General features: G+C 59.5%; 251 protein-coding genes and 3 tRNA genes (2 of these 254 running past the window's edge). 153 read left to right on the top strand and 101 right to left on the bottom strand.

Going from position 1 to position 218,063, the window contains the following annotated elements; genetic code table 11:
- The 3 genes in view from ACLB1Z_RS14060 to ACLB1Z_RS14050 are tightly spaced (each overlapping or abutting the next) and all read right to left on the bottom strand, a layout consistent with a single transcriptional unit that may run on beyond the window.
- Positions 1–1,055, bottom strand: partial view of a carbohydrate kinase family protein gene (locus ACLB1Z_RS14060; RefSeq protein ID WP_409560402.1) — the 5' portion only. The gene continues 88 nt to the left of window position 1, outside the view; only the first 1,055 of its 1,143 coding nucleotides appear in the window; the start codon lies at positions 1,053–1,055; its stop codon lies off the left edge, out of view.
- Positions 1,004–1,810, bottom strand: a complete 807-nt coding sequence (locus ACLB1Z_RS14055) for an ROK family protein (protein ID WP_409560401.1) — start codon at positions 1,808–1,810, stop codon at positions 1,004–1,006. Before ACLB1Z_RS14055 ends, ACLB1Z_RS14060 begins: the two co-directional genes overlap by 52 nt.
- Entirely contained in the window at positions 1,810–3,285 is a 1,476-nt protein-coding gene (locus ACLB1Z_RS14050) for a trehalose-6-phosphate synthase (protein WP_409560400.1), read from the bottom strand. The genes ACLB1Z_RS14055 and ACLB1Z_RS14050 overlap by 1 nt, the downstream gene beginning before the upstream one ends.
- Before the next feature lie 328 nt (positions 3,286–3,613).
- On the opposite strand from ACLB1Z_RS14050, the gene ACLB1Z_RS14045 reads away from it, so the two are divergent.
- On the top strand, positions 3,614–4,675 hold the full coding sequence (locus ACLB1Z_RS14045; protein ID WP_409563278.1) for an HWE histidine kinase domain-containing protein: 1,062 nt from the start codon (positions 3,614–3,616) through the stop codon (positions 4,673–4,675).
- A 17-nt stretch (positions 4,676–4,692) separates the two neighbouring features.
- On the opposite strand, the gene ACLB1Z_RS14040 is transcribed toward ACLB1Z_RS14045, so the two are convergent.
- From ACLB1Z_RS14040 to ACLB1Z_RS14020, 5 genes are all read right to left on the bottom strand, one after another.
- Complete coding sequence (locus ACLB1Z_RS14040; RefSeq protein ID WP_409560399.1) at positions 4,693–6,609, bottom strand: glycoside hydrolase family 15 protein; 1,917 nt, start codon at positions 6,607–6,609, stop codon at positions 4,693–4,695.
- Between the two features lie 139 nt (positions 6,610–6,748).
- Positions 6,749–8,668, bottom strand: a complete 1,920-nt coding sequence (locus tag ACLB1Z_RS14035; protein ID WP_409560398.1) for a response regulator — start codon at positions 8,666–8,668, stop codon at positions 6,749–6,751.
- An 11-nt stretch (positions 8,669–8,679) separates the two neighbouring features.
- Positions 8,680–14,379 carry a HAMP domain-containing protein gene (locus ACLB1Z_RS14030; protein WP_409560397.1) on the bottom strand — a complete coding sequence of 1,900 codons (5,700 nt, stop codon included), beginning with the start codon at positions 14,377–14,379 and terminating at the stop codon, positions 8,680–8,682.
- Positions 14,380–14,612: 233 nt separating this feature from the next.
- On the bottom strand, positions 14,613–15,155 hold the full coding sequence (locus ACLB1Z_RS14025; RefSeq protein WP_013948238.1) for a sigma-70 family RNA polymerase sigma factor: 543 nt from the start codon (positions 15,153–15,155) through the stop codon (positions 14,613–14,615).
- Positions 15,152–15,391, bottom strand: coding sequence for a NepR family anti-sigma factor (locus tag ACLB1Z_RS14020; RefSeq protein ID WP_013948237.1), 240 nt, complete (start codon positions 15,389–15,391; stop codon positions 15,152–15,154). Before ACLB1Z_RS14020 ends, ACLB1Z_RS14025 begins: the two co-directional genes overlap by 4 nt.
- A gap of 247 nt (positions 15,392–15,638) precedes the next feature.
- Here ACLB1Z_RS14020 and ACLB1Z_RS14015 point away from each other — a divergent pair, with 247 nt between their 5' ends.
- Together ACLB1Z_RS14015 and ACLB1Z_RS14010 are read left to right on the top strand one after the other, a co-directional pair.
- Positions 15,639–16,442: a response regulator gene (locus tag ACLB1Z_RS14015; protein WP_409560396.1), complete on the top strand. Its 804-nt coding sequence runs from the start codon at positions 15,639–15,641 to the stop codon at positions 16,440–16,442.
- Positions 16,443–16,607: 165 nt separating this feature from the next.
- Positions 16,608–17,168, top strand: a complete 561-nt coding sequence (locus tag ACLB1Z_RS14010) for an SRPBCC family protein (RefSeq protein WP_409560395.1) — start codon at positions 16,608–16,610, stop codon at positions 17,166–17,168.
- 73 nt (positions 17,169–17,241) lie between these two features.
- Here ACLB1Z_RS14010 and ACLB1Z_RS14005 read toward each other — a convergent pair whose 3' ends face one another.
- Together ACLB1Z_RS14005 and ACLB1Z_RS14000 are read right to left on the bottom strand one after the other, a co-directional pair.
- Positions 17,242–17,859: a response regulator gene (locus ACLB1Z_RS14005; RefSeq protein WP_409560394.1), complete on the bottom strand. Its 618-nt coding sequence runs from the start codon at positions 17,857–17,859 to the stop codon at positions 17,242–17,244.
- Positions 17,856–19,217, bottom strand: a complete 1,362-nt coding sequence (locus tag ACLB1Z_RS14000; RefSeq protein ID WP_409560393.1) for a histidine kinase — start codon at positions 19,215–19,217, stop codon at positions 17,856–17,858. Before ACLB1Z_RS14000 ends, ACLB1Z_RS14005 begins: the two co-directional genes overlap by 4 nt.
- A gap of 154 nt (positions 19,218–19,371) precedes the next feature.
- Between ACLB1Z_RS14000 and ACLB1Z_RS13995 the strand changes: the two genes are divergently transcribed.
- Positions 19,372–19,581: a hypothetical protein gene (locus ACLB1Z_RS13995; RefSeq protein WP_024276069.1), complete on the top strand. Its 210-nt coding sequence runs from the start codon at positions 19,372–19,374 to the stop codon at positions 19,579–19,581.
- Positions 19,582–19,790: 209 nt separating this feature from the next.
- On the top strand, positions 19,791–21,389 hold the full coding sequence (locus tag ACLB1Z_RS13990) for a hypothetical protein (protein ID WP_409560392.1): 1,599 nt from the start codon (positions 19,791–19,793) through the stop codon (positions 21,387–21,389).
- Positions 21,390–21,403: 14 nt separating this feature from the next.
- On the opposite strand, the gene ACLB1Z_RS13985 is transcribed toward ACLB1Z_RS13990, so the two are convergent.
- Positions 21,404–21,613 carry a DUF2842 domain-containing protein gene (locus tag ACLB1Z_RS13985; protein ID WP_409560391.1) on the bottom strand — a complete coding sequence of 70 codons (210 nt, stop codon included), beginning with the start codon at positions 21,611–21,613 and terminating at the stop codon, positions 21,404–21,406.
- Positions 21,614–21,720: 107 nt separating this feature from the next.
- On the opposite strand from ACLB1Z_RS13985, the gene ACLB1Z_RS13980 reads away from it, so the two are divergent.
- Complete coding sequence (locus ACLB1Z_RS13980) at positions 21,721–22,842, top strand: COX15/CtaA family protein (protein WP_409560390.1); 1,122 nt, start codon at positions 21,721–21,723, stop codon at positions 22,840–22,842.
- A gap of 74 nt (positions 22,843–22,916) precedes the next feature.
- On the opposite strand, the gene argC is transcribed toward ACLB1Z_RS13980, so the two are convergent.
- The 4 genes from argC to rplM form a co-directional block, all read right to left on the bottom strand.
- Positions 22,917–23,858: an N-acetyl-gamma-glutamyl-phosphate reductase gene (argC, locus tag ACLB1Z_RS13975; protein WP_409560389.1), complete on the bottom strand. Its 942-nt coding sequence runs from the start codon at positions 23,856–23,858 to the stop codon at positions 22,917–22,919.
- Positions 23,855–24,613, bottom strand: coding sequence for a TerC family protein (locus ACLB1Z_RS13970; protein WP_409560388.1), 759 nt, complete (start codon positions 24,611–24,613; stop codon positions 23,855–23,857). Before ACLB1Z_RS13970 ends, argC begins: the two co-directional genes overlap by 4 nt.
- Before the next feature lie 162 nt (positions 24,614–24,775).
- On the bottom strand, positions 24,776–25,255 hold the full coding sequence (gene rpsI / locus ACLB1Z_RS13965; RefSeq protein WP_013948225.1) for a 30S ribosomal protein S9: 480 nt from the start codon (positions 25,253–25,255) through the stop codon (positions 24,776–24,778).
- Positions 25,256–25,260: 5 nt separating this feature from the next.
- Complete coding sequence (gene rplM, locus ACLB1Z_RS13960; RefSeq protein ID WP_409560387.1) at positions 25,261–25,722, bottom strand: 50S ribosomal protein L13; 462 nt, start codon at positions 25,720–25,722, stop codon at positions 25,261–25,263.
- A gap of 404 nt (positions 25,723–26,126) precedes the next feature.
- Here rplM and ACLB1Z_RS13955 point away from each other — a divergent pair, with 404 nt between their 5' ends.
- The 4 genes from ACLB1Z_RS13955 (at position 26,127) to ACLB1Z_RS13940 (ending at position 28,908) form a co-directional block, all read left to right on the top strand.
- Positions 26,127–26,717, top strand: a complete 591-nt coding sequence (locus ACLB1Z_RS13955; RefSeq protein ID WP_013948223.1) for a hypothetical protein — start codon at positions 26,127–26,129, stop codon at positions 26,715–26,717.
- 40 nt (positions 26,718–26,757) lie between these two features.
- Positions 26,758–27,573: an enoyl-CoA hydratase gene (locus tag ACLB1Z_RS13950; RefSeq protein WP_409560386.1), complete on the top strand. Its 816-nt coding sequence runs from the start codon at positions 26,758–26,760 to the stop codon at positions 27,571–27,573.
- 2 nt (positions 27,574–27,575) lie between these two features.
- Positions 27,576–28,013, top strand: coding sequence for a CoA-binding protein (locus tag ACLB1Z_RS13945; RefSeq protein WP_409563277.1), 438 nt, complete (start codon positions 27,576–27,578; stop codon positions 28,011–28,013).
- Positions 28,014–28,266: 253 nt separating this feature from the next.
- Positions 28,267–28,908, top strand: coding sequence for a GTP cyclohydrolase II (locus ACLB1Z_RS13940; protein ID WP_409560385.1), 642 nt, complete (start codon positions 28,267–28,269; stop codon positions 28,906–28,908).
- 48 nt (positions 28,909–28,956) lie between these two features.
- On the opposite strand, the gene ACLB1Z_RS13935 is transcribed toward ACLB1Z_RS13940, so the two are convergent.
- Positions 28,957–30,732 carry a glucan ABC transporter ATP-binding protein/ permease gene (locus ACLB1Z_RS13935; RefSeq protein WP_409560384.1) on the bottom strand — a complete coding sequence of 592 codons (1,776 nt, stop codon included), beginning with the start codon at positions 30,730–30,732 and terminating at the stop codon, positions 28,957–28,959.
- A gap of 257 nt (positions 30,733–30,989) precedes the next feature.
- Here ACLB1Z_RS13935 and ACLB1Z_RS13930 point away from each other — a divergent pair, with 257 nt between their 5' ends.
- Both ACLB1Z_RS13930 and ACLB1Z_RS13925 read left to right on the top strand, forming a co-directional pair.
- Positions 30,990–31,598, top strand: a complete 609-nt coding sequence (locus ACLB1Z_RS13930; RefSeq protein ID WP_409563276.1) for a RibD family protein — start codon at positions 30,990–30,992, stop codon at positions 31,596–31,598.
- A gap of 4 nt (positions 31,599–31,602) precedes the next feature.
- Positions 31,603–32,202: a cytochrome b gene (locus ACLB1Z_RS13925; RefSeq protein WP_013948216.1), complete on the top strand. Its 600-nt coding sequence runs from the start codon at positions 31,603–31,605 to the stop codon at positions 32,200–32,202.
- Between the two features lie 12 nt (positions 32,203–32,214).
- On the opposite strand, the gene ACLB1Z_RS13920 is transcribed toward ACLB1Z_RS13925, so the two are convergent.
- From ACLB1Z_RS13920 to ACLB1Z_RS13905, 4 genes are read right to left on the bottom strand one after another with little or no spacing between them, the layout of a single operon-like run.
- On the bottom strand, positions 32,215–33,048 hold the full coding sequence (locus ACLB1Z_RS13920) for a methyltransferase domain-containing protein (protein WP_409560383.1): 834 nt from the start codon (positions 33,046–33,048) through the stop codon (positions 32,215–32,217).
- Positions 33,045–34,091 (bottom strand): glycosyltransferase family 4 protein, encoded by a 1,047-nt coding sequence (locus ACLB1Z_RS13915; protein ID WP_409560382.1) that lies wholly within the window; start codon positions 34,089–34,091, stop codon positions 33,045–33,047. Before ACLB1Z_RS13915 ends, ACLB1Z_RS13920 begins: the two co-directional genes overlap by 4 nt.
- A complete protein-coding gene (locus ACLB1Z_RS13910; RefSeq protein WP_409560381.1) occupies positions 34,084–34,488 on the bottom strand; it encodes a 6-pyruvoyl trahydropterin synthase family protein in 405 nt (134 codons plus the stop codon). Before ACLB1Z_RS13910 ends, ACLB1Z_RS13915 begins: the two co-directional genes overlap by 8 nt.
- Positions 34,489–34,511: 23 nt before the next feature.
- On the bottom strand, positions 34,512–35,537 hold the full coding sequence (locus ACLB1Z_RS13905; RefSeq protein ID WP_409560380.1) for a zinc-dependent alcohol dehydrogenase: 1,026 nt from the start codon (positions 35,535–35,537) through the stop codon (positions 34,512–34,514).
- A gap of 20 nt (positions 35,538–35,557) precedes the next feature.
- On the opposite strand from ACLB1Z_RS13905, the gene mdoH reads away from it, so the two are divergent.
- The 3 genes from mdoH to ACLB1Z_RS13890 are packed head-to-tail and all read left to right on the top strand — an operon-like array spanning position 35,558 to position 39,164.
- Positions 35,558–37,372 carry a glucans biosynthesis glucosyltransferase MdoH gene (mdoH, locus tag ACLB1Z_RS13900; RefSeq protein WP_409560379.1) on the top strand — a complete coding sequence of 605 codons (1,815 nt, stop codon included), beginning with the start codon at positions 35,558–35,560 and terminating at the stop codon, positions 37,370–37,372.
- A gap of 4 nt (positions 37,373–37,376) precedes the next feature.
- Positions 37,377–38,120: an FkbM family methyltransferase gene (locus ACLB1Z_RS13895; protein WP_409560378.1), complete on the top strand. Its 744-nt coding sequence runs from the start codon at positions 37,377–37,379 to the stop codon at positions 38,118–38,120.
- 30 nt (positions 38,121–38,150) lie between these two features.
- Positions 38,151–39,164 carry a hypothetical protein gene (locus ACLB1Z_RS13890; RefSeq protein ID WP_409560377.1) on the top strand — a complete coding sequence of 338 codons (1,014 nt, stop codon included), beginning with the start codon at positions 38,151–38,153 and terminating at the stop codon, positions 39,162–39,164.
- Positions 39,165–39,175: 11 nt separating this feature from the next.
- Here ACLB1Z_RS13890 and ACLB1Z_RS13885 read toward each other — a convergent pair whose 3' ends face one another.
- On the bottom strand, positions 39,176–40,069 hold the full coding sequence (locus ACLB1Z_RS13885) for a TIGR01459 family HAD-type hydrolase (RefSeq protein ID WP_409560376.1): 894 nt from the start codon (positions 40,067–40,069) through the stop codon (positions 39,176–39,178).
- 263 nt (positions 40,070–40,332) lie between these two features.
- On the opposite strand from ACLB1Z_RS13885, the gene ACLB1Z_RS13880 reads away from it, so the two are divergent.
- The 53 genes from ACLB1Z_RS13880 (at position 40,333) to ACLB1Z_RS13620 (ending at position 84,486) form a co-directional block, all read left to right on the top strand.
- Positions 40,333–40,716 carry a YbjQ family protein gene (locus tag ACLB1Z_RS13880; protein ID WP_409560375.1) on the top strand — a complete coding sequence of 128 codons (384 nt, stop codon included), beginning with the start codon at positions 40,333–40,335 and terminating at the stop codon, positions 40,714–40,716.
- Between the two features lie 101 nt (positions 40,717–40,817).
- Positions 40,818–40,893: transfer RNA gene (locus ACLB1Z_RS13875), tRNA-Trp, on the top strand.
- A 91-nt stretch (positions 40,894–40,984) separates the two neighbouring features.
- Complete coding sequence (gene secE / locus ACLB1Z_RS13870) at positions 40,985–41,182, top strand: preprotein translocase subunit SecE (protein WP_013948205.1); 198 nt, start codon at positions 40,985–40,987, stop codon at positions 41,180–41,182.
- Positions 41,183–41,231: 49 nt separating this feature from the next.
- Entirely contained in the window at positions 41,232–41,807 is a 576-nt protein-coding gene (gene nusG, locus ACLB1Z_RS13865; protein WP_409560374.1) for a transcription termination/antitermination protein NusG, read from the top strand.
- A 191-nt stretch (positions 41,808–41,998) separates the two neighbouring features.
- Positions 41,999–42,445, top strand: a complete 447-nt coding sequence (gene rplK, locus ACLB1Z_RS13860; RefSeq protein ID WP_013948203.1) for a 50S ribosomal protein L11 — start codon at positions 41,999–42,001, stop codon at positions 42,443–42,445.
- A 67-nt stretch (positions 42,446–42,512) separates the two neighbouring features.
- Entirely contained in the window at positions 42,513–43,199 is a 687-nt protein-coding gene (rplA, locus tag ACLB1Z_RS13855) for a 50S ribosomal protein L1 (protein WP_409563275.1), read from the top strand.
- Positions 43,200–43,531: 332 nt separating this feature from the next.
- Positions 43,532–44,053 carry a 50S ribosomal protein L10 gene (rplJ, locus tag ACLB1Z_RS13850; protein WP_013948201.1) on the top strand — a complete coding sequence of 174 codons (522 nt, stop codon included), beginning with the start codon at positions 43,532–43,534 and terminating at the stop codon, positions 44,051–44,053.
- 103 nt (positions 44,054–44,156) lie between these two features.
- On the top strand, positions 44,157–44,534 hold the full coding sequence (rplL, locus tag ACLB1Z_RS13845; RefSeq protein WP_013948200.1) for a 50S ribosomal protein L7/L12: 378 nt from the start codon (positions 44,157–44,159) through the stop codon (positions 44,532–44,534).
- A 247-nt stretch (positions 44,535–44,781) separates the two neighbouring features.
- Positions 44,782–48,945: a DNA-directed RNA polymerase subunit beta gene (rpoB, locus tag ACLB1Z_RS13840; RefSeq protein WP_409560373.1), complete on the top strand. Its 4,164-nt coding sequence runs from the start codon at positions 44,782–44,784 to the stop codon at positions 48,943–48,945.
- Between the two features lie 110 nt (positions 48,946–49,055).
- On the top strand, positions 49,056–53,276 hold the full coding sequence (gene rpoC, locus ACLB1Z_RS13835) for a DNA-directed RNA polymerase subunit beta' (protein WP_409560372.1): 4,221 nt from the start codon (positions 49,056–49,058) through the stop codon (positions 53,274–53,276).
- Between the two features lie 654 nt (positions 53,277–53,930).
- Entirely contained in the window at positions 53,931–54,302 is a 372-nt protein-coding gene (gene rpsL, locus ACLB1Z_RS13830) for a 30S ribosomal protein S12 (RefSeq protein ID WP_013948196.1), read from the top strand.
- Between the two features lie 71 nt (positions 54,303–54,373).
- Entirely contained in the window at positions 54,374–54,844 is a 471-nt protein-coding gene (gene rpsG / locus ACLB1Z_RS13825; protein WP_013948195.1) for a 30S ribosomal protein S7, read from the top strand.
- A gap of 28 nt (positions 54,845–54,872) precedes the next feature.
- Complete coding sequence (fusA, locus tag ACLB1Z_RS13820) at positions 54,873–56,963, top strand: elongation factor G (protein WP_409560371.1); 2,091 nt, start codon at positions 54,873–54,875, stop codon at positions 56,961–56,963.
- A 113-nt stretch (positions 56,964–57,076) separates the two neighbouring features.
- Positions 57,077–58,285, top strand: a complete 1,209-nt coding sequence (gene tuf, locus ACLB1Z_RS13815) for an elongation factor Tu (protein ID WP_013948193.1) — start codon at positions 57,077–57,079, stop codon at positions 58,283–58,285.
- A gap of 74 nt (positions 58,286–58,359) precedes the next feature.
- Positions 58,360–58,668 carry a 30S ribosomal protein S10 gene (gene rpsJ / locus ACLB1Z_RS13810; RefSeq protein WP_013215045.1) on the top strand — a complete coding sequence of 103 codons (309 nt, stop codon included), beginning with the start codon at positions 58,360–58,362 and terminating at the stop codon, positions 58,666–58,668.
- A gap of 62 nt (positions 58,669–58,730) precedes the next feature.
- On the top strand, positions 58,731–59,432 hold the full coding sequence (gene rplC, locus ACLB1Z_RS13805) for a 50S ribosomal protein L3 (RefSeq protein WP_013948192.1): 702 nt from the start codon (positions 58,731–58,733) through the stop codon (positions 59,430–59,432).
- Positions 59,432–60,052 carry a 50S ribosomal protein L4 gene (gene rplD, locus ACLB1Z_RS13800; RefSeq protein ID WP_013948191.1) on the top strand — a complete coding sequence of 207 codons (621 nt, stop codon included), beginning with the start codon at positions 59,432–59,434 and terminating at the stop codon, positions 60,050–60,052. Before rplC ends, rplD begins: the two co-directional genes overlap by 1 nt.
- A complete protein-coding gene (locus ACLB1Z_RS13795; RefSeq protein WP_409560370.1) occupies positions 60,049–60,345 on the top strand; it encodes a 50S ribosomal protein L23 in 297 nt (98 codons plus the stop codon). Before rplD ends, ACLB1Z_RS13795 begins: the two co-directional genes overlap by 4 nt.
- Before the next feature lie 9 nt (positions 60,346–60,354).
- Positions 60,355–61,182, top strand: a complete 828-nt coding sequence (gene rplB / locus ACLB1Z_RS13790) for a 50S ribosomal protein L2 (protein ID WP_409560369.1) — start codon at positions 60,355–60,357, stop codon at positions 61,180–61,182.
- A gap of 27 nt (positions 61,183–61,209) precedes the next feature.
- Entirely contained in the window at positions 61,210–61,488 is a 279-nt protein-coding gene (gene rpsS, locus ACLB1Z_RS13785) for a 30S ribosomal protein S19 (RefSeq protein ID WP_013948188.1), read from the top strand.
- Entirely contained in the window at positions 61,488–61,928 is a 441-nt protein-coding gene (rplV, locus tag ACLB1Z_RS13780) for a 50S ribosomal protein L22 (RefSeq protein WP_409560368.1), read from the top strand. Before rpsS ends, rplV begins: the two co-directional genes overlap by 1 nt.
- 1 nt (position 61,929) lies before the next feature.
- Entirely contained in the window at positions 61,930–62,763 is an 834-nt protein-coding gene (gene rpsC, locus ACLB1Z_RS13775) for a 30S ribosomal protein S3 (RefSeq protein WP_409560367.1), read from the top strand.
- An 18-nt stretch (positions 62,764–62,781) separates the two neighbouring features.
- Complete coding sequence (rplP, locus tag ACLB1Z_RS13770; protein ID WP_013948185.1) at positions 62,782–63,192, top strand: 50S ribosomal protein L16; 411 nt, start codon at positions 62,782–62,784, stop codon at positions 63,190–63,192.
- Positions 63,193–63,208: 16 nt separating this feature from the next.
- Positions 63,209–63,415 carry a 50S ribosomal protein L29 gene (gene rpmC, locus ACLB1Z_RS13765; RefSeq protein WP_409560366.1) on the top strand — a complete coding sequence of 69 codons (207 nt, stop codon included), beginning with the start codon at positions 63,209–63,211 and terminating at the stop codon, positions 63,413–63,415.
- Positions 63,416–63,429: 14 nt separating this feature from the next.
- Positions 63,430–63,660: a 30S ribosomal protein S17 gene (gene rpsQ, locus ACLB1Z_RS13760; protein WP_013948183.1), complete on the top strand. Its 231-nt coding sequence runs from the start codon at positions 63,430–63,432 to the stop codon at positions 63,658–63,660.
- A 163-nt stretch (positions 63,661–63,823) separates the two neighbouring features.
- Positions 63,824–64,192, top strand: coding sequence for a 50S ribosomal protein L14 (gene rplN / locus ACLB1Z_RS13755; RefSeq protein ID WP_013948182.1), 369 nt, complete (start codon positions 63,824–63,826; stop codon positions 64,190–64,192).
- Positions 64,192–64,518 (top strand): 50S ribosomal protein L24, encoded by a 327-nt coding sequence (gene rplX, locus ACLB1Z_RS13750; protein ID WP_409560365.1) that lies wholly within the window; start codon positions 64,192–64,194, stop codon positions 64,516–64,518. Before rplN ends, rplX begins: the two co-directional genes overlap by 1 nt.
- 3 nt (positions 64,519–64,521) lie before the next feature.
- Positions 64,522–65,196: a 50S ribosomal protein L5 gene (rplE, locus tag ACLB1Z_RS13745; RefSeq protein ID WP_013948180.1), complete on the top strand. Its 675-nt coding sequence runs from the start codon at positions 64,522–64,524 to the stop codon at positions 65,194–65,196.
- 44 nt (positions 65,197–65,240) lie between these two features.
- Positions 65,241–65,546, top strand: coding sequence for a 30S ribosomal protein S14 (gene rpsN / locus ACLB1Z_RS13740; RefSeq protein ID WP_013948179.1), 306 nt, complete (start codon positions 65,241–65,243; stop codon positions 65,544–65,546).
- Positions 65,547–65,558: 12 nt separating this feature from the next.
- Complete coding sequence (gene rpsH / locus ACLB1Z_RS13735) at positions 65,559–65,957, top strand: 30S ribosomal protein S8 (RefSeq protein WP_013948178.1); 399 nt, start codon at positions 65,559–65,561, stop codon at positions 65,955–65,957.
- A 42-nt stretch (positions 65,958–65,999) separates the two neighbouring features.
- Positions 66,000–66,542: a 50S ribosomal protein L6 gene (gene rplF / locus ACLB1Z_RS13730; protein ID WP_013948177.1), complete on the top strand. Its 543-nt coding sequence runs from the start codon at positions 66,000–66,002 to the stop codon at positions 66,540–66,542.
- Between the two features lie 11 nt (positions 66,543–66,553).
- A complete protein-coding gene (gene rplR, locus ACLB1Z_RS13725) occupies positions 66,554–66,916 on the top strand; it encodes a 50S ribosomal protein L18 (RefSeq protein ID WP_013948176.1) in 363 nt (120 codons plus the stop codon).
- 24 nt (positions 66,917–66,940) lie between these two features.
- Entirely contained in the window at positions 66,941–67,516 is a 576-nt protein-coding gene (gene rpsE / locus ACLB1Z_RS13720) for a 30S ribosomal protein S5 (protein ID WP_013948174.1), read from the top strand.
- A 64-nt stretch (positions 67,517–67,580) separates the two neighbouring features.
- Entirely contained in the window at positions 67,581–67,769 is a 189-nt protein-coding gene (gene rpmD / locus ACLB1Z_RS13715) for a 50S ribosomal protein L30 (protein WP_013948173.1), read from the top strand.
- Positions 67,770–67,835: 66 nt separating this feature from the next.
- Positions 67,836–68,390 (top strand): 50S ribosomal protein L15, encoded by a 555-nt coding sequence (gene rplO, locus ACLB1Z_RS13710; RefSeq protein ID WP_409560364.1) that lies wholly within the window; start codon positions 67,836–67,838, stop codon positions 68,388–68,390.
- Positions 68,391–68,526: 136 nt separating this feature from the next.
- Entirely contained in the window at positions 68,527–69,870 is a 1,344-nt protein-coding gene (gene secY, locus ACLB1Z_RS13705; RefSeq protein ID WP_409560363.1) for a preprotein translocase subunit SecY, read from the top strand.
- The gene (locus ACLB1Z_RS13700; protein WP_409560362.1) at positions 69,867–70,460 is read left to right on the top strand and encodes an adenylate kinase; all 594 of its coding nucleotides are present in this window, start codon (positions 69,867–69,869) and stop codon (positions 70,458–70,460) included. The genes secY and ACLB1Z_RS13700 overlap by 4 nt, the downstream gene beginning before the upstream one ends.
- 189 nt (positions 70,461–70,649) lie before the next feature.
- On the top strand, positions 70,650–71,027 hold the full coding sequence (gene rpsM / locus ACLB1Z_RS13695; protein WP_013948169.1) for a 30S ribosomal protein S13: 378 nt from the start codon (positions 70,650–70,652) through the stop codon (positions 71,025–71,027).
- A 100-nt stretch (positions 71,028–71,127) separates the two neighbouring features.
- Entirely contained in the window at positions 71,128–71,526 is a 399-nt protein-coding gene (gene rpsK, locus ACLB1Z_RS13690) for a 30S ribosomal protein S11 (protein ID WP_013948167.1), read from the top strand.
- A 109-nt stretch (positions 71,527–71,635) separates the two neighbouring features.
- Positions 71,636–72,658: a DNA-directed RNA polymerase subunit alpha gene (locus ACLB1Z_RS13685; RefSeq protein ID WP_013948166.1), complete on the top strand. Its 1,023-nt coding sequence runs from the start codon at positions 71,636–71,638 to the stop codon at positions 72,656–72,658.
- Between the two features lie 159 nt (positions 72,659–72,817).
- Complete coding sequence (gene rplQ, locus ACLB1Z_RS13680) at positions 72,818–73,243, top strand: 50S ribosomal protein L17 (protein WP_013948165.1); 426 nt, start codon at positions 72,818–72,820, stop codon at positions 73,241–73,243.
- A gap of 409 nt (positions 73,244–73,652) precedes the next feature.
- Entirely contained in the window at positions 73,653–74,681 is a 1,029-nt protein-coding gene (locus ACLB1Z_RS13675; protein WP_409560361.1) for an NAD-dependent epimerase/dehydratase family protein, read from the top strand.
- 103 nt (positions 74,682–74,784) lie between these two features.
- Positions 74,785–76,218, top strand: coding sequence for a Do family serine endopeptidase (locus tag ACLB1Z_RS13670; protein WP_409560360.1), 1,434 nt, complete (start codon positions 74,785–74,787; stop codon positions 76,216–76,218).
- 124 nt (positions 76,219–76,342) lie between these two features.
- Positions 76,343–76,996, top strand: coding sequence for a polymer-forming cytoskeletal protein (locus ACLB1Z_RS13665; RefSeq protein WP_409560359.1), 654 nt, complete (start codon positions 76,343–76,345; stop codon positions 76,994–76,996).
- 256 nt (positions 76,997–77,252) lie between these two features.
- A complete protein-coding gene (locus ACLB1Z_RS13660) occupies positions 77,253–78,569 on the top strand; it encodes a replication-associated recombination protein A (protein WP_409560358.1) in 1,317 nt (438 codons plus the stop codon).
- Positions 78,570–78,681: 112 nt separating this feature from the next.
- Positions 78,682–79,329: a ParB-like protein gene (locus tag ACLB1Z_RS13655; protein WP_409560357.1), complete on the top strand. Its 648-nt coding sequence runs from the start codon at positions 78,682–78,684 to the stop codon at positions 79,327–79,329.
- A gap of 22 nt (positions 79,330–79,351) precedes the next feature.
- A complete protein-coding gene (locus ACLB1Z_RS13650; protein WP_409560356.1) occupies positions 79,352–80,041 on the top strand; it encodes a VIT family protein in 690 nt (229 codons plus the stop codon).
- A gap of 135 nt (positions 80,042–80,176) precedes the next feature.
- The gene (locus ACLB1Z_RS13645; RefSeq protein ID WP_409560355.1) at positions 80,177–81,172 is read left to right on the top strand and encodes an RluA family pseudouridine synthase; all 996 of its coding nucleotides are present in this window, start codon (positions 80,177–80,179) and stop codon (positions 81,170–81,172) included.
- A gap of 217 nt (positions 81,173–81,389) precedes the next feature.
- Positions 81,390–81,794, top strand: a complete 405-nt coding sequence (locus tag ACLB1Z_RS13640) for a MarR family winged helix-turn-helix transcriptional regulator (protein WP_409560354.1) — start codon at positions 81,390–81,392, stop codon at positions 81,792–81,794.
- A gap of 31 nt (positions 81,795–81,825) precedes the next feature.
- The gene (locus tag ACLB1Z_RS13635; RefSeq protein WP_409560353.1) at positions 81,826–82,230 is read left to right on the top strand and encodes a DUF1398 domain-containing protein; all 405 of its coding nucleotides are present in this window, start codon (positions 81,826–81,828) and stop codon (positions 82,228–82,230) included.
- 113 nt (positions 82,231–82,343) lie between these two features.
- Positions 82,344–82,853, top strand: a complete 510-nt coding sequence (locus ACLB1Z_RS13630) for a DUF6790 family protein (protein WP_409560352.1) — start codon at positions 82,344–82,346, stop codon at positions 82,851–82,853.
- A gap of 152 nt (positions 82,854–83,005) precedes the next feature.
- Positions 83,006–83,686 (top strand): HAD-IA family hydrolase, encoded by a 681-nt coding sequence (locus ACLB1Z_RS13625; protein WP_409560351.1) that lies wholly within the window; start codon positions 83,006–83,008, stop codon positions 83,684–83,686.
- Complete coding sequence (locus tag ACLB1Z_RS13620) at positions 83,683–84,486, top strand: ATP12 family chaperone protein (RefSeq protein ID WP_409560350.1); 804 nt, start codon at positions 83,683–83,685, stop codon at positions 84,484–84,486. The genes ACLB1Z_RS13625 and ACLB1Z_RS13620 overlap by 4 nt, the downstream gene beginning before the upstream one ends.
- On the opposite strand, the gene ACLB1Z_RS13615 is transcribed toward ACLB1Z_RS13620, so the two are convergent.
- Together ACLB1Z_RS13615 and ACLB1Z_RS13610 are read right to left on the bottom strand one after the other, a co-directional pair.
- Positions 84,479–85,810, bottom strand: a complete 1,332-nt coding sequence (locus ACLB1Z_RS13615) for a hemolysin family protein (RefSeq protein ID WP_409560349.1) — start codon at positions 85,808–85,810, stop codon at positions 84,479–84,481. The two genes, ACLB1Z_RS13620 and ACLB1Z_RS13615, sit on opposite strands and share 8 nt — an antisense overlap.
- 114 nt (positions 85,811–85,924) lie before the next feature.
- Complete coding sequence (locus tag ACLB1Z_RS13610) at positions 85,925–87,058, bottom strand: FAD-dependent oxidoreductase (RefSeq protein ID WP_409560348.1); 1,134 nt, start codon at positions 87,056–87,058, stop codon at positions 85,925–85,927.
- Positions 87,059–87,113: 55 nt separating this feature from the next.
- On the opposite strand from ACLB1Z_RS13610, the gene ACLB1Z_RS13605 reads away from it, so the two are divergent.
- The 3 genes from ACLB1Z_RS13605 (at position 87,114) to ACLB1Z_RS13595 (ending at position 90,061) form a co-directional block, all read left to right on the top strand.
- The gene (locus ACLB1Z_RS13605) at positions 87,114–87,560 is read left to right on the top strand and encodes a MarR family winged helix-turn-helix transcriptional regulator (RefSeq protein WP_409560347.1); all 447 of its coding nucleotides are present in this window, start codon (positions 87,114–87,116) and stop codon (positions 87,558–87,560) included.
- Between the two features lie 133 nt (positions 87,561–87,693).
- On the top strand, positions 87,694–88,401 hold the full coding sequence (locus ACLB1Z_RS13600; RefSeq protein ID WP_409560346.1) for a DUF2750 domain-containing protein: 708 nt from the start codon (positions 87,694–87,696) through the stop codon (positions 88,399–88,401).
- Positions 88,402–88,528: 127 nt separating this feature from the next.
- On the top strand, positions 88,529–90,061 hold the full coding sequence (locus ACLB1Z_RS13595) for an acyl-CoA carboxylase subunit beta (protein WP_013948150.1): 1,533 nt from the start codon (positions 88,529–88,531) through the stop codon (positions 90,059–90,061).
- Between the two features lie 177 nt (positions 90,062–90,238).
- Here ACLB1Z_RS13595 and ACLB1Z_RS13590 read toward each other — a convergent pair whose 3' ends face one another.
- Positions 90,239–90,490, bottom strand: coding sequence for a hypothetical protein (locus ACLB1Z_RS13590; protein WP_013948149.1), 252 nt, complete (start codon positions 90,488–90,490; stop codon positions 90,239–90,241).
- A 154-nt stretch (positions 90,491–90,644) separates the two neighbouring features.
- A complete protein-coding gene (locus ACLB1Z_RS13585; protein ID WP_409560345.1) occupies positions 90,645–91,340 on the bottom strand; it encodes a ParA family protein in 696 nt (231 codons plus the stop codon).
- Between the two features lie 348 nt (positions 91,341–91,688).
- Between ACLB1Z_RS13585 and ACLB1Z_RS13580 the strand changes: the two genes are divergently transcribed.
- Entirely contained in the window at positions 91,689–91,868 is a 180-nt protein-coding gene (locus tag ACLB1Z_RS13580; RefSeq protein ID WP_013948146.1) for a DUF1328 domain-containing protein, read from the top strand.
- Between the two features lie 57 nt (positions 91,869–91,925).
- On the opposite strand, the gene ACLB1Z_RS13575 is transcribed toward ACLB1Z_RS13580, so the two are convergent.
- On the bottom strand, positions 91,926–92,786 hold the full coding sequence (locus ACLB1Z_RS13575; protein WP_409560344.1) for a class I SAM-dependent methyltransferase: 861 nt from the start codon (positions 92,784–92,786) through the stop codon (positions 91,926–91,928).
- Positions 92,787–92,858: 72 nt separating this feature from the next.
- The gene (locus tag ACLB1Z_RS13570; RefSeq protein WP_409560343.1) at positions 92,859–93,620 is read right to left on the bottom strand and encodes a glucose 1-dehydrogenase; all 762 of its coding nucleotides are present in this window, start codon (positions 93,618–93,620) and stop codon (positions 92,859–92,861) included.
- Between the two features lie 158 nt (positions 93,621–93,778).
- Here ACLB1Z_RS13570 and ACLB1Z_RS13565 point away from each other — a divergent pair, with 158 nt between their 5' ends.
- Positions 93,779–94,774 (top strand): hypothetical protein, encoded by a 996-nt coding sequence (locus ACLB1Z_RS13565; protein WP_409560342.1) that lies wholly within the window; start codon positions 93,779–93,781, stop codon positions 94,772–94,774.
- A gap of 10 nt (positions 94,775–94,784) precedes the next feature.
- Here ACLB1Z_RS13565 and ACLB1Z_RS13560 read toward each other — a convergent pair whose 3' ends face one another.
- The 4 genes from ACLB1Z_RS13560 to ACLB1Z_RS13545 all read right to left on the bottom strand — a co-directional run bounded on the left by ACLB1Z_RS13560 (position 94,785) and on the right by ACLB1Z_RS13545 (position 100,185).
- Positions 94,785–96,149: a cytochrome P450 gene (locus ACLB1Z_RS13560; protein ID WP_409560341.1), complete on the bottom strand. Its 1,365-nt coding sequence runs from the start codon at positions 96,147–96,149 to the stop codon at positions 94,785–94,787.
- 148 nt (positions 96,150–96,297) lie between these two features.
- The gene (locus tag ACLB1Z_RS13555) at positions 96,298–97,176 is read right to left on the bottom strand and encodes an NAD(P)-dependent oxidoreductase (protein WP_409560340.1); all 879 of its coding nucleotides are present in this window, start codon (positions 97,174–97,176) and stop codon (positions 96,298–96,300) included.
- 51 nt (positions 97,177–97,227) lie between these two features.
- Complete coding sequence (locus tag ACLB1Z_RS13550; RefSeq protein ID WP_409560339.1) at positions 97,228–98,241, bottom strand: aldo/keto reductase; 1,014 nt, start codon at positions 98,239–98,241, stop codon at positions 97,228–97,230.
- Positions 98,242–98,397: 156 nt separating this feature from the next.
- Positions 98,398–100,185 carry a hypothetical protein gene (locus ACLB1Z_RS13545; RefSeq protein WP_409560338.1) on the bottom strand — a complete coding sequence of 596 codons (1,788 nt, stop codon included), beginning with the start codon at positions 100,183–100,185 and terminating at the stop codon, positions 98,398–98,400.
- A 263-nt stretch (positions 100,186–100,448) separates the two neighbouring features.
- On the opposite strand from ACLB1Z_RS13545, the gene ACLB1Z_RS13540 reads away from it, so the two are divergent.
- A complete protein-coding gene (locus tag ACLB1Z_RS13540; RefSeq protein ID WP_409560337.1) occupies positions 100,449–101,753 on the top strand; it encodes an MFS transporter in 1,305 nt (434 codons plus the stop codon).
- Between the two features lie 11 nt (positions 101,754–101,764).
- On the opposite strand, the gene ACLB1Z_RS13535 is transcribed toward ACLB1Z_RS13540, so the two are convergent.
- Positions 101,765–102,139: a DoxX family protein gene (locus tag ACLB1Z_RS13535; RefSeq protein ID WP_409560336.1), complete on the bottom strand. Its 375-nt coding sequence runs from the start codon at positions 102,137–102,139 to the stop codon at positions 101,765–101,767.
- Positions 102,140–102,172: 33 nt separating this feature from the next.
- A complete protein-coding gene (locus ACLB1Z_RS13530; protein ID WP_409560335.1) occupies positions 102,173–104,617 on the bottom strand; it encodes a heavy metal translocating P-type ATPase in 2,445 nt (814 codons plus the stop codon).
- A 78-nt stretch (positions 104,618–104,695) separates the two neighbouring features.
- Between ACLB1Z_RS13530 and ACLB1Z_RS13525 the strand changes: the two genes are divergently transcribed.
- Both ACLB1Z_RS13525 and ACLB1Z_RS13520 read left to right on the top strand, forming a co-directional pair.
- Entirely contained in the window at positions 104,696–104,971 is a 276-nt protein-coding gene (locus ACLB1Z_RS13525; RefSeq protein ID WP_409560334.1) for a metal-sensitive transcriptional regulator, read from the top strand.
- Between the two features lie 202 nt (positions 104,972–105,173).
- Positions 105,174–106,223: a L,D-transpeptidase gene (locus ACLB1Z_RS13520; RefSeq protein WP_409560333.1), complete on the top strand. Its 1,050-nt coding sequence runs from the start codon at positions 105,174–105,176 to the stop codon at positions 106,221–106,223.
- Positions 106,224–106,262: 39 nt separating this feature from the next.
- Here the strand turns inward: ACLB1Z_RS13520 and ACLB1Z_RS13515 are convergent, their stop codons facing one another.
- Positions 106,263–106,772 (bottom strand): CYTH domain-containing protein, encoded by a 510-nt coding sequence (locus ACLB1Z_RS13515; protein ID WP_013948131.1) that lies wholly within the window; start codon positions 106,770–106,772, stop codon positions 106,263–106,265.
- A 323-nt stretch (positions 106,773–107,095) separates the two neighbouring features.
- Here ACLB1Z_RS13515 and ACLB1Z_RS13510 point away from each other — a divergent pair, with 323 nt between their 5' ends.
- Complete coding sequence (locus tag ACLB1Z_RS13510) at positions 107,096–107,890, top strand: SDR family NAD(P)-dependent oxidoreductase (RefSeq protein WP_409560332.1); 795 nt, start codon at positions 107,096–107,098, stop codon at positions 107,888–107,890.
- Between the two features lie 112 nt (positions 107,891–108,002).
- On the opposite strand, the gene ACLB1Z_RS13505 is transcribed toward ACLB1Z_RS13510, so the two are convergent.
- Entirely contained in the window at positions 108,003–108,263 is a 261-nt protein-coding gene (locus tag ACLB1Z_RS13505; RefSeq protein WP_409560331.1) for a hypothetical protein, read from the bottom strand.
- A 90-nt stretch (positions 108,264–108,353) separates the two neighbouring features.
- Complete coding sequence (locus ACLB1Z_RS13500) at positions 108,354–109,061, bottom strand: CAP domain-containing protein (RefSeq protein ID WP_409560330.1); 708 nt, start codon at positions 109,059–109,061, stop codon at positions 108,354–108,356.
- Between the two features lie 235 nt (positions 109,062–109,296).
- Here ACLB1Z_RS13500 and parC point away from each other — a divergent pair, with 235 nt between their 5' ends.
- Both parC and ACLB1Z_RS13490 read left to right on the top strand, forming a co-directional pair.
- A complete protein-coding gene (gene parC, locus ACLB1Z_RS13495; protein WP_409560329.1) occupies positions 109,297–111,546 on the top strand; it encodes a DNA topoisomerase IV subunit A in 2,250 nt (749 codons plus the stop codon).
- A 144-nt stretch (positions 111,547–111,690) separates the two neighbouring features.
- Positions 111,691–112,077 (top strand): hypothetical protein, encoded by a 387-nt coding sequence (locus ACLB1Z_RS13490; RefSeq protein ID WP_409560328.1) that lies wholly within the window; start codon positions 111,691–111,693, stop codon positions 112,075–112,077.
- Positions 112,078–112,158: 81 nt separating this feature from the next.
- Here the strand turns inward: ACLB1Z_RS13490 and ACLB1Z_RS13485 are convergent, their stop codons facing one another.
- On the bottom strand, positions 112,159–112,926 hold the full coding sequence (locus tag ACLB1Z_RS13485) for an arginyltransferase (protein WP_409560327.1): 768 nt from the start codon (positions 112,924–112,926) through the stop codon (positions 112,159–112,161).
- A 397-nt stretch (positions 112,927–113,323) separates the two neighbouring features.
- A complete protein-coding gene (locus ACLB1Z_RS13480) occupies positions 113,324–113,545 on the bottom strand; it encodes a hypothetical protein (protein ID WP_013948123.1) in 222 nt (73 codons plus the stop codon).
- 408 nt (positions 113,546–113,953) lie between these two features.
- Here ACLB1Z_RS13480 and ACLB1Z_RS13475 point away from each other — a divergent pair, with 408 nt between their 5' ends.
- The 3 genes from ACLB1Z_RS13475 (at position 113,954) to ACLB1Z_RS13465 (ending at position 115,875) form a co-directional block, all read left to right on the top strand.
- Entirely contained in the window at positions 113,954–114,160 is a 207-nt protein-coding gene (locus ACLB1Z_RS13475; RefSeq protein ID WP_013948122.1) for a hypothetical protein, read from the top strand.
- Between the two features lie 85 nt (positions 114,161–114,245).
- On the top strand, positions 114,246–115,535 hold the full coding sequence (locus tag ACLB1Z_RS13470; protein ID WP_409560326.1) for an O-acetylhomoserine aminocarboxypropyltransferase: 1,290 nt from the start codon (positions 114,246–114,248) through the stop codon (positions 115,533–115,535).
- 19 nt (positions 115,536–115,554) lie between these two features.
- Entirely contained in the window at positions 115,555–115,875 is a 321-nt protein-coding gene (locus tag ACLB1Z_RS13465; protein WP_409560325.1) for a hypothetical protein, read from the top strand.
- Between the two features lie 68 nt (positions 115,876–115,943).
- On the opposite strand, the gene ACLB1Z_RS13460 is transcribed toward ACLB1Z_RS13465, so the two are convergent.
- On the bottom strand, positions 115,944–117,752 hold the full coding sequence (locus ACLB1Z_RS13460) for a PHA/PHB synthase family protein (protein WP_409560324.1): 1,809 nt from the start codon (positions 117,750–117,752) through the stop codon (positions 115,944–115,946).
- Positions 117,753–118,142: 390 nt separating this feature from the next.
- On the opposite strand from ACLB1Z_RS13460, the gene ACLB1Z_RS13455 reads away from it, so the two are divergent.
- From ACLB1Z_RS13455 to ACLB1Z_RS13430, 6 genes are all read left to right on the top strand, one after another.
- Positions 118,143–119,369: an LL-diaminopimelate aminotransferase gene (locus tag ACLB1Z_RS13455; protein WP_024276046.1), complete on the top strand. Its 1,227-nt coding sequence runs from the start codon at positions 118,143–118,145 to the stop codon at positions 119,367–119,369.
- Positions 119,370–119,377: 8 nt separating this feature from the next.
- The gene (locus ACLB1Z_RS13450) at positions 119,378–120,703 is read left to right on the top strand and encodes a homoserine dehydrogenase (protein ID WP_024276045.1); all 1,326 of its coding nucleotides are present in this window, start codon (positions 119,378–119,380) and stop codon (positions 120,701–120,703) included.
- 34 nt (positions 120,704–120,737) lie between these two features.
- On the top strand, positions 120,738–121,739 hold the full coding sequence (glpX, locus tag ACLB1Z_RS13445) for a class II fructose-bisphosphatase (RefSeq protein ID WP_409560323.1): 1,002 nt from the start codon (positions 120,738–120,740) through the stop codon (positions 121,737–121,739).
- 132 nt (positions 121,740–121,871) lie between these two features.
- Entirely contained in the window at positions 121,872–123,704 is a 1,833-nt protein-coding gene (gene recJ, locus ACLB1Z_RS13440; RefSeq protein WP_409560322.1) for a single-stranded-DNA-specific exonuclease RecJ, read from the top strand.
- A 112-nt stretch (positions 123,705–123,816) separates the two neighbouring features.
- Positions 123,817–123,891 (top strand) — tRNA-Glu (locus tag ACLB1Z_RS13435).
- A gap of 110 nt (positions 123,892–124,001) precedes the next feature.
- Positions 124,002–125,432: a hypothetical protein gene (locus ACLB1Z_RS13430; RefSeq protein ID WP_409560321.1), complete on the top strand. Its 1,431-nt coding sequence runs from the start codon at positions 124,002–124,004 to the stop codon at positions 125,430–125,432.
- A gap of 628 nt (positions 125,433–126,060) precedes the next feature.
- Here the strand turns inward: ACLB1Z_RS13430 and ACLB1Z_RS13425 are convergent.
- Genes ACLB1Z_RS13425 through hsdR form a run of 4 tightly spaced genes read right to left on the bottom strand, consistent with a single transcriptional unit; the run spans position 126,061 to position 133,375 of the window.
- Positions 126,061–126,999, bottom strand: coding sequence for a restriction endonuclease (locus ACLB1Z_RS13425; RefSeq protein ID WP_409560320.1), 939 nt, complete (start codon positions 126,997–126,999; stop codon positions 126,061–126,063).
- A 57-nt stretch (positions 127,000–127,056) separates the two neighbouring features.
- Positions 127,057–128,502 (bottom strand): restriction endonuclease subunit S, encoded by a 1,446-nt coding sequence (locus tag ACLB1Z_RS13420; RefSeq protein WP_409560319.1) that lies wholly within the window; start codon positions 128,500–128,502, stop codon positions 127,057–127,059.
- Positions 128,499–129,971, bottom strand: coding sequence for an N-6 DNA methylase (locus tag ACLB1Z_RS13415; RefSeq protein WP_409560318.1), 1,473 nt, complete (start codon positions 129,969–129,971; stop codon positions 128,499–128,501). Before ACLB1Z_RS13415 ends, ACLB1Z_RS13420 begins: the two co-directional genes overlap by 4 nt.
- Complete coding sequence (gene hsdR / locus ACLB1Z_RS13410; protein ID WP_409560317.1) at positions 129,971–133,375, bottom strand: type I restriction-modification system endonuclease; 3,405 nt, start codon at positions 133,373–133,375, stop codon at positions 129,971–129,973. Before hsdR ends, ACLB1Z_RS13415 begins: the two co-directional genes overlap by 1 nt.
- A gap of 125 nt (positions 133,376–133,500) precedes the next feature.
- On the opposite strand from hsdR, the gene ACLB1Z_RS13405 reads away from it, so the two are divergent.
- Together ACLB1Z_RS13405 and ACLB1Z_RS13400 are read left to right on the top strand one after the other, a co-directional pair.
- Positions 133,501–133,722, top strand: coding sequence for a hypothetical protein (locus ACLB1Z_RS13405; protein ID WP_409560316.1), 222 nt, complete (start codon positions 133,501–133,503; stop codon positions 133,720–133,722).
- Entirely contained in the window at positions 133,719–134,465 is a 747-nt protein-coding gene (locus tag ACLB1Z_RS13400) for an abortive infection family protein (protein ID WP_409560315.1), read from the top strand. Before ACLB1Z_RS13405 ends, ACLB1Z_RS13400 begins: the two co-directional genes overlap by 4 nt.
- Before the next feature lie 217 nt (positions 134,466–134,682).
- On the opposite strand, the gene ACLB1Z_RS13395 is transcribed toward ACLB1Z_RS13400, so the two are convergent.
- Both ACLB1Z_RS13395 and ACLB1Z_RS13390 read right to left on the bottom strand, forming a co-directional pair.
- Positions 134,683–137,568, bottom strand: coding sequence for an autotransporter outer membrane beta-barrel domain-containing protein (locus tag ACLB1Z_RS13395; RefSeq protein WP_409560314.1), 2,886 nt, complete (start codon positions 137,566–137,568; stop codon positions 134,683–134,685).
- Positions 137,569–137,899: 331 nt separating this feature from the next.
- A complete protein-coding gene (locus tag ACLB1Z_RS13390) occupies positions 137,900–139,669 on the bottom strand; it encodes a chloride channel protein (protein ID WP_409560313.1) in 1,770 nt (589 codons plus the stop codon).
- A 188-nt stretch (positions 139,670–139,857) separates the two neighbouring features.
- Between ACLB1Z_RS13390 and ACLB1Z_RS13385 the strand changes: the two genes are divergently transcribed.
- Positions 139,858–140,334, top strand: a complete 477-nt coding sequence (locus ACLB1Z_RS13385; RefSeq protein WP_409560312.1) for a MarR family winged helix-turn-helix transcriptional regulator — start codon at positions 139,858–139,860, stop codon at positions 140,332–140,334.
- A gap of 180 nt (positions 140,335–140,514) precedes the next feature.
- Here ACLB1Z_RS13385 and hmpA read toward each other — a convergent pair whose 3' ends face one another.
- Positions 140,515–141,750, bottom strand: a complete 1,236-nt coding sequence (gene hmpA, locus ACLB1Z_RS13380; RefSeq protein ID WP_409560311.1) for an NO-inducible flavohemoprotein — start codon at positions 141,748–141,750, stop codon at positions 140,515–140,517.
- Between the two features lie 603 nt (positions 141,751–142,353).
- Positions 142,354–142,791 (bottom strand): Rrf2 family transcriptional regulator, encoded by a 438-nt coding sequence (locus tag ACLB1Z_RS13375; protein ID WP_409560310.1) that lies wholly within the window; start codon positions 142,789–142,791, stop codon positions 142,354–142,356.
- Between the two features lie 280 nt (positions 142,792–143,071).
- On the opposite strand from ACLB1Z_RS13375, the gene ACLB1Z_RS13370 reads away from it, so the two are divergent.
- Entirely contained in the window at positions 143,072–143,455 is a 384-nt protein-coding gene (locus ACLB1Z_RS13370) for a DUF1993 family protein (RefSeq protein ID WP_409563274.1), read from the top strand.
- A 142-nt stretch (positions 143,456–143,597) separates the two neighbouring features.
- Here the strand turns inward: ACLB1Z_RS13370 and ACLB1Z_RS13365 are convergent, their stop codons facing one another.
- Together ACLB1Z_RS13365 and ACLB1Z_RS13360 are read right to left on the bottom strand one after the other, a co-directional pair.
- On the bottom strand, positions 143,598–143,852 hold the full coding sequence (locus ACLB1Z_RS13365; RefSeq protein ID WP_409560309.1) for a hypothetical protein: 255 nt from the start codon (positions 143,850–143,852) through the stop codon (positions 143,598–143,600).
- Positions 143,853–144,358: 506 nt separating this feature from the next.
- Positions 144,359–145,075, bottom strand: coding sequence for a Crp/Fnr family transcriptional regulator (locus ACLB1Z_RS13360; protein WP_409560308.1), 717 nt, complete (start codon positions 145,073–145,075; stop codon positions 144,359–144,361).
- A 537-nt stretch (positions 145,076–145,612) separates the two neighbouring features.
- Here ACLB1Z_RS13360 and ACLB1Z_RS13355 point away from each other — a divergent pair.
- Positions 145,613–145,891, top strand: a complete 279-nt coding sequence (locus ACLB1Z_RS13355; RefSeq protein WP_409560307.1) for a hypothetical protein — start codon at positions 145,613–145,615, stop codon at positions 145,889–145,891.
- Between the two features lie 11 nt (positions 145,892–145,902).
- Here the strand turns inward: ACLB1Z_RS13355 and ACLB1Z_RS13350 are convergent, their stop codons facing one another.
- From ACLB1Z_RS13350 to paoA, 6 genes are all read right to left on the bottom strand, one after another.
- Positions 145,903–148,059 carry a catalase gene (locus tag ACLB1Z_RS13350; protein ID WP_409560306.1) on the bottom strand — a complete coding sequence of 719 codons (2,157 nt, stop codon included), beginning with the start codon at positions 148,057–148,059 and terminating at the stop codon, positions 145,903–145,905.
- Positions 148,060–148,159: 100 nt separating this feature from the next.
- Positions 148,160–149,131 (bottom strand): ATP-dependent DNA ligase, encoded by a 972-nt coding sequence (locus ACLB1Z_RS13345; protein ID WP_409560305.1) that lies wholly within the window; start codon positions 149,129–149,131, stop codon positions 148,160–148,162.
- 94 nt (positions 149,132–149,225) lie between these two features.
- Positions 149,226–150,302, bottom strand: a complete 1,077-nt coding sequence (locus tag ACLB1Z_RS13340) for a flavodoxin family protein (RefSeq protein WP_409560304.1) — start codon at positions 150,300–150,302, stop codon at positions 149,226–149,228.
- Positions 150,303–150,486: 184 nt separating this feature from the next.
- Positions 150,487–152,697, bottom strand: coding sequence for an aldehyde oxidoreductase molybdenum-binding subunit PaoC (gene paoC / locus ACLB1Z_RS13335; RefSeq protein WP_409560303.1), 2,211 nt, complete (start codon positions 152,695–152,697; stop codon positions 150,487–150,489).
- Positions 152,698–152,701: 4 nt separating this feature from the next.
- Positions 152,702–153,652, bottom strand: coding sequence for an FAD binding domain-containing protein (locus tag ACLB1Z_RS13330; protein ID WP_409560302.1), 951 nt, complete (start codon positions 153,650–153,652; stop codon positions 152,702–152,704).
- Positions 153,649–154,284 carry an aldehyde dehydrogenase iron-sulfur subunit PaoA gene (gene paoA / locus ACLB1Z_RS13325; RefSeq protein ID WP_409560301.1) on the bottom strand — a complete coding sequence of 212 codons (636 nt, stop codon included), beginning with the start codon at positions 154,282–154,284 and terminating at the stop codon, positions 153,649–153,651. The genes ACLB1Z_RS13330 and paoA overlap by 4 nt, the downstream gene beginning before the upstream one ends.
- A 180-nt stretch (positions 154,285–154,464) precedes the next feature.
- Between paoA and ACLB1Z_RS13320 the strand changes: the two genes are divergently transcribed.
- The 5 genes from ACLB1Z_RS13320 (at position 154,465) to ACLB1Z_RS13300 (ending at position 159,159) form a co-directional block, all read left to right on the top strand.
- The gene (locus ACLB1Z_RS13320) at positions 154,465–155,610 is read left to right on the top strand and encodes an HlyD family secretion protein (RefSeq protein WP_409560300.1); all 1,146 of its coding nucleotides are present in this window, start codon (positions 154,465–154,467) and stop codon (positions 155,608–155,610) included.
- The gene (locus ACLB1Z_RS13315) at positions 155,607–157,187 is read left to right on the top strand and encodes a DHA2 family efflux MFS transporter permease subunit (protein ID WP_409560299.1); all 1,581 of its coding nucleotides are present in this window, start codon (positions 155,607–155,609) and stop codon (positions 157,185–157,187) included. Before ACLB1Z_RS13320 ends, ACLB1Z_RS13315 begins: the two co-directional genes overlap by 4 nt.
- Before the next feature lie 92 nt (positions 157,188–157,279).
- Entirely contained in the window at positions 157,280–157,558 is a 279-nt protein-coding gene (locus ACLB1Z_RS13310) for a transglycosylase (protein WP_409560298.1), read from the top strand.
- 24 nt (positions 157,559–157,582) lie between these two features.
- Positions 157,583–157,813, top strand: a complete 231-nt coding sequence (locus tag ACLB1Z_RS13305) for a hypothetical protein (protein WP_409560297.1) — start codon at positions 157,583–157,585, stop codon at positions 157,811–157,813.
- Between the two features lie 134 nt (positions 157,814–157,947).
- Positions 157,948–159,159, top strand: a complete 1,212-nt coding sequence (locus ACLB1Z_RS13300) for a sensor histidine kinase (protein WP_409560296.1) — start codon at positions 157,948–157,950, stop codon at positions 159,157–159,159.
- A 27-nt stretch (positions 159,160–159,186) separates the two neighbouring features.
- Here ACLB1Z_RS13300 and ACLB1Z_RS13295 read toward each other — a convergent pair whose 3' ends face one another.
- The 4 genes from ACLB1Z_RS13295 to ACLB1Z_RS13280 all read right to left on the bottom strand — a co-directional run bounded on the left by ACLB1Z_RS13295 (position 159,187) and on the right by ACLB1Z_RS13280 (position 161,476).
- Positions 159,187–159,669, bottom strand: coding sequence for a hypothetical protein (locus ACLB1Z_RS13295; protein ID WP_409560295.1), 483 nt, complete (start codon positions 159,667–159,669; stop codon positions 159,187–159,189).
- 11 nt (positions 159,670–159,680) lie between these two features.
- The gene (locus tag ACLB1Z_RS13290; protein ID WP_409560294.1) at positions 159,681–160,040 is read right to left on the bottom strand and encodes a PRC-barrel domain-containing protein; all 360 of its coding nucleotides are present in this window, start codon (positions 160,038–160,040) and stop codon (positions 159,681–159,683) included.
- Between the two features lie 77 nt (positions 160,041–160,117).
- The gene (locus ACLB1Z_RS13285; protein WP_409560293.1) at positions 160,118–160,492 is read right to left on the bottom strand and encodes a PRC-barrel domain-containing protein; all 375 of its coding nucleotides are present in this window, start codon (positions 160,490–160,492) and stop codon (positions 160,118–160,120) included.
- A gap of 711 nt (positions 160,493–161,203) precedes the next feature.
- Entirely contained in the window at positions 161,204–161,476 is a 273-nt protein-coding gene (locus ACLB1Z_RS13280; protein ID WP_409560292.1) for a hypothetical protein, read from the bottom strand.
- A gap of 133 nt (positions 161,477–161,609) precedes the next feature.
- On the opposite strand from ACLB1Z_RS13280, the gene ACLB1Z_RS13275 reads away from it, so the two are divergent.
- On the top strand, positions 161,610–161,795 hold the full coding sequence (locus tag ACLB1Z_RS13275) for a hypothetical protein (RefSeq protein ID WP_409560291.1): 186 nt from the start codon (positions 161,610–161,612) through the stop codon (positions 161,793–161,795).
- 1,027 nt (positions 161,796–162,822) lie between these two features.
- Here ACLB1Z_RS13275 and ACLB1Z_RS13270 read toward each other — a convergent pair.
- Both ACLB1Z_RS13270 and ACLB1Z_RS13265 read right to left on the bottom strand, forming a co-directional pair.
- Positions 162,823–163,128 carry a hypothetical protein gene (locus ACLB1Z_RS13270; protein ID WP_409560290.1) on the bottom strand — a complete coding sequence of 102 codons (306 nt, stop codon included), beginning with the start codon at positions 163,126–163,128 and terminating at the stop codon, positions 162,823–162,825.
- 236 nt (positions 163,129–163,364) lie between these two features.
- The gene (locus tag ACLB1Z_RS13265) at positions 163,365–164,174 is read right to left on the bottom strand and encodes an AraC family transcriptional regulator (protein ID WP_409560289.1); all 810 of its coding nucleotides are present in this window, start codon (positions 164,172–164,174) and stop codon (positions 163,365–163,367) included.
- A gap of 86 nt (positions 164,175–164,260) precedes the next feature.
- Here ACLB1Z_RS13265 and ACLB1Z_RS13260 point away from each other — a divergent pair, with 86 nt between their 5' ends.
- From ACLB1Z_RS13260 to ACLB1Z_RS13240, 5 genes are all read left to right on the top strand, one after another.
- The gene (locus ACLB1Z_RS13260) at positions 164,261–165,034 is read left to right on the top strand and encodes a methyltransferase domain-containing protein (protein WP_409560288.1); all 774 of its coding nucleotides are present in this window, start codon (positions 164,261–164,263) and stop codon (positions 165,032–165,034) included.
- A 163-nt stretch (positions 165,035–165,197) separates the two neighbouring features.
- Positions 165,198–166,442, top strand: coding sequence for a NupC/NupG family nucleoside CNT transporter (locus tag ACLB1Z_RS13255; RefSeq protein WP_409560287.1), 1,245 nt, complete (start codon positions 165,198–165,200; stop codon positions 166,440–166,442).
- Positions 166,443–166,594: 152 nt separating this feature from the next.
- Complete coding sequence (locus ACLB1Z_RS13250) at positions 166,595–166,813, top strand: hypothetical protein (protein ID WP_409560286.1); 219 nt, start codon at positions 166,595–166,597, stop codon at positions 166,811–166,813.
- A 72-nt stretch (positions 166,814–166,885) separates the two neighbouring features.
- On the top strand, positions 166,886–167,170 hold the full coding sequence (locus tag ACLB1Z_RS13245) for a hypothetical protein (RefSeq protein ID WP_409560285.1): 285 nt from the start codon (positions 166,886–166,888) through the stop codon (positions 167,168–167,170).
- Positions 167,171–167,617: 447 nt separating this feature from the next.
- The gene (locus ACLB1Z_RS13240; protein ID WP_409560284.1) at positions 167,618–168,250 is read left to right on the top strand and encodes an alpha-ketoglutarate-dependent dioxygenase AlkB; all 633 of its coding nucleotides are present in this window, start codon (positions 167,618–167,620) and stop codon (positions 168,248–168,250) included.
- Between the two features lie 13 nt (positions 168,251–168,263).
- Here the strand turns inward: ACLB1Z_RS13240 and ACLB1Z_RS13235 are convergent, their stop codons facing one another.
- The 4 genes from ACLB1Z_RS13235 to ACLB1Z_RS13220 all read right to left on the bottom strand — a co-directional run bounded on the left by ACLB1Z_RS13235 (position 168,264) and on the right by ACLB1Z_RS13220 (position 169,683).
- Positions 168,264–168,596 carry a hypothetical protein gene (locus ACLB1Z_RS13235; protein WP_409560283.1) on the bottom strand — a complete coding sequence of 111 codons (333 nt, stop codon included), beginning with the start codon at positions 168,594–168,596 and terminating at the stop codon, positions 168,264–168,266.
- 28 nt (positions 168,597–168,624) lie between these two features.
- Positions 168,625–169,110: a hypothetical protein gene (locus tag ACLB1Z_RS13230; RefSeq protein ID WP_409560282.1), complete on the bottom strand. Its 486-nt coding sequence runs from the start codon at positions 169,108–169,110 to the stop codon at positions 168,625–168,627.
- Between the two features lie 15 nt (positions 169,111–169,125).
- Positions 169,126–169,416 carry a hypothetical protein gene (locus ACLB1Z_RS13225; protein ID WP_409560281.1) on the bottom strand — a complete coding sequence of 97 codons (291 nt, stop codon included), beginning with the start codon at positions 169,414–169,416 and terminating at the stop codon, positions 169,126–169,128.
- 75 nt (positions 169,417–169,491) lie between these two features.
- Positions 169,492–169,683 (bottom strand): hypothetical protein, encoded by a 192-nt coding sequence (locus tag ACLB1Z_RS13220; protein WP_409560280.1) that lies wholly within the window; start codon positions 169,681–169,683, stop codon positions 169,492–169,494.
- 355 nt (positions 169,684–170,038) lie between these two features.
- On the opposite strand from ACLB1Z_RS13220, the gene ACLB1Z_RS13215 reads away from it, so the two are divergent.
- Complete coding sequence (locus ACLB1Z_RS13215; protein WP_409560279.1) at positions 170,039–170,338, top strand: hypothetical protein; 300 nt, start codon at positions 170,039–170,041, stop codon at positions 170,336–170,338.
- Positions 170,339–170,372: 34 nt separating this feature from the next.
- Here ACLB1Z_RS13215 and yghU read toward each other — a convergent pair whose 3' ends face one another.
- On the bottom strand, positions 170,373–171,242 hold the full coding sequence (yghU, locus tag ACLB1Z_RS13210) for a glutathione-dependent disulfide-bond oxidoreductase (RefSeq protein WP_409560278.1): 870 nt from the start codon (positions 171,240–171,242) through the stop codon (positions 170,373–170,375).
- Between the two features lie 233 nt (positions 171,243–171,475).
- Positions 171,476–171,931, bottom strand: a complete 456-nt coding sequence (locus ACLB1Z_RS13205; RefSeq protein ID WP_013948096.1) for a hypothetical protein — start codon at positions 171,929–171,931, stop codon at positions 171,476–171,478.
- Between the two features lie 204 nt (positions 171,932–172,135).
- On the opposite strand from ACLB1Z_RS13205, the gene ACLB1Z_RS13200 reads away from it, so the two are divergent.
- The 3 genes from ACLB1Z_RS13200 (at position 172,136) to ACLB1Z_RS13190 (ending at position 174,767) form a co-directional block, all read left to right on the top strand.
- A complete protein-coding gene (locus ACLB1Z_RS13200; RefSeq protein WP_409560277.1) occupies positions 172,136–173,512 on the top strand; it encodes a histidine kinase in 1,377 nt (458 codons plus the stop codon).
- On the top strand, positions 173,509–174,168 hold the full coding sequence (locus ACLB1Z_RS13195) for a response regulator (protein WP_409560276.1): 660 nt from the start codon (positions 173,509–173,511) through the stop codon (positions 174,166–174,168). The genes ACLB1Z_RS13200 and ACLB1Z_RS13195 overlap by 4 nt, the downstream gene beginning before the upstream one ends.
- 245 nt (positions 174,169–174,413) lie before the next feature.
- The gene (locus ACLB1Z_RS13190; RefSeq protein WP_013948093.1) at positions 174,414–174,767 is read left to right on the top strand and encodes a hypothetical protein; all 354 of its coding nucleotides are present in this window, start codon (positions 174,414–174,416) and stop codon (positions 174,765–174,767) included.
- Positions 174,768–174,856: 89 nt separating this feature from the next.
- Here ACLB1Z_RS13190 and ACLB1Z_RS13185 read toward each other — a convergent pair whose 3' ends face one another.
- A complete protein-coding gene (locus ACLB1Z_RS13185; protein ID WP_409560275.1) occupies positions 174,857–175,042 on the bottom strand; it encodes a hypothetical protein in 186 nt (61 codons plus the stop codon).
- Between the two features lie 89 nt (positions 175,043–175,131).
- On the bottom strand, positions 175,132–175,476 hold the full coding sequence (locus ACLB1Z_RS13180) for a hypothetical protein (protein WP_409560274.1): 345 nt from the start codon (positions 175,474–175,476) through the stop codon (positions 175,132–175,134).
- Between the two features lie 56 nt (positions 175,477–175,532).
- On the opposite strand from ACLB1Z_RS13180, the gene ACLB1Z_RS13175 reads away from it, so the two are divergent.
- From ACLB1Z_RS13175 to ACLB1Z_RS13135, 9 genes are all read left to right on the top strand, one after another.
- Complete coding sequence (locus ACLB1Z_RS13175; protein WP_409560273.1) at positions 175,533–175,958, top strand: hypothetical protein; 426 nt, start codon at positions 175,533–175,535, stop codon at positions 175,956–175,958.
- 243 nt (positions 175,959–176,201) lie between these two features.
- Complete coding sequence (locus ACLB1Z_RS13170; protein WP_409560272.1) at positions 176,202–176,534, top strand: hypothetical protein; 333 nt, start codon at positions 176,202–176,204, stop codon at positions 176,532–176,534.
- Positions 176,535–176,688: 154 nt separating this feature from the next.
- Positions 176,689–176,931: a PsiF family protein gene (locus ACLB1Z_RS13165; RefSeq protein WP_409560271.1), complete on the top strand. Its 243-nt coding sequence runs from the start codon at positions 176,689–176,691 to the stop codon at positions 176,929–176,931.
- Between the two features lie 104 nt (positions 176,932–177,035).
- The gene (locus ACLB1Z_RS13160; RefSeq protein ID WP_409560270.1) at positions 177,036–177,470 is read left to right on the top strand and encodes a low affinity iron permease family protein; all 435 of its coding nucleotides are present in this window, start codon (positions 177,036–177,038) and stop codon (positions 177,468–177,470) included.
- On the top strand, positions 177,418–177,930 hold the full coding sequence (locus ACLB1Z_RS13155) for a PRC-barrel domain-containing protein (RefSeq protein ID WP_409560269.1): 513 nt from the start codon (positions 177,418–177,420) through the stop codon (positions 177,928–177,930). The genes ACLB1Z_RS13160 and ACLB1Z_RS13155 overlap by 53 nt, the downstream gene beginning before the upstream one ends.
- A 133-nt stretch (positions 177,931–178,063) precedes the next feature.
- Positions 178,064–178,324 carry a hypothetical protein gene (locus tag ACLB1Z_RS13150; protein ID WP_409560268.1) on the top strand — a complete coding sequence of 87 codons (261 nt, stop codon included), beginning with the start codon at positions 178,064–178,066 and terminating at the stop codon, positions 178,322–178,324.
- Positions 178,325–178,805: 481 nt separating this feature from the next.
- Positions 178,806–179,000 carry a hypothetical protein gene (locus tag ACLB1Z_RS13145; protein WP_409560267.1) on the top strand — a complete coding sequence of 65 codons (195 nt, stop codon included), beginning with the start codon at positions 178,806–178,808 and terminating at the stop codon, positions 178,998–179,000.
- Positions 179,001–179,319: 319 nt separating this feature from the next.
- Positions 179,320–180,270 (top strand): patatin-like phospholipase family protein, encoded by a 951-nt coding sequence (locus ACLB1Z_RS13140; protein WP_409560266.1) that lies wholly within the window; start codon positions 179,320–179,322, stop codon positions 180,268–180,270.
- 171 nt (positions 180,271–180,441) lie between these two features.
- Positions 180,442–180,969, top strand: coding sequence for an HD domain-containing protein (locus ACLB1Z_RS13135; protein WP_409560265.1), 528 nt, complete (start codon positions 180,442–180,444; stop codon positions 180,967–180,969).
- Positions 180,970–181,006: 37 nt separating this feature from the next.
- Here ACLB1Z_RS13135 and ACLB1Z_RS13130 read toward each other — a convergent pair whose 3' ends face one another.
- From ACLB1Z_RS13130 to ACLB1Z_RS13120, 3 genes are all read right to left on the bottom strand, one after another.
- Positions 181,007–182,119 (bottom strand): mechanosensitive ion channel family protein, encoded by a 1,113-nt coding sequence (locus ACLB1Z_RS13130; protein ID WP_409560264.1) that lies wholly within the window; start codon positions 182,117–182,119, stop codon positions 181,007–181,009.
- A gap of 268 nt (positions 182,120–182,387) precedes the next feature.
- Entirely contained in the window at positions 182,388–182,567 is a 180-nt protein-coding gene (locus tag ACLB1Z_RS13125; protein ID WP_409560263.1) for a hypothetical protein, read from the bottom strand.
- A gap of 371 nt (positions 182,568–182,938) precedes the next feature.
- Positions 182,939–183,379: a hypothetical protein gene (locus ACLB1Z_RS13120; protein ID WP_409560262.1), complete on the bottom strand. Its 441-nt coding sequence runs from the start codon at positions 183,377–183,379 to the stop codon at positions 182,939–182,941.
- A gap of 465 nt (positions 183,380–183,844) precedes the next feature.
- On the opposite strand from ACLB1Z_RS13120, the gene ACLB1Z_RS13115 reads away from it, so the two are divergent.
- Both ACLB1Z_RS13115 and ACLB1Z_RS13110 read left to right on the top strand, forming a co-directional pair.
- Positions 183,845–184,042 (top strand): CsbD family protein, encoded by a 198-nt coding sequence (locus tag ACLB1Z_RS13115; protein WP_013948074.1) that lies wholly within the window; start codon positions 183,845–183,847, stop codon positions 184,040–184,042.
- Positions 184,043–184,152: 110 nt separating this feature from the next.
- Entirely contained in the window at positions 184,153–184,512 is a 360-nt protein-coding gene (locus tag ACLB1Z_RS13110; protein ID WP_409560261.1) for a hypothetical protein, read from the top strand.
- A 14-nt stretch (positions 184,513–184,526) separates the two neighbouring features.
- Here the strand turns inward: ACLB1Z_RS13110 and ACLB1Z_RS13105 are convergent, their stop codons facing one another.
- The 4 genes from ACLB1Z_RS13105 to ACLB1Z_RS13090 all read right to left on the bottom strand — a co-directional run bounded on the left by ACLB1Z_RS13105 (position 184,527) and on the right by ACLB1Z_RS13090 (position 188,090).
- A complete protein-coding gene (locus tag ACLB1Z_RS13105; protein ID WP_409560260.1) occupies positions 184,527–185,204 on the bottom strand; it encodes a UdgX family uracil-DNA binding protein in 678 nt (225 codons plus the stop codon).
- Positions 185,205–185,344: 140 nt separating this feature from the next.
- Positions 185,345–186,673 (bottom strand): ammonium transporter, encoded by a 1,329-nt coding sequence (locus ACLB1Z_RS13100; RefSeq protein ID WP_409560259.1) that lies wholly within the window; start codon positions 186,671–186,673, stop codon positions 185,345–185,347.
- Between the two features lie 257 nt (positions 186,674–186,930).
- Complete coding sequence (gene idi / locus ACLB1Z_RS13095; RefSeq protein ID WP_409560258.1) at positions 186,931–187,452, bottom strand: isopentenyl-diphosphate Delta-isomerase; 522 nt, start codon at positions 187,450–187,452, stop codon at positions 186,931–186,933.
- Positions 187,453–187,553: 101 nt separating this feature from the next.
- Entirely contained in the window at positions 187,554–188,090 is a 537-nt protein-coding gene (locus ACLB1Z_RS13090; protein ID WP_409560257.1) for a hypothetical protein, read from the bottom strand.
- A gap of 244 nt (positions 188,091–188,334) precedes the next feature.
- Here ACLB1Z_RS13090 and ACLB1Z_RS13085 point away from each other — a divergent pair, with 244 nt between their 5' ends.
- The 6 genes from ACLB1Z_RS13085 (at position 188,335) to ACLB1Z_RS13060 (ending at position 193,714) form a co-directional block, all read left to right on the top strand.
- A complete protein-coding gene (locus ACLB1Z_RS13085) occupies positions 188,335–188,850 on the top strand; it encodes a hypothetical protein (RefSeq protein WP_409560256.1) in 516 nt (171 codons plus the stop codon).
- Positions 188,851–188,972: 122 nt separating this feature from the next.
- Positions 188,973–189,347: a DUF2946 family protein gene (locus ACLB1Z_RS13080; RefSeq protein ID WP_409560255.1), complete on the top strand. Its 375-nt coding sequence runs from the start codon at positions 188,973–188,975 to the stop codon at positions 189,345–189,347.
- Positions 189,348–189,491: 144 nt separating this feature from the next.
- Positions 189,492–191,909: a TonB-dependent receptor family protein gene (locus tag ACLB1Z_RS13075; protein WP_409560254.1), complete on the top strand. Its 2,418-nt coding sequence runs from the start codon at positions 189,492–189,494 to the stop codon at positions 191,907–191,909.
- A 221-nt stretch (positions 191,910–192,130) separates the two neighbouring features.
- Positions 192,131–192,391, top strand: coding sequence for a GlsB/YeaQ/YmgE family stress response membrane protein (locus ACLB1Z_RS13070; RefSeq protein ID WP_409560253.1), 261 nt, complete (start codon positions 192,131–192,133; stop codon positions 192,389–192,391).
- Between the two features lie 336 nt (positions 192,392–192,727).
- Positions 192,728–193,528 carry a glycosyltransferase family 2 protein gene (locus ACLB1Z_RS13065; protein WP_409560252.1) on the top strand — a complete coding sequence of 267 codons (801 nt, stop codon included), beginning with the start codon at positions 192,728–192,730 and terminating at the stop codon, positions 193,526–193,528.
- 109 nt (positions 193,529–193,637) lie between these two features.
- Positions 193,638–193,714: transfer RNA gene (locus ACLB1Z_RS13060), tRNA-Arg, on the top strand.
- A gap of 15 nt (positions 193,715–193,729) precedes the next feature.
- Here ACLB1Z_RS13060 and ACLB1Z_RS13055 read toward each other — a convergent pair.
- The 14 genes from ACLB1Z_RS13055 to ACLB1Z_RS12990 form a co-directional block, all read right to left on the bottom strand.
- Entirely contained in the window at positions 193,730–194,836 is a 1,107-nt protein-coding gene (locus ACLB1Z_RS13055; RefSeq protein ID WP_409560251.1) for a tyrosine-type recombinase/integrase, read from the bottom strand.
- Complete coding sequence (locus ACLB1Z_RS13050; RefSeq protein WP_409560250.1) at positions 194,823–195,143, bottom strand: hypothetical protein; 321 nt, start codon at positions 195,141–195,143, stop codon at positions 194,823–194,825. Before ACLB1Z_RS13050 ends, ACLB1Z_RS13055 begins: the two co-directional genes overlap by 14 nt.
- Entirely contained in the window at positions 195,140–195,643 is a 504-nt protein-coding gene (locus tag ACLB1Z_RS13045; protein WP_409560249.1) for a hypothetical protein, read from the bottom strand. The genes ACLB1Z_RS13050 and ACLB1Z_RS13045 overlap by 4 nt, the downstream gene beginning before the upstream one ends.
- Positions 195,644–195,648: 5 nt before the next feature.
- The gene (locus ACLB1Z_RS13040; protein ID WP_024276022.1) at positions 195,649–195,915 is read right to left on the bottom strand and encodes a hypothetical protein; all 267 of its coding nucleotides are present in this window, start codon (positions 195,913–195,915) and stop codon (positions 195,649–195,651) included.
- The gene (locus tag ACLB1Z_RS13035; RefSeq protein WP_024276021.1) at positions 195,912–196,169 is read right to left on the bottom strand and encodes a hypothetical protein; all 258 of its coding nucleotides are present in this window, start codon (positions 196,167–196,169) and stop codon (positions 195,912–195,914) included. The genes ACLB1Z_RS13040 and ACLB1Z_RS13035 overlap by 4 nt, the downstream gene beginning before the upstream one ends.
- A complete protein-coding gene (locus ACLB1Z_RS13030) occupies positions 196,166–196,426 on the bottom strand; it encodes a hypothetical protein (protein WP_409560248.1) in 261 nt (86 codons plus the stop codon). The genes ACLB1Z_RS13035 and ACLB1Z_RS13030 overlap by 4 nt, the downstream gene beginning before the upstream one ends.
- On the bottom strand, positions 196,423–196,569 hold the full coding sequence (locus ACLB1Z_RS13025) for a hypothetical protein (protein WP_409560247.1): 147 nt from the start codon (positions 196,567–196,569) through the stop codon (positions 196,423–196,425). Before ACLB1Z_RS13025 ends, ACLB1Z_RS13030 begins: the two co-directional genes overlap by 4 nt.
- A 5-nt stretch (positions 196,570–196,574) precedes the next feature.
- Positions 196,575–198,356: a ParB/RepB/Spo0J family partition protein gene (locus tag ACLB1Z_RS13020; protein WP_409560246.1), complete on the bottom strand. Its 1,782-nt coding sequence runs from the start codon at positions 198,354–198,356 to the stop codon at positions 196,575–196,577.
- Complete coding sequence (locus tag ACLB1Z_RS13015) at positions 198,353–198,580, bottom strand: hypothetical protein (RefSeq protein ID WP_409560245.1); 228 nt, start codon at positions 198,578–198,580, stop codon at positions 198,353–198,355. Before ACLB1Z_RS13015 ends, ACLB1Z_RS13020 begins: the two co-directional genes overlap by 4 nt.
- Positions 198,580–198,822, bottom strand: a complete 243-nt coding sequence (locus ACLB1Z_RS13010) for a hypothetical protein (protein WP_024276017.1) — start codon at positions 198,820–198,822, stop codon at positions 198,580–198,582. Before ACLB1Z_RS13010 ends, ACLB1Z_RS13015 begins: the two co-directional genes overlap by 1 nt.
- Positions 198,819–199,232, bottom strand: a complete 414-nt coding sequence (locus tag ACLB1Z_RS13005; RefSeq protein WP_409560244.1) for a hypothetical protein — start codon at positions 199,230–199,232, stop codon at positions 198,819–198,821. The genes ACLB1Z_RS13010 and ACLB1Z_RS13005 overlap by 4 nt, the downstream gene beginning before the upstream one ends.
- Positions 199,229–199,471 (bottom strand): hypothetical protein, encoded by a 243-nt coding sequence (locus ACLB1Z_RS13000; protein WP_409560243.1) that lies wholly within the window; start codon positions 199,469–199,471, stop codon positions 199,229–199,231. Before ACLB1Z_RS13000 ends, ACLB1Z_RS13005 begins: the two co-directional genes overlap by 4 nt.
- The gene (locus ACLB1Z_RS12995) at positions 199,468–199,821 is read right to left on the bottom strand and encodes a hypothetical protein (protein WP_155831236.1); all 354 of its coding nucleotides are present in this window, start codon (positions 199,819–199,821) and stop codon (positions 199,468–199,470) included. Before ACLB1Z_RS12995 ends, ACLB1Z_RS13000 begins: the two co-directional genes overlap by 4 nt.
- A gap of 183 nt (positions 199,822–200,004) precedes the next feature.
- A complete protein-coding gene (locus tag ACLB1Z_RS12990) occupies positions 200,005–200,580 on the bottom strand; it encodes a helix-turn-helix domain-containing protein (protein ID WP_409560242.1) in 576 nt (191 codons plus the stop codon).
- Positions 200,581–200,677: 97 nt separating this feature from the next.
- Here ACLB1Z_RS12990 and ACLB1Z_RS12985 point away from each other — a divergent pair, with 97 nt between their 5' ends.
- A complete protein-coding gene (locus ACLB1Z_RS12985) occupies positions 200,678–200,947 on the top strand; it encodes a helix-turn-helix domain-containing protein (protein WP_409560241.1) in 270 nt (89 codons plus the stop codon).
- Positions 200,948–201,021: 74 nt separating this feature from the next.
- On the opposite strand, the gene ACLB1Z_RS12980 is transcribed toward ACLB1Z_RS12985, so the two are convergent.
- Together ACLB1Z_RS12980 and ACLB1Z_RS12975 are read right to left on the bottom strand one after the other, a co-directional pair.
- Positions 201,022–201,240 carry a hypothetical protein gene (locus ACLB1Z_RS12980; protein WP_409560240.1) on the bottom strand — a complete coding sequence of 73 codons (219 nt, stop codon included), beginning with the start codon at positions 201,238–201,240 and terminating at the stop codon, positions 201,022–201,024.
- 210 nt (positions 201,241–201,450) lie between these two features.
- Complete coding sequence (locus ACLB1Z_RS12975) at positions 201,451–201,741, bottom strand: hypothetical protein (RefSeq protein WP_409560239.1); 291 nt, start codon at positions 201,739–201,741, stop codon at positions 201,451–201,453.
- 73 nt (positions 201,742–201,814) lie between these two features.
- Between ACLB1Z_RS12975 and ACLB1Z_RS12970 the strand changes: the two genes are divergently transcribed.
- The 14 genes from ACLB1Z_RS12970 (at position 201,815) to ACLB1Z_RS12905 (ending at position 208,805) form a co-directional block, all read left to right on the top strand.
- On the top strand, positions 201,815–202,537 hold the full coding sequence (locus ACLB1Z_RS12970; RefSeq protein WP_409560238.1) for a hypothetical protein: 723 nt from the start codon (positions 201,815–201,817) through the stop codon (positions 202,535–202,537).
- Between the two features lie 122 nt (positions 202,538–202,659).
- A complete protein-coding gene (locus ACLB1Z_RS12965; protein ID WP_409560237.1) occupies positions 202,660–203,793 on the top strand; it encodes a MarR family transcriptional regulator in 1,134 nt (377 codons plus the stop codon).
- A complete protein-coding gene (locus ACLB1Z_RS12960; protein ID WP_409560236.1) occupies positions 203,790–204,119 on the top strand; it encodes a hypothetical protein in 330 nt (109 codons plus the stop codon). Before ACLB1Z_RS12965 ends, ACLB1Z_RS12960 begins: the two co-directional genes overlap by 4 nt.
- Entirely contained in the window at positions 204,116–204,322 is a 207-nt protein-coding gene (locus ACLB1Z_RS12955) for a hypothetical protein (protein WP_409560235.1), read from the top strand. The genes ACLB1Z_RS12960 and ACLB1Z_RS12955 overlap by 4 nt, the downstream gene beginning before the upstream one ends.
- Positions 204,322–205,077, top strand: coding sequence for a hypothetical protein (locus ACLB1Z_RS12950; RefSeq protein WP_409560234.1), 756 nt, complete (start codon positions 204,322–204,324; stop codon positions 205,075–205,077). Before ACLB1Z_RS12955 ends, ACLB1Z_RS12950 begins: the two co-directional genes overlap by 1 nt.
- The gene (locus tag ACLB1Z_RS12945; protein WP_409560233.1) at positions 205,037–205,348 is read left to right on the top strand and encodes a hypothetical protein; all 312 of its coding nucleotides are present in this window, start codon (positions 205,037–205,039) and stop codon (positions 205,346–205,348) included. Before ACLB1Z_RS12950 ends, ACLB1Z_RS12945 begins: the two co-directional genes overlap by 41 nt.
- A gap of 16 nt (positions 205,349–205,364) precedes the next feature.
- Positions 205,365–205,769 (top strand): GapR family DNA-binding domain-containing protein, encoded by a 405-nt coding sequence (locus ACLB1Z_RS12940; protein WP_024276005.1) that lies wholly within the window; start codon positions 205,365–205,367, stop codon positions 205,767–205,769.
- A 9-nt stretch (positions 205,770–205,778) separates the two neighbouring features.
- Positions 205,779–205,988, top strand: a complete 210-nt coding sequence (locus tag ACLB1Z_RS12935) for a hypothetical protein (protein WP_409560232.1) — start codon at positions 205,779–205,781, stop codon at positions 205,986–205,988.
- Positions 205,985–206,200: a hypothetical protein gene (locus ACLB1Z_RS12930; RefSeq protein WP_409560231.1), complete on the top strand. Its 216-nt coding sequence runs from the start codon at positions 205,985–205,987 to the stop codon at positions 206,198–206,200. The genes ACLB1Z_RS12935 and ACLB1Z_RS12930 overlap by 4 nt, the downstream gene beginning before the upstream one ends.
- Positions 206,197–206,589, top strand: coding sequence for a hypothetical protein (locus ACLB1Z_RS12925; protein WP_409560230.1), 393 nt, complete (start codon positions 206,197–206,199; stop codon positions 206,587–206,589). Before ACLB1Z_RS12930 ends, ACLB1Z_RS12925 begins: the two co-directional genes overlap by 4 nt.
- Positions 206,589–206,822 carry a hypothetical protein gene (locus ACLB1Z_RS12920; RefSeq protein WP_409560229.1) on the top strand — a complete coding sequence of 78 codons (234 nt, stop codon included), beginning with the start codon at positions 206,589–206,591 and terminating at the stop codon, positions 206,820–206,822. The genes ACLB1Z_RS12925 and ACLB1Z_RS12920 overlap by 1 nt, the downstream gene beginning before the upstream one ends.
- Positions 206,819–207,874 carry a hypothetical protein gene (locus tag ACLB1Z_RS12915; RefSeq protein WP_409560228.1) on the top strand — a complete coding sequence of 352 codons (1,056 nt, stop codon included), beginning with the start codon at positions 206,819–206,821 and terminating at the stop codon, positions 207,872–207,874. Before ACLB1Z_RS12920 ends, ACLB1Z_RS12915 begins: the two co-directional genes overlap by 4 nt.
- Complete coding sequence (locus tag ACLB1Z_RS12910) at positions 207,871–208,476, top strand: hypothetical protein (RefSeq protein ID WP_409560227.1); 606 nt, start codon at positions 207,871–207,873, stop codon at positions 208,474–208,476. Before ACLB1Z_RS12915 ends, ACLB1Z_RS12910 begins: the two co-directional genes overlap by 4 nt.
- Positions 208,473–208,805 (top strand): DUF6440 family protein, encoded by a 333-nt coding sequence (locus ACLB1Z_RS12905; protein ID WP_409560226.1) that lies wholly within the window; start codon positions 208,473–208,475, stop codon positions 208,803–208,805. Before ACLB1Z_RS12910 ends, ACLB1Z_RS12905 begins: the two co-directional genes overlap by 4 nt.
- Here the strand turns inward: ACLB1Z_RS12905 and ACLB1Z_RS12900 are convergent.
- Positions 208,694–209,293 carry a cation transporter gene (locus ACLB1Z_RS12900; protein WP_409560225.1) on the bottom strand — a complete coding sequence of 200 codons (600 nt, stop codon included), beginning with the start codon at positions 209,291–209,293 and terminating at the stop codon, positions 208,694–208,696. The two genes, ACLB1Z_RS12905 and ACLB1Z_RS12900, sit on opposite strands and share 112 nt — an antisense overlap.
- A gap of 165 nt (positions 209,294–209,458) precedes the next feature.
- On the opposite strand from ACLB1Z_RS12900, the gene ACLB1Z_RS12895 reads away from it, so the two are divergent.
- Together ACLB1Z_RS12895 and ACLB1Z_RS12890 are read left to right on the top strand one after the other, a co-directional pair.
- A complete protein-coding gene (locus tag ACLB1Z_RS12895) occupies positions 209,459–209,869 on the top strand; it encodes a MerR family transcriptional regulator (protein ID WP_409560224.1) in 411 nt (136 codons plus the stop codon).
- Between the two features lie 378 nt (positions 209,870–210,247).
- Positions 210,248–210,502: a hypothetical protein gene (locus tag ACLB1Z_RS12890; protein WP_409560223.1), complete on the top strand. Its 255-nt coding sequence runs from the start codon at positions 210,248–210,250 to the stop codon at positions 210,500–210,502.
- A gap of 62 nt (positions 210,503–210,564) precedes the next feature.
- On the opposite strand, the gene ACLB1Z_RS12885 is transcribed toward ACLB1Z_RS12890, so the two are convergent.
- The 8 genes from ACLB1Z_RS12885 to ACLB1Z_RS12850 all read right to left on the bottom strand — a co-directional run bounded on the left by ACLB1Z_RS12885 (position 210,565) and on the right by ACLB1Z_RS12850 (position 212,971).
- On the bottom strand, positions 210,565–210,831 hold the full coding sequence (locus ACLB1Z_RS12885) for a type II toxin-antitoxin system HicB family antitoxin (protein WP_409560222.1): 267 nt from the start codon (positions 210,829–210,831) through the stop codon (positions 210,565–210,567).
- A 37-nt stretch (positions 210,832–210,868) separates the two neighbouring features.
- Positions 210,869–211,195 carry an addiction module antidote protein gene (locus ACLB1Z_RS12880; protein WP_409560221.1) on the bottom strand — a complete coding sequence of 109 codons (327 nt, stop codon included), beginning with the start codon at positions 211,193–211,195 and terminating at the stop codon, positions 210,869–210,871.
- Entirely contained in the window at positions 211,192–211,488 is a 297-nt protein-coding gene (locus ACLB1Z_RS12875; RefSeq protein ID WP_409560220.1) for a type II toxin-antitoxin system RelE/ParE family toxin, read from the bottom strand. The genes ACLB1Z_RS12880 and ACLB1Z_RS12875 overlap by 4 nt, the downstream gene beginning before the upstream one ends.
- 139 nt (positions 211,489–211,627) lie before the next feature.
- A complete protein-coding gene (locus ACLB1Z_RS12870) occupies positions 211,628–211,912 on the bottom strand; it encodes a hypothetical protein (protein ID WP_409560219.1) in 285 nt (94 codons plus the stop codon).
- A 155-nt stretch (positions 211,913–212,067) separates the two neighbouring features.
- A complete protein-coding gene (locus ACLB1Z_RS12865; protein ID WP_409560218.1) occupies positions 212,068–212,259 on the bottom strand; it encodes a hypothetical protein in 192 nt (63 codons plus the stop codon).
- 9 nt (positions 212,260–212,268) lie between these two features.
- The gene (locus ACLB1Z_RS12860) at positions 212,269–212,481 is read right to left on the bottom strand and encodes a hypothetical protein (protein WP_409560217.1); all 213 of its coding nucleotides are present in this window, start codon (positions 212,479–212,481) and stop codon (positions 212,269–212,271) included.
- Positions 212,482–212,492: 11 nt separating this feature from the next.
- Positions 212,493–212,735, bottom strand: a complete 243-nt coding sequence (locus ACLB1Z_RS12855) for a hypothetical protein (RefSeq protein ID WP_409560216.1) — start codon at positions 212,733–212,735, stop codon at positions 212,493–212,495.
- A gap of 11 nt (positions 212,736–212,746) precedes the next feature.
- Positions 212,747–212,971 (bottom strand): hypothetical protein, encoded by a 225-nt coding sequence (locus tag ACLB1Z_RS12850; protein WP_409560215.1) that lies wholly within the window; start codon positions 212,969–212,971, stop codon positions 212,747–212,749.
- A gap of 173 nt (positions 212,972–213,144) precedes the next feature.
- Here ACLB1Z_RS12850 and ACLB1Z_RS12845 point away from each other — a divergent pair, with 173 nt between their 5' ends.
- The 11 genes from ACLB1Z_RS12845 to ACLB1Z_RS12795 all read left to right on the top strand — a co-directional run.
- Positions 213,145–213,375: a helix-turn-helix domain-containing protein gene (locus tag ACLB1Z_RS12845; protein ID WP_409560214.1), complete on the top strand. Its 231-nt coding sequence runs from the start codon at positions 213,145–213,147 to the stop codon at positions 213,373–213,375.
- Positions 213,372–213,731: a hypothetical protein gene (locus ACLB1Z_RS12840; protein ID WP_409560213.1), complete on the top strand. Its 360-nt coding sequence runs from the start codon at positions 213,372–213,374 to the stop codon at positions 213,729–213,731. Before ACLB1Z_RS12845 ends, ACLB1Z_RS12840 begins: the two co-directional genes overlap by 4 nt.
- A gap of 22 nt (positions 213,732–213,753) precedes the next feature.
- Positions 213,754–213,993: a hypothetical protein gene (locus ACLB1Z_RS12835; protein ID WP_409560212.1), complete on the top strand. Its 240-nt coding sequence runs from the start codon at positions 213,754–213,756 to the stop codon at positions 213,991–213,993.
- A gap of 75 nt (positions 213,994–214,068) precedes the next feature.
- Entirely contained in the window at positions 214,069–214,590 is a 522-nt protein-coding gene (locus ACLB1Z_RS12830; RefSeq protein WP_409560211.1) for a hypothetical protein, read from the top strand.
- Positions 214,591–214,650: 60 nt separating this feature from the next.
- Positions 214,651–214,947, top strand: coding sequence for a hypothetical protein (locus ACLB1Z_RS12825; RefSeq protein ID WP_409560210.1), 297 nt, complete (start codon positions 214,651–214,653; stop codon positions 214,945–214,947).
- Entirely contained in the window at positions 214,944–215,216 is a 273-nt protein-coding gene (locus tag ACLB1Z_RS12820) for a hypothetical protein (protein ID WP_409560209.1), read from the top strand. Before ACLB1Z_RS12825 ends, ACLB1Z_RS12820 begins: the two co-directional genes overlap by 4 nt.
- 60 nt (positions 215,217–215,276) lie before the next feature.
- Entirely contained in the window at positions 215,277–215,579 is a 303-nt protein-coding gene (locus ACLB1Z_RS12815) for a hypothetical protein (protein ID WP_409560208.1), read from the top strand.
- Positions 215,580–215,894: 315 nt separating this feature from the next.
- Complete coding sequence (locus tag ACLB1Z_RS12810; RefSeq protein WP_409560207.1) at positions 215,895–216,152, top strand: hypothetical protein; 258 nt, start codon at positions 215,895–215,897, stop codon at positions 216,150–216,152.
- Positions 216,149–216,520 (top strand): hypothetical protein, encoded by a 372-nt coding sequence (locus ACLB1Z_RS12805; protein WP_409560206.1) that lies wholly within the window; start codon positions 216,149–216,151, stop codon positions 216,518–216,520. The genes ACLB1Z_RS12810 and ACLB1Z_RS12805 overlap by 4 nt, the downstream gene beginning before the upstream one ends.
- 603 nt (positions 216,521–217,123) lie before the next feature.
- Positions 217,124–217,684, top strand: coding sequence for a hypothetical protein (locus ACLB1Z_RS12800; RefSeq protein WP_409560205.1), 561 nt, complete (start codon positions 217,124–217,126; stop codon positions 217,682–217,684).
- A 131-nt stretch (positions 217,685–217,815) separates the two neighbouring features.
- Positions 217,816–218,063: the 5' portion of a hypothetical protein gene (locus ACLB1Z_RS12795; protein WP_409560204.1), read on the top strand. It continues 454 nt past the right edge of the window; 248 of the gene's 702 nt are visible here — the first part of the coding sequence; it begins with the start codon at positions 217,816–217,818; the stop codon falls past the right edge of the window.

The following is a 218,063-nucleotide window of genomic DNA, read 5'->3' as shown; positions in this document are numbered from 1 at the left end:
TCAATATGCTGCACGACGCTCGCGGCATTGATCGAAGCTGCGCTGAGCGCCCGTACGGCATCGTTCGTGTCTGCTAGATAACATGCGAACGTGGCCGAGAACGCGTCGCCGGCCCCTGTTGTTGCCGCTGCGACGACATGCTGCGCCGCGCGGTAATGAAGATCTTGCCCTCTGGCGATGAACGCACCGTTCGCACCGTCCGTCAGCACGACGGCGCCGACGCCGAGTTCGATCAGCGCGCTCAGAAACTTGGCAAGCGTCATCTCGTATCCGCCGTTACGCAGGCCACGCTTGGCCAGCGGCGGCAGCGGATCGTCTTTGCCGACGATCAGCGGAGCTCCGCCGTCTCCGAACGATTGCAGCAGTCGTGGCATCAGCGTCTGCGCTTCCGCGCGGTTCACGCACAGAATGTCGATATGTTTGAGGCTTTGCCAGAAATCGTCGAAGCGCGCCGTAAGCTGACGGATGCCGGGATTGACCGCAAGCCGCGCCCCGGCGCTTTTCGCGCGTTCCACGACCAGCGGATAGCAATCTGCCGACTCATTGCTGAGATTGGCCACGTACACGAGCTGACGTCCGGCGAACGCTTCGGCAGGAAAATCCTCCGGTCGCAAACGCGTGTTGGCGCCGCGGTAGGTAAAGACGGCAGCGTTGCGATCATGCGATGAGATGATGACGGATGAGCCCGTTGGCTCACTCTCGTCGGCGGCTAGCCACGTGATGTCCACGCCTTCTGCGCGCAGCAGGCTGCGCACGATATCGGCTTTGTCGTCATGGCCGACTTTTGCGATGATGGACGTGTTATGGCCGAGCCGCGCCGCGGCTACCGCAGAGTTCAGCGCGCCGCCGCCGCCGCTCGACGCGATCTCCTCGACTTCGGTTTTCTGGCCCTCTTCGAGCAACAAAAACGAACTCTCAGCGTTGCGCATCTTGATCTGTTCGATCTTGTCACTTGCGATCGTGACGATCGTATCAACCATTGCGCCGCCAATGGTGAGGACGTTCATCGCTGTTCCGAAGCGGCTCCCATCAGATCGCTTGTCTTTCGGAACCATTGATCCATCTCCGGACGCCACAACCGCGCGCCGCCCGAAATGCCGGTGGAAGGCGGCACCACGCTAGCCCAGGGCGGAAGATCGAACGTCAGGCGCCGCGAGTTTCCGCCGCCGATGTAAAGCCGGTCAACGTTCGTCAGGCCCTGCACGGAACTCAAGACATACTTGGCACGCTCATTCCAAGCGTCGAGGCCGAGTTCAAGATAGGCCGTGTGTCCGATGTAGCGATCGTAGTTGATATCGTCGCGCGCGTGATGCTGTCCAAGCTCCAGCCCGAAGAAGGCCGAGCCGTTGACGAACAGCGCACATCCCATGCCCGTGCCGAACGTCAGGACGCATTCGCGGCCTGGCCCCTTGGCGACGCCAAGGCCGTAGACGATGGCATCGTTGAGCACGCGCACCGGTGCATTGAGCCTCTGAGTGAGCGTCAGTTCGAGATCGAACTCGCACCAATGCGGCGTTCCGAGATTAGGCGCGGTCTTGACGTGATGTCGCCCGACGACACCGGGAAACCCCACGGAAACACGCCCAAAAGCCGGAAGCGATTTTACGACGTCGACGATGAGATCGACGATCGTTTCCGGTGTCGACGGCTTTGGCGTCTGTGTCGTGATGAAGTCCGAGATCAACGTGCCGTTCTCGTTGACGGTCGCGGCCTTGATCAGCGTGCCGCCGATATCGACGCACAGAATATTTGGGCTTTTGATGATCTCATCCGACTTCGGAATGCTGATTTTATCTACCGTAACATTCATCATGTCCCCACATTTGCCGAGAGCCGGCTGTCAGTGGTGTTTTTTTTAGTTGCGCGTTGCAAGCGCTCGAGCGCCTTTCCCATTTCGGGTGGCGATTTCGGCGACCGTGCGATACGACGCTGACCCGCTTTAAGCAGCGCCGAGAAATAGCTGCTGCCCCACGCGTCCGCATCGCTCTTGCAGACCGTTTTCATCAGCTTCTGGTAACGCTGCCGCCGTTCGGCGGGAGACATCTCCAGTGCAGTCTTGATGCCCTGAGAGATATCGTTCAGATCATAGGGATTAACGAGCACAGCGTCCGAGAGTTGCTCAGCGGCGCCCGCAAACTTCGACAGGATCAGCACGCCCGGATCGACGGGGTTCTGCGACGCGATATATTCCTTCGCGACGAGGTTCATGCCATCCATTAGCGGCGTAACGAGACCGATGCGCGACGTTCGGTAGATATCACGCAATTCGCTGCGCGGGATCGTGCGGTGAATGTAGTTGATCGGCACCCAATCGAGTTCGCCGTAGCGCCCGTTGATAGAACCGGCGAGCGATTCAAGCTCGGCCTTGATGTCTGCATACGCTTCGACACTCTCACGTGTCGGCGGCGCAAATTGCGAAAGCACGACGCTCCGGCGATACTCGGGAAAGTCTTCGAGAAATTTGCCGTAGGCTTTGAATTTTTGTGGCAGTCCCTTCGTGTAGTCGAGCCGGTCGATGCCGATGATGCGATGGATATCGCCAGCCTCGTTCGCCGCCAAGGCTTCCTCCTCGCCCGGCCCGAATGCAAAATCTTTCGGGTCGATACCGACAGGAAAACAGCCGATGTCGAGTTCGGTATCATCGACGCGGATACGCCCGGAAGGCAACAGCCTGCCATAGACGCTCCGCTGCAGGAAATCGATCAGGTTGCGGACATCTGACTGCGTCTGCAACCCAATGAGATCATAGGCGCCGAGCGCCCGCGCAATCTCTTTGTTCTCCGGGATCGCAAGTAGCGACTGCGCCGGACCGATCGGGATATGCAGAAAGAAACCGATTGGATTTTCGACGCCGAGCTTGCGCAGCTCTCGCGCCATCGGCACCAAGTGATAGTCGTGTATCCAGATAACGTCGTCGGGCTTAAGCAGGGGCGCCAGATGGCGCGCAAACCGCGCATTCACTTCGACATAGCGCGCGTAATATCCGGCTTCGAATTGCGCGAGGTCGAGGCGGTTATGAAAGACCGGCCAAAGAACCGAATTTGAATAACCGAGATAGTAGTCGTTGTAATCGGCTGCCGTGAGCGGCTCTGTCACCGTGGTATGTCCACCGACAGTAATAGACTTGGGCTCGGGTTGATCGGTCTCTTCGATTTGACCGTCCCATCCAAACCAAAAGCCGCTTTGGCGTTCGAGGGTATTGTAGATCGCGACACCGACACCGCCTGCCTGTTGGGCAGCGTTGAAGTCGATGACGCGGTTAGAGACCATGACGAGTCTGGCCAAGAGACCTCCTTCCACGCGCGCGAGAAACTGATCTGATACCGGCCCCTCGCGCAGCACCACGAAGTATAAACCCGCGAAATTGCGACAGGTTCCCGGATTTGTTTATCGCCCGTTTATTTGTTCTTGATACGTTCTTTTGGCACTGCAAAATGCCCACAGCGAGCCTGTGCTGCGACGTCCGTGTCGGTCTCGGCAACGTCCCGAACTCTCGCGTTCATCGGCAATTCATGCTACCGAAAAGCCTGTGTAATCTTTGGGGGGCTGGGGCGCCTTTGCTGCGTCACTGGCGTGGAATGCAAAATGGAGGCGCGGGCCGTTCGTGCAACGAATGGTTCAACTCGTCGACAACCTGATCGAGCGAGTTTTTCCGCGGCTACGACGTAAGCCGCAGTATGCATATCCGTTGGGGTTGGCAATTTTTGCAGTCGCGGCGCTAGTGCGACTGGCGCTGTCCCAATGGCTGCAGGACAATACGCCGTTTCTCACGTTTTTCATCGCGGTTCTGCTGGCGTCACTCATCGCCGGAACGGGACCCGGGTTGCTGGTGGTTGTCGCGTCCTTCTTCGCAGGATGGTATTTCTATCTGCCCGGTCCAGGCTGGCTACCGATAACCAATGCGACCGTCGTCGCGCTTGTAAGCTTTTCGATCCTTTCGGTTTTGATCGTCGCCGTGGTTCACATCTTGAACCGCAAGGTCGAAGGTCTGCTGAACGAGCGCTCGCGCAATGAAGCACTGCTGCAGGACAGTGCTCTGGGTGAAATGCAACTTGAACAACTCAATGTCGAACTACGCCACCGCCTGAAAAATACATTCGCCGTCATCGCTGGACTTGTGAGCCAATCAGCCCGCTACACGCGCGATATCGATCAGTTTGCCGCCGCGCTTGGAGGTCGACTTTCGGCGATGGGTAACGCCATGGATCTCGTCGCGACGCGCAACTTCATCGGCGCGCCATTGAGCGAGCTGATCTCCGAAACCATGAAACCTCTGGTGCCGCCGGGCTCAGCGCGTTTCGTCATGCGCGGGCCGGAAACGATCGTGCCGAGTGACGTCGCCAGCGCGCTTGCTTTGACGCTGCACGAATTGGGCACCAACGCCATCAAATACGGGGCCTGGTCGAACGATCGCGGCCGGGTCACCGTGACCTGGACGCTCACCCGCCTCGACAATGACGACAGCCAGTTTGAACTTTTCTGGAGTGAGCGCGGCGGCCCCCCCGTCAGCGCTCCCGAACGGCGAGGGCTCGGAACGACGTTGATCGACAGCGGCTTTCCGACCGCACAAGTCGAAAGACAGTTCAACGAAGATGGCGTCCAGTGCCGGCTCGTCGCCGTTTTGAAACAGGCCACGACGCGGCGCACGCGCGGCCGTGCTTCATCTCTGCATTGAAGCGTCTGCGGAACGTCTTATCCGTTGACGTCGAACGCTCCGCCGCCGTTGCTGCGTGTAACGGCGGAAACGATATCTCGCTCGCTTCGGCTCTGTTTGTTGCTGCTTTCGGCGTCATCGTGATGCGCCGCCGCTGATCCGGTCCATGCGTCTTCCCACTTCCGGGAGAGCGTCATGCCGGAATTGATCAGCCCGGCCATAGAGTACGTCTGCGGAAGATTGCCCCAAAGCTCCCCCGTCGAGGGATGTAGATCTTCGCTGAGCATTCCGAAAGAATTCCGGTGACTTAGAATTTCACCGAACAGCTCACGCGCTTCATCGGCGCGGCCGATCGAGGCGAGCGCATCGATGTACCAGAACTGACAGGCGAGAAACGCCGATTCCGGCAATCCGAAATCGTCTTCGGCCGCATAGCGTAGCATCAGCCCGTTGCGCATCAGCTCGCGGCCGATGGTGTTGCACGTCTTGACGAAGCGCGGATCGTCGGGCGGCAGAAAGCCCAGATCGGGCAGCAGCAGAACGCTCGCGTCAAGCTCCTGATGATCGAACGCTCCCGTGAACGATTGGCGCTTGTCGCTCCAGGCACGCGCGAGAATTTCCGCGCGGATTTTCTCGGCGGCTTCCGCCCAGTACGCCATCCGGTCGCCGAGGCCGAGGATCTTTGCAATGCGCGCCAGCCGATCGCATGCGACCCAGCACATGGTGGCGGAATGCGTATGGATGCGTTGGCGCCCGCGATATTCCCAGATGCCGGCATCCGGTTCGAGATAGAGCAAGCGCGCCTGTTCGCCGAGCGCCTCAAGCTCGCGAAACATGCTGGCGTCGCCCATCCGGGGCAATCGCTGATCTATGAACATTTGCGTAGCGCCTAAGATCACACTGCCATAGGCGTCATGCTGCAGCTGGTCCGACGCGAGGTTGCCGAGCCGAACAGGCCCCATGCCTTGATAACCATTGAGATCCGGTGCGATCCGTTCGGCGGCAATATCGTTATGTACGATGCCGTAGAGGGGTTTCAGCGGGCCTTTGCCGTCCGCGACAATGGTCGTGATGTAGTCGAGGTAATTCTCCATTGATTGCGTCGCGCCGAGGCGGTTCAGCGCACGAATGACGAAATAGGCGTCGCGAAGCCAGCAGAACCGGTAGTCCCAGGTGCGCGGCGTGTTAGGGGCCTCTGGAATGGATGTCGTAAGCGCAGCGGTTATCGCGCCGGTCTCTTCGAACGTGCAGAGTTTGAGCAGGATCGCGGCGCGAATGATTTCCGGCTGCCATTCGTAGCTGACGGCGAGGCCGCGCACCCACGCCACCCAGAAGTCGCGCGTGCGCTCCAGGAATTCGCGAGACAAAGCATCCATCGAGCTGTCGATCGGCTCATCGGAACCGATAACGAGCGTCATCGGATGCGTCAGGGCGAACGGCGTCTCATGCACGACATAGGAAATGGGAATGTCCGTCGTGACTCTAATGGCATTCGATCCGCACGTATATCGGACGTGGTTCGAGCCGTGCGAAGCGCTGGCTGCGACCTGCCCATAGCTGTGCGTCGGCCGAACGCGAACGGAAATGCGTGGCAAGCCGCGCAGCGGTTCGATGCGGCGCATGAGTTGCGTCGGATGAAACGAGCGGTCGAACCGCCAGAAACGCGGCGCGAAGTCCGTCACTTTGACAGCTGCGCCGCTGTCCGAAATGAGTATTGTTTCGAGGATGCAGGTATTGCGAATGTAGCTCGACGTTGCCGACACCTGGCCTTCGAGCACGACGTCGCAAAAACCTTTCTCCTCGTCGCCCGCAAGCAGACGGCAGAAAATCGGATCGCCGTCGAGCCGCGGAAAACACCACCAGACGATGCGCGCGCCTTTGTCGATCAGCGCCGCGACACGGCCGTTGCCGATAGCCGCGACATCGAGTGAAGAACGATAGGAACTGGCAGTCATCGAATTCCCCGCGAGACAGGCTTTGAAAACGAAAACAACGTCTGGAAACTAGCGCGGGTTTCCCGCACCGCACAATGTCGCATGGCCGCAGGTCGCGTGAATGCGCGTGAACGCCCATCGTATCGGCTGAAATTATCCTTCACGCGACCTGATTGGAGGTGCTGGCGGCGTGTTGCTCATCGGCGCGAAAGGCGAGCATCTTGATGAGATCCGTTACGTCGCCCGGATTGTACGGCTTCTTCAGATGTGGATATTCCCGCAAGCGCGGCGGCAGGAACACGAGGTCGTTGTAGCCGGTCGTAAAGGCGAACGGGATCATCCGCCGATCGAGAATCTCGGCAATCGGCGCGCTGTTATCGGCGCCGAGGTTGATGTCGAGCAGCGCAATATCGAAATTGGTTTCCGTCGCTGCACGCAAGCCTTCCGAAAGCTGCGCATATGGCCCGACGACCGTATGCCCTTCCGTTTCGAGATCAAGCTTCAACTGCATGGCAATCAAGGCTTCATCCTCGACCAGAAGAATGCGGCAGCTCCTCGGAGCCGGGATGTTTGCAGCGGGAAGAGGCGTGCGCGCCTTTGGCACGATCGCGATATGGCGCGTGCCGACGAGTTGTGTGCGTGACGAAAGCTCGCCTTGGAAATCGAATTGGAATCCTTCGGGCGAGAAAGTCATCTCAGCCGTGCCGCCGCATTCCGATGCAGCGCTGCGGATCACCGCAAGGCCGAAACCATTGCGCGCCGGCTTGCTGCAATGAGGTCCTCCGCGCTCCTGCCACGAGAACGCGATCTTATCGCCTTCCGGCGTCGTGATGCGCGACCATCCAACGTTGACCTTGCCACCTGCTGTCGAGAGCGCGCCATGCTTGACGGCGTTGGTGACGAGTTCGTGCAGGACGAGAGCCATCGACTGCCCGAACTTGGACGTCAGGCGAATGCGGTCGCCGTCGACGATGATGTCGTTCGTGCTGCGAGAACGGAACGGAGCGAGTGCGCCCTGCACGAGTTCGTGTAGGTCGACGCCCGTCCAGCTGCTCTGGCGCAACAGATCGTGCGCCGACGACATCGCATGAATGCGCCCGTCGAGCGCGGACGCAAACGACGCAACCGAAACCGCATTGGCGCTTGAAAGCCGGGCAATTGCCGCAACATTCGCGAGGATGTTTTTAACGCGATGGTCAAGCTCGGCCATCAGAAGCTGCTGATGGCTCTCGGCCGATTTGCGTTCTGTAATGTCGAGTACCGTTCCGAGCACGCGCTGTGTTTCGCCGATGTTGATTGCGCGTCCGCGTGCGAGAATCCACGAAATGCCGCGTGCGCTCGTCACGCGATATTCGAGTTCCGCAATGCTGTCGGCATAGTTGGCCGTGCGGACATAGTTTCTGACCATCTCGCGGTCGTCATCGTGCACGACCGACATGAAGTCTTCAAAGCTTTGCTGTTCGGGAACATCGCGATGTAGCACGTCTGAAGTGTTCGCCGACCAGCGCAGCATCTGCGTTGTCGCATCGTATTCGAACGTGGCGAGTTTGGCGGCCTCGCTCGCGAGACGCAGCCGCTCGGAGCTTTCTTGCAGCGCCGCGTGTGACGCCTCAAGCTGTTCGGCGCGTTGCTTGACGCGTTCTTCGAGTTCGGCATTAAGGGCGTCAAGCTGACGTGTCTTGCGATAAAGCTCGACGAAAATCTGTACCTTTGCCTTCAGGATTTCCGGCACGACCGGCACGGACACGTAATCGACGGCACCGGTTCGATAGCCTTTCAGAAGATCGTCCGTCTCAAGCCGCACTGCCGAGATGAAGATCACCGCCGTCTTTTCGTGGCGTGGATGGTCGCGGATCATCGCGGCAAGCTCGAAGCCATCGAGATCGGGCATGCACACGTCCATCAGGATGACGGCGATGTCCGTCTTGAGGAGCGCCGTCAGTGCTTCCTCGGCAGTCGTTGCTTTAATGAGCGTCGCGTCGAGCCCGTCGAGAATGGCTTCATACGTCAAAAGCTTTCCCGGCTGATCGTCGACCAGCAGGATGTTGACGGGTTCGATAGGTGCGTTTTCCGCAGGCATTAGTGTCCTCGTCAACGATGCAGCCACATTCTCAACGCCGACAAAAGTTGCTCAGTATCCACGGGCTTTGCAAGGTAATCCGAAGCACCCGCCTCAAGGCACTTCTCGCGGTCGCCCTTCATCGCCTTGGCCGTCAGCGCGATGATGGGCAGACGCTGGTTTTTCTCGCTGCTGCGGATCTTCTGCATAGTCTGATATCCGTCCATTTCGGGCATCATGATGTCCATCAGAACGATTGAAACATCCGTCGTGCTGAGCGTCTCGATGGCTTCGAGGCCGGTCGTCGCCGTCAGCACTTCCATGCCGCGCCGTTCGAGCAGGCTGCTCAGAGCGAAGATGTTGCGCGCATCGTCATCGACGAGCAGCACTTTGCGCCCGACCAGATAGTCGTCGGTGTCGTGCAGGCGCGACAGCAATTCTCGCTTCTCCGCCGGCAACTCCGTGACGACGCGATGCAGGAAGAGCGCCGTCTCGTCCAGCAGACGCTCAGGCGACTCGACGCCCTTCACCACGACGGTGCGCGCATATTGCCGGATCTGCAGGTTTTCGTCGCTCGACAATTCGCGCCCTGTAAACACGATGACCGGAATATCGCGCATCGTTTCTTGCCGGCTCATGTGCTCCAGGATCTCGAAGCCCGACATGTCGGGCAATTTGAGATCCAAGACCACGCAGTCGACATTCTCCAGCCGGAGCGTGTCGATCGCCGATTTGCCGTCTTCCGCCGTCAAAATCTCGACGTCGCTTTCTTTGAGAAGCGTCGAAATGCTGAGACGTTCCGCTGGATCATCCTCGACGATCAGCAATCTCTTGGTGGCGGTCGCAGAAAACGCCCCGATCTTGCGCAGCGCCGATTTCAATTGGTCCGCCTGCAAAGGTTTCGTCAGGAACGAATACGCGCCGCGCGCCAGGCCATGATGGCGATCGTCGTCGAGTGTCAGAACTTGCACCGGAATATGCCGGGTGAGCGGATTGTGCTTCAACTGGCTGAGCACCGACCAACCCAAAATATCCGGCAGGTGAATATCGAGAGAAATCGCAGTCGGATTGTAATCCGTTGCCAGCGTCATAGCGTCGACGCCGCGTTGGCAGACAATGCCTTTGAAACCGGTGTCGTGCGCCGAGTCGAGAAGTATGCGAGCGAAATTCGGATCATCCTCGACGATCAACAGAACCTGATCGCCGGCAACGATACTGTCGCGGTCATCCTCGATCGTGGATGGCAACAACCCCGGATGCGGCAGCGCGACGGGCGATGTCATATTCGCTTCAGACTTCGTCCGGACATCACTCGCAAGCGAGGCGTAGCGCAGCGGCACGTAGAGCGTGAAGATGCTCCCGACACCGGGTTCGCTCGACAATTGAATTTCACCGCCGAGAAGGTGAGCCAGCTCGCGGCTAATCGCGAGGCCGAGACCCGTACCGCCGTACTTGCGGCTGGTGCTCGCGTCGGCCTGCTGGAAGGCCTCGAAAATAAGCTTCTGTTTGTCGGATGGAATGCCGATACCAGAGTCCTGAACCTCGAATGCAACGATGGTCGGAGCCGTCGATAGAATGGGATGCTCGGAATTCCACTTGTTGCCGTTGGCTGGTTTGACGGCCAGCCGCACGAACCCGTCACGCGTGAACTTGAAGGCATTCGAAAGCAGGTTCTTCAGAACCTGCTGCAGACGCTTGGAGTCCGTGAAAATCGTCTTACCGAGATCAGCATCAAACGTAACTTGGAAATCGAGACCGCGCCGCTCGGCTTCGTGGCGGAAAGGCCGCGCCACGGCTTCGATAAGACCGCCGAACGCGACCTCTTCCGCATCGACCGAAACGGTGCCGGATTCGATCTTCGACAAATCGAGAATATCGCTGATGAGGTTCAGCAGGTCGGTCCCTGCGCCGTGAATCGTGCGCGCGAACTCGACCTGCTTCTCCGTCAGGTTCTTGTCCGGGTTATCGCTGAGCTGCTGCCCGAGGATGAGGATGCTGTTGAGGGGCGTTCTAAGCTCATGAGACATGTTGGCGAGGAATTCGGACTTGTAACGCGACGTCAGCGCAAGCTCGGCGGCCTTTTCTTCGACCGCGCGCCGCGCCTGATCGATTTCCTCGTTCTTGCGCTCGACTTCGACGTTGCGCTCGGCGAGCTGTTGCGCCTTCTGCGCCAACTCTTCGTTAGTCTTCTGCATCGCGCGCTGCTGATCCTGCAACTCGCCAGCGAGCTGTTGCGACTGCATCAGCAGGCTTTCCGTCTGCATCGTCGCTTCGATACTGTTCAAGACGACGCCGATCGACACCGAAAGCTGTTCAAGGAATGTCAGCTGCGCAGGCTCAAAGTTCTGCAGCGAGCTGAGCGATATGACGGCCTTCAGGCGGTCCTCGAACGTGATCGGATGCACGATGACGCTGCGCGGCGGCGCTTTGAACACGACGGAATCGATATTCGTCGTCGGTTGCGGAATGTCGGTCAGCACGCGGCGCTGCTTTTCGACGGCACATTGCCCGACGAGGCTTGAGCCAAGACCGAGCCGTTCGGGGTAGGGCGCTTGCGTATCATCGGCGTAGCTCGCAAGCAGCTTCAACTCGCTGTTGGTCGCATCGTACTGATAGATAACACCCTGATGCGCGTTGATCAGCGGCACGAGTTCCGACAGCAGTTTCTGCGACACTGTCATCACATCGCGCTGCCCCTGAAGCATGCTGGTAAAGCGCGCGAGGTTCGTCTTGAGCCAGTCCTGTTCGGTGTTGAGCTGCGTCGTGAGACGCAGGTTGCCGATCATCGTGTTGATGTAGTCTTTCAGTTCCGCGACTTCGCCGCGCGCTTCGACCTGAATCGTGCGCGAAAGGTCGCCGCGTGCGACGGCCGTCGTCACTTCGGCAATGGCGCGCACCTGCGTCGTGAGGTTGGCGGCCAGCAGGTTGACGTTGCCGGTCAAATCTTTCCACGTGCCGGCGGTGCCCGGCACGTTGGCCTGACCGCCAAGACGCCCTTCGACGCCGACTTCGCGCGCCACCGTCGTCACCTGATCGGCGAACAACGCCAGCGTTTCGGTCATGTCGTTGATCGTTTCGGCGAGTGCTGCCACTTCGCCTTTCGACTTCACCGTGAGTTTCGGTTTCAGGTCGCCGTTCGCAACCGCGGTCACGACCTTCACGATGCCGCGCACCTGTTCGGTAAGGTTCGCAGCCATGACGTTCACGGTGTCGGTCAAGTCCTTCCACGTACCGGCGACGCCCGGCACGGTCGCCTGACCGCCGAGCCGGCCTTCAGTGCCGACTTCGCGAGCGACGCGCGTCACTTCGGAAGCGAAGGCATTGAGCTGGTCGACCATCGTGTTGATCGTCGTCTTGAGATCGAGAATTTCGCCTTTGACGTCGACCGTAATTTTTCGCGAAAGGTCGCCGCGCGCCACAGCGGTCGTCACTTCGGCGATGTTTCGAACCTGCGTCGTGAGGTTGGCGGCGAGCAGGTTGACGTTATCGGTCAAGTCTTTCCATGTGCCGCCGACGCCCGGCACAACGGCCTGACCGCCGAGGCGGCCCTCGGTACCGACCTCGCGGGCCACGCGCGTCACTTCGGCAGCGAACGACCGTAGCTGCTCGACCATCGTGTTGAGCGTTTCTTTCAGCAGCAGAATTTCGCCGCGCACGTCGACGGTGATCTTCTTAGACAGGTCACCGCTCGCGATGGCGGTCGCAACTTCGGCGATGTTACGAACCTGGGCCGTCAAGTTGCCGGCCATGAAGTTCACGTTGTCGGTGAGGTCCTTCCAAGTACCGGCGACGCCCGACACCTGCGCCTGACCGCCAAGCTTGCCTTCGGTGCCGACTTCGCGGGCGACGCGCGTCACTTCGGAGGCGAAAGCATTGAGCTGGTCCACCATCGTGTTGATGGTGTTTTTCAACTCCAGAATTTCGCCTTTGACGTCCACCGTAATTTTTCGCGAAAGGTCGCCGCGCGCCACGGCCGTCGTCACTTCGGCGATGTTGCGCACCTGACCGGTCAGGTTGCCCGCCATCGAGTTGACGTTGTCGGTGAGGTCCTTCCACGTACCGGCGACGCCCGGCACCGCGGCCTGACCGCCGAGCTTGCCTTCGGTGCCGACTTCGCGGGCGACACGCGTCACTTCGGAAGCGAAAGCGTTGAGCTGATCGACCATCGTGTTGATCGTCGTCTTGAGATCGAGAATTTCGCCTTTGACGTCGACGTCGATTTTCTTCGACAAGTCACCACGCGCGATGGCGCCCGAAACCTCGGCGATGTTACGCACCTGTGTCGTGAGGTTCGACGCCATCGAGTTGACGCTGTCGGTCAAGTCTTTCCACGTACCCGCAACACCCGACACCTGCGCCTGGCCGCCAAGCTTGCCTTCGGTGCCGACCTCGCGCGCCACGCGCGTCACCTCGCCGGCGAAGCCGTTGAGCTGATCGACCATCGTGTTGATGGTCTCTTTCAACTGCAGAATTTCGCCCGAGACGTTGACCGTCACTTTCTTCGAAAGGTCGCCGCGCGCAATGGCGGTGGCGACTTCGGCGATATTACGCACCTGGCCGGTGAGGTTGCCTGCCATCGAGTTGACGTTGTCGGTGAGGTCTTTCCATGTACCAGCGACGCCCGGCACCGCAGCTTGGCCGCCGAGGCGACCCTCGGTCCCGACTTCGCGGGCGACGCGCGTCACTTCGGAGGCAAAAGCATTGAGCTGGTCCACCATCGTGTTGATGGTGTTTTTCAATTCCAGAATTTCGCCTTTGACGTCGACGGTGATCTTTCGCGAAAGGTCACCGCGCGCCACGGCCGTCGTCACTTCGGCGATGTTTCGAACCTGCGTCGTGAGGTTGGCGGCCAACAGGTTGACGTTATCGGTCAAGTCCTTCCAGGTTCCGCCGACGCCCGGCACAACGGCCTGACCGCCGAGGCGACCCTCGGTTCCGACCTCGCGCGCGACGCGCGTCACTTCGGCAGCGAACGATCGCAGCTGTTCCACCATCGTATTGATGGCTTCCTTGAGCTGCAGGATCTCGCCGCGCACGTCGACGGTGATCTTCTTCGACAGGTCGCCGTTGGCGACGGCAATCGTCACTTCAGCGATGTTGCGAACCTGAGCCGTCAGGTTCGAGGCCATCAAGTTGACGCTCTCGGTCAGGTCCTTCCAGACGCCGGTCACTTCGCCGATCTGGGCTTGGCCGCCGAGCTTGCCCTCGATGCCGACCTCCCGGGCGACGCGCGTCACTTCCGAGGTGAAAATCGACAACTGCTTGATCATCGTATTGACGATCGTCGCCGACCGCAGAAACTCGCCCTTGAGCGGACGACCATCGACGTCTAGCCGCATCGGTTGCAACAGATTGCCCTGCGCGACGGCTTCGATCGTGCGCGTCACCTCGGTCGTCGGCTGCAACAGATCGTCGACGAGGCCGTTGATGGACTGTTCCATCTCCCCCCAGGCGCCGAGCGCCAGGCCGAGCCGCACGCGCTGGTTGGTCAAACCTTCGCGGCCGACCGCATGGCCCAAATGCTGAAGCTGATTGGCCATGCGCTGGTTTGTAATAATAATGTCGTTGACGGTGTCGGCGATCTTGCCGGCCAGGCCGTCCCAGTCGCCGCGCATGCGGACACTGAAATCGCCCTCCTTAACCGCCTGAAGTGTTTGGAGCATTTCGACGAGCACACCGCCCGAACCCGAAGGGTAGCGCTCGGATTCAACGGCGCTGATCTGCTCCGACATTCAAAACTCCCCTCGCGTCGCGTTTTAACCCCGAAGAACGCTCGAACCCGGCAGTTTGTTCCATTGCCCTGCAGGCGCTCTCGGCCGTTTCCGCCGCTTATGATGACCGGTTCGGTAATAAGCATGATCGGCTGAGACGCGGTCATCGAACCGCCGGTCTGCCGAGACCGTGAAGAAACTGCCGCAGCAAGCAGAACGAACAAGGTGGCCAAAGATTGGCTGACGCAAACGCGCTATCGGCCTGACGAGCTTTTGACGGCGTCTTCATCGTCCGGCACAGCTTCGCCTGGGAGCTGACCGGTCATTTCCTCAAGAAGCCGATTGCGGGCGCGGTTGACGCGGCTTTTCATCGTCCCGACCGCGCAGCCGCATACGCGGGCCGCATCCTCGTACGAGAAGCCTTCCGCGGTAATGAGCAGCAGAGCCTCGCGATGGTCGGGCGAGAGCCGCATCAGCGCTTTCTGCATGTCGTCGAATTCAAGATGGGTAAGCTGCGGTGGTGGCACGCTGGCATTCATCGCCGCATGATCCTCATCGAGCTCTTCACGCTGGGATTTCCGATAGTACGTGAAATAGGTGTTGCGGAGGATAGTGAACAGCCACGCCTTGAGGTTCGAATCCGGCACGAAGGAGTCTTTGTGCGTCCAGGCTTTAAGCAAGGTTTCCTGGACAAGATCGTTCGACAGCTGCGCGTCGCCGCTCAGCGAATGTGCAAAGGCCCTAAGATTTGGGATCGCCTCGATCAGCGCGTCCCCGAAACTCTTAGTTTCCGTCACTTCTGCTGCTCCTTGGCCTCGAGCTTGCGGACAAGTTCGAGGAGGTCGTCGGGGACGGGCTCCTGGGCGATGGTGTCATACATCGCCCGCATGCGCTGACCGATGAGCTGCGCGGCAAATCCGGGAAGCTGCGGAAGAGGGCCTTTTGCGGCCTCGGGTTCTGGCTGACCTTCCGGTTCCGGAAAGTCGCCGTCCGTTCTCTTGCAATCCTCGGGTGCGTCGAGGCGATGCTGCATGACGTGATCTTGAGCCCTGTTGAAGATTGCGACCGGCCCCGATTGAGACAAACTCCTGTAACATTGTCAGCAGGGGGGCTCGTCTGCCGAACGTGGCACAAGAGATTTTGTTCCGGGTGGGAACCATCTCTTCCACAGGTTCGTTGTTGTTCCGGTAGAGATTGGCCATCGCGGAGGTTGCGCGGGCGGTATTGCCGCTCGCCAAGGATGAGTTTACTCATCCGCTTGGCTTGGGAGGTCCAAAGCTATGTCGATTGCGCAGACAATACGCGTGCACTTGCCTTATTTACGGCGGTTCGCACGGACCTTGACCGGCGCGCAGCAGACGGGCGACGCCTACGTTGCGACGCTTCTCGAAAGTCTGGTTTCAACGCCGTCGGACTTCCCGACGAACATGCCGCCGCGCATGGCGCTCTATCACCTGTTCCTGAAGGTATGGAATTCGGTCCGGCTCGATTCGAACGGCGGCGACGAAGTGACCAGCGCGCTTGTCGCGGCCCAGCGGAAAATAAACTCGATCAGCTCGCTGCCCCGGCAAGCGTTCCTGCTGGTTGCGGTTGAAGGCTTCACCTCGGCCGAGACGGCCGCCATTCTCGAAGTCACGGAACCCGACGTCGAGAAGCTTCTTGAAGTTGCCGGCCAGGAAATTGCTCATCAGGTCGCGACCAACGTTCTCATCATCGAGGACGAACTGCTGATCGCGATGGACCTTGAAACCATCGTCACCAGCCTCGGCCATTCCGTGCAGGAAGTGGCAACCACGAAAAACGAAGCGCTCGCGGCTGTGAAACGCAACAAGCCGGGGCTCATCCTTGCCGATGTTAAGCTTGCCGATGGCAGCAGCGGTCTTGAAGCAGCGAAGGAGATCGTTGCCGAAGACGAGGTTCCGATCATCTTCATCACGGCCTATCCCGAAAAGGTCCTGACCGGCGAACGCCCCGAGCCGACCTTCCTCATTTCAAAGCCGTTTCAGCGCGACACCGTCATGGCGATCATCAGCCAGGCGCTGTTTTTCGACACCAAGGCCCATCCTCGGACTGCCGCCGCCTGATATCTAAAGCCGGCGCTCCGAGTCTGGACATACAATCCAGGCAGCCCGAGCCCTTCCGGCCAGACTTTTTCCCATAGTAATAAAGTAACGCGCTTGTGAAGCCGGGTGTCCCGGCTTTTTCGTATGAGCGTTGGGACTGACAAAAAAACTTGGGAGTGAAGCGCAATGAAATTGGCACAGGGTCCTGTCTTCGCCGGACTGATTGCCGGACTGCTCGTGGGAACGCTTGGCGCCGTCACCGCCGCCAACGCGGCCAGCATTGCCGTCGGCAAAAAGCTGGAGCTCAAGGTCGACCCGGCAAAGATGAAAGAAGAGCGCGATCGTCTCTGGGCCAAGTACGGAGGATGGTGCGCGATCCAGGATTGGCATCCGGCTATCGCGAAATGCGAGGAGACCACCGAGGGCGACGCCAAGGTCCGCATCCTGACGCTAAAGGGCGGCGGCACGATCAAGGAAAAGCTGCTCGACGTGAAGCCGAACTTCTACCGCTATGAAATTCTCGAAAGCCCGCTGCCGGTCAAAAATTATCAGGCGCAGTTTGCTCTGACGCCGGATGACGACGACGAAGATGAAATCAATTTCGCTTGGTCCGCCGTATTCGATCCCGCGGACGGTAAGACCGACAAGGAATCCCGCGACGTGATCGATGGCATCTTCAAGGCCGGTCTCGACAACATCAAGAAAACGGCGGGCACCAAGCCTGACGATGACGACGACAAGAAATAAGCCGTCACGCGAAACGGTTAAAAAGGCGCCGCGCAATCGGCGCCTTTTTTTCTTTTCCTCGCGCGTCGAGCGATCATGCCTTCAGCGTTTCGATCGCGAGACGGATGAGGTCTGCGGTCCGGTCGACGCCGAGCTTCACCTTCATCTGCGTGCATATGTTGGCGACGGTCTTGTAAGCGATCCCGAGACTTTCGGAGATCGCCGTCATGCTCTTGCCCTGTCCGAGCATCCGAAGAATCTCGACCTCGCGGATCGACAGCGACTGCAGCGGATCGTCCGACGAAATCTGGCTGACCGCAATGCGCGACGCGAGATCTCTGTCGATGTACTGCTCGCCGGCGCGCACCTTGCGGATCGCCGCGATCAGTTCTTCGACCGGCGCGCTTTTGCTGACGTAACCCCGCGCTCCGCCGCGCAGTGCGCGAACGGCATAGATCGGCTCGTGGTGCATACTGAAGACGACGACCCGCGCGTTGCCGTCAGCGGCGAGAATTTGCCTGAGAACTTCAAGGCCGCCGGCGCCTTCGAGATTGAGATCGAGCACGACGACGTCCGGCCGCTCTTGCCGGTAGACGGTGAGGGCCTCCTCAATGCCGGACGTTTCCAAAACATCCGCTTCGAAATGCGCCACGAACAGCTTTCTCAGCCCTTCGCGCACAACACCATGGTCATCGACGATAAGAATTTTCATGCTGCACTCGTGGTCATGTTTTGCTGGCCATCATTCTTATTTCGCGCCAGCGGCAGTGGAATCTCGACAATCAACAACACGCCTTTCCCCCCTTCGCGATCGGCAATGCGGAGACGGCCGTCAAGCGACGCCACGCGCTCTCGCATTCCTGCAAGACCAAATCCTCTCGTTCCATTCACCGTAATTCCCGAGCCGTCGTCCGATACGACGATCCGCAATGCGCCATCGACGCGCCGCGCCGTAAGTCCGATGGCGGAAGGCTGCCCATGCCGCACGGCATTGCTCGTGCCCTCCTGCAAAATCCGAAAAGCGACCTCCTCGATGCCGATTGGAAAACGCGCGTCCTCGATGTCCATCGTGAAGTTGATGTTGGGTCGTCGCGCCTTCCAGAACGCGACCAGCTGCTCGACCGCGATCACCAGCCCCTGATCGATCAGCAGCGCCGGCCTGAGGCGGCTCAGAATAGCGCGCAAATGCACCTGCATGTGCTGGACCGACTGGCGAATGGCCTTGCTTCGTTCGACGATCTCATCGGACGCATTGCGCGAGGCGAGGAGAGGGATTGCCTGCGCATCGACGTCGGCGGCGAAAAGAAACGGGCCAATCTCGTCATGGAGATCGCGGGCGATCTCGGAACGCTCTTCTTCCTGTACGGTCGAAAGCTGCTCGTTGAGGCGGTGGTTATCATGCTCGGACGCTTGCAACTGGTCGGCCATGCGGTTGAAAGCCTGATAGATCAGCTTCAGGTCTTCGGGACCGGCTTCGGCGACGTGGGCCGTGTAGTCGCCTTTTCCGACGCGGTCGAGCGCAGATGAAAGCTGTTCCAACGGTCGGAGCGCCCGCCCGAGCGTGGCGTAGATCAGCGTCAGCACGACGGCGCAGAAGCTCGCGATGATCAGGAATTTGAGCTTCAGATCTTCCCAGACCTCGCTGACTTCATTGTGCGGATCAGCCTGTATTCGAATCGTACCGAGATCTTGGACCCCTTTGGGAAGATCGAACGTCCGCGCTCGCTGCTCGCCGGCAAGAAGCCCGAACAGCCAACTTGGGGGAGGATCAAACGGCTTTTCGAGACGTGACACGCTCGCAATCTTGCCGGTCGGATTGACGAGGCGAGCAACGATGTGCCGATCGCCGTCGAACGAGGAGATGATCCTGCGAACCTGCGTGTTCGCGTCGGGTCCTGGCACGACGGACGTCAGCGCATCGCCGACGGCGCTGCCCGCGACTTCCATGGCCGACGACATTTCAAGATCGATCTTGCGCAGCCCATATAGGTACGTCAGCACGCCGCCACCGATAAGGCAAAGCGCGAGGACGAGCGCGACGAGCGCGAGAAGTCGGCGTCTCAAGGGCATTCGTAAAGCAATGCAAACAATTGTAACATTGTAACTTCTTGGCCCACGCCGATGTGTGCGTCAAGCAAAGTTGCCAAAGCTTCGGTCGGTGAATGGCAAAGAACCTGCATTTCATCGTTTGTAAACGAATTCGAATGCCGGAGCGTACCATTTCATGACGCCGTATTTTCGTTCCTACGCCGCCAACTTCAATCGCATACGCCTATTGGAGATGATCGACTATCGCGAACCGCAAACGAGCCGTCGCGAAATGCAACAATTACCGACGATATGCGCGCAGGAACGAGAAATCCGCGCTTTTTCCGATCTGCAATTCGTTGCTGACTCGAAGCGCAACGGCGTCCTTTCGGGAATTATTCCCTGATTTGCGGGAAAAGTTTCCAGTCGCAAGCCCCGCGTCTTTACCCGGTTTTGCTATTGCGACTCTTCCATGATGCGCCCTGTGAATTTGTCGGGCGCGCGGAATTGTCTCCAATCTTTTCATTTCCATTAAGCACTTGCTAACTTCGCCAGACGCTTACTCGGGGCATTGCCGAAACCCCGGACTGAGCCCTGAAAGTGATGCCGTCGCGTGTGTCTGCGTTGCCTGAACCCCGTCAAGCGCCGACAATAACGGAAGCGCTGAAGCAGAAGGCTATGCTGCTCCTCCTGTTGAGCGTATTTGTCAGTGTGGTGACATATGCGGTGCTCTCGCTGATCGCGCCGCGGTATGAAAGCGAAACCGTAATCGCCATCGAGCCGGAAGGCGCCACGTCATCGACTGCGATGGATCAGGCAGCGATCAGCACCTACATCGGCGCTCTGGAATCGTCTTTCTTATTGCGCCCCATCGCTGATGAGCTCGCGCTCGCCAAGCAGCCCGAGTTCAACGGCGCGCTGGGGCCGGTCGATCTGCTTCATGCCGCGCGGCGCGCGGTCGGATTGGACAACGACGGCGGCGGTGCCAACGAATTGACGCGGGTCGTCACGGCTCTGCGCGACAGCCTCGACATCCACGGCACGAATGATCGTCACGCCATCGTCATTCGCGCGACGTCGCTTGATCCTGTGCGCGCTGCCAAAATCGCGAATGCCATCGCCGACAAATATGCAGCGATGCTCGCGCAAGAGGCCAAAAGCGTGCAAATGGGTTTCTATCGCGCACCGGATGCGCCCAAGAGCAAAGCGGCGGCACCGCCGGTCGCGCATATCCTATCGAAGGCCGTGCCGAACGCCGTGCCCGCCTACCCGAAGAAGATCGAGCTTTCGGTCGTGGCAGGCGCGGCTTTTGCGTTGTTTGCCGTCGCGTGGATCGTCGTGACGACCGCGCTGCGTGGACTGCCGAAGCGGCAACCTGAAAAACCATCAGCCTCGCACGCGGATGCGCCCGCGCCGAAGCCAGAACCGCTTCTGGAGACCAAGCCCGAGATCGCGGACGAGCCCATACTGGCTGAGAATATATCAGAGCCGGTTGAACTGCCCGCCGAGCCGGATGACATCGCCGCTGTGTCATCCGCCATGACGCACGATCAATCCACCGCCTTTACTGAAATCGAAAAGCTCGCCCTCCGCCTCAAGGCGCAGCGGCCGTCGGGAGGCGGACACCGCACACTCATCACGTCGGAGAGCGAGGACGTCATTCCCTACGAGCAAGCGCTGGAGCTGGCGAAAGTTCTCGCTGGCTGCGGCGCGCAAACGATCCTGATCGATTGGAGTCCGGGCGGGAAGGGATTTGCAAAGGCAGCCGGGGTCGAGGCTAGCGTCGGCTGGAACGATCTGTTGCAGGGCCGCGCAACTTTCGACGACATCATCCATCGGCTGCCCGGCAGTCGCGCTCAAGTGATTGCGAGTGGCGTTGCGCTTCCGTACGGCGGCCGCAAGCTGGATGCCGACCTGCTGAACTTGGCGCTCGATGCCTTGGACGAGGTTTATGACCATATCGTCGTGACAGGACGTCACAACGAAGCGCGTGCATTGTTCGAATGTATCGAAGGCCGTTTCGATGCCGGGATTACAGTCGAGCCGAATGGCGACGGCACGTCATCGCCGAGCGACGCAACGACCTTCCTGAGTTTTGACGTCACCGATATCGATATCTTGCATTATCGGCGTCCCGAGCCGCCCGTTTCGGCCATGGCGCAGCGCATTGCCCGTGCGACGCGCGCGCGTGAGTTAGCCGTTCAGCACGCCTAGCCGCGTTCTCTGTTTCAGCGGTCGGGACGTTGCATCCAACTGATGAGCCACGCGGCCGGGAGCGTCCACAGCAGTCCGGCGACGGCGTAATAGGCAAGCTCCGCAAATTTACTGACGTTGCGAACCTGCAGGACAACCGCGACTGCGACCGCCAGGACTGCATAGATGCCCACGAGCAAAAGTAGAGCTACCGTGCCGAGAAGCTTTCTTTTGCGCTGCGTCATAGCTCGACAATCGCCCGCGTTGAAGCCCGCGCCGCATGGGCGCATTGCTCCGCCTCAATGAAAGAGTATCACACCCCGATTAAACGGCTTGAGGATATGCCCCGCCGATGAGCACGATGCAACTTTCGGATAATCGCGGCACGACGGCCCAAAACGGTAAAGACGCCGGTCGGCGCTCCGTTTCGCTCTGGCTTTGGTTCGTGGCCGCGCTGGTACTGGCGATGGTCGTCGTCGGGGGCGCCACGCGACTGACGGAAAGCGGGCTTTCGATCACCGAATGGCAACCGATCCTCGGCGCGATCCCGCCGCTGAACGAAGCCGACTGGATGGCGGCGTTCGACAAGTACAAACAGATCCCACAGTACACGGCCATTCATGATGGCATGTCCCTCGATCAGTTCAAATTCATTTACTATTGGGAATGGAGCCACCGGCTGCTCGGCCGTGCCATCGGCTTCGTGTTCGCCATTCCGTTTCTGTACTTCTGGTGGACCGGCAAGCTGAAGCGCGGCACGGGAAAGAAGTTTCTCGGCATCCTCGCGCTGGGCGGACTTCAGGGCTTCATTGGCTGGTACATGGTCAGCTCCGGTTTGAGCGAGCGCATCGAAGTAAGCCAGTACCGGCTCGCGCTGCATCTGGTGACGGCGTTTATGATCCTCGGTCTGCTCGTTTGGGCGGCGCTCGAAGAATGGCCGCGAGAGGAGCGCATCACGGGCGAGGTGGCGACGCCGTTGATCAAGCGTATGGCCGCCATCATCGTTGCCACGGTTCTTATTCAGGTCATGCTCGGCGCCTTCGTGGCGGGGCTCAGGGCCGGATACATCTACAACACGTGGCCGTCGATGGATGGTCAGTTCATTCCAAGCGACTATTGGATCAAGCCTGCGTATCTGACCTTCTTCGAAGGCCATGCCGCCTCGCAGTTCAATCACCGCATGGTGGCCTATCTCGTCGCCGCATTGGCTTTTTTCCAGATTTGGCTGACGACGCGCACGCCGGTCGATGATCGCATCCGCCTGACGTCGCAATGGCTCGGCGCCGCGGTCGTCTTCCAGATTGCGCTCGGCATTACGACGCTGCTGCTGCACATGCGTCTCGACCTGGCCCTGTCGCATCAGGCAGGCGGCGCGATCGTTTTCATTCTGGCTGTCGTGCATTTGCACGCAACGCGCCGCGCTGGGATCGTTCCGCGCGATTACTTCGCCGCCCGCGGTCGCGCATCGGCCTGACGTTCGCTCGCTCAAGCTCCTTCCCCTTGACGGGGAGGGGTGAGGAGCTGTCCGAACGAAAATGCGAATGCCGCTTACAGGCCGAGCATCAGTTCGATGTTCTGAACGGCCGCGCCGGCTGCGCCCTTGCCGAGATTGTCGAGCCGCGCGACGAGCACCGCCTGATTCAGCGCAGCCTTTCCGAACACGTACAGCTCAAGCTTGTCCGTTCCGTTCAGTGCTTCGGCTTCCAGGCGGTTCATCTGCGCCGATGGCTCGGCGATAACGCTCACGTAGGCACTGCCGCGATAGTGCTCTTCCAGCACGAGCTCGATATCGCGCAGGCACGGCTTGCCAGGCAGCGTGTCGAGATGCAACGGCACGGACACGAGCATGCCTTGCCGGAAGTTGCCGACGCTCGGCACGAAAATCGGCCGCCGCGATAGCCCCGAATACATCTGCAGCTCGGGCACGTGCTTGTGTTCCAGGCCGAGCCCGTAAAGCTCGAACGACGGCGCCGTCCCAGCCTCATAGGCTTCAATCATCGTCCGTCCGCCGCCCGAATACCCCGACACGGCATTGACGGTGATCGGATAGTCCGGCTCGATGATGCCCGCATCGACCAGCGGTCGCAGCAGCGCGATCCCGCCCGTCGGATAGCAGCCGGGATTGGCGACGCGCGTCGCCCTCCGGATGACGTCGGCGTGGCCCGGCGTCAGTTCGGCGAAACCGTAAGCCCAGCCTTCCGCGACGCGATGCGCCGTCGAGGCGTCAACGATCTTTGGAGCCTGCGCGCCAAGCTCATCGGCCAGCGCCACGGTCTCTCGCGCGGCATCGTCCGGCAGGCACAGTACGACGAGATCGACGTCGCGCAGCATGTCTGCCCGCGCGGCGCGATCCTTCCGCTTGGCCGGATCGATGCTTTTAACGTCGATACCGGCGACGCCAGCCAGCCGCTCGCGGATTTCGAGGCCGGTCGTTCCGGCCTCGCCATCAATGAAAACCCGCGCGAGCTTCGTTTGTGTTGCGGTCGTCATCCTAACCACATCCCGATGCGATGCTTGATGCCTTCCCAGATCGTTTCCGAGCAGCCGATGCCATAGTTGGCACAGGCGATCCGGTGGCTGTCGCGATAGATCATATCGAGTGCAACATAAAGAATGATGGCAAGGCCGACCCAGGCGATCCAAGGATAGCGCGCCAGTAGCTTGGCGATGTAGGTCGAGGCCACTGCCATTAGAATGATGGCGATTGCCAAACCGATAATCAGGACAAGGGTTGATTCACCGGCTGCGCCCGCGACCGCCAGCACATTGTCGAGTGACATCGAAAGGTCGGCAAGGATGATCGTCCAAAGCGCGCCCCAGAACGACACCGGGTTCGGGTGCGGGGCGCCGGAGGCTAGGTTCTCTTCGACCTCGTGAATGGAATGCGTGTCGGCTTGGACGATCTGCCTGTACATTTTCCAGCAAACGAACAGCAGCAGAATGCCGCCTGCCAGTGTGAGGCCGATGACTTGAAGCATCTGTTGCGCAACGCCTGAGAAGATGATCCTCAGGATCACGGCGCCGAGAATGCCCCAAAAAATGACCTTCGTGCGCATCGATTTCTCGACGCGGGACGCTGCCATGCCGACCACGATGGCGTTGTCGCCCGCGAGCGTCAGATCGATCATCAGGATGTTGAACAGCGGCACGGCGTGGGTCCGCCACCAGTCCGGTGAGAGCAGTAAGCCGATGTCCGTTACAAAAACCGTCCATAGGTCATGAATGCCGTTTAATACTGCGTCCATTCTCTCTCCGAACCCCCCGGTCCTTAAGCCTGTGCCACAACGGCCGAAAGCCAGTGGCTATGTGGCATCACGGTGCCTCTGCGACAACCCTTCCGCGCCAGAAAAGCAAACAGCCCGCCAAGGTGGCGGGCTGTGCTTTCGTCCCAGGTGATCGCTGTTTGATTAGCGCTTCGAGAACTGGAACGACTTACGAGCTTTCACCTTGCCGTACTTCTTGCGTTCGACGACGCGGCTGTCACGCGTGAGGAAGCCCTGCTTCTTCAGCACACCGCGCAACTCCGGCTCATAATAGGTGAGAGCCTTGGAGATACCGTGACGCACGGCGCCGGCCTGACCCGAGAGACCGCCGCCAGCGACGGAAATACGGATGTCATACTGCGTGGCGCGGTTCGCCAGATCGAGCGGCTGCTGCAGAAGCATCTGCAGAACCGGACGCGCGAAGTAGGCCTTATAGTCTTTCTCGTTGACCGTGATCGTGCCCTTGCCCGGCTTCAGCCAGACGCGAGCGACGGCGTTCTTGCGCTTACCCGTTGCGTAAGCGCGGCCGAGCTTGTCGAGCTTCTGCGTGCGCACCGGCGCCGCTTCGGGCTCCGAGCCCTTGACGGCCGCGAGATCGGCGAGGGTCTTTGTTTCGGTAACCATGGATATTAGACCCTCACGTTCTTGCGGTTGAGCTTCGCGATATCGAGCTTTTCCGGGTTCTGCGCTTCATGCGGATGCGCGGTGCCCTTGTAGACGCGAAGGTTGCGCATGATCTGGCGATGAAGAGGTCCGCGGGCGAGCATGCGCTCGACGGCCTTCTCGATGATCCGTTCCGGATGCTTGCTGTCGAGAATCTGCTTCGGCGTCCGTTCCTTGATGCCGCCCGGATAGCCGGTGTGCTTGTAGTAGACTTTATCTTCGCGCTTGGCGCCGGTGAATACGACCTTCTCGGCGTTGATGACGACGATGTTGTCACCGCAATCGACGTGCGGCGTGTAGATCGGTTTGTGCTTGCCCTTGAGGCGCGTCGCGATGAGAGCGGCGAGGCGGCCGACAACGAGCCCTTCGGCGTCGATGAGGACCCACTTCTTCTCCACCGTGGCCGGCTTGGCGACATAGGTAGACATTATATTGAAGCTCCTTGGCGGATGGCTCCGCGCCCAGACGGCTGGTCGCGTGGCGTTCCGAGAAGCCGCGTGAATACGCAGAAATGTCGATCCTTGGCAAGAACAATTTCTTGTTTCGAATATTATATAGCAAAATCAAATAGATAATAAATACGGTAAAATAAAACCACATTACGGTATTGAAATACCACCTCACGCCGGGGCCATGCCTCCCCGCCGTGCAAGCCTTGTTCATGGGCGGTGCAGGGAGCATGGATTAAATCCCACACTGATCTTCGCGCGCCACACCGGGACCGAAATCTGAAAGCGGAACGGCGGAAGCTTTCTCGTTATCGTCCGAGTGGGCGTAAGAGGTCGCGGGGCAACAGGTCCGCGTGATGCGGAAAGTGTACTGGAGGAACACGATGTCGGTCTTTCTGGCCAAGGCGGCGCTGCGCACGATCATCGGGGGGCTCGCTCTCGCTGCCAGCGTGACACTGGCGAACGCCGAAGACGTCGCCGCACCGACCAATCCTCCAGCCGCGCAGGGCGATGCCAGCGGCTCGGACGCGCCTGCACCCGACGATGTGAAGCAGATCAAGCTGACCGACGATCAAGTGACGCGCTTCATCGCCGCGCAGGCCGACCTCGCGGCGATCGCCAGCAAAATCCAGGCGGCGGGTGACAAGCCCGATCCAGCACTCCAGTCGGAACTCGAAGGCATCGCAAAGAAGCACGGCTTCAAAACCTTCGCCGAACTGGATGACGTCGCCGCGAACATCTCGATCGTCATGGCCGGACTGGACTCCGGCACCGGCAACTTCGTCGATCCGGTTGATGCGCTGAAGAAAGAGCGCGAGGAAGTCGAGAAGGATACGACGATCCCAGACGCCGACAAGAAGCAGCTTCTTGACGAGTTGAATGAAGCGATCGGCACGACGCCGCGCCTCCAGTACAAGGAGAACGTCGAGATCGTGAAAGCGCATCGCGCCGAGATCGAGAAGGCGTTACAGTAGCGAAACGCTCGTTGACGGGCGTCACGCACGGAGTGCCCGAATGCAGGATCTGTCGCCCGTAGCTACCCCGCTGGTCCTCGCCGAGACCGTTGAGCCCGGCATTGTACGGCTGACGCTCAACCGGCCTGCGGCGCGTAACGCGCTTTCCCGCGCTGTCATTCGCGAACTGCACGATACCGTCGAGCGTTTGGGCGCCGATCTGAGCGTCGCCGTCATTATTCTTGCAGCAAGTGGCAAGGTCTATTCATCCGGCCACGATCTGAAAGAAATGACCGCGCACCGCGTCGATTCCGATGGCGGCGAGGCGTTTTTCCGCGAAACTATGACCGCATGCTCGGCGATGATGCGCGCCATCGTCGCCTGTCCGAAACCGGTTATCGCCGCGGTCGAGGGGCGCGCCACCGCCGCCGGCTGCCAGCTCGTCGCAACCTGCGATCTCGCCGTCGCTGCCGAGACGGCCGACTTCGCCACGCCCGGCGTGAATATCGGTCTTTTCTGCTCGACGCCAATGGTCGCGCTCTCCCGCAACATCCCGCGCAAGCGCGCGATGGAAATGCTGCTGCTCGGCGAAGCCTTGTCCGCGGCGGACGCACTGAGCTTCGGCCTCGTCAATCGCGTCGTGGCGCCGGACAAAGTCATGGACGAAGCGCTGAGCATGGCGCGCATCATCGCAGCCAAATCGAAGGCGACCGTCGCCATCGGCAAAGCGGCGTTCTATCACCAAGCGGAGATGCCGCTCGACGACGCTTATGCCTATGCCAGCGAGGTGATGGTCAACAATATGCTGACGGCCGACGCGGGCGAGGGGATCTGCGCCTTCATCGAAAAGCGTCACCCCGAATGGAAGGACAAGTGATCTTGTCCATTGACGGTTTGGACGACGCCGAAATCCGCGCCATCCTTGCGCGCGTCGAAACATTTGCAGTAGTCGGAGCATCTCAGAAACCCGAGCGGCCGAGCTACGACGTGATGCGGTTTTTGATCGCCAAAGGCTACACAGTGAAACCCGTCAATCCCGGCATTGCCGGTAAGACCATTCACGACCAATTGGTCCATGCGACGCTGGCCGACGTTCCTCCGCCCGCCGACGTCGTCGATATTTTCCGCAACGCCGACGCCGTTCCCGCGATCGTCCGTGAGGTGATCGCCGAGAAGGACCGTCTGGGCGTCAACGTGATTTGGATGCAACTCGGCATCATTAATGAAGATGCCGCAGCCGAAGCCCACGCCGCCGGTCTGACCGTCGTCATGGACCGCTGTCCGAAAATCGAATTCAGCCGCCTGATGCGCCGATAATTCGACATTCTTTGGTTGGGTGATGGGCTATGCCCTGGATATAAAGCTTATTCCAATTCGGTCCGAAGCCCTCCCCGCGTCATCCTGACGTCCTAAATCTTCCGCAAGGCTATGCCCATTTAATCGCGTTAGCGGATTTCGTGCCTACCTCGCTGTTCCCTGCGGAACATTCAAAAGGCCGCCGAGGTAGGAGACTTTGCGTTCGCCTCGCAAATGGGGCATATGCCTTCTGAGATCCCGGAGCGATATAAAGATGAAGTCGGGTGCCTTGACGTCCGTGAAATTGCCAGCCGATTGGTCGGTCGAGACCATTCTTCCCATCGACTTTCAGGGCAAGGAGTTGATGCTCGAAGCGCACGCCTATCAGGGCGATAGCGAAGAAGAGCAGGTCCTGGCCCTCATCCATCGCGACCCGACGGCCGTTAACGGCTCAGCGCCCGTTCCCGTGGTCCGCGTCCACTCCGGCTGCGTTACGGGCGACATCTTCCATTCGCTCCGCTGCGACTGCTATCAGCAACTCCAGGCCGCGCTGAAGATCGTCAGTGAGGTGCCCTACGGCGCCATCATCTATGTACCCTATCACGAGGGTCGGGGGATTGGCCTATTCAAGAAGATCCAGGCTTACGCGCTGCAGGATCAGGGCTTCGATACCGTTGAGGCCAACATCGAAGTCGGTGCTCCGATCGATAGCCGCGATTATGGTTTGACGGCGCGTGTCCTGCGCGACCTCGGCATGCCGGAGATCAAGCTGCTGTCGAACAACCCGGCCAAGGAGCAGGCTCTCAAGCAGCACGGCATCCGCATCGCCGAGCGTCTGCCGCTCGTCGCCGCGCCGAACAAGTTCAATCAGCGCTACCTCGACACCAAGCGCGCCCGTATGGCCCACAAGCTCTGACGCTTTTTCCTCTCCCGTGGGACAGGGCCATGCTTCCGCACCGGACCATCACGCCGCCGGTTCTCGCGGCTTCTCCGTCGTCTTCGGCACCGTGAAGCCGCCTTCGGCGACGAGCCGCGAGAAAAGCCCGCCGCGTTCCGCAAGCTCGGTGAACTGGCCGTGCTCGACGACTTTCCCCTGGTCCAAGACAAAAATCTGATCAGCGTCAGCAACGGTCGACAAGCGATGCGCAATGACGAATGTCGTACGCCCGGCGCGCAACGTATCAAGCGCTCGCTTGATCTTCGCCTCTGTCTCGGAATCGAGTGCGCTCGTCGCTTCATCGAGAATAAGGATCGGTGCGTCCTTCAGAATGGCCCGCGCGATGGCGATGCGTTGCCGTTCGCCCCCCGACAGCGCCAGCCCGCGCTCCCCAATGACGAAATCGTATCCGCCCGGTTTGCGCATGATGAAGTCGTGCGCTTCGGCCAGACGACTCGCGTGCTCGACCTCGGCGTCTGTTGCGCCCGGTTTGCCGATGCGGATGTTCTCGCCGATCGAACGATTGAAAAGTCCCGCATCCTGAAACACGACCGCGATATTGCTGCGCAGCGATGCGAGCGTCACACCAGCGATGTCCTGCCCATCAATCAATACCCGACCCGAGCTGGGTTTCAGGAATCGTTGGAGCAAGCCAATCGTCGTCGACTTGCCCGATCCTGTGGGTCCGACAAACGCAACCGTTTCGCCGGCCTTCGCCGCGAACGACAAGTCAGTGATGCCCTGCGGGCTGCCGTCGTAGCGGAAGTTGACATGATCGAATGCGACGGCGCCTTCAACGGCCGCAAGCGGCTTTGCGCCGGGCGCGTCGCCAACCGCGCCGACTTCATCCATCAAATCGAACAGAGCCGTGATCGTCGGCGCTTGCTGATCTATGCGCACGGCAAAACCCGAAAGCTGATCGAGCTTCGAGATCAGCAGCGTCGCAAAAGCCACGAAGCTGACGATCTGCCCGACCGTCAGCTCGCCGCGTCCGACGAGAATGGCGCCCGCCGTAAAGATGACAACCATCGTCAGCGTTGCCGCCGAACGCTGCATCACGGTCAACACGCCCCACCACGTCAGCACCGGGTACTGAGCCGACAAAAGATCGTTCGCGAGTCCGCGCAGCGCATCGGCTTCGGCTTTCAGCCGTCCGTAGCTCTGCACCACAGTGACGTTGCCGACGACATCGACCACGCGGCTCGACAGCGCCGTCTCATGATCTTCGACCGCGGCCTGCCCGACTGCGGTCCGCTTGACGACGAAGACGTGCATCAACGTGTAGGCGCCGGCGAGCGCCACCAGGATCGTCGCCATCCGGACGTCCATGGCGAACGCTGTCGGCACCAAAAGGATAATGCCGAACACGGTCGCCAATTGCTCGCGCATGACGCCGAGCCACAGCCAGAACAACGCGCTCATTCCCGACAAAATCGTCCGGATCGTCGCGCCCGAGCCGCGGGCCGCGTGTGCGCTTTGCGGCAACGAGATCGTCTTTTCGAAAACGCTCGCCAGATGCGCGAGCTTCTGCCGGTGCGCCAGCCGGTCGGCATTGATACCGACGATGACGCCGGCGATAATGCCGAACAGTCCCAGCAGCGCCCAAAGTCCGATATAGACGAAAGCGCTTTCTCCTTTGCTCAGGGCATCGACGACGCGCCCGAACAGAATGGGCTCGGCAAGTTGCGTTACGGCGATGACGACGCCGGCGGCCGCAAGACCCATCGCCAGATATTTCTCAGATGCGAGCAGGGCGAGCGAGCGCGTGTAGATTGCGATCAGGCCAAGCGGTTTCGTCGTCATGTCGGGATGCTATGAGAGGATAATGGAGAGGGCATGGAGAACGCCGGTAACACAGGTGAATTGCGCTGCATGCAAATCAACCGTAGACGGCTCAATTGGCGGTTGGCTCTTCGGCTCCAATGCTCCTTGCGCTCGGTTTTGCACCTTATAGCACGCTAAGACTCTATGACATCCGCTAAAAACCATGAGACAGGGATGTTCGACGCCATTTTGAGCGCATCGCCTGAACGTCCGTTCATCGTCGCCCAGCTCGGACAATCCTCGACGGGCGCATTGCGACGACGCATGGCGAGTCACGCTGGATCAACGGCCCGGCGGCCCTCGATCACCTGCATCGCCTTCGCGCCCACGTCGATGCCGTCGTCGTCGGCGTAGGAACGGTGATCGCCGACGATCCGCAACTCACCGTCCGCCGCGTCGAGGGTCAGCAACCCGTCCGCGTCATCATTGATCCGCGCGGACGCCTCCCGGCATCGGCCCGCTGTCTTTCCGTCGGCAACAGGCCATGCCTCGTTATCGGAGATCATGAACGCGTCGTTCCGGAAGGTGCCGAACTGCTGGTCGTCGCCTCAACGGAAGGGCGCCTGGCGCCGTACGCCATCGTCTCGGCGCTTTTCGCGCGCGGCTTCAGGAAAATTTTGGTGGAAGGCGGCGCCGCGACGGTTTCGAATTTCATCGATGCAAATATGGTTGATCGTCTTCATATCCTTGTCGCGCCAATGATATTGGGTTCAGGTATTCAAGGACTTTCGCTGTTGCCCGTCGACCGGCTCGGCGATGCGTTGCGGCCAGAAACGACGGTGCATGTTCTTGACGGCGGCGACGTGCTGTTTGATTGTGATTTGAGGCATCAACGGAGAGGATAGCGGCATGGCCCAAGATCCGAAATATGCTCTCCCGACCTACACGCCGACGGCGCGCGCCTTTCATTGGCTGATCGCGCTATTGATTTTCATTCAATTGCCCCTCGGCTTCTACATGTCGTACCGCGGCAATGAGATGCCGTCGGTCAACGAAAAGGGCGAACCGGTCAAAGGCGTGTGGGATGCGCTGACCGGCTATCTTTATAGCTCACATAAGTTGCTCGGATTGATTGTGCTGACGCTCGTCGTGCTGCGGCTGCTCTACCGGCTGACACAGGGCGCACCGCGCTCCGACCCGACCGTGCCACCCGCATTGACCGGCATCAGCCATCTCGTGCACTGGGCGCTGTACGCGCTGCTGATCGCGGTTCCCGTTCTCGGCTATCTGGCGATCTCATACGGCGACTTTCTCGATATCTTCAATTTTCGACTGCCGATGCTGACAGTGAAGAATGATGACCTCTCGAAGGAAATCTTCGAGTGGCACGAACTGGGCGCATTCCTGATCATCGGCTTCGTCACGCTGCACATCATCGCCGCCGTCTATCACTATTTCGTCCGCAGGGATCGGGTGGTCGAGCGGATGATCCCCAAGCGGGTCGCCTGATAAAGGAAGCGCTTACTGAGGCGCCGCGAAGACGTCGGTATGCCCCACGAACGCTGCGCTGCGCGGCACGTTCACCCACGTCACGATGGTTTTCTCATCGACGCCGCTGTCTTCCGTCACGGCGACCGCGTGGCCGCGCACCAGTTCTTCGATCAGCATGCGATCGGCGCGATCGAGCCGCCATGGGCTCTCACCGGACAGCGCCAGATAGCCGTTGATGCGAAATTGATCGACGAGATGCGAACCAGCGAGAGGACCGGCTGCAGAGCCGAAGCCTTTGTCGCCCATCTGGTGACGCTGAAACGCTGCCGTCATTTGATTGTCGGCCGGCCGATGCGGTGTCCACTTCTGCAAGCCGTTATAGACGAGCGTCGCGTAGAACGCCGCTTTAGCGCTGACGACGGCTTTCGCAAGTTCGCGGATATAGCTCTCGGACGTCAGGTCGAAAAACGCCGACGCCGTGACGAGCTGAACACCCTCCGCGATCAACGCTTGCGTATCGTGTGCCAGATCCGCCGATTTGAAAATGACGCGAATTTTGCGTCCGCTTTTCTCTAGCTCCAGCGCGTCGCCGTCGGTCGTGTGCGCGTCGGCCCAACGCGTGAGTTTCGTGCGCGCAGCATCGAGCAATGCCGCGTCGCGATCGACAAGCGTCCACGTTTGCCGCGATGGCAAAAGGTGCGCCGTCGCGCGAAGATTGGCGCCTGTGCCGGAACCAAGGTCGAGGACGTTCAGTTCGTCGCGCAACGCAAAGCGAGCGGACACGGCGTTTGCGACTTGCGGATTACGTGCGCGCCTATCGGCCGCTTCGCGCAGGTCGAGCCATTCGGCGGAAAAGTCACTCACGGTCGAAGTCCCAGAATAACGGCAGCGATCCGGCGAGCCGTTTCGTGCCAGGTCGGAAGCGTCCGGCCCGCTTCCCAGGCAGCATCAGCGAGCCGGTCGCGGAGTTTTTTGTCCGTCAACGCACGTTGCAGCGCTGCTGTCAGTTCCGGCACGTTGCCAGCTTCGACATGCAGCGCGGCGGCTTCGCCCGCTGTGTCGGCCGCAGCACCGCCTGCTGCGAGCACGATGGGCAGTCCACGCGCCATGGCTTCCGCCAGCACCATGCCATATCCTTCGAAAAGAGACGCCGAGACGAACAGATCTGCGCTCTCGTAAAAGCGGTCGAGCGTGGCCGGCACGACCTTGCCCGCAAGCGTAACGCGATCTTCGAGCCCGTGCTTGCGAATGGCCTCTTGCACCGATTCGACAGCTTGCGGATGACGGTCGAGCGCGCCCGCAATCGTCAGCCGCCAATCGATGTCGGCCAGCGGCGCCAACGCTTCGACGAGAAGATCATAGCCTTTGCGCGGCATCACAGCGCCGACCGCGAGGATCTGCAGCGGCGCGCCGGTTCCGGTTGCCCGCTGCGCCGGATCGGTTCCGGGCTGCGCGACGGTGATTTTCTCCGACGAGATACCCATGTGCTCGGTTACGATCCGCTTCGTCGCGCGGCTCGTCACGATGATGTGGCTGGCGCGCCTTAGCGCTTGTTCTTCGCTGTCTTTCAATTCGACTTTGCGCGCATGCGGCAGGCCCGTTTCAAGAAACAGCGGATGATGCACGAGGCCGACGACGCGGCCCTTGATGGCATCGAGCACGTCGTTGGTGAAGGCGCCGAACGCCAAGCCATCGACGACGAGCACGGAATTTGCGGGCAATCCTGCAAGCGCCTGCCGCGCGTCCTCCAGATCGCTTTCAGTAGGATTGGGAAACGACGCGGGCAGCGCCAAGACCGAAACCGGAACGCCGAACGCCGGAAGCAATTCCATCACACGGCGATCGTAGGCGTAGCCTCCCGTCGCCGTTTTTAAGTCTCCTGGAATGGCGAATACCGCTTCAGCCACCGATCGGTCCCTCGTAGCTCGCGCGCGCCAGATCCGTTTCAGACAGCGTGACACGGACCCGCGCAAGCGTCTTTCCGTCGTCACCAAGCGCGCCGGACAGCGCCGCCGCCGCCATCTGGTCGAAGATATATTTGCAAAGGAATTCGGTCGTCGTCAGCACACCTTTGAACTGCGGCAGGGTGTCGAGGTTCTGGTAGGCGAGGGGCTTCAACGTTTGCCCCAGGACGTCAAGCGCCGCGCCGATATCGACGACGACGTTCTGCGCCGTCAGCGCTTCGCGGAAGAACGCGACATCGACCACGAAGGTTGCGCCGTGCATGTTCTGCGCGGGTCCGAAAAACGGATCCGGCAGCGAGTGGGCGATCATAATACGGTTGCGGACTTCGACGGAGAACATCTGAGCTTCTTCACCTGATGAGATTAATAGCGAATGACCGGCGGCAAGTCGGATGACGACCAGATCCGTGGCAACACCGATGGCAAATCGTCGAAATGCACCTCTTCCGAAACGAGCGCATCGAGACGGGCGTCATCCAATAGGGCAATGGCGCGCGCAAGGCGATCGGCGTGCTTCAGTGTTCCGCGGTGGCTCGGTGCGACGTGCCCGACCTGAGACGATACGATTTTCAAGCGCCGGCTGTGAAACGCGCCGCCAAGCCTCACCGTCACGGGTTCCGATCCATACCAGCTCATCTCAACGACCATACCTTCGAATGCGCAGGCGTTCAGCGCCGCCTCTAGTCCGGCGCTGGTCGCACTCGCATGAAAGACGATGCGATTATCCGTTGGCGTGTCCGATGGTGAAACGAACCGGATGCCGAGCGCTTCGGCAAGTCGTGCGCGCGCCGGATTGACGTCTAGGATCGCGACCTCCGTGCCCGCAATCCGCCGGGCGAGATAGGCCGTCAGCAGACCGACGATGCCGGCCCCGACGACGAGCACGCGGTCGCCAAGCGTCGTGCCCGCGTCCCAGTGGGCGTTGAGTGCCGTTTCCATGTTGGCGGCAAGCACGCCCCGGCGCGACGGCACGGCCTCGGGAAGCAGCGCCAGCATCGTCTCCGGTGCTTGAAAATAATCTTGATGCGGATGCAACACGAAGGCGCGACGGCCGATGAGCGTATCGGCGCCCGCTGTAACGACGCCCGTCGCCGAATAGCCGTATTTGACCGGAAATGAGAATGCTCCAGCCTGCAACGGCGCGCGCATGCGAGACCATTCGCTTTCCGGCACCTGACCGAGAGCGACGAGGCGTTCGGTGCCGCGACTGATCGCGGAATACTCGGCGGCAATCCGCACATGGCCAGGAGGCGGCGGAGCTAGGCGTTCGGTCCGGATTTCGGCCACGCCCGGCTTGACGTACCAGAGAGCGCGCGCAACCACGATCTGGCCTTGGCTGCGGCGGGTCGGCTGGGCGTTGGGTTCGAAGGTGCTCTGCGGGTCATTCATTGCGAAGGATTGGGTCCGTAATGACGATCGGTGCCGAGCGCGACGGGATGTCGAAGGCTGATGCTGTGGCAATAGTCGAGTGCGAGAGCCTTACGACCCCGGCGGGTCTCGATGCAAGAGCGACGCTGGCCCGGCGGCGTTGCACCGCTTTCATATTGAACACTGCAACCTGGCTCCTCATCGTGCTCGTCACGGCACACGCTCTTGCCCACGGAGGCTGGACGCTGACGTCGGCGATCATGGTCATATGCGTGGCACTCGGTGTTCCATGGCCGATTCTCGGCTTCTGGAACGCTGTCATCGGCCTGTGGCAGCTTCATGGGAGCAGAGCGCAAAAGCGGACGAAATCTAACGGTGAAGCGGCATTTTGGACATCCATCAGCGAACCGCCGCCGATCACGGTTAACACCGCCGTTTTGATGACGGTCCGCAACGAGGACCCGGCTCGGGCGCTTCTCCGACTGAAGATCGTCAAGGCCAGCCTCGATCGCACATCCGATGCCGCGCGCTTTTCGTATTTCATTCTGAGCGACACCAACCGCGCCGACATCGCGGCTGAAGAGGAACGTCTGATCGCCGAATGGCGCGCTGCCGACGCGGATCGCGACAGGATCATTTACCGCCGCCGCACCGAAAACACAGGCTTCAAAGCCGGGAACGTCCGCGACTTCGCCGCGCGCTGGGGCTCCGACTATGAGCTGATGCTGGCGCTCGACGCCGACAGCCTGATGACCGGCGAAACCATCGTCGATCTCGTCCGTATCATGCAAGCGCATCCCCGTCTGGGCATCCTGCAAAGCCTCGTCGTCGGCACGCCGTCATCATCGGCGTTTGCGCGCATCTTCCAGTTCGGCATGCGGCTCGGCATGCGCACCTACACGATGGGGCAAGCCTGGTGGGTCGGCGACTGCGGACCGTTCTGGGGACACAATGCGCTCGTGCGCATCAAGCCTTATGTCGAGCACTGCGCACTGGACGGTCTGCTCGGCGGCAAACAGATCCTCTCGCACGATCAGGTCGAAGCTGTTCTGATGCGTCGCGCGGGCTACGAAGTGCGTGTGCTGCCGGTCGAAGCCGGCTCCTATGAAGATAATCCGCCCGATCTCATCGAGTTCATGCAGCGCGATAACCGCTGGTGCCAGGGCAATCTGCAGTATGTTCGGCTGATCGGCCTGTCCGGACTGAAGCCGGTGAGCCGTTTCCAGCTTCTCTGGGCAATCCTGATGTTTCTCGGCGTTCCGGCCTGGACACTGTTCGCCGCCCTTTTGCCCCTTATGGTCTTAAACGCACAAAATGTCGCCGACTTCCCGTGGCATGTCGTCGAAATGCTTTATGTCATGCTGATTGTCATGCACCTCGCGCCGAAACTTGCAGGAATTGCCGATGCGATCATGACGCCGGGAGAGGTTCGCCGCTTCGGCGGGAGCGCCCGTTTTTCGCTGAGCGCGGTCGGCGAAATTTTGTTTTCGCTCATTCTCGGTTCCGTCACGACAATTCGCACCTCAATGTTTATGATCGCGCTCGTGTTGGGGAAATCGATCGCTTGGAATGGACAACAGCGCGACGGCACGGGGCTTTCGTGGCGCACAGCCATAGAGGCGCTATGGCCGCAGCTCGTGTTCGGCATTTCGCTCTATCTGGCACTGGCCGTTATTTCTCCGCGACTGCTGCTCTGGAGCCTGCCACTGACGGCAGGATATCTGCTCGCCATTCCGTTTGCGTTTTTCACGGCGAGCCCGGCGGTCGGCCGCTTTTTCCGCCGCCACGGTATCGCAGGCATTCCCGAAGATTTCGCGCCGCCCGCCGAGATACGCGCCCTTGAGGCTGGACGGTAGCGGAATGGTCTCGCAAGCGTTGCAGGGCGTCATGCGATCGCTGCGGGTCTATCTCGGCCCCGATGCGCCGCGCGAGGCCATGGACGATCTCTATCGCGGCTTCATCGAGCCGGGCGCACTCGTGTTCGATATCGGCGCCCACGTCGGTGATCGGGTCTCGTCGTTTCGACGTCTCGGTGCTCGCGTCATTGCGGTCGAACCGCAGCCGCTGCTGTATTCTGCGCTCAATCATCTGCATGGCCGAGATCCGCTCGTCGAGATCGTTGATCGCGCCGTCGGAGCCGATGCCGGCATGCACGAGCTGTTCGTCAACACCGCGAACCCGACCGTTTCGACCTTGTCGGAAGACTTCGTGCATCAGGCCGAAGGCGCGCGCGGCTGGGAAGGCCAAGTCTGGGACGCGCATCTGCTGATCGAAATGGTGACGCTTGATGGGCTCATCGCGCGTTACGGCCTTCCTGCGTTTATCAAGATTGATGTTGAAGGCTTCGAAGATGCAGCATTGTGCGGACTTTCGCAGCCGGTGAAGGCGCTGTCGTTCGAATTCACAACGATTGCCCGCAGTGTCGCGATGGCATGCTTCGATCGCCTTTCGGGACTTGGCGACTATCGCTACAACTGGTCACTCGGCGAAACCCAGAATCTCACGTTCGATCGATGGCTCACGGACGCCGAAATTGCCGAATACCTGAGCAATCTGCCGCACGATGCGAATTCGGGCGACGTTTATGCGATGCTCGCGCCATAATGAACGCGTGACCTGAAATCGGAGAATTGAATGCCATCGTACGTCCGCTTGCTTGGCCTGATGTTGATCTCGCTCGTTGTTCCTTTCTTATCGGTGCAAGCAGCGTCACTCGATGGCTTGGCCGTCGATGTCGAGAACCAAAGCGAGCCTGTGCTTTGCGCTGAGAAGGACAACGTTGCGGTCGCATTCTCCAATCCCGACGTTCGTTCGTTCCGTATCGAGGCCGCACACCCGGTCTATCTCTCGTCATCCATGCGCAGCAACATCGAGCCCGACTGGACGGCTTGCGATATGTCTAGCGATCCCATCTACAAGTCTGCGGAAAAGCCGAAAAAAATCACCCTCGTCGGCGAACCGAACTTGTGGCTGGTCGGCTATACCTATCCCTCGTTCTGGCGCCCATCGACCGCGACCGTGCGGGTCGGCAAGAAGGTCTATAAGAATATCCATCTGCTGCAGGTGTGGGTCATCAAGAAGGGGCGTGCCGATGAGGTCCTCGTGCTCTATCCGCAGGATGGCTACTGGCGTCCGCGTCCGATGACGCCGCGTAACATGAGCATCACCGCCTATGGCTCGTCGTTTCTCGTTGGTCCGATCGAAAAAGACGGGCGGCCGCTGGTGAAAATCAAGGAAGCTGTCTTTGAGCCGCAAAAGCGCCAGTTCGACTTGTCATTCGAAAAAGGGGGCAGCGCCACGGTTCGCATCGCGAGCGTCGACAGCAACCGCTTAGCGCTCGACGTCGCATTCGATCATGGTGTCAGCGGCGGGCCGTTCGCGATGCTGCGCTCGATGTACGTCACGGAATTCAACAACGACACCGCGCGCATCGCAGTGCGCGAGCAAGGTGCCAAAGGCTGGCGCGAAGACAACATCATGAAGTTCGATCACGCCCGCGCAACCGACATCTGGATCGGGCGCCTGACACCGTCGCAGCACAACACGACGTCGCCTGACGTGGTCTTCAACAGCTTCTCTGATGGCCCGTCGCCGAAACGGCCAAAGTCCGAGGTGCCGACCGAAGTCTCGACCAAGCCGATCAAGTAACGCCGCTGCTCTTACAAGGTGAGTTCGAGCATTGCGCCAATGGCGGGCGGCGCGTCGTCCGTGAACAGATCGGCAAGCTTCGTCGCCGACAGGTCGATGCCGTCGACCGTCTCGTGGCGGTGAATGCCCGACGCGATGAAAAGGGCGTCGCAGCCATAGTTCTGCGCGCCTTTGATATCGGTGCGGATGGCGTCGCCGATAACGAGGATCTTGTCTTTCGCGACGTTCTTGTCGCGAAGCCCCTCAGCCTTGCGATGCGCCGTCTCGTACGCGCTGAGATAAGGCTTGCCCGCCCAATAAACGACGCCGCCCATCTTCTCGTAGAGGTCGGCGATGGCGCCCGCGCAATAGAGCAGGGTGCCACCGACATCGACGATCAAGTCCGGATTGGCGCATACGAACGGTAAGTCTTTTGCAAGCGCACGTTCGAGGGTGCCCTGGTAATCTTCCGGCGTCTCTCGCCGGTCGTCGTTGAGTCCCGTGCAAATGATCGCTTCGGCATCCTCCAGCTCGACCGAGCGGGCTCGAAGCGCGGAGAAAAGCGCCTGATCGCGATCCTGCGGGCCGATGCAGAAAAGCTGCTGGAACTTCTTCTCCTCCAGGTGATGAAGCGCAATATCGCCCGACGACACGATGTCGTCCCAGGCGCTTCTGGGCACATGCCGGGAATCGAGCATGTCCGCCACACGCTTCTTCGGAACCGGCGCATTCGACACCAGAATGACGGTGCCGCCGCCGGCGCGAAATTTCTCAAGCGCGCGGCACGCACCCTCGAACGCCGTGACGCCGTTGTGAACCACGCCCCAGACATCGCAAAAGATGACGTCGTAACGGCTCAATAGCGGACCGGCGTGCGCCAAGACGGGAGGGACCTTGGACGTGTTGCGAAGCGATGATGTCGGCAAATCAGATCTCAATGAATGATACGGCGCCTGTGTCCGCGTGTTGCTCGGCTCTCTGATAGCCAAGGTTGAGCGTCAGTTAAAAGCGGCACATTGGGCAGGCAAGTTCATTCCCGCCGTCTCCGTAGAGTGCGCCGCATCTGATCTTTACGGAAAGATCCGCCCAAATGCTGTTTCCCTCTGTCGTCACTCGCCGAGAGTCGCGTTAGGGTGGCGCCGCCTGCGGGAAATCCGCACGGAAGACGGGCCGAAGGAGAGGAAGCACCATGCTGGTCGTGACGACGAACGAGATTCAAGGCTACCGCATTGTCCGTCACCTCGGGCTGGTTCGTGGCTTGACGGTGCGCTCGCGCAGCGTCGTCGGCAATCTGGGCGCGGCGATTCAGATCTTTTTTGGCGGCAACATCTCGGTTTACACCAAGCTCGCCGAGCATGCGCGCCAAGAAGCCTTCGACCTTCTCGTCGAGCACGCCCAGAGCATGGGCGCCAACGCTGTCGTCGCGATGCGCTACGACGCCAACGAAATTGCCGCCGCAGTGACTGAGGTCCTGGCCTACGGATCGGCCGTCGTCATCGAGCCGGTGGATGGGCAGGGGAAGGGAACAACCCAAATCGGCGGCCCCTGGAGCGGCCCCGACGGTAGCCGATAGAAAAAAGGCGCGAGCGGGGCTGACAAGCCCTCAAACTTCGGTTAAGGGTGCACGCCCCGAAAGAGGCTGCTCGACGGCTGGCTCTTGCCTGCGTCAGTACTAGGGGTGTAGCTCAATTGGTAGAGCGTCGGTCTCCAAAACCGAAGGTCGGGGGTTCGAGACCCTCCGCCCCTGCCAGCCTCGTGGAGTTTGATCTGCCGACCGGCCCCGGGAAACACCGAGGTCGGGTGCGGCATGTTGTCGCTTATGCGCGCAGAAAGCAGTTTTGATGGCGAAGTTCAATCCCATAACCTTTATGCAAGAGGTTCGGCAGGAAGTCGCGAAGGTAACTTGGCCGACATGGAAAGAGGTGTGGATCACGACTTTGATGGTGCTCATCATGGTCGCGCTCGCCTCTGTTTTCTTTTTGCTTGTTGATCAGGCGCTGAGCCACATCGTGCGTTTGGTCTTAGGGGTGGGCACCTGATTTCGGCTCGCATGATTGGTTTAAGTGACGCGCCAGAGGGCCTTTGAGAATGGTTGTCGCGCAAGAACGCGAAGAAAAAGCAACGGTTGCCGGTACGCGCTGGTACATCGTGCACGCATACACGAATTTCGAACGCAAGGTGGCGGACGCGATCCGCGAGCGCGCGAAAGCGGGCGGCCTTGAAGGTCTCTTCGAAGAGATCGTCGTTCCGACGGAAGAAGTCGTCGAGATAAAGCGCGGCCGCAAGATCCCGACCGAGCGGAAGTTTTTGCCGGGCTACGTGCTCGTCAAAATGAAGATGACCGACGCGGCGTTCGTGATGATCAAGAACACGCCGAAGGTCACGGGCTTCCTCGGTGCGGACAACAAGCCGATGCCGATCCCGGAAGCTGAGGCAATGCGCATCCTGAACCAGGTGAAGGAAGGCGTTGAGCGGCCGAAGCCGACGATCACATTCGAGGTCGGAGAGAACGTCAAGGTCGCAGACGGCCCGTTCGCTTCGTTCACCGGCATCGTCGAAGAAGTCGACGAGGAGCGCTCACGTGTGAAGGTCGCCGTGTCGATCTTCGGGCGGCCGACGCCGGTCGAACTCGAATTTACACAGGTCGAAAAGATCGCAGCCTGACGGTGCTCAGCAGCGCCTAGGGCAAGACGAGAATTCCGGCGGTTCGCCGCCGGAGCCCGCATCGGGATTTTGGTTCGGATGCGGTCGATGTGCGGGAGGGCAGGCTTTCCACTTTGGGAGGCTCGCCCGTTGAACCGCTAACCCTGAGCATCGTGCCGTTTGGGTGCGGGCTCTAACAGTGAAGGGGAACTATGGCGAAGAAAATTGACGGCTTTATCAACTTGCAGGTACCGGCTGGGGCGGCCAATCCGTCGCCGCCGATCGGTCCCGCGCTTGGTCAGCGCGGCGTGAATATCATGGAATTCTGCAAGTCCTTCAATGCAAAAACGAAGGACCTGGAACAGGGTACACCGATTCCCGTGAAGATCACGGTCTACTCCGACCGTTCGTTCACGTTCGAGATGCGTCAGCCGCCGGCGACGTACCTCATCAAGAAGGCCGCTGGCCTGCGTCCGACGGGCAAGGGCGGTCAGGGTTCGAAAGAGCCGGGTCGCATTGTTGCCGGTCAGGTCACGATTGCGCAGCTGAAAGAGATTGCTAAGGGCAAGCTCAAGGACATGAACACCGACGATATCGACGCCGCCGCTCGCACGCTTGCGGGCAGCGCACGTTCGATGGGCCTCAAGGTGGTGGAGTAGTCCGATGGCAAAAGCTCAAATCAGCGCTGAAAAGATCAAAGAAACGCGCGACGCCGGTGGCAAGCGCATGCTTGTCGTCAAGCAGGGCCTCCCCGCGGGTAAAGCCTATGGCGTCGACGAAGCCGTGAAGATCATCAAGGAACGCGCCAAGGCGAAGTTCGATGAGACGATCGAAGTTGCCGTCAACCTCGGCGTCGATCCCAAGCACGCCGACCAGATGGTCCGTGGCGTGTGCAACCTGCCGAACGGCTCGGGCCGCACGGCGCGCGTTGCCGTGTTCGCTCGTGGCGCCAAGGCCGATGAAGCGAAGGCTGCCGGAGCGGACGTCGTCGGTGCGGAAGACCTCGTCGAAATCGTCTCGAAGGGCACGATCAACTTCGATCGCTGCATCGCGACGCCGGACATGATGGGTCTCGTCGGACGTCTCGGTAAGGTCTTGGGTCCGCGCGGCCTGATGCCGAACCCGCGTGTCGGCACCGTGACCATGGACGTCACCAGCGCCGTGAAAGGCGCCAAGGGCGGCTCGGTTGAGTTCCGCGTCGAGAAGGCGGGCATCGTGCACGCTGGCGTCGGCAAGGCGAGCTTCACCGAGGAGGCCTTGGTCCAGAACATCAAGGCGTTCGTCGACGCGGTCGTGAAGGCGAAGCCGACGGGTTCCAAGGGCACGTACCTCAAGAAGGTATCGCTGTCCTCGACGATGGGTCCGGGTTTGAAGCTCGACACAGCTTCGGTCGCGCCGGGACCGGCCGCCTAAGTTTGAAGAATTCCGGGGCAACCCGGAAAACCCTGGACCGTGGCGGTTTCGCTTCGGTCCGGAGCTGTCCGAGATTGTGGGTGCCGATCCGGCTTGCCGGTGACGCCTAAGTCTCTCCTCCGCGGGAGAGCCTGCATGAGACAGAAGTGGATCGGATTTGAGGCGATAAGCCAAAAAGTCCGGTTTGAACCTTCTGGGTCAGCACCGTGCCGCTACTCGCGGTCCACGGGAACGAGGACAGACTAACGTCGCCTGATCCCTCACCGGAGACGGCGGCAAAGGTGCAACCCGCGAGGCTTCGCAAATGAGGCTTCGCAGCAAGGAGACGAGACGTGGATAGAGCCGCGAAACGTGAGCTCATCGACAGCCTTCACACCACGCTGAAAAGCACGGGTGTGGTGGTCGTCGCCCACAACACCGGCATGGTGGCCGCTCAATCCGCAGAGTTCCGCAGGCGCGTTAAAGAAGCCGGCGGCTCTGTGAAGGTGGCCAAGAACAAGCTGGCGCAGCTCGCACTCAAGGATACCGACGCCGAGAAGCTTTCGGAGATTTTGACGGGGCCGACCATTCTGGCCTTCTCGCAAGATCCGATCGCAGCGGCGAAGGCGACCGTCACGTACGCCAAGGGCAACGACAAGCTCGTGATCCTGGGCGGCGCGATGGGCAAGACCATCCTTGACGCGAAAGGCGTGCAGGCCCTTGCCGAACTGCCGTCGCTTGATGAACTCCGCGCCAAGCTCATTGGCCTCCTCAACGCTCCGGCGACCAAGATCGCCCGGACCGTCAAGGAGCCCGGTGCCAAGCTTGCCCGCGTCATTCAGGCCAAGGCATCGAAGGAAGAGGCAGCAGCCTAACCCTCGGAAGTTGTGGGGCTTTGAGCCCTCGAAAAGCTACGCAGCACGGCCCAAAGGGGTGCTGCAATTCAACCACTAGGTTCAAACCGGAAGGACACTATATATGTCTAAGATCGAGAAAATCGTTGAAGACCTGTCGGCACTCACCGTGCTCGAGGCCGCTGAGCTCGCCAAGATGCTGGAAGAGAAGTGGGGCGTTTCGGCTGCTGCTGCCGTCGCCGTTGCTGCTCCTGCTGCTGGCGGCGCTGCCGCTGCTCCGGCCGAAGAGCAGACGGAGTTCACCGTTATCCTGAAGTCGGGTGGCGACAAGAAGATCAACGTCATCAAGGAAGTTCGCGCCATCACGGGTCTCGGCCTGAAGGAAGCCAAGGACCTCGTCGAGGCTGGCGGCAAGACCGTGAAGGAAGGCGTTTCGAAGGACGAAGCCCAGAAGCTCAAGAAGCAGCTTGAGGATCAGGGCGCTGTCGTCGAAGTGAAGTAATTGACGATCAACACCGGCTGGGTCGCTCCCGGCCGGTGTTGAGCTGTGCACGCCGCGGCCGCATCCGGGAAACGGAGACGCCGGGCGCAAATGAAAAACGGTTTTCCGGAGGGTCCTGGGGTTTTTCTAACCTCGAAAAAGGACCCTCCGGTGAACCGTTTCAAGAGGTCCCAGTTCTCCAGGGACCCTGAGCGCGTCGCATTTGGATCGCGGGACTACCCGCATACGAGAGCACGAAGGGACCGATATGGCTCAAACCCTCACCAGCCGCAAACGCCTCCGGAAGCAGTTTGGTTCTATCGGAGAAGTCGCGGAGATGCCGAACCTCATCGAGGTTCAGAAAGCGTCTTACGATGACTTCTTGATGGTCAAAGAGCCCCCGGGCGGCAGGCCGGATGATTTCGGCTTGCAGTCGGTGTTCAAGGGCGTTTTCCCGATCTCCGATTTCGCCGGCAAGTCGACGCTGGAATTCGTCAGCTACGAATTCGAGCCGCCGAAGTTCGACGTCGACGAGTGTATGCAGCGCGACATGACATTCGCAGCGCCGCTCAAGGTCAAGCTGCGCCTGATCGTGTTCGATGTGAACGAAGAGACGGGCTCCAAGTCGATCAAGGACGTCAAGGAGCAGGACGTCTACATGGGCGACATGCCGCTCATGACGTCGAACGGCACCTTCATCATCAACGGCACCGAGCGTGTGATCGTCTCGCAGATGCACCGCTCGCCGGGCGTCTTCTTCGACCACGATCGCGGTAAGACGCACTCGTCGGGCAAGCTGTTGTTCGCAGCTCGCATCATTCCGTATCGCGGTTCCTGGCTCGACTTCGAGTTCGACGCGAAAGACATCGTCTATGTCCGTATCGACCGTCGCCGTAAGCTGCCGGTGACGACGATGCTCTATGCCTTGGGCCTCGACGACGAAGAGATTCTCGCGCACTTCTACAAGCACATCTCGATCAAGGAATCGAAGCGCGGCTGGAAGATGCCGTTCCTGCCCGAGAAGTTCCGCGGCGTTACTCCGCAGTCCGACATCGCCGACGCTAAGACCGGCGAAGTGATCGCGCGCGCTGGCGAGAAGATCACCGCACGCCGTTCGCGCGAAATCGCCGAAAGCGGCGTCAAGGAAATCCTGATCTCCGCCGAGGACCTCGCAGGCCGCTTCATCGCCGAAGACATCGTCGATATGGAGACGGGCAAGATCTTCGCCGAAGCCGGTGACGAGCTGGATGAGAACCTGTTGGCCGAGCTCAAGGAGCAGAAGGTCAAGGAATTCCACATCCTCGACATCGACTACGTCAACACCGGCGCGTTCATCCGCAACACGCTCAACATCGACAAGAACGCCAATCAGCAGGAAGCGCTGATGGACATCTACCGGGTCATGCGCCCGGGCGAGCCGCCGACCATCGAAGCGGCGACCGCGCTGTTCCATGGCCTGTTCTTCGATCCGGAACGTTTCGATCTCTCGGCCGTCGGCCGCGTGAAGATGAACATGCGCCTCGAACTCGATGCGCCCGATACGATGCGCGTGCTGCGCCGTGAGGACATCCTCGCGGTCGTGAAGACGCTTGTCGATCTGCGCGACGGCAAGGGCGAAATCGACGACATCGACCACTTGGGCAACCGTCGCGTTCGCTCCGTCGGCGAGCTGATGGAAAACCAGTATCGCGTCGGCCTGCTCCGCATGGAACGCGCCATCAAGGAGCGCATGTCGTCGGTCGATATCGACACGGTGATGCCGCAGGACCTGATCAACGCCAAACCGGCTGCGGCCGCTGTGCGCGAGTTCTTCGGCTCGTCCCAGCTCTCGCAGTTCATGGACCAGACGAACCCGCTGTCGGAAATCACCCACAAGCGCCGTCTCTCGGCTCTTGGACCGGGCGGTCTGACGCGTGAACGCGCGGGCTTCGAAGTCCGCGACGTGCATCCGACGCACTATGGCCGTATCTGCCCGATTGAGACGCCGGAAGGCCCGAACATCGGTCTGATCAACTCGCTCGCGACGTTCGCGCGCGTGAACAAATACGGCTTCATCGAAAGCCCGTACCGCAAGGTCATCAACGGCCGCGTCACCGACGAGGTCGCGTACCTCTCCGCCATGGAAGAGATGCGCCATCACGTTGCGCAGGCGAACGCTGCCATCGATGCCAAGGGCAAGATGACGGAAGACCTCGTCACCGTTCGCTACCAGGGCGACGTGATGCTCGTTCCGACCGACAAGGTCGATTACATCGACGTGTCGCCGAAGCAGCTCGTGTCGGTCGCGGCCGCGCTCATCCCGTTCCTTGAGAACGACGACGCCAACCGCGCGCTCATGGGCTCGAACATGCAGCGTCAGGCCGTGCCGCTGATCAAGGCGGAAGCGCCGCTGGTCGGCACCGGCATGGAAGAGCGCGTGGCGCAGGACTCGGGCGCTGCCATCGCGGCACGCCGTACGGGCATCGTCGACCAGGTCGATGCAACCCGTATCGTTATCCGCGCAACGGAAGAGCAGGATCCTTCGAAGCCGGGCGTCGACATCTATCGTCTGCGCAAGTTCCAGCGTTCGAACCAGAACACCTGTATCAACCAGCGGCCGCTGATCAACGTCGGCGATCACGTCAAGGCAGGCGACATCATCGCTGACGGTCCTTCGACCGAACTCGGCGAGCTGGCGCTCGGCAAGAACGTGCTCGTCGCGTTCATGCCGTGGATGGGCTACAACTTCGAAGACTCGATCCTGATGAACGAGCGCGTCGTCTCCGAAGACGTGTTCACCTCGATCCACATCGAGGAATTCGAGGTCATGGCTCGCGATACGAAGCTCGGACCTGAGGAAATCACGCGCGATATTCCGAACGTCTCGGAAGAAGCGCTGAAGAACCTCGACGAAGCCGGCATCGTCTACATCGGCGCCGAAGTCCATCCGGGTGACATTCTGGTCGGCAAGATCACGCCGAAGGGCGAAAGCCCGATGACGCCGGAAGAAAAGCTTCTGCGCGCCATCTTCGGTGAAAAGGCGTCTGACGTTCGCGATACCTCGCTGCGTCTGCCGCCGGGCGTCGCCGGCACGATCGTCGAAGTCCGCGTCTTCAATCGTCACGGCGTCGAGAAAGACGAGCGTGCGATGGCGATCGAGCGAGAAGAGATCGAGCGTCTCGCAAAAGACCGCGACGACGAGCTTCAGATCCTCGACCGCAACGTCTACGCCCGTCTGAAAGACGCGCTGATGGGCAAGGAAGTCGCGAAGGGTCCGAAGAACGCCCGCAAGGGTACGATCATCGACAACGTGATCCTCGACGATATCCCGCGCAGCCAGTGGTGGGAAATCGGTCTTGCCAATGAGAAGGCGCAGGCCGAAGTCGAAGCCATCCAGAAGCAGTACGAAGACGCCAAGAAGGGCCTCGGTCTGCGTTTTGCCGACAAGGTCGACAAGCTGCAGCGCGGTGACGAGCTGCCGCCGGGCGTGATGAAGATGGTCAAGGTCTTCGTCGCGGTGAAGCGCAAGATCCAGCCGGGCGACAAGATGGCCGGCCGTCACGGCAACAAGGGTGTCGTGTCGATGATCGTTCCGTCGGAAGACATGCCGTTCCTCGAAGACGGCACGCCGGTCGACGTCGTTCTGAACCCGCTCGGCGTGCCGAGCCGCATGAACGTCGGACAGATCCTCGAAACGCATCTTGGCTGGGCGTGCCGCGGTCTTGGCCGCATGATCGACGACGCATTGCATCAGTTCCACGAGAGCGGCCAGGCGCAGGCTCTCCGCGAACAGATGGAGCGCGTTTACGGTCAGGAGGTCATCAAGTCGTCGCTGAAAGACGATGAGCTTGTCGGCGTCGCTCAGAACCTGCGGACGGGCGTTCCGATCGCAACGCCGGTGTTCGACGGCGCGCGTGAGAAAGACATCGTCGAAATGCTGCAGCTCGCAGGTTTCGATACGTCAGGTCAGGTGACGCTGTTCGACGGCCGCACGGGCGAGCCGTTCGATCGCAAGGTCACCGTCGGCTACAAGTATGTTCTGAAGCTGCACCACCTTGTCGACGACAAGATCCACGCCCGCTCGATCGGTCCGTACTCGCTCGTCACCCAGCAGCCGCTGGGCGGTAAGGCGCAGTTCGGCGGCCAGCGCTTCGGCGAAATGGAGGTCTGGGCTCTGGAAGCTTACGGCGCCGCCTACACGCTGCAGGAAATGCTGACCGTGAAGTCGGACGACGTCGCCGGCCGCACCAAGGTCTACGAGGCGATCGTCCGTGGTGACGATGCGTTCGAAGCCGGCGTGCCGGAAAGCTTCAACGTGCTCGTCAAGGAAATGCGCGCGCTGGGTCTCAACGTCGAGCTCGTCAACAGCGAGCTGCCGCAGATCGAAGCAGAAAACGATCAGCCGGAGACGCCCGAGGAACCCCAGGCGCAGCTTCCGCCAGCGGCTGAATAACGAACATCGAAGACGATCTCCGCCCCCCGGGAAGGGCGGAGATCGGCAAAACACGACCACTAAATTCCACGGGCACGGTCACCCCAGCCGCGCCCATGAGGAGACAGCCGATGAACGAAATTACCAACATCTTTAAATCGCAGGCTCCCGCTCCGGTCTTCGATCAGATCCGGATCTCGATCGCCTCGCCCGAGGACATCCTGTCCTGGTCCTACGGCGAGATCAAAAAGCCCGAGACGATCAACTATCGTACCTTCAAGCCGGAGCGCGACGGCCTGTTCTGTGCGCGCATCTTCGGACCGATCAAGGACTACGAATGCTTGTGCGGCAAGTACAAGCGCATGAAGTACAAGGGCTTGATCTGCGAAAAGTGCGGCGTGGAAGTGACGCTTGCAAAGGTTCGCCGCGAGCGCATGGGCCACATCGAGCTTGCGGCTCCCGTTGCGCACATCTGGTTCCTGAAGTCGCTGCCCTCGCGCATCGGCTTGCTGATGGACATGGCGCTGAAGGATCTTGAGCGCGTTCTTTATTTCGAGAACTACATCGTCATCGAGCCGGGCACGACGCCGTTCGCTGAGCGCCAGCTGCTGACGGAAGAGCAGTACAACCAGGCGATCGACGAGTACGGCGCAGATACCTTCACCGCCGGCATCGGCGCTGAGGCGATCCGCGAGCTTCTGTCCGCCATGGACCTGCCGAAGATCGCGCAGGACCTTCGCCAGGAGATCGCCGAGGCGACGACCGAACTGAAGCCGAAGAAGCTCGGCAAGCGCCTGAAGGTGATCGAAGCCTTCATGGAATCGGGCAACCGTCCGGAGTGGATGATCCTGACGCAAGTTCCGGTCATCCCGCCGGAACTGCGTCCGCTTGTTCCGCTCGATGGCGGCCGCTTTGCGACGTCGGACCTGAACGATCTCTATCGCCGCGTCATCAACCGTAACAACCGCCTGAAGCGGCTGATGGAGCTGCGCGCGCCGGATATCATCATTCGCAACGAAAAGCGCATGCTGCAGGAGGCCGTCGACGCTCTGTTCGACAACGGCCGTCGCGGCCGCGTCATCACCGGCGCCAACAAGCGTCCGCTGAAGTCGCTCGCCGACATGCTGAAGGGCAAGCAGGGCCGCTTCCGTCAGAACCTGCTCGGCAAGCGCGTCGACTACTCCGGCCGTTCGGTCATCGTTGTCGGTCCGGAACTCAAGCTGCACCAGTGCGGCCTGCCGAAGAAGATGGCGCTTGAGCTGTTCAAGCCCTTCATCTACGCGCGCCTCCAGACGCTCGGCCAAGCCGCGACCGTAAAGCAGGCGAAGAAGCTCGTCGAAAAGGAAAAGCCCGAGGTTTGGGACGTCCTCGACGAGGTCATTCGCGAGCATCCGGTGATGCTGAACCGCGCCCCGACGCTTCACCGTCTCGGCATTCAGGCGTTCGAGCCACAACTCATCGAGGGTAAGGCGATCCAGCTTCACCCGCTGGTTTGCGCTGCCTTCAACGCAGACTTCGACGGCGACCAGATGGCCGTGCACGTTCCGCTGTCGCTCGAAGCGCAGCTCGAAGCGCGCGTCCTGATGATGTCGACGAACAACATCCTGCATCCCGCGAGCGGCCAGCCGATCATCGTGCCGTCGCAGGACATCGTGTTGGGTCTGTACTATCTGTCGATGATGCGCGACGGCGAACCCGGCGAAGGCATGATGTTGGGCTCGATCAACGAGGTGCTTCACGCCCTTGAATCGAAGTCCGTCACGCTGCACGCCAAGATCAAAGGCCGCTATAACGCGATCAATGATGAGGGCGAGGAAGTCTCGGAGATCCACGAGACGACCCCGGGCCGTCTGCTTCTCGCACAGCATCTGCCGAAGATGCCGGGCATGAAGTTCTCGATGGCGAACCAGCTTCTGACGAAGAAGAACATCTCCGGTCTGATCGATTTGGTCTACCGTAACTGCGGTCAGAAAGAGACGGTCATCTTCTGCGACCGGATCATGGCGCTCGGCTTCCACCACGCCTTCAAGGCTGGCATCTCGTTCGGCAAGGACGACATGCTCATCCCGGAGACGAAGGAGAAGATCGTCGAGAAGACCAACGTCGAGGTCCGCGACTTCGAACAGCAGTATCAGGACGGCCTGATCACGCAGCTCGAGAAGTACAATAAGGTCGTCGACGCTTGGTCGCGCTGCACCGATCAGATCGCCAAGGAAATGATGGACCGCATCTCGGCGGTTCAGAAGGACGCTACGACCGGACGCGAACGTCCAATCAACTCGGTCTACATGATGAGCCACTCGGGCGCGCGCGGTTCGCCGGCGCAGATGAAGCAGCTCGCCGGTATGCGCGGCCTCATGACGAAACCTTCGGGCGAAATCATTGAGACGCCGATCATCTCGAACTTCAAGGAAGGCCTGTCGGTTCTCGAGTACTTCAACTCAACCCACGGTGCCCGTAAGGGTCTTGCAGACACCGCCTTGAAGACGGCGAACTCGGGCTACCTCACGCGTCGTCTCGTCGACGTCGCGCAGGACGCCATCATCTCCGAGGTCGATTGCGGAACCGATGCCGGCATTAACGTGCAGGCAGTCGTCGATGCCGGTCAGGTGATCGTGTCGCTCGCGGCGCGTTCGCTGGGCCGCACGGCAGCCGAAGACATCAAGCACCCGACGACGGGCGAGATCATCGTCGCCAACGGCGAACTGATCGAAGAAAAGCACGCCGATCTCATCGGCAAGGCCGAGCTTCAGGAAGTTCGTATCCGTTCGGTGCTGACCTGCGAGACGGTCAACGGCGTGTGCGCCAAGTGCTACGGCCGCGACCTTGCTCGCGGTACGCCGGTCAACATTGGTGAAGCTGTCGGTGTCATCGCCGCACAGTCGATCGGTGAGCCGGGCACGCAGCTGACGATGCGTACGTTCCACATCGGCGGCACGGCCAACTTGGTCGACTCGTCCTTCATCGAGTCGAACTTCAACGGCACCGTGAAGCTGAAGAATCGTGCGATCGCCAAGGACTCGAAGGGCCAGAACGTCGCGACGAGCCGCATCATGTCGGTCATCATCGTCGACCAGACGGGCAAGGAACTCGCGACCCACAAGATCAGCTACGGCTCGCGCATCTTTGTCGATGAAGGCGATACCGTGAAGCGCGGCACCAAGATCGCGCAGTGGGATCCCTACACCCGTCCGATCCTGTCGGAAGCTGACGGCTTCGTCGACTTCGAAGACTTGATCGAAGGCTCGTCGGTCCGCGAACAAACCGACGAAATGAAGGGTACGTCGAACCGGGTCATCATCGACTGGCGCACGTCTCCGAAGGGCTCAGAGCTGAAGCCTGCCATCGTGATCAAGGACTCGAAGGGCAAGCCGATCAAGGTCGCGCGCGGCGGTGACGCTCGCTACCTGTTGTCGGTTGAAGCCGTTCTGTCGGTCGATCGCGGCACGGAAGTGAAGGCGGGCGACGTTCTTGCTCGTATTCCGACGGCGTCGGCGAAGTCCGGTGACATCACCGGTGGTCTGCCGCGCGTCGCGGAACTCTTCGAAGCTCGCCGTCCGAAGGATCACGCGATCCTCGCGGACATCTCGGGTACGGTTGAGTTCGGCAAGGACTACAAGAACAAGCAGCGCATCACGATCAAGCCGGACGATGAGTCGGCCGAGCCGGTCGAATACCTGATCCCGCGTGGCAAGAGCCTTGCTGTTCAGCCTGGCGATCGCGTTGAACGTGGCGATTTCGTGTACGACGGCAACCCGGCGCCGCACGACATCCTGGCGATCAAGGGCGTCGAGGAACTCGCGAACTACCTGATCAACGAGATCCAGGACGTCTATCGACTGCAGGGCGTGACGATCAACGACAAGCACATCGAAGTCATCGTTCGTCAGATGCTGCAGAAGGTTGAAGTCACCGACGCCGGCGAGACCGAACTCATCAAGGGTGAGCAACTCGATCGGATCGAGTTCGAGGAAATCAACGCAGCCGCTCAGAAGGCCGGCAAGCGTGCGGCGTCCGCGAACCCGGTTCTGCTCGGTATCACCAAGGCTTCGCTGCAGACGCGCTCCTTCATCTCGGCGGCGTCCTTCCAGGAGACAACGCGCGTGCTCACGGATGCTGCCGTCAACGGCAAGTCCGACACGCTCGAAGGTCTCAAGGAGAACGTCATCGTCGGCCGTCTCATTCCGGCCGGTACGGGCGGCATGCTGCGTCAGCTCCGCAAGGTCGCGATGCAGCGTGACGATCTCATCGCCAAGGAAAAGGCGAAGACTTCGAACCTGCCGTCGCCTGATGGCGCCTCAGGCCCGGCTGGACGCCGTCGCCGTCGCCCGGCAGAGGAAGCAGCGGAGTAATCTCCGCTCGCTTCTTAAGAGCATTCTAATGCCAACGGCCGCCTCTCGGGGCGGCCGTTTTCATTTGTTGAGAACCGTTTCCTCGCCCTTGTCTCGACGGGCCATTTCTTATCTGTAGGGGCGGCGCAATGGGTCCTCGGCTGAAGCCGCGGATGACACCTCGAAATTTCCTCGGGAGAGGGCTGCCGACCGGCGCAAAGCAGCCTGGACGACGCGAGTCCTCTTTAAAAATTTTCAGCGATTCCCATTTAAGTGCGGTGCCCACCCAAAAATTTGGTTTTCCGTCGGTTTTAAAGCGTTCTGCGCGCCCGAGCCGACAACAGGTCGCAGGTTCGGTTTGCCTTATGACGGCGAATTCGGCGAAAATAATTTCGCAACCCTGCGGCGCGCCTGTTGACCAATATGGCGGGTGTGTATATAGCTCCGCCCACTCTCACGGGTTGGTGGTAGGTCGCTCGGCGCTTTAAGCGCCTATTTTGCTCCTAAACGCTCCCGTTCATAAAGCAGAGCATATCGACGGGCCATGATCTGTCACCCCAAAGGGCGGCACGATCCTCTGGTTTTTTCTTGCTAGGGGCGAACTTCGCGCACCTGGCAGGTTTGCTTGGCGCATTTCCGCTGTCGGGAATGTGTCCCGAAGTCAGGATTGGGCGAATGCCGACGATACAACAGTTGATCCGGAAGCCCCGGGTAAAGCCAGTCTACCGCGAGAAGTCGCGCCACATGGAAGCGTGCCCGCAGAAGCGTGGTGTCTGCACGCGCGTCTACACGACGACCCCGAAGAAGCCGAACTCCGCTCTGCGTAAGGTCGCCAAGATCCGGCTGACCAACGGCTACGAGGTGATCGGCTACATCCCGGGCGAAGGTCATAACCTTCAGGAGCACTCCGTGGTGCTGATCCGCGGCGGCCGCGTGAAGGACCTTCCCGGCGTCCGCTATCACATCATCCGTGGTGTGCTTGATACGCAGGGCGTCTCGGCGCGTCGTCAGCGGCGTTCGAAGTACGGTGCGAAACGGCCGAAGTAATCGGTCTCGTCCGGGCCGGCGGTGTCGGCCTGTAAGATTTAAAGAGAATTCGAAGCGAAGGGCCTGTCAGGATGTCTCGTCGTCACGCGGCGCAAAAGCGGGAAGTGATCCCGGATCCGAAGTTCAACGACGTCGTCGTCACCAAGTTCATGAACGCGGTGATGGAGCACGGCAAGAAGTCGGTTGCAGAACGCATGGTCTATGGCGCGTTCGAAAAGATGGAACAGCGGGGTAAGGCGAACCCGATCGATCTTTTCCGTCAGGCGCTCGACAACGTCATGCCGTCGGTTGAGGTTCGTTCGCGTCGCGTCGGCGGTGCCACGTATCAGGTTCCGGTCGAAGTTCGTAACGAGCGCCGTCAGGCTCTGGCGATCCGCTGGTTGATCTCCGCCGCTCGTGCTCGCAACGAGTCGACGCTGATTGACAAGCTCTCGGGCGAATTGCTCGACGCCGCGAACAATCGTGGCACTGCAGTTAAAAAGCGCGAAGACACGCACAAGATGGCTGAAGCCAACCGCGCCTTCTCGCACTACCGCTGGTAGGACAAGTTACAAGGATTTCGAGGCAGACATGGCCCGGCAATACCCGATCGAGGATTATCGCAACTTCGGCATCATGGCTCACATTGATGCTGGCAAGACGACCACGACCGAGCGAATCCTCTACTACACCGGCAGGTCCTATAAGATCGGCGAAGTCCATGACGGCGCCGCGACGATGGACTTTATGGATCAGGAAGCTGAGCGCGGCATCACGATCACGTCGGCCGCGACGACCTGTTTCTGGACCGGCCGTGACGGCAAGAAGCGCCGCCTGAATATCATCGACACCCCAGGCCACGTCGACTTCACGATCGAAGTCGAGCGTTCGCTGCGCGTGCTCGACGGCGCTGTTTGCGTTCTTGACTCGAACCAGGGCGTCGAGCCGCAGACGGAAACCGTCTGGCGTCAAGGCGACAAGTACAACGTTCCGCGCATCATCTTCGCCAACAAGATGGATAAGATCGGCGCCGACTTCTACATGTGCGTCGACGACATCAAGGCGAAGCTTGGTGCACGTCCGGTTCCGATGCAGATTCCGATCGGTGCTGAGTCGAATTTCCAGGGTGTCATCGATCTCGTTAAGATGAAGGCCATCACTTGGGACGGTGACGGCAAGGACGCGAAGATGGTCGAGGGCGAAATCCCGGCCGACCTCGTCGACAAGGCGAACGAATATCGCGCCGCCATGATCGAAGCTGCCGTCGAAATGGACGACGCGGCACTCGAGGCATTCCTCGAAGGCAAAGAGCCGGACGAAGATACGCTGCGCAAGCTCATCCGCAAGGCGACCGTCAAGGGCGCCTTCTACCCGATGTTCTGTGGCTCGGCCTTCAAGAACAAAGGCGTTCAGCCGCTGCTCGACGCGGTCGTCGACTATCTGCCGTCGCCGCTCGATCGCGAAGCCTACAAGGGCATTGATCCCAAGACCGGCGACGAGCTGCTCCGTAAGCCGTCGGACACTGAACCGCTGGCCATGATCGCCTTCAAGATCATGAGCTTCGAGCACGTCGGCTCGATCACGTTCTGCCGCATCTACTCGGGCAAGCTCGAGCAGGGCATGGCACTTGCGAACACAACGCGCGACAAGAAAGAGCGCGCCGGCCGCATGTACCTGATGCACGCCGCGGATCGTGAAGAAATCAAGGAAGCCTATGCTGGCGACATCGTCGCTCTGCAGGGCCTGAAAGACACGCGCACGGGCGAAACGCTTTGCGATCCGCAGAAGCCGGTCATTCTCGAAAAGATGGACTTCCCGGAGCCCGTCATCGAGATGAAGGTCGAGCCGAAGACGAAGGCCGACCAGGAAAAGATGGCGATCGCGCTCAACACGCTGTCGCTGGAAGATCCCTCGTTCCGCGTCTCGGTTCACCCCGAGTCGGGCGAGACGATCCTCAAGGGCATGGGCGAGCTTCATCTCGACATTAAAGTCGACATCCTGAAGCGGACCTACGGCGTCGAAGCCACGACGGGCGCTCCGCAGGTCGCCTATCGCGAAACGCTCGCGCGCCCGGCAGACATCGACTACACGCACAAGAAGCAGACCGGCGGTACGGGTCAGTTTGCTCGCGTCAAGCTCAAGCTCGAGCCGAACGAAGTCGGCAAGGGCAACGAGTTCACGACCTCGATCGTTGGCGGTACGGTTCCGAAGGAATACATCCCCGGCGTCGAAAAGGGCGTGAAGTCGGTCTGGGACAACGGCATGCTCATCGGCTTCCCGATGGTCGACATGAAGGTCAACCTTTATGACGGCGCCTTCCACGAAGTGGACTCGTCCGCGATCGCCTTCGAAATCGCGACGCGTGCGGCCATGAAGGAAGGCTGCGAGAAGGCCGGCGTTAAGATCCTCGAGCCGGTCATGGACGTCGAGGTTGTGTCGCCGGGCGAATTCGTCGGCGGCATCATCGGCGACATCAACTCGCGGCGCGGGCAGATCCGTACTCAGGAGATGCGCGGCAACGCGACGGTCATCCGTGCGTTTGTCCCGCTCGCGAACATGTTCGGTTACATCAATACGCTGCGTTCGATGTCGACGGGTCGTGCGCAGTACTCGATGCAGTTCGCACACTATGCGGACGTGCCGCGCAACGTGGCGGATGAGGTCAAGGCCAAGTACGCCTAAGAAGTTGAACCTGGCCGGCGAGAGTATCCGTCCGCTGGGTTCTAAAAAATGAAGCCTGAAATTCCCGGATCGCAAGAGTCGGGACCTGATAGTAGGACTAAGGAGAGCCAACGATGGCGAAGGCAAAATTCGAGCGGAACAAGCCGCATTGCAACGTCGGTACGATCGGACACGTCGACCACGGCAAGACAACGCTGACCGCAGCCTTGACGAAAGTTTCGGCCGACCGCGGCTGGACGGCGACTTCGATCGCCTATGACGAAGTTGCCAAGGCTTCTGAAAGCCAGGGCCGTCGCGACCCGACGAAGATTCTGACGATCGCCACGTCGCACGTTGAATACGCGACCCCGAACCGTCACTATGCGCACGTCGACTGCCCCGGCCACGCCGACTACGTCAAGAACATGATCACCGGTGCAGCCCAGATGGACGGCGCGATCCTCGTTGTGTCGGCCGTTGACGGCCCGATGCCGCAGACGCGTGAGCACATCCTTCTCGCTCGCCAGGTCGGCGTGCCGAAGATCGTCGTCTTCTTGAACAAGTGCGACATCGTCGAAGACGAAGAGCTCCTCGACCTCGTCGAAATGGAAGTTCGTGAACTTCTCTCGAAGTACAACTTCCCGGGCGACGACACGCCGGTCATCCGCGGTGCAGCCGTCAAGGCCCTCAACGGTGAGAAGGGCCCGCTCGCTGACGAAGCGATCATCAAGCTGTACGAAGCCATGGACGAGTACATCCCGATCCCCGAGCGCCCGAAGGATCAGCCGTTCCTGATGCCGATCGAAGACGTGTTCTCGATCTCGGGTCGCGGCACCGTCGTCACGGGCCGTATCGAGCGTGGCACCATTAAGGTTGGCGAAGAAGTCGAGATCGTCGGTCTTCGCGACACGCAGAAGTCGGTTGTCACCGGCGTCGAAATGTTCCGCAAGCTGCTCGACTCGGGTGAAGCTGGCGACAACGTCGGCTGCCTCCTGCGCGGTATCGACAAGGAAGCTGTCGAGCGCGGCCAGGTTCTCTGCAAGCCGGGCTCTGTGAAGCCGCACAAGAAGTTCGCTGCTGAGGCCTACATCCTCAACAAGGAAGAGGGTGGCCGTCACACGCCGTTCTTCACGAACTATCGTCCGCAGTTCTACTTCCGCACGACCGACGTGACGGGCACTGTTAAGCTCGCCGAAGGTACGGAAATGGTTATGCCGGGCGACAACGTCTCGGTCGAAGTCGAGCTCGTTCAGCCGATCGCCATGGAAGAGAAAGTTCGTTTCGCTATCCGCGAAGGCGGCCGTACGGTCGGCGCGGGCGTTGTTACGAAAATTATCGAGTAGAAGGCATTTCCGGGGAAGCGTTCTGAATAGCGCGCTTCCCCAAATCTTTTTGCGAGAAGTGAAAGCACAAAGCCATGCACGGCCAAAACATCCGCATCCGGCTCAAGGCGTTCGATCATCGTATTCTCGATGCATCGACCCGCGAGATCGTGAACACGGCGAAGCGTACCGGTGCTGAAGTTCGCGGTCCCATCCCGCTGCCGACGCGCATCGAACGCTTTACGGTCAACCGTTCGCCACACATCGACAAGAAGAGCCGCGAGCAATTCGAGATGCGGACCCACAAGCGTTTGCTCGACATCGTCGATCCGACGCCGCAGACGGTCGACGCATTGATGAAACTCGACCTCGCCGCAGGCGTCGACGTCGAGATCAAGCTCTAAACAAGAACTTCCGGGCCCTCTGGCGGTAACGCGAATGGCCCTAACGATAGGAAGGAATGCAAATGCGTTCCGGAGTGATAGCACAGAAGATCGGTATGACCCGGATCTTCACCGATGCGGGCGAACACATCCCCGTCACGGTGCTGCGTCTTGAGAACCTCCAGGTTCTCTCGCACCGCACCGAGGAGAAGAACGGCTATACCGCCATCCAGGTCGGCGGCGGCACGAGGAAGCCCTCGCGTCTGACGAAGTCCGAGCGCGGCACCTTTGCGAAGGCCGAAGTCGAACCGAAGCGGAAGATCGCAGAGTTTCGTGTCAGTCCTGAGAACCTCATCGATGTTGGCGCGGAAATCACCGCAGACCACTTCGTTCCGGGCCAGTTCGTCGACGTGACGGGCACCACCCAGGGTAAAGGTTTCCAGGGCGCCATGAAGCGCTGGAACTTCGGCGGTCTGCGCGCTACCCACGGCGTCTCGGTCACGCACCGTGCTCACGGTTCGACCGGTCAGCGCCAGGATCCTGGTAAGGTCTTCAAAGGTAAGAAGATGGCCGGCCACTTGGGCGATGAGCGCGTCACGACGCAGAACCTCGTTGTTGCCAAGATCGACAAGGAGCGCGGCCTCGTGATGGTTCGCGGTGCTGTCCCCGGTTCCAAGGGTGGCTGGGTTGTCGTTCGCGACGCCGTGAAGAAAGCTGCGCACGCTGATGTTCCGAAGCCTGGAGCATTCAAGGCGCGTGGCGAAGCGAAGAAGGAAGGCGCGTGATGAAAGCCGAAGTTACCAGCCTCGATGCCGGTAAGTCCGGCGACATCGAGCTTGCCGACGACATTTTCGGTCTTGAGGTCCGCAACGACCTCATCCACCGCATGGTGCGCTACCAGACGCTGAAGCGCATGGCCGGTACGCATCATGCTCAGGACCGCTCGGAAGTCGCGGTCACGGGCAAGAAGATGTACAAGCAGAAGGGCACCGGCGGTGCTCGTCACGGCGACAAGTCGGCTCCGCAGTTCCGCGGCGGCGGCAAGGCGTTCGGACCGAAGCCCCGCTCGCATGCCATTGAGCTGCCGAAGAAGGTGCGCGCTCTGGCGCTCCGTCACGCGCTCTCCTCGAAGGCGAAAGCCGGCGAGATCGTCGTGATCGACAAGGCGACCTCTGCCGAGGGCAAGACGACCGCGCTGAAGGCGCAGTTCGCCAAGCTGTCGCTTGAGAATGCGCTGATCATTGATGGTGCCGAGCTCGAAGTGAATTTCACGCGCGCTGCTCGCAACATCCCGAACATCGACGTGCTCCCGATTCAGGGCATCAACGTCTACGACATTCTCCGTCGTAAGAAGCTGGTGCTGACCCGGGCCGCCGTCGCCGCGCTGGAGGAGCGCTTCAAATGACGATCAAACGCTCCGCATACGACGTCATCGTTGCGCCGGTCATCACGGAAAAGGCGACGCTTGCCTCCGAGGCCAACCAGGTGATCTTCAAGGTCAAGCCTGACGCGACGAAGACCGAGATCAAGTCGGCGGTCGAAGGCCTGTTCAAGGTAAAGGTGAAGGCCGTCAACACGATCGTCCGCAAGGGCAAGCAAAGAACGTTCAAGGGCATCAAGGCCGTCTTGAGCGATACGAAAAGGGCGGTCGTGACGCTCGAAGATGGTCATTCCATCGACGTGACGACGGGGCTCTGAGGATAAGTCATGGCGCTTAGAACATACAACCCAACGTCGCCCGGTCGTCGTCACCTCATTCAGGTCGACCGTTCGACGCTCTGGAAGGGCAAGCCGCTCAAGACGCTCGTCGAGGGCAAGACGAAGACCGGTGGTCGCAACAGCGACGGCCGCATCACGTCGCGCCACATCGGCGGCGGCGCAAAGCAGGCCTACCGCAAGATCGACTTCCGTCGCCGGAAGTTCGACGCGCCGGCCAGTGTCGAGCGCCTGGAATACGATCCGAACCGCACCGCGTTCATCGCCCTCATCAAGTACGAGGACGGCACGCAGGCTTACATCCTGGCGCCGCAGCGTCTGGGCGTCGGCGACACGGTCGTCTCGGGTCCGAAGGTTGACGTGAAGCCCGGCAACGCCATGCCGCTGTCGGCCATGCCGATCGGCACGATCGTTCACAACGTCGAGATGAAGCCTGGCAAGGGCGGTCAGGTCGCACGTTCGGCAGGCTCATTCGTTCAGCTCGTCGGCCGCGACTCGGGTTACGCCGTTCTGAAGCTCAACTCGGGTGAAACCCGCAAGGTCAGCGCCGAATGCATGGCGACTGTCGGTGCGGTTTCGAACCCCGATCACATGAACACAGTCGTTGGCAAGGCGGGTCGCACTCGTCTGCTCGGCCGTCGTCCGACCGTTCGCTCGATTGCTATGAACCCGGTCGATCACCCCAACGGTGGTCGTACGAAGGGCGGTAAGCACTGGGCAACGCCGTGGGGCAAGCCGACCAAGGGCTTCAAGACACGCAAGAACAAGACGACCACGAAATATATCGTCCGCTCGCGCCAGAAGGCGAAGAAGAAGTAGTAGCGGCGCTCTGAAGGAGATTCGACTTTGACACGTTCAGTATGGAAAGGTCCGTTCGTCGACGGCTACCTCCTCAAGAAGGCGGAGAAGTCGCGTTCGTCCGGCCGCAATGAGGTGATCAAGATCTGGAGCCGTCGCTCCACGATCCTTCCGCAGTTCGTCGGCCTGACCTTCGGCGTGCACAACGGCCAGAAGCACATCCCCGTCGCTGTGACGGAAGACATGATCGGCCACAAGTTCGGTGAATTCGCTCCGACCCGTATTTTCCACGGCCACGGCGGCGACAAGAAAGCGGTGAAGAAATAATGGGCAAGCCAAGTCATCAGCGCCGCCTCGCTGACACCGAGGCTCAAGCGGTTGTCAAATCGCTGCGCATTTCTCCGCAGAAGCTGAACCTCGTCGCGGGCCTGATCCGTGGCAAGAAGGTCGATCAGGCGCTCGCTGAGCTTGAATTCAGCGAGAAGCGCATCGCGGGCGACGTCCGCAAGTGCGTGATGAGCGCCGTTGCGAACGCTGAGAACAACCACGCACTTGACGTCAACGATCTGATCGTTGCTGAAGCCTACGTCGGCAAGAACCTGGTCATGAAGCGTTTCCACGCTCGTGGCCGTGGCCGCGGCGCCGCGATCCTGAAGCCGTTCTCGCAGCTCACCGTCGTCGTCCGTCAGGTCGAAGAGGAAAAGGCCGAAAAGAAGAAAGCCGCAAAGAAGTCCGCGCCGAAGGCTGCGGCCAAGGAGGCCAAGTAATATGGGTCAGAAAGTCAATCCCGTCGGCCTTCGCGTTGGCATCAACCGGACCTGGGACAGCCGCTGGTTCGCCGCTCGCGGTGAATACGGCAGGCTGCTTCATGAAGACCGCGCCATCCGCGCCCACATCATGAAAGAGCAGCGCGAAGCCGGCATCTCGAAGGTCGTCATCGAGCGTCCGCACAAGAAGTGCCGCGTCACCGTCATGACGGCGCGTCCCGGCATCCTGATTGGCAAGAAGGGCGAGAAGATCGAGCGTCTGCGCGCCGATCTTGCGAAGCTGACGAGCTCGGAAGTTCACCTGAACATCCTCGAGATCCGCAAGCCAGAAATCGACGCCACGCTGATCGCCGAAGGCATCGCTCAGCAGCTTGAGCGCCGCGTTGCGTTCCGCCGCGCGATGAAGCGCGCTGTTCAGTCGGCTCTCCGTCTCGGCGCCGTCGGCATCCGTATCAACGTCGCCGGCCGCTTAGGTGGCGCTGAAATCGCCCGCACCGAATGGTATCGCGAAGGCCGCGTGCCGCTGCACACGCTTCGCGCCGACATCGATTTCGGCTACGGCGTTGCACGCACCGCTTACGGCATCATCGGCATCAAGGTGTGGGTCTTCAAGGGCGAGATCATCGAGCACGATCCGATGGCCTCCGACAAGAAGCTCACGGAAATGCAAGAGAGCGGCGCTCCGCGTCCGCGTCGTGACGATGGCGACCGTCAGGATCGTCGTGATCGTCGTCCGGGCCGCGGTGGACGCGGCGGCGGTGGTGGCCGTGGTGGCGCGGGTGGCGGCAACGCACCGGCCGCTTCCGACGCTACTCCGTCGGCGCCCGAAGCGTAAGGAATTCAGAGGCACACAATGCTGCAACCGAAACGGACCAAGTTCCGCAAGCAATTCAAGGGCCGCATCCACGGCGTCGCTAAGTCGGGCACCACGCTCGCTTACGGCGAAGTGGGCCTCAAGGCCATGGAGCCCGAGCGTCTCACCGCTCGGCAGATCGAAGCTGCGCGCCGCGCTATTGCTCGTCACACGAAGCGTGCCGGCCGCATGTGGCTGCGCATCTTCCCGGACGTGCCGGTGTCGAAGAAGCCCGCCGAAGTCCGCATGGGCTCCGGTAAGGGTTCGCCCGAGCTTTGGGTGGCGCGCGTGAAGCCGGGCCGCATCATTTTCGAGCTTGGCGGTTTGAATCCCCAGGTCGCTAAAGAAGCGCTGGCGCTCGGTGCTGCGAAGCTGCCGATCAAATGCCGCGTCATTACGCGAATTGAATAGGAGTTGAGGAACAGTCATGGCCGACGAATTTAAGGGCATGTCGATCGATCAGCTCGACGACCAGCTGGCGAAGCTGAAGAAGGAGCAGTTCAACCTGCGCTTTCAGAAGGCCTCGGGCCAGCTCGAGAACACCGCGCGCATCCGGACGGTCCGCCGTGACATCGCGCGCGTCAAGACCGCAGCCGTTGCCCGGCGCGGTGGCAGCGTCAAAAAAGGCGCGTAAGGGAGAACGAGATTATGCCGAAGCGCGTGCTGCAGGGTGTCGTGGTATCCGACAAGAACGACAAGACCATCGTCGTTCAGGTTGAGCGTCGCTACACCCATCCGCTGCTGAAGAAGACCGTGCGTCGTACGAAGAAGTACCACGCTCACGATGAATCGAATTCGTTCAAGGTAGGCGACCAGGTCGAAATTCAAGAGACCCGGCCGATCTCCAAGAACAAACGTTGGATTGCCGTCGCGAATTGAGGCATAAGCCTCGCTTCGCTAAGCGATCGAACGCTTACGTAGAGCGCCTTTCAGGCCGTCGGAGAGTTGGGAATTGCCCCAAGACCCCGCGAGCCGGTTGGGAAAATGATGAGATGGGCTTGGAGAGTATGCCTCTCGAAGCCATGAGAGAAGGAATGACGCGATGATCCAGATGGAGAGCAATCTCGACGTCGCCGACAATTCTGGCGCGCGCCGCGTCCAGTGCATCAAGGTGCTGGGCGGCTCGAAGCGCAAGTACGCGACTGTGGGTGATACCATCGTCGTCTCCGTCAAGGAGGCGATCCCGAAGGGTCGCGTCAAGAAGGGCCAGGTGATGAAGGCTGTCATCGTCCGCGTCGCGAAGGGCATCCGCCGCGCCGACGGTTCGCTGATCCGCTTCGATCGCAACGCCGCTGTGCTGGTCAATGCCAACGGCGAACCCGTCGGCACCCGCATCTTCGGACCCGTGACGCGTGAGCTTCGCGCCAAGAACCACATGAAGATCGTATCGCTTGCGCCGGAGGTCCTCTGATGTCGGCTTTTAAAATCAAGAAGGGCGACAACGTCGTCGTCCTCGCCGGCCGCGACAAAGGCAAGCGCGGTGAGGTGATCGAGGTTCGCCCGAAAGAGCACCGCGCCCTCGTGCGTGGCGTCAACATGGTGCGCCGTCATCAGCGCCAGTCGGCGACCCAGGAAGGCGGCATTATTTCCAAGGAAGGTCCGATCGACCTCTCGAACATCGCGCTCGAGGATCCCAAGGACGGCAAGCCGACCCGCGTTGGCTTCAAAGTCCTCGCCGATGGCAGGAAGGTCCGCGTTGCGAAGCGCTCGGGCGAGCAGATCCCGGAGAAGAACTAAGCCATGGCCAAGGAAGAAAAAAAATCAGTGAAGCCGCAGGGCGGCGCTGCCCAGGGCGGTGACAAGAAGGCGAAGGCCGACAAGAAGGCCGCTTCGTCCGAGCCGCGCGCGCCTGCTGCGCCGCGTCCGGCCGATTATAAGCCGCGCATGAAATCGCATTACGAGAAGGTCGTCCGCAACGCTCTCAAAGAGAAGTTCGGCTACGCCAACGTGATGCAGATTCCGAAGATCGAAAAAGTCGTCATCAACATGGGCGTTGGCGAAGCCGTCAACGATCGCAAGAAAGTTGACGTCGCGGCTGCCGATCTCGCGCTCATCGCCGGTCAGAAGCCGGTCGTTACTCGCGCCCGCAAGGCCATCGCAACGTATAAGCTGCGCGAAGGCATGGCGATCGGCGCCAAGGTAACGCTCCGCGGCGACCGCATGTACGAATTCCTCGACCGGTTCGTCACCATCGCGCTGCCGCGCGTGAAGGACTTCCGTGGTCTGAACCCGAAGAGCTTCGATGGCCGTGGCAACTATGCGACCGGCCTGAAGGAGCACCTCGTGTTTCCCGAAATCGACTACGACAAGGTCGACAACGTTTTGGGCCTCGACGTGATCGTTTGCACGTCGGCCAAGACCGATGACGAAGCCCGTGAATTGCTCAAGGGCTTCAACTTCCCGTTCCGTAGCTAGAGGACCTCGGCATCTAAAGCCGAAAGGCCTTTGGAGGAGAAGAAATGGCAAAAGTCAGTTCGATCGAAAAGAACAACCGTCGCCGCAAGATGGTGGCGGAGCAAGCCCCGAAGCGTAAGCGCCTGAAGCTGCTCGCTAAGGACAAGACCAAGACGCCGGAAGAGCGTTTCGCTGCCCGCTTGAAGCTGGCCGAGATGCCCCGTAACGGCTCGAAGGTGCGCATCCGCAATCGCTGCGAGATCACCGGCCGCCCGCGCGGCAACTACCGCAAGCTCAAGATGTGCCGCAACCAGCTCCGTGAGCTGGCGAGCCAGGGCCGCATCCCGGGCATGGTCAAGTCGAGCTGGTAAGAGGAAGCATCAATGTCCGTGAATGATCCCATCGGCGATATGCTCACTCGCATCCGGAACGCCCAGATGCGTCGCCGTCCGAAGGTTGCGACCCCGGCCTCGAACCTCCGCGCGCGCGTCCTCGACGTTCTCGCTGAGGAAGGCTACATCCGTGGCTATAGCCGCGTCGAAATGAAGGGCGAACTCCCTCAGTTCGAGATCGAGCTCAAGTATTACAATGGCCAGCCGGCCATCCGTGAGATCGAGCGTATCTCGAAGCCGGGCCGCCGCGTTTATTCGCCCGTGAAGGGCATCCCGACGGTCGCCAATGGCCTCGGCGTCGCCATTCTGTCCACGCCGAAGGGCGTCATGTCGGACACGAAGGCGCGCGAAGCCAATGTCGGCGGCGAAGTCATCTGCAGTATTTTCTAAGGCTGGGGCTTTGGCCTCGGCGAAACAAGGTTTGAAGAAGCCATGTCGCGCATCGGTAAGAAACCCGTTCCGGTCCCGTCGAACGTAACGGCGACGATCACCGGTCAGACCGTCAAGATGAAAGGACCCAAGGGCGAACTCGCCTTTGTTGTTCCCGACGCTTTGAAGGTTCAGAGAACGGACGAAGGCATCGACGTCAGCCTTCTCGAAGACACCAAACTTGCACGCTCGAAGTGGGGCATGTCGCGCACTCAGATCGCGAACCTCATCAAGGGCGTGACGGACGGCTACAGCCAGGATCTCGAAATCCATGGCGTGGGCTTCAAGGCGTCCATGAAAGGCAAGGATACGCTGACCCTTTCGGTCGGCTACAGCCACGACGTCGTGCTGAAGATTCCGGCCGGTGTCGAGGTCAAGGTTGGCGGCGCCAAGCAGGAACTGGTCAACGTTTCCGGCATCGACAAGCAGGCGGTCGGCCAGGTGGCATCCGTCATCCGCGCCTCCCGCAAACCTGAGCCTTACCAGGGCAAGGGTGTGCGTTATAAGGGCGAATACATCCTCCGCAAGGAAGGTAAGAAGAAGTAGGATCGGCACCGATGGCCAATATGAACCAAAAACTTGCGAACCGCCGTGCGCGCGTTCGCCGTGCCGTCAAGGCAGCCTCCAACGGCCGCCCCCGGCTTTCTGTTCACCGCTCGTCGGAGAACATCTACGCTCAGGTGATCGACGACGTGAAGGGCGTGACGCTCGCCGCTGCCTCGACGCTCGAGAAGGACGTCAAGGGTACGCTGAAGACCGGCGCCGACAAGGCGGCCGCTGCAGCCATCGGCAAGCTCGTTGCAGAACGCGCTGTCAAGGCTGGCGTCACCGAGGTCGTTTTCGATCGCGGCAGCTTCCTGTTTCATGGGCGCGTCAAGGCGCTCGCCGATGCCGCCCGTGAAGGCGGTCTGAAGTTTTAAGAGATACTCGAGAGGAACTAGATCGTGGCACGTGGACCCCAGAGAGAGCGTGGCAGAGACCGCGAGGAACGCGATAGCGAGTTTTCCGATAAGCTCGTGCACATCAATCGCGTTGCGAAGGTCGTCAAGGGCGGTAAGCGCTTCGGCTTCGCTGCGCTGGTCGTCGTCGGCGACCTGAAGGGCCGCGTCGGTTTCGGCCACGGCAAGGCGCGTGAAGTGCCCGAAGCGATCCGCAAGGCAACGGAAGGCGCCAAGCGCAACCTTCTCCGCGTGCCGCTGCGCGACGCACGCACGCTTCATCACGACAGCGTCGGCCGTCACGGCTCGGGTAAGGTGATCCTGCGCTCGGCTCCGGCCGGTACGGGTATCATCGCCGGTGGTGCAATGCGCGCCGTCTTCGAGATGGTCGGCGTTCACGACATCGTCGCGAAGTCGATGGGCTCGACTAACCCTTACAACGTCGTTCGCGCCACGTTCGACGCGCTGAAGGCCCAGGAAAACCCGCGCGGCGTCGCAGCACGTCGCAACAAAAAGGTTTCCGATATCGTATCGCGCCGTCGCGACGGCTCGTCGATTGCCGAAGCCGGCGCCGACGTCTGATAGAGAACAACGAAAGCGGCCGGTTGTGCCGTGCCGCTTTGCTATGGGATTTTGAGGTTACGACATGTCGAAGAAAACGATCACGCTGAAGCAGGTGCGCAGCCCCAATCGGCGCCCCGAGCGGCAGGCTGAGACGCTGATCGGCCTCGGGCTGAACAAGCTCGGTCGCACCTCGACGCTCGAAGATACCCCGGCCGTCCGCGGCATGCTGAAAAAAGTTCAGCATCTCGTCCAGGTCGAAGAAGGGAAATAACCACGCTCGGCGGCCTGCTCCCGGAACGGGAGTCGCCGAGCGCAAGCAAAGAAGGATCTGGGTCCCATGCGGCTCAATGGCATTAAAGACAACCCCGGCGCCAAGAAAACGCGCGTCCGCATCGGCCGTGGTATCGGTTCGGGCCTCGGCAAGATGGGTGGCCGCGGCGGCAAGGGCCAGACGGCCCGTACCGGCGTCGCGATCGGCGGCTTCGAAGGCGGCCAGATGCCGTTGCATCGTCGTCTGCCGAAGCGTGGCTTCAACAAGTGGCGTCCGCAGGATTTCAACGAGATCAACGTCGGCTCGCTGCAGCAGGCCATCGAAGACAAGCGTCTCGACGGCTCGAAGCCGGTTAACCTTGCGACGCTGATCGAGGCCGGCATCGTTCGCCGCCCGAAGCACGGCCTGCGCCTTCTGGGCGATGGCGAGATCAAGGCCAAGATCTCGATCACGGTCAACCACGCTTCCGCCAAGGCGAAGGAAGCGATCGAGAAGGCCGGTGGCACGATCACGCTGATCGAGCCGAAGGTCATCGCCGCCGACGAAGAAAAGCGGAAGAAGTCAGAGGCCAAGAAGGCTGCTCAGGGCAAGAAGCCCGGCGCCGCGAAATCGGAAGATTAATCGCGCGCCCGGCCGGAGCGGGGGACTGGTCCCGGCCGAGCGTTCGAGGCTGGAAGGCACTGGAAACGGCGCGTTCCGGACCCAAGTTGTGGTTGGGCCTGTCGGCCATCGCCACAACGGTTAGGAGAAGAGACCAATGGTTTCCGCTGCCGAGCAGCTTGCTTCGAACCTGAATTTCAGCGCCTTCGCAAAGGCGGAGGATTTGAAGCGGCGCCTGTGGTTCACGCTTGGTGCGCTGATCGTCTTCCGCCTGGGCACGTTCATTCCGCTGCCGGGCATCAATCCGGCCGCATTCGCCGAGACCTTCAAGTCTCAGGCGGGCGGCATTCTTGGCATGTTCAACATGTTCTCGGGCGGTGCGCTTCAGCGTCTCGCCATTTTCTCGTTGAACATCATGCCGTACATCTCGGCGTCGATCATCATGCAGTTGATGAGCTCGATTTCGCCGAAGCTCGAAGCCCTCAAGAAAGAGGGTGAGGCGGGCCGCAAGCAGATCAACCAATATACGCGCTACCTGACGGTCGTGCTCGCAGCGCTCCAGGCTTACGGCATCGCTGTCGGCCTTGAAGGCTCGCGCAACGCCGCCGGCGCCGTCGTCATGGATCCCGGCCTGTTTTTCCGCGCCACGACCGTTATTACGCTGGTTGGCGGCACCGTGTTCCTGATGTGGCTCGGTGAGCAGATCACGCAGCGTGGCGTTGGTAACGGCACGTCGCTGATCATCTTCGCCGGTATCGTCGCGGGCCTTCCCGGCGCGCTGGTACAACTTTTCGAGCTGTCGCGTACCGGCTCGATCTCGCCCGGCATTCTGGTGTTCTTCCTGGCGCTCGCTCTGGCGGTCGTCGCGGCTATCGTCTTCTTCGAGCGCGCCCAGCGGCGTCTGCTCGTCCAGTATCCGAAGCGACAGGTCGGCAATAAGATGTTCCAGGGCGAGGCGTCGCACTTGCCGCTGAAGCTCAACTCGTCGGGCGTCATTCCGCCGATCTTCGCCTCGTCGCTGCTGTTGCTGCCGATCACGGTTGCCCAGTTTACGGCAGGGCAGGGGCCGGAATGGCTCAACGAGGCGGTCGCCGCGCTCGGTTCAGGCCAGCCGCTCCACATGCTTGTGTACGCGCTGCTGATCCTGTTCTTCGCGTTCTTCTACACCGCGGTTGTGATCAACCCGAAGGAAACGGCCGACAACCTGCGCAAGTACGGCGGCTTCCTGCCCGGTATCCGCCCAGGCGATAAGACCGCCGAGTATATCGACTACGTTCTGACCCGCATCACCGTCGTCGGCGCACTCTATCTTGCAGCAGTCTGCGTTCTCCCTGAGATCCTGACGTCCTACGCCGGCATCCCGCTCTACTTCGGTGGCACCTCGCTGCTGATCGCCGTCAGCGTCACGATGGATACCGTCGCTCAGGTCCAAAGCCACCTGATCGCCCAGCAATACGAAGGCCTCATCAAGAAGGCCAAGCTTCGCGGGACGCGCCGATGATCCTGATGCTGTTGGGCCCGCCAGGAGCGGGCAAAGGGACGCAGTCGCAGATCATTTCCGAGAAGCTCGGACTGCCTCAGCTTTCCACCGGCGATATGCTCCGCGCAGCCGTGCAAGCCGGAACGCCGGTCGGCCTCAAGGCTAAGAAGATCATGGCGGAAGGCGGCCTCGTCAGCGACGAGATCGTGATCGGCATCATCGCCGACCGCATTTCCGAGCCGGACTGCGCCAAGGGCTTCATTCTGGATGGTTTTCCGCGCACGCTGCCCCAGGCCGACGCGCTGGACGATCTGCTGAAGTCGAAAAACCGCCATATCGATTGCGTGATCGAGCTGAAGGTCGACGACACCAAGCTCGTGGAGCGGATCGAGACCCGCGCTCGCGAAACGCTCGCGGCAGGTGGCACAGTCCGCGCCGACGACAACGCCGAGGCCCTGAAAACGCGCCTGATCGCTTACTACCGCGAAACGGCGCCGCTCATTGGTTACTATTATGCTCACAAGCTGCTGAAGTCGATCGACGGCATGGCGCCGATCGCCGACGTAAGCCGCCAGATTGGTGCATTGTTGAATCAATTCCAGGATGCTTGACAAAGAAAAAAGCACGCATTGACGGAAGGGAAGACCCGAGGTAGAACACGCAACTTTCTTCTAGGGCTCAACTTGATCCGACCAGGGCTTGAACCCCCGGTTCTGCGGTCGTTGCGCCTTTTGGCACTTGAGAAATATCGAAGACGGCATCGTTAATTCGACACGAGATTTATAGGCAGGAGACTAGAAGTGGCCCGCATCGCAGGCGTCAACATTCCGACAGGCAAGCGCGTTGAAATCGCGCTGCGTTATATTCATGGCATTGGCCCCAAATTCTCGAAAGAGATTTGCGAGAAGTGCAGCATCCCGCCGGAGCGCCGCGTCAATCAGCTGACCGACGCTGAGGTCCTGCAGATCCGTGAAACCATCGACCGCGATTACACGGTTGAAGGCGATCTCCGCCGCGAAGTTCAGACCAACATCAAGCGCCTGATGGACCTCGGTTGCTACCGCGGTCTCCGTCACCGCAAGGGCCTCCCCGTTCGCGGTCAGCGCACGCACACGAACGCCCGCACCCGCAAGGGCAAGGCTGTTCCGATCGCCGGTAAGAAGAAGGCGACGAGGTAGTTCGTCACCGCAAATTTCTGCGCGCCGGTCTGGTTTTTAAAATCTCCGGCGCGCGCAACGTTTTTAGCCTCATCGGTTGAGGCATGGAGCAACGACGGTAATGGCCAAGGAAGCAGCAGCGCGCGGCAAAGTCAAAAAGCGCGAGAAGAAGAACATCACGTCGGGCGTCGCGCACGTCAACGCGTCGTTCAACAACACCATGATCACGATCACCGACGCGCAGGGCAACACGATCGCCTGGTCGTCTTCGGGCACGAAGGGCTTCAAGGGCTCGCGCAAGTCGACGCCCTACGCTGCTCAGATCGCTGCCGAAGATGCCGGCAAGAAGGCCCAGGAGCACGGCATGAAGGTGCTCGAAGTCGAAGTCTGCGGTCCGGGCTCGGGTCGTGAATCGGCACTCCGCGCGCTTCAGGCTGTTGGCTTCCAGATCACCTCGATCCGCGACGTGACGCCGATCCCGCACAACGGCTGCCGTCCGCGCAAGCGCCGTCGCGTCTAATACGAAATTCTGCCAGCGCGCCGCTCGTCCGGCGCGCGGCGATGCATGCACTGCTCAAGAGATTCCGCGGCCCGCTCCCCCGTCCGCGCCAAACTAAACGAGGTATCTCGTGAACGTTCTCCAGAAGAACTGGCAAGACCTGATCAAGCCGTCGAAGCTTGAAATTCAGACCGGCCGCGATCGTTCGCGCATCGCGACGGTCGTCGCTGAGCCGCTTGAGCGCGGCTTCGGCATGACGCTCGGCAACGCGCTCCGCCGCGTGCTGCTTTCGTCGCTTCAGGGCGCCGCCATCAAGACCGTGCAGATTGACGGCGTGCTGCATGAGTTCTCGTCGGTCCCCGGCGTCCGCGAAGACGTGACGAACATCATCCTGAACATCAAGGAAATTGCGCTCCGCATCCATTCGGAAGGCGTGAAGCGCATGGTGCTCAAGAAGGAAGGCGCTGGCCCCGTCACCGCCGGTGACATCGAAATGTCGTCCGAAGTTGAAGTCCTGAACCCCGACCACGTGATCTGCCACCTCGACCAGGGCGCCGCGATCCGCATGGAGTTCACGGCCGACATCGGCAAGGGCTACGTCGCGTCTGACCGCAACCGTCCGGAAGATGCGCCGATCGGCCTGATCCCGGTCGACAGCCTCTATTCGCCGGTCAAGAAGGTCTCCTACAAGGTTGAGAACACCCGCGAAGGCCAGATCCTCGACTACGATAAGCTGACGATGGTCGTCGAAACCGACGGCTCGGTCCGCCCGGAAGATGCCGTCGCGCTTGCCGCACGCATCCTGCAGGACCAGCTCGCGGTCTTCATCAACTTCGAAGAGCCGAAGAAGGCCCAGGAAGAGCAGCGCCATCCGGAGCTCGCCTTCAACGCCGCGCTTCTCAAGAAGGTCGACGAGCTCGAGCTTTCGGTCCGCTCTGCGAACTGCCTGAAGAACGACAACATCGTCTACATCGGCGACCTGATCCAGAAGACGGAAGCCGAGATGCTGCGCACGCCGAACTTCGGCCGCAAGTCGCTCAACGAGATCAAGGAAGTCCTCGCCACGATGGGTCTCCATCTCGGCATGGAAGTTCCGAACTGGCCGCCGGACAACATCGACGAGCTGGCGAAGCGTTTCGAAGACCAGTACTAAGAATTCCGGCTGGCCCGCGGTTCGTGGGCCGGCCGAATACCCGGATAGCTCAGAGAGCACCGGGTCCTATGAGCGAAGGTGAGGCCACAGAAACTCCCGCGCTCAGACCGGACAGCAATCCGCTGACGGTTGCTTTCACAATGTAAGGATGAAGACACGATGCGACACAAAAAGCTCGGCCGCCGTTTTGGCCGCCACGTTGGTCACCGCCAGGCGATGTTCTCGAACATGGCGGCTGCCCTCATCAAACACGAACAGATCGTCACCACGCTGCCGAAGGCGAAAGACCTGAAGCGCGTCGTCGATAAGTACATCACGCTCGCAAAGCGCGGTGACTTGAACTCGCGCCGCCTCGCGATCGCGCGTCTCCGCGACGAAGACATGGTCAAGAAGCTCTTCGACGTGCTCGCTGCACGCTACAAGGACCGCAACGGCGGCTACACGCGCGTGCTGAAAGCCGGTTTCCGCTACGGCGATAACTCGCCCCGCGCCGTCATCGAACTCGTCGATCGCGACGAGAGCGTGAAGGGCGCCGAGGACAAGGCCCGCCACGAAGCCATGCTTGCCGAGCAGGCCCAGAGCTAACTCGCGCTTGAGGCGACCAGCACCAATTTGCTATGGCCGGGCTTGCCCGGCCATTTGCGTTTGTGGCTTTTAAGCTATGGCGTTGATGCGCTCGTTAGACTGGCAGCCAAAATCAAAAACCCCGGCGCTGAGAGCTGCGCCGGGGTTTTGCTTTGGGGGCGATATGATGTGTAAGCGTGCGTAGGAGCGGGATTAAATCCTGCAGGCTCAGCACATCGAGAAATTGCGATGCCCCCTCCAGCTCTTTCGCCGGGGTTGTCGCTCATCTGCATTACACGTGTGTGACGGAAGCCCACCAGGCGCGATTTTGCCTACGATCAGACGTTGCCATCCGGGCGCTTTCTGCCCGACTATCGCTGTGATCCGGTGCGCGAGGCGCGTGCCGCCTTTGAAACGGTTGGTGCGTCACATGCCTTCGGATTCTCAGGTCGTCGTGACCGGCGCAACCGGTCTTGTCGCCAAGTACACGATTGCCGAGTTTCTGCGTCGTGGACACAGTGTTCGCGGCACGCTGAGAAACATGGGCAAGGCGGACGTCGTTCGCGCAGCGGTGACACGCCTCGGCGCTGACGCTTCGAAGCTGTCGTTTGCTGTCGCCGATCTGACTAGCGATGCCGGCTGGGACGACGCCATCGCTGGCGCCGATGCCGTCGTTCATACGGCTTCGCCGTTTCCGATTTCGCAGCCGGACGATCCCGATGACGTGATCTTGCCCGCGCTCGATGGCACGCTGCGCGTTCTCCGCTCCGCGACGAAAGCTGCCGTCGCGCGCGTGGTGCTGACGTCATCCACAGTGGCGATCTTCTATCCCAGCGGCGTGTCGGCGGGGCACATCTATTCCGAGCAGGATTACAGCGACGAAACACGCCCCGATCTGACGCCCTACGTCAAATCGAAAACCATCGCCGAAAAGGCCGCGTGGGACTTCGTCGAGTCGACGCCAAACGCCCCCGAGCTGGTCGCCATCAATCCGAGTTTCGTGCAAGGCCCGGCCGTCGATGCCGATCTTTCGACCTCGCACGAGCTTTATCGCATCATGGCGAAAGGGACCTATCCGGCAGCTCCGAGCATAAGCTTTCCCGTGACGGATGTGCGCGACGTCGCCGCAGCGCACGCGGAAGCGGCAGCACGTCCCGGCGTCGGCGGCAGCCGCTATCTGGTCGGCGAGGGGCGCTTGAGCCTTTATGAGCTGGGCCGCATCATGGCGCGCGAACTGCCGGATATCGCGTCCAAGGTGCCGAAATTCGAGCTTCCCGACTTTGCCGTGCGAATAGCTGCCATATTCGACAGGAAGTTGCGGACCGTTCTGCCTGAGCTCGGCGAAAAGAAAGACTACACCAACGCCAAAGTGAAGGCAGAACTGGGCCTTACGCTCCGTAACGCCGACGACGCCGTCGTCGCAGCGGTTCGATCATTACGAGACCTTAGGTTGATCTGACCGTACCCCAGACCTTATCTCTGCGATCGGATTCGTCTCGCCGGAGACGGTCGAGCATCAACTATGGGGCGGTCTTGCAAGACCCATCGCGAAGAGCTGATCGATGACAATGAAGAAATGGATCCTCGTCTGTGCTGCCATCGTCGCTGGTGCGGCCGTCACACCGAAGATCTTCAGTCCGGCGGAAACGGCATCTGCTCAAGAGAAGATGCCGCCGCCCTCGCGCGAGGCTATCCAGTATTCCTACGCACCGATCGTGAAGAAGGCCGCGCCTGCGGTCGTCAACGTCTATGTCCGCAGCCGCGTTCGCACGTTTGACTCGCCGTTCGCCAACGATCCCTTCTTCCGCCATTTCTTCGGCGACGCTTTCGGTCGTCCGTCGGAGCGCGTGTTGAGTTCGCTGGGCTCCGGCGTCATCGTCAATCGCGAGGGCCTCGTTGTCACGAACACGCACGTCATCAAGGGCGGCAGCGACGCCGCCATCCGCGTGGCGCTTGCCGATAAGCGCGAATTCGACGCCAAGGTCATCGCGCAGGACGACAAGGCCGACATCGCCGTGCTCAAGATCGAAGGCGGCGACGGTAATTTCCCCTATCTGCAGTTCGATGATTCAGATTCGCTCGAAGTCGGCGATCTCGTGCTCGCCATCGGCAACCCCTTCGGCGTCGGCCAGACAGTAACGAGCGGCATCGTCTCGGCCTTGTCGCGTTCGGAGATCGGTCAATCGGACAGCCAAGTCTTCATCCAGACCGACGCGGCCATCAATCCCGGTAACTCCGGCGGCGCGCTGGTCGATATGTCCGGCCGCCTCGTCGGCATCAACACGATGATCTATTCGCAGTCCGGCGGTTCTGTAGGTATCGGCTTTGCCATTCCGTCGAACCTGGTTCGCGTCTATGCCGAAAGTGCGGAGAAGGGCCGGAAGGTCGAAAAGCCGTGGCTCGGCGCTAAGATCGAAGCCATGACGCGGGACTTCGCCGAAGGCCTCGGCCTCGATCGCGTTTCGGGTGCCGTCGTCACCCGACTTTACGATAATGGGCCGGGCGCAGACGCCGGCCTTCAGGCCGGAGACGTAATTACGCATGTCGATGGCGTTGAGGTCGTCGATGCGCGTGCCGTCTATTATCGTTTGATGACGAAAGGCATCGGCCGCACGGCGAAGCTGACCGTCATTCGCAACAAAAAGCCGGTCGATATAGAGATGCCGCTCGTCGCTGCGCCGAAGCCTGGCAAGGGCGACGCCAAGAATCTCTCGGGCAATCACCCGCTCGATGGTGCGCGCATTTCCAACATCCTGCCGTCCGTCGCCGATGAGTACAATCTCGACCAGACGGACGGCGTCGTCGTGACGTCCGTGCGCGACGGCTCGCTGGCCCAGCAGTTCGGCTTCCAGCCGGGCGATGTCATCGTTGCCATCGGGAAGAAGAAGATCGCCAACGTCGACGAGGCCGACCAAGCACTCGAAACGCGCCAGCAGCTCTGGCAGATCTCCGTCAAGCGCGGCAACCGCGTCCTCCAGCTTCAGGTGCCGGGTTAGGGATCGCAGCCCTGGGTGTTAACCTCGATTGCCGCGCAACTGTCGAGAAGCTGACAAAATCATGGCCGAGGTTACGCCTCGCGACCTCCACGGTCGCGCCCAGTAGGCGTAACGGAGTGAGCCGATGTCCGAGAACCGTGGCGTGTTGATCATCGGCGAGGACGCCGTCCTGAAGGGCGAGGTCAAAAGCGGCCAGCGCGTCGAAATCTGGGGCTACGTCGAAGGTGGCGTCACGGCCTCCGAGGTCATCGTGCAAGAGGGCGGCAGGCTCTTCGGCGCCATCAATTCCGATACCGCAGAAATCCGCGGCACCATCCAGGGCGACGTCCGCGTCCAGCAGCTCATTCAGATCAAGAGCACCGGCCACGCCGCTGGCAAGATCAAGTACGGCCGCTTGTCGATGGAAGAGGGGGGCGAACTCACGGCCCACGTCCGTAACATCCCGCCCACCCTTGGCGGCGATCTCGACCTGACCGTCACGAAAGGCCGTTCGGTGCGCATCACCACGGCCGACCTCAACGCCCTTGATCCCGACGACCGCCCCGAAAATCTGACGTTCCATATCTCGAACGCGTCGGGCGGTTCCGTCGTCCTGTCCAACGATCCTGCGCAGGCCGTGGCGACGTTCTCGCAGGCTGACCTCGAACGCGGCATGGTCTATTTCACGCACGATGGCTCGGACGCGGCACAGGCCCGCTTCGACGTCGAAGTCAGCGACGTCTCCGGCGCCACCTCCGGCACGCCACAAACGGTCAACGTCGCTGTACGGAACGATTAGCTAAAATCGGACACCCATCTCCAACTGCCATCATCCCGGCGCAGGCCGGGATCCAGACAAGTCGCGACAGCCGTTGGGTGCCGACCTTCGTCGGCATGACAAAGGGTGAAGCGAATGTCCGCGCCCAGCGGCCGGCTCCGCGGAGCGGAGTTGCTCGGCGCAAATAAAGCACTCGGCCGGCGCGCGGGACGCGTGTCGCCAAGCGCCCACAAAAGAGCCTTTGGACGCCAGCCGCGCGGCCTTATATAAGGCGCGTATGACCAATCTCTTCGAAGCCGCCGGACTGGAAAAGAGCGCACCTCGGCCGCTCGCCGATAGGCTGCGCCCCAAGACGCTGTCGGAAGTCGTCGGCCAGGAACATATCGTCGGACCCGAAGGCACGCTGACGCGGATGCTGAAGAGTGGCCGCGTGCCGAGCCTTATTTTCTGGGGGCCGCCCGGCTCCGGCAAAACAACGATCGCGCGCTTGCTCGCAGGCGAAACGAACCTTGTGTTCGAGCAACTCTCGGCCATCTTCTCGGGCGTCGCCGAGCTGCGCAAAGCCTTCGACCGCGCCAAGATCATGCGCGAGCAGGGCAAGGGCACGCTGCTCTTCATCGATGAGATACATCGCTTCAACCGTTCGCAGCAGGACAGTTTCCTGCCCTACATGGAAGACGGCACGATCACGCTCGTCGGCGCCACGACCGAGAACCCCTCGTTCGAACTCAACGCCGCTGTGCTTTCGCGCGCGAGCGTGCTGGTTCTCAATCGTCTGACGGACGAAAACCTTGAAACGATCCTGGAACGCGCTGAGAAGGAGGTCGGCCGGCCGCTGCCGCTCGATGATGACGCTCGAGACGCGCTGAAAGGCATGGCCGATGGCGACGGCCGTTCGATCTTGAACCTCGTCGAAGACGTGTTTGCTGCCGTTCCAGCGAAGGGCAAACCGTTGACGCGCGAAGCCCTCGTCAAGCTCGTGCAGCGCCGCGCGCCGCTCTACGACAAGTCGCGCGAAGGTCATTACAACCTGATCTCTGCGCTGCATAAGGCTGTGCGCGGTTCCGATCCCGACGCCGCGCTTTATTATTTCTGCCGAATGCTCGACGGCGGCGAGGACCGTTTGTTCCTTGCGCGTCGCATCGTACGGATGGCGGTGGAAGACATCGGACTCGCCGATCCGCAGGCGCTTGTCGTCGCGAATGCCGCCAAGGATGCCTATGATTTCTTAGGCTCGCCGGAAGGCGAACTTGCGTTGGCCGAAGCCGTTATTTATGTCGCGACGGCGCCGAAATCGAACGCCAACTACGTTGCCTACAAAGCCGCGATGCGCGCTGCGAAAGAGCACGGCTCGCTGTCGCCGCCGAAGACGATCCTCAACGCACCCACCAAGCTAATGGAGGAGGAGGGCTACGGCTCCGACTACCTCTACGATCACGATCAGCCGGACGCGTTCTCGGGGCAGAACTATTTTCCAGATGCGTTCAAAAAGCGCCCGCAATACTACGACCCGCCCGAGCGCGGCTTCGAACGCGAAATCAAGAAACGCCTCGATTATTGGGCCAAACTCCGCGCCGAACGGAGTAGCAGATAGGCCTCCCCGCCGAGAGGCCTTCCCGCCATTTACAGTTTGGTAAGTCCGCGAACGGTTCGAAATCGGCTACGACTGTTGCGACGTTAGAATGCCGACCTCCGAGGATCGTCAGATGGCCGAACAATCGATAGAACCAAACCCGCGATCGCCGCAGCCGCTGCTGCATTCGATCGCCATTGCCGATCTACGGCCGACGCAGATGACGGTCGGCATGCGCGAGGTCGAGCGCAAACGCGCCGAATGGAAGAAACTCGCGCCGACAAAGACGGGCACATTCCTCGGCCGCCACATGATCCCCGTCGTCCGCGGCCCGAAGAACCGCTACTACGTCATAGATCATCATCATCTAGGCCGTGCACTGCATGACGAAGGCGTGGAGCAGGTTTTGATTTCGCCGGTCGCCGACCTTCGTGCGCTCGACAAAGAAGAGTTCTGGCGCTTCATGGACAATCGCGGCTGGATGCATCCGTTCGACACCGACGGCGAGCGCCAGACGCGCACGGAACTTCCTAAGTCAATAGCCGAACTGGCGGACGATCCCTATCGCAGCCTCGCGGGAGAACTTCGCTTTGCGGGTGGCTACGCGAAGGATGCAACGCCATTCAGCGAATTTCTTTGGGCCGATGCACTCCGCCGCCGTGTCGATGCCAAGATCGCCAAAGGCGATCCCGAATCTGCGCTGACGCAGGCACTTCAGTTCGCCAAAAGCCCCGAAGCATCGTATCTTCCCGGTTGGTGCGGGCCTCATGCACGCTCATAACGTTAGCAGGTAAGAGAGAAACATGGCGACGACCGAGCAGCACGTTGTAGAACGCGTTGGCTGGCTTCGGGCCGCCGTCCTGGGCGCCAACGACGGCATTGTCTCGACGGCAAGCTTGATCGCTGGTGTCGCTTCGGCCGATTCCTCGCAGCAATCTATTCTCATTGCGGGCGTCGCCGGCCTCGTCGCCGGTGCGCTTTCAATGGCTGCCGGTGAATACGTGTCAGTCAGCTCCCAACGGGACGCAGAAAATGCCGACCTTGCCCGAGAGCGCAAAGAACTCGTCGAGCAACCGGATTTCGAGCTTCAGGAACTCACAGACATCTATGTTGCCCGCGGCGTTGAGCCATCGCTCGCGCGTCAAGTTGCGCAGCAACTGATGGCGCGTGATGCGCTTGGGGTCCATGCCCGAGAGGAACTTGGTATTTCCGAGTTGACGACGGCACGCCCCATCACGGCTGCGATGGCATCGGCCGCGTCTTTCGCGGTCGGGGCGGCAGTTCCTGTCCTGGTGGCGCTTTTCTCGCCGGAAGGCCGCGTGACCTGGCTCGTCACCGCCGCCTCTCTTGTCTGCCTCGCGGTTCTCGGCGCCATCGGAGCCCAGGCCGGCGGAGCGAATATTGGGCGTGCCGTCGTGCGGGTAACCTTCTGGGGCGCGCTGGCGATGGCGATAACCGCGGCCATCGGCCATCTTTCTGGGGCCGCCGTTTAGCGGCCGTTTATCTTACCGCCCTTCCTAGCCGCCCGGATCGGCGCTATACGGAATTCCGCTAAGGATTCCTCTTATGATCTTCGCACTTCGCTTGCCACCGGAATTTTCTGGGGCCGCACGACGTTGGACACTCCGATGACCGACACGCCTTCAAAAGTCGAAACGCTGCGCGTCGCGCACGGCGAGGCCGATATGCGCCTCGACCGCTGGTTTCGCGTGCATTTCCCGGAGGTCGGCTACACCTATCTCCAGAAGCTTCTGCGTTCCGGTCAGGTTCGCGTCGATTCCAAGCGCGCGCAGGCGAACGACCGTCTCAATGTCGGCGCGGAAATCCGCGTTCCGGCGATCGTTCGTCAGCCCAAAAAGTCGGGACCGGGACTGCAGGCCCCTCCCGGTGTCTCAAAGGGCGACCGCGATACCATCGAAAAGATGATCCTGTTCGAGGACGACTACGTTCTCGTTCTGAATAAGCCGTTCGGCCTCGCGGTCCAGGGCGGCACCGGAACGAAGAAGCACATCGACGGCATGCTCGAAGGCATGGCTGATCGCTTCGGCGGCGAGCGTCCGCGGCTCGTCCATCGCCTAGACCGCGATACGACCGGTGTGCTGCTCGTTGCGAAAACGCGCGAGGCGGCAGCGAAGCTCGGGCGGACGTTCCAGACGCGCTCCGCTGCGAAAACCTATTGGGCGCTCGTCAAGGGCGTTCCGAAGCCGCCGCAGGGCAAGGTCGAAGCCGCCCTCGTCAAAGCGTCAGGCCCTGATGGGGATCGCGTGCGCAAGGCGAAGCCCGGCGAGCAGGAAGTCGCGATGCACGCGACGACCCATTATTCGGTTGTAGACCGCGCCGCGCATAAGACGGCATGGGTTTCGCTGAAGCCGGTGACCGGCCGCCAGCATCAATTGCGCGCGCACATGCATCTCATCGGCCATCCGATCGTCGGCGACAACAAGTACGAGGGCGACGTTCACATGCCCGCCGAGAACATCGATAAGAAGCTGCACTTGCACGCACGCCGTCTCGTCATTCCGCATCCGAAAGGCGGAAAAACCATCGACGTTACCGCGCCGTTGCCCGATCACATGCGGCGCACGTGGGAACTTCTGGGTTTCGACGAAGAAAAGTTCGAGTAGAAAGCGGCGCGCCAGCCGACCGTTTTGGGGCTGCAGCATAGCTCAATCAAATCGTGTCTGGGCGGAACGCGGTTGATACGTTCGCAACGGCTACGTCAGTATAGTTGACAAGGAAACTTTATCCATAATATGGTTTCCTTGTAAATCATATTGGGCAACGATGTCTCGAAAGATTCCCGTATCCGACCTAACCGATCACCTCGGCTATTGGCTGAGGTTGGTCTCCAATAACGTCTCGACCACCTTTGCGCGCAGGCTGGTTGCAGAAGACGTAACCGTTGCGGAGTGGGTCGTCCTGCGGGTGCTTTTCGACGTCGACGAGCTTGTTCCCAGCAAGCTCGCGACGAGAATGGGTATGACGCGGGGAGCGATCAGCAAGCTCTCCGACAGATTGCTGGCCAAACAGCTGATCGAGAGGAAGGAAAATCTCGATGACGGGCGGGCACATACGCTCAAGCTTTCCGGAAAGGGTAGGAGCCTTGTTCCTCGGCTGGCCAAGCTCGCGGACGTCAACGATCAACAGTTTTTCGGCGTGCTGAGCTCAGAAGAACAGTCAGCGCTGAGGCGAACCTTAGAGAAAATCGTTAAGCGCCACAGACTGAATGATATCCCAGTCAATTAATCGGAATGACACCGACAACCCGGGAGCAAGGATGAAGGAGAAACAGACAGTCACTGCCATAGCATCCCTTGCGGCGGCGTATGATGCGAGCATGGACTTTCCGACGATTGTCGGAACGCTGATCGCAGCGGGCTTTGAGGGATATAGCGTCGATTATAGGCGCAACGTATGCGCTTATTATCTTCCCGACGGAGATAGCATCGAACTCTCATTGCTCCCCGACGAAGAGACGGTAGCACCCGAGTTTCTCGGCGAGACGGTGAAGGCAGCGATCCACGAAGCGCAGAGCGGGGCTCCCGGATACACTTACAAAGGATTTTGCCGAAAGGTGAAAGCCGCTGGTTGCGCCGGCTACATCGTTTCGTTTTCGGGTCGCCGAGTAGTATACTTCGGACGTACCGCCGAGACGCATGTTGAGCACTTCCCCAATCTCTAACGCTTGCCGATGCCTGCGGCCGGAAGGAACGCACCTCTCTCGTCGGGCTTTTTGCTTCAAGTTCCTCTATTTCAATCATTAGAAAATTCGAGCTTTTCCCATAGGGCGCAGTCATGATCGCGGAAATCATCAGGTTCGTTCTTTCGAATTTCACGCTCACGTTTCTCGTTGTCGGACTTCTGTTTTCGCTCGCCGCGATTATGCGTGCTCCCAAACCCGTGACAGCGGCCGTGGTCGTCGAGAAGTTGATTTCGTGGCACGTGTTCTGGGCTATCGGCGTCTGCTTCTTCTACAACTTCGTGATGCATTCCTTCTTCGGACAAATGGCGGCTCAGTTCATCGGCTGGGCCGATAGTCCGTTTCAGTTCGAAGTGGGCACGGCGAGCCTCGGCTTTTCAGTCGTCGGGTTTCTGGCGGCATTCCGAAGCTTCGACCTTCGTCTCGCGGCCATCGTCGGACCGGCATTATTCGCGCTGGGCGCGGGCTTCGGCCACATTTACCAGATCGTGACGCAGCACAATTTTGCGCCCGGCAATGCCGGCGTGATTTTCTATCTGGACTTCCTCATCCCGCTTTTCGGCTTCCTGTTGCTCTGGCTCCAGCACCGCCTCGGCCGCCCCTAGCTTTTTATGGTGCTCGGCGACACGCGTTCCGCGCGCCGGCCGCCATGCGCCACCTAACGGGCGAAGAAAGTTACAAAAATCATATGGCGGCCGGCTCCCCGTAAGGGGGGGCGCCGGGTGCAAACTAAAAATCCCCATGCTAAAACGCCCCCATGAAACTCGTTGTTTTTGATTGCGACGGCACGATCGTCGACAGCCAGGCGGGCATCGTGCTGTCGATGGTGCATGCCTTCACCACGCTCGAGATGACCCCGCCGACGCGGGAGGCGACGCTCTCGGTCGTCGGGCTTTCGCTCCCTGAGGCGTTTGCAGTGCTGGCCCCCGATGTTGACAAGGCGACGCGCGCTGCGCTCGCCGAACGCTACAAGATGGCGTTCCGGGAGCTGAAGCACGATCCGGCCGAAACCGAGATCCTGTTTCCGCAAGCCAAGGAAACGATCGCCAATCTTGCCGCGCGTGACGACCACCTTCTCGGCATCGCGACGGGCAAGTCCCGTCGCGGCATCGACCGCCTGTTCGATCGCGAAGGCTGGCACGGAAGTTTCGCAACCATCCAGACTGCCGACGATCATCCGTCCAAGCCGCATCCCTCGATGCTTCAGCGTGCCATTCTGGAAACCGACGCAACGCCCGAAATTACGGTCATGATCGGCGACACGACGTATGATATGGCGATGGCACGGACGGCTGGCGTGGCGGCAATTGGCGTCGCCTGGGGCTATCACACGGTGGCGGAACTAAACAACGCCGGCGCTCATATTATCGTCGAACGTTTCGAAGATCTGCCCAAAGCCATCGACGATGTCCTCGCACTTGAAAGCAGCGCCGCATGAACGACGAGAACGGAAAAGGCAAATCCGGCGCTGGGCCTGCGGCGCCGCGGCCATCCGGGGGGCCGGGCAAAGTCCTGAGCGATAGCCTCGCCAAACCACTGCCGCGCCGCTTCTACAAGGAGGTGAGTGTCAGCGACACGGCACCTTTTAGCGTGCTGCTCGATGGTCGCCCGATCAAAACGCCGAAGAAGCGTGCGCTCGCCTTGCCGACGCACGAACTCGCAGAAGCCATCGCCGAGGAATGGCGCGCCCAGGCCGAGCATATCAACCCTGCGCATATGCCGTTGACGCGTTTCGCCAACACGGCCATCGATGCCGTCGCCGATACGCTTGATGCCGTTGCCGATGATATCGCCGCTTATGCCGGAACCGATCTCATCTGCTATCGCGCAGCGACACCAGAAAAACTCGTCGAATTGCAGGCCGAGCATTGGGATCCGATCGTCGCGTGGGCGAACGAGACGCTCAACGCCGAGTTTCGCGTCGTATTCGGAATTGTGCACGTCGCCCAGCCAACCGCTGCGATCGTCGCTTATGAGCAAGCGTTGGAGCCGCACAACGCTATGCGGCTATCGGGCCTGCACGTCATTACGACGCTGACCGGCTCTGCGCTGATTGCGCTCGCCATCGACCGCGAGTGGCTGAGCCCGGACGCCGCCTGGAAAGCCGCGCACGTTGATGAAGATTATCAGATCTCGCTTTGGGGTGAGGATTCCGAAGCCCTCGCACGCCGCCGTGGCCGCCGGGCCGAGTTCGACGCTGCCGTGCGGTTTCTGACTTTGTGCAGAAAAGCTACGTAGGAAGTCTGCGCCGCAACGGCACCAGACGGCTTGCGAGCACCTTGTCGATACGGCGCGCATCGAGATCGACGACCTCGAACCGCCAGCCGCTGATATCGACGTGCTCGCCCGTCTTCGGCAAATGCTGCAATCCGGCAAGCACGAATCCGGCGACCGTTTCATAGGAGCGGTTCTCCGGCAGCACGATGCCGATCTTGTCGGCCATTTCGTCGACCGGCATGCCGCCGGAAAACAGCCACGACCCGTCGTCGCGCTCGACCGCATAGGGCTCAAGGCCCTCGGCATCGGATTTGAAAACGCCCGCAATCGCCTCGAGAATATCGGCGGGCGTGACGAGGCCTTCGAAGTCGCCGTATTCGTCGTGGATGAGCGCCATCGGCACTTCCGCGTCTCGCAGCACCGACAGCACGTCGAGTGCCGCCGCTGTCTCGGGGATCATCGGCGCCTTGCGAACGAAGGACTTCAGATCGAAGTTGTTGCCCGAGAGGAGGTTCGACAGCAGCTCGCGCGTTTGCACCACGCCGATCAGCTTGTCGGTCGAGCCTTCACCGACAGGCAGACGCGAATGCGGCGTAGAGATCAGCCGTTCCTTGATCGCTTCGTCCGACGCAGTGATGTCGATCCAGACGACGTCGGTGCGCGGCGTCATGATGCCGACGACGGCGCGATCTGCCAGACGCATCACGCCCGAAATCAATTCGCCTTCGCCCGTCTCCAGTACGCCCGCCGTCTCGGCTTCCGCGATAAGCGTCTTGATCTCTTCATCTGTGACCTTGCTCTCGCTTTCCTGCGACAGTCCGAGAAGACGGAACACGAGGTTCGTCGAGGTATCGAGAAGCCAGACGATGGGCGCCGCGATCTTCGCAAAACCCGTCATGATCGGTGCAACGAAACAGGCGATCGCCTCGGCGTTGCGCAGCGCCAGCGTCTTCGGCACCAATTCGCCGATAATGACCGAAAGATACGTGATGACCGCGACGACGATACCGAAGCCGGCCGGGTCGGCAATCTGTCGGCTGAAGCCGAGGCTTTGCAGATAGAGGGAAGCGTCCTCGCCGAACGTCTCGCCCGAATAGGCGCCGTTGATCGTGCCGATCAGTGTGATGCCGATCTGGACGGCCGACAGGAAGCGGCCGGGCTGCGCCGAGAGTGCCAGCGCGCTGTTCGCGCCGGAACGGCCCGATGCCGCCATGGCTTTCAATCGCGGCCGGCGTGCCGAAACAATCGCAAGTTCGGAAAGCGCAAAAAGGCCGTTGAGAAGAACAAGGGCCAGAACGATGAGGGCTTCGGTCACGATGTTCGCGGCCGACGGATGTGCGTCCAAGCCACTCCAAGTTGTTGGGAAGCGTTATGCTATGGGCACGGACGGGGCAAATCAAGGTCGCCTTTTAGGTGGCCGCCCCCAGATTTCTGCATCGTCCCGGCCGATGTACGGAACCTACTGCGCTGGGATACGTGCCTCAATGCGTTCCTTAAAATGCGCCAGGACATCAGAAATGCCGGTCGACGAAAAAACACCGTTCAAGCCGGTTGATGCTTCTTCCGCGGCCGGCGTCGCCCGCGCGACCATCTCCGCTTCATAACGCTCAACAGCCGACCAGCCGTTTTCCGCTGTCAACGCATCCGCAAGATCGACGGCATCGGCGAGCGCGAGATTGACTCCTTCGCCCGCGAACGGAGACATCAAGTGCGCGGCATCGCCCAGCATTGTGAGCCCAAGTCTGCTTGCCCAATGGTGGCCAACCGGCAGCGCATACAACTGGCGGACGCCGATGATCTGTCCGTCCTCGATCAACTGGGTCAACGTCGGGGCCCAACCGTCGAACGCCTCCCGCACGATTGCGCGCGTCTCGGTGGTCGATCGTTTTGCCAAGTTCTGGGCTTCAGCTTCCGGGATGCGAATACCGGCGTAGCCGCGGATATGCCCGTGACCGTTGCGCTGGGCGATCAGCGCGCGGTTGTTGCCTACCGCAAACATTTTGCCCCTCCCAACAAGGGTATCGACGGACGGGTGGCGGCTCGCATCGAAGCCGAGTTCGATAAAGGTGACGCCCTCGTAAAAAGGCGTGGCGTCGGAGAGCAGGGGACGGACGCGAGACCAAGCGCCATCGGCGCCGACGACGATGTCGAAGTGTTCGCTGATTCCGTCGCTTATCACATCGTAACCGCCATTCTCTGGGGGGCGGACACCCGTGATCCTGCAGCCCCAACGCATCTCCGTTGTGGAAAGGGAGCCGAGCAGGATGCGGCGAAGTTCTGTGCGGTCGATTTCGGGCCGGTCGTCGCCAACACCGTCGTAGTCGAACAGGAGCGTTCCGTGTTCGTCGTACAAACGATCGCCCTGGTCTTCCGGTCGGGCTGCAGCACGAAATTCCGCCTCTAACCCGGCGCAACGCATGGCGCGCTGGCCGGACTCGGCATGAAGGTCGAGAGAGCCGCCTTGCGGACGCTCGCCGGCGTGAGCGTCGCGTTCAAACACTGTCGCAATCACCCCGCGGAGTTCCAGTAGACGGGCGAGCATCAATCCGCCGGGGCCGCCGCCAATAATTGCGATCCGTGAACCGATTGCCATTTCCGCCGCCTCCGATTACATAGGGTCCTATGTTATAAACATAGGACCCTATGTAATGGCAAGCGGTAAGTGGAAGCCCATGGAGACGCCCGGTCATTATTTCAGTCGAATTGCGCGCGGCTTGGCGCGGGTCGGCGACACGCGTCTCCGCGCGCTGGGCTTTGCCTCCGCGCATCTGCCCGTGCTTAGCGCTCTCAAAGACGGCAATCGAATGTCGCAAATCGAACTGGCGCGTTTGGTAAAAGTTGAGCAGCCGAGCATGGCGCAGCTTATCAATCGCATGGAACGCGATGGCCTTGTGCACCGGGAACCGGATCTAACCGATCGCCGCAGCAGCATGATTTCGCTTACCGAAAAAGCTTTGGCGAAGCTGCCTCAGGGGCGCGAGATTCTCCTTCAAGGCAACAAGGAAGCGATGGAGGGGCTAACCGCGCAAGAGGTCGAGACGCTGATGGGCCTGTTGCGTCGAGTGCTGGCAAATGTCGAAGCCATGGACAATTGAGGCGCAGACGTCGCATCGAAAACACAGAAGAAAGAACCGAATTTAACACGAAGGATTATCTTTACCCGAGACCTCCTTGTCCTCGCGTCGCGTTTCAAGAACACTTGCAGGAATGATTCGGGGTCGGTGACCAATGCTCAACGCGCCGCGCATTCCAGAGCTAGCGCAACGCGACCGCTTCGTGCGCCGGGCGGTGGCCGAAGGGCGTGTGCTCACGCTTGCCGATGAGGAAAACGCTTCCGTGCCCTCGCAGAAGGTCGCTGGGCGAACGGTTCAGCTTTTCTGGTCGAGCCCGATCGAGGCAGGGCGCTGGGCTGAGGCGCTGGCCGGAAACCGCGAGTTGCAGGATATCTCTCTAGAAGTATTTGCAACTGATATTCTGCCTGGCATCGCGACCGCCAAGGGTTTCGTCGGCACCGACTGGGTTTCCGATCCGATCGAAGCGGAGATCGACCCGCGCGATCTTCTGATCCGCCTCAAGACCGAGGCGATCCCGCTTTATGCGGCCGCCGCCCGTGAAAAGCGCGAAATTTACCTTGTCGGCAATGCCGAGGGCCCGATGCTGACCCCCGGCATGCAGAAGCCGCGCTCGGCCGACAAGCTGCACGTTTTTTCGCACCGGCCTGACGCCGAAGCTCACATGAAAAAGATCGCGGGCAAGCGCGTCATCGTAGAGCCGATCGCGAATTTCATCGCAACGACGCTGCCCTGGGCCGCCGCCCAAAATCATCCCGTTCTGATTGAGCCAGTTCGCGGCGCCGGCTTTGTCGAGGTCAAGGCGGCTGATTTGTCCGCCCGGCTGGCCGCGCCGGCAGCCGAGCCCGCCGCAAAAAGCGCCTGAGTTTCCGGGCCTTTGCCTAGGCACGGGGCTTGGCTCCGGCATCGCGACAACTCACCGTTTGCGCTGCATCGGAGCCATGCTAGAGAGCCCTTTCGGCACATTCGGCCCGAGCCAGGCAAGGGGTTCCATGAAAGACATTATCGATGAGCTTGAGAAGCGCCGCGACAATGCCCGTCTCGGCGGCGGCCGCGCCCGGATTGACGCGCAGCATGCCAAGGGCAAACTGACCGCCCGCGAGCGCATCGAACTTCTGATGGACGACGGTTCGTTTGAAGAATTCGACATGTACGTCGAGCACCGCTGCACCGACTTCGGCATGGAAAAGACGAAGGTGCCGGGCGACGGCGTCGTCACTGGCTGGGGCACGATCAACGGCCGCGTCGTCTACGTCTTCGCGAAAGACTTCACGGTGATGGGCGGTTCGCTGTCAGAGACACACGCCAAGAAGATCACCAAGATCCAGGATATGGCGCTGAAAAACCGCGCCCCGATCATCGGCGTTTTCGATGCCGGCGGCGCGCGCATCCAGGAAGGCGTCGATGCGCTCGGCGGCTATGGCGAAGTATTTCAGCGCAACGTGCTGGCGTCCGGCGTTATCCCGCAGATTTCCGTCATCATGGGACCGTGCGCGGGCGGCGACGTCTACTCGCCTGCCATGACCGACTTCATCTTCATGGTGAAGGATACGAGCTACATGTTCGTGACTGGCCCCGACGTCGTGAAGACCGTGACGAACGAAACCGTGACCGCGGAAGAGTTGGGCGGTGCCAAGGTCCACACCACGAAGTCCTCAATCGCCGACAAGGCCTACGAGAACGATCTCGAGGCGCTGCTGCAGATGCGTCGCCTGATGGACTTCCTGCCGTCGAGCAACCAGGCGGGCGTGCCGCTCATCCCGACGCACGACAGCCCCGATCGCATCGACCATTCGCTCGACACCCTAATCCCCGACAATCCGAACAAGCCCTACGACATCAAGGAACTGATCCTGAAGGTCGTGGACGAGGCGGACTTCTTCGAAATCCAGGAAGCTTTCGCGAAGAACATCGTGACGGGCTTCGCACGCATGGAAGGCTCGACCGTCGGCATCATCGCCAACCAGCCGATGGTACTGGCGGGCGTGCTCGATAGCGATGCGTCGCGCAAAGCCGCGCGCTTCGTTCGCTTCTGCGATTGTTTCGATATTCCGCTGGTGACGTTCGTTGATGTTCCGGGCTTCCTGCCGGGCACCGCGCAGGAGTACGGCGGCCTCATCAAGCACGGCGCGAAACTGCTCTTCGCTTACGCCGAAGCAACCGTTCCGAAGGTGACCGTCATCACGCGCAAAGCGTACGGCGGCGCCTACGACGTGATGAGTTCCAAGCATATCCGCGGCGACGTCAACTATGCGTGGCCGACAGCCGAAATCGCCGTCATGGGGGCGAAGGGTGCTGCCGAAATTCTTTACCGTTCCGAACTATCGGACCCGGCGAAGATTCAGGCGCGCATCGACGAATACAAGAAGCGGTTCGCCAATCCATTCGTCGCGGCCGAGCGTGGCTACATCGACGAGGTCATCACGCCCTCGGCGACGCGCAAGCGCCTCTGCCGCGCGCTCAACATGCTGCGCAACAAGACGCTCGAAAATCCCTGGAAGAAGCACGACAACATTCCGTTGTGATGGTTCCGCCGCTTCCGGCTGTCTGTGCGCAACATAGTCGGAAGCGGCGAAACAAAAATGCCCGGCGCGCGGAACGCGTGTCGCCGGGCGTTTTCAGAAATTCTGCCAAGAACGATGCATCAAGTAATGTGCTCGGCGGCCGGCGCGCGGAACGCGTGTCGCCGGGCACAAAACTAACTAGAGATTAATCCACACGCCGCCCCGCCAGTAGCCGCGGCCTTCATGCTCGCGCCAACGATAGTGATCGTGGTCGCCCCACTTCCATGAATCGGGGAACACGCGCAAATGCAGGCCCGGTTCGTATTTGTAGTGCCCGCGCACGTGCCAGCAATCGCCCTCCCTGTTGCAGACAATGGCCGCGGAAGCCGTGGTCGCGGTCAGAGCAAGCATGCCCGCGCCAAGCAGTGCAGCGGTTGTGACGAATTTCATGAAACTTACCTCTCGTTTGTCGATAGGACGGTCTTCAAACGGGATCGAGAGGTAATGGTTTCCCGCGCGGACGCAGCTTGTAGATTTGTAAAGAACATGAACCGCAGCTGGAGGGCGGCGTCGCCTTATGCTCGCGCCGTTTTGAATGATATTATCAATGCGCCGAATAAACGCCGTTGGCGGAACGAACGTGCTGAAGAATTTTCCTCAGCACACTGGCCATCAATTCATTGGCGCGTTCGTTGAGCGAGGCTTCCGAGGTTTCAGTGATCGCCCGGCCGCGATTGTGCGCACGCCGATAACCAAGGCGCTCTGGTAGCGAGCCAATGAGCGGCTTATAGCCGGTCGTTTCAAGGTAATGCCGCGCCCAGCGTTCTTCTTTTGCGTCCAGGATCCGGCAAAGGGCAACACACAGCCGATCTTTCGATAGCCCCCTCTGCTCCAGTTCATAGAGCAGCAGCGTTGTTGGATGGAGATCGTCCGAACTCGTGCCCGTCGGCAGGACGATGAGATCCGACGCGCGCGCAATTTCGAACGTCTCGGGCGAGAGATGGCCGGGTGTATCGATAACGATGAGATCGACGTCCGACGTATCCTTGAGCGCATCGGCGACCGATGAAAAAGCCTCCGCGTCGATGGTCCGAAGCGTACGGCTCGTTGCGCGCGTCGTCGACCAGCGCACGGATGTCTGTTGCCCGATATCGAGATCGAGCAGCTTGACCCGCAGATTGCCTTGCGTCGCGACGACCGCAATCGCTCGCGCCAGCGTGCTTTTTCCCACGCCGCCTTTTTGGCCGATGATGGATAGAACGACAGGCATGGCAATCGACGGGCCAATTAAGACGTTCACGACAACTCTTAGGCTAGCTCCGAGTGTTAGGCTGGCCAAGCCATCTTTGCGCCCGGCCGCGTCCCCTGCGTTAATCTTTAACGAACGGGGCAAAAATGTCGAACGACATCGCTGAGGGCGAGCCGTGAACGGCTCTGTTATTCCGGCTCCGCATTGGCGGCGAAACTGGGAGCATGGCCGCGCTGGGGCCGTGCTCTCCGCTTTGCGTCTGCTGGGATGACAGGCGAGGGCGGCCGGCTCGCGGAACCCGTGTCGCCGGGCGCAATCAAAAGCCGGGCCTAAGCAAAAAGGAACTTAAAAACGCCGGCGTGCGTTCGCTTTGCAGACATTTGAGCATGGAGGACCACAATGGGTGGCAGCCTGATTTATTACGCGATCGTCTTCTTGGTCGTCGCGCTTATTGCGGCGTTTCTCGGCTTCGGCGGCGTAGCCGGAACGGCGATGTCTGGCGCGCATCTCTTGCTGATGGTGGCCGTCGTGTTCGTGATCATCGGCCTTGTGGCCGGTGTGTTGCGACGCGGTGTATAGTTTTCTGTCACCGTTGGCAGCCCCCGGCGCTCGGAAGCGTTGGGGGCTGGTTCCAATTCACTTCGGCACCATCAGAGCGTAGCCAGCCGCGTTCTTGAAGTTCTGTCGTTCCGCGGATGAAAACAGCGCACGCGCGACGGTGGCGACAATTGCAAGGAAGGGCATCCGGATTTTGCGACCCAGCCGATCGCCTTCCTCGCCGAAATAACGAATTTCCTTACGGTTCCAACCATGTTGGTCGAAGAAACCAAACCAGTCGGTGGGGCGGAATAAAAACGGCGCGTTCTGCATTTTGCCCGACATCATGCCCTCGCGGAACTTGAGAAGCTGAGGCGAAAGATAATCGACGATCCAGTAGGCCGCATGATCGAGCGCATGGAGATCATCGGCCAGAGCTCCGGCAGCATCCATTGTCAGATATGGAACGACGCCCTCGGTCAGGACCAAGAATTTCCGAGATTTCGCATTGACCTCTGAGAGCACGGACTTGCGTTCCGCATCGTTCGCGAGATCGCATGTCTCGCGTGACAGACCGAAGCGCGGCTTTTCTTGCGCGAGCAAGCTTTTCTTGTAGTCGATCATCGCCGGATAATCGGCTTCGATCCAATTCAGCGTCGGCGGCAGATCCATCCGATAAGGGCGCGTATCTAGGCCCGCCCCGAGGTTCAAAACCGTATCGACGCCGTTGTCGACCGCACCATGAATGAACTCGTCGATGATGCGAGTGCGTACAGCAATGACCCATTCCGTCAGGAAAGGGCGCGGCATGGCTTCAGCGATGGTCCGCCCGCGATCTCCTGCCAGCACTGCCGCGAGGGGATCATGAAAGAGAGCATCCGCGCGCTTGCTTTCGATGCCGCGATAGTGAGCGACCCAGAATGCCGTATCCGAGACGTTCTCGATGATTGCGTTTGTCACGGCGATATACCCTTGAGCCAATTGAGCGCCGAGCGGCATAAGCCGCGATTGCGTCAGCGCGACGACCGCAAGCTAGACATAAATCATCTTCACGCTCATGCCGCCGTCGATGATGATGTTTTGCCCGGTCATGAAGCCCGCATCGTTTGCGAGAAACAGACATGCCTTGGCAATGTCATCCGGTACGCCGACGCGGCCGACAGGATGCTGCGCTTTGTCGGTATCCGAATGATGCGGGATTTTTGCGCGTCCTGAATATTGCCAGTCGCCGGTTTCGATCCAGCCGGGGCTGATCGCGTTGACGCGAATGCCATAGCCGCCGAGGCTGATCGCCATGCCGTGCGTCAATGCGATGATCGCGCCTTTTGATGCCGTGTAGGCTTCGGTGTTAGCCTCCGACATGAAGGCGCGCGTCGAGGCGATATTGATGATTGCACCGCCCCGCTTTGCCTTGACGAGTTCACGCGCGACGGCTTGCGTGCAGAGCACCGCCCCACGGACGTTGACCGCCTGCACATGATCGAAATCCTCGATCCGCAATTCGAGGAATGGCTGATTGGCATTGATCCCGGCGTTGTTAACGAGCACCTCCGGACAGCCGAACGTTTTGATGGTCCGTGCGATCCAGCGGTTCACGTCTTCCTCGCGCGACGTGTCTGCGCGCTCGTATAGCGCGCGCCCGCCGAGCTTGCTGATGTATTCGACGGCTTCTTCGCCTGCGTCCGCGGCCGGATCGGCGATGGAAACAGCATAGCCCGCCGCCGCGAAAGCATACGCGATGCCACGTCCGATGCCTTGTCCGCCTCCCGTAATCGCGGCGATTTTTGCATCCATGTCATGCGGTCCTGATGAGGCTTCGGATTAAAACGTCATAGAACGGCCAACGTGCGAAACGGCGCAGCGTTGCACGCACGCCATGCAAACGCCGCAAGCCCGAACGATAGCAGTTGGAACGAAGTCTATTTATACATTGAAGAATGCGGGGGAGGAGCATGGCGCAGCCAGTCGCGATCGTGTTCGTGCACGGTATTCATACGTTTGCGCCGGGCTATCACGCAGGCATGCAGTCCGCAATCGAGGCCTGCCTGCCCAAGCGCGTTCGCGACGTCGCGACGTTCCGGTCGGTCTTCTGGGCGGAGCGCGTGCGCCAGCGCCAGAAAGAATATCTCGATGAAGTTGCAAAGAGCCGCCTTTTTCCCGTAACGCCGTATCGCAGTTTGGTCGTCCAGGGCCTCGGTGACGCAGCCGCCTATCAGAAGACAAAGAGCTTCCGCAATTCCTGCTACTACGAAATTCAGTCCGACATTCGCGCCGTTCTCGAAACGCTCGACGGCGACGGCCAGCCGAACCGGCCGCTGATTTTCATCGGCCATTCGCTCGGCTGCCATATCGTCTCTTCGTTCATCTGGGACGTAAATACGATCAAGAACTGGGACGATGCGCGCCTCGCACCAGAGGGCGATGATATCCGAGAATTCGCCGCTTACTTGAAGAACGGCTCGCCCTTTCGCCGCCTCGATACGCTGGCAGGCTTGGTGATGATGGGCTCGAACATGCCGCTCTTCACTTTCACGTTTGGGCCGAGCCGCATTCTGCCGATCACGACGTCCCGCGATCCGAACACGCCGCCAGCTTTTCCCGGTAGGGATCTCGATGCCGATATGCGAACGCGCACACGATGGCTCAACTTCTATAGCCGCAACGATCTGCTCGGCTATCCGCTGAAGCCGCTCAATGAAGCTTATGCGAACGAGCCGCTGCTTGACGATATTGAGGTTGCATCGGAAGGCATGCTTCTCCGCGGGCTCGGTTATCTGTCGCAACCGATGGTCGCCTATCATGCTCACACCGGATACTGGAACAACCGCCGTGTGGTTCGCGGCGCCGCCGATTTGATTAGCTCGCTTGCAACCGCTGGCGAGCCCGTACGCAAGCGCAGATTTGCATTCTGGCGACGACCGGAAGAGGACCTCGCGACGGCCTCGTAGGAGCCAAAAATCAACGACGTGTCAACGTGGCGGGCATGCCGTACTTCGGTGGCATCGTGATTTGAGGCATGATGTCGATCACCGCGTCGGGGGCGAGCGTGAACTTGAATTGTTGTCCCACGGTCGCGAGCACAATCGCCGCTTCCATCAATGCGAAGTGCACGCCGATGCAAAGCCGCTGGCCGCCGCCGAACGGATAGTAGGCGAACTTCGGCAGACGCGATGCGAGGCCATCGAGCCATCGCTCGGGAAGAAAGCGCTCGGGCTCAGGAAAATACTTCGGGTCGCGATGGTTGACCCACTGGCTCATCAAAATCGTATAGCCTTTCTTGACGCGATAACCGCCGAGTTCGAGGTCGGTCGTCGCCTCGCGCCCGATGACATAGACGGGGGGATAAAGCCGCATCGCCTCGTTGATGACGGCCGCCGTATACGTCAGCGCCGAAAGGTCGCTCGCACGCGCCGCGCGGCCGCCGAGAACACGCTGCCATTCGGCGACGAGCTTTTGTTCGACGTCGGGATGTTGCGACAGCAGATACCAGCTCCACGTCAAGGTGAGTGCCGTCGTTTCATGGCCCGCGAGATAGAGCGTCATCGCTTCGTCGCGCAGCTGTTGCGCCGTCATTTGCGTGCCGTCTTCGCGCTGTGCTGCAATCATCGTGGACAGCAGATCGTTGCCGGGAGGCGCCGCCTGCTTCTGCGCAATGAAACCGTCAATCACAGCGTTGACGTCTGCGATCGCCCGCTTGAGGCGCAAATTGGCCGGCGTCGGAAAAACGAGCGGCACTTGAAACAACGAGTCGAGACGATGCGTCAGAAGCTCGAACGTCAGCCGCAGACTTTCATCAACGCGCACGCGATCGCCGTGATCGTCGAGGCCGAATAGCGTCTTCAGTGCGATGGCGCTCGTCAGTGCGCTGAACTCGAATGCGATGTCAACAGATGTTCCCGGCACCCACTTCGCGAGCATCGCTTCTGTCAATTCCGCCATGACCGGCGCATAGGACAGCACCTGTGTTTTGAGGAAAGCGGGTTGCAACAGGCGGCGTTGCGTCAGCCAGAAATCGCCCTCGCTTGTAACGAGGCCGTTGCCGAGGACTGGCTTGAACGTCCGCGCGCCGAAATGCTTGATGTAGGAACGTGCGTCCGTCACCAGCACCTGCTGTATGAGTTCGGGGTCGCTAACAAGGAAAAGTCGCCATCGTCCGGCGCGGAAGCTGGCAATCGGACCATACGTCTGCGCCAGCATTAGAAAGAAATCGACGCGTCGCGTCCCGATCTGCGAGAGGTTGCCGCCGATCAAGGTACCTTTCGGACCAGGCGGCAGACCCTTATGTAACGTGGCCGTGTGCGACGTTGCGAACGAGGTGCTCATGTCCGGCTCCGAAATTCGATAACGCATTCGAAATTTCGAAATAGGAACGGATACCGTTCGGTTCCAGCCTATGCTGACGATGCTATCGTTTTGCGACCTTCAGTGTAAGCTTGAAAAGGCGCGGGAGACATGCGCGAAGGTGGGGAACTCAGGCGACGCCTGCATCTTTCGCCGCTAGGCTGCCGACGGCCGACCAGTCTAAATCATCGCCGCCATTGGCAAGCAGGGTTAGAAAGCGGTCGCGCAGCAGGCTGGCGATGGGCAACGGTACGCGCAGTTCCTCGCCGGCGGCCAGCGCCAGCCGAACATCTTTCAGCCCGAGGGGCGCTGCAAACCCAGCAGGCTTGAATTTTTCGTCCGCAATTAGATTGCCGTAAGTCTTGTAGATCGGCGCGCCGAACAGCGTCGAGGTGAGGATGTCGAGAAAGTGGTGTTTGTCGATGCCGGCCTTGCTCGTGAGCGCCATCGTTTCGCCGAGCGATTCAATGACGGTCGCAATAAGAAAATTACAGCTGAGCTTGACGACGTTGGCGGCGTCGGCCTGCTCCGAGACGACGAATGTTCGTTGTCCGATAACATCAAACAAAGGCGTTACGGCTTTCACAGCGTCAGCCGCGCCCGCCGCAACGATAAAGAGCTTCGCGGCCGCTGCCGCATCAGGACGGCCGAGCACGGGCGCTGCGACGTAACGCTGCCCGGTATTCGCATGCGCCTCCACCAGCCGCTTCGAAAGGGCCGTGCTGATGGTGCTGAGCGAGATATGAACGGCCTTGGGGTTCATGCTCGCGAGAATGCCGCCGTCGTCGAAAACAACGCTCGCAACGGCGGTGTCGTCCGCCAGCATCGTGAAGACGGCATCACCCGTCGCTGCTTCGCCCGGCGTGCTTGCGACCTTGGCGCCCTGCGACGCAAGCGCTTCGGCTTTCGCCCGGGTGCGATTGTAGACAGTGACGTCGTATCCTGCCTTGAGCAGGTTCGCGGCGATGGCCGAGCCCATATGACCGAGCCCGATGAATCCGACTTTCATACTTCCTCACATATCTCGTCGACCGAGTAAAAATTGCGGCACGCTGCCATCTCAGCTTGACCGGGCCTGCGCGAATTGTGGCCGCTTTTCCGGCGGTGCCATGAACTCAGGAGAAACCGGATCGCTGATGCAGGCTTCCAAAATCGAATTTATTTCACGCTTGCTGCCGTCGTCGATATGCCAGCCATCGACTTCGGCCACCGGATCGAGCTGACCGGGATGGCGCGCGCCCCACAGCGCAATCGTGGGCCCCTGGTCAAGGACCCAGCGGACAGCAAGCGCGAGCACGGATTTGCCGAAGCGGTTCTGCGCCAGAGCTTGCAGCTTTTCGATTGCAGCAAGGTATTGTGCGAAGCGCGGGGCCTGGAACTTCGGATCGGCTTTACGCAGATCATCGCCGCTAAACGTCGTCGCGGCGGTCATGCGCCCGCTGAGCAGCCCTCGGCATAAGGCGCCATAGCTGAGCACCGTAAGACCGACTTTCTTGGCATAGGGAAGAACGTCGGCCTCGATCTCGCGCTCGAACAGATTGTAGGGCGGCTGCACCGCATCGAGCGCCGCAGCACGGCGAAACTGCTCCATTTGCGCCGGCGAATAATTGCTGACTCCGATCGCGCGGATTTTTCCGGCCCGCCGCAAATCTTCCAGCGTGCGCGCCGTCTCTTCGAATGGTGTGTCGAGATCGGGCCAGTGGACTTGATAAAGGTCGATGACGTCCGTTCGTAGTCGGCGCAGCGAGTCCTCGATTTCCTGACGAATGCGTGACGGCGAAGAATCCCGATAGACCTTGCCGTCCTTCCACGCCAGCCCGACTTTCGTTGCGATCTGTACTTTGTCGCGCAGTCCGCCTTCTGCGAGCGCTTTGCCGACGATCTCTTCAGACTGGCCGAAACCATAGACCGGCGCTGTGTCGATCAGCGTAATGCCGCGCTCGACGGCCGATTGGATTGTCGCGATGGACTCGCGTTCTTCGCTGCCGCCCCACATCCATCCGCCGATGGCCCAGGTTCCAAGACCCACCCGAGACGTCGTGACGCCGGACTTGCCGATAGCGATCTGTTCCATGACATGCTCCTCATTTCGCCGGCTACACTGAGCTTAAACATGGCGACGCGACGAAGAAGCTTCCAATACAAACTTTCGATGACATTAAGCGCTCGTTGAGATGGCAGGCAGCCTGTCGGAACGTCACAAGAGCGCGCGAAGGCGCGGGGCACCCCGTTAGGCCAGGGCGCCGCGCATCTCGACTTGATATCTAAGATCCGTGATGGTTTTGCGGAGCTCGTCGTTCTCGATGCGGGCGTAGGCGTCGGCCGCGTGTCGCCCGAGGTTCTGCAGTATCCGTCGTTCGTTGGCGTCGATCGCCGTGCCGGACTCGTGCGGGCCATAGAACGTGATGGCATAACAATGCACCCGGCTCGTCGCCGGAATCGCCAGGATCGGCATATCGAGATCGACAGGAAATGACGCGTCCTTTGCCACCGCCTCGTTGATGACGCACGGCTCGCCCTTCAGCAGCGCGCCGAGATCGCCATCGTTGAGACGAAGATCCGAGATATCGCCGGTCCAGCCTGTGCCGTTTTCGTAGCGGCGAAAACCGCTTTCGGTCCGGCGGAACGTCACCGCTGATGACAGCCTGAGAATATTGCTGGCGCGGCTGGATAAAATTCGGTCGATCTCGTCTCCGGTTTTGGCCTCCAATATGGCTTCGTCGAGAATCTCCCCGGCCCGATCGAGCGAGCGATTGAAAAAATCGTCGGCGAGTTCCACAGCCCATTCGTGCAGACGTCCGATGACAAACAGAATGATCGCGCCGACGAGAAGCCACGTCCAGCTCGGAAGCTCGACAAGCTCATGCAGATGCTCGGCCTGCTCGTGCAAGAGGAGAGCCGGCAAACTCGTAATGAGCGCAAGCACGGTCACGCGCCTGAGCGGTATCGCAACATTGACGACGCGTTGCCGCCGCACGGCTTCGACCACGAACAGGCAAAGCACGCCGTTGGTAAGATATAGCAGCCCGGCGACATCTTCCGGCAGAAACAGCCCGTCCCAGTCGGTCAGCAGCGTCGTGTATTCGTTGAGATCGGCGATGACAAACGCCGGAAGTCCGATCAGGCATCCCCACATCACCCACCGCAGGCGCTGGTTGTCCTTGGGCGACAGCGTCTGCCGCCGCATCAGCAGGATCGCAACGGCCGCCGCACTGACGAGGATGCCGAACAAGATTGTGACGCGGCTGAGCAATTCAGTATGGAAGCCAAACGAGCTGCCGTAGGACGCCATGAGCGCCACGGCAATAACGGCGCCGAGCCAAGGCATCAGGCGTTCCGCGCGCGCCCATTGCGGCTGCAGCGTATCGGTCGGCGCCCGCATCACGAAGATCAGCAGTCCGACGTATCCTGCGGCTTGTGCAATACAACCCAAGGCGTTCTGCGCCATCAGCACGATCGGCCAGCGCTGCAAGTGGGCATAGAATTCGTAGGCTTGGCCGGGATTGAACCAGATGGCGTACAGGAAAAAGCCCCAGCTCATAGGACCGGGCTTCGTCCACACCAGCCACCCGGCGCCGAGGATGACCGCGATGCCGGCGATTTGCTCGAGCATCAGCACGAAGCGCACGAGCCAGTTTGAGGGCCGGGGCAGCGCCGTCAAGTGCACTTGACGCGCCGGTTCCGCTCCATTGGGCAGCAGCTCGAACGTCGCCTGTCCGCCGGGAAGGACATATTCATTGCCGCCGACCGCCGAGATCGTCGCGGCACAGACATCGCGGTCATAGGGAATGCACCGCATTTTCGAAAAATCGAGCCGGTCGCCCTCGCGCACACCGGCTTTCCAGGCGGGCGAGTCCTCTAAGGCATTGAACGGACCGGCAACGTCATAGATCAGCCCGTCACTGTCGGCATAAAAACCGAACGATCCGAGAGGGCGAACCACGCGCGCGAAATCCGGCAGGATCATCGCGAGCGCCCAGATCAGCAGTCCGAGAAACAGAAGCCGCTGGCGTATCATCGTCGATTGCTTTCGCCTCAGGACTGTCATGCAAATCTGGTGACGGCCAACTTATCCCCGCAGTCCATGCCAGTGGTAGAATGCCGATGCATGAGGCCGCAAGGAGGCGCATTTGCGCAGTTTGAAGTTAATGATTTCCTTAATGAAATCCTGTTCCCGGGTTGCCCGCTATGGCACGCGGCGGCGTCGCGCTGGATTTTTATTATGAACATAATATAAAACCCCCGGCATGTGTTAAACGCGAATACGGTTTTGGGGCCTTCATGATCTCTTCGGCGCTCGCCGCAACGATGGCGCGAAAAAACATCCACTACGGCTGGGCCGTTGCCGCCGCGGCATTCCTCACTATGCTCGTGACGGCAGGGGCCGTGGGCGCGCCGGGCGTTTTTATCGTCCCGCTCGAAAAAGAATTCGGCTGGAAGACGTCGGAGATCTCATCGGCGTTGGCCATCCGTTTCATCCTTTTTGGGCTGATGGGGCCGTTCGCGGCCGCGTTCATGAACCGCTTCGGCATTCGCCGCATGGTGCTGACGGCGCTCGTCATCGTTGCCGCCGTGCTCGCCGCGTCGTTGGCGATGACCAGCCTCTGGCAACTCGTTCTGCTGTGGGGCGTCGGCGTCGGATTTGGAACGGGACTGACGGCGATGGTGCTCGGCGCCACGGTCGCGACACGCTGGTTCTCCGAGCGGCGCGGCCTGGTGATGGGCATGCTGTCTGCCAGCACGGCAACCGGCCAGCTGGTCTTTCTGCCGCTGCTCGCCAAGCTCACGGCGCTTTACGGATGGCGTCTCTCCGTCGCGTTCATCTGCGCGGTGATCGCCGTTGCTGCCATCGTCGTCTGGCTCTTGATGCGCGACCGCCCCGCGGATATCGGCCTGCCACCTTACGGTGCGAAGGACATCGTTCCCACGCCGCCGCACACTGAGAATTTTGCTGCGCTGTTGCTGACGCCATTGTTGGTCCTGAAAGAGGTCTCCACAAGCGGAGCATTCTGGGTGCTGTTCGGCACGTTTTTCATCTGTGGCGTAAGCACGACCGGCCTGATCCAGACGCATTTCATCGCGCTGTGCGGCGATTACGGCCTCGCATCCGTCGCGGCGGCCAGCGTGCTCGCGATGATGGGCGTCTTCGATTTCTTTGGCACCATCGGCTCGGGCTGGCTATCGGATCGTTTCGACAACCGCTGGCTGCTCTTCTGGTACTACGGCCTGCGCGGGCTATCGCTGCTTTATCTGCCGTACACCGACTTCACATTTTATGGTCTGTCGCTTTTCGCGATGTTCTACGGCCTCGATTGGATCGCGACCGTGCCGCCCACGGTCAAGCTGACGACGCGTTATTTTGGGCCTGAAAAAACCAACGTCATCTTCGGTTGGATCTTCGCCGGCCATCAGATCGGCGCAGCGACGGCGGCATATGGAGCAGGGCTCACGCGCACCGAGTTCGCGACCTATCTGCCGGCGTTCTTTGCAGCGGGAATTGCGTGCCTCGCCGCGTCGCTGCTCATTCTGTCGCTAAAGAAACCGGAGAGTGCGCCCGCAATGCTCGATGCCAAAGCAACAACGTAAGGTGTAAATAATCAGACGGCGTAAGCCGCAGCGATCAATAATCCGCCGACAATGGCGGCGTTCGTTTGCCATGCGGTCTTGGCGGTCTGCCGCATCGGTTCATCCATGTTCCAGAAGTTGAGCAGCATGATCGAAGCGGCGATCGTGAACACGATCAAGCCGAACGCAGCGGCGGCCGTGAAGATATTGAGAACGAAAAGCGCGCCGGCAACAATCTGGAAGAGAGAGCCGACGATTAGGACGAGGCGAGGGTAGGGGATGCCGCGCGCAGCGACCATGGCGGTCAGCGGCGGCATGATGAAGAAGTGATGCACGCCCGCGTAGACAAAAAATCCGCCGAGCAGCACGCGGCCAAGCCCCAAAAGAAACGCGCTGAGGCTGAGCATTCTCTCGATCCCCCGAATCTTTTCCCGCTGAGCCTACTCTATATCAATGGCCCGCAAACGCAGCGCATTTCCGATCACGCTGACGGATGACATCGCCATCGCTGCAGCCGCGATGACGGGCGATAGCAGCAAACCAAAGACCGGATAGAGCACGCCTGCCGCAATCGGTACGCCCGCGGCGTTATAGATGAAAGCGAAGAACAGGTTTTGCCGGATGTTCGACATCGTGGCTTCGGACAGCCGACGCGCTTTCGCGATGCCTCCAAGGTCGCCTTTGAGCAGCGTAACGCCCGCGCTTTCGATCGCGACGTCGGTGCCCGTTCCCATCGCGATGCCGACGTCGGCGGCGGCGAGAGCAGGGGCGTCGTTGACGCCGTCGCCCGCCATCGCAACGGCGTGGCCGCGACCTTTGTATTCGTTGACGATGCGCGCCTTGTCTTCCGGCAGCACATCCGCCTTGACGTCGTCGATGCCGAGCTTGCCGGCGACAGCCTTCGCCGTCGTGGTATTGTCGCCCGTCAGCATGACGACATGAATACCGCTGGCTTTGAGTTTTTTAAGCGCCGATGCCGTCGTCGCCTTGATGGGATCGGCGACCGCAATGATACCCGCTGCCTGCCCATCGACCGCGACGTAGACCGCGGTCGCACCGTCGGCGCGCAGCTTTTCCGCGTCTGCATCGAGTGACGACGTCGAGATGCCCGCTTCGTCGATGATCTTCCTGTTGCCGATAACGACGGCGCGGCCGTCGATGGTGCCGCTGACGCCTTTGCCCGACGGTGCTGCAAAATCGCTGACCGGCGAAAGCGCGATATTCCGCTCGCGTGCGGCAGCGACGACGGCCGCGCCGAGCGGATGCTCGCTCGCCTGTTCAAGACTTGCCGCGAGCTTCAAAAGCTCGGCTTCGTCAACACCGGACGTGGTGCGGATCGCGGTAACCTTCGGCTTGCCTTCAGTCAGCGTGCCGGTCTTGTCGACGACGAGCGTGTCGATCTTTTCCATCCGCTCCAGCGCTTCGGCGTTCTTGATCAGAACGCCCGCGCGCGCACCGCGTCCGACGCCGACCATGATCGACATTGGCGTTGCAAGACCAAGCGCGCAGGGGCATGCGATAATCAGCACTGAGACCGCTGCGATGAGAGCGTATGAAAACCGCGGCTCTGGACCGAACGCCATCCACGCGATGAACGCCAATACTGCGACGCCTAAGACCAGCGGCACGAACCAGCTTGCAACCTCATCGGCCAATCGCTGGATCGGCGCGCGGCTGCGCTGTGCATCCGCCACCATCTGGACGATGCGCGCGAGCATCGTATCGCGGCCGACCTTTTCGGCGCGAATGACGAGCGCGCCCGAGCCGTTGATCGTGCCGCCGATCACCTTCGCACCGGCCGTTTTGCTGACGGGCATGGACTCGCCGGTCACCATCGATTCATCGACGTTGCTTTTGCCATCGATGACTTCGCTGTCGACCGGTATGCTTTCACCGGGACGCACGCGCAGTTTGTCGCCGACGACGATGGTCTCGACTTGCACTTCTTCTTCGGAATCGTCGGCCTTGATGCGCCGCGCTGTCTTGGGAGCAAGATTGAGCAGCGACCGGATGGCGCTGCTCGTCTGGTCACGCGCGCGAAGCTCAAGTACCTGACCCACGAGAACCAGCACCGTGATGACTGCAGCCGCTTCGAAATAGACGGGCGCTGCGCCATCCATGCCGCGTAGGCTTTCTGGAAACAAGCTCGGCGCCAGCGTCGCGACAATGCTGTAGACCCACGCTACGCCCGTTCCGAGCGCGATCAGTGTGAACATGTTGAGGTTGCCAGTCTGGATCGATTTCCAGCCGCGCTCAAAGAACGGAAAGCCCGCCCACAGCACGACGGGCGTGGCGAGCACGAGCTGCACCCAATTCGAAACCGTTGGGCTGATGAGGTGGTGCAGATCGAAGATGTGTCCGCCCATTTCGAGCACGAACACTGGCAGCGCCAGCGCAAGGCCAATCCACAGACGCCGCGTCATGTCTTCAAGCTCAGGATTCGGCTTGGCCTCGGCCGATACGATCTCCGGTTCGAGCGCCATGCCGCAGATCGGACAAAAGCCCGGCCCGACCTGGCGGATCTGCGGATGCATCGGGCAGGTGTAAATCGTGCCGGCGGGGACGTTCTCAGAGCGCGCTTCGGCGGGTTTCAGATATTTCGCAGGCTCGGCGAGAAACTTCGTCCGGCAACCGGCAGAGCAGAAATAATAAGACTGTCCCCCATGCTCGGCGCGGTGCTTCGCCGTAGCGGGATCAACGCTCATGCCGCACACGGGATCCTTCGCCTTGTGCGCGGCCACGCCGTGACTATGACCCGAATGATCATGATGGGCGTGATCGTGCGCCTCAGCAGTCGCGCCGTCTTTCGCGGTCTGATGCGAGCAGCAGCTATGCCCGTTCTGGCCACTGTGATCGTGTCCGTCGGTCGGTTTACCTGCCGCCATCATTCCGCATCCTTGATTCCGCGTACCCGCCTAGGGCATCGTTTGACAGATATACCCCCATAGGGTATACGTCAAGGCATGCAGAAACAGACAAAAACCGCGTGCTTGAAACGCCTGAGCCGGATCGAGGGACAGGTGCGTGGCATCGCCAAGATGGTCGAGGATGACCGGTATTGCATCGACGTCGTCACGCAGATCTCGGCCGTTCGCGCCGCCCTTCGCCGTCTCGAAGAGGAAGTTCTGAAAGATCACGTCGCACATTGCGTCGAGCACGCAATCGCCAGCGGCAACTCGGCCGAGCAGCGCCGTAAGGTGGCGGAATTAATGGATGTGTTGGCCCGCTCTTCGCGCTGAACTTCGTCGGACAAGGAAAATCGGCTTTTATCAATATTGAGCGTTTCTTCGTTACAATTTGAAATACCGCCCATGCGTCGATGCCATTGATTTGCCACGCCGATGACGACTTCAGGCATCACATATTGAACGACGGAAATGGCGTTCCGATCTGTTCAGCCATGACTGCCCTACGGGTAAATCAAAGAATGCGCGGGATTCAATGAAAGCAATCATTCTGTCGATCGTCGGCGTGTCGGCGTTAGCCGGTTCGTCGACCCTGGCCTCAGCCCAGCAGTGGCAACAATGGAATGACCCGCGTGGCGCACCCGTGCAGGGCTATTCCCAGTATGGCTACGACGAACCGCAGGATGACGATCGCTACTTCGATCAGCAAGACGGCCCGCGCGCCGATAATCGCTACGGCGATCCCGACAGCGACCCGCGCCGCTACGATCCCCGCTACAACGGCAACCGCGACGGCGGCTATTACGCGCCCTATCCGGGGCGGCGGGTCTACGGCAGCGACGGCTATGATAAATATGGATACGATCGCGACGATGATGGCGCGTGGGACGCAGCGCCCTCTCGCGAAGAAGAAGAGCGGCTGAGCAGGTCGCAGGGCGTCAGCGGCGGATCGCGCCCTTATATCCGTCCTGTGGCGCCGCCGAAGGTGGCCTTCAACGCGCCGTACGCGCCGGGCTCCATCGTCATCGATACCAGCGCGCGCAAACTCTACTACGTGCTCAACACGCACACGGCTTACGCCTATTCGATCGGCGTCGGCCGTCAGGGTTTTGCCTGGACCGGTAAGGAAAAAGTGTCCCGCATTGCTGATTGGCCGGATTGGTATCCGCCCGCAGAAATGCGCCAGCGCCAGCCGGGACTTCCCGTGCGCATGCTCGGCGGTATCGGCAATCCGCTCGGCGCTAAGGCAATCTATCTCGGTAACACGCTGTATCGCATCCACGGCACCAACGAGCCGAAGTCGATCGGCAAGGCGATGTCGTCAGGTTGCTTCCGGATGATGAACGCGAACGTGCTGCATCTTGCGTCTCTCGTGCATGTGGGAACCGAGGTGACGATCGTGCGCTCACTGAGCGGCCGCGTGGCTGCCGCAGAGAAGTCGCGGTCGAAGCCGGCTGAGCGGACGTCGGTGAAGACCTCTGCGGCTGCGCCGAAAACGAGCCCGCAATCGCCGCACATCATCAATCGTCAGTCGGAACGCCAAGCCGACGACGATGGCTGGGACCCTTATAATGGTTGGCATTGACGCAATGCCACGTGTGCGGGGCCAAGGGCATCGCAGCGCCTATGCGTCGTCGTCTTTCTCCGGCGGTGGATTGCCGTTCTTGTCCCAAGTGATGAACGGATAGCGCGCGAGGTTGGAATTGCCGTAGCGGCGGTCGTTGGTCACTTCGCGCCCGGCCCACTGCGGCAACGCCAGCGCCTGATCCGGGCTTTTGAGTTCGGCTTCGGCAAGCACCAGCCCTTTGTTCGCGCCTTCGAAGACGTCGACACTCCATACGACGCCGCCATAGGGCACATCGTAGCGCATCTTGCTGATGATCGGCTCGACGCTGAACTGCTTGATCATCTCGACAGCGTCGGCTTTCGGAATCTCATATTCGTATTCATGCCGGACCAGCATGCCCGGTTCGCTCTTGAGCGTGATGTAGCCCTTGTCACCGTAGATGCGAATGCGGGCTCGGAGCAGCGGCGTGCGCGCGAAATAGCCCTGCAGAATGCGTTCAGAACCCGTCACCGCCTCTCTCCAGGATGCGTCATGGATCAGAAATTTTCGTTCGATTTCGAGTGCCATTCGCCCTCCCGTCGTCCGCGCCGCAAACGAAGAACTGCGACGCGTCGCACAGACTGTAGCTCGTTCTGACGGCCGGAATGTTGCTGCTTGCTTTCCGGAGCAGTACGAATTGTTGGAACCGCATGCGACGACCTGTTGAGACCGAGCCGGCGGGAGTTCGCGACCGGGCGGAACTCTCCCGCCGTCGCAACGTAGCAGTTAGGTCCGCGCGCTCCGATTGCCATTGATCCAGGCCAAGAGAGGCGCGACGAAAACATTACTCTTGCATATTGTTCGGAAAATCCGATCTAAGGCACATCAACCCTCCAAACCGGAACCGGCCCATGAAAATCGATTTGACCGACAAGACCGCCCTCGTAACTGGCTCGACGGCCGGTATCGGACTGGCCATCGCGAAAAGTTTGGCTCAGGCCGGCGCCAAAGTGGTGATCAATGGCCGCAAGCAGGAGACGGTCGATAAGGGCATCGCCGCCGTGCACAAGGCATGCAACGCTGCGGCTGTCACCGGTGTCGCTGCCGACGTCGCTACCGCAGCAGGCTGCGATGCCTTGATCGAGGCGGTGCCGTCGGTCGATATCCTGATCAACAATGCCGGCATCTTCGAGCCGAAGCCCTTCTTCGATATTCCGGACGCCGATTGGATGCGCTTCTTCGAGACGAACGTGATGTCCGGCGTGCGCCTGACCCGCGGCTACCTGAAGGGTATGCTTGAGCGCAACTGGGGCCGAGTGATCTTCATCTCGTCGGAGTCAGCGGTGAACATTCCCGTCGAGATGATCCATTATGGGTTCACCAAGACCGCGCAGCTCTCGATTGCCCAAGGCGTCGCTCAACTGACGGCCGGAACCAACGTCACCGTCAATTCCGTCTTGCCGGGGCCGACGCTTTCCGAAGGTGTCGATGACTTCTTGAAGTCGATGGCCGAAGCTGCAGGCAAGAGCACGGACGAGATGGCCGCTACTTTCGTGAAAGAACACCGCCCGACCTCGCTTATTCAGCGGTTCGCGAGCGTTGAAGAAGTCGCCAACATGGTTGTGTACGCGGCGTCCAAAGAAGCCTCCGCCACCAACGGCGCAGCGCTCCGCGTTGAAGGTGGCATTCTTAGAATCATCGGCTGATCGCGGCCGGCCTCCTCGACGCGTCATGCCGAGGAGCCATTGCGCAGATGAAAAGCGGATGCTCGGCACAGTCACGCGTGACTGCCCCGAGCATCACAACTCGATCTGGAGATCAATTCTGCGGCTGCTTTGGCGGCACTTCGATCTTTACGCCCGGAGCTTCGATCTTCGTGCCTTCGTTGCCCTTTTCGATATGCGTATAAGGCGCATCGATCGTCGTCTGATCGCCCGGCTTATTGGTTTCGACTTTCGCCGCCGGCGTATCGACAAGCACTTCTGTGTGTGAACGCCTATAGGTCGTCACCGCACCGATGACGACACCCGCAGCGATCAGGCTAAGCGCAATGAAGATGAGAAGTTGGCGGGTTTGCATAGGCATCCCTCCTTTTTCGTTTTTTAGCCGAATCTTATTGTAACGCGATGCGGCCGGAAAAGTTTCTTCACGGATCAATGTTCAGACTACTCATGGTTCTGCTGAACGGGTGGCAATTTCCAGCTTCGGCTCGCCCGAGGCATTCGGCTTGAGTGTGTATAGTTTTTTGTTTTCCGCCGTTACCTTCGCGATTTCCGTTGCCGAAGAAAAGACGCCGCCGGGCTTGGTAATAACGAGCTGCTGTTGCGAGCACGATGAGTGAACGACGGAAACTCCAGGCTTCAGGTCATAGGTCTTGCTTCCGTAGGAATAGTTGAGTTCCACCTTTGCGAAATTCTTGATCTGGAATGTCAAGATTTTCGAAGCAGGCTGGCCGAACAGTTCGACCGATATGAACTTCGGTTTGGCGCCTGGAGCGCGCACAACGCCGACGCCGATTTCGGATACGCTGGCGCGAAGAATGTTGGCGCGATGCGGCGGCGAGTTCATCCAGCCCGCAATGGCTTGCAAGGCAAGCTCGCCAGTATCGAAGCCGCCGATGTTCTGGTCCATCGCGAGGTTTTCGGCGATATCGCAATGTTTGTAACCGACGCTCTCGGCGCGCTGGGCCGGCGTCCGGCCGTCTGCGGTGTGTGAAAACCTGCCGCTCGTTGCCACCTTCTGCGCAAACGCGCGCGCAGCCTTGGCTAGCATGGCATTGACCTTAAGCGCCGGCAGATTTTTTTCTCGACGCACTTCGTTCGTCATTTCGACGATGTGTTTTTCAACCTGAGGCAGGTCTGGCACGAGCGCCGCCATCGTTCATCCATTCTGGCCATCTGATCCCCTGCTTCTAAGAGGAATAGCGGCCCTCACATGCGGATGCCATCCCGTCCGATCAAGGAGCACAACGGACTGTGGATTTTGTGTCGCGCCGCTCGCCTCGGGGACTTGTGCCGCATTGCGCCCAAATGGCGCGTCCCTGCAACTCTTGCCGTCCGCAGCGCTGCCCTAGGCTTGAGCGCGCCTCGGCAGCGCTGTAGAGGGATGCGCCATGAGTGACAAACCGATTCTTCCGGGCGATGGCCCCATTGAGCCCGTCGAGCTCAGAGCTGCTCTCGAAGAGCGCTATCTGGCCTACGCCCTTTCGACCATCATGCACCGTGCGCTGCCGGACGTGCGCGACGGCCTGAAACCCGTTCATCGGCGCATTCTTTATGCTATGCGCGAGCTTAGGCTCAATCCCGAGGGCGGCTTCATCAAATGCGCCAAGATCGTCGGCGAGGTGATGGGCGACTATCACCCGCACGGCAACCAGGCGATCTACGACGCTCTTGCGCGTTTGGCGCAGGATTTCGCGGTGCGCTATCCGCTGGTCGATGGCCAGGGCAACTTCGGCAACATCGACGGCGATAATCCGGCTGCTGAGCGTTACACCGAAGCGCGCATGACCGAGATTGCTGCGCTGATCCTCGAAGGCATCGACGAGGAGACGGTCGATTTCCGTCCCAACTACGACGGCCGCGTCGAAGAGCCAGTCGTGCTGCCGGCCGCTTTTCCCAATTTGTTGGCGAATGGATCATCCGGCATCGCCGTCGGCATGGCGACGAACATCCCGCCGCACAATGTCGACGAATTGTGTGCCGCGCTTCTGCATCTCATCAAGCATCCGAACGCCACGATCGAGAAGCTCGTCGAGTTGGTTCCCGGTCCTGACTTTCCGACCGGCGGCGTGATCGTCGAGCCGCGCGCCCAGATCCTCGAAGCCTATAAGACTGGCCGCGGCGGGTTTCGCGTGCGCGCGCGCTGGGACAAGGAAGAGACCGGGCGCGGCGGCTATCAGGTCGTCGTCACCGAAATTCCCTACGGCGTGCAGAAGGCGAAGCTGATCGAAAAGATCGCCGACCTGATGAGCGAGAAAAAGCTTCAGCTCCTCGGCGATGTCCGTGACGAAAGCGCCGAAGAGATTCGCCTTGTGCTCGAACCCAAGAGCCGCACGGTTGATCCCATTCTGCTGATGGAGAGTCTGTTCCGCGCGACCGAGCTTGAAGTGCGCGTCAGCCTCAACATGAACGTGCTATCGGGCGGCCAGATCCCGAATGTGCTCGATCTGCGCGACGTGCTCTGGCAATGGCTAGAGCATCGCATCGAGGTTCTGGTTCGGCGCTCAACGTACCGCCTGAAAAAGATCGAGCATCGCCTTGAAGTGCTCGACGGCTACCTGATCGCCTACCTCAACATCGACGAGGTGATCCGGATCATCCGCCGCGAGGACGATCCTAAAGCCAAGTTGATGTCGAAATTCAACTTGAGCGACGTCCAGGCCGAAGCGATCCTGAACCTGCGCTTGCGCTCGCTGTCGAGGCTCGAAGAAGTCGAGATCAAGGCTGAGCACGACAAGCTTTCGAAAGAACGCCGCGAATTGAAGCAGCTTCTGAAGTCGGAAGAGCTGCAATGGGAGCGCGTCTCTGAAGAAGTCAAGGAAACGCGCGAAAAGTATTCCAAGAAGACGCCGCTCGGCCGCCGCCGCTCGTCATTCGCCGACATGCCCGATATCGACATCGATCTCGATGCGGCGCTCGTCGAGAAAGAGCCGATCACCGTCATCATGTCTGAGAAGGGCTGGGTGCGCGCGCTGAAGGGCCATCAGGACGACCTGTCGAAGCTCGACTTCAAGCAGGGCGACGGCTTGAAACGCGCCTTGAAGGCGTTCACGACCGACAAGCTCGTGCTTTTCGCGACGAACGGCAAATTTTTCACGCTCGAAGCGGGCTCGCTGCCGGGCGGGCGCGGTCACGGCGAGCCGCTCCGCCTTATGATCGATCTTGAAGAAAACCACGATATCGCTGAGCTTTTCGTCCATGACCCATCACGCAAGCTGCTCGTGGCTTCGACCGGCGCTTACGGCTTCATCGTGCCGGAAGCCGAGGTTATCGCCGCAACACGCAAGGGTAAGCAGGTCCTGAACGTCAGCGAGCCCGAGGAAGCCCGCGTTTGCGTGCCGGTTGATGGCGACTACGTCGCGACCATCGGCGAGAACCGCAAGATGCTCGTTTTCAAACTCGACGAGGTCAACGAAATGACCCGCGGCAAGGGCGTCATCCTGCAGCGGATCAAGGACGGCGCACTGTCGGATGCGCGCGTGTTCAAAAAGTCCAACGGCTTGACCTGGCTCGACAGCGCCGGCCGCGAATTTTCGCTGTCGTGGAGCGAACTGAAGGAATGGGTCGGCGAGCGCGCGCAAGCAGGCAAGGTGGCGCCCAAGGGCTTCCCGCGGTCAAATTCGTTCGGTCCCCGATTTTAGTCACACCTGTTGACTGCCGGACCTTGTGGCATTCGCTGCGCGAAGCTACGACTGCCTGCTATGGGTGGGTATCTGAAACGGACGGCGTCCAGGGCCGGGTTCTCGTTGCTGGCGATAGCGTGTGCCGGGTCGGCCGCATGCGCCGTGGAGGCGACGACGGGTTGCTCGAAGGAAGACTTTGAAGCGGTCGTCGAAGAGGCGGCCGGCAGCCTGCGCGACCTTAATTTGAAGAACCGCCCGCCCTTCCAGGAAAAACTGCGCGCGCTGAAAGACAAGCGGCACTGGAGCCATGACGAGTTCATGGAAAAGGCAAAACCGTTCGTAAGGGACGATAAAACCGTCGTCTATGACCAGACGACCAACGAATTGCTGTCCGAGATCGCCATGATGGGCCAGCAGGGGGCCGAGGCCGACACGCCTGATTGTGCACGCATGCAGGATCTGCGCGAGCACATGAAAAAGCTCGTCGATACGCTATCGGCGAAGTGGGCCTACATGTTCCAGAAGCTCGACGCCGAACTCGCGAATTGATCGAGTTCAGGACTTATCTGTCATCCCTCTGCGTAAAGCTCAGGACACGCTCCATTGGCATCCGAGGTGTGGCAGGCGCAACTACTGCGGAATGTCTTCGTCGTCAGGCGCGCGTTCCCAGCGGTCGGGTCCAAGACGTTCCTGCGGCTTGAAGCGCGTCTTGTACGCCATCTTCCGCGAACCCTCGATCCAATAGCCGAGATAGACGTAAGGCAGTCCGATCCGGCGCGCGAAGGCGATGTGTTCGAGGATCATGTACGTTCCAAGGCCCGCATCGGCATCGTCAGGATCATAGAAGCTGTAGACCATCGAAATGCCGTCGCTCAGCCGGTCGCACAGTGCAACTGCTTTGAGCGGCCAGGTATCGAAGTCGAGATCTTCGGCCCCCTCAGGCTTTTCGCGATATTCGGTAAGGAACGTCTCGATGACCGTATCTTCGACCATCATGCGATAGTCGAGCATCGTCATGTCAGCCATGCCGCCGTCGCTGTGGCGCGCGTCGATGTAGGCGCGAAACAGCCGGAACTGCTCCATGGTCGGCGTCGGTGCCGTACGCTGGGCGACGAGACGCGAATTCCTTTTCCATGCCCGTCGCATCGAGCGGTCGGGCTCGAACTGGTCGGCGAGCACGCGAACGGAGACGCAGGCTTGGCAGCCTTCGCAATAAGGCACGTAGGCGATGTTCTGGCTGCGTCGGAAGCCGGTGGTCAAAAGGCGATCGACAAGCTCAGGCGGCTTGTCGTGCGTCAGGTGCGTGAAAAGCTTGCGTTCGAGCTTGCCTGGTAAGTAGGGGCACGGCTGCGGCGCCGTCACGTAGAATTCTGGAAACTTCTTTTGCTGCTCCGTCATTCAGACGCGTCCCTCAGGGCTCCAGCGATTACTGATGATAGGAGGATGAAGACTCCAAATTCAAGGTGCTGGAGATCACTACGCAGCATCAATAGTGAATGTCAGGCAAAATTGTAGAAGCATAGCCGAGCAAAATACGCCTTTTCTGACCGGGCGGGTGCCAGTTATGCGCGCAAGGCGCTGCGTTTTGTAGGCAACTTAACCTGAAGTGGGTGCCCCGAGATGGGACGCCGCTGTGCCTGCATGACGGGAATTCGCATACCGCGGCGCATCGCAATCGCGCAGCAAAGGTCCATTGCGGAGGAACCAGCCGGCTCCAGACAGGCCCTCGTTCGGTGCCGGGGCGAATCCGCTGCACCGATAGGCCAAATCCGGATTATCCGTAATGACCGGAAATCTAAACCTTGAATTCCGGCGAGGGCGCTCTCGGGATGCGGGCGCCGTCCGCGCCGACTTGGCTCGCCACGCCGTAAAGGGTGCATGCCAGGACAAGGGCAACGAACATGATGCCCATCCAGAGCGCCGAACGGCGCACAAACCAACCGACGGTAAGAGTTCCGGATGCGCGCGCATCGTCCCACGCCGCGCCTTCGGCCCGCTCGACACTTTGAGTAGTCATATGCTGATCTGCCGCCTTAGAAACTTGCCTCTGCGACTCACCCGATCACATCGCCCCGACACCCCCATCCGCACAAGACGACCATGCGCGCTTTTGGTGGAAATCGAATCGGATGTGGCATCCGCGCTGCTTATCTGCCGCGAGGAAGGGAGTGGCAAGGCCAAACCGTGGCAAATTCGATACGCTTTGAGGGCGACATGAGGGCCAATCCGCAACAGAAGCCGCGGCAAATATTCCTGACCACAGATTAGGCAGGAAGTGCGACAGCCTTGTTCTTGTGCACGGGAAAATTTCCCGCATACTTGGCTCGATCAGTCCAAAAAACGAATAAAAAACGACCAGAGGAACCGTCCAGGGCACACCGCAATCGCTCCCGCGAGCGATTACCGCTTCAAACCTGGAGGCCCCATGATCGAACTCGTCGTCGCTGTCTGCCTGATCGACCAGCCGAGCCGTTGCAAAGACGTCACGCTGAATTTCGAAGGTCAGAGCGTCAGCGCCAGCCAGTGCATGACCAACGGTCAGATCGAGATGGCGAAGTGGATTGGTGACCACCCCAACTGGGTTATCCAGAAGTGGCACTGCGGCATGGCCGGACGCTCCGCCGACCTCTAGGAAAACTTATAACGAGCCGGCCAGTTGACAGGCCGGTTCCACCTCGGCTCCCTGTGGTCCAAAAGGCCTCAGGGGAACGCCAACAATGTCGACATCATCGAACGTCAAGTTCGCGACGGCAGCCGTGCACGCCGGAGCAGCGCCGGATCCCACGACCGGCGCGCGTGCCACGCCGATTTATCAGACGACGTCTTACGTCTTTAATGATGTCGACCATGCCGCCGCCCTTTTCGGGCTGGAGGCGTTCGGCAACATCTATACGCGCATAACGAACCCGACACAGGCGGTGCTCGAAGGGCGCCTCGCCGCGCTCGAAGATGGCTCAGCCGCGCTGGCGCTTGCCTCCGGTCATGCCGCGCAGTTTCTGGCGTTCCATACGCTGCTTGAGCCGGGCGACGAGTTCATTGCCGGGCGGCAGCTCTACGGCGGCTCGGTCAACCAGTTCAATCATTCGTTCAAGAAGTTCGATTGGAACGTCATCTGGGCGGATGCAACGGACCCGCAATCGTTTGCCCGCGCCGTCACGCCGAAAACGCGTGCGATATTCTGCGAAAGCATCGCCAACCCCGGCGGCATCGTCGTCGATCTCCCAGCCATTGCAGCCGTCGCGAAAGATGCGGGCGTACCGTTTATTGTCGATAATACGCTGGCGACGCCCTACCTCTGCCGTCCGAAGGATTTCGGCGCCGACATCGTCGTACACAGCCTGACGAAATTTATTGGCGGCCACGGCAACTCGATCGGCGGCGCCATCGTCGATTGCGGCACCTTCGACTGGCTCGGAAGCCGCCACCATTACAAATCTCTGGTCGATCCGAATCCCTCCTACAACGGCCTGAAGATTGCCGAGGCCTTCGGGCCGATGGCGTTTGCCATCGCGGCGCGCGTTCTGGGGTTGCGCGACCTCGGGCCCGCAATCTCGCCGTTCAACGCCTTCCTGCTGTTGACGGGTGCCGAGACCCTGCCGCTCCGCATGCAACGGCAGGCCGACAACGCGCTCGCTGTCGCCGAATGGCTCGAAAGGCAGCAGAAAATCGCCTGGGTTAGCTATGCCGGGCTGCCGTCGAGCCCCTGCCACGCGCTGCAGAAAAAGATTTGTCCAAAAGGTGCAGGTGCCGTCTTCACGTTCGGGCTCAAAGGCGGATATGAAGCGGGCGTGAAGCTCGTTTCGGGCTTGAAGCTCTTCAGCCTTCTCGCCAACATTGGCGACACGCGAAGCCTTGTCATCCATCCCGCATCGACGACGCACCGGCAGCTCCGGGACGATGAGCGACGGGCTGCGGGGGCGGGGCCGGATGTCGTCAGGCTATCGATCGGCATCGAAGACATAGAGGACATCATCGGCGATCTCGAACAGGCGCTCGCTGCTGTCTAGACGTCAACGGGAAGGGACTATGAACCACCAGCTTGTTCTTCAATTTCAGGGCGACGACGACGATACGCTCGACAAGGTCATCGCGCTGGAAGATCGCCTGATCGAAGCGCTCGGCAGCTCGACGTCGGCCGAAGTGGACGGTCACGAGCCCGGTGAGGGCGTGATCAATCTCGTGCTGCTGGCAAAGAACGCGACGAAGGTCTGGGAGAAGATCGAGCCGATCGTGGAAGACGCTTCCGACGAGCTCGATATCAACGCCGTCGCGTTCCGCTCCCTCGATGGCGAGGATTTCACGGTTCTCTGGCCGGTCGATTATGAGGGCGAGTTCGAGTTGGCGTGAGCCTTTTCCCCTCTCCATTGTGTGGAGAGGGGCGATCGCCAGCCCTGCCGTTGTAGGCTGGGACGGCCCTAATGCGCTTTAACGTAAGCGCCGGGGGCGTCCTCGATCACGCCGAGCGTGCTGCCGGGAACGCGCGCCGGCACCCAACCGCCCGACTGCTGCGACAGCCATTCGATCCAGTACGGCCACCACGAGCCTGGATGCTCGACGGCGGACGCCTGCCAATCGGCGATGTTCGTCATTGCCGTGCCGTCGGTCCAATACTGATATTTGACCTTATTCGGCGGATTGACCACGCCCGCGATGTGTCCCGATCCGGCAAGCACGAACTCGACCGGGCCGCCGAACATCTGAATGCCGCGGAACACCGACGGCGCTGGCGCGATGTGATCCTCGCGCGTCGCCACCGAGAAGATCGGCAGCGTAATTTTCTTCAGGTCGAGATGAACGCCACCGAGCGTCATGTCGCCCCGTGCCAGCCGGTTCTCGTTATAGAACTCGCGCAGATAGAACTTGTGATTGGCCGCCGCCATGCGCGTCGAATCCTGGTTCCAGTAGAGCAGGTCGAACGGGAACGGCTTCTTCCCAAGCAGGTAATTGTTGACGACATATGGCCAGATGAGATCGCGCGGCCGCATCATATTGAAGACGTTCGCCATGCGCGAGCCGTCGAGGAAGCCGCGCTCCGACATCAGCGCATCGAGACTCTCAAGCTGCAGGTCGTCGGTGAACAGCAACAGATCGCCGGCGAGCGAAAAGTCGACTTGTGTCGTCAGCAACGTGCAGCATTGGAACGGCTCTTCGCCGCGCTGGGCGAGATAGGCGAGGCCGGTCGCGAGCGCCGTTCCGCCAACGCAGTAGCCGAGCACGTTGATCTTATCGAGCCCCGTTTCCTTCTGCACGGCCCGCACCGCTTCGAGGATGCCTTCCAGCACGTAGTCCTCGAAGGTCTTGTCGGCGAGCTTTTCGTCCGGATTGACCCACGAGACGATGAAAACGGTGAAACCCTGGTCGACGACATACTTGATCAGGCTCTTCGAAGCCGTCAGGTCGAGAATGTAGTATTTGTTGATCCACGGCGGGACCATGACCAGCGGCCGCTCGCGGACTTTCTCCGTCGTCGGACTGTATTGAATGAGCTGCAGCAGTTCGTTCTGGAAAACGACCTTGCCGCCCGTTGTTGCCAGGTTACGGCCAAGCTCAAAGGCGTTCGCGTCAGTCTGGCTGATCTTCATCAGATCGCCGGAACGCTTCATATCCTCCGCCAGCAGATTGGCGCCCTTCAGCAGGTTCTCGGCGTTCGAAGCCAGCGTCTCGCGCAAGACCTCCGGGTTCGTCACTGGGAAGTTCGTCGGCGAATAGGCGCTGGTGAGCTGTTTCAGATAGAACTCGGCGCGATGCCGTTCGACCGCATCGAGGTCCGGCGTCGAGGCCAACTGATCCTCAGCCCATTTGCACGCCAGGAGATAAGCCTGTTTGCAGAAATCGAAGAACGGGTTGTGATCCCACTCGGGGTCCTTAAACCTGTGATCCCCGGCAACCGGTGCAATGAGCGGCGGCACGTCCTTGTTCAGCATACGGGTCAGGACGTTGTTCCAAAGCGCCGCGAACTGCCGGAAGAATTCGGCCTGTGCCTCGGACAGCTTAACTGGGTCGGATAGCCATTTCCGGACCAACGCGGTCAATGTCTCGGTCGCGGCCGAAAATTCGCTCGCGGGCGAATAGGGACCCATCTTGGCGTCGGGACGCTCCGCAAGCTGAGCAAGCGCCGTGCTGCCCTGCTCGAACGCTTTCAACAGGTTTGTAGCGAACGCCTCCGGATCCGGAATGCGGTAGGCCGAGAAAAACGGCGGCAATTCGTGGCTGTCTTGCGGCATGGCGGCTTAAGAAGCTTTCTAAGGTTTTTTATCCGTTGGCACGGTACGCGAGTTCGCCAAAACCCTCGACGACAGTGCCGTTAAGAGGGGAGTCGAAGCAAGTGCGAATCGGTCATGTTGGCCCTTCGCAGTAGGTAGGTGGTGATGGCGCCATCATGACCGCGGCACGTTTGCTCCCGCAGTGCGAAAATAATGCGAAACCGTGCCCTTTCGCCCCGTTCGGTGCTACCTCGCGCCGCGGTACTGGACGGACCATGGGCCGCAAGCGTAAAGAGGCGTGCGGCCAAGCATTATCGCGAGCCTGGGCTTTGGTTAAACGACCGTTGATCAGCTTCGCAGCCGCCATATGAATTTCGCCGCGATTGCTGCGGTGCCGAGGGATAAAGATCTTTGAGCGAAGAGTTTCACCGCATCAAGCGCCTGCCACCGTACGTTTTCGCGGAAGTCAACCGTTTGAAGGCGGCTGCCCGAGCGCGCGGCGCGGATATTATCGACCTCGGCATGGGCAATCCCGATATGCCGACGCCGAAGCATATCGTCGATAAGCTCATCGAGACTATCAACAAGCCGCGGACGCATCGCTATTCGGCCTCGAAGGGCATTCCGGGACTGCGCAAGGCTCAGGCTGCTTATTACGAGCGTCGCTTCGGCGTGAAGCTCGACCCCGAAACCGAGATCGTCGCGACGCTCGGCTCGAAGGAAGGCTTCGCCAACATCGCACAGGCAATTGCTGCACCGGGCGACATCGTGCTCGTGCCGAACCCGACCTATCCGATCCACTCGTTCGGCTTCATCATCGCGGGCGCAGCTATCCGCCATCTGCCGGCGTCGAACGGCGAGGATTTCCTGCGCGCGATGGAGCACGCGGTAAAACACTCGATTCCGAAGCCGCTCGCCGTCGTCATGTCGTATCCGTCGAACCCGACGGCCATGACGGTCAGCCTCGACTTCTACAAGGAAGCCGTGGCGCTGGCGAAGAAGCTCGACATCATCATTCTGTCCGACATCGCCTATGCCGAGCTTTATTACGATGACAACCCGCCGCCGTCTGTGCTGCAGGTTCCCGGCGCGAAGGACATCACCGTTGAATTCACGTCGCTGTCGAAGACCTACAACATGCCCGGCTGGCGCATGGGCTTCGCAGTTGGCAACGAACGGCTGATCGGCGCGCTGGCGCGGGTGAAGTCCTATCTCGACTATGGCGCTTTCACGCCGATCCAGGTCGCAGCCGCAGCCGCGCTCAACGGCCCGCAGGATTGCGTCGACGAAATCCGCGCCATGTATAAGAGCCGCCGCGACGTACTCGTTGATAGCTTCGCAAAAGCAGGGTTTCCCGTGCCGCCGCCGCCCGCAACGATGTTCGCCTGGGCGCCTGTGCCGGAGCGGTATCGGCACATGGGCTCCGTCGAGTTCGCCAAGATGTTGATCGAGAAGGCCGACGTCGCCGTCTCTCCCGGTGTCGGGTTCGGCGAATACGGCGAAGGCTTCATTCGCATCGCACTGGTCGAAAACGAGCAGCGCATTCGCCAGGCCGCCCGTTCGATCAAGAAGCTTTTCTCCGAGCCGGCAGAAACGCCGGCGGATATTTCCCGCCCACAGCAGTCCGCAATCCGATAATCGACAGCATGGAACCTCTCACCCTTGGTATTGCCGGACTAGGCACGGTTGGCGGCGGTTTGCTTGGCCTGCTGCAGGCGAACGGTCCGCATTTCGCAAACATTGTCGGTCGCGAGATCCGCGTCACCGGCATTTCAGCCCGCAACCGCAAGAAAGAACGCGGCATCGCCGTCGATAATGTCGAATGGTTCGATGATCCGGTCGCGCTTGCTGTGCACCCGTCGAACGCCGTGTTCGTCGAGTTGATCGGCGGCGAGGACGGTATTGCCAAGGCTGCCGTTGAGGCAGCGCTCAATGCCAAGAAGCACGTCGTCACTGCCAACAAGGCGCTGCTCGCAAAGCACGGTGTCGAATTGGCCCGCTTGGCCGAGAAGAACGGCGTCGCGCTGAACTTCGAGGCCGCCGTCGCGGGCGGCATTCCGGTTATCAAGACGCTGCGCGAAGCGCTGGGCGCCAACCGCGTCAAGCGCGTTTACGGCATTCTGAACGGCACCTGCAATTACATCCTCTCCAAGATGCAGTCGGAGAACCGCGCCTTCGACGACGTGCTGAAGGAAGCGCAGGAACTGGGCTACGCCGAAGCCGATCCGACATTCGACATTGGTGGCTTCGATGCCGCGCATAAGCTTGCGCTGCTGACGAGCCTCGCCTTCGGCACCCGCGTCGCCTTCGAGCAGATCCACGTCGAAGGCATTCAATCGATCACCCAGGCCGACATCGAAGCCAGCGACAGCCTCGGCTATCGCATCAAGCTGCTGGGCGTCGCGACGGAAACGGAGACCGGCATCGAGGCACGCGTCTCGCCAGCACTGGTCTATAAGGATTCCGCCATCGCCGAAGTTTCCGGTGTGACGAACGCCGTCGCGATCGACGGCGATTTCTCCGGCAACATTCTCCTCGTCGGGCCGGGCGCCGGTGCCAAGCCGACCGCATCGGCCGTCGCGGGCGATATTCTCGATATTGCGCGCGGCCTGATCGTTCCGCCGTTCGTGACCCCGACCGCCAAGCTCAAGGCGCACAAGCGCGCCAAGCTCGATCAGCATTACGGCTCTTATTACGTGCGCCTGGCGCTTTACGATAAGCCCGGCGCCATGGCCGCTGTCGCGAAAAGCATGGGCGATCAGCAGATTTCGCTCGAAAGCATCGTTCAGCACCGGCCGCAGACGCTGCATGCGCCGCGCATCGGCGGTCGCGCGCCGACGAACAAGGATCAGCCGGTTATCATCATCACGCACGAAACCACCGAACAGGCCGTGCGTAAGGCACTCGAAACCATCGAGAAAGATGGCATCGTCACCGAGCGCCCGCAAATGATACGCATCGAAGAGCTTTGAACGAAACCTTGGGCACCGCGGAAGGACATGGATCATGAGCAGGGCTGAACAAGCAAACGGCACGCACGGGCCGGGTCTCGATCGAATTTTGGTGCTCGAACTGGCGCGCGTGACGGAAGCTGCCGCCATTGCCGCCGCTCATCTGGTCGGACGCGGCAACGAGAAAGCTGCCGACAAAGCTGCCGTTGACGCCATGCGCCGTGAGCTCGGCCGCGTCGAAATCCGCGGCACGGTCGTCATCGGCGAAGGCGAGATGGACGAAGCGCCGATGCTGTACATCGGCGAGAAAGTCGGCACCGGTGAAGGGCCCGAAGTCGATATCGCCGTCGATCCGCTCGAGGGCACGACGATCTGCGCCAAGGCCATGCCGAACGCGCTCGCCGTTCTCGCGATCTCGGAGAAGGGCGGCCTGTTGCATGCCCCTGACATGTACATGAACAAGATTGCCGTTGGTCCGGGTTACCCGAATGGCGTCGTCGATCTCGATGCAACGCCCGCTGACAATCTCAACGCCCTTGCCAAGGCGAAAGGCGTGCCGATCCATGAGATCATGGCTTGCATTCTCGACCGTCCGCGCCACGCCGACCTGATCCGCGCCGTGCGCGACGCCGGGGCCGGCGTGCAGCTCATTCCGGACGGCGACATCGCGGGCGTCATCTGGACGACGGACCCGAAGGAAACCGGCATCGACATTTACATGGGGTCGGGCGGCGCGCCGGAAGGTGTCCTCGCGGCGGCAGCTCTCCGCTGCATCGGTGGCCAGATCCAGGGCCGTCTGATGCCGATGAAAGACGAAGAGCGCATTCGCGCCGAGAAGATGGGCATTTCCGACATCAAGCGGAAGTTCTGTCTCGAAGATATGGCTTCCGCCGACGTCGTCTTTTCCGCAACCGGCGTCACTGACGGTTCGTTGCTGAAGGGCGTGCACATCCGCGGCGACTTCGCGGAAACGGAAACCGTCGTCATGCGCTCGAAGACGGGCACCGTCCGCCGCATCAAGTCGCGGGTGCGCAACGTCGGCTCGCGTTTCGTCTGATCTCGCAGGCCATCCGCTCGCTGGACTCCTATCTCCTTGTGGAGACAACGCGAGCGGATGCCGCCTCACGGCCCGAATCGACCTACAACCTGAAGCGATTGAGGCCGATCACACGAAACGGCGGGGAAACGATTGCGCCCAAATCTCGCGACAGTTGAACAGGACGCCGGCACGGCCGAGCGTTCTTTTCTCGGAGTGACCAAAAGCGCCCGCGGTTTTGCGTGGCGTGAGCGTCTTCCTGAGCATCTAAAGCAAATCGCGACCGCGATCAGCCAGCGGCACGGCTTGCCCGATCTGGTCGGACGCGTGCTCGCCGCGCGCGGGGTTGACTTGGACGCGGTACCGACGTTTCTCGATCCGACGCTGAAAGCGCTGATGCCCGATCCGAGCACGCTGCGCGACATGGACAAAGCCGCCGCGCGCCTTGCCGACGCCGTACAGGTCAAACAGAACGTCGCGATCTTCGGTGACTACGACGTAGACGGCGCTTGCTCGTCGGCGCTGATGAAACGCTTTCTCGAATTTCACGATACGCCTGCGCGCATCTACATCCCGGACCGATTGTTCGAAGGCTATGGTCCGAACGTCGCCGCTATTGAAGGCCTCGTCAACGAAGGTGCGAAGCTCATCGTCACGGTCGACTGCGGCACGACCAGCTATGAGCCGCTCGCCGCCGCGCGCAAACTCGGCGCCGATGTCGTCGTCATCGACCACCACCAGGCTGACGAGCGCCTGCCGGACGTGACGGCGCTGGTCAATCCAAACCGTCAGGACGACATTTCAGGGCAGGGGATGCTCTGCGCCGCGGGTGTCGTCTTTCTCGTTCTCGTCGCGACAACGCGCGAACTCCGCCGCCGCGGCCATTACAGCGGGGCACGCGAGCCCGATCTGCTGGCGCTTCTCGATATGGTCGCGCTGGCGACCGTGGCCGACGTGGTGCCGCTCGTCGGCCTCAATCGCGCGTATGTGAAAAAGGGCCTCGCGGTCATGCGGGCGCGCGAGAACGTCGGCTTGACCGCGCTTTCCGACGCCGCCGGTCTCTCCGTCGCGCCGACGCCCTACCACTTGGGATTCATCCTCGGACCGCGCATCAACGCCGGCGGACGCATCGGTAATGCCGCACTTGGCGCAACGCTGCTCTCGTCGTCCGATCCAACGGAAGCGCAACGCATCGCCGAAACGCTCCATCGGCTCAACAAGGAACGCAAGGATATCGAGACGGCCGTGCTCGAAGAGGCGATGGCGATCGCCGACCGGCAGGTGACGGATAACCCCGATCGCGCGATCCTTGTTGTCGGTTCTGATGCCTGGCACAAGGGTGTGGTCGGACTTGTCGCGAGCCGTCTGGTCGAACGCTTTCGCCGTCCGGCCTGCGTCATAGCCTGGGATGCAACTGCGATGGGCACCGGCTCGCTACGCTCGGTTCCCGGCATTGATCTCGGCGCTGCCGTGCGTGCCGCTGTGACCGCAGGCCATCTAGCGAAGGGCGGTGGACACGCCATGGCGGCCGGTCTGACGGTCAGCCGCGACAGCCTTGCGCCGCTCGAAGCCTTTCTGCAAAGCCACCTCGGCGCGGCAGCAAAAGGTATGGGCGACGTCGCGCATCTCGATATCGACGCGTCGCTCGTCGCGTCGGGCGCTACGTCCGATTTGATGGACCTGATCGAACGCGTCAGCCCCTTCGGTCAGGGCAACGCCGAGGCGCGCTTTGCGCTTCCCGCGCACCGCGTGAAATTCGGCAAGATCATCGCCGACGCGCATGTGCGCGTCATTCTCGAAGGCGGCGACGGTTCGCGCGTCGACGGCGTCGCATTCCGCGCCGTAGGCCAGCCGCTGGGCGACCTTCTGCTGTCGGCAAGCGGGATGCCCCTCCATGTCGCAGGCCACCTGCGCAAGGACACCTGGGGCGGCCGCGAACGCATTGAAATGCAGATCGAAGACGCCGCCGATCCCCGCCGCCAGTAGGAATTTGCGCCGCTTTTCGAGGTGGCCCATCCTGTCGCAGGAAATAGGGGCGACGGCGGCTTGCCAAAGACGCCCAAAGCCGCTTATACGGTGCCCCTTGTTGCCGACGGACGCTCCCTTCGTCTATCGGTTAGGACGTCAGATTTTCAATCTGAAAAGACGGGTTCGACTCCCGTAGGGAGCGCCAAGCTTTTCCTAAGCTGTTGATCTCGCAATATCATCGCAAAATCAGTTGCTTGCATCCGCCCAGGTGGTATCAGCGGGTGGTATCAATTGATGCGAACGATCATGGGCGTAGTGAAGAACCGCTTCGGCATTTATGTCGTGCGGAAGAAAGTGCCAGCGGGTCTAGAAGAGGCCGTGGCGCGGATCATCGGAAGCGATAAGCAGCGCGCGTCGTGGCTCCAGAGATCGCTCGGCACGAGAGATGCGAAACAGGCCAATACCGCCGCGTTACCAATCTTGATGGACTTCGACGCGACCATCGCTAAGGCCGCTGCGTCACTGAACCCTCTGCCTAGACGAGAGTGCTTGAGCGCATCCGAAATTGGCGCGATGGCCGACTATCACTATGCAACTGTCCTCGAAGAGGACGAGGAACTTCGGCGCGAAGGCGGCGGCTCAGAAGACCTCTATCTTAGTGTTGCGAGGCAACTCTCCGAAGAGCGCGTCAAAGCCAATTACAGCTTTGAACTGCAACCGCCGAGGGCATTCGGACTGAGCGAGCGCGAGCTACAGCACAACGCAAATGCTGTGGAGGTCGCCCTTCCAGAAGCACGAAAGGCTTTGGCCCGAGGCGATATTTCGTTCGTCGAAGAAGAACTCGAAGAGCTGTGCGAGATTTTCGGCTTCGACCTTAACCCCAATTCACCGTCATATCGGTCTTTGGGGAGTGCGGTTCTCAAGCGGTACGTTCAAGCGCTAGAAGCGATAGCAGAGCGAAACAGCGGTAAGGTGGTTGACACGCCGACGCTTGTTGAGCCGCGCGGCGGCATCGACGACAAAACGCAGACGCTGGGAAGTTCTGTTCTGGACGAGGCTCTTGAGGGTTGGAAGAAGGCGACGAACCCAACCAGGAACACGGAGCGAGAGTTTGAACACGCACTGCGTCGCTTCAAAGAGCTTCATGGGGACTTACGGATCGAAGACATCACACGGCGTCACGTGTCAAAGTTCCGTGAGGCCCTTCAAGAAATCCCGAAAAATCGCACCAAAGCGCTTCAGGAACTGGACTTAGGTCAGCTGGTCGAATGGTCGAAGCTGCATCCCGACGCGCCCCGCCTAGCGAGCACGACCGTCAACAAGCTACTAACGGGGATGCAGGCGATTACGCGCTGGGGGTATGACAATGGTCTTGTGCCCGACAACACGCCTTGGGCGGACCCGTTCGCCCGAATGCGCTTAGACACCGAAGAGCCTGATAGGGAGCCGTGGAAAACTGACGAACTGAAAATTCTTTTTGGATCACGGGTCTATTCGGCTGGTGACCGGCCAGATGCTGGTTGCGGCGAAGCCGCGTACTGGCTTCCAATCCTCGCTCTTTTCACGGGGGCTCGGCTAGGAGAACTAGCCCCGTTGACCGTGGCAAACGTGATTAAAGACGAGGGGTCCGGCGTTCATTTCTTCGAGATTACGAGTGACGAGGAAAGGGGTGTCAGGCTGAAGACCCGTTCGTCAAAGCGCATCGTTCCGGTGCATCCCAAACTTGTGCATTTTGGGATTTCTTGAATTGGTCGAAAGCCGTCGAGAGATAGACCCGAGAGCACGGCTATTTCCGTTGATGAAGAAGGGAGCGCGGGACGGATTTGCCGACAGTTGGTCAAAGTGGTTCGGAAGGTATACGAGAGAAATCGGCATCCCTGATGGCGGTCCCGTATTTCACTCTTTCAGACACGGCTTCAAGGACGCTCTTCGCGGCGCTGGGGTGAGTGAAGACATCAACGATGCTCTGACGGGCCACAAGGGCGGCGGCGTAGGGCGTTCCTACGGCGCTAAGGACATGGCCTCACGATTTGGAATGAAACGATTGGCCGATACAGTCGCAAAGGTAAGCTATCCCGGATTGAAACTGGCTCATCTCCGTTGGGTCAGTCCACAGCCTGAATTGGTTGAGCGTCCTTGAGCAGCAAAGGAAGCAGGGACGGCGCGGGTCGCAAACAGCCATCCTCGCAGCTTAGAAAAAAGCGAGCTGAGACTGCCGCCATGCATCGCTGGAAGGCAAAGCAACGGCTCATTCCTGGGATTGTCCGCCCGTGGAGCCAGCGCAGTTTTGCGAATAAGCTCAAACACCTCTCAGCGGTCGAAGCGAGAGGCTAGACGATATTCGTGCTCGTCCTAGGTCCCTCAGTGTTTTTGGCTAGTCGTCGAAGTAATTCTCGTCGAGCTTCTTGATCTCGACCTTTCTGTCCACGCGAACACCCACGCCGTGACGCACAAGGAGACGAGCAAACTCCTCGCCGTCTATCAGGACAACTCTGTGCTGAATGGTGCTGACGTAGGCTTTGGCTTGAGCCGAAAACTTTGAGGAGGTCACGAAAACCCCCTTGTTCGCTCTGTTGCCGACAAGGCTACCAACGAAACCCTGCAGCGTAGGTGCGCCGATTGTGTTTCCGTCCTGATAGCGCTTGGCTTGGACGTAGACGGCATCCAGACCGAGAGCATCCTCCTGAATGACGCCGTCGATACCGCCATCGCCGGAGCGGCCGAGCCGTTGCCCCATCTCGGGGTCACCGCCGCCGAAGCCCATCGCGATCAACAGGTCTACGACGATCTGCTCGAATTGGGTCGGGTGGACCGCTCTGATACGATCAAGTAGGTCAGCTTCAAGGGCGGCAGTTAGTGTCTTTTCTGCGGCGTCGATCAACTCTTCGGGGGTTGCTCCGACAGGCTCGGCAGCAAGGTCGGCTGGCGTATTGGTGACGGCCTCTTCCGCTGGAGCCTCGCGTCGCTGCGAAGCCTCAATATAGGCGCGGAACTCGGGATAGCGTTCCACAAGATAAGCCCGTGTAATGGCTGGGGGAGGATTGGACAGCAGCTCTTTGCCACGGGCTGTGATGCGAAATAGTCCGCGTCGGGGTTGGTCTATCAAGCCCGCCTTGACCAGCTCTGTCTTGGCCCAACCGGTGCGATTGTAGATGAAGGTTTGCCCGCTCGGCAGCCGCTGCGCGGTTTCTTCCGGTGTAAGGTGAAACTCGTCTGCCAGCTTCTGCACCGCATCTTGAAGCGCAATGTCATTGCCGTCTTGCGCCATCTGCAACAGAGGTAGCATCAGCCTCTGGTATTCCGGAATTGCCATCGTTCCCCCCTGGAAGCGTCCGCGCTGAGCGTCGCCATTGCGGCTTCCCGTCTGCAATTAACTAAGTGCATTTAGTCTTCGACGCCCGCGGGGCTCAACTTCTCGCTCTTCCCTGATACGCGCCAAAAGCGCGTTGGCGGCCTCGTCAGTGGGGTCTTGTGGCACAAGCTCACCGCGAAACGCCTTGGCTAGAACCGCTTGGTCGAGATGGTCAATCAGCTTGTGAGCGCTTACAGCTTCGTGAGACAGGCGGTCGATCCAAGCGAAGGCAATGTTTATGAGGCGCGTGACTTCCGCTTGCTCATCGGGAGGCATAACAGGAACGCCGAGCTGGCGGAGTTTGGTGCCATTCACGTTTGCTTGGCCAACCTGCTGGTTGACAACGCTCGCTACCCAGTCGCGGCCATAAGCGGAATTGATGTAACCGCTTAGGAGCGAGGGCAATAGACCGCAACATCGAATGCGGATCAAATAAGAGGCGAACGATGCTTTCTTCGGTTCACCGCAATAAACGGCGCTCTTTCCAACCAGCTCCGGGCTATTGGTCCGATTAAAGAGGACATCACCGTCTTCGAGCAAGAGTGCGGGGAACTCGTCATGGTCGTTCGGCAGAAACTTCAGCGAGGTTAGGTCGAGTTTTCCACTCTGAATGTTTCCCATTCGTAAGACGGCAACGCCCGCCGAATTATCACCGGCCTTTGCGGAGGAGCCGTATTGGACGATCGTCGACAACTGATCAACGGAGGCCCAGACCCATCCCGAGGGAAGTTCTATTGATGGTTGCCAGTCGATGCTTTCGGCTGATACGTAGCGGCCCTTCACTCGACCAGCTTCCCGCTCGCGCTGCCATGTCCGCGCTCTGATAGCCTCAAGCTGGTCTTTGGAAGTGACGAGATGCTGCTTCGTGCGCCAAGCCCGCGTCAGGTCTCCGCGGAAGGCGGAGGCGAGGATCGCTCGTTTGTATTTCTCGACGAGGCGAGGGACGTGGTCGAGGTTATCGCGGGCGCGTCTGGATTTGGCGGACAGGCTGTCGATCCTCGCCACCATGCGCCGCTGCTCAGGGAGAGGGGGGACGGGAAATGGATGAGCAAGAAACGGTCCACGATTGATGTGCTTCATGGTGCTCCCATGAAGGTGCTCACTCTCAATCATCTCGCGAATGGCGAGCCGCAAACCATGAAAAAGGAATACCCTATCTACGAGCCGTGTCTCCGGGACTACTTTGAAGATGTGTTGATTGAGGATTGCCTTACCTCTATCCCAGACGAAAGCATCCAGGGTAGCGGACCAGCTAACCAGAATGTCTCCATCGTTGACCAAGTATCGGGCGTCGACTTCGCGCGGCGTTCGGTTCAATTGTTTGCTGCGGTCGGTCAAATTCTGAATGCGAATTATGGGGAGCCCATCGCTCGTCCAATCTGACGGCTTGAACGCTAACCCGTTTAGATATTCGCCAGTATCATTCACCGTGGCCAGCGCCCAGCCCTGCGGCATCTCTCTCATTCCACCGCCTCCGAAACCGACGCCGAATTCTCAACCCCGTTCGGCTCCAGCTCCTCGCTCAGCGCCTCGACGTCATCCAGCGCGGCTTTAAGGTGACCAATGATGGCCGCGGCGATGTCATCGGGCTCGGTGAGCGCCTCCTCAGCCTCGGCTTCGGTGTCGCGCAGCCATGAAATGTCCAGGTTGTCATTTCGTGCCGTAATCTGATCTCGCGTAAAGGATCGCCAGCGACCTTCCTCGCCTTGGTCTTTGCGCTTCGCTCCGCCGTCTGGGTCTTTGCCGTAGGCTTTCTCGAAGTCGGCGAAGTCGCCTTTTGTCAAAGGCCGCGTCTTGCCAAAGGCGGGCATATTGGCTCTTAGGTCGTAGATCCACACCGTCTTGGTGTTGGCCTTGTCCGTTTTGCCGCGCTTGAAGAACAGCACGTTCGTCTTGACGCCCTGCGCATAGAAGATGCCCGTTGGCAGCCGCAGGATGGTGTGGAGATTGTTGAGGTCCATCAGCCAAGTACGTAGTCGTCGTCCGGTATTATCCTCGAAGAGCACGTTGTCCGGGACCACCAATGCAGCCCGTCCGCCCGGCTTTAGGGCGCGGACGACATGCTCAACGAAGGCGAGCTGCTTGTTGGAGGTATCGGCGGTAACGGAGAAGTCCGAGCGCGTCGGCCGTCCGCCACCCTTTTTGGTGCCGAAGGGCGGGTTGGTCAGGATGAGGTCCGCCTTGGCGAGCCGCTCGCCGTCAGGCGAAAGTGTATCGGCCAGCTCAACGCCACCTTCAATGCCGTGCAAGAGGAGGTTCATCATGCACAGGCGATGCGTGTCCGGCACAAGCTCTGCGCCGGTGAAGGCCGAGTGGCGCTGGAAGTGAGCTTGCGCCTCTGGGAGTTTGTAGAGGTCGTCAGTTTTATCTTTGATGTAGCGATCCGCGGCGACAAGAAAACCGGCCGTACCTGCCGCAGGGTCCTGAACGACTTCGCCTGGCTGCGGTTGCATAAGTCGAACGATGCAGTCGATCAACGGACGCGGCGTGAAATACTGCCCGGCCCCTGACTTCTTGTCCGAGGCATTCTTCTCCAGCAAGCCCTCATACAGGTTGCCCAGTCCTTCTTCGCGAGCGGAGAACCAGTCCAATTGATCAATGCTAGCGGTTAGCGCCTTCAAATTCGTCGGCTTGCGGAGCCGAGTTTGCGCATCTGTGAAGATGGCTCTGACGAGCGGGTCTTTTGTCTCAGGCTTGCCGAGGTCGAGGAGAAGCTGTTTGTAGTATTCGAGCTGATCAAGCCCCTCGCGCTTTGCCAGTTCAACCCAGCGATAGGATTTGGGCAGCCGGTCCTCTTTCCCCGTTTCCTCAAGCATCTTGAGAAAGAGCAGGTAGGTCAGTTCAGTCACATACTCATTATAAGTCACTCCGTCGTCGCGAAGGACATGGCATAGGGACCAGAGCTTGGCGACAATGTCCGTTGTACTTGTCATCAGCTAGCCTTCCTCCACATCGCTTCATTGATCCCGGCTAACACTGCTTCAAGCTCACCGTTGAACACCTTGTTAAGGCGCGAGAAGCCGCCGTCGGCGCTAAATGGTTCAGCGTCCAGAGCGGCACGATCTACCACAATTTCCTTTTCGACCTGCTCGCCGATGCGCCGCAGCCATTTTTTCTGTGGATCGCTCCATGGGCGGCTTGCCAGAACCTTCTGCATCGCCGCGCGGACGCGATCCGCGTAGGGGATCAGCGCGTCACCAAGAGCGGCCTGACGGACGAAGCCGATGATTGACGCCGCAATGTCCTGGTTCTTCGCGTCCGACCATGCACGGCGAAGGTTGACCTCGGTGAAGCCCTTCTGGTCGAGAGCAAGACGTAACGCCTTGAGGTCGGCACGGGTCAGATCACGCGGCCGCTGAAGAACCACTGTAAGGGCCGCAATGGCGTTCAGGTTCGCCGGGTCTTTCACGAAAGCTGTGAAGCCGTCGAGATAGTCCTCAGGCCGATTAATGTCGTTCCCATTGGCGTCTTTGCCGTAGCCGCGCGTTACGGCGACGACTTGGTCATCGTGGTGCGAGATCGGGATTGCGATTGGAGTGCCAGCATCGCTCTTCCAGTCGAGCAATGGGGCGACGCCCGGTCTGACGGAGAACCATTTTGCTAGTTCGCCACTGTCACTCTGGAGTACTCGCTTGAGAGTGTCTTCAGGCGTCTCTCCTGCTTGGGCTTCAAAATGCTGCCGTTGATCGGGCGCGAGTTTCTTCAACCGCCTTCTGAGCTTGACGGCCAACTGGTCCCGGATGATTTCGCGATGCTTTGGATCGGCAACACTTACAAGCTCCTTCACAAGTTTCTCAAAGGAGATTGATGGGTCAACCACGACCGGCTTCATTTCAGTGACATTCTTCAAGTTCCGGTAGAGGTCCACGGCGTCGAAAATGCGAAATACCTCTTTGCCGATCTCAGGACATAGGCGTGTCGCTCGTCCGATCATCTGATCATAGAGAATGCGGCTATTCACACGCCGAATAAAAACGAGATTGGTGATTGACGGGACATCAATTCCGGTCGTCAGCAGATCAACCGTAACCGCGATCTTTGGTTCGGCATCGTTGCGGAACGAACGGATCAGCGATTTCACTTTGTCAACGCTGCCGGTGATTTTCCTCACCGATGCGTCGTCAATATCTCCATATGCCTTCGCGAAGGCGTCCTTGACCGCTTTGACGACTATGTCTGCATGAGCGTCCGTGGCCGCGAAAATCAGCGTCTTACCGGGCAGAGCTGGGTCAATGTGCTTTGCTAATTCCTCAGCAACGGCCTTGTTGAACGGCTCGGTGATCACCTTGCGATTAAACTGCTCAACCTCGAAGCCAAGATCATCCGGGAGCTTGGCGGTCGAAATTTCGCCAGTGGAGGGCACAAGAAACTCGACCTGCTCGCCCTCAGAGAAACCGATACCGGAGCGGGCAAGCTCTGTCTCAATCTGAACAGGCGGCTCATGATCAATGAGATAGCCTTCAACGACGGCTTCCCGATATGAGTATTTGAATATGGGCTCCCCGAATATCTCCGTGGTGTGCAAAGCGGGAGTTGCGGTGAGGCCGATTTTGACGGCGTCGAAGTATTCAAGGACGCGCCGGTATTTCGAGATGTAGTCCTCTTCGCCCCGGAAGCTTAGTTCCGCATCCGACATCTCCCGATCAAGAAGATATCCTCGGTGACACTCGTCGATCACCACGAGGTCATATTGATCGACGGGCGGAGCTTCTGAGGCATCTGCCGTGTAAAGGACGCGCTTTAGCAAGCCTTGGATGGTGCAGATGTGCACCTTGGTTTCATCCTCTGGCTTTACCTGCTCTAGGCCCTTGAGTCCGAATATATCCGCGAAGGCATTGGCTCCGACGACTTTCGTAGTGGTGAACTCGTCCGCCGTCTGCTGGCCCAGTGCAGAGCGATCTACGACAAAACAGATGCGCCTGAACCGCTTTGCGGTAAGCAGGCGATAAAGCATCGCAATGGCCAACTTTGTCTTGCCCGTGCCGGTCGCCATTGCCACCAGCATTGACCGGCTATCCTTCTCTAACGCGGCCTCCACCGCTTGGATCGCTCGTTTCTGATAGTCGCGCAGAGGAAAGCCGAAGTTGAAATCAACTGACTTGAGATGTTCGGTGGCGGCATCCTGATCAATTTCAAGGAGGCCGGTTAGACCTCCCGGTGTATGCCAATCAACGAGGGCTCGGCGATGGTTCGCGGCGCGACGGGTGTCTCGGAACCAGATACCACTCTCAGTTTCGATTTGCTTTAGATAGGAGCGGCCATTTGCAGCGAAGACAAACGGGGCTTTATGATCGCCCCAAGGTCCCCCGGCAAATGTGAACTTGTCCGTTTCTTGAACGGTCACGGAATAGCGCTCAGCTTGGTCGATGGCCGCGGAGACATTCTTGCGTTTGCGCTTGGCTTCAACCATCCCGACAAGTGTCGTGCCGACGAATAGGGCATAGTCGGCCCGACCACTCTTTGTTGGCCATTCCGCGATGGCGAGATTTTTGCCTTTGGCTGGTCGGGTCCCTTCGCTATAGCGCAATAGGTTCGTATCGGCCTCCCAGCCCGCGTCGCGCAGTTGCTGGTCTATAAGAGCGCGGGTTGCGGCTTCGTCGAGTTCAAGTTTCTCGGAGGCGGCCTCGCCGCGTTCTATGAACTCTGTCGCCTCAGACCTCGGCGCTTTCTCGGCTTCGGACTGGATCGCCGCTAGCCGGGCTGCGATCTCATTCTTTGCGCTTTCACTTTCTTCGGCAAGCTTCTCCCAGACGGCCCTTTCCTCGGCCTCACGCTCTAATCGCTGCTCTACGGTCTCGCGAGCACGTGCATGTTCTTCTGCTTCGCGCTGTGCACGTGCGGCGGCGTCTTCGCTCTCTAGGACCTTTCGTCGAAGATTTTCGATCTCTTCATTGAGGGCTGCGGTAGCGTCTTCAGGTTCGGGTGGTGGAACGAACGGACCCGACTTGAAGTTCGCTTCCTTGCTATACGTGCGGTGAAACCAAACACCTAGTTGACGAGCGAATTTCAGAGCGCTTAGCGCGTCGGAATGATTTCCTTTGCCCTCGTGAGCTGCGCTGTTCCCCAATTTGCGAAGTACATGGAAAACGTCGGCAACTTCCTTGGTAATAATGCGGTCGTACGAAAGCCGCCGGAGCACCTCCTCGAATGTTTCGCGCTCGCCCTGATAGGTCGCGTGGTGAGCTGCAACGAGCTTCGCGAGCAGTTCTGCGAACTGGCGGAGCTTGAAGATTGCCGTAGACGGGTCATCGCGAAAATAGCGCTCGGCGAACGCGCCAAGGTCTACAAGCCTCTCGTCGTCAACGATCAAGAAGCCGAAATTCTTTGAGGAATACATTCCCGCGCTCACCCCCCAATTCCGCGCTGGGTATATTACTGAACATATGGGAATTGTGTAGATACTAAGCGGCTTGGGCTAGTGCCGCGCGATTGCTGAACTTTCGAGGATTTGGGGGAAATGAAATGTCCAATGTCACCATTTGGGTCGCATACAACACGGATGATCAGTGCTTCGCGAGCCATGAAAGCGCTCAGGAGGCCATTGAAGGCTTGGTGGAGGGCTTCGGTTACGGCGAGGGGGCTAGGGTTGTTGAACTGCAACTGAAACTCCCCAGTGCTCAACCAATCGCCGCGCAAGCGTCAGTAGTGGACGACGATGACATTGTTTCGGTCTCGGTTGAATGAACCAAGGGGAACTCCTCGACAAGGCTCTGGCACTCCAGACCCTGCTCATCGACAGAGCGACGGGACAGCCAGCCGACGTAGGTAGCTATGCCGAGCTTCGCCGAGCAATCCTTGCTGATCTCGAATTGCGCAAGCTGGCTCCGAGCTGCATTCGAGAATGCAGGGACCTTGATGCTTTCTGGTCTTGGATAAAGCAGCAATCGGCCACTTATGAGGGGCGTCGAGTTTTGATCAGAAGCTCGTTCGCTGATTTGTTGCAATATCTCGAAGACCGGCCTCCTAGGCATCCTTCGGACCTCTTACACGCCAGCACGCTCTCAGCATTCGACACAGGCAGTGTTCGAGTGGCCTGGGAGAAAGCGCTTCTGCGCCGCGACAGCGATCCTGAAGGAGCCATTACAGCCGCGAGAACGCTTCTGGAGACCGTCTGCAAACATGTCCTAGCGGTGCAAAGCGTGGAGGCTCCCGAGGATGGTGACCTTCCGAAGCTCTATCGGCTTGCGGCACAAACTCTGGGGTTGGCACCTTCGCAGCACACAGAGGAGGCTTTCCGCTCAATCTTGGGCGGCTGCACGACGGTCGTGAATGGATTGGCTACTTTGCGGAACCGGATAGGTGATGCGCATGGCGCCGGTCCATTGGCGGTTCGGCCTTCGCCTCGTCATGCGGCGCTAGCCGTAAACCTAGCCGGTGCTATGGCTTCATTTTTGGTCGAGACTTGGGAAGCACGAAGGGTTGGGTAGGCCCTGGTTGTCAGTGGTATCGTTGAGTGGTATCAAAGCACACAATATGGGTGCTATAAGTTATTGATTTGCTGATATATTTCTGCGAGGTGGCCTTCCCGTAGGGAGCGCCAGTCAGTTTTCTCGCATTGATTTCATTTATATTTTTTGCCGATTTGTCCCACGGCGAAAATGGGAGTTTCAAGCGACCTCTCATCGGGTCGCACACCGTCCGTCTCTACCACTTCATCCTGATGCCGCCGGTCGCGCTGTAGTCGTTGCTGTCGCCGAAGCTTTCGAGGCTCGTGTTCGCCAAGACTTCGCCGTAGACCGAATACTTGTCGTCGGCCCAGCTATAGGTTCCGCCCACGCCCAGACCGCCCCAGAGGCGCTCGCCTTCTGTGCTGATGTCAGTCCCGGAAACGGTCGCACCCGTGCCGTTGAGAAACTCATAATAGAGGTTGGCGATGCTGTAGAGGCTCGAACGCGAGATCGCGCCGGAGGCATCGCGCCATGCCGTTCCATTTTCAAGCGCCAGCCCAAGCCGACCATCGAGGCTGTCGCCGTCATTTGACGAAACGCGCGCGCCGAACGGATCGGTGAAGCTGTCGAAGTTTACATTCGAATAAGTGAGCTGCGCCTGCGGAATCAGAGCCCACGCAGCGCTCATGGGCACGCGCTGGCCCGCTTCCAGGCTGAAGGCGTAGCCGAAAGCGCCGTTGCCATCTTGAAGCGCCCCGACGAGATCGGATCGCAGATCGTTGTTGAACCAGGTCGCCCGCGCTTGACCGTCAACGTAGAAGCCGCTGCGATCGTACCACGTCAACGTTCCGCCGAATCCGTAACCCTCGGCGTGGATGTGGCCGTCGCCGTAGAAGGAGCGCACATCAGCCGACGACGTTCCGTATTGAAAATTCACGCCGCCGACCAACCGCCCAAACGCGTTGTCGACCATTAGGCCGTCGAGACCCGATTGCAGTTTGAACTCATCGGCATCGTAGCTTGAGCCTGTGGTCGAGTGATCGGCGTCGTACTCTGAATGCCGACCTTCGACGCGCGCCCAAATTCCGGATGCCGATTGCGAATCGGAATCCGAATGCGCGGCTCCGTCCCAATAGCGGTTGCCGACGCGCTGCTGCAGCGTCGGAAGGCCGTTCAAGCCAAGAAGAACCTGGGAGTAGACTTCATACATCGGCACAGTCGCGGCGTAGAGCGGCCCCGCAGGCGCCGTCGGTGGCGGATTGATAAGAGCCGAGCGCAGATACCAGTCCCCGTCATTCGGCGTGTTGATGCCGTTCTTTTGCAGCGTGTAGGCATAAGCGCCGCCGATCACGGCTTGCGCGCCGTGAATGACATAATCTCCGGCCAGCGCAAAATTTCCGGCCGACGTGCCGGCGACGTCCACGACTTCAATGCCGTCGACCGTCTGCGCGCCGCCACCGCCAACGTTAATGACGCGGAGCGATGTTGTGCCAGACGTGTTTCCCTGAACCCGCAATAGATCTGTCGGCGAGGCATCGCCGCCGAGCACGGATTCGATCTGCAGCGTTCCGCCCGTGCCGGTGTAATTGCCGGCAACGGTCAGCGTGCCGATGGAATTGCCCGGCGCGATGATGCCGGCATTGATCGTGTCGCCGACCGTGCCGATGCCTTGCAGCCGGCCGGCCTCCTGCACATTCATGGTGCCGGCGAGAATGCCGTTGACCGCCAGCGTGCCGCCCTGAACGAGCGTCGATCCGCCAAAGGCCGAGTTGTCGCCGCTCAGGATTTCCTTGCCGACCGCAACCGACAGCACGCCGGTGCCGTTGAATGTGCCGGCGAACGTGTCGCTGGCGTTGGTGATCGTCAGATTCTTGGCGCCCATTGTGACGACGCCGCTGCCGCTCAGGCTCTGAATATCGGTGCCGGCTGCCGTCAGCGGTGAAATATCGAAGGTGCCGTTGGCGGTCACGCCGCTCGACGCCGCGATCGAGCCGTTGGCGCGCAGCGCCAGCGTGCCCTGATCGACCACCGTCCGGCCAGTATAGGAATTGCTCGTCGTCAGGTTGACGATGCCGGTCCCTGTCTTCGTCAATGCGCCGGCGCCGCTGAGTTCGCGCAAGGCGGACACCGTGAAGCCGACGCTGTCGAGCGTCAGCCCGCCCGCCGCGATGTTGAGCGTGCCGGGGCCGGTGCCGATCCACACGCCGCTGCTTCGTGTCGCGCGGTAGGTGGCGTTGTCGAAGTTGACCTGGGAGCCCGCGCCCACGTTCAGGCTCTGCGATGCAATCGTGGCATTGCTGACGTTGAGCGTGCCGACGCCGCCGGTATTGCCGAGCGATACCCCGCCGCTGGCGGTGACGGTGGCCCCATTCTCGACGTTCAGTATTCCCCGTCCGGTGCCGCCGACACTGAGCGCTAGGCCGGTGGCCGTCCATTGCGATCCCGCACCGGTCACCGTCACCGTGCCTGTGCCACTGCCGCCGCCGATCCGGAAGCTTCCGAGGCTCGTGACCGTGCCGCCGTTTTGAATGGTCAGGCTGCCGGACGCGGTATCGCCGACGAAGAGATTTCCGGTTTGCAGCCGCGAGCCCGTTCCGCTCACCGTCGCCGCTGCGTTGGCGCCGTTCACGGTCAAGCTGCTCGTCGTGACGACGGTTCCGCCGTTCTCGATGTTGAGCGACTCGGGAAAGCTGGTGGCGCCGGAGAGGCTGATCGCGCCGTTGGCAATCCACTGGGAGCCGGCTCCCGTTACGGTCACAGTGGCGCCGTTGCGGATGGCAGCTGTGCCGGTACTTGTCAGCGTGGCACCGTTTTGAACGGTAAGACTGCTCGTAGGATTGGCACTATTAGCATCGATTGTCACGGAACCGGCTGTGCCGGTCGCCCCACCCTGTATGCCGAGGACCACAATGCCAGCTGGGCCGATGCTGACGGCTCCGCCGGCAGGCGCCGTACCGGCGCTCCAGTTCGAGCCAACCGTCCAGTCGTTACTGGTGGCGCCGGTCCAGGTTTGAGCCTCGGCTGGACCCGCGAACGCCACCACGAGAGCCGCCGAGGCAAGCGTCAGGCGGCAGGTCCGCGCGTTGAAAACACGTCGCCCAAAAACAGGCGCAAACAGCGACGCCACGGAAACCAACGCCATGGAAAAAATTCCTTGCTGAACATATGTAACCGCATGAAATTTGCGGTGATTCGGCCTACCAGCCTATGAACGCTCCTCCGAAAGTAGGAGAAGGGTGTAGAGCGGTGATTGCTGTTGCGGAAGGGCCACAGAAGAGGCAGCGCTATCGTCAGGTGACTGACCCGCCCCACTGAGTGGTCCGTTGACATGTTGGTTGGCCGGACATCCTACTGCTAGCTGCTGCGTGGACGTGGGAGCGGCGTAGACTGCGAGTAAGGCCACGCAGCCAACGTTTGAACAAACACCTGAGAAAAACCGATCCGTATAGGTCCGCACATGCTCGTTGTGGTCGTCAGCGCTGGTGTCTTCTCAATCTGAAAAACGCCCTTCTTGGCTCTTCTTTAGATGGACCGGCCTGGACGCTGACTATGTCTTTCCAGCAAAGGTAGCCAACCAACCGGCCAGTATTTCTGTTAACGACCGGAACGTGAGCGACATTGGCGGAATTCATGCGTTCGGCAACTGCCTCCAGATGCTCGTCTGGATGAGCAATGACCGGTTTTTCTGCCTGCAGAAGGTTGTGAAGCTGAGCAGTCCTCGGGTGGCGCTTCCGCCGCCACTTCATCACGCTTGGCGGATCGAGTACGCCAAGGACACGCCGATCTTCGTCGACCACCGGAAATGTCGGATGGATCGTATCTGGATCTATGAGAAAGCTCGCAGCGTCGCGCAGCGTCATCGACGCTGGAACTGTCTGCACGCTTCTTGTCATGACGTCTTCGACGCGGGTCAGGGCAAACGTCTGCACATGATATTCGCATAAGATATGGTGCCCGCGCCGTGCCAGACGCTCCGTCAAAATAGAACGACGCATCATCAAAATCGCGACGGTATAAGCGGCCGTGCACGCCGCTAGGACCGGCAAGAAGCAGTCGATTGCACCAGTGACCTCAACGGCAAAGAACGTTGCGGTCAATGGAATGCGCATCGTTCCGCCCATCGTCGCGGCCATCGCAAGCAATGGCCAGAAACCGGCGCTCGCTATCGGCAGGATGGCCGTCAAAGCCATGCCCATGGCCCCACCGATAATGAGCAGCGGCGCGAGCACACCACCGGATGTGCCCGATCCAAGCGCTATGCCCCATATTGTCATTTTCACAAGCAGCAACGAAAGCGCGCTCATCGTGCTCAGATCGCCTTTGAGCAGGTGATCGATATTGTCGTAGCCGACGCTCAGCGCCCTTGGATCGATAAGTCCCCCTATGCCGACGCAGATGCCGCCGATCATGGGCCACCACATCCAGTGGATAGGCAGCTTAGAGAACAAGTCCTCCGTCGTGTAGACAAGTTTTGTGAGAACGCCTGAGAGAAGGCCGGCAATCGCCCCGACCGCGACCCAAGTTATAAGCCCCATTAGCGATATCTGCACGTCCCCCGAGAATGGAAACAGCGGCGACGGCATATGCAAATAAGAGCGTTCGACTGCCGAAACGGTCGCCGCCACAGCGACAGGGATGAAGCTGCGCGGCGCCCACTCGAATAAAAGCAGCTCCACTGCCAGCATGACGGCAGCGATAGGCGTTCCAAAGACTGTCGTCATTCCCGCCGCCGCGCCGGCGACGAGAAGCGTTTTTCTCTCTGCATCGCTGACAGGAAGCATTTGCGCGATAATCGAACCGAGTGCGCCCCCGGTCATGATAATCGGACCTTCGGCGCCGAACGGGCCGCCCGTTCCGATCGAGATCGCCGATGAAATAGGCTTTAGGATTGCGACTTTCGGACTGAGCCGCGATCGCCCGAGAAGGATCGCCTCAAGGGCCTCAGGTATGCCATGGCCGCGGATTTTCTCGCTTCCGTAGCGCGCCATCAGGCCGATGAGCAGGGCTCCTGCGACCGGAATGAATATCGAGATGAAGCCTAGATGCAACTCGCCAATCGTCCGCGCGGCAAACGACCACTCGCCGAAATACGCGATGTTCGTGCAAAGGCGAATAAGGGCGAGCAGCCCAACTCCCGCACCCACACTGATGGTCGCGACCACGACAGCGATTGCTGCAATCCACAAGACTCGCGGATTGGCTGTAAAATCACCGCGAGAACGATCGATTTCTATAAGCCTCATGACGCCTTCTCAAACAAAGGTTCGAACTCTTTCCGGCGCGGATAAATATCGCAATACGATATATATGCAACCGAAAGCGCCTGGCTGTTAGGGCGCGAAGCGCGTCACTCATGCGCGGTTGACCATTTTCCCAGGCCCCCTATTCTGCTCACGCGGGGCAATAGATGTTGAGGGGAGGGGCGTAGTTCGTGGACGAAAGTCACAGGAAACGGGGCGCATCTCGCAAACGGCCGGTAAAGGCTAGAAACGCGTCTGTAAAAAAGGCCGACTACGAAGCTCTCGCCGAATTTCGCTACGCACTTCGGAAATTTCTCGCTTTTAGCGAGGAGGCGGCATCCAAGGCGGGGCTCACGCCACAACAACATCAGGCGCTGCTTGCGATCAAAGGCGCGCCCGACACGAATTGGTTGAGCATCAGTCAAATCGCGGAACGTCTGCTCGTCCGCCACCATACCGCGGTCGAACTCATCGACCGGCTGGTCGCGCTGGGTCTCGTCGTTCGCATGACCGATCCGGAAGATGGTAGACGAATACAGGTTCATGTGACGAAGGACGGAGAAGAGCGGTTGCGGGCGCTTTCAGCCATCCACATCGAGGAAGTCAAAAATATCCAACCGACGCTTCGCAAACTTCTCAAGCAATTTTACGCTAGCGGTGGAGAATGACGACGCATCGAAAGAAATACCCGGATGCGCGAGAGAGCACACCCGGGCCATCGAACACGCCCACCCTCTAGGACGAAGGCGGACGCGGCTTTCTTTTAGCGGTTGCCGTGCCGAAAGCATAGATCGCATTGCGATATTATTGCACCGGAGTGGCAAGCGTGTTTCTGTCCAGGAGACGCTTTATCCTGGAGCGAAACTCGCAAGATCCTCCTTGGGTCCAAAGAATTCAAAATGTTGCTGCTCGTGCGGGACATTCCTCCTGCTCAGCAGACGATGCATGTTCGCAAGAAAAGCTGGCGGACCGCAGTAGTAATAGTCCGCGTCGCGATCCCCGATCATGGTTTCAAGCAGCGGTGCATCTATGAAACCTTTGCTGGCGCCAATCCCATTGCTACCGAGTGGTTGCTGCGGATCGACGTAGCGGAAGTGGGCGCTTAAATTGGCGTGCTGCGCCGTGAGATCCTCGACCGTGGATTTAAAGGCCTGCACATCTTCGTTCTGGCACCCGTGAATAAGGGCAACCTCACGTTTCGGAGAGATGTCCAGCGAGCTTTGCAGCATGCTCATGAGCGGTGTGATTCCGATGCCGCCAGCGATCAGAACCAACGGACGGTCATCCGTAAGGTCGTGATCGAGGAAAAATTCTCCGCACGGCGGAGCGACGTCCAGAACCGAGCCTGTCAAAGAATTGTGCAATAAATTCGAGACATAACCAACCGGCGTGGTGCCCGCGATGCCGTCTTCGCGTTTGACGCTAATGCGCAGCCAATCCTGATTGGGTTTCGCAGAGAGACTATACTGGCGCATGGTCGTTAAACCATCGCCGGTTGGGACGCGGATGGTGATGTATTGACCTGGCTTGAAGGACGGCAACGGCCCTTTGTCTTCCGGGGTCAGATAGAAGGATGTGACGACGCTGCTTTCCTGCTGTTTTTTGGATACGATAAAGCGGCGAAAGCCCTCCCAGCCACCGGGAACCGACGCGGCTTGGCGATATATTTGGGCCTCGCGATTAATCAAAATATCGGCCAGAAATCCGTAAGACTCGCCCCACGCGGCGACGATTTCATCGGTCGCAGCGCTTCCAAGAACTTCGCGGATGGACGCCAAAAGGTTTTCGCCGACGATCGGATAATGCTCGGCCTTGATCTGTAACGATGCATGCTTCTGAGCGATAAGTTCAACTGCTTCCTTGAGTGCTCCGAGATTATCGATGTTGGCTGCATAGGCGCAAATTGCGGACGCCAAGGCTGCCTGCTGCTTGCCCGCCATTTGGTTCGTGCGATTGAAATAGGGGAGCACTTCGGGATTGTGACTGAACATTCGGTTGTAGAAATGTCGGGTCAATGTATTGCCGTGCTCTTGAAGAACAGGCGCAGTGGCCTTGACGATTTCGATGGTCTTCGAACTTAGCATGATGCTTCCCTTTGATGCTTGGCAATAGATCTTGCGCAGTGTCACGGTGAAAACATGTATTTATGATGCATCTTTTAGGTCAAGGGGAACGCGATGTTAAACTGTCTCAGCGTCGCTCTATAATTTGTGCTTCGTCAGAGGACGGTGCTCGTTAGGAACGGCGATTTCTGGAATGAGAGCTAACGTGCCACGCATTTGTCCATGCCCGGCCCTGCCTCGGATCCTTCCGCCTCAATAGTATCGGCGCCACAATCGAGCGCTTGGAGCGCGTCTTTGCGTGTCAAAAGGTGCGGGATCGCCGACCGATAAGAATATCGCTTTGGGGTCATGGGCCAGAGCTACGTCCAGGGATAGCCGGCTGTCTGCGCAAGGACCACGTTATGAGCCGCAGCCCAAGGCCGATCTCCTACGACATCGAATTCGCGCTCGCGCCAATCGGCATCACCATGCCCGCCTCCAATCAGTCCAAGTGCACCTGCTTCAGATATCGCTGCCGCAAGCCGCCCTTCAGTGGCGAATGCCATCGGTGCCCAATGATCGGGTGACGCAACCTAAGCCGCTCGGTCAATCGGTCTGAGCATTATCCAGCTCCGTTTCGTGAACTCAATTCGGCGCGCTATCAAAAATCGCACGCAAGGCCTTACGGTTGCTCACGAGGTCCGCCAGCGTCCAAGAATCCAGCTCGGTGAAATAGGCTGTCAAAGCGCGTCGCAGTACGTGTTTCAGCCGACAGGCGCCGGTGATGCGACAGGCATTTTCGGAGCCGAAGCATTCGACGATCTCGAAGTCCTCTTCGGTTAGGCGTAACACTTCGCCTATGCCAATTTCAGCAGCTGGTTTGCCGAGGCGAAGACCTCCGCCACGACCGCGAATGGCTTCTACAAACCCCAACTGACTAAGCCGATTCACTACCTTCATCAGATGATTTTCGGAAATGCCGTAAGACTGAGAGATTTCAGAAATCGTAGACAGGCGCTCGGTCTGTGCACCCAAATACATAAGCACTCGGAGCGCATAGTCCGACATTAGAGTCAATCGCATGGAAGTCTCCGAGGCTGAAGCTTGAACTTGCCTCATTGCCATAAGATGTATTCTGTATTCATCTTACAATGGCAATGAGGGAGATGAAACCAGCTATTTTCTGCTTATCGCAATACCGTTGTGGTTTTCGATTGGCAGAAGAACCGGAAAACCAAATTTAAAGCTACTATCTTCTGGACCGGGCCGTTTTGGCGGGACATGCGCAGTGGCGTTCCCTTAGTCTAGTAGGCAGCATCGTTTTCTACGCAGCCCAGCGGGTTAAGGCGTCGTTGGGAATCACATACGGACGGAGCTACCTGGTCGAGCGGGGGCTCTGCGGAAGTTAGCCTTCACGCCAGAGACATTCCTCCTGTCGTACCCGCTACCCGACTTCTATTTCCATGTTGTGACCGCGTGCAACATCCTACGCGCGCGGGGGGGGGGCGCGGAAAATACCATACCAGGCAGCGACACATGCACTCTCATGCTATCGAACAAACTGTCTGCCGATGGCAGGCGTTTTCGGCCCCCACCGCGTCTGGTCGGCGCGATGCCTTCTACCGAAGTACGGGCCATGATCGGGGCCAGCGACTATCACCGACTTCCGCTTCCGGGATTTTGCCGCTGTGCCGCGAGCCAGAGAAAGCGGACATCTGTTGTCGCATCGCCTCAAGCCGTTCACTGAGACGCGTACATGTCCGCTGCTCGTCCTCAGGCGGACGAATTTCGTTTCTTCGGCTTAGGGGCAGGGGACGACGCAGCGCCAATTCTCAATCCATTCTCGGTTACGGCTCTATCTAGCCGCCGTCGTTGGATCGTCGATCCTCCTACAAAAGTGTTTGAGTGCCGGCGCGAATGGCGTGGAACGTCTTGAGCGCCACCGCCGAAAGCTCTCCCGTATCTAGCCCCGATACATTTCCGGCCGATACCACGACGGTCGCCAAAAGTTCACGAGATCGCTCATAGTCCGAATGGGCGACCGATGGCGCCAACGCCTCCCAGGCAGCGTCGAAGGCGTTTTGCAACCTCTGGAGATCATCTGGATTGAATGCTCCAGTTTGTAGAATTCGGCGCGCGCGCATGAAGCAATCCCTCAATGTGAACCGCGCAGAAAAGATATTTAGTTGAAATGATTGTCAATTTGCCAGAGGCAGAAATGTACGATAGCGTACCAAGGTGCTCGATTACACGCAGCGTAAGATTGAATGTCTCTGCGAACGTCTACTCGACCTGTAAGAGGTTTCGTTCCTGGAGCATGTAATGGGTTTTTGAACCTGTATACGTGACCAGCTGCTGCCAGTCCGTTTCTCCCCTACGCGCCATGTGGAGAACGCCACTTGCAATGCTTTCGCAAATCTGACGATTTGGAAGGCAATCTCCGTACAAATCTTTTATGATTTTATCATATACCTCTTGGAGGGCAGCGAGCTCTCGATCATTGTAGGCTTCGGCCATCTGCAACTCCTTACGCGCTCATACCCGGTCACCCGGTGGCAGAAATATCTTTACCAAAAGAATTTATGCTCCATCGGCGTGAAGTCCGTACGGAGCCGCACATGCATGGAACAATTATTTGAAGCGACGTGCGCTAAGGCGAATAATGAAACAGCCGTTCGAATTCCGCTTCTGGCACACCGTATAGTCCAGCAGCACTCTCCTCCAGGCCTTCTCTATCTCTGATCGTGACTGAGCCCCGCGCCGTTTCGATGAGGCCTCGCGCGGTTAGATGTTGCAGGGCAGTCGTTACGCCGGCTCTACGGACCCCCAACATGAGAGCCAAGAATTCGTGAGTGAGAACCATTTCGTCGCCATCACTCCGATCGCACGCCATGAGAAGCCACCGTGCTAACCGTTCTTCCAACTGACCGTGCGCGTTCGCTAGTGCTGTGTGGGCAACCTGTACCATGAAAAGATAAGCCGATTTCAAGAACAGGTTTTGAATTGTTGGACTCTTCGTCGCGATGAGGTGAACGTCTTCAGTTGCCATGCGCCAGCCGCTTCCCTCGACTTGCATAAAAATATCGAAAGGAGCCCGGTGAGAACCGAGGACAGTCGCGGTGCCGGTCATGCCCTCGCGGCCGATAAGACCGACCTCCGACTGCAATCTGGCACCCTTCGCAATCGCCACCACCGAGGCGATGCCGGAATCAGGAAAGTAGACATATTCGACGGTTCGATTCTCCGCCTGAAGACGATATCGGAAGGGAAGAGCAATACGCTCCAGCAAAGGTTCGATCAGAGCTCTGTCATCGGCCGACAGCGTACTGAGCAGGCGATTCCGCCGCTCGCCGCGCGTTACTGACATCGGGAAGCTTTCAGCGCCGCTACCGCAAACTGCGCCACAGATATGGCACCACCGGTCAACCCAAGGGCTACAATAAAATGCCTTGACCGGCTTGCGAGGGGTCGATAGCTCCAAGCGAAAAGTGCCATCGATATTGCAGCATTATGGTACTACCCGTTGACGCACGATTAGTGCCCCAAACAATTCAGATATGAACGTAAACGATCGAAGCGCGGGTGAGTTTGGAAGGCCGTATGGTTCGCCACGGCCATGAAAAATAGAACACTTTGGATCACGAGATGCAGTAGGCCGACGCAAGTTGCTCGCGAAGTTGTGATGGAATATCTGAAAAAGGCGACGCGGGCGCGGCCGATTTTGAGCAGCCGCGTGAACCTACCGCACGTTCTTAGTTGTGGTGGGAATTTTCGCAGCCCATTTCGCCGTGATTTTTGTCCGAATGTATCTGCTGCTCGTTCGCTAGAAACGGTTCGCAAAACTGATATGACTGAATGAAACGCGATACGCCCCTTAAAAAATTGACTTGGACGAATACGGCATTTGGCCACTCGTTTGATTGAAACGGCAAACTCCAACGAGTCGCTTGGTGATGACAAATCGCCTTTAAGCTTACGGTATGCCGAATGCCCCTCTCTCACTTGGACAGATATTGTGCTTCGCTTGATGCTGACCATGGCGGCAGCCGATCTCATCGGCCTTGATCGCGAAGCAAGTGGGCACAATGCGGGATTGAGAATTACGCTCTTCGTGGGCCTCGCCGCAGCGGTTGCAATGGTTCAAGCAAACCTGTTGCAAAACGTACATCTCGATGAACTTTAGGTCTGCACACGTCAAGCATCTAGATCGACCTTCGCTTCGCGGTCCCAAACCCGCAGATTTCCGCAAGCTTTCACGAAATTTGCGATCGCATTCGTCGAGCTTAGCTCGATGCAACCGTCGTCAAGATCGTTGTCGGTAACGCCGCATTTTTCGAGTAGGCGTTTTGCTTCGGCGTTAAAGGCGATAAACTTACAGTGTGCGTAGGCGTCGCGAACGAAATCCTGGCTAGGCGCATCGTTCAGCAACAGATTGATACCTTCTTCGCTTGCGAGAATGGCGACGGCGTCGAATAGAACTGAAGGACCGCCATCGATCTTCTGCTTGGCGGCGACTTCCGTCCCGTCGGACAGCGCGATGCCGGAGATCTTCGGCGCGACGAGTTCGCAAACGCCACCGGCTTTTTCGACGGCGCTTACGAGGGCCTTGAATGTTTTGACGTCAGCGCCGGATGTCGCGAAGATGCCGAGCTTTCGCCCTTCGAACGTTCCTAGATTGCGGCCAACAATGCTGAGGGCATTCGACGTTCCCACGTCGATAGGCTTTTTTGCCGGTGCGGCAGGCTTCGGAAGCCTGATGCCGAGTCCATTTCCAACAGTCTTTCCGAGAGATTCATCAAGGGTGAGGAGATGCGCGACCATCCGCTCTCGAATGTGGGGATGCTCGACCTTGCTCAATTCGAAAACAAGCGCATCGGCGATGTGTTTCTGTTCGGGAGGCGTTTGACTGCGATAGAACATGCGTGCCTGGCTGTAATGATCAGCGAAGCTTTCGGGTCGGATCCGCTGTTTCGTTCCGTCGATGGGCTCAGCAAAGCTGCGGAACCCAAGGGACGGCGTTTCCCTCGGACCGCCTTCGTCACCCCAACTGTTGGGTTCATAATTGGCGCGCCCCTTCGGATTATGCATCGCCATGTGTCCATCCTGTTGGAAGTGTGCGAACGGGCAGCGTGGGGCATTCACCGGAATATGCGTAAAGTTAGGACTTCCCAACCGTTTCAACTGCGTATCGAGATATGAAAAATTTCGTCCCTGGAGCAAAGGATCATTGCTGAAGTCTATTCCCGGCGGAATGTTCTGGGTGCAGAATGCGACCTGTTCAGTCTCGGCGAAGAAGTTATCGACCACCCGATCCAGCACCAGCCGACCCACGATTTGCACCGGCAGGATCTCTTCCGGGATCAGCTTTGTCGCGTCGAGCACGTCGAAATCGAATTTGTCCGCGAATTTCTGGTCAAAGAGCTGAACACCGAATTCCCATTCCGGAAAATTTCCCATCGTGATTGCGTCCCAGAGATCGCGGCGATGAAAGTCGGGATCAGCTCCGTTGATTTTGACAGCCTCGTTCCACATCACCGATTGCAATCCCAACTTGGGCTTCCAATGAAATTTGACGAACGTTGACTTTCCCTTCTCATTGAGAAAGCGGAACGTATGAACGCCAAAGCCCTCCATGAATCGGAATGAACGTGGAATTGCCCGATCCGACATGACCCACATGATCATGTGCATGCTCTCGGGCGTCAGTGAGATGAAATCCCAGAACGTATCGTGCGCCGATTGCGCTTGCGGAAAGCCTCGATCGGGTTCGGGCTTAACGGCGTGGATCACGTCGGGGAACTTGATGGCGTCTTGAATGAAGAAGACGGGAATATTATTGCCGACAATGTCCCAGTTGCCTTGCTTTGTATAGAGTTTGACGGCAAAGCCGCGCACATCGCGAGCGAGATCGAACGACCCTTTGCTACCGGCAACTGTCGAAAAGCGGACGAAGGCTTCGGTTTTTTCGCCGACGCGCTGGAAGATATCCGCCCGAGTCACATCGGAAAGAGATTTCGTGAGTTCGAAATAGCCGTGTGCGCCGTATCCGCGAGCGTGGACGACACGCTCGGGAATCCGCTCGTGATCGAAATGGAAAATCTTCTCACGAAAATGAAAATCTTCAAGGAGCGTCGCGCCGCGGTCGCCCGTCTTTAGCGAGTTTTGGTCATCCGCGACAGGAATGCCTTGCTGCGTCGTCAGAAATACGTCGGCGTCGGCAGTTTGTTGGTGCACTTCGCCGCCGTTCCCCCTTTCTGTCTCAAGCGAACTCGTGGGATTGGATGGCGTAAGGAGATTGAAAGGTGCTTTCGGAGAATGGGGTTTTGACGACTTCTTACTCGAGGTAGCCATACGCGCCTCCAAAAAGCGGAGAAGGCCGAATTCTCCGTCATGCCGTGAATGCAATTGCCCAACAAGCCCACGAAGATTCCGTTCCGAGTATCCCGCGAAACTATGCGCGGCTATTCGGGCTAATTTGATCGAACCTGCACTGTTGAGGCCTCTTGTCCGGCCGCCAGCGGAGAAATTTCGTGCCATGACGAAACCTATTCCCCGTGACATGGTCGTAGCGCACTTCGGCAACGAGCAAAGGCCGGACCGGCTGCCATTTAGCGGATCGTTGCGTTGCCCAGCGACTCGGGCGGCCCGGCGCGTCGCCGGTAAAACTTTCCGGTGCGCACAGTTTCAGCAGTTGCTTTGTAAGCTCGGGCCGATCAGCTATAGGGACGGATGACGTGAAACCCACATGATGCAACAGGCCTTCATCGTCGTAGAGACCTAATAGGAGTGATCCTAGGGTTTTGCCCCCTTGCGCGTATCGAAACCCGCCCACCACACAATCGGCGGTGCGCATGCGTTTTATCTTAAGCATGGCTCGCTCGCCGAAACGGTAATCAATATCTAGACGTTTGGCGACAATCCCATCCGTGTCGGTGCGGCCGCTCTGCAGCCATGCTCTCGCGGTTGCAATCCTATGCGTGGCTTCGGTCAGAGAAACCAACGGAGAGTGTAAATTGTCCGCGAATTTCTCGAGTGCTTCGCGCCTCTCGCTGAACGGCTGCTCGGTGATCCATTTTCCGGCAGCGAAAAGTATGTCGAACGCGACGAGGCGTGCTGGTGTCTTTTGGGACAATTGCAAAATGCGGCTTTGAGCAGGATGGAGCCGCATTTGCAAAGCGTCGAACGACAAGCGGCCGTCGATCTCGATTATGAGTTCGCCATCGATGACGAACGTCTGTGGTTTATGCGCGCGGGAGAGAGCTTCGACTATTTCGGGAAAGTATCGCCGCAATGACTTTCCCGATTTCCCGATAAGCTCGACTTCTTCCGCCCGCTTGTACGCAAGACATCGAAATCCGTCCCATTTGGGTTCGTACTGCCACTCGCTTCCTTTGGGAATATCTTCAACAAGACGAGCTTCCATGGGAGCAAGCAGAGGCGGCCAATTCTTGCTGCGACTGGCCGACCCTGTCTTCCCGTGTGAGGGCTTCCCTTGAACTCGTACCACGCCGCAATTCCTACTTCGGTCTGGGATCCTGCAGTCGTGCGCCAGGCTCCATTTCGCCGGAGCGATAGCGCTTCACGGCGTCCAAGAGCGTATAGGTGGCATTGCGAGTTTCTTCGAAGATCGCCGCGTCGCCATCCAAGTCTTCGTGGCTCGTCGCATAGGGTCGATAGTATCCGATGTATCGGTCAATCGCGGCGAGTGTCCCGGCAGGCCGGAGCTGCATATCGCTCAACCAATCATGTAAGGATCTGCGAACAACGTCCGCGCCCTCTGAATCTCCGTGGACGATGATTGAAAATGCGCGTCCAGCGAGATGCTTTGGGTAAGACCAACCGCCTAGTTCGATGTGCTTCGCTTCTTCGGCATTCTTCCCGTGTGTTAAGGTGGGATCGGTATTTCCTCCGTCGGCGCAGACCAATCGATCAATCATCGACTTTAGCGTCGTTGGTGCTTGATACCAGTGACATGGAGTGACGATCATTATGCCGTGTGCGGCGACCCATAGCGGATAGATCTCATTCATCCAATCGTTGATCTGGCCAAGCCCATGGTTCGGGTAACAGGAACATGGCCAATGACAGAGGGCCGGCGATGTTGAGAAACAGGCTTTGCAGGGATAGATCTGGCGACCATACTCCGACGTCAGCCGAATGAGATCCAGGACATCGGCGACGAAGTCTTTATTATTCTCAACAGCGACTTTCGCGGTCTCAACTAAGCGAAACGTTTTCGACATTTCACCCGGACATGTGTGCTCACTCCGCGGCGAGCCGTTTATCAAAAGTATGCGAGAGGGAAGGCGTCTGTCCTCGTGTCGCTTTTGCGCTTCGGCAATTGAGCCTCGTGTGTTGAGCCACTCGGTCGCGACGTCGTAATCGGGATCTGAAAAATCGCTTCCGGCTTTCTGAGTCCGAGGGGCCTTCCTCTTTTTGCTATAAGCCTCCCAGGCAATATGAGTTATCGCAGCGATCTCGGCGTCCAGCCCGCCAAACAAAGGGTCGTTAAAAGCTTGGCGAAATCTCTCATCGAAGGATTGCCTATCAACAGTCACGTCAGGCATTCCCTTGCGGGGGCTAACGGATGCCATGTGAATATGCCTTTATCGCACGCGGAGAGCAGATGTCGGATGCGGCGTTATAAAGGAACGCTGTAAGCCGAAGCAACGTTCCAGGCATTTTGTATAGGCCGCCGCTGATCATGCAACGCTTCGCAGAGAAAAGCCGAAGTCTGTCCGAATAGCTAGGCACATAGATCGGCCATAGCTCGCCGAACTACGTCACCGCTGGCAGCCGCTCCAAATGCTTTTCAAGAGTGATCGGATAATCGCGAACGCGCACACCAGTGGCATTGTAGACGGCATTGGCGACCGCGGCGCCGACGCCACAAAGACCAAGTTCGCCAACGCCCTTTGCCTTCATTGGATTTGCCTTGTCATCGATCTCATCGAGAAACACGACGTCCTGGTGAGGTATGTCCAAATGAACGGGTACTTCATAGCTGGCAAGGTCGTGATTGACGAAGAAGCCATACTTCTTGTCGATTGCGAGCTCTTCCATCAACGCACCACCGACGCCCATGGTCATCGCGCCGATGACTTGGCTACGCGCCGACTTAGGATTTAAAATACGGCCGGAAGAGCAGACCGCGAGCATCCGATTAACCCGCACGACGCCGGTGTACGCATCCACACGCACCTCGACGAAGTGCGCGCCGAATGTGGACAACTGATAAGTCTTTGCCAGATCACCGAATTCGATTTTATCCTCACCTACAAGTTCACCCGACGCCGCGGCATCCTTGAGGCTTGATGAGCGATTGCCGCTTCTCACGCTCCCGTTCGCGAATTCGGTGTCGGCGGAGTTGAAGCCCAGACGTTGCGCAATCGCTTCTCTTAGTTTTATGCACGCCGCGTAAACGCCGGATGTGGCGTTCGCCGCCCCGAACTGGCCGCCAGATCCAGCTGAGACTGGAAAGGCTGAGTCGCCAAGCTTCACGTCGACATCATCCAAGCTGACGCCCATCATCTCTGCGGCGGTCTGCGCGATGATGGTATAGCTGCCAGTGCCGATATCAGTCATATCGGTTTCAACGATGATCTCACCATTTGAACTTAGCCGCACGCGGGCTGCGGAAGGCATATTCAGATGGTTCCGAAATGCGGCGGCCATGCCGATCCCAATTAGCCATCTCCCCTCCCGTACTTGAGCGGGCGAAGAATTTCGCTTCGACCAACCAAACCGCTCGGCGCCTTCGCGCATACATCGCACCAATTGCCGATCAGAAAATCGGCGCTCGGGCCTTTCCGGATCGACTTGGGTATCATTCTTTTCTCGAAAAGTTATGGGATCCATCCCAAGCTTTTCTGCCATTTCGTCGATGGCGATTTCCAACGCCATTAGACCTGGAGCTTCGCCCGGCGCGCGCATCGCGTTGCCCTCCGGCAGGTCGAGCACGGCAAGCCGCATCGACGTCAATCGGTTTGCGCCGGCATAAAGAAGTTTAGTTTGGTTGACAGCCGTCTCTGGATGCCCGTCCGGTTGATCGCCCGAGCCGCTCTCATGCGCGATCGCCAAGATAGCGCCGCTATGATCCGCGCCGATTCGGATATGCTGAATCGTCGCTGGTCGATGGGTGGAATTATTTGGCATTAATGGGCGGGGCATAGCCACTTTGACAGGTCGCTTCGCAGCCAAAGCGCCAAGCGCAGCCATCAGCGCGTCTGAACGGAGAAACAGTTTCCCGCCGAATCCCCCGCCGACGTACGGCGAGATCAAACGGACCTTATTTTTGGGTATATTGAGGGTTGTCGCGAGATCCGTGCGGCCCCAGTCGATCATCTGATTAGATGTCCAAACTGTAAGTTCGTCGCCGCTCCACGCAGCAATGGATGCAAAGGGCTCCATCATCATGTGGCTTTGATCTGGCGTGACATAAGTCTCGTCGAGCTTGACGGGTGCATCCGCAAATGCCTGCTCGAAATGACCGACGCGCTCTTCCCTCGCGGGCGAACCGCTATTCGGATCGCCGGCGAAAGGGGCATTCTTCCAGCGCTCCGCGAGATTGAACCGGCCGTGAGAACGATCGTAATCGACGCGAATAAGCGATGCGGCTGCTCTGGCCTGCTCGAATGTTTCAGCCACCACGATAGCAATCGCTTGATGGTAATGATCTATCTCGGGCCCTCCAAGCAGTTTCGCAGTATTGTGTTTTCCTTTTCCGAGGTTGCCCGCGTCTTGCGCGGTGACGATTGCGACCACTCCAGGAGATGCCTTCGCCTGCCCGAGGTCCATTGAGTGAATACGCCCCTTGGCGATCGCGGATCCAAGGATAAAGCCGTAAGCCAGACCTGAAAGCTCATGGTGCTCGTAGGCGTACGGGGCCCTACCGGTCGTCTTCAGCGGCCCTTCGATGCGTTCGCGAGCGCGGCCTACGACCAGCATTTTATCGATCGGATTCGCGCCCGCGGGCTTGTCGAATCTCATTGGTTTAGCCCTTCGACTGCTCGATGACGGATGCGAGCGCTCTCGTCGCTAACGTCAGCTTGAATGAGTTATCTTTCGTTGGCGTCGCACCTTGAAATGCACGCGAGGTAACTGCTTCTGCGCCGTGTGGAAGAAGGGACTCGGCTGCTTCGACGCGCCACGGCTTAGGCGCAACGCCGCCGAACGCGACGCGGCCGCTCCCATCCGATTGAATGACGGCTGCGACCGAGACGAGTGCGAAGGCATAAGAAGCGCGGTCGCGGACTTTTTCATAGAAGTGCTTGCCGCCAAGCGGCGGCGGCAGCGTGACGGCAATTATCAACTCGTCAGGGCGCAGCGTCGTTTCAACGTGGGGAGTATCTCCCCATAAGCGATGAAAGTCTGCGATTGGAATGGAACGCTGCTGACCGCGGGAGTCTATAGTTTCCACGACGGCGTCGAGCAGCCGCATCGCTACCGGCATATCACCTGGAAAAGTAGCTATGCATGATCCGCTTACGCCTATAATTCCGAGTTGACGAGAGTAGCCGACAATTGCGGCGCAGCCAGATCCGGGACTGCGCTTGTTGCACGCCATATTCGTATCATAGAAATATGGACATCGTGTGCGCTGGAGCAAATTGCCGGCGGTCGAAGCTTTGTTTCGTAGCTGCCCCGACGCGCCCGCTACGATTGCGCGAGTAAGCACCTGATAGTCCCGTCTAACGCGCGCATCCGCAGCAAGATCAGTGTTTGTCACGAGCGCACCGATCCGCAGTCCTCCGTCGCCGGTAGTCTCGATCTTGTCGAAGCCTAGATCTTGAACATCTACGAGGTGGGTTGGTGCCTCAATTTCAAGCTTCATCAAGTCAAGGAGGTTCGTGCCGCCGGCGATAAACTTCGCGCCAGTCCGGCCGGCGACCGCTTGCGCCGCAGATATAGGATCTTTTGCGCGTTCGTATGAGAAAGCCTTCATTCGCGATCTCCGGCGATCTCGGCCATAGCTACAGCAATGTTGGAATAGGCGCCGCACCGGCAAATATTTCCGCTCATCCGCTCCCGCATTTCGATATTTGTGGCGCGGGGCTGATCAATCGGGTTTTCTTGAGCGTGGCTCGGAATGCCCCGCTTGATCTCGTCCAAAACCGCAACTGCCGAGCATATTTGGCCAGGCGTACAATAACCGCACTGATATCCGTCATGCTTGATGAAGGCAGCTTGCATCGGATGGAGCTTATCCGGCGTTCCCAAGCCCTCGATTGTCGTTATCTCGTCGCCATCGTGCATGACGGCGAGACTGAGGCATGAATTTATTCGCACGCCGTCTACCAGAACGGTGCAGGCACCGCATTGGCCATGGTCGCAGCCTTTTTTTGTGCCTGTCAGATAGAGGTGTTCGCGCAGCGCATCGAGGAGTGTCGTGCGCGGGTCAATCGAGAGTTCGTGTTTCTTTCCATTGACTGCAAATCGAACTGAAATATTCAAAATTTGCTCCGCTTTGGCTTCAGACGGAGTTGCGACGCCTGACACCTTTACTGCCGCCGCTGACGCCGCGCTGCCCGCGAGCACGTTCCGACGAGACATTTCGAAACCGGTCGACTTCGACATGGATCTCACCCTTTCCCGGCGGGCTCATTCATGGCTCCGTATTCGCAAGTAACTCGGTGGAAACGGGATTTGTTCAATGAGGGGGCGAAGTTTCTTCTATGTCAGCGCGATTTAGCTCAGCGGCTGGAACAAGGACTCGGGATGCAATGTCAGGAGGAACCATAATGTATTGAACGTCGTATGGCATTCAGCAGAAGTCAAAGCCGCCAGACCGCTCATATGGACCAGCGTTCACCCACAGAGCCCACTGCGACCGATGATAGAGAACACGAAGAGCAAGACGAGGCGCCGGTCCATTTCGGCGAAATCATCCGTGCGCATCTTTGGATTACGGCAGCGATCGTTACAATACTTGCTGCTGCTGCCGTCGGTGTTCTTGTTTGGTGGCTTAACGCGCGCCACTACGAATGGACCGACGATGCTTTTATCGACGCTCGGCAATTTGCCGTAAGCTCGAAGGTTGCCGGATATATCGATGCCGTAAAGGTAACGGACAATCAACGTGTATCTGCCGGCGATCTGTTGGTGCAAATCGATCCCCGCGATTATGAGGCGTCGCTCGCTCAAGCCAAAGCGCGCGTTTCGCAGGCCGTGGCAACCGTCGGCAACGAAGACGCGCAAATAGACGCGCAGAAAGCCCAAGTCACGGCCGCTGAACAACAGAAGAAGGAAGCAGATGCCGCGCTCGTCTTTGCAAAGCAGGAAAACGATCGCGCTCAGGCGCTCGTCAAATCCGCGGTTGGCACAGTCGAACGAGCGCAGCAGACTCGATCTCAACTGCAACAGGCACAGGCAACATCGGCGCGAGCCATGGCGAGCATCGAAGCCGCCAAGAAGCAGTTGACGGCGCTACTCGCCCAGAAAGTGAGCGCTGAGGCTAACGTGGAAGCCGCCAAGGCAGACGAAGCGCTCGCCGAGCTCAATCTCTCGTACACACATGTGACATCCGCACAGTCCGGCAAGATCGTCCAGCTGACAGCCGCAAAAGGGCAGTACGTTCAGGTCGGACAAAACCTGATGATGTTTGTTCCGTCGCACATTTGGGTAACCGCGAATTTCAAGGAAACACAGATAACGGATATGCGGCCAGGACAACCGGTCTCTATCGAAATAGACGCTTATCCGAACCGCGAATTCAAAGGACACGTCGATAGCATCCAAGCAGGATCGGGCACCGCATTCAGTCTGCTTCCGGCGGAGAATGCGACGGGCAACTACGTTAAAGTTGTGCAACGCGTTCCCGTGAAAATAGAAATCGACAACCCTCCCTCCGACGTAACTCTTGGACCCGGAATGTCCGTTGTCCCCGAAGTGAAGGTCCGATGAGCAACGACGCCAAAGCTGGAGGGCCGCGAAAGATCAATCCCTGGCTGATCGCATTCATTGTGTCGATCGCGACATTCATGGAAGTTTTGGATGTCAGCATTGCAAACGTCGCATTGCGCCATATTGCCGGAAGCGTCGGTGCCTCTTACGACGAAGCGACCTGGGTTCTGACGAGTTACCTGATCGCGAACGCGGTGATCCTGCCAGCAAGCGCTTGGCTGTCATCGATGGTTGGGCGCAAGAAGTTCTACATGTTCTGCGTCGCGCTATTCACCTTCGCGTCTTTTCTTTGTGGCATAGCTTGGAGTCTACAATCGCTAATTTTCTTTCGCGTTCTCCAGGGTCTCGGTGGAGGCGGCTTAGCGCCGAGCGAACAGTCAATTCTTGCGGACGCGTTCCCGGCGGAAAAGCGCGGCAGCGCATTTGCAGTCTATGGTCTCGCTGTCGTCGTGGCCCCGACGGTAGGACCGACAATTGGTGGAGCAATCACGGATTATTCCACGTGGCACTGGATCTTCTTTATCAATATCCCGATGGGCCTTCTGTCTCTGTTCCTCGTCGGCACTTTTGTCGATGCCGATAAAAAAGAGAAAACGAAAAACGACCCCAAACGCAGCCTTTGGAATTTCGATTTAGTGGGCTTCTTGCTGGTAGCGCTGTGTCTCGGCGCGCTGGAGGTCGTTCTCGACGAAGGGCAACGCAGCGACTGGTTCGAGTCGACATTTATCATCGCGTTTGCATGCTTGTCGGCAGCAGCATTCGCGGTGTTCGTTCCGTGGGAACTGTCCCGAAAATATCCGCTCGTTAAAGTGCGCTTGCTTGGCACACGCCAATTTGGAATGTGCTTCATCATGATGCTTGTAACGGGCGGCGTGCTTTTCAGCTCTATCCAGCTCCTGCCTCAGCTCGTTCAAAACGAATTTGGCTACGATGCGACGTTAGCTGGCCTATCCTTATCTCCTGGCGGCTTCGTCACAATGATGATGATGCCCATTGCAGGCTATTTGACGGGAAAAGTGCAGCCGAAATATCTGATCGCGCTCGGGCTCGCCATCATCGGTTTTTCAATGTGGACTCTAACAGGCCTTAGCCCAGATCTTTCGTTCTTCTACGCGGTCTGGACTCGCATGTTTACGGCGGCCGGCCTACCGTTCCTCTTTATTCCAATTACGACGGCCTCTTATGCCGGCCTCAAAGGCGGCGACACCAATCAAGCCGCCGGCCTGATCAACATCGCGCGCAATCTAGGTGGCAGTATAGGCTTGGCCATGGTGCAGACGTCGTTGCAGCAACGCCAACAGTTCCACCAAAGTAGGCTTGTCGAAAATGCTGTTCCGTCGAACATCCATTTTCAGGAGTCGCTACGCCAAGCGACAATATTCCTGCAAAGCAGCGGATCTTCGGCGACGGATGCTATGCACCGCGCTGAAGCTGTTGTCGGCCAGGTCATCCTGAAGCAAGCAACGTTACTGTCGTATATCGACACATTCTGGGTAATGGCCGTGGTTTGCTTCATTGCCTTTCCATTTGCCTTTTTATTGCGCTCGATTCCTCTCGGAAAGGGCCCACAACACTAGTCTTTGCGCTGCTATCGTGGGGGTCGCAGCTTGTCTCTTGAACTTTTTTACGGCTCGCGCGTTTGGGGGATCGCCAGCATTGGAGATCCCGCATGCCCATCCTTACGACGGCCATCACGACATTTATTTTACTCGTCCTCATCGGTATCGTCGTCGGAATTTTCATGAATCGCGGCAGCCGGAGTTGGCTCGGGCGCCGGGTCGCAGAAGCGACAGGAATTGGCGACGTCACCTATGCGCTCGTGGGCATCGCAGGGTCGTTCATGGGCTTTCATATCGGTGTCATTCTCGAACTGTTGCCGAGCCTGCTGCTGTATCTCTGCGCCATCGCGGGCGCCCTGCTGACGATTATCCTCTGGCGCCGTGTCTGAGCGCTGAACAAGCCGACCCAGAGCATGGATAGAGCCGCACAAATCAAAACCTTGTTGGAGGAAGCCGACAACGCCAAAGCTTGGTTTGCTAAGTACACCAATGAGCTCAAAGGCGATCCGGCGAACGAAATGCTTTTGCGGCTAAAGGAATTATGTCGGGTGGAATTCGAAAAGCGATGGGACCAACTCATCGATTTGGATGTCGACGTTAGCGGATCGGCAGGCGTGAACAGACGTCCCCGGATCGAAGACTAAGGCCGTCGAGACGCGCCGGACCCAAGAAAGTCGGTCTTTCGGCCTAACTCGGCTGTCGTTATGTCTCGCTTTCGATAAATGTAATCCTGGGCTAAGTTCCAACTGACGCGTACCTTCACGGTTGGAATTTAACGATGTCGGAGAATGACGACGCACCGCCAGTCATTGAGCCTCGCCCTGAGGAGCGGCCGCCCGATATTACTTTGCGAGCGCTTCTGCAGCGCATTCGCCAGCAGGAGCTGCTTGCGGAACTCGGCGTAAGCGCCATGCAAGGCGCGACCCTCGATGTGCTGTTGACGGAAGCGACGCGTCTGACCGCGCAAGGCTTGCGCGCCGACTTCTGTAAGGTCTTGGAATATCTGCCCTCCGAAAACCGTTTCCTGATTCGCGCAGGAGTCGGGTGGGAGCCTGGCATCGTTGGCGTGGCGACGGTCGGCGCTGATACCGAATCGCCGGCCGGTTTTGCATTACGCACAGGCAAGGCGGTCATCTCAAATCACCTAGAGAACGAAGAACGCTTTCGGACCCCGGAAATTTTGGCGGCGCACGGCGTAAAACGTGCCATGAATGTCATTTTGCAGGGCGATGGCAAACCTTTTGGCGTTCTTGAGGTCGACAGCCAGTCGGATGATGATTTTGTCGAGCACGACCTCGCGTTTCTTCAGGGTGCCGCCAACGTCCTCGGCATGGCGATTGAGCGGGAGCGTTACGAAAGATCGCTGAAAGCTGCAATTGCTCGCCAAGAAATTCTAATCAAAGAGATCAATCATCGCGTTAAAAATAGCTTGGCTCTTGTCAGCAGCATGCTGCGGCTGCAAGCGCGAGAAGACGACGATCCGAAAATTGCCGAGCGCCTCGCCGAAGCCTCCGCGCGCGTCAACGCCGTGGCGCGTGCCCATGAGCGTCTCTATCAGAGCGATGATATCGAAAGTTTGGATCTTGGCGTCTACGTCGAGCAGATTTGCAAGGATGTCGACGCTGGCGTGTCGCAGCTTGACGTCCAAGTCGAGTCAGAACGCGGGATCATCATGACGACAGATCGTGCGATATCAACCGCGCTTATCGTGACCGAACTCATCACGAACGCAGCCAAGTACGCATACCACGAAAGGACCGGTGGCAAAGTCTGGGTGCGCTTGGCGCGCACTGGCGCCGAGACGGTGATGCTGACTGTACGAGATGAAGGCACCGGCCTGCCATCCGACTTCGATTTTCAAAACGGCAAGAGCCTCGGGATGCGAATGATCAACGCATTTGCGCACCAGCTGGGAGCACAAGTGATCATCAATCGATTGTCGCCAGGTACAGAAATTACTGTATCGCTTCCGTTGAACTTTCAATCCTAGCGGCACAGCCACGTCTCAGAACAGCCGCTATATCCCGAGAAATCGACCGCCGGCAGGCGGCTCCCAAGTCGGATTCTCAAAAAGGCAGTCGGCAATCGCATACCGTTGGAACCCATAAATGGCGCCTCGGGCATGCGAGCCGAATTTGTCCGTCATGAGCCAAGTCGTGAGGGTCTTCATAACCTCCTCCCGCTGGTCATTGTTCATTGTGTCGATAGCCGTCAGTGCTTGTTCGAAGCATGCAAGCGCGCGGTCGGGCGTTGTTCTCGGATCAAGGGCATGCCTGTTTGGGAAGACATCCGAAAGCTTCGTGTACGGTCTGGCTTGGGCCATGTTGTGAGACCTTTTGCGGCATTTGAATGCGGCCTTTGAAAGGACAACTCGCCACGATCCGGCACGTTCAATGTCAATCCCAAACAATTCTTCTATGGTTTCCTGATTGTTAATGCCGCTCGCCCAGATAGTTTTCCGAGAGCTCGCAGCGGCCCCTTTAATCTTCTCGGCAACCATGGGCATGGCGCTCACGCCGGTTTCAGCCACCCACCATAATAGCCCTCGATTTTGTCCCTTGTTTCCTTGTCCCAAGGTCCGGCTTCATCGAGGAAAGAGGGTCCATTCTCCAAATCCTCCCTGGGAATGCCGACGACATAGCCGCCGGCGTCAGGAACGTATTTCAAGGCTAGCCATGGCACGGGATGGTATTTCTTTCCGAGACCAAGCACACCACCGAAGGACATCACCGCGTAGGCGATTTTGCCGGTACGCTTCTCCAGCATCACGTCGTAGATCTCGCCCATTGTCTTCCCGTCGGCGTCGAGCACAGGAGTTCCCTGCACCTTGCCGGCGGAGATCAATGTCAGCGTTTCATCGGGCGTTTGCATGACCCTCCTTCCTGAAGGTGAAGGCCGGAAGCGATCCGGCTCTTCAACGTTGTTGCGGGCATTAGCGCGGCCTAGGTTCACGATTTGTAGAACTTGTAATCCGGCAACGCTTTCAACGAATCCTTCGTGGCGTCAGTCGTGATTTTCTCGCTGTCGCCGTCTCGACCGACTTTCAGTGAACTGAACGGCACGCCCACATACTTGTCGCCAATACCAAGAAAGCCTCCAACGCTCAGCACGACTTCGTCCATCGTGCCGTCAGGTTTCAGAACAATGTCCTCGATGCTGCCGATGTTCTCGTTGGCATTGTTGTAGACCTTAGCGCCAACGAGCTTGCTGGTACGGAATTCATCTGCCGTCTGCATGTTGTCGGCTGCGAATGCTGGGAGCGTTGCCGCACTAGCCATCAGTAAGCCAGCGGCTGCGAGAACGTTGAGAGAAAGTTTTTTCATCGGGCATCTCCTTGCTTTGTGCTTGCAAAAGATTCCCGCCGTTGGATTGTTCCAGTTAAACTGAGGTCTATCTCGCAGGCACCTCGGTGAATGGAGGTCGCTTCGCGTCTCGCGCGCCCCGCTTTCATCGTGCCGAAACGCTCTGTCAAACGCTCTTCCAGCATCGGTATCGTTGGCGACCACCTGTGCCTGGCAACGGTCGGGGGACGTTTTTCGCGGGGAGACGCCGGTTCCAACAATCAACGCGGGGAACGGGAAGGCAGCAAGAGAAGAGGCTGCAGTGAACCAATAGACGCTAAAAGCACCATCGTGGCTGTGATCATCAACGCTATGTCGATACTCTGCTCTGGATCGAGAAGCAGGGCTCGATATTGATGAGCATCCGATTTTGCTGTCCCGTCGCATCCGCTGCATCCGCTGCATCCGGCGCGGCCGTCGTTCCGTTGAAGGGAAGGCGGCGCCCTACAGCAACGCGCACGATGTCGATCGACGCCAACTCTCTCTCAAGAACGTGGCATGTCCGCTGTGCAGGTCGAGCGATCTCGAATGGGTAGGCCCATAACGCGGAATTACGAGCTCCAAAAGGCCCAGCGGCGGTTCAAGCCGGGTCACCAGATTGACATGCGAATGACTCGCCTGCGCCAACCGGTGGTCACAGCCGAAGTGACTACTGCACCGAAGTGACTACTGCCGCGGGCTATGGGCGGAGGACTAGTTTTTGTGCTTTTTGCCTTCCAAATCTCTTGGATCGACGTTGTGGATCTGACTGCTCGGGTCCGTGCCCTGCTTGGCGGGCTGGTCGCCGGGCAACAATGGCTTGTTTCCCTCTGCCGGATCGGCGGGATGAGGTCGACCGCTTCCTTGCGCCGCCGAACTTTGGCCGGTCGCATTCTCCGGGTCATTGTCTGCCCACGTGTTATAGCTCAATGCGACAAGCGCAAAGCCGCCGACGAATACAAAAATCAACGCATGTAGCGCGGTCACTCTCATAATCCCGCAAACACTGCGAACGCAGATTAGTTGCCTGCTGATCCGCGATGATTGATGGCGTGCGGATAATCCATGCTGGTGGAACGTTGCTCGGTCCCGAGACGTTGCCCAGGCAAAGGAGATCAAAATGGCTGTCAACAAGCCGACGGGGGATAACGCCCGGAAGGGTGCTGTGCGGAAGCGCTCGCAGATCGCAACCAAAATCCAAGGCGAAGACACGTGGACGAAGCGGAGCAAAGAAACCGGCGAATTCATGAGTCAGAAGAAAGCGCCGGCCGCGACGAAGTATAAGGGCGTGCGCGAGGAACAATGATAAGCGAAAACCAAAATCGCGATCGGCGCAAAGGGCCGTGGCCGCTCGTCCTCTCTATAGCATTAGTGGGCGGTGCGATTGCCATTGGCATCATGGCGTGGACGGTGCACCTCGGCATATTCGAGGGGAAGGGTCTTTAGCTTGAGCCTTGAGCAGGTGAGCAATAGCCGTCGCTGACTTCACGAAAAGACTAGGCAATGCCGATTCCGCAGCGAAAATCGCGAGAGCTAGAGGACTGTTGACCAACGAGGTAACGAGTGCAAGTTGGCGGGAATCTTTCAGTTCCGCCGAAAAACAGACTTCAATCTGGGCAATGCGGGCGTCGCGTACATCATGCTGAAGAACCACCGGAATCACTAATGCTGCACGATGTATCGAAACCTGTCCGTCCCCCGCACACGTCGTAGGAGCTGAAACGGTCTGTATTTGCTGGCTTTTTTGAGCCTTTTTGGATCGGACCGGACTGCATCGGATAGAGGATTCTGGCGGAGGCGGTGCTCGCCGCACTGACGAACTAACGCGTTTTTCTCATAGCTGAATTTCAGCTCCGCTATTGGTGCGTCCGTACAGTCTGTACCTCAATCCGACCGTGCCGGCAGGTCTCGCACGATCCAGCGCGTATTCTTGATCGACCATGCGCGCGGTCCCTATGGAGCCCGATTCGTGCTGGCCCGGCGGTAGGGAGCTAGATAACGAACAGCTTGCCATGCGGCGCGTCAGGACTATCGCGTTGATGATGGGTTTCCGGCTCGCGCACCACGGCCATGTTATAGGCGATGCGAACATAATTTTCATCCAGCGCCATAAACGGACCCGAGGCTGACGTTCTTTTACCTCGGTCGACGCGGCAAGAAAGTTGAGCGCGACGCAGTCATCTGGAATCGGCGTCGCCCTGGGTCGAAAACAGCGAGGCCCAACGCGATGAAAGTCATCGCTGACCTGCAACCATCTTTCGACCCAGTCGGCGAAGCATCCCTAAAACAGATCGACTCCGTCTTCCAATGCCCGCGCTATTTAAGCAGCGGCGTCACAGCGGGGAGCACAGCCAAGCGCCTAAGCAGGCTTTGGGTGTCGTCACTTTGCATGCGATCTGCGAGGAATGACACGTCGTCATACCAGAGCCATCATCGCATTTCGTGTGGACCGGGCCCTTGCCCACGCGGCCCTGCCCATAGATGACGTTTGCAAGGCCGTGCGTCGAGAAGAGGTAGGCGATATCGTGAGTCATAGCTTCGCCGACCGCTCCGACCTTGACGCAATTACCAGCCTGGGCTGTTGCCGAAAGTGCGCAGAACGCCACCGCGGCGGCCAAGCCGAGTTTCAAAGAACGCATTTGCCCCTCCAAAAAATTAGTTTATCCCGTTCACGAAACTAGATGAGCTTTGTCCGCGGTAACAGAACCGGGCTGCCGCATGCGGGGTTATACGGAAAGAAAATTGGAAAGCGTGCCGCATTTGCCACCCATCCGGCAGTCCGTAGTACTCCGCTCGACCAATGCGGAACAAAACCTCCATGCCGCCGGCCTGTGAGTCGTTGCCGAGGTTCCTTCTTCTGCGTCGGAGAGCGAACTTAATCGGCCTTCTCAAGGTGACGTTGGCGGAACTGAGCAGGCCCTTCGCCAGCGATTTGCCCAAACGCCTTTGCAAAAGCGCTCAGCGACGAATAACCGACTTCGATCGCCACATCGCTCACCCGTCTTCCGCGAATCAAAAATCCCATGGCCATCTGAATTCGCGCCTGCGCAAGCCAAGCTTGCCAAGTCATGCCGGTTTCTCGCGCGAACGATCGACGAAAAGTGCGTTCCGACTGCGCTGCGATTGCTATGGCCTTCGATAGCGAAACAGCGCTGAGATCAGCCAAGGCATAGTCCATGGCGCGGCGGATAGATGGATGTTGAGCGCCGGGCAAGAACAACGGAAGTTCGCTTTCCAGCCATTCACCGCACAGCAGCGCTAACGTGCGTAAGAAGCTGTCAGCCAGCGGATCGCTCTTGCTGGCGCCGAGCGGCCAACGAACTGCATGCAAGATCATTCCCTGCATCAAGCGGCTCCCGATCAAAATTCGCACATGCCGCGTCTCGTCTTCGATGGCATCCGGCGAAAAATACAGGGAGGCAACGCCACCCGTAACCAGGGAGCGATGCAGGGTTTCCGCGGGAATCCATGCCGCGCGGCCTTGCGGAAGGATATGACGCCCGCGTCTCGTCTCAATCTGCGCGGGACCGCCCGTCGCGTAGATTAATTGATGGTAGTCGTGTGCGTGCCAATCGTAGAGAACGTCGCGCGCCGCATCGACGAAAGCAAAGCCGACGCCGGACGGCCTGTCGAGGCCGTAAGCGTGAAGGGCGTTTCGGGTTTCAAGGGCATTGAGAGTCTGCATGGCCGATTTTCGCTCTTATCTGGCCGGCGATCGTTAGCCGGTCCGATCGCTCGTGGCTATCATTCTGTTCGAACAGAGAGGATGATATGAGCACCGATACCCATAACCAGCGCATCGTCGACCAGTTCACCCGCTGGGCGAAACCGTTTTCTGAACTTCCTATTCACGCCGAGAGCGGAGCGATGACGCGTACGCTTGAGGCTTGTGAGTTGAAGCCGAAATTGGATGTTCTCGACGTCGCTTGCGGCCCGGGCATTCTTGCCTGCGCCTTGGCACCCCATGTGCGCACCGTGACGGGCATCGACATAACGGCCGCCATGATCGAGCAGGCGCGGGCGCGGCAGATGAAGGCCGGGCTGCAAAATCTCGAATGGCATATCGGTGATGCGGCTGCACTGCCCTTCGAGACAGGCAGCTTTGATCGAGTGACGACGCGTTACAGCTTTCATCACATGCCCGAACCTGCTGCCGCGCTCGCGGAAATGAAGCGCGTATGCCGTCCCAACGGACGCATCATTGTCATCGACGCGACGCCTTCACCAGAAACGCAGTTTGCCTACGACGAAATGGAGCGGCTGCGTGATCCCTCTCACGCAAGTGCGTTGACCCTGGAGCAACTCCGTGAAATCGGCAGGGAGGCTGGGCTTGGCGAAGTCATCGTCGATGCTTATCGTCTCGAAGCCCAGCTCGACACACTGGCAGAAGCATCCGATATGCCTGCGCTTACCACGATGTTCGATGCGGACATCGCGTCCGGCAAGGATCATATTGGCGTTGCAGCCTGGCACAGCACGACCGGCATCCGGTTCCACTTCCCCATTTCGATCATTGCATGGGAGCCGCGGAGCGTGGGCGGATGAGCCGCAGGCTCTTCGTCGGCGCGTCGTCCGCTCGATCTAACGCAATTCTCCATAGTCCGTCAGCCGGCAGCCAACACGATCGCAGCGCCAAAGCAACGCGGGACGCCGCTCCCGCGCCCCGCTAAATTGCCTAGCAGGATGGGCATGAGGGGGAAGTGCCGAAATGAACGTGCTGCACGGCGTTTGCGGGCTCGCGGGCCTGTTGCTGATCGCATGGATTTTCAGCGAGAACCGTTGGCGCGTGCCGCTGCGTGTTGTCATCGCCGGGGTCGCCTTGCAGATCGCTTTGGCATTCCTTTTCACCAAATTCCCGCCGGCAACGAAAGCATTCCTGCTGCTGAATGATGGCGTCACGGCGCTTCAGCAAGCGACCGACACGGGAACGGCATTGGTTTTCGGCTATCTCGGCGGCGGCGCCACGCCTTTCGTTGAAGCGCATCCGGAAGCGAGCTTTGTGCTGGCATTTCGCGCTTTTCCACTTGTTCTCGTGATTAGCGCCATCGCGTCGGTGCTGCTGTATTGGGGCATTCTGCAGCGTATCGTCGGGGCGCTCGCATTCGCTTTGCGCCGAACCCTCGGGATTGGCGGCGCACTCGCGCTTGGCGGAGCGGTGCATATTTTCGTCGGCATGGTGGAAGCCCCGCTGCTCGTGCGGCCCTACCTCAAGACGATGTCGCGCGGTGAGCTTTTCGCGCTGATGAGCTGCGGCATGGCCGGCATTGCCGGGACCATGATGGTCATCTACGCGGCATTGCTGGGCTCCGTCATCCCGGACTCGCTCGGGCAGATTCTGATTGCCTCAATCATCAGCACGCCGGCGGCTCTCGCCATCGCGGCATTGATGGTCCCCTTCGTTCCGGACCCAAAGGAAGCGAGCGAGCTTTCGCTGTCGGATCCGCCGCACAGCACGATGGAAGCGATCGTCCGCGGAACGATCGATGGTATCAGCATCGTCGCGACGATCATCGCCATGCTTATCGTGCTTGTCGCTCTCGTCAGCCTTGTAAACCTTGCGCTTGGCCTACTGCCGTATTCCGGCACGCCACTTACGTTGCAGCAGTTGTTTGCCTATGCCTTCTGGCCGCTGCTCTGGCTGATCGGCATCCCCGTCGCGGACCTTTCGACGGCATCTCTACTGATGGGCACGAAGACCGTGCTGAACGAATTCGTCGCTTATCTCAACCTCTCGAAGTTGCCGGCCGACGCTCTGAGCCCGCGCACGCGCCTGATGATGACCTATGCGCTTTGCGGCTTCGCCAATTTTGGCAGTCTTGGAATTCTTGTCGGCGGCATGACGACGATGGCGCCCGAGAGGAAAAACGACATCATTTCGCTCGGACCGCGCTCCGTACTTTCCGGCACGCTCGCGACGATGATGAGCGCAGCCGTCGTCGGAATGATCAACTGACGCGCAGCCGACGCCCATTTCCTTAAGAAAACATGCAGTTCGTGGTGTGAATTCGAAAAATATAGCACCACGGGTACTGGGAACCGCCGTTTCTGTCACTACGTTCTCTATCGGCGTGGGCAGGGGGCTGCCTGCTTCGAGGGATGTTCCCGATGAGGACACACGGATATTCGGCCGAAGAGTTGTCGCGTTTTTATGCCGTCTTGGATCGCGCCGTGCGCGAAGCAGCAGAGCGCGAAATCGAACTCTCCATTCCCACCATGGTGCAGCGCCTGTTCTTTGCCGCAGACCACGGCGAACGTGAAGCCGATAGGCTCATCGCAGCCATATTTGGTGATGCGGCAACGGTTGGTTGTGCCTCCGCTGCATAATCAAAAAATTGTTCCGCGTTGCGAAACAAATTCCCCGCTCGCGCGTATCTGCTTCGATGATGGGGGTCACTCATGGCATTACATCCCATGGGATACGAGCTGACGCAGCGGGCCATTCGCATAACCTATGAGCGTGCGGTTGATGCCTATACTGTCGAAAGCGCGGTTCGTTATCACAGCGAACTCGTCGATCTTCTCGCGATCGAAGCGATGATCGTCAGAATGAGCGACCAGAACGAGACCACGAAAAAGGCGGCGATCGACGACATTACCGCCTGCGCCAGTTATCATCGGGACGTCGTTGATCGGCTGACAGACATCATCGAATCCAACCGGCAGCTGAGTTGGCGCCCCTGACGCCATGCAAAGTCGGAGCTGGGGGCGATGTTGTCCAGCCATCGTCTTGATGCGCACCTTCTGTATGCTGTTGATAAATTCCGCCTCCGGCTTGCCTCGAATCGCTCACAAGCGGACGTTGCATACGTCTCCCATCATTGGCAAATTTTGGTGAGATCTACACCCCGGCAGCAGCCCTCGCTCGTCCGGGGTGTCCTTTTATGAATTGCCACGCTCCGCTCGCGCGGTGCATTCGGAAGTCGATCCAAAAAATTTATCTGACTCTCGGAACCTCGAGGCAGCGAGAAGCGTCCTTGCTCGTGCCACGGTTCTGGCGTTCCCCCGCGCCAATTTCCTACATCGTGGCCGACCCCAGAACACCCCGGCTCCCCCCGCGCCGGGGTGTTCCCTTTCTGCCCGGGCCGGATGTTTCTTAAATGAGCGGTTGGTGAGCGGCGGATTGCATATTTGCGCGCGAGTACCCAACTGCGGGTAATGCCCTCCGACCGCGTTCCTCAGCCTGATTTGTTTGGTCCGCTCACCTTGCCGGGACTTCGCTATCGCGACGACTTTCTGTCCGAGGATGATGAGAGCGGCCTCATTCGCCACATCGATGCCGAAGACCTCGCGCCATTTCGCTTTCAGCAGTGGACCGGCAAGCGCCTCACGGCGACGTTCGGCTGGACCTACGATTTCGAGACGGGGAGGTTCGGCCCCACGTGGCCACTGCCAGCATTTCTCACGCCGCTACGCGAACGCGCCGCGCAGTTCGCCGGGCTGTCCGCCAGCCGCCTGGAACAGGCGCTTCTGATCCGTTACGACGCTGGCGCGGGGATAGGTTGGCACCGCGATCGTCCGGTCTTCGGGGAGGTCATCGGGATTTCGCTTGGATCGCCTGCGCCGATGCGTTTTCGGCAGCGGCTCGAAAAAGGTTTCAGGCGGACAACCGTTCCGCTTGCGCCGCGTTCGATCTATTTGCTGTCCGGGGAGGCCCGGCATGAGTGGGAACACAGCATCGATGCGCTGCCTGAGGCGCGATGGTCGATCACCTTTCGGACGCTATCGAAAAAAGGCCGGGTAAAAAGCTCCCGGCCTGAGTAATCCATGTGATCGTTTAGAAGCGCCGCTGCGCGGCATCGATGAGTTCCGAAATATATCTCTTCGCACGCCCCTCGATCTGCGCCGGCGAATACCCTTCCTCACGCAGACGAGCGCGTAATTTCTGGACGGTATCGACAGCGCCCGAGCGCGCCATATCCACGGCCCGATCGAAAGACGCAAACTTCTGGGGATGCGTGCGCCGGTATTGCCAGATTACCGCGCCGACAGCGAATCCGATCGCCCCGGCCGCGATAAGCGCGACAGCCGGTTTGTTCAGACCGCCGTCTTCCGTGTTTGCAGTTTCGTCGTTCGCATTTTCATCCGGCGTGTCGTGTGCATACGTCATCTTGAAATCACTCTCTCTGGTTAAAAGATCACGAGGTGTGCGGCTGCTGTTGAGCCTGGGACTTGTCGCCGTCGTCGGAAAAACTAAAGACGTAAAGTCCGGCCGCGACCGCCAGAACCAGCGGCCAATTCTTTGTTGCGGTCCTGAGTAACGCGGGAAGCAGGATAGGTGCGGCCGTCGATACGATGCCTATCAGCTGCTCGTTATCGAAAAACGATTTGGTGGCGTCGACCGGCTCTTCGCTTGCTGCCGCCTCCGGCTCCTCGTCCATAAGCGGGGACGAGCTGCGGAGTTTGACGACAATCGCAATGATGCCGCCCAGAACAACGAAAGCTGCGGCAACGATGAGATTGCCGATTTCCGCACCGTAGGTCCGATTGACGTAAATCGACAAGCTCGCCGCGCCAAAGCCAAGCGCGACGATAAACGGAATGGTAATCAAAATCCGATTGCCAAGATCGGCAATCGCATTGTCAACGCTGGCCTCAGCTCTCTCGAACAGGCTTGCAAACATAGACGCGCTCCGAGCTTAGGCTTTCCAAATGGCGCCAAGAATGAAACCTGCGGCGACAGCCATGCCGAGCGTCGTCAACGGTTGCTCCGCGACGGATTTATCGACTGCGTTCGAAAAATTTTTCGCGACTTTCTGCATACCGTCGCCAAGCTCTGCACCCTTCGACGCCAGCCGCTCGCCCGTATCCTGCAGATTGGCCGCCGTCCGTTCGAGCGAATCCATGGCGCGAATACCGGCGTCCACCGCCTTATCGGTTAAATCGTGTGAAGCTGATCTGACGTTTTCCGAAGTCTCTGAACTGGCCATGCCCGTTCCTCCCGAAACCAAAACGATTTGCAACGCCAACGCCTCCCGGCGATCGTTTGTTCCGGGGCAATATCTTCAGGACGCTAGGCGATAGGACGCATGCCGATCATCTTGCGGATCGCAGGGACGGCGTCGCGCTTCCTCGCTCTCATAAAGGCGGTTCAATCGCTCCAGGATCGGAATGGAGGTCGTCCAATCCATGTCGTCCTGCAAGATGCGTTTCAGATCTTCCGCCGATCGTTCGGCAAAAATTTCGACCCAATGCACGGGCTCCGCAAAGTTGCGCGGCAACGGGCCGAAGGACCTACGCAAACTCGAATTTTTTTCGCTCATTGAGGGGTAATGCCGTCTACGGACGGAGGTTCCCCGACGCCACCCGCAGCGTCCGCCCCGCGCTATCAAGTCAATGATCGGAAAACGAGATTCCGTTCTCATAAATTCTCGTAACCGAAGCTGCGTAGTTCTGATGCGGTGCCTTTCGACCTCCCAGCCAGGCTGTCTCTTTCTGAAGCGCACCTTCGCAGGCCGCTAACCGCCCCACAAAATAGCCGTGCCAAGACACCCTCCGGCAAGCTTCGTCAGGCACACTCGCAGCGATGATTGCGGAAAGGCGGAGATTGCCATGAAATGGCTCGGGATCGTAGCGGTTGCCTGCACGATGTTTGCCGGAGCGGCAGCGGCCGGCGAGATGGACGGCCGTCGCCCGGGTGGCCCAGGTGGCGGCGGGCAGAACCCCTGGAGCCAGAACTCCGGCGTCTTCGTCGATGTACCCTGGTCGGCGATCGACAACGGCAACAATTCCGGCATTCCGCCGCGCAGCGACTATGAGATCCACTGTCGCGACGTCCGTCACAGCTGCTTCGGTCAGTTTGGAGTGAGCGAGCCGGGCTATGGCCAGTGCATGGCAAGCCGCGGCTGCTAAAGCGTAAGACCTTCCGGGCGCGGAGTACGCCCGTTTACGCCTCCACTTTATCCTGCGTTTTCGTCTCGAAATCGCTGGCGTCGTGGCGCTCGCGCAATTGCTGATTGAGCGCCCCGGAAATGCGATTGACCATGCGGCCGCGTTTGACGGCAGGACGTTCCGCGATGGTGTTCGCCCAGCGGTTGACGTTGGTGTAGTCCTGAACCTGCAGGAACTCGGCCGCACCGTAGAGATCACCGCGGACAAGATTGCCGTACCATGGCCAGATCGCGATATCGGCTATTGAGTACTCGTGCCCTGCCATGAAGGCATGCGCCGCGAGATGGCGCTCCAGGACGTCGAGCTGTCGCTTGGTCTCCATCGCGAAACGATTGATCGCATATTCGATCTTGATCGGCGCATAGCTGTAGAAGTGACCGAGGCCGCCGCCGAGATAGGGTGCGCTACCCATCTGCCAGAACAGCCAGTTCAGCGCTTCTGTGCGCGCATCTGGATCGGGAGGCAGCAGCTCGCCGAACTTTTCCGCAAGATAAAGAAGAATGGCGCCAGACTCGAAGACACGCCGCGGCTTAGGCCCACTGCGGTCCATGAGAGCTGGAATTTTCGAGTTTGGATTGACCTCGACGAAGCCGCTGCCGAACTGATCGCCCTTGTCGATGCGGATCAGCCAGGCATCGTACTCAGCGCCTTTATGGCCGAGCGCAAGCAGCTCTTCGAGCATGATCGTGACCTTCTGGCCATTCGGCGTCGCGAGCGAATAAAGCTGCAGCGGATGCCGTCCGATCGGAAGCTCCTTGTCGTGCGTCGCTCCGGCGATCGGACGATTGATGTTGGCGAATTGCCCACCGCTTGGCGCGTCCCAAGTCCAGATTTTCGGCGGGGTATAATCGGATGAGTTTGTCATGGCTGGGATTCTTGCATTGAAGGACATGGCGCCGCTTCGGTCGTAACAAGTGGACGGGAAGCCGCTTCATGCGCCGGAGCGCACCCAACATGACCCTTATCATCCATTGGCGCCAGCCGCACGCCGAGACGACAAGCGCGTCGTTTTGCAACGCCGCCCGCCTCGGCGCCGGCATGTAGGCCGGACATCCGGAGCGGGTACGCATTTGTCCGCTTAAGCGGACACCAGCAGCGTTATGCTGCTTTCTGCCATTTCGCGGGTCCCTGGGCCTTGAGCTGTTCTTCGAAATCGCCCACGCCGAATGGCAGAACCGGCTGCAGTTGGTCGTCGAGAAAGACGAACAGAACGTCCTCGGCGTTTCGGAAGCTGAAGAACACGATCACGTCGTCCTCGCCGCCGCCTTCGAGATGCGGATCGCCATTGGCTACGCCGACGACATAACTGCCGACGGGGCGGATTTCTTTCATGTCGCCGTTCGGTTTGTAGAACCTCAGCTCTCCCTGCAGCACCAGCGTGATGTAAGGCACTTTGTGCTGGTGAAGCATTATTCTCGACTGCGCACCGAACTTGAAAATGGCGTCGACGATGCCGTTTTTGCGGTCGACATTGTAGACGTAGAACCAGAGGTCATCGAAACCCTCAAGCTGCCGCCAAGCAATATTGCTGTCATCGAATGTGTTGCCGGACACGACGTTCCTCCGTTGTTTCGCGATGATGTCTGGGCGCAATGCAGCGTCCTGAACGGAACATCGGCTAGCAAGCCAGCGCCGACTACGGCGAAAAGCCCAGCGGTCGCCGGGCAAATTTCCCGACGAAGCAAGTCGGCGCTTCACGCGCTGTCGGCGCCCCGATAGATTGTGCGCAGCTTGAGACTGCTATCGCTGGAGTGTGCAATGACGCTGAAGTGGCTGCTCGTTCGCCGGATCACGCTGGTCGCCATAGCCTGTCTTTTCGCCGGATCGCTCATCGCTATCTATCGCGTGGCAAGCATCGCAAAGCACCAGAATGAAGAGCTGGCGCAATCCGTCAGCCGCCAGCTCAATCTACAGCTCCTTCGGATCGACACGATGCTCGACATTCCGAAGAGATTTCCCGATTGGGACTTGGTCACCAGCTACGCACTTCAGCCGGGACAGTGCGTGCAGCTATTGAAGCAGGACGGGTCGGAATGGAGAACGAGCTGTTCGGGCGTCGACACGGTTTCGAACCCGTCGCCGCAATGGTTCATCGACGCGTACAGATCTTTCGCCGGCGGCGAGATGCGGGTATCTCGTCCGGTTTCATATCGCAACAAAGTTGCGGGCAGCGTGGTCGCAACCTTCAATCCTGCCGCGATTGCCGGCGAGACGTGGCACACCATTGCGCCGGTATTCGGCTTCTCGGCTTTGCTCGTCTCGCTGCTTTGTATCGTCACGTACTACGTGATCGATCGCGCACTGCGCCCGACGACGGTAATCCTAGACCGCATCAATCGCTTGGCGAAGGGCGATCTCTCCAGCCAGTTGCCATCCTTCCGTGTCGTCGAAATCAATCGCATCAGCGAAGTCTTCAATGCGCTCGTCGCCGATCTCAAGCGCGCGTCGTCGGAGCGTGCCGAGCTTGCGCGCCGCCTGGTCGACGCTCAGGAACAGCAGCGTCGCCACATAGCGCGCGAGCTTCATGATGAAATCGCGCAGAAGCTCAGCGCGCTAAATGCCCTTGCCGCCTGTCTCAGAATTGCGGTGCAACACGACGCGACGAAGCTCGAAGGCGAGGCGAGGGCGTTGGAGGACATGGCATCGAGCCTGATGACCTCTCTGCGCAAAACCTTGACGTATCTTCGTCCGCAGGAAATCGACGATCTCGGATTGCTTCCGAGCCTAGAAGGCCTTGTGGCCGCTTATAACACGGAGGCGAAAGGCCGGACGCGCTATACCATTGAGACGAGTGGAGACGTTGAAGAACTCAATTCCGAGACCAGAGCGCACGTATATCGGATTATCCAAGAAGCCTTGAACAACGCTGCCAAACACGCCAATGCGCAAAACGTCAAGGTAACGCTCAACCAGTTTCGCAATGTGGCTGGCGAGAAAATAGAACTGGCGGTGACAGACGACGGTATCGGGCCGATGCCCGACGCCAAACAAAAAACGTTTGCCGGATCGGGATTGATCGGCATGCGCGAACGCGTGCTCGCGTTGAGCGGATCGCTGGATGCCGGGCCGCTGGAGCAGGGAGGCTTTGGGCTCCATGTGCAGTTCCCGTCGCACGTGCATGGGAGCGCCGCATGAGAAATATCCGTGTGCTGCTGGTCGATGACCACGCCGTGGTCCGCGAAGGCTATCGGCGCCTGATCGAAAAGCATGACGGCATGGAAGTTGTTGCCGAAGCCAGCGATGCCTCGTCCGGGTATGCAGCCTTCAAGGCCGCGAAACCGGACGTGGTCATCGCCGATATCTCTATGCCGGGTCGTGGTGGTATCGATCTCGTACGCCAGATCCGCCAGCTCGATCCGCATGCCCGCGTTTTGATGTTCACGATGCATGCCGATGCAACTTACGCGCAGCAGACATTCCGGGCCGGTGCGCGGGGCTACATCACCAAGAGCAGCGCGCCGGATGTGCTGATCAATGCGATCCGCAGCGTTTACGCGGGTAAGCCGGCGCTGTGCGATGAGATCAATCGCATCATTGCCGAGAGCCGCGTGATGGATGACGTCTCGCCGATCGACGCCTTGACGCCCCGCGAGTTCGAGATCCTACGCATGATCCTCGATGCCAAGGCGACGGATGAGATCGCGAACGCCTTCAACCTCAGTCCGAAGACGATTGCAAATCATCACTACACGATCAAATCGAAGCTCGGCGTCCAGTCCGATATCGAGCTCGTCTACCTTTGCATGAAGCACGGATTGATCGCATCGGTGTTGGCTTCGGCATCGATTTAGACGCAATTTTCGGGAATTTTTTCACTTCGCGGAGTGGTGCGATGCAATGACGAATGTCCGCGTGACGAGCGAACTTCCGCTTGCATGAACTCCGTGCAACTGCCTACATGCTCGGCACCGGGGCTTATTCAAAATATTGTCAGCTGCGTTGCCCCGCTGCGTTGCTGTCATCCTGGGACTGCTCGGCCGTAAAGGCTTGGCTCCAAGCGGAAAGCGCGACCGTATCGCGCCGCAAGGTACCCACTATGACGTCACTCCAAGACCTTTCTATTTTGATCGTCGACCCAAATGGCGAAGCAGCCTTTGGACTGCGGCAGTCGTTTATTGCTGCGGGTGCGAAAGCACACGTCGTCGAAAGCCTCGCATTCGCAGAGCGTCTTCTCGATGCAAAAAATATAGACGCTGTGGTTCTGCCGTATTCGCAGGATCCGCAGACGATCGGCTTCTGCCGCATGCTCTCTGTGCGCAATATTCCGTCCGTCTTTACGTCGGAGCCACCTGCGCGCTATCCGACGCGTCAGCAGATGTCAGGCGCGATCATCGCCGTCAAAGGCCTGATCGACGAGAGTGGTCTGCAGACCTACCACTCCATCAATTGACATCGCAAAAAAAAACGCCGAGCGCGGAGTGCGCTCGGCGTTGTCTTTCAGCTATCGCACAAACCGACACGTGGGCGCGCGAAGGTTGACTAGTCTTCCTCGTCCTCGTCGGGGACGGCCTCGTTCTCGTCTTCCCGTTCATCGTCAGAATCGTCATCGTCGCCCGGATAGGATGGTGCTTCCAAAGGCTCGCCGGGCATTTGCACTGGCACCGGCGAGGGCTCGTCCGGATCGAATTCTTCCGGCTCAACGACTTGCTGCTTCCGCTTGTCCATTGTCTCTTTCTCGCTCTCGAAAACGCCTTACCTGAAATATTGTGCGTTCTGGGATTAGATCCAGTGGGCCGGCATACGCGTCCTTTGAGTTACGTCAGACGCACCAGCATCGTGTCAGGACCTCCGATGTCGGAAACGATCTTCGTGGCAAACGCATCGTCTCCGCCGACAACGATATAGGCGAATTTCAGCGCCTTGGCTTTTGCCGCTTCGGCGCCAGGCGTCAATTCGTGAAAGACAGAGCGGTTGAACATGCCGTCGTCCAAGATCTCCGCGATCGCCGGACAGGCGTAATAATAATACTCCCGCTGCTGCTCGATCGTGTCGATGAAGATCGATCCGAGCGCCTCCATAATAGCGCGCCGATTGCGATAGGTCGGGCTACAGGCAACGAGGATGCGCAGTGCGCTCGGGGGGGACTTGTGACGGCTCATGTTAAACAATTCCGCGATGTTGTCGGAACTCGAACGCGCCTCGAACCATTTTGCGCATGGCCTATGACAGGCATGAGCGTACTGATCACGAGGTGCGGCGAACGCACATAGCGGCCAAGCCGGTGATTAGGCGAGCGAAAAAATGCGGTCAGCGGGACGCCACGGTGTCGCGCAGCCTGCATTCGCTGTGGCTCATGCTCAAAACGACAAGAAGGTCTGACGAAAGTAGGATACCCAAGCCAAGGAGCACCGCAGTGGATAGTCGCATTTCGCAATTGGAGCGCGCATTCGAGCTGGCAAGCTCGGGCCGTTGTGCCTCGGTCGCGGACATCAAGCGCAAGTTGCGTGAAGAAGGCTATATGGACGACCAAGTGGAAGGGCCGTCTCTGTTTAGCCAACTCAACACTCTCATGAAAAAATCGAATGGCCACGCGTCGCGCAATGCGGCCCGTCCGTCGAGTTCGGGTTCGAGCGCAGCTTGAGCAAATCTCCATAAGTCTGGACGCACCCCGATCCCTGCCAATCGGGGTGCTCCATTCCGCTACGGCCTTCTGGGGCAGTCGCACTGAGGGATCGTGCGTGCCGTAGCCCCGGCTTTACCAACTGCGGTGGTTTCGGTTCCATCAACGTGAACGCAAGCGCTTCTGGACGGGTGTCTCGAGGACACGCCGGGAACTCCCCGTGAGCGCTGGCCGTTGCCTCATCTCTCAGGAAGAGGTGGCTATATGGAAAGTTTCTCGATGGTGCAGGCAGGGCGATGGTTGTTTGGTGCCATTTCGATTTGCTGTTTCGCAGCAACTGTGACCGCTGCGGAGGCGCAAACGACGGAGCCCACGCCGTCTCAAAAACCGAACTCTCAAAAACCGGGCGGCCCGGCAAAGCAATCCGGCGATGTCCCGCTGAGTAAGAAGCTCGATAGGAATGACGGCGTGATCAAGCCGCCCCACGGCATTGATCCTGAAATTCATCAGGCGCCCCCGGCGAGAACCGGCGATAAAATGCCGGTCATCATCCCGCCGGGCGAGCCGGGAGGCGATCAAAGCGTCCAACCCAAATAATGCCGCCTACGGATCATACGGCGTCCCTTTACTTTTCGGTAAGCTCGTCGATCGCGAATTGGCAATCTTCGAAGAGAATGTTGGCATATCATTCGTCTACAAACGAAGGCGGTAACCGCCCTTCGCGAAAGTCGAAAAATGGAGAGTAGACGCGATGAAAATTGTTCTTGCAGCATTGATCAGCCTTGGACTGTGCAGCGCCGCGATGGCCGATGCGACATGCAGCGCGACCGCGAAAGAAAAGAAGCTCGCCGGTGCCGCGCTGAAAAGTTTCATGACGAAATGCACGAAAGACGCGAATACGAAGTGCAGCGCTGACGCGAAAGGCAAAAAACTTCACGGTGCAGCCGAGACGAGCTTCACCAAGAAATGCGTACGCGACGCGACAGGCGCGTGACACGGAACCGCAAAAGCAACTAGCGCGTTCTCGGCTCAAAGAACAGCAGCGGCGTGCTTTGACCCAAGCAAGAGGCGCGCTGCTTTCGAGTGGTCTGCGCAAAAATGAGCGATGTTAGCCCTCAAGTCATCGGCGATATGTCGAAGTCTACCGGATGCGAGCAACAGCAGTCGTGGAAGAAAAAACTGCTATGCTGGTTCACGGAGTTCGCCGGTTGGTCGGCACTTCTTATCGGGTCGGCATCGGCCTTCGTCGTTGCGACGTTATCCGTAATTGTTTGGGCTGCCACCGGCCCGCTTTTTCATTATTCCGATACTTGGCAGCTGATCATAAATACCGGAACGACGTTGGTGACGTTCCTGGCCGTATTTCTCATTCAACACAGCCAGAACAGGGACGGCAAAGCCATACAACTCAAGCTCGACGAACTCATTCGTAGCACGCAGAAGGCGCGCAATCGGCTGATCGACCTTGAGCATTGTACTGATGAAGAGATCGAGCATCTTCAGCAAGAATTTGCTCGGCGCAGAAATTCGTAAGCTTCGCACGATCGCGCACATCCTGGGGCGGCGGAACCGTGGCCTGCACGTGGCGTTCCACGGCAGTGCGGCTGTCGAAACGGAAAGGATGTCGACCATGCAAGCCGAATACAGATTTCTCAACACCACCGAAGTGCCCGGTACGTCTGTCTACGACGGCAGCCATGCCGAGATCGGCGCTGTCGATGACCTCATCGTCGACACCATGTCGGGAAAGGTACGCTATGCGGTATTGAGCTTCGGCGGATTTCTCGGGCTCGGAAAAAGCCAATACGTCATTCCATGGACCGCGCTGAAATGGGACTCGGATCTCGATGGCTATGTGACGGGCATTACCGAAGAGCAGCTTCAGTCGTCCCCCGATCTCGATCCGCTTTCGCTGCGCAATCGCGAGACGGAGACGCGCCTGCATGAAGCCTATGGTGCGCCTGGCTATTGGGAGCTGGAGCCGCGGAGATAAAACCAGGCTCTACAGAAGTCTGATCGCGCAGCCATGAAGAGAGTTCGGGCGCTCTGTCGCAGAGCGAAACTCAACCGCATGGCTGCGCGTTCTTATCATCGATCTTCGCAGGAGAACGATGATGCATCCCGCAATGGCAGTTTGGATTTGGTCGGTCGCCATGCTGCGCGCATGGCAATCATCGATGTGGGAAGGCGGCAATTTAGGTCTGTCGCTGGATACCGCGCCAGCAACGACACAGCCTCGTACGCGTCTCGCAAATTATGATATTCGCCTCGTGCCGGCGAATGATTATCTGCATTTTGAGGTCGCCGAAAAGCCGCTTCCCGATGTCCTCCTGGATCGGCTGGCCGATCTCTATTGGGCGGAACGCGACGCGGAACTCGCGATCTGACGGTGAGCCCTGTCACCCGGAAGGCTTTGGCCTATTACCGGTTGGCTCATCCTTATGGTCGACCTCAGCCAACCGTTTAAGCCGCTGCGTTAGAGCGTCGGGTAGCTCTTGGGCATCATTTGAGAACAATTTTCTCAATCGCACCGCCACCTGACGCTCGAAATGAAACATCCAGTCATCGATATCTCGCACGTGCCCATCCAATCTTTTTTTTAATCCGTGTTTGCATTCGTAACGTGTACGTTGGAATGCTGTTCCTGGTGTTTTGGACGCGCGACGAAGCAAGCGCGCAGAACGGCGCAAACTTCTTGCGCACCTCGATGCTCGGCGTTTGCCTTCGACAAGCATTTTTGCGCTGTTTGAACGAAGCGCCGCTGCGAATTATTCGGTTAACATCATGAAATAGAACGTTACGCAGTCGTCACCCGACCGCCGCATTCCGCTTCGACAACACTCGCAAACGTGCAAAGCGGGGTGCGTGATGGAAAAGGACAAAGCGGCGGAACGGATCGTTCACGGTTTGAATCTCATTCGCGGTGAGGCGGCGCGTCTCGATACCGCCCGGGCGGAGGGCAGGTCGTTCGAGGCGAAGCTCGCTCTTAAGACGATCAAAGACGAGTGCTTCCATCTTCGGCAATTTCTGTACGAGCTTCGCGAGGACGGTCGGCTCGATTGATCGAGCGGGCGAGCTGCACCGCGAAAAAATGCGGCCTGTGCGCTGGCGACGGCTCTCGGCTACGTCGGAGCACCCAATGACGTCGGGTCGAAATCGCTGGTATCCTGCCATCGCAAAGACGCAGCATGACTATAATTTAATGGCCGAAGAGCTACGAAGGGAGTGCAAAGAGCGCCCCAATAAACCTGCTCAGGACCCGATATCGTCCGTTTGCGATAATCCGCGAGTATGATTGCGTGCCTTGTCCATATCGAACAAAGTAGGATCTACGTGCGTTGTGACAATGGCCGTTACGGGTCACGGCGAGAGGTGGTTTCCCATGTCGAAGCAGAAATTCGCGCTGGCCTTGGGCGGTGGAGCCGCACGGGGTTGGGCGCATATCGGTATTTTGCGAGGCTTGGCCGAGGCTGGGCTGGAGCCCGAAATCGTCGTCGGCACATCGATCGGCGCCATTGTCGGTGGTCACTATGCGTCAGGACGCCTCGATACGCTGGAGGAATTTGCCCGAAGCCTTACCCGTCGGCGCGTGTTCAGCTTTCTCGATCTGAGCGTTTCCGGTTCGGGCCTTATCGCGGGGCAACGCCTGTTCGACCGCTTCGACGATCATTTGCGCGGATACAAAATCGAAGACCTGCCCACGCGCTTCGCTGCAATCGCGACCGATCTGTCGTCCGGGCAGGAAGTGTGGTTGCGTCGCGGCAACGTGATCGACGCGGTTCGTGCTTCGTCGGCTATTCCGGGCATCGTGAAGCCGGTCAACATCAATGGCCGTTGGTTGGTCGACGGCTGTCTCGTCAACCCGATTCCGGTCTCGGTGTGCCGCGCACTGGGCGCGCGCGTCGTCATCGGAGTCAACCTGACGACGGAGTTTGGACGCGGGGGCATTTCGATTGGCGACGACGATGACGAGGTTTCAGAGGAGGTCATCGTCGATGAGGCGCCCATCACGCGCTGGAACGGCCGCGGCGCGTTCCAGCTTCTGCACCGTCAGTTGTTCGGGCGCAGCGACGGTGCGCCGGGAATCACCTCGGTTATTCTGAACTCCTTCAGCATTTTCCATGATCGGATCTCTCGCGCGCGGCTGATGGGCGATCCGCCCGATCTACTTGTTGCGCCGAACCTGGCCGACATCGGCGTTCTCGACTTCCACCGCGCTGATGAAATGATCGCGAGCGGTCGGGCGGCGATAGAACCACATATCCCAATGATTGAGAGTTATTTGAACGCTCCGCCTCCGGCGTTGATCAACACCCGGCTTTTTGCCGGTTGAGGCCAGGCCAGCAGCTTTTCAGCATGCATTGAACGGTGAATAGCGCCCCGGGCGTCCGTGTACGGCACATCGTCACGCATGGGAAACCGTTTTAGGCTCGCGCGCGTCTACGTCTCGTGATTTTCTTCGGCCTTGGCTGCGTGGGCTTTCCCAAGAGAGAGCGGGCGTTTGATGACCGTAGTCGCAACCATTCAAGACGTCAGGGATTTCGCTCTCGCCAAGCACGAAGGGCAAGTGCGCAGGCATGACGGCAAGCCCTATATCTCACATTTGGACGGGGTTGCGTCGATCTTGAGAGAGCACGGATACACGGCGCCGGAAGTGATCGCAGCGGCGTTCCTGCACGATACGCTGGAGAAAACCGATACGACGCTCGAAGAGTTGATCGAGAAGTTCGGGATGGTCGTCGCCGAACTCGTCTTTTGGCTGACCGATACGGAGCAGGGAAGCCGCGATGCGCGCGCTTTGGAGGCGGCGTGGCGCCTTTCCCGCGCGCCCTGGAATGCAAAGCTCATCAAGCTGGCTGACATCATCGATAACGGTACAGCCATCATCATGTGCAATCCGGATTTCGGACCGACGTTCCTCGATGAGAAGCGGTTGCAATTGAAAAAGATGGCAGAGGTTGAAAGCAGCAGGCTGCTTCGCCTTCCGCTGTTCCAGAAGGCTGCCATCGTGACGGAATCTGCTTCCCTGTAAAATCCGAACACGGCGCGAATGCAGCGCGTCGGTGCATTCAACTCGCATGCTCGACGTTAGCCTCAGAAACACGCCGACGGTGAACGGCGCCATCGGACATGCTGGCACGTAAGCGCGGCAGCGAGCCCGGCAGTTCCTCCTGCAGAAACGCAATCAACTTCTCTCGAACTTCGCATCTAAGGTCCCACGCCGCAGGCGAAGTGCGTGCGCTGACGAGCGCTCGGAGTTCGACCGTTCCTTCCGTCGCGTCCGTCACCTGCAGATTGACGACCTGCCCGTCCCAGAGCGGCGACGCCTTGGCTATCTCCTTCAGTTTGTCGCGCACGCGACCGACCGGCACGGTGTAATCGGCGTGCACGAGGACCGTCCCGATGATCGATGCATTCTCGCGCGTCCAGTTTTGAAAGGGTTTCTCGATGAAATACGAGAGCGGCACCACCAGGCGCCGCCAATCCCAAAGCTTGATGACGACGAAGGCCGACGTGATCTCTTCGATCCATCCCCATTCACCTTCGACGACAACCGCATCATAGACGCGGATTGGTTGCGTCATGGCGATCTGGACGCCGGCGATGAGGTTGGCGAAAACCGGACGCGCCGCAAGCGCAACGACGAGACCGGCAACGCCGGCGGAGGCAAAGAGGCTGATGCCGTATTGCCGAACCGCTTCGAACGTCATCAATGCGGCGCCGACCGTTACGATGACGATGAGCGTCTCGGCCGCGCGCTGGAGTATGCGAACCTGCGTGTAATGCTTGCGGGCAAGCAGGTTGTCGTCAGCCAGCACGTCGAACCTGCGCAGATAGAAGTCCGCAGCGATCTTCGTTGCGATCAAGGCGACCCAGCCTGCGAGGATGATGAAAGCAAGGCCGAGCGCCCTGCTGAAAAAGGACTGGACACTGTCGCTGAGCGGCGCCACGGGAACGGCAAGCGAAACGATAATGATGATAAGCGCAAGCCTCGTCGCGCCCTTCGTGTTGGTGAAAACCGACCGCAGGTAAGGGTGATTGACGCCGATCCAGCGGCGCATCGTGGCGACCAGTGCGCTATGCAAGACGATAGCGACGGCGATCGCACCGAGCGCCAATCCCACCGGCAAGAGCCAATCCGGCATCGCACCGAAATAAAAAGAAGTAACGGCTTGGAGCATAAATCTCCCGCTGGGCCAATTGCTGCTTTGCAGCGTAACGCCAGGGGGAGGGGAGAGTTTCGTCGTTTAGACGATGACAGGCGGCAGGAGAGGGCCGAGATCCCGTCGCACCCGTGTCGTGCCGGAATGTCGCAGGAACGATCGGCGGCATGGGAGCGTAATCCTGGTACCACGGCCCGCACCTTCCCCCCAGGTGCCGTCCCTCAAGCCGTGGCCAAACCCGCACACCCTGGCTTCCCCCCGGCCAGGGTGTTCTTTTTTTAATGGCTCAGCGGCGCTCCTGCTCAACCAGAGCCAAGCGTTTCAGCGGCTCAGCGATGATGTCGGGCAGAGCCGTGAAATTCCGTTCTGAAGTGAAGAGTTTTCTGAGACGCGGCGCGGCGCGATCCTTGAACTCGACCACCCAGTCGTCGTGTAAGGAACAGGTAACTTGTGCGAACTTGCCCATCGCGATCGTTCCTTCTCCTGCATTCAAATCCAACACGAGAAGAATACGCGAAAAGTGTTTCCAATCATTTGCCTGAAATTCGATTGATTTCAGCCCGGAATATCGAAAACGGCACCGCTGTTAGGAATTCGGTGACGAGCGCCAGTCGCTCTGATAGGACACCCCACTGATCCCGGCCGCGGCGGATGTCACGCCGGAAATCATCGCATTTGAATGGAAGGATAAAACGATGCCAACGATGTCAGACAATCGTCGCCGACGCATTATTGCCCGTCAGCGCAAACTGGAAAACTTGAAGAAGCGGACGGGGAAGATCGCGAAGAAAGAGCGTAACGCCTAACGTGCGCACAACGCGGGGCGGTCGTCGCGCGCTACGGTTGCCACTTGAAAGTTTCGTTGCTTTCAAGAACGGCAGCAAGCCGCGCCACCGCCTCCGCATGTTGATTTAATCTGTCTTCCAGCGCCGCCATCATGTTGGACTTCACGGTTTGCGGCCATCGCCGCGCATGAATGAGGTTGAGCTCGATTGAGAGCTCGGTGATAATCTCATTGTGCCAATAAAGCGCGTCCTCGACGGTATAAGCGTCCAGCGCATTTTCCACGCAGATTTCCAGATATTCACTAGCTTTCATCATGTTCGCATCCGGCTCGTCGGAACGCAGGTTTGAAGACGTGTCGCGAAAGAAACCGCGCCGCAAGCGAAGCGCATGCAAAAGCGCGCCGCCCTTTATGTGGTCGACCAGCTTGCGGATCAGCCAAGAAGGATGGGTGCTGCCAAATGCGGGCAGGGAATGATTGCCGTCCGCCGCCATCACTGAGCCCTCCCTGAACATATTCTACGCCATGTGAGCGTTTCTCTTGGGCGATCCTTCGCCGTTCGAACGACGCGCCATCGCCGGCTTTTGTTCCATTCTTCGCGGAAGAATTTGGCTTATTTCCAACGAGCTGGCGAAAGATCGATGCGAAGATCGGCTGGCGCTGCAACTTTCCCCCGGCCCGCAGGTAATAAGAACGATGTGTGGCGTTTTACGTCCGTATCGTGAGTTCCAGAGACTATCTGTCTTCACAAACACCGCTCCGCGGATTCTCGATAGTCGTTGGAGTTCGGTCTTGTGCCGGTCCACCCTCCCGGCGCGTGGGCTTCGTCGAGCGGAGCCGTAAAAAGCCTCGGTTTTTGCCTCAGGCGAAGCCGAGGCTTTTTATTTTTGAACGCAGGCAATTGCGGAACCTCTCAATTCCGAGAGGCGTTGAAGGCGCACAACGACAGGAGGTTAGTTATGAATTGGGATCGTATCGAAGGTAACTGGAAGCAGTTCAGTGGTAAGGTCAAAGAGAAGTGGGGACAATTGACCGACGATGATCTTGCCCAGGTGAACGGCAATCGCGAGCAGCTCGAAGGCATTCTCCAGAAGCGCTATGGCTATGCAAAAGACCAAGCCAAGCAGGAACTCGATCGCTGGTCGGATTCGCTGTGACGCCGATATTAGCAGTCTTGTAATGGAAAGGCCCAAATTTTGGGCCTTTCTTTTTGGCTTCGGCGTTTAGAATGGGAGCACAGACGATTCTGCGTCGGGGGACATCAGGCATGACCGAAACGTTTTACGCCGAAATTCTCACGCGTTCCGAGCAAGATCGCGCCAACGGACGGCTGGAAATCTCGCTGTGCAATGCGGCCGGGGACTGTCAGACGATTTCACTCAGTACCGATGCGGTCGCCGCTCTTGCATCGCTCATTGCTGACGCACGGCAACCGAGCGCCGCACTGACCAAAATCCCGGATAATTTTGCAGTCGGTCACGGTCGCCACGAACCGGTCGTCATGTTGCGCTTCGAGGATGACCCGGCCTACGGCCTGACGGCCGAACAAGCGTTTGGCCTTGGCGAAGCGCTACTGGAAGAGGCCGAGACTGTCGCTACAAAGATGAAATACGCGGTGCGCCAGTAGACAGCGTACATTCATCAGGCATGCCGGGCGGCAAGCTTCCGCGCGCTTTTCAAATCATGCACGAAATCGGCGTAGGCCGTCTCTTTCTCATGATGATCCCGAATGCGCAGGATCGACGACGGATGCACGGTGATGAAGCCAGCCCTCGTCCCGAACTCTGCCGGTCCGCGTGAGCGCCCGATGACCACGGGCGCACCGGCCAGCGCATAAGCGGCAGTCCCGCCAAGCGCTACGACGAGATGCGGGTGGACGAAGTCCAACTCCTTCATCAGCCACCAGCGATAGTGCTTCACTTCTCCCATCGTTGGCTTTTCGTGAAGACGTCGCTTGCCGCGTTGCTGAAACTTGAAGTGCTTTACCGCATTCGTGACGTAAGATTGCGCGCGATCTATTCCGGCTTCACGGAGTGCTTTATCGAGCAGCTTGCCTGCCGGTCCGACGAACGGATGGCCTTCGAGATCTTCCTGGTCGCCCGGCTGTTCACCGACGAACGCAAGCGCTGCTCCAATCGGCCCCTCGCCGAAGACCGCACGCGTTCCACCCTCGACCATTGGGCCAGCGGCCGCCATATCTTCGTTGAGTTCGGCGAGAGTGCGAGGCTCGTTCCCGACCGAAGACGCAAAGAGATCGCCGGTCGAGGGACTAGGCGAAGCGCGCTTGTGCACGGATGGTTTGGAAGCTTCCTTCGGCATGGCGTGCTCAACGCGCAAATGAAAGGTGAGTTTAGTCCATCACGCGCCAACGGGCGATTGGTTCCCATCAATTGAAATGGGCGCCGGAACGTGGGGTTCCGGCGCCCTCGTCTGAGGCAAGTCAGGGAGCACTGCCAACCTCAGTCGTGGAAGGTCTCCCCATGGAGAGCGAGGTCGAGGCCTTCGGCCTCTTCGGCTTCGCTCACCCTCAAGCCAATCGTGTACTTGATGAGGAGAAGAATGATGAGGCTGACAACACCCGACCAGACCAGCGTCATGGCAACGCCCTCAACCTGCAGCATCATCTGACCGGGATTGCCGTCGAGCAGCCCCGATTTGCCCGCGCCGCCGACCGACTGCACGGCGTAGACGCCGGTCAGGATCGCGCCGAGGATGCCGCCGAGGCCGTGAACGCCCCAAACGTCGAGGGCATCGTCATATCCGAACATATGCTTGAAGCCGGTCACGCCCCAGTAGCAGACGACGCCCGCCGCAAGACCGATTATGAAAGCGCCGTTGACCGAGACGAAGCCGCAAGCCGGCGTGATCGCTACGAGGCCGGCGATGGCGCCGGAAATGGCGCCGAGCAGGCTCGGTTTGCCTTTGACGATCCATTCGAGCAGCGTCCACGACACGAGCGCGGCGGCCGTTGCGAGATGCGTGTTGATCATCGTGATGCCGGTCGAAGCGCCGGCGCTCAGCACCGAGCCGACGTTGAAGCCGAACCAGCCGACCCACAGCAGCGAGCCGCCGACCATCGTCAGCGCCAGGTTGTGCGGCGCCATCTGAACGGTGCCGTAGCCCTTGCGCTTTCCGATCACGATCGCCGCGACGAGGCCCGCGATGGCCGAGTTGATGTGGACAACGGTGCCGCCCGCGAAGTCGAGGACCCCGGCGCCGCCGAGATAGCCGCCCGGTCCCCAGACCATGTGGGCAATCGGCACGTAAGCAAAGAGCAGCCAGAGCGACACGAAAATCATCGCGGCCGAGAACTTCATGCGGTCAGCCGGACCGCCCAAGGCGATGACTGGCGTGATGATCGCAAACGTGCCCTGGAACATGATGAAGAGAAATTCGGGGATGGTCGGTGCTGCCGGAGCCGGAGTATCCGGCGCAATGCCAGCGAGCATGACCTTCGAAAAACCGCCGAAGAACGCGTTGCCTTCCGTGAAGGCCAGCGAATAGCCGACGACGCACCAGATCACCGAAAGGATACCGGCTGCGAACGTGCACTGCATCAGAATGGCGAGGGCGTTTTTCTTGCGAACCATGCCGCCGTAGAAGAGCGCGAGGCCGGGAACGAGCATTGCCAGCACCAATACGGACGACGTCAGCATCCATGCGGTGTCGCCCGAGTTGATGGCCGGCGGCGGGGCGGCAGCCTGTGCGAGAGCGGCCACTGAAGACGCAAAGAGCGCTGCGGCGCCGAGAGCCGACGCTCTCAACGACGCCCGAATTCTTGAATGCATTATATATTCCCCCGAAATAGGTCACGATCGTCGACTGCCACTCGATCGGCAGGCGCAATCGGCTGCGTTCTCAGAGGGCACAAATATTTATCGCAAGGAATGTGCCAGTAGGCCGACGCAATAAAATGGGAACACGGAACTTGCGAAGCCTGAGGCGCTTGCTCGTCGGTTGGGCAGTAGGAAAGTTTTTGGGCAGAGTGCTAAAGCTGCCGTGCCGAAACGTAGCCCGTCATGCCTGAGTAGCAGGAGCGGTGGCGTCAGCCCGGCGGCGAAATCGGCCAGTCGGCTTCGACGTATTTCCGGAACCAGGCGCTGAAACACTGCGGGACCGCCGCGATCTGCTCTCGAATCGCATCGGGGGTCGACCAGCTATAGCCATCGCATTCGATCGGGTCCGGAGCGATGACGCCGTCGTAGATCCCGCGAAAGACATGGACGAACTCATGTTCGACGAGGCCTGCGTCGAGTTCCGCCCGGTACGTAAAGGTTCCGATTGCCGTCAGCGGGCAGATGATCCGCATTTCTTCGTTGAGGCGCCGCGCAGCGGCTTCCGACGACGTTTCGCCGGGACGAGGATGGCCGCAGCACGTGTTCGTCCACAGACCACCCGAATGATATTTGTCGATCTGGCGCCGCTGCAATAGCAGGCGGCCTTTCCGGTCCCAAATCATCACCGAAAACGCCCGGTGCAGGCTGCCCTGCCGGTGCGCATCGAGCTTTTCAGCGATACCTGTTGGATTGTCCTCGCTATCGACAAGGACGACTTCTTCTCGAAGCATGGTCGCGGTTCCCCCAGCCGGCCCATTAGCACATCACCCAGCCGGGAGGATAGCGCCCGCTCATTGAGGCGAAATGGCGTCGGGCGCGCCCAGGCCCTAACTCAGCGACGGAAAAATCCCATCATGCGGGTGAAGTTGCGCATGATTTCATCGGCGGGTCGATCAAAGACTTCCAGTGGAATGCGGATGTGGTTGGGCGCTGGCATGGCCCAGGGCAACCGCATCAGGAAACGGTAATAAGGCCGCTTGCGCCAGTCGGCTAGCAGCGCGCGGTTCAGCGGTTCATCGAGAATGATATGCAGTTCGTTGACCTCCGCTCCTCTGAGATTGAGCGAGACCAGATCGAGTTGTTTGATCGAGCGCCAGGCGATGATGCCGAGGCCCTCGGCGAAGATGCCGTATTGGCTGGCGCCGATCCGCGGCCTGCCCGTTTCGAGGAGCGGAAAATTATAATAGGCATATCCCAGCGTGATGAGCGCCAGCGCAAACAGCACGCTGATGCCATGGACGATACCGAGCGTCGCTAGGACGACACCGATTAGCCCGACGACATAGACCGGAAATTGAATTTCTTCCCGTTCATAGGCCACCGTATAGCCGTGCATGTCGTTTTGGCCCACGGGCACACGGTCTTGCATGTCGACTTCCGCTGCGGCAGTCCGTGGGAGGAACAGTGCCACGAACATGGCCCGTCGTTAAGCCCCCGCTGTGCTCGCCAGCGATGAGACATGCCAATAATTCAGGCACTCGATCGGGGGGCGGGGCGGACGCCGTCGCTCATGATGATGACAATCCAATCGCTGTCATGCTCCCGTGCCTCGTGGTACCTTAGCTGAGGTGCGATGAAGAAAGAGGTCACGTCAGCAGCAAGGGGGCGTCGATATGATCCTGGGAATGGATTCGCTTACATTCGTGCACGTCGTATTGAGCTTGATTGGCATTGCCACGGGCCTAATCGTATTCTTAGGCTTCGTTGCCGACGCTGAAATGCCCACCTTGACCGCCGTTTTTCTCGTGACGACCGTTTTGACGAGCGTGACCGGATTTGCCTTTCCATTCTCCAAGCTGCTGCCGTCGCATATCGTCGGCATCATCTCACTGGTCGTGCTGGCCGCCGCCCTCTACGCCCTGTATGTCGCGCGGCTGTCCGGCTCCTGGCGATGGATTTACGTCGTGACAGCGTCGGGCGCACTCTATCTCAACGTCTTCGTTCTCATCGTACAGCTTTTTCAGAAAGTCCCAGCCCTTCACGCCGTCGCGCCGACGCAGTCTGAAACGCCGTTCGTTGCTGCACAGGGGCTGACGCTCGCAATCTTTATCGCTCTCGGCTTCCTCGCCGTTCGCCGGTTTCACGCGGCAAGCGCGCCATCCGGAGGCAAATTGCGATCGGCGGCGTGACCCATCGGTTACGCAGGGATGGCGTTATGCCCGCGAACGCGCGAAAGTGTTGCGATGCCCTTGATGCACCAGTAGCCTCGAGATAAAGGGCCTCGTTTCATCTGCAGGAAACGCGAACGCTGATGCGCCGCTACTTGAATTTTCTGATCGGCCTTGCGTTCGCGGTGCGCAGTCTTTTGCCTGTGGGCTTTATGCTTGCCGCTTCACCGGACGCTGAAGGCATGCCCCAGATCGTCATTTGTACCGGGCATGGACCGCAAAACTGGGTCCTGGATGAGAAGGGCGTGCCCCGTCCAGCCAAGACCTCACCGGACAACAAGAATGCCTGCCCGTACGCGGCTGCAGGCGCCGTAGCGGCCGATCACCACGCGCCGCAAATCCTCGCGCATACGGTTCGCTATGCAGCGGTCACGTATTCAATCACGGCGCAAATATTCCGAACGACGCCAAAGCCTGGCGCGCAATCCGCGCGCGGACCCCCAACCACTCTGATCTGAGTTCTTCCGATTTTTTTGTCGAGTTGCGTCGCTGCGGTATCTCGACCGCCTGCGTATGCGCGTTCGTAAGTCTGATATCAGAGTGGAATTTTCGTTATGCAAATCTTCAAGCCTCGCACCAGCGCGGCTCCGATACGCATTGGCATGGCAGCCGCGTCGACGGTGCTGTCATGCTTTGCCGCAGCGCCATGCGCACACGCTCAGGATGCGAATCCGGCGTCGTCCGTCCAGCTTCCCGACGTCAACATCGAGCAACTTAAATCGCAAAAAGTGCAGCAAGCAGCTGAGAAGCCAAAACCAAAGCGCATCGCCCAACAGAAGGTGACCGCGAAAGCACCTCAACCTTTGCCTGCGGCCGCGCCGACGTCGACCGACCAATTCGCCGGAACATTGCAGGCTGGCTCAGGTGCAAGCCCATTCATCGGCAATCCGGGCACACCCTCAGCCAATGTGGCCGCTGTGCCGGGAGCCTCCGGCGCAGGTGCTCAAACTGCGACCTCGGTAAGCATGAAGTATTACGAGGACACACCCGTGTTCTCCGTCGACGATATTCTTGACGACGTTCCTGGCGTTTCGCTGAAGCAGGGCAACGGTCCCCGAGACATGGGTATTTCCATCCGCGGATCGAACGCCAGAAATGGTTTCGGGATACGCAATATCGTTGTCCTCGATGACGGATTTCCGGTTACGCAGCCGGATGGCCTTTCCCGCAGCGACCTCATCGATCCGCACGCCTACGCAGGTGTCGATGTCTGGCGCGGCCCGTCGTCGGCCCTCTTCGGTAACTACGCGACCGGAGGCGCCATCAATTTTCGAACCTATCCGGGCGGCGTGATCGACGGCGTCGAATACGGCCTGGACGTCGGCAGCTTCAATTACCTCAACAATTACGTTATCGGCGGCAAGAAGGGTGACAACTGGGAAGCCTCCGTCTTTACCAGCGACGTTCGCGGCGACGGCTACTTCGGTTACAGCGGCTTCAATACTCAGACCGTCAATGCGTTGATGACCTATCAACCGTCCTCGACCGACAAGTTCACCTTCAAATTCATCAACAACAACGTGGACACGGAATTGCCGTTTCGCACGTCGTTGCAGCAGTTCAATCAGAACCCGTTTCAGAAGGGCTGCCAAACGGCGGCGACAGCCGCCGACGGCTGCGCAACGAATAAGTTCTCCGCGACCGGCAATACCAGTTCTGGTGTCCCGCAAACCGCCGAGCAGGCAGGCGCCGGACGGGATGACCGCCGCACGATTGGCGGCTTCCGCTGGGACCATGCTTTCGATGCGGCAACGGCGTTACAGACGCAAGTTGTGGTCGACGATCGCAACATCAACCAGCCGACCGGTACGACGAGCGCCGTCGGCGATTATCTCTCCTACAACGTCATTTCCGGCGTGACGCACCGTTCGACCGTCGCCGGCCTGCCCACGCTGGGCTACCTCGGAGCGTTCTGGAACTACCTGCCCGTCGATGGCAAAACGTTCAACATCGCGCCGGGTGGCGGCGCACAGCGCGGCCTGTTGCAATCGGAGCAGACCGGTTCGACGATGAACGTCGGCGCGCGTGCCCGCCAGGAAGTGAAGCTGACAGATGATTTTTCCGTTGTCGCGGGCGCAACCGTGGAACGAACATCGCTCGATGGTTCTCAGATTGGCTACGTCTACAATACTGACGGAACGATCAAGAAAACGAACTTCGTTTCAGCCGATCGCGACTTGACGAACGTCGCGCCCGAATTGGGCGTCGTCTACGCGCCAACCCGCGAATGGCAATGGCGGGCACGCGTCGGAACAGGCTACGGCACACCGCAGTTTTCGAACCTCTTTGTCACGCCCGAAGGACTGCCAGGCAACAACACTGAGCTGAAATCGCAGACCAACGTTGGCTTCGATGTCGGCGCAGATTGGACGCCGGCACCGGGCGTTGTGCTCAGCGTCACGGGCTTCTACGAATTCTTCCGGAATGAACTTGTTTCTCAGTCGCCGGGGCCAGGACTTCCCAACTTCTCATTTAACGCACCGGCTTCGGAACATCGCGGCATAGAAGCGTCAGCGAACATCGCGCTGGGGCATGGCTTCAAGCTGACGGCGTCGTATACGTTCGACGACCAGATCTATACCGACTATGCCGAGCGCCTTTCCGGCGCGACGGCGGCCGTCAGCCGCGACGGTAATAAAATCCCCGGCGTCGCACCGAACGAGGTGTCAACGCGCCTGAGTTACGATGTGCCGGCCGGCGCATTCAAAGGCGTCGGTGCGTATGCCGAATACGAATGGCACGACAGCTTCTTCATGGAGAACGCCAACCTCTTGAAGGCACCTGGGTACGACTTGGTAAATCTCAACGTTCACTACAACAAAGATCTCAGCGGTGGTCCGATCAAGTCGCTGATGGCCTACTTCGAAGTCCAGAACGTGTTCAACGAAACCTATATCGCTTCGGCAAATAACATCACCGATCGCGTGGGGGCGGGAGCAGACGATCTGGCCGCTATATCCGGCTCGATCTACGCCGGCGCACCGCGCACGTACTATGGCGGCATTAAGCTGAAGTTTTGACGCTACGCCTCCGGATGATCCTGGGCGAGGCCTCACAATCCGAATGCCGCCGCGGACGCGCGCCGCGACGGCGTACCTTCCTATGTCGATGCTTCACCTGGATGTGACGCGAATCGCCTCCGCGCGTCTGCGCAATCGCAGGTCGAACTTGCCAGCAGTCGTTTTGACGCAGATCATAATTCTCATTTCGATTCGTGCGCGTGCTGAACGGGAGAGAAAAAATGGATCCCACCTTAATGGCATTGATTATCTGGCTCTTGATCGGCGCCGCGGCCGGTTGGCTGGCAGGGCAGATCATGAGTGGCGGCGGATTCGGATTGCTCGGTGATATCGTCGTCGGAATCATCGGCGCGGTTATTGCCGGTTGGTTGTTTCCGTTTCTCGGTCTCCGGCTGGGTGGCGGCGTTCTCGGCGAGATCATCGCAGCCGCCATCGGCGCTATCATTCTGCTCTTTGTCTTGCGGCTCGTGAAACGAGCGTAGCGAAGGGAACTCACCACGACACCGCGGGCCGCTCGTCACTCGGGGGAGACAACGGGCGGCCCTGCCCGTTAAACATTGAAGCCGCGATTGCAGTACCTCGGCTGGGACTGGCTGACAGGCGCGGCTGCAGCCGCAGCATCTGCGAGCCAGGCATGCACATTTTTGAAAAATAAGAAAATCCTTCGTCCGAAAATAATCATGATTTAGGGTCAAGGTCGCCGCTTGCGCTCACGGCACCCGACGCATCACGAATGCCAGCGTCGCGGCCCTGAAGTGAAAAATGGCAGTCTTTAAAACGCCAGTCGGATTGCTTCCCCAGTGACCAAATACAACAGCATGCGCAGGGCTCCGGTTTCCTGTTTTATCATTTCGAAAAACGAAGCCGACCGGATTGGCCGCACCATTCGCTCGGTCCGGCCGTGGGTGGACGAGGTTGTTGTCGTCGATAGCGAGAGCACCGATGACACCGTCAGCGTTGCGCTTGCGGAGGGCGCCCGCGTGATCACGCAGCGTTGGCTCGGCTTTGGCGGTCAAAAACGCTTTGCCGAGGAGCAGTGCCGCAACGATTGGGTTTTCAATGTCGATGCCGACGAGGTCGTCACGCCTGCATTGGAGCGTGAGATCCTTGACGTCTTCACCGGCGGCGATCCGAAATTCGTGGCGTACGGCATGCCGCTGCAAATGGTCTATCCGTCGGCCTCCAAGCCTCGTCTGTTCGCGCGCGATCATTGGTACGTGCGTCTTTACGATCGCCGCTTCGTGCGCTTTCGCCAATCCAACATTCACGATGCCGTCGTGACTGACGACTACCCGGTCGGCCAATTGCGGGCGCCGATGCATCATTATTCGATGCGCTCGTTCCCTGACATGAAGCGCAAGTTGAATGACCGCACCTGGCTTCTCGTTGAGAACTCCGATGTGACTACAACTGGATCGGTCTCGCTTCGGTTGTTTACGGAGCTGCCGATGAATTTCTTCAAGTACTACATTGTTCGCCGTCACTGCATGGGCGGCTTTACCGGTCTCCGGTACGCTTCAATTCAGGCTTGGTACCGCTTCCTGAAAATCTATCGGATCTGGGGCGAGGCGGGTCACAAGACCAGACGGATGCCAGCGCCGGAAGCGCCCGCGGCCTGAATTTCCGCTGTGAGCAGCCATCCCAGCGACGGCGGCGCACGGAACGACCATCGACCAATAAGAAGTCTTCCACCCCGCCGCCAATTGCGGTTATAGAACAGCCGCGCACGGTCCCGTAGCTCAGTTGGATAGAGCATCTGCCTTCTAAGCAGAGGGTCGCAGGTTCAAGTCCTGCCGGGATCGCCAAATAATTTCAATATGTTACGCGTCTTTTTCAGACCTCTGTGTCTCACTTTTTTCAGGCTGTGTCTCACTTTCATGTTCTCGCGGCGTTCCGGCGGGACGCTCAAGCTTTGCCATCGCCGACGCCGCCAGTTTCTTCTGGCGGGCGCGCCGCGTGTATTTGCGGACCATCGCGGTCGTCGAATGCCCGGTAACGGCCATGATCTCCGCGTCGGTTGCGTCGCTTTCCGCAAGCTCGGTTGCCGTCTTGTGGCGCAGCCCGTGGAAATTCAGATGTTGCAGGCCGATGCCGTCGAGGTGCGCGCGAAACTGCTTTGAGAACGCGCTTTCATCCCATTGGCCCTTCGGACCCGGCACCAACAGCCCGACCTCGATCGACAGCGCGTCGAGGTACTTTTTCAACTCCGAATGGCAAGCGATCACCAGGACGTCGGCGTCCTTCGCCTTTTTCGTCTTGCCTTGGAGAATGCTTATCGCCGCGCCGTCGTATTGGTCGCGCGTCATCTTGAGAATGTCGCCGCGCCGTTGTGTGGTCCAGCGGCCGAGCATATAGGCCGTCATCATCCATTGCGGCGGCTTCGATTCCTCGAATTTCTTTGCCTCGTCGTCGCTCCAAGGCAGATAGCTTTCCTCATCATTCAACTTTTTCACGCCAGCGGCGGGGTTTTTAAAGACGACCTCGCGATCGATGCCGAACGTAAAAAGCCGGCTAGCGACCTGAATGAACTGGTCGGCCGTCCGATAGCCCCGAGCGGAAATCTTGTCGCGAAGTTTCAAGATCTGCGCCCGGCCGATATCCTTGGCGGCGAACGGGCCGAGCGAAGACAGCCGATCAAGCTGAAACCGATAATAGACCTTCGATTTTTCGCCGAGCTTGGCGAACTCCGGACTTTCTTTGAAATCGCGAATAAGCGCGGCCAGCGTCCCTGCGCGAACGGTAACGGCGCCGGCCGTCGGTTCGCGCTCGATGTTGGCCTTTAGTTGCCCGTAGCGGATATGGAACTCTGCGCTGTCCGGATCATCGGGCAGACGCTGGAACGTGCCCTGATAGCGGAAATAATAATTCCACCGGCCCTTGCGGTCCTTTCGTCTCCAAACATACCTGGGCAGCTTAGATGACGGCATTCTCGATCGCTTCGTCCATCGCCGCGGCGTTCGAGATGTGAACGCCCTCGCTCATCTCTCCAATGAGGCCCGAAATCCGATCGAGCGCCCGATCGAGCGCGCGCCGATCCCATATGAGCCGGTCCGCTTTGTGCGGTAGCGCGGCAGGGTATCGGCCCGCATCAACCTCGGCAAGAAACGACTTCGGCGAAAGGTTTACATAAGCCGCCGCCTCGTCGAGCGAGAGGCCGCGCGGGATGATGCCCGCGGCGGCTAGCTTTTCACGTGCGGAGCCCTTGGAGCGGCGTTTCAATGCAGCTTGTGTCATGCCCGGCTGACCTCGATTGCGTGGGTGATCGACCATTGGCCGTCAGCGCGGGGCACGGCCTCTTTGAGCAGCCACGGAACGAGCGTTCCGGCCCAATCGTTGAGCGAAATCCATCCGCCCGACGCTATCGCGTTAATGTCGAAAATGCCGATGCCGCGCTGGGCGGTGCGGTGCGACGCGACCCAATGCGTCATGCGATAGCGCGCGCCGATCGGCACGCCGTCCAGCATCCACGGACCATGCCATTGAATGCGGGCGAGGCCGTACTGCGGCCATGCCAGCGGCGGCTTCATGTAGAAATAACCGCGGCCGATGCGGTCGAGAACTTCGCGCATCAGGGTCGGGTTCATGTAGCGCTTGGCTTCGAAGTCGCCCAGGTGCGGCCGGACCTCGTCGAGTGTCATACCCATGATCGCGGCGATCGCGCCGGGTCCGCAGTTTGCGCCCCAATCGTCCGAGGCGCGCTGCGCGTCGTCGGCGGTGAAACGAAGTTTCGGCATGCCGGTCAATCCTCGCGAAATGTCAGAAGTAGGGGCGGCTTGTTCTCAATCGCGCGCCGTTTTGGACGCTTCACTTCCGCAGCGGCTGCTTTGTCGGCCGCGGCCTGCTCGCGTTTGATTTCGGCAAGCCCGTCCAGAAGCGCGCTGAGACGGTAAGTATCGCGCACAACGATTTCGATTTTCAGGACCGCAACGGTGCTGTCCTTCGTCACCGAGGAAAAGCCTTTCAGCCGCGCGTCTTTGTCGTCCCAATAGATCGAGCGGAAGGTCATGACTGCCGAGCCCCCATCCGGAACAGGGCCTTCTGACGCTCGACGTGCGTGCGCCGGGCGGCAATGTCAGGATCTTCGACTGGGGGCAACTTAGGCGGACCGCTGACAAAGCGACGTTTCGACAAGCCCGCTTCGCTGCTGACGATGCGGGCATAGCCGAGCGTTGTCCCCGCCAGTCGGGCGCATTTGTCGATTGAAAGGCCGCGGGACAGCGAACGGACAATGCGCGCTTTCTTCGAAGTCGCTCCGATCATATCCAAACCTCTACGATTTTGGGGTCATCTTCCGGAAAGCGGGGCATGCAAAAGAGGCCTTCAGGAAGTCCGTCGCGGACCTCCTGAAGCTTCGCGCCTTTGACGGTTTCAAGCGACGGCCCGAAGATGCCCGGACCGTGAACGAACAGGCGGGCAATGAAGCCGTTCGGATAATCCGTTGGCCGCTCGTATATGGTCCAAATCGGCTGTAGACCTGCGCGGAGCGTAAGGTGGTGAGCTTCGGTGGCTGGGTTCATGGCTTCGCCTCAAGCCACTTCGCGAGCAGCCACAGCGTCTCGAAGGCGACGCCGGCGATCGCGAAGATGATCAGCGGACCGACTGCGCCGCTGATCATTCGACGAATGCGCTGGGCGCACGGCGTTATTCCTCGTTTCGCCATCAAAGCTACTCCGCAGCGACAGCGATCTTCACCGCGCCGAGCGCGTAGCTCGGATGGCGAAGCTCGGGCGGAAGCCAGCCGCATTTGATGGCGAGATCCGCGGCGGCCGATGCGAGTTCGGATTTCTTCATGCCAGCCAGAACGTCTTCCGGCGCAATGCCGTCACCGAAGCCGCCTTCGCGCATTTCGTCGATGGCATCGAGAACAAGCGCCTTTTTGATACGCGTGAAGTAGTCGGAGGCGTTGAAGTACCGGCGCGCCTCGGCGGTGAAGATCGCGCCGTCCAGAGCCGCGATCAGCGCCTTATCGTTCGCGTTCGGAGCGGCGCTGCCGAAGCTCCGCAAGTCCAGCGCATCAGCGACAAGACAGGCAAGATTTCGGAGAAGGTCCTCGTTCGTGGCCGCACTGAACGCCGCGAAAGTGTCGGAGAACTTCGCAATCTGGGCCGCCGAAAGCGGCCGGGCGTGTTCCGGCCAACCGTTGGCCGATAGCTTGACCGGATTTCCGGTAAAGCCGCCACGGCAGACGAGAGACGTAACGGCCGCGCGCAAGGCCAAATCAGGCTGGCGCTGCATCGTGGCCGACGCAACGAGCGTAAGCGTTTCGGTGAGTGTCCGCATCAGCGTGGCGGATATGCCTGCGCCGTCGGACTCGTCGTCGTTAGCTTCAGCGGCGGCGCTGGGAGCGTCGTCATCGCCGCCGAAATCTTCGCCGTCTTCGTCATCGCTTTCGTAGGCGTCGAGCGCCTTTTGAGCGCAGCCGGCGGGCGAGATCATGCCGGCGTTGACGTGAAACTCTCCGCTGCTCAGGATTTCGACGATGCAGCCGGACGCTGCCTTTTCATCGGCCGACCAAATCGAGGGATCGAAAGCGGCAGCAATATCGAAGGGGTCGTCGGGCGGCATGTCCTTGACGTTGTCCCAGCTTTCCCAGCCGTAACCGAACTTTTGCTGAACCTCGCTCTCGGGCATCGCGAAGGCCCAACCGTCCGCCAGCAACTCGGCGCATTTCGCGGCCGCCTTGTCGTCGACGAGCTTTTGAGCCAGCGGCACGTCGTCGACGTATTTCTGGTCGTCAAACAGATCGTCGCTGATCTTGCCGCCGGCTGCGAGGTAAGCATCAAGCCCGATGACCTTGATCGGAAAGCAGGCAGCGAGCGCGATACGCTGATCCGAAAGCGCATGCGTGACCTGATGCACGCCGAAGCGATAGCCGCCGTGATCCTTGCGAAGCTTCTCGCAAATTGCTTCCTGAACCTCGACGTTGCCGTGTCGCGCGAAAGCTTTCGCGACGTCGGGGCTGATCTTGTCTTTCTTCCACGCGTCGCGGATCGACGGCGCGAGGCGACCGAGCGCCAGGTGCTGCTTGACGATCCGCTCGCCGATGCCGAACCGAGCGGCGATCTCCGCTTCCGATTTTCCCTGACTAACAAGGCGATCAAACACGATGTGCTGGTCGACCGGGTGCATGGGCAGGCGCACGGTGTTCGCCATTAGCGACGTCTCAAGCGCCTCAGTGTCGTCGTCATCGCGTTCAAGAACCGGCACGCCCTCGGTGCGCTTCATTGCTCCGTCCTTGACAAGCTTCTGCAGCGCCATGAAGCGCCGCCGCCCGTCGATAACTTCGAACTTGCCGCCGTCGCCTGCTCGCACCGCGAGCGGCTGAATAAGACCCTTCGCCGCAATCGACGCCGCGAGTTCGTCGATGCCTTCCTTGCTTTTTGCGCGCGCGTTGATCTCGTCGGATGCCGTCAACTTCGAGAACGGCACCATCTTTAACTCGCTCATATCAACCCCTCTTTTTGTGCCAGCCAATCCGGCAGCTTCACCCGCTCGGGCCGCCCTCTCTGTGGCCCGTCGATACGCTCAACAAATTTTTGCGCGACCCAATGCCAGTGCTCTTTTTCGAGGATTTCGCCGGTGGACTCGTCGACGTATTCGCGCGTTGCGCCCTGATAGAGCGCGATGCCTCTTGCCGACGTGGCGCGAACGATGACGGTGACGATTGCCATTAGTGCTCCGTGAGCGTGCCTTTGGGTGTTGCGTAGATCGCGACCTTGAGGGCGCGTTTTGCGATCGACAGCGCGGCATCGTTTTCGTGTCCACGCTTTGCTGCGACCGCGACGAACCGCTGAATGCCAAGGCCGACGCCATTCCCGAGAGCATCGCCGAGCGACGCGGGCGGCGTGCCTTTGGTGATTTCGTTTTGGAGCCACGCCTCGATCGCGTCGGCCAGCAATTCGTGTGGTTTCATGGAGCCGGACCCTCTCCCGCGAGACGGTCGGAGGGGGGCACTCCAACTAATCCGCCGCTGCCTTCTGAGCCCGGCTCCATGAATTCGAATTGTTCCTCGCGCTCGCGCACTTCGACGGCGCGCGCGTCCAGTTCCTTCGCGATGCTTTGCGCGACGGGATCGCTTTCGAGCGTGCGACGTGCCTCGATCGCATTGCGGAGCGCGGAACGGATCTCGGTTTCGTATTCCGCGAACAAGCGGAGTGTGTCGCGGATCGCCCGCATCACGTCATAGCCGACCTGGGCTTCCGCCTCGGTCATCTTCCCGCGCTTCACTTGGCCCGGATAAACTCGGTGCCGCATCGCCAGTTCGCGATGGGCCTCGTCGGCCTGAATGCGCAGCGGAACTATGGCGCGCGGCGTCTCGCTCATCGTCCGCCCGCCTTTGGTTTGACGATGGCCCATGCGTGTTGCACGCTCGCGCGTGCCGAGCGCGCGGCGCGGCTGATGTAAGAAACCTTCGACGTTTCCGCATGCCGAAGCGCTGTGTCGGCTTCCTCAAGCGCCTGCTGGATCGTGCGCATATCCCGACCGTCCAGGGTGACGGACGGGAGGTCCGTACCGCGAACGAAGGCCTCGAAGGCATCGGCGCTGGTATCGCGCCGCGTCATGCCGGCACCTTCGTGGTGCGCGTGGCAGCAACGGCTTTCGGCGCGTTCGGGTCGAACGCCAACTCAAGCGACAGATCCTCGCCTTCAAGAACGCGGAACGCGATCGCCTGCGCGAGATCGGAGGCGCTATCGCCCTTGGTGCGGATCGCTTTGCAAACAGCGGCGAGCGCTTCGAATAACGGCAACGAAATCTGGTAGTGCTCGATGCCGATTTCCTCGGCGAGCATCACGCGCTTGCGGTCGGTGAAACCCCGCTGCCAGCGGCGCGTCGTGTAACGCTGAAACGGTTCCCGACGATCGGCCGCTATCGCGCCCGCCGCCATTTCCTCTCGTGCTCTGATTTCTTCCATTGCCCGCCCTCGGGAGAACGCATGCACTCACGAGATCGGATTATTCCTAATTGGCCTAGTTTGACAAGAAAAAATGCCAAGGTGGGAAATTTGCGCGAAACATTGCGCGTCACGGGGCGTCACAATGCGCCTAGGTGCGTCGCACCGGCGTGGTCCGAGGCGGAAAAATGCGGGAAAGATGCCTTAGTCGACGACGATGTGTGCCCGAATGACGCCGCGGATAGCAGCATCTCCTTCGCGCACGTTTAGCGGCAACTCGTTGATACCGCTTGAATTTGTCACAAGCAGGCAGGGTGGAAGAAACTGTCGAACCACGACGATGGATTTCCCGTCGATTGATGGCAGGTCGGCAAGGACCTTCTCCAAACCCTTTAGCGAGGCAATCGCCTCGGCTGATGTATCGACGAACGCGATTGCGCGCTCAGGAAGTCCGATCAGGTCGAGCCGAGGTTGGATTATGCGCCACCGCTCACCCTGTATTTTTGGAGAGAGAGGAACAAGTTCGGTGTCCTCGTACGGCTCTGCATCGCCAAAAAAATCAGTTCCGGCAATATCTTCCCCTGCTTCCAATCCGAGAAGATAGCCTAGATCTTCGTATTGCAGACCGCGAGCGATCTGCTTCGCCATCGTTATTGATAGGCCGCGGACGCCGGTTTCGATGCGTCCTAAATGTGTATGCGAAATGCCAATCCGTTCCGCTGCCTGCATCAGCGTTAACTTCTTGGATTTCCTGATTTCTCGTACGCGATTATGCACCATGAGCCCATTTTGGCTTTGGCGCTCATAATCCGAAACGGACAGACAGGAAAATAAACAGCTTGACCAATTTTCCCTAATTGGAAGAAAATGTGGAAAAATGGATTCGCTGATGAAGCTCCGTCGTTGGATGACAAGGGAAAAAGTAACTTACATGGCTATGTCCGATCGCATCGGACGCAGTCATAGCGTTGTGCAAAGGTACTGCACCGGCGAGCGTATTCCTGGTCGCGACGCGATGGTGAAAATCTACGTCGTCACCAACGGCGAGGTTCAGCCGAACGACTTCTACGACCTGCCAACGCTGGCGGTGAATGCGCCGGCGACGTCGTCGGTCAATGGTGCGGCGGAGGCGCTGGATCATGTTTAGGCGCAGCAACCGCCGCGAAGGCGAACGCTTAATCAAAGTCCTGCGCGACGGAATGCGAGCCGGTGAAGATGCAGTTAGGCGGGCGGCTTCTGAGGCAGCCCGCGAAGTATCTCGTTCAGATGGGCAAGTTTGTATTCGCTGCCGGCGCCAAGATTTTCAATCAGTCGCTCAATCGCGTCGCGAACAACTCCGGTTGGGATGGCTCCTTGGTATTCGAGCGTTGCGACGAGTGTTTGGAATGCGAGGTTCTGGGCAATCAGGGCTTCGGTGAAAACTTCATTGGGTGTCGGCATGGGATCTCCTTTTCGCCCCCCAGGCCTAGCCCGATTCCTCGGCGATCCAGCCGCCGGGTGTTGTTGCGTTAGTTGCTTTGCGTCCTTGCCACGGTCGTTTCCTTCTCGATCGCGCCGCCGCGTATTTACACCACGCGGCGGCGCTGGGGAGGGAAAGGGGAAAGAATGCTCGAACAACGCGACATTGATGATCAACGGGGCACGCGCATCTTAGCGCGCGTTTCCGTTCAGCCGGGCGACGGCATCGTTGGCGAAGGCCATACGAGCATCTGCGTTGGCGTCGACGTTTCGCTCCGTGCACCAGCGCAGGAATGCGTCCGGATCGAGATCGACCCTGTGAATGATCCAGCCTTGCGCGCGGAAGTGCTTCTCGCTGGTCTCGGCCTGTTTCAGCCACTTGTGGAAGTTGCGCGGCAAGACGTCGGCGTCGGCCATGACGGCGAGGACGCGGGGATAGTTCTCCTTGCTGTACCAGCAGATACCGGCAGTGCGTTTGATCATTCTCTGTCTCCGGACGTTCCGGGGGCTTCTAGCGCGATTCCAGATCGCGGCGACGTTTCGAAAGGGGCAATCGATGCTTGAGCTATTCACGCAAGTCAGCTTTGCCGGTGTCACGCTCGCGGGGTTCGGGCAGATCCTTCTGCGGCGCTTCCCGGCGAAGCTCAAGGCCACAGCCGCGCCCGCTCCGCACATCGAGCCCGTGCTGACGCCGCCTCGGATGCCGGAAGAGGCCCAGAAAGCTGACGCGCCTGCCGCTGACCGGGACGATTGGACGACCGAAATTCCCGCACGCTTCGCGCTGCGGCCGGTGCATCTGCGCAAGAGCGGCATTGCCGACGAGAAAATCATGGAGCGGTTTATCGCTTGGATGATCTCGCAAGGTTATTCCGGATGGCATACGTCCTCCGGTGCTTACGACGTCTTCAAGGACTTCGCTTGGGAAGAACGCTACGAGGAACTTAGCCGAGGCACGTTCCTGTCATTGCTCACCGTTGAACTCGGAGTCGAGAAGCGGCGCGCCTACATCGACAAAAACGATACGTTCCGGCATCTGCGCGCCGCGGCGCGCTCGCAAGGGCGAGCCACCATATATCGCATCCCGACCGCCGAAGAATTGGCCGCCGCGAAGCACAAACGGGCGCTGAAGGATGCCGAGGCCCGTCATCGGATGCGCATGCCCAAGGCGCGGTTAGACGGTGGCGTCCGGCCACATCCACAGCGGACGCGAGCAAACGAAATAGAGCCGCAGAACAAGGGCTTGGGCGTGGATGCGCCTGTCTTTGACGTGGCCGCTTAAGGAATGTTGCGTACCGCTCGCCGAGGGGGCTCGGCGGGCGGATTTTTAGTTTCGGGGTGAGTTCCAGAAATTTCGAAATACGCGCGGAGACCGTGTTTCTCCGCACGGGAGAGGTTTGTCTTGTGACGGGGGAAGAACGACAGCGGGTCCAGCGGATCACCGATTGGGACGACGCCCGCTATTCTTTCATGCCAGCGCGCGCCGCGGACGATCTGCGGCTGACGCTCGTGCATCTGCGGCTGCTCGTCTACCTCGGACGCGTCAACAACAACAACGGCTGGACCGAGCTTAGCCAGAAGGCGACGGCGGAGCGCTGGAACTACGCGCGCCCGGCGCTCAACGGCGCGATTAAGCAGCTCGTCGCGTGGGGCTACGTCGAGAAGAAATCGCAGGCGGAAACGAACACCGCGCTTTGCCTCTATCGCCTGCTGATCGACAAGCCCGAGAAGCCTGCGCCGGTGAAGTTGTCACCCGAACCGAAAGTCGACGAAGGGAGGGTGTCATCCATAGATGACACGTCACAGAATGCCGCAGTGTCATCCATAGATGACACGTGTGTCAGGTCCCAGGTGACACCTGTGTCACCTATAAAGACACAAAAGAAAGATCAGAGATCGGGAGATCCCTCTCCCCCAAAGCCCCCAAGGGGGCGAAGGGGGCGGGCGATGCCTTCGAACGAAATTGAGGAAGTGCTCGTCGCGGTTTCCGCCGAGCGCCCCGACGACGAGGCCTTTCAATCGGTGCTCGTCGATTTCCTGGCGCCGTTGATCCGCATGCGCCACCTCGATGCCCCGAGCCTCGTCGGAGCCGTCCAGTCGCTCGCACGGTGGATTGCCGCCAAGGGGCTCGGCGTGGACGAAGGTCGCAAGATCCTCGATCAACTGCTCGAACGACGCAAATCGACGGTGAAGCCGTCCGATATCGAAACCGCCGTCAAGACCGCCATCGCTCACCGGCCGCTGCCGCGCAAATGCGAGGGCGATGCCGAGCTTATGCGCAACTGGCCGGCGGTGCTGGCTGAACTCGAAAAGATGATCGGCGCCGACACCACGCGGCAGGTTTTTTCGACGTTCGCCCTCGATCGCATCACCGAACCGAACCCCGCCGGGAAGATCGTCGCGCGCGTCTCAACGCATGCCGATTGGGCCAAGCGCCACGTCGAGACGAACCTGAGTTCTCAGTTCCGGGCCGCAATGAATGCGGTGTTTCCCGGTGTGTCGGACATTTGGATCGAAACGCGAAAGGCCGCGGCATGACCGTGAAACCCACAAACGAAATCGAGCGAGAGGAACCGCTCAACGAAGCCCTTGAGGCGTTCGAAAGCATCGCGCGGCTGCTAGTCGCCACCGGCTACGAGGCGCAGATGCGCGCCCGGTTCGCGAAGTTTCTGCCCGCGCCGATCGACGAGCCCGTCGAGACGCAGACTGTCGACCTGCTCGAAATGCGCATGCTGATCGACGCCTGCAAGAGCGCCGAGCGGACGGTGACTGCAGTTGGTGCGCAGAACGCGTTGCGGCGTGTCGCGTCCAAGGCGCGCGCCGACCTCGATGCAGCAATGAAGGCACGAAAGGCAGTGTCGTGATGCAGCGGAAGGGCGGCGAGACGTTCGAAGCGCACCTCGATCGCACGCTCGCCGACGTGCGCGCATCGCTGATCTTTTCGAACGCGACCTACACGACCCCGGTGCAGCAACAGGTGTTGATGACTATCGTCACAGAGATCGGCCGCATCGTGCATGGCGAGTTGATGCTGCTCGGTCTCGCGCAGACGGGAGGTCGTTGCTGATGGCGCAGCGGGAGTCCGGATACGAGCGCGTTGAGCGCGATGCCTACAACACGCCGCGCTGGGTGACGGGCGCGATGCTGAAAGAGGTTCTGGGGCCGCGCTTTTGGTCGGGATCAACCGTGTGGGAACCGGCCGCAGGCACCGGCCAGATGGTCGCCGAAATGCAGGCGCACGGCCTGAAGGTTATTGCGTCCGACATTCACGTTCCCGAGGACAATAATTTGTTCGCTCCGGATCGGATGCTCGTCGGCGACTTCCTCGGACAGCAGCCGTTCCTGCCATTCGAGTTCGACGCGATCATCACGAACCCGCCGTACAAAGACGGCCTCGCCGAAAAGTTCGTGCGCCGCGCGCTAGCGCTCACGAAGGAACGCCGCGGGCTCGTCGCGATGTTGCTCGGCGTGAAGTTCGATAGCGCGAAGACGCGCGCCGACATTTTCGACGAGCATCCGGCGTGGGGAATGAAAATCACGCTCGTCGACCGCATTTGGTGGTTCGAGCCGAAGCTCGACGCCAACGGCAAGGTCAACGGTCCGAGCGAAGATCATGCGTGGTTCATCTGGGACTGGCGCAACACGCTCGGACGACAGATGCGCTACGGCCGCGCGCCGGACGAAGTGCACGCCGATATCCGCGAAAAAATCCGCAAGCTGAAAAGAGGGGCCAATGGCACAGCTTCACACACGGCAGAAGAAGCGCGTCCCGAGATATCGGGTGAACTACAGCGCAAAAGACAAAGACGGAAAGCCGCTTAAGCGCGCGATGGCGGTGACGTTCTCGCTGCGCGGCCTGCGCAAGCGGTATCTGCGCGAGGCGACGAACCTGCGCATCGCGATCGAGAAGGATGCGCTGGCAAAGCAAAACTGGAACGGCCGGTACGAGGAAGGCGAGCACCTGCGCATCTTCCGCGGTCTGCCGAGCGTCGGCGATCTCGCCTACGAAATCGAAAAGAAGGTCCGCGCCGCAGGTACGCCGACGAAGCCGCGCGGCACGTATCGCAACGCGATGATGCGCGGCATCGGCTGAAACCACGGGGGCACTAATGAGCGACGATTACGAAAGCGCGCCGGGCATCGGCGACAATTCCGGTCCGGTCTTTAAGGATCGCGTACAGCGGCGCGTCGATCTGTTCGAGCAGGCGGATGGGCTGGCGAAAACGCTGAAAGATTACGACACCGAAGACAAATCGGATGGCCTGAACGTCAAGCTGATTAAGCAGATCGTGAAGGAGCTTCGCGACGATCCGGAAAAGTTCCTCGACAAGCTGGTCTATGAAGCCGAGGTCGAAGCAGCCCGCAAGGCGGTTGGGCTGTCGACGGATATCGAAGCCATCAGCAAGATCGTGCAGGAGCGCGCCGAGGCCGAGCCGGAAACCAAATCCGAAAAGAAAAAGAAAAGTGACGGCAAACCGCGCGGCCGATCACGCTCCGACAAGACGAAGCATTGAGGCGGTTCGATGCAATCACCCGCACCGCTGCCCATGTCCGCCGCCGAGGAAGCGCACCTTAAGGCCGTCATCGACAAACTTGAGCGGCAAGTCGCCTTAACGCGCTCAGGATCGGGCGGCGTCGCCCAACTGCGTCGGATGTTTCTCGACGAAATCTCAGCGCTCAAAAACGAAATCGCTCGCCGCCCACGCGCGGTGGGCGTCGAGGCGAAGCCATGACGGCGAAACACGCGCACGTCGACGACACGCTGATCGTGGGCGAGGGCCTGGCTGTCTTCGCCCTCGCGCATCCGGAACACTCGCCGATCGAGGCGCCGACGCGGCTGGCGCTCGATTGGGATGGCGACATTTGGATCGAACGCGATCCGATGACCGGCGCCGAACTTTGCCGCGGCACACGCGAAGCAATCGAAAATGGGGACTTTCAATGAAGCTGCACGAACAGATTGAAGCGATGCGTCGAAGCATGGTCGAGGAAGCCGACTTTACGATGAACCAACTCGACCATCTACATAAGCGGCTGGTCGCCCGGCATCCGGAAATGATGGCGAAGATCCAAGAGATCACCGCGATCCAGGCGTTGCAGGGCACAGAGCTAATCACCGGCCTGATGACGATCGCGGCGCGTATCGGCCACGTACCGTCGCCGGCGCAAATTGTCGCCGCGCAGCAGGCCGTGCAGGAAAGCGCGCAGACGGAGCCGACACCGCCGGCGGTGCCTGAGCAGGGCAAGGCACGCCTGCGCCCGCCGCCGTTCCCGGCTGGCGGAGTTCCGCGTGAGGAAATGGACCGCATCATCGAGCGATCGGGAGTCCACTGATGCCGACCCGTTTCCGGCCCATGGCCGAACTCGACCACACGAACCCGGTGGACATGCGGCTGAAGGACGGCAGCATCGTCACCGGCTGGCTGTTTCAGGGCATGCCGGGCGTGGTGCGGTCGTATTGGACACGCGACTTCGGACGTGGATCGCACATGATCGACCCCGAGGCGTGGCGTGAACCGGCATCGACCGGCGATGGCGAATGCTCGGCGCGGAGGCTGGCCGCGTGACGCTCCCTTTGAAGCTTCGGCAGTTCTATCGTTTCGACGGAATCCGGTTGCCGCTCCGGTATCCCGTCCGCGTTCTATGGGACGGCCGGGGGCCATTCGAGGCGGCGCTCGTGCGACACCCGAAGACGGGCGCGGCCACGTGGTCCACCTATGACAACGGATATCAGGTCTATCTGCCTTGCCCGAAGCGCCGTCGCCCAGATCCCGAGAAAGGGTGGATCGGCTGGCACACGCTAAAGGGCGAGCGGCCCGACTTCTGGGCGCCGCGCGATCCGGATGACTTCCGGTTGTTTGCGTTGCCGCCGGTGGCCCTGACGCTGGCCGAAGACGCGCCGCCGCGGATGTGGAGCACACGCCAGCGCTACAAGTCCGTCGAGGATGCCGAAGACGAGGAAGCGGAATCAAACGGCCAAGGCGGTCGGAAGCGCGGACAGAAGCGGCAGCTATGGTGGCTCAACGGCGGAGCCGTCCGATACGCCGAGCCGGGGCATATCAAGCGCGACGACGCCGAGGGGCGGATCATGCGTGCGCTCGCCCAGGAGTTGCTTGAGGATAGCGTTCACGGCTTGGGAATGCACCGCAACCCGCTTTATGGCCTTAGCGATGCGCAGAAGCGCGAGCTTGCCGAAATGGAAGCGAACGCGTTGCCGGATATCTATGCCCGGTTCGAACTGCTGAAGGCCGACGTCGACGATCAAGAGAGGGCGATGGAGTGGTTTGCCGCGCTGGGCGCGCGCGAGCTTCTCGTGAACCTTGCGTCGGCGTCGAACGGATGGGCGCTCGGCCGCCGAGTCGGCAGTTACACAACGGCGCAATGGGTGTTGCTCTACGCGTCCCGCGACCGGGCGCTTTCGTTCCGAAAAATCGCGCGCAACCTGCTGATCATCGAAGGGCGCAAGATCACGCCCCGCCGCGTGGCGCAAATCTACAAAGAGGCGATCGACGCCATTTGGGCGATCGCCAATGAATTTTCCGACATCGGCCGAGCGAAACGCGCAGACGCGCTCGCGCAGTTGCAAGAGGGCAATCGTCGCGCACGAGGGGAACGATGAGCATCGAGGTACCGCTGCTTGTGGCGGCAAATGACGATACCGCGCGCTGGGAAAAGAAACGCGTCGAGGCTTTCAATCTGTTGGCGCCAACGGCGTTGTCATTCATTGCGACGGATGGCCCGGTATCGATCACGATCTGGAACGGTTCTGAAGCCGTGCGCCGCATTGGTCACAATCGCGGCGTCTGGCCTGCGAAGCTTCTGAAGGGCACCGGCCGCGGCGACCCGGCGAAGCGCACGTATCGCACCTATGCCGCGCCGGCGCGGACGCAGTTTCGCATCTGGACGCGGACGAAGGCCGAGCGCGATCGACTGGCTGAACCCGCGTTGGAGCTGATCGCGCAAGCATCGGAACGAGAGGGCGGCCTTGACGAGCTTGATGACGGATTTCGGGACCTCGGGCCGGATCTCAATTTCGAAATGTTCGAACTTGAGATCCACGCACTCGCGCGCGAACTGAAGGTCTTTTGTTGGGATGATGCCGGACTTATTGCGTTCCTCGATCGCGTTGTAAAGCGCGCCGAGGAAATCGCCGCGACGTCGCGTGGCGGCCGGTACGACCCGATCGAAGTGGCGATGGCGCGGGAGTTTGAACGCAAATGAGCAAGCCGTCGCGCGAAGACGTCGAGCGGTTTGATCGCGAATGGGAACGTAGCAGTCTGCGCTTTACGCGAGGCGTCGCCTGGACCGTCATTGCGGGCGCCGCGATCTTTGGCCTGCTTTGCTACATGGAATCCCTGCGTCCGCCTGACCAAATGCGGCCTCTCGCCGAGATACCGCGCGTGTTCACGGACCCGATGACCGGCTGCCAATATCTCACCTACAGCATGGGCGGGATGACGCCGCGCCTCGGCGCCGACGGCACGCCGATGTGCCTACCAGTGGGGACTTCCGATTTAGATTTGACGGACCGGAGTTCTGAGTACGCTTGAGAAACGATCTGCCATCCGCCGCTGACTCCCAGGCCGGCCAGGATCGTCGCGACCACGATATCTGGCCAAGCCGTTCCAGTACCGAACACGCCAAGTGCGGCAGCGACGACGGCGATATTACCTACAGCGTCATTGCGAGAGCAGATCCATACCGACCGGCGATTTGCATCGCCTTCACGATGTTTCCACAGCATTACCGCACAGGTGAGATTAGCGATGAGTGCTAGCGCGCCAATGACCCCCATCGTTTCTGCTGCTGGAAGAGTGCCGGCGACGGCCATCCAGACCGTGCTTCCGAGGACCCAGAGACCGAGCACAAGCAAAGATACACCCTTCAGTAGCGCGGCACGCGCGCGCCATTGAAGCGCAAGCCCGGCAACGCCTAAACTGATTGCGTAGTTGGCACTGTCTCCTAAGAAATCGAGCGCGTCAGCCTTTAGAGCCGCTGATTGCGCGGAGACGCCCGCGGCGATCTCAAGTGCGAACATGCCGGCATTGATAGCCAGAGAAATCCATAGCACGCGCCGCCATATCTTATCGTGAGTTGCCGGTGTCGGTTCACACCCGCCGCAGCATCCACCTGCCATTTCACCACCTCGATATTCTATCAAGGCTGCTTACATGCACCCTGTAGCAACTACAGGGTCAAGACGATGCCATTGACAATAGGTGATTTGAGCAAAGAGACGGGAACCAAGGTCGAGACCATCCGCTATTATGAGCGAATCGGTCTTTTGCCAAAACCAGCTCGGACCAGCGGAAACTATAGGGATTATGGTGCCGTCGAGCTTGGGCGCCTGTCCTTCATTCGTCGCGCGCGCAGTTTGGGATTTTCACTCGATCAGGTCCGCGCGCTGCTGGCATTGTGCGATGATCGCCAGCGCGATTGCGCAACGGTGGATAGGATCGCGGAGGACCATTTGCGCGAGGTAGAGAGGAAGATCTTAGATCTGACGGCGCTAAAGCGCGAACTAAAAGCCGTGATCGAATCCTGTCAGGGGGGAACAGTCGCCAATTGCCGGATCATTGAGGCGCTGGGACCGAAAAGAGCGGATGGCGGATAACCTGAGTCCAGGCGTCGCCTCGCAAATGCGCGATTGTGCCGCCATACAGAACACGATCGCAGTGCGCGGTTTCAGTATGACTTGTCGCGGCCCGACGTCTACAACTTCGCGTCAATGCTAACGACAATCTATATTCATAAAATGTCGAAGATGATTTGAGCTCTAGGGCTCTGCCGCCTAACACGAAAGAGCCCGATTCAGTGATTGGGTTTGGAATAGGTGGGGACCTAAAGAGTGTTAGATAAGTTGGAATTGCGTCGAGAAATCGGGAATGCAGCCCGAAGAATAGAAGCCGCGTCGTCTGCAACTGCGTTTAATGACGATCCTCATGTTGTCGCTTTGATTCATCGCTGGCGAAGGCTGTCGCGTTCAGCGAGTTTGGCGCTTGAGAGGCTTGAGCGCGCAATCGAAGCCCGCCGCGATGCTGCGACGGCAGACGACCGGCAATTCATTCAAAGAGTCCGCTTGGAGCATCCTGATCTCTTGTTGTTCGAGCAAGAAGACGGCGAGCCGCTGCCGTTGCTGTGTATGGTGACAGGGCTTGCGGTGATGGCGACCGATCGCGTTTTCGGCGACCCAGAAACCGGATATGTCGTGCTGAAGCAGGCGCTGCGCGTCATGCGTGCGCTCTGAACCGAACGAGAGGCGGCCGGGTGTGGGCGTCCGGCCGTCGATACCGACTGGCGCATGAGGCATCAGCCGCCCGCCGCGATCTTTTCAATTGGCAACAGAACCATGCTTTCGGTCGCCGCATCGAACTGAACGCGAGGATCGCGGGCGATCTCGTCTTGCGTGCGCGGTGTGATGCCCTGGGCTTCTTCGGCCATTTCGCCGAGTGCGCTAATGGCGTCCTGAATTGCTTCATCGGCTGTTGCACCCCCACCGTGGCAACCCCGAACGTCCGGCACGCGAACGCCCCATACGTCGTCTTTGCCGTCAACGATGCCAACAAAAAACGCCATGCGCGTGAACTCCTTAGCCAACCGCTGCTGGGCCGTGTCAAGCACGCGTCGCCGCGCGCTTCCGCGCTGCATGTTTGGCTGGCTTCACCGGCTTGACGGTAAACTCAAGCCCGAGCGCTGAAAGAACGCTCATTGTGTTGTTGAGTGATGGATTCCCATCTTCCGAGAAGGCCCGGTATAGACCGGCACGCGTCATGTTACTTTTCCTCGCAAGCTCGGTCATGTTTCGAGCGCGGGCAACATCGCCAAGGGCGCTCGCGAAATGCTTCGCGTCGCCGCCTTCGGCCGCGGCCTCAAGGTACGCGGCAATCGCTTCCTCGGAGTCGAGATACTTCGCGGGGTCGAATGGAGCGAATTTTGTCATCGGTTTTTCCAGTCCTTTGCAAGCTTATGTGCGAGCTTGATATCGTTCGGCTGCGATCTCTTGTCGCCGCCGCAGAGCAGAACGACAACGGTGCGGCCTTCTACGAAGAAATAGACCCGATAGCCCGGCCCGAAATCGAGCTTCAGTTCAGAAAGGCCGCTGCCGATCGGTTCGCACTTACCAAAATTGCCGTCGCCAGCCCGCTTAATCCTATCCGTGATGCGAGCCCGTACCTTCGTATCGCGGAGGTTTGCGAGCCATTCGTCGAATACGTCTGTTGTCAGTATCTGCATGGGAATGGTGTATACCGCAGTATGCGTAGTGTCAACTTCAATATACACATATGGGCAAAGAAAACCCCGGAGCAAGGCCGGGGCGAAATCATCAAATATTCAAAAATTCGCGAACTGACCGGAATGCTTGTCTTGGCCGTTAGCCCGGCCACCGGGGGCGCGTCTTCGGCGTCATGAACTCGCCGCCAAACTCTTTCTGGAACGCCTCCGCGTGCTCGGCCTCGGCGAAGCACCACGCTTTCCAATACTTGCCGTCGCGCACGAACAAGTGCCCAAGGGGACACAGACTCAGGTTCTTGTCCTTGCAGAACGCGTGAACGCGATCGAGGTTCTTCCCCGTCGTCGCGTGTTCCGGCAGCGAGACCTGATGCGGCCAGCCTTGATCTATACCGAAACGGCTCAATTCACCTTTGCGTCGGGCCATGACGTGCGTGCGCCTCTCTTTAGCGCGCCTAGTGCATCACACCAGCCGCGATAAAACAACTTTTCCGCCCAGGATGCGTTGCCGTTTGGAACGGAGCGAGGGCCTTGGCTGCCGGAAAGCCGGGCGGCATAACCGCGTTCGTAGGGCGTCATGGCTCAATCCTCCGAAATTTCGACGGTAGGGTAGCTAAAGAAGAGGTCGGCAAGCTCGGCGGCCATCTTGCCTTGATTGAGGAATTGCTCGGTCAGGCTCGGGCTGCCCGCTATCTCCGTGTCGGCATCTTGTGCGGCGGCGCGTCGGAGCGCGTTCTCGATGCAAGCGATTTCGGCGTTGGTGAGTGTCCGCATGTGCTGTCCCTAAAGTTTTGTAAGCGCCGCGCTGGGCTTGTATTTTCGGAGCCAAGCGTGGGCGAACGACGGATGGTTGCGAAGCTGGCGTAGAAGCGGTGCGTCGGCCGCGTTCCGAGGCGTGTTGAGCGCCTCGTTGTACCAATGATCCGCAAGTTTGGATTTCCAGCAGCGGCCATATTGAGCGGCGTAGCGATCGGCGGCCTCAAGCGCATCTTGCACGGCTTTCCCCCTCACTGCGCGACGGCTTGGGCAAGGTGGCGGAAGTAGTCGAGCACGTCGCCATTGCGGAAATCGATTTTGACGATCATCGTTTTGATGCCGGATTGCTCGTGCTTCGGCGCTTGCTTCATAAGGTCGACGAGGCAACCGACCGGGATTGAATTGGTGCCGCTCGGGCCTTCGACCGCAAGAACGTGTTCGAGATCGATGCCTTTCTCGGAAACGAACGTGTCGAGCCATTTTGAAAAGGTCATTGGTTCCTCCCTCACTTCGCTGCGCGCAAAACGGGCGACATGGAATAGCGGCCGTGCGGGTCGCAGACCTCGGCGCCATCCCAGACGCGGACCTTGCGAGCGCGGACCTTCCCGCCGCTGTCTTTGAGCGAGACGAACTTTGCGGTGCGCTTCACGACCTCGAACGAGAAAATGCAGTCGTAATCGCAGATGGAACGGCAGGAGTAGGTTTTGCCGACTTCGAATTGAGCGACCATCGTGGCCTCCGTTTGTTGCGTTGGAGGGACATTAGGACGGATCGTCCTAATAGGTCAAGTCGTCCTAATCAAGAAAACGGAAAAGACGCGAAATTTCCTAAGCGTTGCTAGGTCGCTTTGTCCTATGATATGGGGAATCTCCCGCGGCTCGGCCGCTAAATCGTCCTAGGCCCATGACCAAAGAAGAATTTCGAGCCGCGCTGGACGAATTGTCCTTATCGCAGATGGAAGTTGCCCGGCTTTTGAAGATCTCTGACCGGGCAGCGCGGCGGTACGCGTCGGGTGACGCCGAGATCCCCGGCCCCGTGGAAATGATGCTGCGGCTTTGGCTCGAAATCCCTGAAATGATAGACGTCGTTCGCAGGCTCGGAGCCGAGGCAAATAAGAGGGGCGGCAGCAAATGACGGCATCAATCATCACGCTCGGCGGCGACGGCATGGGAGGCGTGCGGCCGGTCAAGGTCAGCAACGTGAAAATCCATATTGGCGGCCGGTTGATGTACGGCAAAGGCCCGAGCGACATGCTTGACGCCCTCGACTTCCCGGCCGAACCGGGCTCGCTCGAATTTTCCGCGCGCGTCGAACCGACGATCCCGCCGCACATCGAAAAGCTGCGTTCGGTATCACCGGCAGCCAAACGCATCTTCGCGCGCAATTATTGGTGGCGGCGGATGCAGACGGTATTTGCCGACGAAATCGCGCAGCGGCTAAGAAACGGAGATCCGCGCGGCGTCACCATGCCGGCGACTAGAAATCGTTGAGTGAGTAAAGTGGAAAACCGATATGACGCCTGAGCAAGCCGCGGAGATCATCCTGCGCATTTTTGTGGCGCGGAACGTGGGCTCAAACGAAATGCAACCGTTCGCGGCCATCAACTTCGATTTCGTGAGGCATGAGGGCCGAACACCCGAGCAATTCGAAGATGGATGGCAATTCGGCGTTCTTGAGGGCTGGTGGACGCAAAGCGGCTCAATGGCCATTCTTACGGCGCGGGGGGCCAACGCTGTTCGCCGTCTTATCTAGACAAGGTACTACCCCGCCAGAAAACGGCGGGCAAATTCTCGGGTAAAATTGAAAGCAGTGGGGAGAGTGGGAGACGTGAAAAAAGCAATCGCAGGCATCGCGCTCGCGTTGGCGGCAATGACGACACCGGCATCGGCGGATTGGATACATCAGAAGCTGGACGATCCGTTTCAAGGCGATCAGCATATGGCGCTTGGCGCGGACGATCTCGGCGGGTTCGTGGCCATTTTTGTTTGCAGCAAAGCCGATGACCTCAGCCTCGTGTTCATATCGCCAGAAAAGGTCGATGCCGACACGCTCGCGGTCGTGAACAATATCGGGCCACATCTCGCCGTCGTGATCGACGACATGCCGAAGCGGGAATTTAACGCGAGAGTTTCCAGCACGCCGGACGGCGGGTCTATCCGCATTCGTGTCGAGGACGCGGGCATCGTGCAAATCGCGGCCGACGCCGCCCGCGCCAATCGCAGGATCGCGCTGGCCGGGGTTGTGAACGGCAAAGTAACGGAATCGCACTCTTTCAATCCTGACGGGTCGGGGGCGGCGATCAGGGCGACGCTCAAGGCGTGCGGAGTGAATGCTCCGAACGATCAGTGAGAGGGAAAGTCGCCGCGCGAGACGCGCTGGGGCGCATTTAACGAAAAAAATGGGGGGACTATGAGACACAACGATGCCGTGGCGATGCTTGGCGTAATTGGGCTTGCCGTTTTCGTTTTTCTGATCTGGCTTTCGCTGACCGCACAAACGTATAGGGAAGCTCTCACGCGTGCCTCATACGTCGGAGCGGGCGTAGCGGTGTTGAACGTCGTCGTCGGTCATTCGGCCGAGGCGCTTATCTTCTCTGTCCTGAAATTTCTGAGTATCCTTTTGTGGGCATCAGCCATCTACGGCCTGAAGCGATTGGTTCTGAGTTTCCGAAAGGCGCCTCCGACGCAGGGGGAAAAATTAACATGACCCGCAAGCCAACAACCATGACGATCGACATGGGCGATGGAACCACGCATGAGATCCCTGCGGTCGAATGCGAGAAGTGCGACGGCACCGGCATCCTGAGCGCGAATATGTCCGCCCAAGTTCGTAGGATCGACCCGGCAACGAACGAGACAACCGACGAGACAGTCACGATGAAGAAGGGCGATCGGTGTGGCTTCTGCTTAGGCCGAGGGAAGGTAGGTGTCGCTGGCGGTCCGCCGTTGCCAGTAAGTCCGAAGACGGTTCATTGATCAAACCGCCGAGGGCGCTGGGCTTGGTACGTCAAAACCGGACGTAGGAGAAAAATCGACATGAGCGACGTTTACCGTGAGACGCTTTGGTCGGAAGAAGAAGACCCCGCACTGATCGAAAGTCTGAAGACGGTCGTCAATGGCGACGGTTATGCGCCAGCGGAATTCATTCATCGCATGGGACTGTTCGATATTAAAATCGATTGGCTTGTGAAAAAGTTCGAAGTGTCCGGCCCGTATAGCGGCGCGCGCGGGTGGCCGATCGACATTGAACTCGTCGCGGTCCGGCGGACTAGGCCTATAAATCTCGGCGTTGTCGTCATCGCCGACGAGCCTCAAATCGAAGGGAAAAACGGGACATGATCTTGCCTGCCCGCCCTTGTAAGGCGATGGTGTCGGCGTTTGGTGAACCTTGCGGGAATTGCCCGACTTGTCGTCGATATGCCGTCGTGCGGCGGCATCTTCTCGAAGGGCGCTCGATTTCCAGCGTCGCTCCTGAACTCAATGTAACGCCTCGCGCGCCCGGCAGATCGTGCTCAAATGGGCAAAGCCTCGCGCGACAATCGAGGATTTGAATGCGATCGCCGACGCCAGACAGCGCGCCAACGCATCGCCTTATCCTTGGCTTGCCGAATTGGCGAAAGCGAAAGCTGACGAGGCCCGAAAGGAAATGGATCTATGAGCGTCGGCATCTACGTCGTTTGCGAAAATTTCTTCGCGCACCGGGACGGCCAGCCTTTCGAGCGGCATTCGGCGGCGCTTGCTGAAGGCAGCCCGCGCGAGACGCTGCGGCAGATGAAGCGGGAAGCAGGCCAGCACGGCGTTCGCCTCAAATTCGTGACGCTCAAGCGCGGCCTTGACGCCGTGGGCGCGTGGGCAGAAGCTGCCCGGACACTCGTGCTCGTCGATGCAATCGGAGGCGATGGCAAACCATGACCGGCAACGACCTCAAGCCAGGAGAATTTTACATCGAGACGTCGGCCAGCAAGAAAAAGCTAGATCAAGCGAAGATCGAGGCGACGCAGGTTATTGCCCGCGCGATGGAGCAAGACGTATCGAGCATGACGCCCGAGGAAGCGCAGCGCATAATTTCAGGCCAGCCGACGCCGGTCGAAACGATAATCGACTTTCCTGCGCCGTCCGGAGCGTGGATCAAGGCAGTCGAAAGCGGCCTCATTCAGAGCGTGAAATTTTCAATGCGCGGCGGCCAATTGCAGGCCGTAATCGAGCACATTCCGCAATTGGCGGAGGCCCGAATTGCGCCCGGAATTGCAATTCCGAAAAACGAAGACGAAAAAAGTTAGAAAAAACAGCGATACCCCACTTCCCACTTTCGCGCGAATCTGCTCGAATCAAATCTATCGTCGCCAGACGTATGAGTTAACCCGGCCGGACCGCTCCGAGCCGGGTTTTTTCGTGCCCGAATGATCCGGCAAGGCTACACCCGCAAATGCTCGCCATAGAGCCGCAGAGCCAACGCCGCGAAGAAATCGGATCCGACCTCGTCTTGGCTTTGACTGTGAGAGCGGTCCGCAGGAGGCCGTCATGTAACCGCCGCCAAGAGTGAGCGCGTTATGGGTGTGAGTTTGGTTTGAAATTCCTGGCGAACGGGAAGTGTTGAGGCGGAGTAGCGCGAAAGCGAAACGCGGAGCGACCCAAGTAGGCTTGCCGATCGGCGAAGATCGGCCCCTAGCCGGGCGGGGAATGCCCGGCACCAATTCAGTTTCCGAGCGTTCGCGCTAGCGCGAGGAAAAGAGCGGGATCGGCCGTTTCCGCAACGGTCCCATGCCGCCCAACGCGGCCGATCCCGTTTTCTGCAAAAAGCGCCGAAATTATTCAAATCCAATTCACGTCTTGAATAATTTTCGCGGAATTGTGCCGCCAACAAAGTCAGAAAGCAGCTCGCAATGGCGACGATCTCCATAAGCTGGACCGGCAACGGCCTGCAGCGTTTGACCGTCGCCGCCGAGCACCTTGAGGATGATGGCACGCGCCACAAGGTGTTTCGCCGGGCGATCAATCACACCGGCGACAAGGCCTTTACGCGCGTCAAGCGAGCGCTTTCGAAAGAGATCGGCACGACGCAGTCGATCATCATGAAATATGGGCACATCAAGAAATACCGCGCGTCTGGGGGTGGTCTACGTTTCGAGATCGTGTCGCGTGGCGGACCAATCCCAATCAAAAATTTTAAGGCAAGGCAGGGGGGCGCAGGCGTTTCAGCCTCACCTTGGCACAACCGCAAACTGTATCGCCACGCGTTCATCGTGCCATCGCTGAGCGGCCATGTCTTCTGGCGAACGGGGGGATCGAAGCGCTTGCCGATTGAGCGCATCGCCGGTCCGAACGTGCCCAAGGAAATGGTGAAAGAGCACGTTGCGCGCGTCTTTTCTTCGCTCGTTGCGTCCGATCTGCCGCCGCGTGTCGCGCATGAGATACGCGTACTGACGAATGGGGTCGTTACCTAGCGCGTCGCGCGCATGACGCGCTCGCGTGCAACCTTAGGGACCGTACAGGCTTTGCCTGCGGTGCGGCGCGGCGGCGGCCCGGTTTTCGCTCATTTGTGGTTTTCGAAAATCGCCACTTCGGATTCGGAAAAATGCAACCAGAACAACCAAAGGCCTCGGTGACGTTGGAGGCCCTGACGGATGTTCTAGGGATTACGATGCACGCCGCAAAAAAGCTTGTGAAACAAAAGCTTTTTCAAAAGGTGCAGCGTGGCCGATACGACTTGGCAGCATCGGTGCAGACCTACATCCGAACGGTTGTCGAAACCGAAGTGAGGGGGGCGCTCGACGCGGCGAAAGTCGACGACGAGGTTTCCGTCACGGATCTCGGCAAGGTTCT

It is taken from the genome of Hyphomicrobium sp. MC8b, assembly GCF_905067615.1.
Lineage (GTDB): Bacteria > Pseudomonadota > Alphaproteobacteria > Rhizobiales > Hyphomicrobiaceae > Hyphomicrobium_B.
Note: the sequence above shows the minus strand (reverse complement) of the source record. Positions and strands in the feature narration are given on the sequence as shown.

Excerpts from the sequence above, each read along its gene's own strand:
- ACLB1Z_RS13170 (WP_409560272.1), top strand. The coding sequence starts at position 176,202 with ATGGAAAGTTTCTCGATGGTGCAGGCAGGGCGATGGTTGTTTGGTGCC.
- ACLB1Z_RS13180 (WP_409560274.1), bottom strand. The coding sequence starts at position 175,476 with ATGAGCCGTCACAAGTCCCCCCCGAGCGCACTGCGCATCCTCGTTGCC.
- ACLB1Z_RS13550 (WP_409560339.1), bottom strand. The coding sequence starts at position 98,241 with ATGGAACAGATCGCTATCGGCAAGTCCGGCGTCACGACGTCTCGGGTG.
- ACLB1Z_RS13535 (WP_409560336.1), bottom strand. The coding sequence starts at position 102,139 with ATGCTCAGCCTCAGCGCGTTTCTTTTGGGGCTTGGCCGCGTGCTGCTC.
- ACLB1Z_RS14040 (WP_409560399.1), bottom strand. The coding sequence starts at position 6,609 with ATGACTGCCAGTTCCTATCGTTCTTCACTCGATGTCGCGGCTATCGGC.
- rplP (WP_013948185.1), top strand. The coding sequence starts at position 62,782 with ATGCTGCAACCGAAACGGACCAAGTTCCGCAAGCAATTCAAGGGCCGC.
- rplR (WP_013948176.1), top strand. The coding sequence starts at position 66,554 with ATGGCCAATATGAACCAAAAACTTGCGAACCGCCGTGCGCGCGTTCGC.
- ACLB1Z_RS13375 (WP_409560310.1), bottom strand. The coding sequence starts at position 142,791 with ATGCGATTGACTCTAATGTCGGACTATGCGCTCCGAGTGCTTATGTAT.
- rplE (WP_013948180.1), top strand. The coding sequence starts at position 64,522 with ATGGCCAAGGAAGAAAAAAAATCAGTGAAGCCGCAGGGCGGCGCTGCC.
- ACLB1Z_RS13145 (WP_409560267.1), top strand. The coding sequence starts at position 178,806 with ATGGAAAAGGACAAAGCGGCGGAACGGATCGTTCACGGTTTGAATCTC.
- ACLB1Z_RS13450 (WP_024276045.1), top strand. The coding sequence starts at position 119,378 with ATGGAACCTCTCACCCTTGGTATTGCCGGACTAGGCACGGTTGGCGGC.
- ACLB1Z_RS13360 (WP_409560308.1), bottom strand. The coding sequence starts at position 145,075 with ATGTCAGTAACGCGCGGCGAGCGGCGGAATCGCCTGCTCAGTACGCTG.
- ACLB1Z_RS13290 (WP_409560294.1), bottom strand. The coding sequence starts at position 160,040 with ATGCAAACGCCCGATGAAACGCTGACATTGATCTCCGCCGGCAAGGTG.
- ACLB1Z_RS12815 (WP_409560208.1), top strand. The coding sequence starts at position 215,277 with ATGAGCGACGTTTACCGTGAGACGCTTTGGTCGGAAGAAGAAGACCCC.
- ACLB1Z_RS13905 (WP_409560380.1), bottom strand. The coding sequence starts at position 35,537 with ATGAATGACCCGCAGAGCACCTTCGAACCCAACGCCCAGCCGACCCGC.
- rplO (WP_409560364.1), top strand. The coding sequence starts at position 67,836 with ATGCGGCTCAATGGCATTAAAGACAACCCCGGCGCCAAGAAAACGCGC.
- ACLB1Z_RS13925 (WP_013948216.1), top strand. The coding sequence starts at position 31,603 with ATGGCCCAAGATCCGAAATATGCTCTCCCGACCTACACGCCGACGGCG.
- ACLB1Z_RS12835 (WP_409560212.1), top strand. The coding sequence starts at position 213,754 with ATGACGCCTGAGCAAGCCGCGGAGATCATCCTGCGCATTTTTGTGGCG.
- ACLB1Z_RS13035 (WP_024276021.1), bottom strand. The coding sequence starts at position 196,169 with ATGATCGGAGCGACTTCGAAGAAAGCGCGCATTGTCCGTTCGCTGTCC.
- ACLB1Z_RS13525 (WP_409560334.1), top strand. The coding sequence starts at position 104,696 with ATGCAGAAACAGACAAAAACCGCGTGCTTGAAACGCCTGAGCCGGATC.
- ACLB1Z_RS13100 (WP_409560259.1), bottom strand. The coding sequence starts at position 186,673 with ATGCATTCAAGAATTCGGGCGTCGTTGAGAGCGTCGGCTCTCGGCGCC.
- ACLB1Z_RS12970 (WP_409560238.1), top strand. The coding sequence starts at position 201,815 with ATGCTTGAGCTATTCACGCAAGTCAGCTTTGCCGGTGTCACGCTCGCG.
- ACLB1Z_RS13040 (WP_024276022.1), bottom strand. The coding sequence starts at position 195,915 with ATGACCTTCCGCTCGATCTATTGGGACGACAAAGACGCGCGGCTGAAA.
- tuf (WP_013948193.1), top strand. The coding sequence starts at position 57,077 with ATGGCGAAGGCAAAATTCGAGCGGAACAAGCCGCATTGCAACGTCGGT.
- ACLB1Z_RS13470 (WP_409560326.1), top strand. The coding sequence starts at position 114,246 with ATGTCGACATCATCGAACGTCAAGTTCGCGACGGCAGCCGTGCACGCC.
- ACLB1Z_RS13310 (WP_409560298.1), top strand. The coding sequence starts at position 157,280 with ATGCCCATCCTTACGACGGCCATCACGACATTTATTTTACTCGTCCTC.
- ACLB1Z_RS13980 (WP_409560390.1), top strand. The coding sequence starts at position 21,721 with ATGAGCACGATGCAACTTTCGGATAATCGCGGCACGACGGCCCAAAAC.
- ACLB1Z_RS13540 (WP_409560337.1), top strand. The coding sequence starts at position 100,449 with ATGATCTCTTCGGCGCTCGCCGCAACGATGGCGCGAAAAAACATCCAC.
- ACLB1Z_RS13080 (WP_409560255.1), top strand. The coding sequence starts at position 188,973 with ATGCGCCGCTACTTGAATTTTCTGATCGGCCTTGCGTTCGCGGTGCGC.
- ACLB1Z_RS13345 (WP_409560305.1), bottom strand. The coding sequence starts at position 149,131 with ATGGAAGCTCGTCTTGTTGAAGATATTCCCAAAGGAAGCGAGTGGCAG.
- ACLB1Z_RS13185 (WP_409560275.1), bottom strand. The coding sequence starts at position 175,042 with ATGGACAAGCGGAAGCAGCAAGTCGTTGAGCCGGAAGAATTCGATCCG.
- ACLB1Z_RS13010 (WP_024276017.1), bottom strand. The coding sequence starts at position 198,822 with ATGAAACCACACGAATTGCTGGCCGACGCGATCGAGGCGTGGCTCCAA.
- ACLB1Z_RS13225 (WP_409560281.1), bottom strand. The coding sequence starts at position 169,416 with ATGGCCAGTTCAGAGACTTCGGAAAACGTCAGATCAGCTTCACACGAT.
- ACLB1Z_RS13420 (WP_409560319.1), bottom strand. The coding sequence starts at position 128,502 with ATGAGAGAGATGCCGCAGGGCTGGGCGCTGGCCACGGTGAATGATACT.
- ACLB1Z_RS12980 (WP_409560240.1), bottom strand. The coding sequence starts at position 201,240 with ATGCCGACACCCAATGAAGTTTTCACCGAAGCCCTGATTGCCCAGAAC.
- ACLB1Z_RS13795 (WP_409560370.1), top strand. The coding sequence starts at position 60,049 with ATGACGATCAAACGCTCCGCATACGACGTCATCGTTGCGCCGGTCATC.
- ACLB1Z_RS13520 (WP_409560333.1), top strand. The coding sequence starts at position 105,174 with ATGAAAGCAATCATTCTGTCGATCGTCGGCGTGTCGGCGTTAGCCGGT.
- ACLB1Z_RS13305 (WP_409560297.1), top strand. The coding sequence starts at position 157,583 with ATGGATAGAGCCGCACAAATCAAAACCTTGTTGGAGGAAGCCGACAAC.
- ACLB1Z_RS13065 (WP_409560252.1), top strand. The coding sequence starts at position 192,728 with ATGCGCAGGGCTCCGGTTTCCTGTTTTATCATTTCGAAAAACGAAGCC.
- glpX (WP_409560323.1), top strand. The coding sequence starts at position 120,738 with ATGAGCAGGGCTGAACAAGCAAACGGCACGCACGGGCCGGGTCTCGAT.
- ACLB1Z_RS12875 (WP_409560220.1), bottom strand. The coding sequence starts at position 211,488 with ATGCAGATACTGACAACAGACGTATTCGACGAATGGCTCGCAAACCTC.
- ACLB1Z_RS13985 (WP_409560391.1), bottom strand. The coding sequence starts at position 21,613 with ATGACGCAGCGCAAAAGAAAGCTTCTCGGCACGGTAGCTCTACTTTTG.
- hsdR (WP_409560317.1), bottom strand. The coding sequence starts at position 133,375 with ATGTATTCCTCAAAGAATTTCGGCTTCTTGATCGTTGACGACGAGAGG.
- ACLB1Z_RS13605 (WP_409560347.1), top strand. The coding sequence starts at position 87,114 with ATGGCAAGCGGTAAGTGGAAGCCCATGGAGACGCCCGGTCATTATTTC.
- ACLB1Z_RS13135 (WP_409560265.1), top strand. The coding sequence starts at position 180,442 with ATGACCGTAGTCGCAACCATTCAAGACGTCAGGGATTTCGCTCTCGCC.
- ACLB1Z_RS13125 (WP_409560263.1), bottom strand. The coding sequence starts at position 182,567 with ATGGGCAAGTTCGCACAAGTTACCTGTTCCTTACACGACGACTGGGTG.
- ACLB1Z_RS14020 (WP_013948237.1), bottom strand. The coding sequence starts at position 15,391 with ATGCAGCATCGCCTCGACGCACCCGAGGATTGCAAGAGAACGGACGGC.
- ACLB1Z_RS13415 (WP_409560318.1), bottom strand. The coding sequence starts at position 129,971 with ATGACAAGTACAACGGACATTGTCGCCAAGCTCTGGTCCCTATGCCAT.
- ACLB1Z_RS12910 (WP_409560227.1), top strand. The coding sequence starts at position 207,871 with ATGAGCATCGAGGTACCGCTGCTTGTGGCGGCAAATGACGATACCGCG.
- ACLB1Z_RS12870 (WP_409560219.1), bottom strand. The coding sequence starts at position 211,912 with ATGGCCCGACGCAAAGGTGAATTGAGCCGTTTCGGTATAGATCAAGGC.
- ACLB1Z_RS12920 (WP_409560229.1), top strand. The coding sequence starts at position 206,589 with ATGCCGACCCGTTTCCGGCCCATGGCCGAACTCGACCACACGAACCCG.
- hmpA (WP_409560311.1), bottom strand. The coding sequence starts at position 141,750 with ATGCTAAGTTCGAAGACCATCGAAATCGTCAAGGCCACTGCGCCTGTT.
- ACLB1Z_RS13970 (WP_409560388.1), bottom strand. The coding sequence starts at position 24,613 with ATGGACGCAGTATTAAACGGCATTCATGACCTATGGACGGTTTTTGTA.
- rplD (WP_013948191.1), top strand. The coding sequence starts at position 59,432 with ATGAAAGCCGAAGTTACCAGCCTCGATGCCGGTAAGTCCGGCGACATC.
- ACLB1Z_RS13665 (WP_409560359.1), top strand. The coding sequence starts at position 76,343 with ATGTCCGAGAACCGTGGCGTGTTGATCATCGGCGAGGACGCCGTCCTG.
- ACLB1Z_RS13250 (WP_409560286.1), top strand. The coding sequence starts at position 166,595 with ATGAGGACACACGGATATTCGGCCGAAGAGTTGTCGCGTTTTTATGCC.
- ACLB1Z_RS14000 (WP_409560393.1), bottom strand. The coding sequence starts at position 19,217 with ATGCCCTTGAGACGCCGACTTCTCGCGCTCGTCGCGCTCGTCCTCGCG.
- ACLB1Z_RS13625 (WP_409560351.1), top strand. The coding sequence starts at position 83,006 with ATGAAACTCGTTGTTTTTGATTGCGACGGCACGATCGTCGACAGCCAG.
- ACLB1Z_RS13105 (WP_409560260.1), bottom strand. The coding sequence starts at position 185,204 with ATGCCGAAGGAAGCTTCCAAACCATCCGTGCACAAGCGCGCTTCGCCT.
- ACLB1Z_RS13200 (WP_409560277.1), top strand. The coding sequence starts at position 172,136 with ATGACGCTGAAGTGGCTGCTCGTTCGCCGGATCACGCTGGTCGCCATA.
- ACLB1Z_RS12995 (WP_155831236.1), bottom strand. The coding sequence starts at position 199,821 with ATGGAAGAAATCAGAGCACGAGAGGAAATGGCGGCGGGCGCGATAGCG.
- ACLB1Z_RS13515 (WP_013948131.1), bottom strand. The coding sequence starts at position 106,772 with ATGGCACTCGAAATCGAACGAAAATTTCTGATCCATGACGCATCCTGG.
- ACLB1Z_RS13025 (WP_409560247.1), bottom strand. The coding sequence starts at position 196,569 with ATGGCGAAACGAGGAATAACGCCGTGCGCCCAGCGCATTCGTCGAATG.
- ACLB1Z_RS13255 (WP_409560287.1), top strand. The coding sequence starts at position 165,198 with ATGAACGTGCTGCACGGCGTTTGCGGGCTCGCGGGCCTGTTGCTGATC.
- ACLB1Z_RS12905 (WP_409560226.1), top strand. The coding sequence starts at position 208,473 with ATGAGCAAGCCGTCGCGCGAAGACGTCGAGCGGTTTGATCGCGAATGG.
- ACLB1Z_RS13645 (WP_409560355.1), top strand. The coding sequence starts at position 80,177 with ATGACCGACACGCCTTCAAAAGTCGAAACGCTGCGCGTCGCGCACGGC.
- rplL (WP_013948200.1), top strand. The coding sequence starts at position 44,157 with ATGTCTAAGATCGAGAAAATCGTTGAAGACCTGTCGGCACTCACCGTG.
- ACLB1Z_RS13485 (WP_409560327.1), bottom strand. The coding sequence starts at position 112,926 with ATGACGGAGCAGCAAAAGAAGTTTCCAGAATTCTACGTGACGGCGCCG.
- ACLB1Z_RS13075 (WP_409560254.1), top strand. The coding sequence starts at position 189,492 with ATGGCAGCCGCGTCGACGGTGCTGTCATGCTTTGCCGCAGCGCCATGC.
- ACLB1Z_RS13045 (WP_409560249.1), bottom strand. The coding sequence starts at position 195,643 with ATGCCGAAACTTCGTTTCACCGCCGACGACGCGCAGCGCGCCTCGGAC.
- ACLB1Z_RS13955 (WP_013948223.1), top strand. The coding sequence starts at position 26,127 with ATGTCGGTCTTTCTGGCCAAGGCGGCGCTGCGCACGATCATCGGGGGG.
- ACLB1Z_RS13935 (WP_409560384.1), bottom strand. The coding sequence starts at position 30,732 with ATGACGACGAAACCGCTTGGCCTGATCGCAATCTACACGCGCTCGCTC.
- ACLB1Z_RS13150 (WP_409560268.1), top strand. The coding sequence starts at position 178,064 with ATGGCAGTTTGGATTTGGTCGGTCGCCATGCTGCGCGCATGGCAATCA.
- ACLB1Z_RS13020 (WP_409560246.1), bottom strand. The coding sequence starts at position 198,356 with ATGAGCGAGTTAAAGATGGTGCCGTTCTCGAAGTTGACGGCATCCGAC.
- ACLB1Z_RS13530 (WP_409560335.1), bottom strand. The coding sequence starts at position 104,617 with ATGGCGGCAGGTAAACCGACCGACGGACACGATCACAGTGGCCAGAAC.
- ACLB1Z_RS13245 (WP_409560285.1), top strand. The coding sequence starts at position 166,886 with ATGGCATTACATCCCATGGGATACGAGCTGACGCAGCGGGCCATTCGC.
- rpsQ (WP_013948183.1), top strand. The coding sequence starts at position 63,430 with ATGCCGAAGCGCGTGCTGCAGGGTGTCGTGGTATCCGACAAGAACGAC.
- ACLB1Z_RS13005 (WP_409560244.1), bottom strand. The coding sequence starts at position 199,232 with ATGAGCGAGACGCCGCGCGCCATAGTTCCGCTGCGCATTCAGGCCGAC.
- ACLB1Z_RS12985 (WP_409560241.1), top strand. The coding sequence starts at position 200,678 with ATGGATTCGCTGATGAAGCTCCGTCGTTGGATGACAAGGGAAAAAGTA.
- ACLB1Z_RS13940 (WP_409560385.1), top strand. The coding sequence starts at position 28,267 with ATGAAGTCGGGTGCCTTGACGTCCGTGAAATTGCCAGCCGATTGGTCG.
- ACLB1Z_RS13950 (WP_409560386.1), top strand. The coding sequence starts at position 26,758 with ATGCAGGATCTGTCGCCCGTAGCTACCCCGCTGGTCCTCGCCGAGACC.
- fusA (WP_409560371.1), top strand. The coding sequence starts at position 54,873 with ATGGCCCGGCAATACCCGATCGAGGATTATCGCAACTTCGGCATCATG.
- ACLB1Z_RS13055 (WP_409560251.1), bottom strand. The coding sequence starts at position 194,836 with ATGCCGTCATCTAAGCTGCCCAGGTATGTTTGGAGACGAAAGGACCGC.
- ACLB1Z_RS13880 (WP_409560375.1), top strand. The coding sequence starts at position 40,333 with ATGCTGGTCGTGACGACGAACGAGATTCAAGGCTACCGCATTGTCCGT.
- ACLB1Z_RS12960 (WP_409560236.1), top strand. The coding sequence starts at position 203,790 with ATGACCGTGAAACCCACAAACGAAATCGAGCGAGAGGAACCGCTCAAC.
- secY (WP_409560363.1), top strand. The coding sequence starts at position 68,527 with ATGGTTTCCGCTGCCGAGCAGCTTGCTTCGAACCTGAATTTCAGCGCC.
- ACLB1Z_RS13155 (WP_409560269.1), top strand. The coding sequence starts at position 177,418 with ATGAAGAGATCGAGCATCTTCAGCAAGAATTTGCTCGGCGCAGAAATT.
- ACLB1Z_RS13560 (WP_409560341.1), bottom strand. The coding sequence starts at position 96,149 with ATGAGCACCTCGTTCGCAACGTCGCACACGGCCACGTTACATAAGGGT.
- ACLB1Z_RS13130 (WP_409560264.1), bottom strand. The coding sequence starts at position 182,119 with ATGCTCCAAGCCGTTACTTCTTTTTATTTCGGTGCGATGCCGGATTGG.
- ACLB1Z_RS13300 (WP_409560296.1), top strand. The coding sequence starts at position 157,948 with ATGTCGGAGAATGACGACGCACCGCCAGTCATTGAGCCTCGCCCTGAG.
- ACLB1Z_RS12880 (WP_409560221.1), bottom strand. The coding sequence starts at position 211,195 with ATGACAAAATTCGCTCCATTCGACCCCGCGAAGTATCTCGACTCCGAG.
- parC (WP_409560329.1), top strand. The coding sequence starts at position 109,297 with ATGAGTGACAAACCGATTCTTCCGGGCGATGGCCCCATTGAGCCCGTC.
- ACLB1Z_RS13405 (WP_409560316.1), top strand. The coding sequence starts at position 133,501 with ATGTCCAATGTCACCATTTGGGTCGCATACAACACGGATGATCAGTGC.
- rplF (WP_013948177.1), top strand. The coding sequence starts at position 66,000 with ATGTCGCGCATCGGTAAGAAACCCGTTCCGGTCCCGTCGAACGTAACG.
- ACLB1Z_RS12895 (WP_409560224.1), top strand. The coding sequence starts at position 209,459 with ATGCCATTGACAATAGGTGATTTGAGCAAAGAGACGGGAACCAAGGTC.
- ACLB1Z_RS13510 (WP_409560332.1), top strand. The coding sequence starts at position 107,096 with ATGAAAATCGATTTGACCGACAAGACCGCCCTCGTAACTGGCTCGACG.
- ACLB1Z_RS13570 (WP_409560343.1), bottom strand. The coding sequence starts at position 93,620 with ATGGATGCAAAAATCGCCGCGATTACGGGAGGCGGACAAGGCATCGGA.
- rplB (WP_409560369.1), top strand. The coding sequence starts at position 60,355 with ATGGCGCTTAGAACATACAACCCAACGTCGCCCGGTCGTCGTCACCTC.
- ACLB1Z_RS13275 (WP_409560291.1), top strand. The coding sequence starts at position 161,610 with ATGGCTGTCAACAAGCCGACGGGGGATAACGCCCGGAAGGGTGCTGTG.
- ACLB1Z_RS12975 (WP_409560239.1), bottom strand. The coding sequence starts at position 201,741 with ATGATCAAACGCACTGCCGGTATCTGCTGGTACAGCAAGGAGAACTAT.
- ACLB1Z_RS13000 (WP_409560243.1), bottom strand. The coding sequence starts at position 199,471 with ATGACGCGGCGCGATACCAGCGCCGATGCCTTCGAGGCCTTCGTTCGC.
- ACLB1Z_RS13110 (WP_409560261.1), top strand. The coding sequence starts at position 184,153 with ATGACCGAAACGTTTTACGCCGAAATTCTCACGCGTTCCGAGCAAGAT.
- ACLB1Z_RS13120 (WP_409560262.1), bottom strand. The coding sequence starts at position 183,379 with ATGGCGGCGGACGGCAATCATTCCCTGCCCGCATTTGGCAGCACCCAT.
- ACLB1Z_RS12850 (WP_409560215.1), bottom strand. The coding sequence starts at position 212,971 with ATGGTCGCTCAATTCGAAGTCGGCAAAACCTACTCCTGCCGTTCCATC.
- ACLB1Z_RS13630 (WP_409560352.1), top strand. The coding sequence starts at position 82,344 with ATGATCGCGGAAATCATCAGGTTCGTTCTTTCGAATTTCACGCTCACG.
- ACLB1Z_RS12990 (WP_409560242.1), bottom strand. The coding sequence starts at position 200,580 with ATGGTGCATAATCGCGTACGAGAAATCAGGAAATCCAAGAAGTTAACG.
- ACLB1Z_RS13190 (WP_013948093.1), top strand. The coding sequence starts at position 174,414 with ATGACGTCACTCCAAGACCTTTCTATTTTGATCGTCGACCCAAATGGC.
- ACLB1Z_RS13340 (WP_409560304.1), bottom strand. The coding sequence starts at position 150,302 with ATGGCATCCGTTAGCCCCCGCAAGGGAATGCCTGACGTGACTGTTGAT.
- ACLB1Z_RS13160 (WP_409560270.1), top strand. The coding sequence starts at position 177,036 with ATGAGCGATGTTAGCCCTCAAGTCATCGGCGATATGTCGAAGTCTACC.
- rpsH (WP_013948178.1), top strand. The coding sequence starts at position 65,559 with ATGTCCGTGAATGATCCCATCGGCGATATGCTCACTCGCATCCGGAAC.
- nusG (WP_409560374.1), top strand. The coding sequence starts at position 41,232 with ATGGTTGTCGCGCAAGAACGCGAAGAAAAAGCAACGGTTGCCGGTACG.
- ACLB1Z_RS13215 (WP_409560279.1), top strand. The coding sequence starts at position 170,039 with ATGAAATGGCTCGGGATCGTAGCGGTTGCCTGCACGATGTTTGCCGGA.
- ACLB1Z_RS13475 (WP_013948122.1), top strand. The coding sequence starts at position 113,954 with ATGATCGAACTCGTCGTCGCTGTCTGCCTGATCGACCAGCCGAGCCGT.
- ACLB1Z_RS13230 (WP_409560282.1), bottom strand. The coding sequence starts at position 169,110 with ATGTTTGCAAGCCTGTTCGAGAGAGCTGAGGCCAGCGTTGACAATGCG.
- rpsK (WP_013948167.1), top strand. The coding sequence starts at position 71,128 with ATGGCCAAGGAAGCAGCAGCGCGCGGCAAAGTCAAAAAGCGCGAGAAG.
- ACLB1Z_RS13595 (WP_013948150.1), top strand. The coding sequence starts at position 88,529 with ATGAAAGACATTATCGATGAGCTTGAGAAGCGCCGCGACAATGCCCGT.
- ACLB1Z_RS14005 (WP_409560394.1), bottom strand. The coding sequence starts at position 17,859 with ATGAAAATTCTTATCGTCGATGACCATGGTGTTGTGCGCGAAGGGCTG.
- ACLB1Z_RS13270 (WP_409560290.1), bottom strand. The coding sequence starts at position 163,128 with ATGCGTTCTTTGAAACTCGGCTTGGCCGCCGCGGTGGCGTTCTGCGCA.
- rplA (WP_409563275.1), top strand. The coding sequence starts at position 42,513 with ATGCTTGTCGTCAAGCAGGGCCTCCCCGCGGGTAAAGCCTATGGCGTC.
- rpsN (WP_013948179.1), top strand. The coding sequence starts at position 65,241 with ATGGCAAAAGTCAGTTCGATCGAAAAGAACAACCGTCGCCGCAAGATG.
- rpsJ (WP_013215045.1), top strand. The coding sequence starts at position 58,360 with ATGCACGGCCAAAACATCCGCATCCGGCTCAAGGCGTTCGATCATCGT.
- ACLB1Z_RS13115 (WP_013948074.1), top strand. The coding sequence starts at position 183,845 with ATGAATTGGGATCGTATCGAAGGTAACTGGAAGCAGTTCAGTGGTAAG.
- ACLB1Z_RS12840 (WP_409560213.1), top strand. The coding sequence starts at position 213,372 with ATGACGGCATCAATCATCACGCTCGGCGGCGACGGCATGGGAGGCGTG.
- rpmC (WP_409560366.1), top strand. The coding sequence starts at position 63,209 with ATGGCCGACGAATTTAAGGGCATGTCGATCGATCAGCTCGACGACCAG.
- rplC (WP_013948192.1), top strand. The coding sequence starts at position 58,731 with ATGCGTTCCGGAGTGATAGCACAGAAGATCGGTATGACCCGGATCTTC.
- ACLB1Z_RS13635 (WP_409560353.1), top strand. The coding sequence starts at position 81,826 with ATGAAGGAGAAACAGACAGTCACTGCCATAGCATCCCTTGCGGCGGCG.
- rplM (WP_409560387.1), bottom strand. The coding sequence starts at position 25,722 with ATGTCTACCTATGTCGCCAAGCCGGCCACGGTGGAGAAGAAGTGGGTC.
- ACLB1Z_RS13050 (WP_409560250.1), bottom strand. The coding sequence starts at position 195,143 with ATGACACAAGCTGCATTGAAACGCCGCTCCAAGGGCTCCGCACGTGAA.
- rplQ (WP_013948165.1), top strand. The coding sequence starts at position 72,818 with ATGCGACACAAAAAGCTCGGCCGCCGTTTTGGCCGCCACGTTGGTCAC.
- ACLB1Z_RS13175 (WP_409560273.1), top strand. The coding sequence starts at position 175,533 with ATGGCCTATGACAGGCATGAGCGTACTGATCACGAGGTGCGGCGAACG.
- ACLB1Z_RS12805 (WP_409560206.1), top strand. The coding sequence starts at position 216,149 with ATGACCGGCAACGACCTCAAGCCAGGAGAATTTTACATCGAGACGTCG.
- ACLB1Z_RS12845 (WP_409560214.1), top strand. The coding sequence starts at position 213,145 with ATGACCAAAGAAGAATTTCGAGCCGCGCTGGACGAATTGTCCTTATCG.
- ACLB1Z_RS13140 (WP_409560266.1), top strand. The coding sequence starts at position 179,320 with ATGTCGAAGCAGAAATTCGCGCTGGCCTTGGGCGGTGGAGCCGCACGG.
- yghU (WP_409560278.1), bottom strand. The coding sequence starts at position 171,242 with ATGACAAACTCATCCGATTATACCCCGCCGAAAATCTGGACTTGGGAC.
- ACLB1Z_RS13650 (WP_409560356.1), top strand. The coding sequence starts at position 79,352 with ATGGCGACGACCGAGCAGCACGTTGTAGAACGCGTTGGCTGGCTTCGG.
- ACLB1Z_RS13465 (WP_409560325.1), top strand. The coding sequence starts at position 115,555 with ATGAACCACCAGCTTGTTCTTCAATTTCAGGGCGACGACGACGATACG.
- ACLB1Z_RS13895 (WP_409560378.1), top strand. The coding sequence starts at position 37,377 with ATGGTCTCGCAAGCGTTGCAGGGCGTCATGCGATCGCTGCGGGTCTAT.
- ACLB1Z_RS13315 (WP_409560299.1), top strand. The coding sequence starts at position 155,607 with ATGAGCAACGACGCCAAAGCTGGAGGGCCGCGAAAGATCAATCCCTGG.
- ACLB1Z_RS12935 (WP_409560232.1), top strand. The coding sequence starts at position 205,779 with ATGCAATCACCCGCACCGCTGCCCATGTCCGCCGCCGAGGAAGCGCAC.
- ACLB1Z_RS13320 (WP_409560300.1), top strand. The coding sequence starts at position 154,465 with ATGGCATTCAGCAGAAGTCAAAGCCGCCAGACCGCTCATATGGACCAG.
- ACLB1Z_RS13995 (WP_024276069.1), top strand. The coding sequence starts at position 19,372 with ATGACGCCGTATTTTCGTTCCTACGCCGCCAACTTCAATCGCATACGC.
- ACLB1Z_RS13265 (WP_409560289.1), bottom strand. The coding sequence starts at position 164,174 with ATGCAGACTCTCAATGCCCTTGAAACCCGAAACGCCCTTCACGCTTAC.
- ACLB1Z_RS13015 (WP_409560245.1), bottom strand. The coding sequence starts at position 198,580 with ATGGCAATCGTCACCGTCATCGTTCGCGCCACGTCGGCAAGAGGCATC.
- ACLB1Z_RS13295 (WP_409560295.1), bottom strand. The coding sequence starts at position 159,669 with ATGGTTGCCGAGAAGATTAAAGGGGCCGCTGCGAGCTCTCGGAAAACT.
- ACLB1Z_RS12940 (WP_024276005.1), top strand. The coding sequence starts at position 205,365 with ATGAGCGACGATTACGAAAGCGCGCCGGGCATCGGCGACAATTCCGGT.
- ACLB1Z_RS13555 (WP_409560340.1), bottom strand. The coding sequence starts at position 97,176 with ATGAAAGTCGGATTCATCGGGCTCGGTCATATGGGCTCGGCCATCGCC.
- ACLB1Z_RS13580 (WP_013948146.1), top strand. The coding sequence starts at position 91,689 with ATGGGTGGCAGCCTGATTTATTACGCGATCGTCTTCTTGGTCGTCGCG.
- ACLB1Z_RS13260 (WP_409560288.1), top strand. The coding sequence starts at position 164,261 with ATGAGCACCGATACCCATAACCAGCGCATCGTCGACCAGTTCACCCGC.
- rplK (WP_013948203.1), top strand. The coding sequence starts at position 41,999 with ATGGCGAAGAAAATTGACGGCTTTATCAACTTGCAGGTACCGGCTGGG.
- ACLB1Z_RS12810 (WP_409560207.1), top strand. The coding sequence starts at position 215,895 with ATGAGCGTCGGCATCTACGTCGTTTGCGAAAATTTCTTCGCGCACCGG.
- paoC (WP_409560303.1), bottom strand. The coding sequence starts at position 152,697 with ATGAGATTCGACAAGCCCGCGGGCGCGAATCCGATCGATAAAATGCTG.
- ACLB1Z_RS12800 (WP_409560205.1), top strand. The coding sequence starts at position 217,124 with ATGGCGACGATCTCCATAAGCTGGACCGGCAACGGCCTGCAGCGTTTG.
- ACLB1Z_RS14035 (WP_409560398.1), bottom strand. The coding sequence starts at position 8,668 with ATGCCTGCGGAAAACGCACCTATCGAACCCGTCAACATCCTGCTGGTC.
- rplV (WP_409560368.1), top strand. The coding sequence starts at position 61,488 with ATGGGCAAGCCAAGTCATCAGCGCCGCCTCGCTGACACCGAGGCTCAA.
- ACLB1Z_RS13425 (WP_409560320.1), bottom strand. The coding sequence starts at position 126,999 with ATGGCAATTCCGGAATACCAGAGGCTGATGCTACCTCTGTTGCAGATG.
- ACLB1Z_RS12900 (WP_409560225.1), bottom strand. The coding sequence starts at position 209,293 with ATGTTCGCACTTGAGATCGCCGCGGGCGTCTCCGCGCAATCAGCGGCT.
- ACLB1Z_RS14045 (WP_409563278.1), top strand. The coding sequence starts at position 3,614 with ATGGTTCAACTCGTCGACAACCTGATCGAGCGAGTTTTTCCGCGGCTA.
- ACLB1Z_RS13500 (WP_409560330.1), bottom strand. The coding sequence starts at position 109,061 with ATGGCGGCGCTCGTGCCAGACCTGCCTCAGGTTGAAAAACACATCGTC.
- ACLB1Z_RS14010 (WP_409560395.1), top strand. The coding sequence starts at position 16,608 with ATGAAATTGGCACAGGGTCCTGTCTTCGCCGGACTGATTGCCGGACTG.
- ACLB1Z_RS12855 (WP_409560216.1), bottom strand. The coding sequence starts at position 212,735 with ATGACCTTTTCAAAATGGCTCGACACGTTCGTTTCCGAGAAAGGCATC.
- ACLB1Z_RS14030 (WP_409560397.1), bottom strand. The coding sequence starts at position 14,379 with ATGTCGGAGCAGATCAGCGCCGTTGAATCCGAGCGCTACCCTTCGGGT.
- paoA (WP_409560301.1), bottom strand. The coding sequence starts at position 154,284 with ATGTCGAAGTCGACCGGTTTCGAAATGTCTCGTCGGAACGTGCTCGCG.
- ACLB1Z_RS13460 (WP_409560324.1), bottom strand. The coding sequence starts at position 117,752 with ATGCCGCAAGACAGCCACGAATTGCCGCCGTTTTTCTCGGCCTACCGC.
- ACLB1Z_RS14015 (WP_409560396.1), top strand. The coding sequence starts at position 15,639 with ATGTCGATTGCGCAGACAATACGCGTGCACTTGCCTTATTTACGGCGG.
- ACLB1Z_RS13030 (WP_409560248.1), bottom strand. The coding sequence starts at position 196,426 with ATGAACCCAGCCACCGAAGCTCACCACCTTACGCTCCGCGCAGGTCTA.
- ACLB1Z_RS13655 (WP_409560357.1), top strand. The coding sequence starts at position 78,682 with ATGGCCGAACAATCGATAGAACCAAACCCGCGATCGCCGCAGCCGCTG.
- ACLB1Z_RS13610 (WP_409560348.1), bottom strand. The coding sequence starts at position 87,058 with ATGGCAATCGGTTCACGGATCGCAATTATTGGCGGCGGCCCCGGCGGA.
- ACLB1Z_RS13480 (WP_013948123.1), bottom strand. The coding sequence starts at position 113,545 with ATGACTACTCAAAGTGTCGAGCGGGCCGAAGGCGCGGCGTGGGACGAT.
- rpoB (WP_409560373.1), top strand. The coding sequence starts at position 44,782 with ATGGCTCAAACCCTCACCAGCCGCAAACGCCTCCGGAAGCAGTTTGGT.
- ACLB1Z_RS13670 (WP_409560360.1), top strand. The coding sequence starts at position 74,785 with ATGACAATGAAGAAATGGATCCTCGTCTGTGCTGCCATCGTCGCTGGT.
- ACLB1Z_RS14055 (WP_409560401.1), bottom strand. The coding sequence starts at position 1,810 with ATGAATGTTACGGTAGATAAAATCAGCATTCCGAAGTCGGATGAGATC.
- ACLB1Z_RS12930 (WP_409560231.1), top strand. The coding sequence starts at position 205,985 with ATGACGGCGAAACACGCGCACGTCGACGACACGCTGATCGTGGGCGAG.
- rpsG (WP_013948195.1), top strand. The coding sequence starts at position 54,374 with ATGTCTCGTCGTCACGCGGCGCAAAAGCGGGAAGTGATCCCGGATCCG.
- ACLB1Z_RS13085 (WP_409560256.1), top strand. The coding sequence starts at position 188,335 with ATGATCCTGGGAATGGATTCGCTTACATTCGTGCACGTCGTATTGAGC.
- rpsL (WP_013948196.1), top strand. The coding sequence starts at position 53,931 with ATGCCGACGATACAACAGTTGATCCGGAAGCCCCGGGTAAAGCCAGTC.
- ACLB1Z_RS13235 (WP_409560283.1), bottom strand. The coding sequence starts at position 168,596 with ATGACGTATGCACACGACACGCCGGATGAAAATGCGAACGACGAAACT.
- secE (WP_013948205.1), top strand. The coding sequence starts at position 40,985 with ATGGCGAAGTTCAATCCCATAACCTTTATGCAAGAGGTTCGGCAGGAA.
- rplX (WP_409560365.1), top strand. The coding sequence starts at position 64,192 with ATGTCGGCTTTTAAAATCAAGAAGGGCGACAACGTCGTCGTCCTCGCC.
- ACLB1Z_RS13700 (WP_409560362.1), top strand. The coding sequence starts at position 69,867 with ATGATCCTGATGCTGTTGGGCCCGCCAGGAGCGGGCAAAGGGACGCAG.
- idi (WP_409560258.1), bottom strand. The coding sequence starts at position 187,452 with ATGCTTCGAGAAGAAGTCGTCCTTGTCGATAGCGAGGACAATCCAACA.
- rpsI (WP_013948225.1), bottom strand. The coding sequence starts at position 25,255 with ATGGTTACCGAAACAAAGACCCTCGCCGATCTCGCGGCCGTCAAGGGC.
- ACLB1Z_RS13545 (WP_409560338.1), bottom strand. The coding sequence starts at position 100,185 with ATGATACGCCAGCGGCTTCTGTTTCTCGGACTGCTGATCTGGGCGCTC.
- ACLB1Z_RS13590 (WP_013948149.1), bottom strand. The coding sequence starts at position 90,490 with ATGAAATTCGTCACAACCGCTGCACTGCTTGGCGCGGGCATGCTTGCT.
- ACLB1Z_RS13675 (WP_409560361.1), top strand. The coding sequence starts at position 73,653 with ATGCCTTCGGATTCTCAGGTCGTCGTGACCGGCGCAACCGGTCTTGTC.
- ACLB1Z_RS12885 (WP_409560222.1), bottom strand. The coding sequence starts at position 210,831 with ATGGCGTTTTTTGTTGGCATCGTTGACGGCAAAGACGACGTATGGGGC.
- ACLB1Z_RS13565 (WP_409560342.1), top strand. The coding sequence starts at position 93,779 with ATGGCGCAGCCAGTCGCGATCGTGTTCGTGCACGGTATTCATACGTTT.
- ACLB1Z_RS13600 (WP_409560346.1), top strand. The coding sequence starts at position 87,694 with ATGCTCAACGCGCCGCGCATTCCAGAGCTAGCGCAACGCGACCGCTTC.
- mdoH (WP_409560379.1), top strand. The coding sequence starts at position 35,558 with ATGACGATCGGTGCCGAGCGCGACGGGATGTCGAAGGCTGATGCTGTG.
- ACLB1Z_RS13620 (WP_409560350.1), top strand. The coding sequence starts at position 83,683 with ATGAACGACGAGAACGGAAAAGGCAAATCCGGCGCTGGGCCTGCGGCG.
- ACLB1Z_RS13400 (WP_409560315.1), top strand. The coding sequence starts at position 133,719 with ATGAACCAAGGGGAACTCCTCGACAAGGCTCTGGCACTCCAGACCCTG.
- ACLB1Z_RS13395 (WP_409560314.1), bottom strand. The coding sequence starts at position 137,568 with ATGGCGTTGGTTTCCGTGGCGTCGCTGTTTGCGCCTGTTTTTGGGCGA.
- ACLB1Z_RS12825 (WP_409560210.1), top strand. The coding sequence starts at position 214,651 with ATGAGACACAACGATGCCGTGGCGATGCTTGGCGTAATTGGGCTTGCC.
- rpmD (WP_013948173.1), top strand. The coding sequence starts at position 67,581 with ATGTCGAAGAAAACGATCACGCTGAAGCAGGTGCGCAGCCCCAATCGG.
- ACLB1Z_RS13330 (WP_409560302.1), bottom strand. The coding sequence starts at position 153,652 with ATGAAGGCTTTCTCATACGAACGCGCAAAAGATCCTATATCTGCGGCG.
- ACLB1Z_RS13890 (WP_409560377.1), top strand. The coding sequence starts at position 38,151 with ATGCCATCGTACGTCCGCTTGCTTGGCCTGATGTTGATCTCGCTCGTT.
- ACLB1Z_RS12950 (WP_409560234.1), top strand. The coding sequence starts at position 204,322 with ATGGCGCAGCGGGAGTCCGGATACGAGCGCGTTGAGCGCGATGCCTAC.
- ACLB1Z_RS12865 (WP_409560218.1), bottom strand. The coding sequence starts at position 212,259 with ATGCGGACACTCACCAACGCCGAAATCGCTTGCATCGAGAACGCGCTC.
- ACLB1Z_RS13365 (WP_409560309.1), bottom strand. The coding sequence starts at position 143,852 with ATGCGCGCGCGCCGAATTCTACAAACTGGAGCATTCAATCCAGATGAT.
- ACLB1Z_RS13390 (WP_409560313.1), bottom strand. The coding sequence starts at position 139,669 with ATGAGGCTTATAGAAATCGATCGTTCTCGCGGTGATTTTACAGCCAAT.
- ACLB1Z_RS13910 (WP_409560381.1), bottom strand. The coding sequence starts at position 34,488 with ATGTTCTCCGTCGAAGTCCGCAACCGTATTATGATCGCCCACTCGCTG.
- ACLB1Z_RS13285 (WP_409560293.1), bottom strand. The coding sequence starts at position 160,492 with ATGAAAAAACTTTCTCTCAACGTTCTCGCAGCCGCTGGCTTACTGATG.
- ACLB1Z_RS13070 (WP_409560253.1), top strand. The coding sequence starts at position 192,131 with ATGGATCCCACCTTAATGGCATTGATTATCTGGCTCTTGATCGGCGCC.
- ACLB1Z_RS12820 (WP_409560209.1), top strand. The coding sequence starts at position 214,944 with ATGACCCGCAAGCCAACAACCATGACGATCGACATGGGCGATGGAACC.
- ACLB1Z_RS13660 (WP_409560358.1), top strand. The coding sequence starts at position 77,253 with ATGACCAATCTCTTCGAAGCCGCCGGACTGGAAAAGAGCGCACCTCGG.
- ACLB1Z_RS13350 (WP_409560306.1), bottom strand. The coding sequence starts at position 148,059 with ATGGCTACCTCGAGTAAGAAGTCGTCAAAACCCCATTCTCCGAAAGCA.
- rplN (WP_013948182.1), top strand. The coding sequence starts at position 63,824 with ATGATCCAGATGGAGAGCAATCTCGACGTCGCCGACAATTCTGGCGCG.
- ACLB1Z_RS13195 (WP_409560276.1), top strand. The coding sequence starts at position 173,509 with ATGAGAAATATCCGTGTGCTGCTGGTCGATGACCACGCCGTGGTCCGC.
- ACLB1Z_RS12925 (WP_409560230.1), top strand. The coding sequence starts at position 206,197 with ATGAAGCTGCACGAACAGATTGAAGCGATGCGTCGAAGCATGGTCGAG.
- ACLB1Z_RS13505 (WP_409560331.1), bottom strand. The coding sequence starts at position 108,263 with ATGCAAACCCGCCAACTTCTCATCTTCATTGCGCTTAGCCTGATCGCT.
- rpoC (WP_409560372.1), top strand. The coding sequence starts at position 49,056 with ATGAACGAAATTACCAACATCTTTAAATCGCAGGCTCCCGCTCCGGTC.
- ACLB1Z_RS13165 (WP_409560271.1), top strand. The coding sequence starts at position 176,689 with ATGAAAATTGTTCTTGCAGCATTGATCAGCCTTGGACTGTGCAGCGCC.
- argC (WP_409560389.1), bottom strand. The coding sequence starts at position 23,858 with ATGACGACCGCAACACAAACGAAGCTCGCGCGGGTTTTCATTGATGGC.
- ACLB1Z_RS13090 (WP_409560257.1), bottom strand. The coding sequence starts at position 188,090 with ATGCAAGACCGTGTGCCCGTGGGCCAAAACGACATGCACGGCTATACG.
- rpsC (WP_409560367.1), top strand. The coding sequence starts at position 61,930 with ATGGGTCAGAAAGTCAATCCCGTCGGCCTTCGCGTTGGCATCAACCGG.